The organism is Demequina capsici (genome assembly GCF_032102965.1).
GTDB classification, from domain to species: domain Bacteria; phylum Actinomycetota; class Actinomycetes; order Actinomycetales; family Demequinaceae; genus Demequina; species Demequina capsici.
Genome location: NZ_CP134880.1, coordinates 1,712,288 through 1,939,474, shown reverse-complemented (window position 1 = coordinate 1,939,474; position 227,187 = coordinate 1,712,288). Strand labels below are relative to the sequence as shown.

The 227,187-nt window shown below is 70.4% G+C and carries 217 protein-coding genes (2 of these 217 only partly in view); 158 read left to right on the top strand and 59 right to left on the bottom strand.

Annotated elements, in window-relative coordinates:
- The 8 genes from RN607_RS09300 to RN607_RS09265 form a co-directional block, all read right to left on the bottom strand.
- Positions 1-748, bottom strand: partial view of a nuclease-related domain-containing protein gene (locus tag RN607_RS09300; RefSeq protein WP_313542130.1) — the 5' portion only. 71 nt of this gene lie to the left of the window's left edge; the window shows 748 of its 819 coding nt (coding positions 1-748); the start codon lies at positions 746-748; its stop codon lies beyond the left edge, outside the window.
- Positions 749-939: 191 nt separating this feature from the next.
- Positions 940-2,661 (bottom strand): DNA/RNA helicase domain-containing protein, encoded by a 1,722-nt coding sequence (locus RN607_RS09295; RefSeq protein WP_313542127.1) that lies wholly within the window; start codon positions 2,659-2,661, stop codon positions 940-942.
- Positions 2,651-2,977, bottom strand: coding sequence for a nucleotide pyrophosphohydrolase (locus RN607_RS09290; protein ID WP_313542124.1), 327 nt, complete (start codon positions 2,975-2,977; stop codon positions 2,651-2,653). Before RN607_RS09290 ends, RN607_RS09295 begins: the two co-directional genes overlap by 11 nt.
- A gap of 62 nt (positions 2,978-3,039) precedes the next feature.
- Entirely contained in the window at positions 3,040-4,233 is a 1,194-nt protein-coding gene (locus RN607_RS09285) for an exonuclease domain-containing protein (protein ID WP_313542121.1), read from the bottom strand.
- A gap of 103 nt (positions 4,234-4,336) precedes the next feature.
- Positions 4,337-5,578, bottom strand: a complete 1,242-nt coding sequence (locus RN607_RS09280) for a type II toxin-antitoxin system HipA family toxin (RefSeq protein WP_313542118.1) — start codon at positions 5,576-5,578, stop codon at positions 4,337-4,339.
- The gene (locus RN607_RS09275) at positions 5,575-5,895 is read right to left on the bottom strand and encodes a helix-turn-helix transcriptional regulator (RefSeq protein WP_313542115.1); all 321 of its coding nucleotides are present in this window, start codon (positions 5,893-5,895) and stop codon (positions 5,575-5,577) included. The genes RN607_RS09280 and RN607_RS09275 overlap by 4 nt, the downstream gene beginning before the upstream one ends.
- Before the next feature lie 107 nt (positions 5,896-6,002).
- The gene (locus RN607_RS09270) at positions 6,003-6,572 is read right to left on the bottom strand and encodes a hypothetical protein (protein ID WP_313542112.1); all 570 of its coding nucleotides are present in this window, start codon (positions 6,570-6,572) and stop codon (positions 6,003-6,005) included.
- A 99-nt stretch (positions 6,573-6,671) separates the two neighbouring features.
- Positions 6,672-7,523 (bottom strand): Sir2 family NAD-dependent protein deacetylase, encoded by an 852-nt coding sequence (locus RN607_RS09265; protein WP_313542109.1) that lies wholly within the window; start codon positions 7,521-7,523, stop codon positions 6,672-6,674.
- A 200-nt stretch (positions 7,524-7,723) separates the two neighbouring features.
- On the opposite strand from RN607_RS09265, the gene RN607_RS09260 reads away from it, so the two are divergent.
- From RN607_RS09260 to RN607_RS09245, 4 genes are all read left to right on the top strand, one after another.
- Positions 7,724-7,945, top strand: coding sequence for a HypC/HybG/HupF family hydrogenase formation chaperone (locus tag RN607_RS09260; RefSeq protein WP_313496477.1), 222 nt, complete (start codon positions 7,724-7,726; stop codon positions 7,943-7,945).
- A 77-nt stretch (positions 7,946-8,022) separates the two neighbouring features.
- Complete coding sequence (locus RN607_RS09255; RefSeq protein WP_313496475.1) at positions 8,023-8,796, top strand: hypothetical protein; 774 nt, start codon at positions 8,023-8,025, stop codon at positions 8,794-8,796.
- A gap of 167 nt (positions 8,797-8,963) precedes the next feature.
- The gene (locus RN607_RS09250; RefSeq protein WP_313542107.1) at positions 8,964-9,689 is read left to right on the top strand and encodes a hypothetical protein; all 726 of its coding nucleotides are present in this window, start codon (positions 8,964-8,966) and stop codon (positions 9,687-9,689) included.
- Between the two features lie 71 nt (positions 9,690-9,760).
- Complete coding sequence (locus RN607_RS09245; RefSeq protein ID WP_313542106.1) at positions 9,761-10,933, top strand: 4Fe-4S dicluster domain-containing protein; 1,173 nt, start codon at positions 9,761-9,763, stop codon at positions 10,931-10,933.
- Here the strand turns inward: RN607_RS09245 and RN607_RS09240 are convergent.
- From RN607_RS09240 to RN607_RS09230, 3 genes are all read right to left on the bottom strand, one after another.
- The gene (locus tag RN607_RS09240; protein WP_313542104.1) at positions 10,930-11,445 is read right to left on the bottom strand and encodes a COG4315 family predicted lipoprotein; all 516 of its coding nucleotides are present in this window, start codon (positions 11,443-11,445) and stop codon (positions 10,930-10,932) included. The two genes, RN607_RS09245 and RN607_RS09240, sit on opposite strands and share 4 nt — an antisense overlap.
- Before the next feature lie 99 nt (positions 11,446-11,544).
- Positions 11,545-12,222 (bottom strand): anti-sigma factor family protein, encoded by a 678-nt coding sequence (locus RN607_RS09235; protein ID WP_313542101.1) that lies wholly within the window; start codon positions 12,220-12,222, stop codon positions 11,545-11,547.
- The gene (locus RN607_RS09230; RefSeq protein WP_313542098.1) at positions 12,219-12,725 is read right to left on the bottom strand and encodes a sigma-70 family RNA polymerase sigma factor; all 507 of its coding nucleotides are present in this window, start codon (positions 12,723-12,725) and stop codon (positions 12,219-12,221) included. The genes RN607_RS09235 and RN607_RS09230 overlap by 4 nt, the downstream gene beginning before the upstream one ends.
- 154 nt (positions 12,726-12,879) lie before the next feature.
- On the opposite strand from RN607_RS09230, the gene RN607_RS09225 reads away from it, so the two are divergent.
- The 9 genes from RN607_RS09225 (at position 12,880) to RN607_RS09185 (ending at position 20,021) form a co-directional block, all read left to right on the top strand.
- Positions 12,880-13,401 (top strand): DUF2231 domain-containing protein, encoded by a 522-nt coding sequence (locus tag RN607_RS09225; protein WP_313542095.1) that lies wholly within the window; start codon positions 12,880-12,882, stop codon positions 13,399-13,401.
- A gap of 99 nt (positions 13,402-13,500) precedes the next feature.
- Positions 13,501-14,466, top strand: coding sequence for an FAD/NAD(P)-binding protein (locus RN607_RS09220; protein WP_313542092.1), 966 nt, complete (start codon positions 13,501-13,503; stop codon positions 14,464-14,466).
- A 6-nt stretch (positions 14,467-14,472) separates the two neighbouring features.
- Entirely contained in the window at positions 14,473-15,423 is a 951-nt protein-coding gene (locus RN607_RS09215) for an NADH-quinone oxidoreductase subunit B family protein (RefSeq protein ID WP_313542089.1), read from the top strand.
- On the top strand, positions 15,420-16,745 hold the full coding sequence (locus RN607_RS09210) for a Ni/Fe hydrogenase subunit alpha (protein WP_313542086.1): 1,326 nt from the start codon (positions 15,420-15,422) through the stop codon (positions 16,743-16,745). Before RN607_RS09215 ends, RN607_RS09210 begins: the two co-directional genes overlap by 4 nt.
- Entirely contained in the window at positions 16,742-17,281 is a 540-nt protein-coding gene (locus RN607_RS09205) for a hydrogenase maturation protease (RefSeq protein WP_313542083.1), read from the top strand. Before RN607_RS09210 ends, RN607_RS09205 begins: the two co-directional genes overlap by 4 nt.
- Positions 17,272-17,547 (top strand): HypC/HybG/HupF family hydrogenase formation chaperone, encoded by a 276-nt coding sequence (locus RN607_RS09200; protein WP_313542080.1) that lies wholly within the window; start codon positions 17,272-17,274, stop codon positions 17,545-17,547. The genes RN607_RS09205 and RN607_RS09200 overlap by 10 nt, the downstream gene beginning before the upstream one ends.
- Positions 17,544-18,479, top strand: a complete 936-nt coding sequence (locus RN607_RS09195; RefSeq protein ID WP_313542077.1) for a DMT family transporter — start codon at positions 17,544-17,546, stop codon at positions 18,477-18,479. Before RN607_RS09200 ends, RN607_RS09195 begins: the two co-directional genes overlap by 4 nt.
- Entirely contained in the window at positions 18,476-19,285 is an 810-nt protein-coding gene (locus RN607_RS09190) for a DUF6390 family protein (protein ID WP_313542074.1), read from the top strand. The genes RN607_RS09195 and RN607_RS09190 overlap by 4 nt, the downstream gene beginning before the upstream one ends.
- Positions 19,286-19,310: 25 nt before the next feature.
- A complete protein-coding gene (locus RN607_RS09185; RefSeq protein ID WP_313542071.1) occupies positions 19,311-20,021 on the top strand; it encodes an energy-coupling factor ABC transporter permease in 711 nt (236 codons plus the stop codon).
- A 15-nt stretch (positions 20,022-20,036) separates the two neighbouring features.
- On the opposite strand, the gene RN607_RS09180 is transcribed toward RN607_RS09185, so the two are convergent.
- Complete coding sequence (locus RN607_RS09180) at positions 20,037-23,024, bottom strand: AAA family ATPase (protein WP_313542068.1); 2,988 nt, start codon at positions 23,022-23,024, stop codon at positions 20,037-20,039.
- Complete coding sequence (locus RN607_RS09175) at positions 23,021-24,205, bottom strand: exonuclease SbcCD subunit D (RefSeq protein ID WP_313542065.1); 1,185 nt, start codon at positions 24,203-24,205, stop codon at positions 23,021-23,023. Before RN607_RS09175 ends, RN607_RS09180 begins: the two co-directional genes overlap by 4 nt.
- 221 nt (positions 24,206-24,426) lie before the next feature.
- Between RN607_RS09175 and RN607_RS09170 the strand changes: the two genes are divergently transcribed.
- Both RN607_RS09170 and RN607_RS09165 read left to right on the top strand, forming a co-directional pair.
- Positions 24,427-25,182: a hypothetical protein gene (locus tag RN607_RS09170; protein ID WP_313542062.1), complete on the top strand. Its 756-nt coding sequence runs from the start codon at positions 24,427-24,429 to the stop codon at positions 25,180-25,182.
- A 259-nt stretch (positions 25,183-25,441) separates the two neighbouring features.
- Complete coding sequence (locus RN607_RS09165; RefSeq protein WP_313496441.1) at positions 25,442-26,656, top strand: cobalamin-independent methionine synthase II family protein; 1,215 nt, start codon at positions 25,442-25,444, stop codon at positions 26,654-26,656.
- 218 nt (positions 26,657-26,874) lie between these two features.
- On the opposite strand, the gene RN607_RS09160 is transcribed toward RN607_RS09165, so the two are convergent.
- The gene (locus tag RN607_RS09160) at positions 26,875-27,219 is read right to left on the bottom strand and encodes a hypothetical protein (protein WP_313542059.1); all 345 of its coding nucleotides are present in this window, start codon (positions 27,217-27,219) and stop codon (positions 26,875-26,877) included.
- A 53-nt stretch (positions 27,220-27,272) separates the two neighbouring features.
- A complete protein-coding gene (locus RN607_RS09155; protein WP_313542056.1) occupies positions 27,273-28,595 on the bottom strand; it encodes an MFS transporter in 1,323 nt (440 codons plus the stop codon).
- Positions 28,596-28,813: 218 nt separating this feature from the next.
- On the opposite strand from RN607_RS09155, the gene RN607_RS09150 reads away from it, so the two are divergent.
- Both RN607_RS09150 and RN607_RS09145 read left to right on the top strand, forming a co-directional pair.
- Positions 28,814-29,137 (top strand): hypothetical protein, encoded by a 324-nt coding sequence (locus RN607_RS09150; RefSeq protein WP_313496435.1) that lies wholly within the window; start codon positions 28,814-28,816, stop codon positions 29,135-29,137.
- Between the two features lie 64 nt (positions 29,138-29,201).
- A complete protein-coding gene (locus RN607_RS09145; RefSeq protein WP_313542055.1) occupies positions 29,202-29,711 on the top strand; it encodes an aminoacyl-tRNA deacylase in 510 nt (169 codons plus the stop codon).
- A gap of 72 nt (positions 29,712-29,783) precedes the next feature.
- Here RN607_RS09145 and RN607_RS09140 read toward each other — a convergent pair whose 3' ends face one another.
- The 5 genes from RN607_RS09140 to RN607_RS09120 all read right to left on the bottom strand — a co-directional run bounded on the left by RN607_RS09140 (position 29,784) and on the right by RN607_RS09120 (position 34,091).
- The gene (locus tag RN607_RS09140; RefSeq protein WP_313542054.1) at positions 29,784-30,386 is read right to left on the bottom strand and encodes a dienelactone hydrolase family protein; all 603 of its coding nucleotides are present in this window, start codon (positions 30,384-30,386) and stop codon (positions 29,784-29,786) included.
- 205 nt (positions 30,387-30,591) lie between these two features.
- Positions 30,592-31,344 (bottom strand): anti-sigma factor, encoded by a 753-nt coding sequence (locus RN607_RS09135; protein WP_313542052.1) that lies wholly within the window; start codon positions 31,342-31,344, stop codon positions 30,592-30,594.
- Complete coding sequence (locus RN607_RS09130) at positions 31,341-32,009, bottom strand: sigma-70 family RNA polymerase sigma factor (protein WP_313496427.1); 669 nt, start codon at positions 32,007-32,009, stop codon at positions 31,341-31,343. Before RN607_RS09130 ends, RN607_RS09135 begins: the two co-directional genes overlap by 4 nt.
- Positions 32,010-32,034: 25 nt before the next feature.
- Positions 32,035-32,334 carry a hypothetical protein gene (locus RN607_RS09125; protein ID WP_313542050.1) on the bottom strand — a complete coding sequence of 100 codons (300 nt, stop codon included), beginning with the start codon at positions 32,332-32,334 and terminating at the stop codon, positions 32,035-32,037.
- Positions 32,335-32,408: 74 nt separating this feature from the next.
- The gene (locus RN607_RS09120) at positions 32,409-34,091 is read right to left on the bottom strand and encodes a cytochrome c biogenesis protein CcdA (RefSeq protein WP_313496423.1); all 1,683 of its coding nucleotides are present in this window, start codon (positions 34,089-34,091) and stop codon (positions 32,409-32,411) included.
- A 121-nt stretch (positions 34,092-34,212) separates the two neighbouring features.
- Between RN607_RS09120 and RN607_RS09115 the strand changes: the two genes are divergently transcribed.
- The 3 genes from RN607_RS09115 (at position 34,213) to RN607_RS09105 (ending at position 37,436) form a co-directional block, all read left to right on the top strand.
- The gene (locus RN607_RS09115) at positions 34,213-35,040 is read left to right on the top strand and encodes a patatin-like phospholipase family protein (protein ID WP_313542049.1); all 828 of its coding nucleotides are present in this window, start codon (positions 34,213-34,215) and stop codon (positions 35,038-35,040) included.
- A gap of 19 nt (positions 35,041-35,059) precedes the next feature.
- Positions 35,060-36,610, top strand: a complete 1,551-nt coding sequence (locus RN607_RS09110) for a 1-acyl-sn-glycerol-3-phosphate acyltransferase (RefSeq protein ID WP_313542048.1) — start codon at positions 35,060-35,062, stop codon at positions 36,608-36,610.
- A gap of 241 nt (positions 36,611-36,851) precedes the next feature.
- Positions 36,852-37,436, top strand: a complete 585-nt coding sequence (locus RN607_RS09105) for a helix-turn-helix domain-containing protein (RefSeq protein WP_313542046.1) — start codon at positions 36,852-36,854, stop codon at positions 37,434-37,436.
- A gap of 50 nt (positions 37,437-37,486) precedes the next feature.
- On the opposite strand, the gene RN607_RS09100 is transcribed toward RN607_RS09105, so the two are convergent.
- The 4 genes from RN607_RS09100 to RN607_RS09085 form a co-directional block, all read right to left on the bottom strand.
- On the bottom strand, positions 37,487-37,903 hold the full coding sequence (locus RN607_RS09100) for a VOC family protein (RefSeq protein ID WP_313496416.1): 417 nt from the start codon (positions 37,901-37,903) through the stop codon (positions 37,487-37,489).
- Positions 37,904-38,014: 111 nt separating this feature from the next.
- Positions 38,015-39,655 carry a DUF885 domain-containing protein gene (locus RN607_RS09095; protein WP_313542043.1) on the bottom strand — a complete coding sequence of 547 codons (1,641 nt, stop codon included), beginning with the start codon at positions 39,653-39,655 and terminating at the stop codon, positions 38,015-38,017.
- 78 nt (positions 39,656-39,733) lie between these two features.
- Positions 39,734-41,584, bottom strand: coding sequence for an MFS transporter (locus tag RN607_RS09090; protein ID WP_313542041.1), 1,851 nt, complete (start codon positions 41,582-41,584; stop codon positions 39,734-39,736).
- A gap of 226 nt (positions 41,585-41,810) precedes the next feature.
- A complete protein-coding gene (locus RN607_RS09085) occupies positions 41,811-43,433 on the bottom strand; it encodes an MFS transporter (RefSeq protein ID WP_313542039.1) in 1,623 nt (540 codons plus the stop codon).
- A 507-nt stretch (positions 43,434-43,940) separates the two neighbouring features.
- Between RN607_RS09085 and ileS the strand changes: the two genes are divergently transcribed.
- From ileS to RN607_RS09065, 4 genes are all read left to right on the top strand, one after another.
- Complete coding sequence (gene ileS, locus RN607_RS09080) at positions 43,941-47,108, top strand: isoleucine--tRNA ligase (protein WP_313542037.1); 3,168 nt, start codon at positions 43,941-43,943, stop codon at positions 47,106-47,108.
- Position 47,109: 1 nt separating this feature from the next.
- Positions 47,110-48,042: a pyridoxal-phosphate dependent enzyme gene (locus tag RN607_RS09075; protein ID WP_313542036.1), complete on the top strand. Its 933-nt coding sequence runs from the start codon at positions 47,110-47,112 to the stop codon at positions 48,040-48,042.
- A gap of 67 nt (positions 48,043-48,109) precedes the next feature.
- A complete protein-coding gene (locus tag RN607_RS09070) occupies positions 48,110-48,934 on the top strand; it encodes a sulfurtransferase (protein WP_313542034.1) in 825 nt (274 codons plus the stop codon).
- Between the two features lie 101 nt (positions 48,935-49,035).
- Complete coding sequence (locus RN607_RS09065; protein WP_313542032.1) at positions 49,036-49,230, top strand: hypothetical protein; 195 nt, start codon at positions 49,036-49,038, stop codon at positions 49,228-49,230.
- 42 nt (positions 49,231-49,272) lie between these two features.
- Here RN607_RS09065 and RN607_RS09060 read toward each other — a convergent pair whose 3' ends face one another.
- Positions 49,273-50,172, bottom strand: coding sequence for an aminotransferase class IV (locus RN607_RS09060; RefSeq protein ID WP_313496402.1), 900 nt, complete (start codon positions 50,170-50,172; stop codon positions 49,273-49,275).
- A 261-nt stretch (positions 50,173-50,433) separates the two neighbouring features.
- Here RN607_RS09060 and RN607_RS09055 point away from each other — a divergent pair, with 261 nt between their 5' ends.
- On the top strand, positions 50,434-51,894 hold the full coding sequence (locus RN607_RS09055; RefSeq protein ID WP_313496400.1) for a bifunctional folylpolyglutamate synthase/dihydrofolate synthase: 1,461 nt from the start codon (positions 50,434-50,436) through the stop codon (positions 51,892-51,894).
- A 27-nt stretch (positions 51,895-51,921) separates the two neighbouring features.
- Here the strand turns inward: RN607_RS09055 and RN607_RS09050 are convergent, their stop codons facing one another.
- On the bottom strand, positions 51,922-52,842 hold the full coding sequence (locus RN607_RS09050) for a DUF2510 domain-containing protein (protein WP_313542030.1): 921 nt from the start codon (positions 52,840-52,842) through the stop codon (positions 51,922-51,924).
- 85 nt (positions 52,843-52,927) lie between these two features.
- Here RN607_RS09050 and RN607_RS09045 point away from each other — a divergent pair, with 85 nt between their 5' ends.
- From RN607_RS09045 to RN607_RS09035, 3 genes are read left to right on the top strand one after another with little or no spacing between them, the layout of a single operon-like run.
- A complete protein-coding gene (locus RN607_RS09045) occupies positions 52,928-54,325 on the top strand; it encodes a bifunctional folylpolyglutamate synthase/dihydrofolate synthase (protein WP_313542027.1) in 1,398 nt (465 codons plus the stop codon).
- Complete coding sequence (locus RN607_RS09040; protein ID WP_313542024.1) at positions 54,322-54,759, top strand: DUF4233 domain-containing protein; 438 nt, start codon at positions 54,322-54,324, stop codon at positions 54,757-54,759. The genes RN607_RS09045 and RN607_RS09040 overlap by 4 nt, the downstream gene beginning before the upstream one ends.
- Positions 54,756-55,229 carry a hypothetical protein gene (locus RN607_RS09035; RefSeq protein WP_313496393.1) on the top strand — a complete coding sequence of 158 codons (474 nt, stop codon included), beginning with the start codon at positions 54,756-54,758 and terminating at the stop codon, positions 55,227-55,229. Before RN607_RS09040 ends, RN607_RS09035 begins: the two co-directional genes overlap by 4 nt.
- 36 nt (positions 55,230-55,265) lie before the next feature.
- Here RN607_RS09035 and RN607_RS09030 read toward each other — a convergent pair whose 3' ends face one another.
- Positions 55,266-55,772 carry an adenine phosphoribosyltransferase gene (locus RN607_RS09030; protein ID WP_313496391.1) on the bottom strand — a complete coding sequence of 169 codons (507 nt, stop codon included), beginning with the start codon at positions 55,770-55,772 and terminating at the stop codon, positions 55,266-55,268.
- Between the two features lie 68 nt (positions 55,773-55,840).
- On the opposite strand from RN607_RS09030, the gene ndk reads away from it, so the two are divergent.
- Together ndk and RN607_RS09020 are read left to right on the top strand one after the other, a co-directional pair.
- Positions 55,841-56,257 carry a nucleoside-diphosphate kinase gene (gene ndk / locus RN607_RS09025; protein WP_313496389.1) on the top strand — a complete coding sequence of 139 codons (417 nt, stop codon included), beginning with the start codon at positions 55,841-55,843 and terminating at the stop codon, positions 56,255-56,257.
- Between the two features lie 183 nt (positions 56,258-56,440).
- A complete protein-coding gene (locus RN607_RS09020; protein WP_313496388.1) occupies positions 56,441-57,052 on the top strand; it encodes a TIGR00645 family protein in 612 nt (203 codons plus the stop codon).
- 8 nt (positions 57,053-57,060) lie between these two features.
- On the opposite strand, the gene RN607_RS09015 is transcribed toward RN607_RS09020, so the two are convergent.
- The 6 genes from RN607_RS09015 to RN607_RS08990 form a co-directional block, all read right to left on the bottom strand.
- Positions 57,061-57,690, bottom strand: a complete 630-nt coding sequence (locus tag RN607_RS09015; RefSeq protein WP_313542021.1) for a flavin reductase family protein — start codon at positions 57,688-57,690, stop codon at positions 57,061-57,063.
- A complete protein-coding gene (locus RN607_RS09010) occupies positions 57,687-58,805 on the bottom strand; it encodes an acyl-CoA dehydrogenase family protein (protein ID WP_313542018.1) in 1,119 nt (372 codons plus the stop codon). The genes RN607_RS09015 and RN607_RS09010 overlap by 4 nt, the downstream gene beginning before the upstream one ends.
- Positions 58,806-58,832: 27 nt before the next feature.
- Entirely contained in the window at positions 58,833-60,629 is a 1,797-nt protein-coding gene (locus RN607_RS09005) for an adenine deaminase C-terminal domain-containing protein (protein ID WP_313542016.1), read from the bottom strand.
- Complete coding sequence (gene add / locus RN607_RS09000) at positions 60,626-61,735, bottom strand: adenosine deaminase (RefSeq protein WP_313542014.1); 1,110 nt, start codon at positions 61,733-61,735, stop codon at positions 60,626-60,628. The genes RN607_RS09005 and add overlap by 4 nt, the downstream gene beginning before the upstream one ends.
- A 167-nt stretch (positions 61,736-61,902) precedes the next feature.
- The gene (locus RN607_RS08995; RefSeq protein WP_313496381.1) at positions 61,903-62,634 is read right to left on the bottom strand and encodes a GntR family transcriptional regulator; all 732 of its coding nucleotides are present in this window, start codon (positions 62,632-62,634) and stop codon (positions 61,903-61,905) included.
- Positions 62,635-62,660: 26 nt separating this feature from the next.
- The gene (locus RN607_RS08990; RefSeq protein WP_313496380.1) at positions 62,661-63,152 is read right to left on the bottom strand and encodes a PPC domain-containing DNA-binding protein; all 492 of its coding nucleotides are present in this window, start codon (positions 63,150-63,152) and stop codon (positions 62,661-62,663) included.
- Positions 63,153-63,393: 241 nt separating this feature from the next.
- Between RN607_RS08990 and RN607_RS08985 the strand changes: the two genes are divergently transcribed.
- The 6 genes from RN607_RS08985 to smc all read left to right on the top strand — a co-directional run bounded on the left by RN607_RS08985 (position 63,394) and on the right by smc (position 73,387).
- Positions 63,394-64,596: a metal-dependent hydrolase family protein gene (locus tag RN607_RS08985; RefSeq protein ID WP_313496378.1), complete on the top strand. Its 1,203-nt coding sequence runs from the start codon at positions 63,394-63,396 to the stop codon at positions 64,594-64,596.
- 32 nt (positions 64,597-64,628) lie between these two features.
- Complete coding sequence (locus tag RN607_RS08980; protein ID WP_313542011.1) at positions 64,629-66,245, top strand: ABC transporter substrate-binding protein; 1,617 nt, start codon at positions 64,629-64,631, stop codon at positions 66,243-66,245.
- A 15-nt stretch (positions 66,246-66,260) separates the two neighbouring features.
- Complete coding sequence (locus tag RN607_RS08975) at positions 66,261-67,289, top strand: ABC transporter permease (protein WP_313542008.1); 1,029 nt, start codon at positions 66,261-66,263, stop codon at positions 67,287-67,289.
- Positions 67,286-68,083 carry an ABC transporter permease gene (locus RN607_RS08970; RefSeq protein ID WP_313496373.1) on the top strand — a complete coding sequence of 266 codons (798 nt, stop codon included), beginning with the start codon at positions 67,286-67,288 and terminating at the stop codon, positions 68,081-68,083. The genes RN607_RS08975 and RN607_RS08970 overlap by 4 nt, the downstream gene beginning before the upstream one ends.
- Positions 68,080-69,714: a dipeptide ABC transporter ATP-binding protein gene (locus RN607_RS08965; protein WP_313542005.1), complete on the top strand. Its 1,635-nt coding sequence runs from the start codon at positions 68,080-68,082 to the stop codon at positions 69,712-69,714. Before RN607_RS08970 ends, RN607_RS08965 begins: the two co-directional genes overlap by 4 nt.
- Before the next feature lie 61 nt (positions 69,715-69,775).
- On the top strand, positions 69,776-73,387 hold the full coding sequence (smc, locus tag RN607_RS08960) for a chromosome segregation protein SMC (protein ID WP_313542003.1): 3,612 nt from the start codon (positions 69,776-69,778) through the stop codon (positions 73,385-73,387).
- A 29-nt stretch (positions 73,388-73,416) separates the two neighbouring features.
- On the opposite strand, the gene RN607_RS08955 is transcribed toward smc, so the two are convergent.
- Positions 73,417-74,724, bottom strand: coding sequence for a hypothetical protein (locus tag RN607_RS08955; protein ID WP_313542000.1), 1,308 nt, complete (start codon positions 74,722-74,724; stop codon positions 73,417-73,419).
- 132 nt (positions 74,725-74,856) lie between these two features.
- Between RN607_RS08955 and RN607_RS08950 the strand changes: the two genes are divergently transcribed.
- The 29 genes from RN607_RS08950 to RN607_RS08810 all read left to right on the top strand — a co-directional run bounded on the left by RN607_RS08950 (position 74,857) and on the right by RN607_RS08810 (position 101,036).
- Positions 74,857-75,246 (top strand): hypothetical protein, encoded by a 390-nt coding sequence (locus RN607_RS08950; protein ID WP_313496366.1) that lies wholly within the window; start codon positions 74,857-74,859, stop codon positions 75,244-75,246.
- A 20-nt stretch (positions 75,247-75,266) separates the two neighbouring features.
- Complete coding sequence (gene ftsY, locus RN607_RS08945; protein WP_313541997.1) at positions 75,267-76,382, top strand: signal recognition particle-docking protein FtsY; 1,116 nt, start codon at positions 75,267-75,269, stop codon at positions 76,380-76,382.
- A 168-nt stretch (positions 76,383-76,550) separates the two neighbouring features.
- Positions 76,551-77,819, top strand: a complete 1,269-nt coding sequence (locus tag RN607_RS08940; RefSeq protein ID WP_313496363.1) for an ammonium transporter — start codon at positions 76,551-76,553, stop codon at positions 77,817-77,819.
- A gap of 3 nt (positions 77,820-77,822) precedes the next feature.
- Positions 77,823-78,161 (top strand): P-II family nitrogen regulator, encoded by a 339-nt coding sequence (locus tag RN607_RS08935; protein WP_042215355.1) that lies wholly within the window; start codon positions 77,823-77,825, stop codon positions 78,159-78,161.
- A gap of 16 nt (positions 78,162-78,177) precedes the next feature.
- Positions 78,178-79,971: a [protein-PII] uridylyltransferase family protein gene (locus RN607_RS08930; protein ID WP_313541994.1), complete on the top strand. Its 1,794-nt coding sequence runs from the start codon at positions 78,178-78,180 to the stop codon at positions 79,969-79,971.
- Positions 79,972-80,006: 35 nt separating this feature from the next.
- Complete coding sequence (ffh, locus tag RN607_RS08925) at positions 80,007-81,602, top strand: signal recognition particle protein (protein ID WP_313496355.1); 1,596 nt, start codon at positions 80,007-80,009, stop codon at positions 81,600-81,602.
- A gap of 4 nt (positions 81,603-81,606) precedes the next feature.
- The gene (locus RN607_RS08920) at positions 81,607-82,719 is read left to right on the top strand and encodes an amidohydrolase family protein (RefSeq protein ID WP_313541992.1); all 1,113 of its coding nucleotides are present in this window, start codon (positions 81,607-81,609) and stop codon (positions 82,717-82,719) included.
- A gap of 130 nt (positions 82,720-82,849) precedes the next feature.
- A complete protein-coding gene (locus RN607_RS08915; protein ID WP_313541990.1) occupies positions 82,850-84,217 on the top strand; it encodes a ferredoxin reductase family protein in 1,368 nt (455 codons plus the stop codon).
- 37 nt (positions 84,218-84,254) lie between these two features.
- The gene (locus tag RN607_RS08910; protein ID WP_313541987.1) at positions 84,255-84,698 is read left to right on the top strand and encodes an FMN-binding protein; all 444 of its coding nucleotides are present in this window, start codon (positions 84,255-84,257) and stop codon (positions 84,696-84,698) included.
- 4 nt (positions 84,699-84,702) lie between these two features.
- A complete protein-coding gene (locus RN607_RS08905) occupies positions 84,703-85,536 on the top strand; it encodes an FAD:protein FMN transferase (protein WP_313541984.1) in 834 nt (277 codons plus the stop codon).
- 116 nt (positions 85,537-85,652) lie between these two features.
- Complete coding sequence (locus RN607_RS08900) at positions 85,653-87,080, top strand: ferredoxin reductase family protein (protein ID WP_313541981.1); 1,428 nt, start codon at positions 85,653-85,655, stop codon at positions 87,078-87,080.
- A gap of 20 nt (positions 87,081-87,100) precedes the next feature.
- A complete protein-coding gene (locus RN607_RS08895) occupies positions 87,101-87,661 on the top strand; it encodes an FMN-binding protein (protein WP_313541978.1) in 561 nt (186 codons plus the stop codon).
- Positions 87,661-88,416: an FAD:protein FMN transferase gene (locus tag RN607_RS08890; RefSeq protein ID WP_313545412.1), complete on the top strand. Its 756-nt coding sequence runs from the start codon at positions 87,661-87,663 to the stop codon at positions 88,414-88,416. Before RN607_RS08895 ends, RN607_RS08890 begins: the two co-directional genes overlap by 1 nt.
- 196 nt (positions 88,417-88,612) lie before the next feature.
- Complete coding sequence (gene rpsP, locus RN607_RS08885; protein ID WP_313541975.1) at positions 88,613-89,080, top strand: 30S ribosomal protein S16; 468 nt, start codon at positions 88,613-88,615, stop codon at positions 89,078-89,080.
- Between the two features lie 3 nt (positions 89,081-89,083).
- Positions 89,084-89,314, top strand: coding sequence for a KH domain-containing protein (locus RN607_RS08880; RefSeq protein ID WP_301129191.1), 231 nt, complete (start codon positions 89,084-89,086; stop codon positions 89,312-89,314).
- A 5-nt stretch (positions 89,315-89,319) separates the two neighbouring features.
- A complete protein-coding gene (locus RN607_RS08875) occupies positions 89,320-89,868 on the top strand; it encodes a hypothetical protein (RefSeq protein WP_313541972.1) in 549 nt (182 codons plus the stop codon).
- A gap of 10 nt (positions 89,869-89,878) precedes the next feature.
- Positions 89,879-90,418 (top strand): ribosome maturation factor RimM, encoded by a 540-nt coding sequence (gene rimM / locus RN607_RS08870; protein WP_313496338.1) that lies wholly within the window; start codon positions 89,879-89,881, stop codon positions 90,416-90,418.
- A gap of 4 nt (positions 90,419-90,422) precedes the next feature.
- Positions 90,423-91,145 (top strand): tRNA (guanosine(37)-N1)-methyltransferase TrmD, encoded by a 723-nt coding sequence (gene trmD, locus RN607_RS08865; RefSeq protein ID WP_313541969.1) that lies wholly within the window; start codon positions 90,423-90,425, stop codon positions 91,143-91,145.
- 179 nt (positions 91,146-91,324) lie between these two features.
- Positions 91,325-91,672 (top strand): 50S ribosomal protein L19, encoded by a 348-nt coding sequence (gene rplS, locus RN607_RS08860; protein ID WP_313496334.1) that lies wholly within the window; start codon positions 91,325-91,327, stop codon positions 91,670-91,672.
- 14 nt (positions 91,673-91,686) lie between these two features.
- Positions 91,687-92,388 (top strand): signal peptidase I, encoded by a 702-nt coding sequence (gene lepB, locus RN607_RS08855; RefSeq protein ID WP_313541966.1) that lies wholly within the window; start codon positions 91,687-91,689, stop codon positions 92,386-92,388.
- 3 nt (positions 92,389-92,391) lie between these two features.
- Positions 92,392-93,090 (top strand): ribonuclease HII, encoded by a 699-nt coding sequence (gene rnhB, locus RN607_RS08850; RefSeq protein WP_313541964.1) that lies wholly within the window; start codon positions 92,392-92,394, stop codon positions 93,088-93,090.
- A gap of 53 nt (positions 93,091-93,143) precedes the next feature.
- Positions 93,144-93,473 carry a DUF2469 domain-containing protein gene (locus tag RN607_RS08845; protein ID WP_313496330.1) on the top strand — a complete coding sequence of 110 codons (330 nt, stop codon included), beginning with the start codon at positions 93,144-93,146 and terminating at the stop codon, positions 93,471-93,473.
- Positions 93,474-93,544: 71 nt separating this feature from the next.
- Positions 93,545-94,198 (top strand): TetR/AcrR family transcriptional regulator, encoded by a 654-nt coding sequence (locus tag RN607_RS08840; protein WP_313541961.1) that lies wholly within the window; start codon positions 93,545-93,547, stop codon positions 94,196-94,198.
- A 26-nt stretch (positions 94,199-94,224) separates the two neighbouring features.
- Complete coding sequence (locus RN607_RS08835; RefSeq protein ID WP_313541958.1) at positions 94,225-95,886, top strand: MDR family MFS transporter; 1,662 nt, start codon at positions 94,225-94,227, stop codon at positions 95,884-95,886.
- A gap of 184 nt (positions 95,887-96,070) precedes the next feature.
- Positions 96,071-96,427 carry a YraN family protein gene (locus tag RN607_RS08830; RefSeq protein ID WP_313541956.1) on the top strand — a complete coding sequence of 119 codons (357 nt, stop codon included), beginning with the start codon at positions 96,071-96,073 and terminating at the stop codon, positions 96,425-96,427.
- Complete coding sequence (locus RN607_RS08825; RefSeq protein WP_313541954.1) at positions 96,424-97,935, top strand: YifB family Mg chelatase-like AAA ATPase; 1,512 nt, start codon at positions 96,424-96,426, stop codon at positions 97,933-97,935. Before RN607_RS08830 ends, RN607_RS08825 begins: the two co-directional genes overlap by 4 nt.
- Positions 97,932-99,092, top strand: a complete 1,161-nt coding sequence (locus tag RN607_RS08820) for a DNA-processing protein DprA (protein ID WP_313541952.1) — start codon at positions 97,932-97,934, stop codon at positions 99,090-99,092. Before RN607_RS08825 ends, RN607_RS08820 begins: the two co-directional genes overlap by 4 nt.
- A gap of 162 nt (positions 99,093-99,254) precedes the next feature.
- Positions 99,255-100,184 carry a tyrosine recombinase XerC gene (locus RN607_RS08815; RefSeq protein ID WP_313541949.1) on the top strand — a complete coding sequence of 310 codons (930 nt, stop codon included), beginning with the start codon at positions 99,255-99,257 and terminating at the stop codon, positions 100,182-100,184.
- A gap of 12 nt (positions 100,185-100,196) precedes the next feature.
- Complete coding sequence (locus RN607_RS08810; RefSeq protein WP_313496320.1) at positions 100,197-101,036, top strand: sigma-70 family RNA polymerase sigma factor; 840 nt, start codon at positions 100,197-100,199, stop codon at positions 101,034-101,036.
- Here RN607_RS08810 and RN607_RS08805 read toward each other — a convergent pair.
- Positions 101,029-101,601: a peptidoglycan DD-metalloendopeptidase family protein gene (locus RN607_RS08805; protein ID WP_313541946.1), complete on the bottom strand. Its 573-nt coding sequence runs from the start codon at positions 101,599-101,601 to the stop codon at positions 101,029-101,031. The genes RN607_RS08810 and RN607_RS08805 overlap by 8 nt on opposite strands.
- Positions 101,602-101,966: 365 nt before the next feature.
- On the opposite strand from RN607_RS08805, the gene rpsB reads away from it, so the two are divergent.
- The 13 genes from rpsB (at position 101,967) to RN607_RS08740 (ending at position 115,280) form a co-directional block, all read left to right on the top strand.
- Positions 101,967-102,857: a 30S ribosomal protein S2 gene (gene rpsB / locus RN607_RS08800; RefSeq protein ID WP_313541944.1), complete on the top strand. Its 891-nt coding sequence runs from the start codon at positions 101,967-101,969 to the stop codon at positions 102,855-102,857.
- 13 nt (positions 102,858-102,870) lie between these two features.
- Positions 102,871-103,710, top strand: a complete 840-nt coding sequence (gene tsf / locus RN607_RS08795; protein WP_313496316.1) for a translation elongation factor Ts — start codon at positions 102,871-102,873, stop codon at positions 103,708-103,710.
- A gap of 58 nt (positions 103,711-103,768) precedes the next feature.
- Entirely contained in the window at positions 103,769-104,512 is a 744-nt protein-coding gene (pyrH, locus tag RN607_RS08790) for a UMP kinase (protein ID WP_313496313.1), read from the top strand.
- A gap of 26 nt (positions 104,513-104,538) precedes the next feature.
- Positions 104,539-105,096, top strand: a complete 558-nt coding sequence (frr, locus tag RN607_RS08785) for a ribosome recycling factor (protein ID WP_313541943.1) — start codon at positions 104,539-104,541, stop codon at positions 105,094-105,096.
- 166 nt (positions 105,097-105,262) lie between these two features.
- Positions 105,263-106,183, top strand: a complete 921-nt coding sequence (locus RN607_RS08780; protein ID WP_313541940.1) for a phosphatidate cytidylyltransferase — start codon at positions 105,263-105,265, stop codon at positions 106,181-106,183.
- Positions 106,180-107,295, top strand: a complete 1,116-nt coding sequence (gene rlmN / locus RN607_RS08775) for a dual-specificity RNA methyltransferase RlmN (protein WP_313496308.1) — start codon at positions 106,180-106,182, stop codon at positions 107,293-107,295. The genes RN607_RS08780 and rlmN overlap by 4 nt, the downstream gene beginning before the upstream one ends.
- Entirely contained in the window at positions 107,295-107,846 is a 552-nt protein-coding gene (locus RN607_RS08770; protein ID WP_313541938.1) for a DivIVA domain-containing protein, read from the top strand. The genes rlmN and RN607_RS08770 overlap by 1 nt, the downstream gene beginning before the upstream one ends.
- On the top strand, positions 107,846-109,006 hold the full coding sequence (gene dxr / locus RN607_RS08765; protein ID WP_313541936.1) for a 1-deoxy-D-xylulose-5-phosphate reductoisomerase: 1,161 nt from the start codon (positions 107,846-107,848) through the stop codon (positions 109,004-109,006). The genes RN607_RS08770 and dxr overlap by 1 nt, the downstream gene beginning before the upstream one ends.
- A gap of 42 nt (positions 109,007-109,048) precedes the next feature.
- Positions 109,049-110,359, top strand: a complete 1,311-nt coding sequence (locus RN607_RS08760; RefSeq protein WP_313496304.1) for a M50 family metallopeptidase — start codon at positions 109,049-109,051, stop codon at positions 110,357-110,359.
- Positions 110,360-110,470: 111 nt separating this feature from the next.
- The gene (gene ispG / locus RN607_RS08755; protein WP_313496303.1) at positions 110,471-111,625 is read left to right on the top strand and encodes a flavodoxin-dependent (E)-4-hydroxy-3-methylbut-2-enyl-diphosphate synthase; all 1,155 of its coding nucleotides are present in this window, start codon (positions 110,471-110,473) and stop codon (positions 111,623-111,625) included.
- A complete protein-coding gene (locus tag RN607_RS08750) occupies positions 111,622-112,551 on the top strand; it encodes a GNAT family N-acetyltransferase (RefSeq protein ID WP_313541933.1) in 930 nt (309 codons plus the stop codon). The genes ispG and RN607_RS08750 overlap by 4 nt, the downstream gene beginning before the upstream one ends.
- An 82-nt stretch (positions 112,552-112,633) precedes the next feature.
- The gene (locus tag RN607_RS08745) at positions 112,634-114,436 is read left to right on the top strand and encodes a proline--tRNA ligase (protein ID WP_313545410.1); all 1,803 of its coding nucleotides are present in this window, start codon (positions 112,634-112,636) and stop codon (positions 114,434-114,436) included.
- A gap of 61 nt (positions 114,437-114,497) precedes the next feature.
- Positions 114,498-115,280 (top strand): glycerophosphodiester phosphodiesterase, encoded by a 783-nt coding sequence (locus RN607_RS08740; RefSeq protein WP_313496301.1) that lies wholly within the window; start codon positions 114,498-114,500, stop codon positions 115,278-115,280.
- A gap of 12 nt (positions 115,281-115,292) precedes the next feature.
- Here the strand turns inward: RN607_RS08740 and RN607_RS08735 are convergent, their stop codons facing one another.
- Positions 115,293-116,282 carry a DUF4439 domain-containing protein gene (locus RN607_RS08735; RefSeq protein ID WP_313541930.1) on the bottom strand — a complete coding sequence of 330 codons (990 nt, stop codon included), beginning with the start codon at positions 116,280-116,282 and terminating at the stop codon, positions 115,293-115,295.
- A 96-nt stretch (positions 116,283-116,378) separates the two neighbouring features.
- On the opposite strand from RN607_RS08735, the gene rimP reads away from it, so the two are divergent.
- From rimP to RN607_RS08650, 17 genes are all read left to right on the top strand, one after another.
- A complete protein-coding gene (gene rimP / locus RN607_RS08730) occupies positions 116,379-116,849 on the top strand; it encodes a ribosome maturation factor RimP (RefSeq protein ID WP_313496298.1) in 471 nt (156 codons plus the stop codon).
- A gap of 11 nt (positions 116,850-116,860) precedes the next feature.
- On the top strand, positions 116,861-117,868 hold the full coding sequence (gene nusA, locus RN607_RS08725) for a transcription termination factor NusA (RefSeq protein ID WP_313496297.1): 1,008 nt from the start codon (positions 116,861-116,863) through the stop codon (positions 117,866-117,868).
- 131 nt (positions 117,869-117,999) lie between these two features.
- Positions 118,000-118,176: a YlxR family protein gene (locus RN607_RS08720; RefSeq protein ID WP_313541927.1), complete on the top strand. Its 177-nt coding sequence runs from the start codon at positions 118,000-118,002 to the stop codon at positions 118,174-118,176.
- A gap of 138 nt (positions 118,177-118,314) precedes the next feature.
- Entirely contained in the window at positions 118,315-121,032 is a 2,718-nt protein-coding gene (gene infB, locus RN607_RS08715; RefSeq protein WP_313541924.1) for a translation initiation factor IF-2, read from the top strand.
- On the top strand, positions 121,032-121,466 hold the full coding sequence (rbfA, locus tag RN607_RS08710; protein ID WP_313496291.1) for a 30S ribosome-binding factor RbfA: 435 nt from the start codon (positions 121,032-121,034) through the stop codon (positions 121,464-121,466). The genes infB and rbfA overlap by 1 nt, the downstream gene beginning before the upstream one ends.
- Before the next feature lie 4 nt (positions 121,467-121,470).
- Positions 121,471-122,403, top strand: coding sequence for a tRNA pseudouridine(55) synthase TruB (truB, locus tag RN607_RS08705; protein ID WP_313541921.1), 933 nt, complete (start codon positions 121,471-121,473; stop codon positions 122,401-122,403).
- Entirely contained in the window at positions 122,400-123,389 is a 990-nt protein-coding gene (locus RN607_RS08700; RefSeq protein ID WP_313541919.1) for a bifunctional riboflavin kinase/FAD synthetase, read from the top strand. Before truB ends, RN607_RS08700 begins: the two co-directional genes overlap by 4 nt.
- A gap of 138 nt (positions 123,390-123,527) precedes the next feature.
- The gene (gene rpsO, locus RN607_RS08695; RefSeq protein WP_313496285.1) at positions 123,528-123,797 is read left to right on the top strand and encodes a 30S ribosomal protein S15; all 270 of its coding nucleotides are present in this window, start codon (positions 123,528-123,530) and stop codon (positions 123,795-123,797) included.
- A gap of 207 nt (positions 123,798-124,004) precedes the next feature.
- Positions 124,005-126,206 carry a polyribonucleotide nucleotidyltransferase gene (locus RN607_RS08690; RefSeq protein WP_313496283.1) on the top strand — a complete coding sequence of 734 codons (2,202 nt, stop codon included), beginning with the start codon at positions 124,005-124,007 and terminating at the stop codon, positions 126,204-126,206.
- Between the two features lie 139 nt (positions 126,207-126,345).
- On the top strand, positions 126,346-127,668 hold the full coding sequence (locus tag RN607_RS08685; protein ID WP_313496282.1) for a M16 family metallopeptidase: 1,323 nt from the start codon (positions 126,346-126,348) through the stop codon (positions 127,666-127,668).
- Positions 127,669-127,812: 144 nt separating this feature from the next.
- A complete protein-coding gene (locus RN607_RS08680) occupies positions 127,813-129,069 on the top strand; it encodes an efflux RND transporter periplasmic adaptor subunit (protein ID WP_313541916.1) in 1,257 nt (418 codons plus the stop codon).
- Between the two features lie 43 nt (positions 129,070-129,112).
- Entirely contained in the window at positions 129,113-129,841 is a 729-nt protein-coding gene (locus RN607_RS08675) for an ABC transporter ATP-binding protein (protein WP_313496278.1), read from the top strand.
- Complete coding sequence (locus RN607_RS08670) at positions 129,838-131,067, top strand: ABC transporter permease (protein ID WP_313496277.1); 1,230 nt, start codon at positions 129,838-129,840, stop codon at positions 131,065-131,067. The genes RN607_RS08675 and RN607_RS08670 overlap by 4 nt, the downstream gene beginning before the upstream one ends.
- A 35-nt stretch (positions 131,068-131,102) precedes the next feature.
- The gene (locus tag RN607_RS08665) at positions 131,103-131,993 is read left to right on the top strand and encodes a hypothetical protein (RefSeq protein WP_313496275.1); all 891 of its coding nucleotides are present in this window, start codon (positions 131,103-131,105) and stop codon (positions 131,991-131,993) included.
- Between the two features lie 11 nt (positions 131,994-132,004).
- The gene (locus tag RN607_RS08660; protein WP_313496273.1) at positions 132,005-133,873 is read left to right on the top strand and encodes an efflux RND transporter periplasmic adaptor subunit; all 1,869 of its coding nucleotides are present in this window, start codon (positions 132,005-132,007) and stop codon (positions 133,871-133,873) included.
- Positions 133,874-133,918: 45 nt separating this feature from the next.
- Positions 133,919-134,662 (top strand): 4-hydroxy-tetrahydrodipicolinate reductase, encoded by a 744-nt coding sequence (dapB, locus tag RN607_RS08655; RefSeq protein WP_313496272.1) that lies wholly within the window; start codon positions 133,919-133,921, stop codon positions 134,660-134,662.
- A 38-nt stretch (positions 134,663-134,700) separates the two neighbouring features.
- On the top strand, positions 134,701-135,126 hold the full coding sequence (locus RN607_RS08650; protein ID WP_313541914.1) for a hypothetical protein: 426 nt from the start codon (positions 134,701-134,703) through the stop codon (positions 135,124-135,126).
- A gap of 35 nt (positions 135,127-135,161) precedes the next feature.
- Here RN607_RS08650 and RN607_RS08645 read toward each other — a convergent pair whose 3' ends face one another.
- The 6 genes from RN607_RS08645 to RN607_RS08620 all read right to left on the bottom strand — a co-directional run bounded on the left by RN607_RS08645 (position 135,162) and on the right by RN607_RS08620 (position 138,799).
- Entirely contained in the window at positions 135,162-135,686 is a 525-nt protein-coding gene (locus tag RN607_RS08645; RefSeq protein WP_313496270.1) for a GNAT family N-acetyltransferase, read from the bottom strand.
- 87 nt (positions 135,687-135,773) lie between these two features.
- Positions 135,774-136,097: an AzlD domain-containing protein gene (locus RN607_RS08640; RefSeq protein WP_313496268.1), complete on the bottom strand. Its 324-nt coding sequence runs from the start codon at positions 136,095-136,097 to the stop codon at positions 135,774-135,776.
- Complete coding sequence (locus tag RN607_RS08635) at positions 136,094-136,786, bottom strand: AzlC family ABC transporter permease (RefSeq protein ID WP_313496267.1); 693 nt, start codon at positions 136,784-136,786, stop codon at positions 136,094-136,096. Before RN607_RS08635 ends, RN607_RS08640 begins: the two co-directional genes overlap by 4 nt.
- A complete protein-coding gene (locus tag RN607_RS08630; RefSeq protein ID WP_313496265.1) occupies positions 136,774-137,409 on the bottom strand; it encodes a GNAT family N-acetyltransferase in 636 nt (211 codons plus the stop codon). Before RN607_RS08630 ends, RN607_RS08635 begins: the two co-directional genes overlap by 13 nt.
- Before the next feature lie 53 nt (positions 137,410-137,462).
- Positions 137,463-137,987 carry a dihydrofolate reductase gene (locus RN607_RS08625; RefSeq protein ID WP_313496263.1) on the bottom strand — a complete coding sequence of 175 codons (525 nt, stop codon included), beginning with the start codon at positions 137,985-137,987 and terminating at the stop codon, positions 137,463-137,465.
- 8 nt (positions 137,988-137,995) lie between these two features.
- Positions 137,996-138,799, bottom strand: coding sequence for a thymidylate synthase (locus RN607_RS08620; RefSeq protein WP_313496261.1), 804 nt, complete (start codon positions 138,797-138,799; stop codon positions 137,996-137,998).
- An 89-nt stretch (positions 138,800-138,888) separates the two neighbouring features.
- Here RN607_RS08620 and dapA point away from each other — a divergent pair, with 89 nt between their 5' ends.
- The 14 genes from dapA to dapF all read left to right on the top strand — a co-directional run bounded on the left by dapA (position 138,889) and on the right by dapF (position 154,991).
- Complete coding sequence (dapA, locus tag RN607_RS08615; protein ID WP_313496259.1) at positions 138,889-139,782, top strand: 4-hydroxy-tetrahydrodipicolinate synthase; 894 nt, start codon at positions 138,889-138,891, stop codon at positions 139,780-139,782.
- Complete coding sequence (locus RN607_RS08610; RefSeq protein ID WP_313496257.1) at positions 139,779-141,461, top strand: ribonuclease J; 1,683 nt, start codon at positions 139,779-139,781, stop codon at positions 141,459-141,461. Before dapA ends, RN607_RS08610 begins: the two co-directional genes overlap by 4 nt.
- 51 nt (positions 141,462-141,512) lie before the next feature.
- Entirely contained in the window at positions 141,513-144,167 is a 2,655-nt protein-coding gene (locus RN607_RS08605; protein WP_313541911.1) for an FtsK/SpoIIIE family DNA translocase, read from the top strand.
- Positions 144,152-146,413, top strand: a complete 2,262-nt coding sequence (locus RN607_RS08600; protein ID WP_313541908.1) for a putative bifunctional diguanylate cyclase/phosphodiesterase — start codon at positions 144,152-144,154, stop codon at positions 146,411-146,413. Before RN607_RS08605 ends, RN607_RS08600 begins: the two co-directional genes overlap by 16 nt.
- 48 nt (positions 146,414-146,461) lie before the next feature.
- On the top strand, positions 146,462-147,064 hold the full coding sequence (gene pgsA / locus RN607_RS08595; protein WP_313541905.1) for a CDP-diacylglycerol--glycerol-3-phosphate 3-phosphatidyltransferase: 603 nt from the start codon (positions 146,462-146,464) through the stop codon (positions 147,062-147,064).
- A complete protein-coding gene (locus RN607_RS08590) occupies positions 147,061-147,540 on the top strand; it encodes a CinA family protein (protein ID WP_313496249.1) in 480 nt (159 codons plus the stop codon). The genes pgsA and RN607_RS08590 overlap by 4 nt, the downstream gene beginning before the upstream one ends.
- A gap of 90 nt (positions 147,541-147,630) precedes the next feature.
- Entirely contained in the window at positions 147,631-147,942 is a 312-nt protein-coding gene (locus tag RN607_RS08585; RefSeq protein ID WP_313496247.1) for a helix-turn-helix domain-containing protein, read from the top strand.
- 12 nt (positions 147,943-147,954) lie between these two features.
- Complete coding sequence (locus RN607_RS08580; protein WP_313541902.1) at positions 147,955-148,191, top strand: DUF3046 domain-containing protein; 237 nt, start codon at positions 147,955-147,957, stop codon at positions 148,189-148,191.
- Positions 148,192-148,426: 235 nt separating this feature from the next.
- Positions 148,427-149,527: a recombinase RecA gene (gene recA, locus RN607_RS08575; RefSeq protein ID WP_313541900.1), complete on the top strand. Its 1,101-nt coding sequence runs from the start codon at positions 148,427-148,429 to the stop codon at positions 149,525-149,527.
- Positions 149,528-149,541: 14 nt separating this feature from the next.
- Positions 149,542-150,069, top strand: a complete 528-nt coding sequence (locus tag RN607_RS08570) for a regulatory protein RecX (RefSeq protein WP_313541897.1) — start codon at positions 149,542-149,544, stop codon at positions 150,067-150,069.
- Positions 150,070-150,089: 20 nt separating this feature from the next.
- On the top strand, positions 150,090-151,571 hold the full coding sequence (rny, locus tag RN607_RS08565; RefSeq protein WP_313496240.1) for a ribonuclease Y: 1,482 nt from the start codon (positions 150,090-150,092) through the stop codon (positions 151,569-151,571).
- Between the two features lie 2 nt (positions 151,572-151,573).
- A complete protein-coding gene (gene miaB, locus RN607_RS08560) occupies positions 151,574-153,106 on the top strand; it encodes a tRNA (N6-isopentenyl adenosine(37)-C2)-methylthiotransferase MiaB (protein WP_313541894.1) in 1,533 nt (510 codons plus the stop codon).
- 8 nt (positions 153,107-153,114) lie between these two features.
- The gene (gene miaA / locus RN607_RS08555) at positions 153,115-154,116 is read left to right on the top strand and encodes a tRNA (adenosine(37)-N6)-dimethylallyltransferase MiaA (protein ID WP_313541891.1); all 1,002 of its coding nucleotides are present in this window, start codon (positions 153,115-153,117) and stop codon (positions 154,114-154,116) included.
- A 5-nt stretch (positions 154,117-154,121) separates the two neighbouring features.
- A complete protein-coding gene (gene dapF, locus RN607_RS08550; RefSeq protein ID WP_313541888.1) occupies positions 154,122-154,991 on the top strand; it encodes a diaminopimelate epimerase in 870 nt (289 codons plus the stop codon).
- A gap of 46 nt (positions 154,992-155,037) precedes the next feature.
- On the opposite strand, the gene RN607_RS08545 is transcribed toward dapF, so the two are convergent.
- The gene (locus RN607_RS08545) at positions 155,038-155,661 is read right to left on the bottom strand and encodes a class I SAM-dependent methyltransferase (RefSeq protein WP_313541885.1); all 624 of its coding nucleotides are present in this window, start codon (positions 155,659-155,661) and stop codon (positions 155,038-155,040) included.
- A gap of 66 nt (positions 155,662-155,727) precedes the next feature.
- Here RN607_RS08545 and hflX point away from each other — a divergent pair, with 66 nt between their 5' ends.
- Entirely contained in the window at positions 155,728-157,278 is a 1,551-nt protein-coding gene (gene hflX, locus RN607_RS08540; protein ID WP_313541882.1) for a GTPase HflX, read from the top strand.
- Entirely contained in the window at positions 157,275-159,251 is a 1,977-nt protein-coding gene (locus RN607_RS08535; RefSeq protein WP_313541879.1) for an ATP-dependent DNA helicase, read from the top strand. The genes hflX and RN607_RS08535 overlap by 4 nt, the downstream gene beginning before the upstream one ends.
- Positions 159,252-159,371: 120 nt before the next feature.
- Here RN607_RS08535 and lexA read toward each other — a convergent pair whose 3' ends face one another.
- Complete coding sequence (gene lexA, locus RN607_RS08530) at positions 159,372-160,094, bottom strand: transcriptional repressor LexA (RefSeq protein WP_313496227.1); 723 nt, start codon at positions 160,092-160,094, stop codon at positions 159,372-159,374.
- Between the two features lie 175 nt (positions 160,095-160,269).
- Between lexA and RN607_RS08525 the strand changes: the two genes are divergently transcribed.
- Together RN607_RS08525 and nrdR are read left to right on the top strand one after the other, a co-directional pair.
- Positions 160,270-160,590, top strand: coding sequence for a LysM peptidoglycan-binding domain-containing protein (locus RN607_RS08525; protein ID WP_313496225.1), 321 nt, complete (start codon positions 160,270-160,272; stop codon positions 160,588-160,590).
- A 126-nt stretch (positions 160,591-160,716) separates the two neighbouring features.
- A complete protein-coding gene (gene nrdR, locus RN607_RS08520; protein ID WP_313496223.1) occupies positions 160,717-161,178 on the top strand; it encodes a transcriptional regulator NrdR in 462 nt (153 codons plus the stop codon).
- Between the two features lie 74 nt (positions 161,179-161,252).
- On the opposite strand, the gene serA is transcribed toward nrdR, so the two are convergent.
- Together serA and RN607_RS08510 are read right to left on the bottom strand one after the other, a co-directional pair.
- Positions 161,253-162,458, bottom strand: coding sequence for a phosphoglycerate dehydrogenase (gene serA / locus RN607_RS08515; RefSeq protein ID WP_313496221.1), 1,206 nt, complete (start codon positions 162,456-162,458; stop codon positions 161,253-161,255).
- A gap of 129 nt (positions 162,459-162,587) precedes the next feature.
- Positions 162,588-164,780, bottom strand: coding sequence for a HelD family protein (locus tag RN607_RS08510; protein WP_313541876.1), 2,193 nt, complete (start codon positions 164,778-164,780; stop codon positions 162,588-162,590).
- A gap of 152 nt (positions 164,781-164,932) precedes the next feature.
- Here RN607_RS08510 and RN607_RS08505 point away from each other — a divergent pair, with 152 nt between their 5' ends.
- Both RN607_RS08505 and RN607_RS08500 read left to right on the top strand, forming a co-directional pair.
- On the top strand, positions 164,933-165,853 hold the full coding sequence (locus RN607_RS08505) for a proteasome assembly chaperone family protein (protein WP_313541873.1): 921 nt from the start codon (positions 164,933-164,935) through the stop codon (positions 165,851-165,853).
- A gap of 185 nt (positions 165,854-166,038) precedes the next feature.
- On the top strand, positions 166,039-166,242 hold the full coding sequence (locus tag RN607_RS08500; protein ID WP_062203110.1) for a cold-shock protein: 204 nt from the start codon (positions 166,039-166,041) through the stop codon (positions 166,240-166,242).
- Positions 166,243-166,263: 21 nt separating this feature from the next.
- Here the strand turns inward: RN607_RS08500 and RN607_RS08495 are convergent, their stop codons facing one another.
- Positions 166,264-167,043 carry a spermidine synthase gene (locus tag RN607_RS08495; protein WP_313496214.1) on the bottom strand — a complete coding sequence of 260 codons (780 nt, stop codon included), beginning with the start codon at positions 167,041-167,043 and terminating at the stop codon, positions 166,264-166,266.
- Between the two features lie 90 nt (positions 167,044-167,133).
- On the opposite strand from RN607_RS08495, the gene RN607_RS08490 reads away from it, so the two are divergent.
- Positions 167,134-167,517 carry an SCO2097 family morphological protein gene (locus RN607_RS08490; protein ID WP_313496212.1) on the top strand — a complete coding sequence of 128 codons (384 nt, stop codon included), beginning with the start codon at positions 167,134-167,136 and terminating at the stop codon, positions 167,515-167,517.
- A gap of 69 nt (positions 167,518-167,586) precedes the next feature.
- Here the strand turns inward: RN607_RS08490 and RN607_RS08485 are convergent, their stop codons facing one another.
- Genes RN607_RS08485 through RN607_RS08475 form a run of 3 tightly spaced genes read right to left on the bottom strand, consistent with a single transcriptional unit; the run spans position 167,587 to position 171,979 of the window.
- The gene (locus tag RN607_RS08485; RefSeq protein ID WP_313541871.1) at positions 167,587-169,716 is read right to left on the bottom strand and encodes a transglutaminase TgpA family protein; all 2,130 of its coding nucleotides are present in this window, start codon (positions 169,714-169,716) and stop codon (positions 167,587-167,589) included.
- The gene (locus RN607_RS08480; protein WP_313541868.1) at positions 169,713-170,987 is read right to left on the bottom strand and encodes a DUF58 domain-containing protein; all 1,275 of its coding nucleotides are present in this window, start codon (positions 170,985-170,987) and stop codon (positions 169,713-169,715) included. Before RN607_RS08480 ends, RN607_RS08485 begins: the two co-directional genes overlap by 4 nt.
- Complete coding sequence (locus RN607_RS08475; protein ID WP_313496207.1) at positions 170,984-171,979, bottom strand: AAA family ATPase; 996 nt, start codon at positions 171,977-171,979, stop codon at positions 170,984-170,986. The genes RN607_RS08480 and RN607_RS08475 overlap by 4 nt, the downstream gene beginning before the upstream one ends.
- A 198-nt stretch (positions 171,980-172,177) precedes the next feature.
- Between RN607_RS08475 and mraZ the strand changes: the two genes are divergently transcribed.
- The 21 genes from mraZ to RN607_RS08370 all read left to right on the top strand — a co-directional run bounded on the left by mraZ (position 172,178) and on the right by RN607_RS08370 (position 193,201).
- The gene (gene mraZ / locus RN607_RS08470) at positions 172,178-172,645 is read left to right on the top strand and encodes a division/cell wall cluster transcriptional repressor MraZ (protein WP_313541866.1); all 468 of its coding nucleotides are present in this window, start codon (positions 172,178-172,180) and stop codon (positions 172,643-172,645) included.
- Positions 172,646-172,753: 108 nt separating this feature from the next.
- Positions 172,754-173,743: a 16S rRNA (cytosine(1402)-N(4))-methyltransferase RsmH gene (gene rsmH, locus RN607_RS08465; protein WP_313541863.1), complete on the top strand. Its 990-nt coding sequence runs from the start codon at positions 172,754-172,756 to the stop codon at positions 173,741-173,743.
- A complete protein-coding gene (gene ftsL, locus RN607_RS08460) occupies positions 173,740-174,204 on the top strand; it encodes a cell division protein FtsL (protein WP_313541861.1) in 465 nt (154 codons plus the stop codon). The genes rsmH and ftsL overlap by 4 nt, the downstream gene beginning before the upstream one ends.
- Positions 174,204-176,000, top strand: coding sequence for a peptidoglycan D,D-transpeptidase FtsI family protein (locus RN607_RS08455; RefSeq protein ID WP_313496199.1), 1,797 nt, complete (start codon positions 174,204-174,206; stop codon positions 175,998-176,000). Before ftsL ends, RN607_RS08455 begins: the two co-directional genes overlap by 1 nt.
- A gap of 11 nt (positions 176,001-176,011) precedes the next feature.
- Positions 176,012-177,607, top strand: coding sequence for a UDP-N-acetylmuramoyl-L-alanyl-D-glutamate--2,6-diaminopimelate ligase (locus RN607_RS08450; RefSeq protein WP_313541860.1), 1,596 nt, complete (start codon positions 176,012-176,014; stop codon positions 177,605-177,607).
- On the top strand, positions 177,604-179,001 hold the full coding sequence (locus tag RN607_RS08445) for a UDP-N-acetylmuramoyl-tripeptide--D-alanyl-D-alanine ligase (RefSeq protein WP_313541857.1): 1,398 nt from the start codon (positions 177,604-177,606) through the stop codon (positions 178,999-179,001). The genes RN607_RS08450 and RN607_RS08445 overlap by 4 nt, the downstream gene beginning before the upstream one ends.
- Positions 178,998-180,083 carry a phospho-N-acetylmuramoyl-pentapeptide-transferase gene (gene mraY / locus RN607_RS08440; RefSeq protein ID WP_313496194.1) on the top strand — a complete coding sequence of 362 codons (1,086 nt, stop codon included), beginning with the start codon at positions 178,998-179,000 and terminating at the stop codon, positions 180,081-180,083. Before RN607_RS08445 ends, mraY begins: the two co-directional genes overlap by 4 nt.
- Complete coding sequence (gene murD / locus RN607_RS08435) at positions 180,080-181,441, top strand: UDP-N-acetylmuramoyl-L-alanine--D-glutamate ligase (protein ID WP_313541854.1); 1,362 nt, start codon at positions 180,080-180,082, stop codon at positions 181,439-181,441. Before mraY ends, murD begins: the two co-directional genes overlap by 4 nt.
- Before the next feature lie 26 nt (positions 181,442-181,467).
- Positions 181,468-182,679, top strand: a complete 1,212-nt coding sequence (locus tag RN607_RS08430; RefSeq protein WP_313541851.1) for an FtsW/RodA/SpoVE family cell cycle protein — start codon at positions 181,468-181,470, stop codon at positions 182,677-182,679.
- Entirely contained in the window at positions 182,672-183,787 is a 1,116-nt protein-coding gene (locus RN607_RS08425; RefSeq protein WP_313541848.1) for a UDP-N-acetylglucosamine--N-acetylmuramyl-(pentapeptide) pyrophosphoryl-undecaprenol N-acetylglucosamine transferase, read from the top strand. Before RN607_RS08430 ends, RN607_RS08425 begins: the two co-directional genes overlap by 8 nt.
- Positions 183,784-185,151 (top strand): UDP-N-acetylmuramate--L-alanine ligase, encoded by a 1,368-nt coding sequence (murC, locus tag RN607_RS08420; protein WP_313541845.1) that lies wholly within the window; start codon positions 183,784-183,786, stop codon positions 185,149-185,151. The genes RN607_RS08425 and murC overlap by 4 nt, the downstream gene beginning before the upstream one ends.
- Positions 185,144-186,151, top strand: a complete 1,008-nt coding sequence (locus RN607_RS08415) for a cell division protein FtsQ/DivIB (RefSeq protein WP_313541842.1) — start codon at positions 185,144-185,146, stop codon at positions 186,149-186,151. Before murC ends, RN607_RS08415 begins: the two co-directional genes overlap by 8 nt.
- Before the next feature lie 145 nt (positions 186,152-186,296).
- The gene (gene ftsZ / locus RN607_RS08410) at positions 186,297-187,460 is read left to right on the top strand and encodes a cell division protein FtsZ (protein ID WP_313496183.1); all 1,164 of its coding nucleotides are present in this window, start codon (positions 186,297-186,299) and stop codon (positions 187,458-187,460) included.
- Positions 187,461-187,467: 7 nt separating this feature from the next.
- Complete coding sequence (locus RN607_RS08405) at positions 187,468-188,214, top strand: purine nucleoside phosphorylase YfiH/LACC1 family protein (RefSeq protein WP_313541839.1); 747 nt, start codon at positions 187,468-187,470, stop codon at positions 188,212-188,214.
- Between the two features lie 62 nt (positions 188,215-188,276).
- The gene (locus tag RN607_RS08400) at positions 188,277-188,762 is read left to right on the top strand and encodes a cell division protein SepF (protein ID WP_313496179.1); all 486 of its coding nucleotides are present in this window, start codon (positions 188,277-188,279) and stop codon (positions 188,760-188,762) included.
- Positions 188,763-188,811: 49 nt separating this feature from the next.
- Entirely contained in the window at positions 188,812-189,099 is a 288-nt protein-coding gene (locus RN607_RS08395) for a YggT family protein (RefSeq protein WP_313496177.1), read from the top strand.
- Between the two features lie 111 nt (positions 189,100-189,210).
- A complete protein-coding gene (locus tag RN607_RS08390; RefSeq protein WP_313541836.1) occupies positions 189,211-190,623 on the top strand; it encodes a DivIVA domain-containing protein in 1,413 nt (470 codons plus the stop codon).
- 189 nt (positions 190,624-190,812) lie between these two features.
- Complete coding sequence (locus RN607_RS08385) at positions 190,813-191,265, top strand: TraR/DksA family transcriptional regulator (RefSeq protein WP_313496173.1); 453 nt, start codon at positions 190,813-190,815, stop codon at positions 191,263-191,265.
- Positions 191,262-191,780, top strand: a complete 519-nt coding sequence (lspA, locus tag RN607_RS08380; protein ID WP_313541834.1) for a signal peptidase II — start codon at positions 191,262-191,264, stop codon at positions 191,778-191,780. The genes RN607_RS08385 and lspA overlap by 4 nt, the downstream gene beginning before the upstream one ends.
- Positions 191,773-192,690, top strand: coding sequence for an RluA family pseudouridine synthase (locus tag RN607_RS08375; protein WP_313496169.1), 918 nt, complete (start codon positions 191,773-191,775; stop codon positions 192,688-192,690). The genes lspA and RN607_RS08375 overlap by 8 nt, the downstream gene beginning before the upstream one ends.
- Position 192,691: 1 nt before the next feature.
- A complete protein-coding gene (locus RN607_RS08370) occupies positions 192,692-193,201 on the top strand; it encodes a GNAT family N-acetyltransferase (protein ID WP_313541831.1) in 510 nt (169 codons plus the stop codon).
- 13 nt (positions 193,202-193,214) lie between these two features.
- On the opposite strand, the gene RN607_RS08365 is transcribed toward RN607_RS08370, so the two are convergent.
- From RN607_RS08365 to hrpA, 3 genes are all read right to left on the bottom strand, one after another.
- Positions 193,215-194,165, bottom strand: coding sequence for an alpha/beta hydrolase (locus tag RN607_RS08365; protein ID WP_313541828.1), 951 nt, complete (start codon positions 194,163-194,165; stop codon positions 193,215-193,217).
- A gap of 68 nt (positions 194,166-194,233) precedes the next feature.
- Positions 194,234-194,812: a TetR/AcrR family transcriptional regulator gene (locus RN607_RS08360; protein ID WP_313496163.1), complete on the bottom strand. Its 579-nt coding sequence runs from the start codon at positions 194,810-194,812 to the stop codon at positions 194,234-194,236.
- 59 nt (positions 194,813-194,871) lie between these two features.
- Positions 194,872-199,212, bottom strand: coding sequence for an ATP-dependent RNA helicase HrpA (gene hrpA, locus RN607_RS08355; RefSeq protein WP_376784143.1), 4,341 nt, complete (start codon positions 199,210-199,212; stop codon positions 194,872-194,874).
- Positions 199,213-199,339: 127 nt separating this feature from the next.
- On the opposite strand from hrpA, the gene dnaE reads away from it, so the two are divergent.
- From dnaE to hisD, 3 genes are all read left to right on the top strand, one after another.
- On the top strand, positions 199,340-202,879 hold the full coding sequence (gene dnaE, locus RN607_RS08350) for a DNA polymerase III subunit alpha (protein WP_313496159.1): 3,540 nt from the start codon (positions 199,340-199,342) through the stop codon (positions 202,877-202,879).
- Positions 202,880-202,974: 95 nt separating this feature from the next.
- A complete protein-coding gene (locus tag RN607_RS08345; protein WP_313496158.1) occupies positions 202,975-203,364 on the top strand; it encodes a DUF4260 family protein in 390 nt (129 codons plus the stop codon).
- A 54-nt stretch (positions 203,365-203,418) separates the two neighbouring features.
- Positions 203,419-204,741 (top strand): histidinol dehydrogenase, encoded by a 1,323-nt coding sequence (hisD, locus tag RN607_RS08340; protein WP_313541823.1) that lies wholly within the window; start codon positions 203,419-203,421, stop codon positions 204,739-204,741.
- 39 nt (positions 204,742-204,780) lie between these two features.
- On the opposite strand, the gene RN607_RS08335 is transcribed toward hisD, so the two are convergent.
- The gene (locus tag RN607_RS08335; protein ID WP_313541821.1) at positions 204,781-206,958 is read right to left on the bottom strand and encodes a RecQ family ATP-dependent DNA helicase; all 2,178 of its coding nucleotides are present in this window, start codon (positions 206,956-206,958) and stop codon (positions 204,781-204,783) included.
- Between the two features lie 144 nt (positions 206,959-207,102).
- Between RN607_RS08335 and RN607_RS08330 the strand changes: the two genes are divergently transcribed.
- The 8 genes from RN607_RS08330 (at position 207,103) to RN607_RS08295 (ending at position 214,137) form a co-directional block, all read left to right on the top strand.
- Positions 207,103-208,359: an Nramp family divalent metal transporter gene (locus RN607_RS08330; protein ID WP_313545408.1), complete on the top strand. Its 1,257-nt coding sequence runs from the start codon at positions 207,103-207,105 to the stop codon at positions 208,357-208,359.
- Between the two features lie 39 nt (positions 208,360-208,398).
- Positions 208,399-209,493, top strand: a complete 1,095-nt coding sequence (locus RN607_RS08325) for a histidinol-phosphate transaminase (RefSeq protein WP_313541819.1) — start codon at positions 208,399-208,401, stop codon at positions 209,491-209,493.
- Complete coding sequence (gene hisB, locus RN607_RS08320) at positions 209,490-210,089, top strand: imidazoleglycerol-phosphate dehydratase HisB (protein ID WP_313496153.1); 600 nt, start codon at positions 209,490-209,492, stop codon at positions 210,087-210,089. The genes RN607_RS08325 and hisB overlap by 4 nt, the downstream gene beginning before the upstream one ends.
- Positions 210,089-210,577 carry a hypothetical protein gene (locus tag RN607_RS08315; protein ID WP_313541817.1) on the top strand — a complete coding sequence of 163 codons (489 nt, stop codon included), beginning with the start codon at positions 210,089-210,091 and terminating at the stop codon, positions 210,575-210,577. The genes hisB and RN607_RS08315 overlap by 1 nt, the downstream gene beginning before the upstream one ends.
- A 52-nt stretch (positions 210,578-210,629) precedes the next feature.
- Entirely contained in the window at positions 210,630-211,286 is a 657-nt protein-coding gene (gene hisH, locus RN607_RS08310) for an imidazole glycerol phosphate synthase subunit HisH (protein ID WP_313541814.1), read from the top strand.
- A gap of 58 nt (positions 211,287-211,344) precedes the next feature.
- Positions 211,345-212,514, top strand: a complete 1,170-nt coding sequence (locus tag RN607_RS08305) for a spore germination YkwD domain-containing protein (protein WP_313541812.1) — start codon at positions 211,345-211,347, stop codon at positions 212,512-212,514.
- 70 nt (positions 212,515-212,584) lie between these two features.
- The gene (gene priA / locus RN607_RS08300; protein WP_313496146.1) at positions 212,585-213,322 is read left to right on the top strand and encodes a bifunctional 1-(5-phosphoribosyl)-5-((5-phosphoribosylamino)methylideneamino)imidazole-4-carboxamide isomerase/phosphoribosylanthranilate isomerase PriA; all 738 of its coding nucleotides are present in this window, start codon (positions 212,585-212,587) and stop codon (positions 213,320-213,322) included.
- A gap of 86 nt (positions 213,323-213,408) precedes the next feature.
- Complete coding sequence (locus RN607_RS08295; RefSeq protein ID WP_313496144.1) at positions 213,409-214,137, top strand: SseB family protein; 729 nt, start codon at positions 213,409-213,411, stop codon at positions 214,135-214,137.
- A 46-nt stretch (positions 214,138-214,183) separates the two neighbouring features.
- Here the strand turns inward: RN607_RS08295 and RN607_RS08290 are convergent, their stop codons facing one another.
- The 5 genes from RN607_RS08290 to RN607_RS08270 all read right to left on the bottom strand — a co-directional run bounded on the left by RN607_RS08290 (position 214,184) and on the right by RN607_RS08270 (position 217,439).
- The gene (locus RN607_RS08290) at positions 214,184-214,930 is read right to left on the bottom strand and encodes a S1 family peptidase (protein ID WP_313541810.1); all 747 of its coding nucleotides are present in this window, start codon (positions 214,928-214,930) and stop codon (positions 214,184-214,186) included.
- Complete coding sequence (locus RN607_RS08285; protein WP_313541808.1) at positions 214,927-215,451, bottom strand: hypothetical protein; 525 nt, start codon at positions 215,449-215,451, stop codon at positions 214,927-214,929. The genes RN607_RS08290 and RN607_RS08285 overlap by 4 nt, the downstream gene beginning before the upstream one ends.
- 84 nt (positions 215,452-215,535) lie before the next feature.
- Positions 215,536-216,300: a trypsin-like peptidase domain-containing protein gene (locus tag RN607_RS08280; protein WP_313541806.1), complete on the bottom strand. Its 765-nt coding sequence runs from the start codon at positions 216,298-216,300 to the stop codon at positions 215,536-215,538.
- Between the two features lie 3 nt (positions 216,301-216,303).
- Positions 216,304-217,011 carry a hypothetical protein gene (locus tag RN607_RS08275; protein ID WP_313541803.1) on the bottom strand — a complete coding sequence of 236 codons (708 nt, stop codon included), beginning with the start codon at positions 217,009-217,011 and terminating at the stop codon, positions 216,304-216,306.
- A 44-nt stretch (positions 217,012-217,055) separates the two neighbouring features.
- Entirely contained in the window at positions 217,056-217,439 is a 384-nt protein-coding gene (locus RN607_RS08270) for a DUF1844 domain-containing protein (RefSeq protein ID WP_313496135.1), read from the bottom strand.
- A 113-nt stretch (positions 217,440-217,552) separates the two neighbouring features.
- Between RN607_RS08270 and infC the strand changes: the two genes are divergently transcribed.
- The 10 genes from infC to pheT form a co-directional block, all read left to right on the top strand.
- Entirely contained in the window at positions 217,553-218,386 is an 834-nt protein-coding gene (infC, locus tag RN607_RS08265; protein WP_313496133.1) for a translation initiation factor IF-3, read from the top strand.
- Between the two features lie 90 nt (positions 218,387-218,476).
- Positions 218,477-218,671 carry a 50S ribosomal protein L35 gene (gene rpmI, locus RN607_RS08260; protein ID WP_313496131.1) on the top strand — a complete coding sequence of 65 codons (195 nt, stop codon included), beginning with the start codon at positions 218,477-218,479 and terminating at the stop codon, positions 218,669-218,671.
- A gap of 26 nt (positions 218,672-218,697) precedes the next feature.
- Entirely contained in the window at positions 218,698-219,081 is a 384-nt protein-coding gene (gene rplT / locus RN607_RS08255) for a 50S ribosomal protein L20 (RefSeq protein ID WP_313496129.1), read from the top strand.
- A 12-nt stretch (positions 219,082-219,093) separates the two neighbouring features.
- Positions 219,094-219,921: a TrmH family RNA methyltransferase gene (locus RN607_RS08250; RefSeq protein WP_313541800.1), complete on the top strand. Its 828-nt coding sequence runs from the start codon at positions 219,094-219,096 to the stop codon at positions 219,919-219,921.
- Positions 219,922-220,029: 108 nt separating this feature from the next.
- Entirely contained in the window at positions 220,030-221,694 is a 1,665-nt protein-coding gene (locus RN607_RS08245) for a sensor domain-containing diguanylate cyclase (RefSeq protein WP_313541798.1), read from the top strand.
- Between the two features lie 133 nt (positions 221,695-221,827).
- Entirely contained in the window at positions 221,828-223,423 is a 1,596-nt protein-coding gene (locus tag RN607_RS08240; RefSeq protein WP_313541796.1) for a diguanylate cyclase, read from the top strand.
- 47 nt (positions 223,424-223,470) lie between these two features.
- Positions 223,471-223,941, top strand: coding sequence for a hypothetical protein (locus RN607_RS08235; RefSeq protein ID WP_313541793.1), 471 nt, complete (start codon positions 223,471-223,473; stop codon positions 223,939-223,941).
- Between the two features lie 4 nt (positions 223,942-223,945).
- Complete coding sequence (locus RN607_RS08230) at positions 223,946-225,451, top strand: diguanylate cyclase domain-containing protein (protein ID WP_313541791.1); 1,506 nt, start codon at positions 223,946-223,948, stop codon at positions 225,449-225,451.
- A 219-nt stretch (positions 225,452-225,670) separates the two neighbouring features.
- The gene (gene pheS / locus RN607_RS08225; RefSeq protein WP_313496118.1) at positions 225,671-226,759 is read left to right on the top strand and encodes a phenylalanine--tRNA ligase subunit alpha; all 1,089 of its coding nucleotides are present in this window, start codon (positions 225,671-225,673) and stop codon (positions 226,757-226,759) included.
- A 1-nt stretch (position 226,760) separates the two neighbouring features.
- On the top strand, positions 226,761-227,187 hold the beginning of the coding sequence (gene pheT, locus RN607_RS08220) for a phenylalanine--tRNA ligase subunit beta (protein ID WP_313541788.1). Its footprint extends 2,192 nt past the window's final position; 427 of the gene's 2,619 nt are visible here — the first part of the coding sequence; its start codon is at positions 226,761-226,763; its stop codon lies off the right edge, out of view.

Genomic DNA, 227,187 nt, shown 5'->3' with positions numbered 1-227,187 from the left:
GGACGCGCGGCAAGTTGTGGAACACCGAGGGGACCGAGGCCAGGTGATGCACGACGACGCCTTCAGGCTCCTCGATCACAGTCATGTCGTACCGATATGAGGTGTCCAGAACGACACATCCGGAGACGGCGACGGGAGCGTCGGGCAAGGACAATGCCAGTGAAGCGGCCGCCGCCTCGCGTCTGGCCTGTGCGATGTGGTCCACCCGAACACGACCGACGCGCATGTAGTCGCCATTGATGAACACTTCGGATGAGTCATGTCGTTTCGAGTTGACGGTCCACACCCCGCCAGGTCCGATCAGCAGATGGTCGATATCCGCAGCGCCGCCATTGATAGGAACTGCGTGGATGATTCCCCAACCATGCTGGTAGAGCCGATTGACCGCCTCGCCTACGCGGTACTCGCCGGCCGTGCCCTTCGCATACTGGTCGCGACTGAAACGGGCCGCCGCGAGTTGCGCCTCCAACTGGACGATGGAGTCGCTCAAGGATGCGATTTCGGCAGTGTAGGCGGCTGTGAGCGCATCGACATTGCGGCCCGGAGCATGGAGTGCAAGGTCGTCGTCGGGTTGCAGCGCGGCCCAGGCGACGAAGGCCGCATCGAGCCGGCCTTCTGAGCCTGGGACCACCACGGTGATCTCACCCGTTGCGGTATCCGCCCACCCAAGGTCGACTCCGGCCTGGTCCGTTACGTAGAGCCGATCCATCGCGCCCTTGCGCCAGCGTCTCACCGTAGGCAAATCCATTGAGGCTCCCCCTAGAAGCCATGCCGCATCCCCCGCGGCTGCGCCACATACCGGAAATTACCAGTGCATTCCCGAGAATGCTAGAGAGCAGCGCTCTTCGGGGATCGGTTCGCCTGGGTGTGTAATCGGAGCAGTCATGCTCATGTCGAATCAGATGGACGTGCCATGGCGGGCGTCACGGCCGGCCCGTGTCAAGAACTGGCGAGGAGTCCACGAAGTCGCTGTCTCAATAGGGTGTCGCAGACGTAGACATACGTGCCCCTCATACCCCTGGTGAGGAGGACACGATAGATGTTTCGCACGAGACCAAGCACGTCCTCGTCCGAGTAGTCGACATCCAGAAGCCCGTTGCGCGCTTTTCCTTTCGCGTCGAAGTAGCGTGCTCGGTCTAGGTGAAGGCGCTCTGTGACTGGGTCCCAGCCGACTTCGGGGCCAACTATGACGCCAGCGTAATTGAGGTCATATCCCTGGACCGTGTGAATCGATCCGACTTCGTCAATCGACGTTGGCGAATTGATCCAATCGACAGCGGTCCTGTTCCATCGCAGGCGGGTGCTGTCCAACTCAATGTCGAACGCGGCGGAGTCTTTCTTGCTTTTCCATTTCCAGCCGTAGCCGGCGACCAGGCGAGCGAGACCCTCGTCACGATCCCGCGCGCGTATTGCCTCGTGCATGCGCCCGAGGTCGTCGAAGAACCTCAGGTCGTAGCCGTCGAAGCCTCGTCGCTGCGGAGCCGGCCCGTCGCTCAGGGCGGCGCGGACGTACTCGATGTAGTCAGAGCCGCCTTGCACCCTCATCTGCGAGCGCAGTGTGTAAGAGCGGCCTTCGTCTGCGGCCGCCTCGCGGACCCGATCGACGGCCTTTGGCGGGAGGTCAATGGGGCGCACGCTCTGGTCTCGATCGAGAAGGAGAATCTGCTGTTTGCTCGATCGAACGATCCAGTCGAGTTGCGTCAGGTCCTCCCAGCGTTCGCCCTTATGCGCGAGTCGCATGCTGTGCTCACGGAAGTCTCGAGTGAGGGTTCCCATCGCCTGCGCGCCGTATTGGGTAAGTCGGTGCGTCTCGTCGACGATCAGCAAGTCGAAGGGATCTCGGCTCCTGGCGACCTCATATGGGGTGAGAACCATCGCGGGGGATAGGCCGGGAGTCCGTCTGAAGACGTTCTTGATCGACTTTCGAAGAGACTGCTGTGGAACGACGAGTCCGATCCGGAACCCTCGCATCAACTCGCGGTGGCCCTCAACGAAGAAGTCCGCAAAGACTGAATCCGACGACTGGTCGTCGGTCGGCTCTGTGCTGGCGATGTCCACGAGCAACTTCATGAGGTAGATCGCGACGATAGTCTTGCCGGTTCCCGGTCCTCCCTCAATGACTACCGTGTTCGCGGAGTTGCTTTCAAGGTCGTCGAATAGGCCCTCAACGACGTCCACAACGGCCGCTTCCTGATCGTGGTTCAGCGCCTTGTAGGGAGACAACTTGAACAGGTCACTGTTCTCGATCTGCTCGATCGAGTTAGTGAACAGGTCGTCGAGTCGGAGCAGCTCGAAGATCTCATCGAACAGTTCCCGGTACCGCTTCCGGTCGTAGTAGTCCGCGTTGGTGATGCCGTCGTTCCGATTGAGAACAGTGAATCGGCCGTCGCCGGCGAAGAGCCGAATGAGGTAGGACTCGAGGTCGAGGCAGACGGACTTGTTGAATTGCTCGTCGACGATGACCCGCACGGACTTCAGATGCTTCTTGTCAGGGTTGTCGAGGTGCTGCCGCATACGGCCTACAGCGTTCAGAGTCTCGCCGACGTACACCTCGCCCTTGTCGTTGAGGGTGTAGACGACGGGCCAGTTGGCGTGGCGTCCCGAGGGGTCGGTCCAGAGGCCAAGCGCCTCTCGCTCGAACGGGAGCTTCTCAATCCTCATAGGCGTCGTACTTCGTACTCCGGCCCTTCGCCTTCTCGACTGGGTACTTCTCGCGCGTTCGCGCGAGTTTGTCGAGAACAACCTGATCCGAGTCGAGCCCGAGCGTGTCTGCGAGAAGGAAGCAGTACGTCAGAACGTCTGCAAGCTCGTCTTGCACTTCGGAGCGGTCCGCGTTGGCGTTCCATTGGAAGCATTCGAGGAGTTCTCCGGCTTCAATGGAGATGCTCTTCGCCAAGTTCTCGGGTGAGTGGAATTGCGCCCAGTCGCGCTCGCGAACGAACTCTCTCAACTCGCGAAGGACCTCGTCTTTGGCCATATGGGGACAGTAGCACCGTGTATTCGCCGTTTTGAAGCGGCCTGCGCCGACTTCCTGGACAGTTAGATCGTGGTTTGGCCGAGCACCGGGATCCCGTACTCCCGAGCCTTCCGCGCCTTGCCCGACTGCGACGCAGGATCCTGCGCCACCACCGCGCGCACACGCTTGGTCACGTTCAGCCACACCACGAGCCCGCGCGCCTCAGCCAAGGCCGTCAGCTCCCGCTTCCGGTCCATCGACATGCCTGTGAACACGATCCGATCACCAGGGCGCAGTTCCACCTCCGCCGCCACCGAGGACACCCGCGACTCAGCCGACGCCAGCAGCGCCTCCACCTCGAGCGCCTCAAGATCGAGCAGCCCGGCGAGTTGGATGATCGCAGCGTTGTCGTTGGCCGTCAGCACGTCGTCCGCGCACACCGCCTCGACGACGCCAAGCATGTAGCGGCGGTTCAGCCGCGCCACATCGCCAGCCCCGAGCCCGAGCGCCCCTGCCAACGACGACAGGGCCGCCCTCTCAGCAGCAGAGATCCGCCGATCCAGCAGCACCCGGTCGAGCAGATCCAGGTAATCTTCGGCCCCCACCACGTCGGCCGCTCCGGAAGCCGCCGACGAAAGCGACGAAGACACCCCCGCCAACAGATCTCCGCCCGCCGAGGCCGACCCGCGCGCGAACGGTGGCGTCGCCAATCGCGGGGGAGAAGGCCACCGCAGCGACTCCCCGAACTCCAGCCACTGATCCCACTCGTCCCGCCGAGGCGACTCCTCGATGTACCGAGCCAGCAATCCAGCTGTGGCGACGGCGTCGGCTAAGGCCTCGTGCGCGTCGTCCAGGGGGATGCCGAAGTGACGGCAGCAGTCGCCGAGCTTCGCCGGCGCCCCGTACTGGGCGGCCAGGCGCATCGTGCACAGCGTCTCCTCGCGGGTCAGCGACAGCGGCCAGCCGGCCCGCGCGAACTCTGCGATGAGGAACGACGCGTCGAACGTCGAGTTGTGCGCCACGAACACCCGCCCCGCGAGCAACGAGGCTAGGTCCCCGGCGATCAGGTCGAACGTCGGCGCCAGGCGCGCATCCCGTGCCGAGATGCCGTGCACATGCTGCGCACCCAGATCCCGCTGCGGGTTCACCAGCGTCGAGTACGTGCCCTCCTGCCGCCCGTCCCTGTCCACCAGCACCACCGCGACCTCGCAGATGCGGTCGCGCGAGTTGTAGGCGAAGCCTGTCGTCTCCAGATCAACGACGGCGAACCCGGACATGACGGACCTCTCTGCTCGCGTGGGACGAGGCTACTGGGCGTCGGGGTGCGAGGGGCCGATGCCCGGCTTCCCGTCGCACTCGTGGCTTGCCACCTCTCAAGGGTCAGGTCTCCAACGCGTCGAACGCTGGCGCCATCGCCTCGATCGCCCGCGCGGAAAGCCCCACCGAGCGCGCACTCTCACGCCACCGTCCCACAGCGCTCAGCACCTCGCCGCCGATCCGTTCTGCCTCGTCGGCCCGCAGCCGGAAGTCTCGTGCCACCGCCATCGCCGACGCGACGGTCGCGGGGGAGTCCGACCCGTCGATGGAGGTGGCGTGATGCTTCGGGCCTGGTGTTGGGTCGGGGTTCATGTCGAACGCAGGGCTGAGCCGCCACACGTCGCGACCAGCCTGGTGCAGGAAGCCATGGTTGCGCAGGTGATCGTCGGTGTTGCCGATCGCCACCGAGAACAGCAGCCTCCGCCACAGCTGCTCCAGATCGGCGGAGGCCCGGTCCGAGATCTCTTCGACGACGGCTGCGATATCCAGATACGAGGCGACGTCGCCGTCGTCCGCCTCCAGCATCGTCATCGCGGACACGTAGCCCACGCGTCGTGCGTCCATCCCGGTGCCCACCCGGTCGAATCGCGACGTCACGAGGACGCTGCGGCCAGCGACCTCCAGCAGTGCCGAGTCCGGCACGTCGATGCCTGCTGTGGAGGCGAGGAGCGAGGCCACACGTTCCCACGCCATCACGTCCCACGTGTCGCGATCGGCTGAGGGGAACTTCGCGATCGCGAGCCGCCCGTCGGCTTGGATCACATGCGCTTTGGGGCGTGCGCCGCCCAGGGAGCCGCCCGCGAGCACGAGGCGATTGAGGTCTGGCAGAGTCACGGCGTCGCGTTCAGCCTGGTGGGCGAGGTTGAGCAGCGCGGGCAGATCGGTGAGCAGCGGCACGCCGTCGACGTCGGTGGCGAGGAAGGGGCCGTCGTCGAGTCGATACCTGAGGGAGCCCTGGCGCAGGTCGTCCCGCACGCCCAATAGGAAATCCGTCTCGCCGAGCGAACGCGGCTGACGCCGCTCCTCGCGGGCGAGCCGAGCCTCTTGGCGGACCAGCAGCGTGCGGCCCCAACGGTCGGGTGCCCCATCTGCGAACGCGCCGAAGAGCTTCTGACCGGCGGGCGTGTGATGTGGTGCGGCCGAGAGCGGCAGCTGTGGCCCCCACGCACACGCGGCAGGTTGCGCGAGATAGGTGCCGTCATAGGAGAAGGAGGCGCTCTCCGTGCCGCGGCGACGGTGAGCGTAGAGCGATCCGACGCGCGTCGGCGTCCCCTCGTCCGTCCATACCTCGATCGGATCGGTCATGGTGCCGCCTTCCGACGCACGCGGCGGGGAAGGGTCTCATCGGCCCGTGCTCGGCCAAGATCCGTCTCATACGGGTCCACGGACCCTGCGATGAGGTCGAGCACACCGAGCGCACGCGCCACCGCGAGCGTGTTCGCCAACGACGCACCCTCGCCCCGTTCAAGTCGAATGACCGTGGAGGTGCCGACGCCCGCCCGGTCCGCGACCTCGGCGACCGTCAAGTGGCGGAGCCTGCGCCAGGTCGCGAGGTCCTCGCCCATCTGAGTCAGAGCGCGCCGTACCGGCAACGGAGCCACGCTCGAGGTTCTTGTCGCCATCGCAGATCCTTACATGTCAAAAATGAAGCATTAAGACCCTTTATAGGTCAGATCTGACATATATGCAAGGTGGTGGGTGCGTCGTGGAGTTGCGGCGTGCGCGACACCTACAGGGCGAGCACTGCGTCGTCTACCACTGGAATCCCGTACTCCCGCGCCTTTCGCGCCTTCCCCGACTGGGAAGCGGGGTCCTGCGCCACCACCGCGCGCACACGCTTGGTCACGTTCGGCCACACCACGAGCCCGCGCGCCTCAGCCAAGACCGTGAGCTCCCGCTTCCGGTCCATCGACATCCCGGTCAGCACGATGCGATCCCCGGGCCGCAGTTCCACGTCGCCAGCCACCGAGGACACCCGTCCCTCAGCCGAGGTCAGCAACGCCTCGACCTCCAGCTCCTCGAGATCGAGCAGCCCGGCGAGCTGGATGATCGCGGCCCGGTCGTCGGCTGTTAGCACGTGGTCCGCGCACACCGCGTCCACCACACCCAGCAGGTAGCGGCGGTTCAGCCGCGCCACATCGCCTGCCCCAAGCCCGAGCGCCCCTGCCAACGACGACAGCGCCACCCGCTCGGCCGCCGAGATCCGCCGATCCAGCACCACCGCGACCTCGCAGATGCGGTCGCGCGAGTTGTAGGCGAAGCCTGTCGTCTCCAGATCAACGACGGCGAACCCGGACATGCACACCTCCCTGACGCTTCGTTCCCGCGCGTGGGAAGCACTGCGACGAGGCTAGCAAGCGTCGGTCGCCGCGCAAGGGGAGGGCGCGGCGTCGGCCGCTCAGACGGAATCCGTCAACACCCCCGCCAACGCCTCGAGCGTCTCGCTGGTGCCTGCGTCGATCTTGACGTCGGCGCGCCGGTCGCCCTTGGTGGGGCCGCGGTTGATGATCACGATGGGCATGCCTCGCCGATGCGCACGCTCCACCAGGCGCATCCCCGAGTTGACCGCGAGGGACGAACCGGCGACCAGCAGCGCCTCCGCCCCGTCCACGATCTGGTCCGCAGCACGCCGCTGCGCGGGCGGCACGAACTCGCCGAAGAACACCACGTCGGGCTTGAGCACGCCACCGCACACGGTGCAGGACGGCACCGTGATGCTCTCCCAGGTGCTCGGCAGCACGTCGCCGTCGGGACCCAGCTCCACCGCGTCGGGCACCGCGAGCACCGGGTTGTCGCGCTCGATGCGCGCGGCCACGGCGTCGCGGGAGAACCGTGCGCCGCAGTCCAGGCAGGTGACGCCCCGCATGTTGCCGTGCAGTTCGACCACGCGCCGTGAGCCGGCGCGCAGGTGCAGCCCGTCCACGTTCTGGGTCACCAGCCCTGCCACCGCGCCCGCGTGCTCGAGCTCGGCGAGCGCCGCGTGCCCGGCATTCGGGCGCGTGCTGGCGAAGGCATTCCACCCCAGGTGCGAACCGACCCAGTAGCGGCGGCGCTTCGCCTCGTCCCCCACAAAGTCGTGCACGGTCATGGGGGTGCGGCGTGGCGAGTTCGCGCCGCGATAGTCGGGGATCCCGGAGTCCGTCGACAGGCCGGCGCCTGTCAGGACGCCGATGCTGCGCCCTGCGAGCGCCGCGACGGCTCGCCCGACGTCGTGCGTCTGCTCCGAACGCTCGATGCCCTCGATCGTCACGCACCACCTCCCGCCGCCGGACCGACACACCGATGGTCGCACGTGCGTCGCGGTGCTCGACGCCGTGGCGGCCGCTGCGCTCGAGCGGGGTCATCTTTTGACGCCCACCACGCACGGTCCTAGCGTCGAAGCAGACGCGCCTCAACGACGATGCGCGGTCCCCATGAGCCCCCTCAGGCAGGGGAGAAGAGGGCAGTGCGATGGAGCACGGCACGGTGGTGCAGGTCCTGGAGGTCCACAGGGACGGCCGCGCGGTTGTCGAGGTCGATGGGAAGCGTCAGGAGGTCCTCGAGATGACGTTCGTCGACGAGGACATCGAGCCGGGCGACTGGGTGGTCGTCAAGGCAGGGTTCGCGCTCGAAAGGCTCACCGAGAAGGAGGTCGCGGAGGTCCTCGCGCCAGGCCATTCACGCGAGGTGTGACACATGTCACACTCGGGCCCTATGCTTCGGAAAGGGGGCCGTCCCGGCATGGGGTGACACGCAGAGGGGTGAGTGGAATGCAGATCGGCGGAGGGGTCAACGACCCCGAGCTATGGCGGCAGGCGGTGGAGTCCCGTCCCTGGGATCCCGACATGCGGCTCGGCCTGGCGAAGGCGCTCGTCTCGCACTCGATCAAGGTCTCCTGCTCCGGCAAGGACGGCTCCCCGTTCCTCGCCGAATGCGCCTTCACCCTGTGCGCCGTCGGGGACCTGGACCTGCTGTCGAGCGGTCAGGTGATGCTCTTCGCAGGCACCGCGGCGGGGTGCGCGAGCGGGCTCGTGACCGCCGGTCGGCCTCGCCTCGCGCTCGGCATGCTGGCGGCCGCGCGCTACCTGCTCGACTCCCGGTCCGACCTGGCCGGAACGTCGGCTCCTCAGGCAAAGCCGCTGCTACCTGGCTCAGAAGAGGAGGCCGAGGCTGGCAGTCGCGCCAAGTCTCAGGCGCTCGCCGCGTCGGCGCGAAGGTCGGGCGTGGCGCGCAGCGCGGCCGCCCACAAGCCCTGCAGCCCCGAGGACGACGCGCCTGGAGCGGTGTTCCCCACGCCCTGGCCGCTGCCCGTGATGTCGTGGCACTACCTGCGCGCGTCGGTCGCGCTGGCAGAGGGCTGCGCGCGCGCCGCGGTCGGCGAGATCGACCAGGCGAAGGCGGACCTGAGCGAGGCCCTGCTGGTTGCCTTCGCCGGCGCGCCATACGACTACGCACGCACAGTGAGCCTGTCCTCCACCATCGGACGCAGGCTTGAGCAGCTGTTCCAGGGCAGCGAGCCGCAGGGCCGCACCACCGCGCCCTGACCGCTCCGAGTCCACGCGTCGCGCCACCCTTTCTGGACGCCTCGCGGCACCCGATGCCGTTATCGGCGTCCGTTGGTGACACTCGGTGTGGCGTACGTCACCCGCCTGGCTTAGTGTGAGTGCCTTGAGGTCGCACCGGGGGCGGGCGGCTCTGAAGGGTGACGCATATGCAGTACAGCAGGGGGCTCTCCAGCCCTGCCATCTGGCGGGCTGCGATGAGGCAGCAGCCGGCGGACATCTCCGTGCGGCTCGGGCTCGCTCAGGCGCTGATCGCGCACTCGCTCGAGGCTGAGGCCGACGGGGGAGACGAAGAGGCACTGCTCGGCGAATGCGCCATGACCCTGTGCACCATCGACAACCTGGACGAGCTCAGCCCGTGCGACGCGTACCTGTTCGCGGCGACCGCGAGCCGATGCGCGGCAGGGCTGATCGCCGTGGGCCGGCCCCGCGTCGCGCTCGCCGTCCTGGCGCCGGCCATGCATGCGCTCGACTCCCGGTCCGTGCTCGCGAGCATCGTCGGCTGCCCGTGCAGGTATGCGGCCGAGACCGCCGCGACGCACACCAAGGCGAACGGCCATGCGCACCGGCCGGGCTTCATCCCCGTGAGCGTGGAGGACACCGCCCCCGGCGAGCTCTTCGCCATGCCGTGGCCGCTGCCGCCGGTCTCGTGGCATTACCTGCGCGCCTCGCTCGGCGCCGCGACGGGACACGCGCTGTCCAAGACCGGAGACACGGCGCGCGCCGTCGCGGAGCTCACCGATGCGGCGCTCATCGCGCTCGCCGGTGCGCCCTTCGACTACACGCGGACTGCGGACCTGTCCGTGATGATCGCCGATCGGCTGGCGCTGCTCCTCGAGGGCGACTCTCCACAAGTGGACGTCAACCAGGCCTGATCCCTCAGCCCCGGACCAAGGTCCCGGGCGGCGCAGGTGCCGCGTCCTAGCCTCGCACTGAGAGGCATGTCATGGGCGACATCAGGATTCTGAGACCCTCCGGCCTCGACGCGCTCATCACGGAGCTGCGTTCGCGCGGCTTCCGAGTGGTCGGGCCCACGCCCCGGGGCGATGCGATCGTCACCGGTGAGATCCGCTCGGCCTCGGACCTCCCTCAGGGAGTCGGCGACAGCCAGGACGCCGCCGCCTACCGGCTCCGCGAACGCGGCGACGACGCGTACTTCGGCTTCGCCGCCCCCGCCCAGTCGAGCAAGCCCGTGTTCTTCCCCGCGGAGGAGGTCGTGTGGCGCGGCCGCCGCGACCACGAGCGCGACGGTCACTTCACCGTGGAACGGGACATCCCGGACTCGGCCCCCATCGCACTGCTGGGGGTGCGCAGCTGCGACCTGCGCGCCGTGCAGATCCATGACCGGGTCCTCGCCGGCCGCACCCACATCGACGCCCACTACGTGGACCGACGCGACGGCACGTTCGTGGTGGCCGTCGCCTGCTCCGACCCGGCGGCCAGCTGCTTCTGCGCCTCCATGGGCACCGGACCGCGCCCCGCGCAGACGGATCCGCAGACCGGCGCCGAGTCCTACGACCTGCTGCTCACCGAGATCCTCGCCGACGGCGACCACCGATTCATCCTGGAGGTCGGCACCGACCGGGGCAGGAACGTGGCCGACGCGATCGCCACCACCGCCGGGGACGACGCCGACCGTGCCGCCGCGATCGCCGTCACCGACGCCGCCGCGGCCAAGCAGACCCGCGCCGTCGACGCCGCGCACGTGCACGACGTGCTGCGCGCCTCCGCAGAGTCCCCGCGCTGGGAGGACGTCGCCAGCCGTTGCCTCGCCTGCACCAACTGCACGCTCGTGTGCCCCACCTGCTTCTGCACCACGGTCCAGGACGTCTCCGACCTCACCGGGGACCACGCCGCACGCCATCGCGTGTGGGACTCGTGCTTCTCCGAGAACTTCAGCTACATCCACGGCGGCCCCACTCGGGAGTCCACCAAGGCCCGCTACCGGCAATGGATCACCCACAAGCTGTCCGCATGGGAGGACCAGTTCGGCATGCTCGGCTGCGTGGGCTGCGGTCGCTGCATCACGTGGTGCCCCGCCGGCATCGACATCACGGAGGAGGCGGCCGCGCTCGGGCGGATGGCGACCGCCGCCGGCGCCGTCGGTGCGGTGGGTTAGCCCCGGATCGGCTCACCCGCAGGCGTCAGCACCCACCACACGTTGCTCACCGCCTGCCCGTTGACGTCGCCCGCAGCCGAATCGCCCGCGAAGTAGTACAGCGGCCAGCCGTTGAGCGTGAGCTGCGGCGCACCGTCCGTGCCGGTGATCGACCCGAGCTCGCCCGTGATCCCGTTGCCCGCCTCTGCCGCGACGTCGCTGCCTGCGGGAACAGGCGGCCAGTTCGTCAGGCACCCGCCCGTGCACGTGGACGATCCGCTGCCCTGGGTGTCCGAGTCGAACTGGTAGACGGTCATGCCGTCACCGTCGACCACGATCGTCCCCAGGTCGGTCTGCGCCGTCTCCAGCATGGTGCCGGCGCCGCTGTCCATGGTCCCGCCGCCCGACGCGGTGGCGCTCGACGTCGCTCCGCCGTCCGCCTCGCTGACGACCGGTGCGTCGGTGCCCGACGAGCAGCCGGCCAGCATCAGGGCGGCCGCCGCCGTCGCTCCCAAGATCCGCATCGCATTCATGAGCTGTCCTCCTCGATGTTCGCCTACGGGGAGGACACGAGGCAGGTGCGCCATCGGTTCAGCCGTTGCGGTCGACCGTCGGCACGCAGCCGTCCGCGCCTACTGCGCGACCGTGCCCTCGAGCACCGCGGCGCCGCTCGCGTCCTGCACGGAGATCGCGGCGATGTCGTCGAGCGGCACCGCCGTCCCCGCCTGCAGCTCGATCGTCCGGCCCGGCACCGCCGTCCACGTGGACACCGTCGTCGCCTCGCCGGCATCGTCCGTCACCACGAGCGCGTACGTCTGTGGGCCGTAGGCCTGCGAGCCGTCGGGGTAGGTGCAGGTCATCGTGAGCCGCGTGCCCCACGCCGCCGCATCGAGCGCGACCGACGCCGTGAGCGACGAATCTCCCACGGGCGCGAGCGCGGCCGTCGCCTCCGGTGCGGGCGCATGGTCGAGCGCCCCGACCACGCCGAAGCCGAGCGCGACGGTCGCGGCAGCGCCCGTGATCGCCAGCGCAGCGCGCACGCGCGCCCTCCGCCTGCGATGCGCGTCGAGCCTGATCACCCGTGCTGCCAGGTCGGCAGGCGGGGGAGCGTCCGCAGGCGCCGCGTCCGGGTCCAGCAGGCCGCGCGTGCGGGAGAGCAGGCCGGGCAGGGCGGCGAGCTCGGCGACCGCGGCCTGGCAGCGTTCGCACCCCTGCAGATGCTGCTCGTACTCGTGCCGCTCCGTGGCGCTCAACGCTCCCAGCACGTACGACGCATCCCACGTGGCAAGACGATCGTGATCGGCGCTCACCGCGTCACCCCCCGCTCCTGGAGTGCGAGCCGCAGCGCGCGCAGACCGTAGTGCAGCCGCGACTTCACGGTGCCCTCGGGGATCTGCAGCTCGGCGCCCAGCTCTGCCGTGGAGCGCCCGCCATAGTAGGCGCGGATGATCACCGCCCTGTGCTCGTCGGACAGGCATGCGAGCGCATCGCCCACGAGCATCGAGTCGAACAGCCCGTCCGTGGCGTCGTCCCTCGTCGAGTCGGGCACGGCGTCCACAGGTGTCTCATGGCGGCGGCGTGCCGACCGTGCCTCGTCCACCACCAGGTGGCGTGCCACCGTGAACATCCACGCACGTACGGCGGTCGGGTCCTCGTCGAGGATGTGCGGAGTGCGCCACGCACGCAGCAGCGTCTCCTGCACCACGTCCTCGGCCGACGCCGCATCACCGGTGAGGTGCACCACGTACCTCCAGATCGCAGCGGAGTGCAGGCGGTCGAGCTCTCGCAGCGCATCCTGCCTGTCGACGGTCACCCGACTCTCCCCTCCGCGTTCAGGGCGCGCGCGACGCGCCACCTGCGGGGAACACGAGACGCACGGCCCGCAGGTTCACCGCGACCGCCGCCACGCTCCATGCCGGACGACGGATCCGTGTGAACCGGCGTCGTCGCCGTTCCGTGTCCCACATATGGACGATACGTGGCAGGTGGGCGGGTTGCCCTTGCATCCGCTGCTGGTGCACGCCGTGGTGGTGCTCGTGCCGCTGGCGGTCGGCGCGACGATGGCCTCGCAGCTCTGGCCAGGCCTGCGGCGAAGGCTTGGCGTCGTGACGCCGCTGCTCGCAGTCGCCGTCGCGGTGCTGGTGCCGGTCACCATCCGCGCAGGGGAGCAGCTCAAGCAACTGGTGGGGCCCATCCCGGCGGTCCTGACGCACGAGGCGCGGGGCCGGGCGCTGCTGCCGTGGGTGGTCGCGCTCGCGGTGGTCTCGCTCGCGCAGTGGGCGTGGTTCCGCCGCGCGGACACCGCCGGGCGCGCGGGCACCGCCGGGCGCGCGACGGGCACCCCGACACGGGTCGACCGCCGAACCTTGCGCGCCGTCGGCTGGCTGCTCAGCGGCCTGGTCGTGCTGGTCGGGCTAGGAACGCTCGCGGCGGTCGTGCTCGCAGGCGACACGGGCGCCCGCGCCGTGTGGGGGGCGATCCTCGGGTAGCGCCGTCACCGTCGTCATGCCTCGTCACCCCCGGTACCCCGGACCAAAGTCCCTCGCGCCCTCCGAATCGCCGCCTAGCGTCGGCAAAGGAGGCATGTCATGGGTGACATCCGCGAATCCGGGCAAGAGGACCACGGCCTCGCCGCTGTGGCCCACGCGAGCGCGACCTCCGACGCCCCGCACACCTCCACCGCGACCGCCGTCGTCGACCGGCCGCACCCCGCGCACGACCCGATGGTGCCGCGCCGCTACGCGATCACCCGCGTGCGTCAGGACACCCGCGACACGTTCACACTGCTGCTCGACCCCGTCGACGGCGATCCACTCACGTTCAGGGCCGGCCAGTTCACCATGCTCCACGCGTTCGGCGTGGGAGAGGTGCCCATCTCCATCTCAGGCGACCCGGGAGCCGTGACCGTCGACGGCACGCCGGCACCGCTGGAGCACACCATCCGCAACGTCGGCGCCGTCACGCGAGCCCTGGTCAACGCCCACCCCGGCACCGAGATCGGCGTCCGAGGCCCGTTCGGCACCTCCTGGGACGCCGCCGACGCCAAGGGCAACGACGTCGTCTTCGTCACCGGCGGCATCGGGTTGGCCCCGCTGCGGCCGGCGATCCTGGACGTGCTGCGTGAGCGGGACAGGTACGGCAAGGTGCTGCTGCTGTACGGCTCCCGCACTCCGGAGGACATCCTCTACGGCGCGCAGATGCGACGCTGGGCAGACCTTGACGACGTGAACGTGCAGATGACCGTGGACAACGCACCCTACGGATACAAGGGCAAGGTCGGCTTCGTCACCGAGCTGATCACGCGTGCGGGCTTCGACCCGCGTCACGCGTGGGCGTTCGTCTGCGGCCCCGAGGTGATGATGCGCTCCGCCGCGTCGGCCCTGACCAGCCGAGGCGTGCCCGCCACCCGCATCCGGCTGTCCATGGAGCGATCCATGAAATGCGGCATCGGCCTGTGCGGCCACTGCCAGCTGCGCGACCTGTTCATCTGCGTGGACGGGCCCGTGCTCGACTATGCGCGCCTCGAGCCGCTCATGACTGTGAGGGAGCTCTGATCAGGCATGACGACCACCGCGGAGCACGGCCTCGCCGGACAGCCGGGAGCGGCCGAGCAGCACGCGCACCCCCACGCGCACGACCACGACGCCGGCACACCCGTCGTTTCCGCACGGCCCAAGCTGGCGGTATGGAAGTTCGCGTCCTGCGACGGCTGCCAGCTCAGCCTGCTCAACTGCGAGGACGAGCTGCTCAGCATCGCCGAGGCCGTGCACATCGCGTACTTCCCCGAGGCGACGCGGGCCGTCGTCGAGGGTCCGTACGAGCTGAGCCTCGTCGAAGGCTCCATCACCACACCCGACGACGTGCGGCGCATCCACGAGATCCGCGCCCAGTCCGGCGTGCTCGTGACGATCGGGGCATGCGCCACCGCCGGCGGCATCCAGGCCCTGCGCAACTGGGCGGACGTGGACGAGTACCGCTCCGTGGTCTACGCCCACCCCGAATACCTCAGGACGCTCGACACCTCCACGCCGATCGCCAGCCACGTGGACGTCGACTACGAGCTGCGCGGCTGCCCCGTGGACAAGAAGCAGCTCATCGAGGTGCTCGCGGCATTCCTGGGCGGACGCAAGCCTCGCATCCCCACCTACTCGGTGTGCGTCGAATGCAAGCTCAAGGGCAACGTCTGCGTGCCCGTCGCCACCGGAAGGCCCTGCCTCGGCCCCGTCACGCAAGCCGGCTGCGGAGCGCTCTGCCCGTCGTACGGGCGCGGCTGCTACGGCTGCTTCGGCCCGCAGGACAGCGCCAACACCGCCTCGCTCACCAAGCAGCTCGTGGAGCTCGGCATGGCCGACGACGACGTGATCCGCGTCTACCGCACCTTCAACGCGGGCGCTCCCGCGTTCGCCGCCGCGAGCGACGAGGTGGCCGAACGCGTGGCCGCACGCTCCGAGGCCGCGGCGGCTGCCGCGGCCCGAGCCGACGGCGTCGTCCAGGAGAGGGGGCCGGAATGACCCACCAGCTCAAGGACGGCGGCCAGGTGCTCAACGTCGGCATGCTCGCCCGCGTCGAGGGCGAAGGCGGCATGCACATCGAGATCAAGGACCGCCAGGTCGTCGACGTGAAGCTCAACATCTTCGAGCCGCCACGCTTCTACGAGGGCTTCCTGCGCGGCCGCAAGTACACCGAGCCTCCCGACATCACCGCACGCATCTGCGGCATCTGCCCCGTCGCGTACCAGTCCGCCTCCACCGAGGCCATGGAGACCATCTGCGGCATCACGACCACGCCCGAGATCCAGCTCATGCGCCGGCTGCTGTACTGCGGCGAGTGGATCGAGTCCCACGCGCTGCACATCTTCATGCTCCACGCGCCCGACTTCCTGGGCTACGAGTCCGTGCTGGAGATGGCCAAGGACCATCCCGACGTGGTGAACATGGCCCTCAGGCTGAAGAAGGCCGGCAACGACCTCATGGAGCTCGTCGGAGGGCGCGCCATCCACCCGGTCAACGTCAAGGTCGGCGGCTTCTACAGGATGCCCACCGTCAGCGAGCTCGAAGCGCTCCGCCCCGCTCTGGAACAGGGCGTCGAGGACTCATTCGCGGCGGTCCAGCTCGTGGCCGGGTTCGACTTCCCAGAGATGGAGCAGGACTACACGTACGTCTCGCTGCGGCATCCCGACTGGTATCCGCTCGAGCGTGGCACCGAGGTGGTCGCCAGCGACGGCGTGCGCTTCCCCGTGGCGGAGATCCCGCAGCGCATCGAGGAGTTCCATGTGCAGCACTCCCACGCGCTCCACGCCCGCTTCGACGGCGGGACCTACTTCGTCGGGCCGCTCGCCCGCTACAGCAACAACTTCGACCAGCTGTCCCCGCGCTGCCAGGAGGCGGCCCTCAAGGCGGGCCTGGGGGAGACCTGCCGCAACCCGTTCAAGTCGATCATCGTCCGCACCGTCGAGCTCGCCTACGCATTCGAGGAGGCAGTGCGGATCATCGACCAGTGGCGCGACGGGCATGCGCCATCCGTGCCCACCGCGCCACGAGCGGGCGAGGGTGTCGGCGCGTCCGAAGCCCCACGCGGAACCATCTGGCACCGCTACCGGATCGACGCCGACGGCGTGATCCAAGACGCCCAGATCGTCCCACCCACCTCCCAGAACCAGGCGAGCATCGAAGCCGACCTGCGCCTCGCAGCCCAACAGTGGGTTGACCTGGACGACCACATGCTCACGCACCGCTGCGAGGAGGCGATCCGCAACTACGACCCCTGCATCTCCTGCGCCACACACTTCCTGGACCTCCGGGTGAAGCGCACCACCTCCGCGGAGCAGCCATGACCGCCACGACGCCGCGCCGGCCCGACGTGATCCTCATCGGCCTGGGCCAGCCAGACCGAGGCGACGACGCCGTCGGCCCCGCGATCGTCGCGCGCGTCCGCGCCCGCCACGGCGACCACCTCACCGTGGTCACGCGCGAGGACCCCACCGCCCTGGTCCAGGTCTGGGACGGCCACCGCGCCGCCGTCGTCGCCGACGCGGTGGTCTCAGGCGCGCCACCCGGCGCGGTCAGCGTCACGCGGGCAGGGGCAGCGGATCCGCCCCTGCCGACGCATGCGTTCACCGCGTCGGGTCGCGGCGGCAGCCACGCCTTCGGAGTGGCAGGCGCCGTCGAGCTCGCCCGCGTGCTCGGCACCCTGCCGCAGGTCGTGGTGATCGTCGGCGTCGAAGCCGCCAGCTTCGCCCACGGACCCATGTCGCCGCAGGTCGAGGACGCGATCGACGACGCCGTCGCGACCGTGGAGGCCGAGCTGACGGCGGCGCTGCGGCTCGCCCCGACAACAGACACTCATGCAGAGGTGGAGCCATGTGCCTAGGTGAGATCGCCCAGATCGTCCAGGTCTACGACGACGGCAGCGCCGTCATCGACTCCGACGGTCGCCGCAGAGAGGTGCTCGACATGACGCCCACCGGCGGATCGCTCGCACCCGGCGACTGGGTGGTGGTCCACTCCGGGTTCGCGCTCGGCAGGCTCACCGCACCCGACGCCGCCGACGCCCTCAGCATCCGCGCCACCCACAGCGTCCCGCCACGGCACGGGCTCCGCGCGCCGAACCTGCTCGACACGGAGGTGCTGCCATGACCACCCGAACCAGGGGGCTGACGCTCGCCGCCGTGACCGCCTGCATCTCCGGCGTGTCCATCTGGGTCAACTCCCACGGCGTGGCCGCCTACGGCGACGCCACCGCGTACACGACCGCCAAGAACGTCGCGTCGGCCCTCGTGATCGCCGCCGTCTGGATGATCGCCAGGCGCCTCACCGTGGAGCACGCACGAGGCGTCGGCCCGACCGCCTTCACGCGCCCGTCGACCGCGCGCCACCGGTGGGCCTACGCGTACATCGCGATCCTGGGCGGCGCGGTGCCGTTCGTGCTGTTCTTCCAAGGGCTGGCGAGCACCGCGTCCACCCAGGCGTCTTTCCTCCACAAGACCTTGGTGGTGTGGGTGGCACTGCTGGCGGTACCCCTCCTCAAGGAACGGCTCACGGTGTGGCACGGCGCGGCGATCGCACTGCTCGTGCTCGGGCAGCTGGGCCTCGCCGGCGGCGTCAGCCTGCGACTCGACATCGGCACCCTGCTGATCCTCGCCGCCACGCTCATGTGGGCCGTCGAGGTGATCGTGGCCAAGCGACTCCTGACCGGCGTCACACCCTGGACGGTGTCGATGGTGCGGATGGTCGGCGGATCGGTCGCGCTGCTCACGTGGGCGCTCCTCACCGGTGCGCTCCCGGCCGTCGTGCCCCGCACCGGCGACCAGTGGCTGTGGGTGGCCGTCACGGGCGTGCTGCTCGCCGCCTACGTGCTCACCTGGCATCAGGCGCTGTGGCGGGCGCCCGCCATCGACGTCACCGCAGTGCTGGTGCTCGGCGCCCTCGTCACCGCGGCCCTGTCCGGCGCATTCAACGCGGCACCGCTCGCAGCCCAGGCCCCCTGGCTGGCGCTGATCGCCTTGGGCGGCGGCCTCGTGTGGATGGCGCCACGTCCCGCCGCGACACGGAGGCCGGTGGCCACATGACCGCGACCGCCGTCAGACCCGCCGCCCACGCCCCCGAGGCAGACGGCGCGGTCCTGTTCGGTCGCTACGCGTTCCCGCCCAACGAGCGCGGCTACTGCGGTCCCGATCGCGCCGCCGAGCTGCTCGAGCGTGTCAGCATGCGCGCCTCCGGAGCCGCGCTCGCCGAGGTCGCCCGCGGATTCGAAGGCGCCTGGCCCTACCTCGAGCTGATCGGAGAAAGCCTCGGACGCGCCCCGCTCGACCCGGTCGTCGTCCGCACCTACTGGCTCGGAGGGCCCCTGCTCGTCCGCTGTGGCGGACGGCGGTTCGTGAGCTCGCTCGAATCGAGATTCCGGCCGCGCCTGACGCGGCTCGACTTCGAGCGACTCGCGACTGCCGTGACCCACGGCGCCACGCCGCACCACAGCTTCCACGTCTTCGGCGTCTACCCCTGGGTCGGGTTGCTGCGCGGCGGACACGGCGATGCTCCGCTCGAGGTGCTGGACCGATGCCGCATCAGCTGGGGGCGCGTCGTCGCCATCGACGTGGATGACGGAGAGAGCGTCCTCGTGGAGACACCGCGCCTGGCGTGGGACGGGAGACGGCTGATGCTCGCACCGCCCCGCCTGGAACCGATGCGGCTCCGGCGCGGTGGCCTGCGACTCGCGAGGGCCGTGGAGCCCGGCGACGTCGTCTCGCTCCACTGGGACTGGATCTGCGACCGGCTGAGCGCCGTCGACCTGGCGGACCTGCGACGGTCCACCGCCACGGAGCTCGCCGCGGTCAACGCATGCGCGTACTCGGCACCGGCAACGGTGCTCGCCTGAAGGGCTAGAGAAGGAGGAAGGCATCATGCATATGCCAGATGGAGTGCTCGACCCTGTCACGCTGAGCGTCGCAGGAGCGGCGTCCGCGGGCGCCATCGCCTGGTCGGTGAGGGAGCTCAGACGCGGCGACGCGCGCTGGGGACTCGCGGTCGGCGGCGCAGGCATCGTCCTGCTGGCGCATCTGGCCGACATGCCGCTCTACGGCCCGTACACCGCTCACCTGATCGGCGGCACGCTGCTGGCCGTGGCGCTGGGGCCGTGGCTCGCGATGCTCACCATGGCTGCGGTGCTCGCGCTTGAGGCCGTCGGGTGGGGCGACGGCGGAGTCTCCGCGCTCGGGGTGAACGTGCTGGTCATGGGAGTGGTCGGGGTGCTCGCGGGGTACGGCGTGTACCGCGGTGCGCTCGCGGTCCTCGCCGGGTGGCGCGGCGCGGATGCCGGGGCACCCACCTCATGGTGGCGCGTACCGGCGTCGGCACTCGGCGCATGGGCGAGCGTGATGGCGTCGGCGCTGACGCTGACCGTCGTGTCGATCGTCGGGGGAGGGGCGGGCCTGGTGCTCGGCGAGGTGGTCGCTCCGCATGCCGCATGGGGTGCGATGGAGGCCGCCGTGACGTCGGCGCTGGTGGCGATCGGAGTGGCCTGGAGCCGTGCCGCGCATGTCAGAGCCGCTCGGGCGGTGGCCTTGACCGAGGCCGAGTCCGCGCTCGACGGCACCGCAGCACAGGTCTCGTAGGGCGTCCTCCGGCCCTCAGCCGGTCGACACCTGCATGCGGATGCTGCTGGACCCGTCGGCAGCCTTCACGACCTCGAGCTTGGCAGGTATCGCATCCTTCATGGCCTCCACATGCGAGATGAGGCCGACGGTCCGGCCCTGATCCCGCAGGTCCTCCAGGGTGGACATGGCGACCTCCAGCGTGTCCTCGTCGAGCGACCCGAAGCCTTCGTCGATGAACAGCGTGTCGAGCTGGATGCCGCCCGCCTCCGAGGACACGGTCTCCGCCAGCCCGAGCGCAAGCGAGACGGACGCGAGGAAGGTCTCGCCTCCGGACAGCGAACGCGTGTCGCGCGACCGTCCCGTGTGCGCGTCGGCGACCCGCAACGCCAGCCCCGTCTCCTTGTTGCGATACTGCGCGGAGTCGTCGTGCTCCAGGCGGTACTGGCCGGATGACATGGTCTCCAGCCGCGCGTTCGCGGCCGCGACGATCCGCTCCAGCTTGGACGCGAGGACGAACGACTCGAGGCGCAGGCGGCGGTCGTTCGGGGCCTTGCCCTCGACGCTGTCCGCCAGGGTGAGGATCACGTCGCGCTCGTCTCGTGCCGCTTGAGTGGACGCACCCAGCCGGGCGTGCTCGCCCGCCAGTCCTGCCAGCTGCTGAGCACGGCCGGCGGTGGTCGTAGCCGTCTCGACCGCGGAGTCCCGCGCGGTCCCCGCCTGCGCAGCCGCGGCCTCGAGCGACGTGAGATCTGCCGGCTCGGCGGGGACAGGTTGCGCCGCGAGTTCGGCGACCACACCGCTCGCCGAGGCCAGCGCCGCGCGATGCTCCTCCACTGAACCTTCCAGCGCAGCCAGCTCGGCGGCAGGCAGCTCTGCGCCGGCGGCCTGCTCCGCCGAGGCGAAGCCTGACGACTCGAGCGCCTCGTGAAGCGCGGCACGGGCCGAGTCGGCTTCCGCTGAGGCGTCCGCTGCCGCGTCCGTGGCGGCGATCAGTCCGTCGATCAGGGTGATGGCGGCGTCCAGCGCGGTCGCGTACGCGGCAACCGAGTCGTAGCCGTCGGGACGCTGAGTCGCGAGCTCCTGGGCCGACCCCAGCATCGCGCGCGCCGCGGCGCCGTCGCGCTCGGCCGCCGTGATCGCCTGCTCGTGCGCAGTCAGCGCCTCTGCGAGAGCGGCGCCTTGGGTCTCGAGCCCGGCGAGCTCCCCCTGGAGGCGAGTCCTCTCACCGGCCGCCGCGACCGCCTCGGCGTGCGCAGCTCGCGCCGCCTCGAGGGCCCCTTTCGCATCGTCCGGTGTGCCAGCGCCCGCCTGCCCGCGCGCGGACGCGACCCTGCCGTCCAGGTCCAGCCGCGCCTCGCGGGCGCGCTCGGCGAGCGCCGAGGTGGCCTGCATCCGCTCGTAGGCTGCGTCCACCTGCTCGTCGGTCACATGGTCGTCGGTCGGTGCCGCCGGCGACGGGTGGTCGTGCGCGCCGCACACCGGGCACGGCTCCCCGTCGACGAGCGCGTCCGCGAGGTGCGCGGCCTGGGAGAGCAGGCGACGTTGCACCTGGGCGCTGTACTCCGCGGACGCGGACGCGTGATCCGCCGCTGCCTGCGCGTCTGCCGCCGCGACCGTGGGCGCCTGCTCCTCCAGCGCGGCGACGCGCGCACGGGCCGTCACCGTCGCCTCCGCCCGCTGCACCGCGGTGGCCAGGTCCTCGATACGCGCCGCGAGTGCGGACGCCGTGTCGAGCTGCTCCCGCAGCGGCCGCTCCATGCCTGGCAGGGCCTCGAGCTGCGCGCGCGCGGACGCCTGCGCCTCCCGCACGTGCGCGACCTTGTCCGTCGCTGCCTGCACCTCCCGCTCGAGGCGCGCCAGGGAGAGCTCGGCCTCGAGCGGCGCCTTGAGCTCCGCGCGACCCGTCCGTAGCACCGTCGCACGGGCCTGGAGCGCTGCCTCGTCGGCTTCCGTGAGCCGCCCGTCCGGCCAGGCGAGCCCCAGTGCCGGGTCGGCCGAAGCCAGGTCACGAGCGCGCGTCAGGAATGCCTGCGCCTGCGCCAGCGCCGACTCAGCCGCTGTCGCGATGCGGCGCGGACCCGCCACGGGCACGGCTCGCCTCGCCTCCGTCAGGCGACCTTCGCGCACGGCGTGGGCGGCCGCATCGGCCTCGAGCGCCTCGAGCGTCGCGCGCGCCTGCGCGAGCCGACGACGGGCGTCCTCGTCCGACCTTGCTGTCGACAGAGCGTCGGACGCGACCTGCGCGGCATCGGTGGCGGCAACGCGTGCCTCGGCGGCCGACTGCGAGGCCGCTTCGAGGAGCTGCAGCTGCTCGGCGAAGAACGCCGCCCGCCCCGCCGAGGCGGGGACATCGAGCCCGACGAGCGCCGCGGCCTGGCCCGCGATCGCGTCCAGTGCGGCGTCCGCGGATTCGACCCTGGCGACCGCCGCCCTTGCGAGATCCCGGAGGTGGGCCTCCAGGTCCTCGAACCGCTGCGTGCCGAACAGCGAGCGGAGCAGGGACCGGCGCTCTGCCGTGTCCGCCTTGAGGAACTCGGCGAACCGACCCTGTGCCAGGAGGATCACCTGGAGGAACTGCTCGCCGGTGAGCGGCACGGTCGTGGCGACCTGCTCGGCCACCTCGCGGGGCATGGTCGCGAGCGGCACCGGCGCGCCGTCGCCGAGCACGTAGAGCGCCGCGGACGCCTTCTCCGTGGTGGTGCCGCCGCCACGCCTCTTGGTGCGCTCGAAGGCGGGGGAGCGGACGATCCGGTAGCGGATGCCGTGCAGCTCGTACTCGAGCGCCACCTCGGTGAGATCGTCCTCGGAGCAGAAGTGGCTGCGCACCGGCTTGTCGGCGCCGTCGTACCTGGGCACCTTGTCGTACAGCGCGAAGCAGATGGCGTCCAGCAGCGTGCTCTTGCCTGCGCCGGTCCTGCCCGAGATGACGAACAGGCCTTCCGCATCGAAGCGCGTGAAGTCGACCCGCTGGCGGGCAAGGAACGGGCCGAAGCCCTCCAGCTCCAGGCTCAGGATCCTCACCGCGACGCCTCCTTCACCTCGAGCGCCTGGAACGCGTCGTGCAGCAGGGCGCGCTCGGCCTCGGTGGGTCCCTGGCCGTTGCGCACGAACGTGAGGAACTCGTCGACGATCTGGGCATCGGACCTGCCCTCGACACGGGTGGCATACGTCGCGTCGCCATGATCATGCCTCCCAGCAGGGCGATGCGAGAGCGTCACCGCGAACGGATACCGCGTCTGCAGGCGACGCATCGCCTCACGCGGCAACTGGTCGTCGGTGAGCACCGCCTCCACCCAGCAGTCCACCGCCTCCGGGTGCGCCCCGTCCGCGAGCAGCGCCTCGAGAGTGCCCTGAAGGCGCACCGCGGCACGCGGCGTGGGAAGCTCGAGCCACTCCACCCGCTCCAACCCGTGAGCGTCCAGATCCACCAGCCAGGCGCCCTTGGCGCTCGCCCGCTCGCCGAAGCTGAACCGCAGGGGAGCACCGCTGTACCGCACGCGCTCCGTCAGCGTCTGGCGGCCATGGATGTGCCCCAGCGCCACATAGTCCATGCCGTCGAACACGCTCAACGGAACGATGTTGAGACCGCCCCTGGTGATGTCGCGCTCCTCGGATCTGCCGGAGTCCTCAGTGGTCGCCTCGACACCCGCCGCGAAGCAGTGGCTCGCCACGACCGTCCGCAGGCCGGGAGCGTCGGCCCGCCGCGCCTCGGAATCTGCCCGGACCAGGTCCATCGCGAACGAGAGCGCCTGCGCATGCGTGCTGCCGCCGAAGTCGCCGTAGGCCGCGCGCAGGAACTCCGGGTGGATGTACGGGAGGGCGTAGATCGCGACTTGGCCGTTCTCGTCGGTCAGCAGCACAGGATCCGCGAGCCGCGCAAGGTCGGTGCGCACGTGCACCCCTCCGAACGCGGCGAAGTCAGCCATGTGGCCCAGCCGCGCCGGCCCGTCGTGATTCCCCGAGGTGAGCACCACCTGCGCGCCGACGGACCGTACCGCCGCGACCACACGGTTGAGCATCGCGAACGCCTCGGCCTTAGGAGTGGACGAGTCGAAGACGTCGCCGGCGACGATCACAGCGTCCACGCCGCGGTCCTTGACGGCCGCTGCGAGCGCGTCCAGCACCTGCTCCAGGTGAGCGTCCGTGCTGTGGCCATGGAACGTCCGGCCCAGGTGCCAGTCGGAGGTGTGCAGGAGGCGCATGGCTCGAGGCTATCGGTGGTCCCTGACTTCGGGACCGGAGGCGGCCGATGCGCGCCCCCAGATGCGAGTCAGGTGCGCAATAGTTGCGAGCCGCGCCGCGCCGGGTCACCATCAAAGAGAACGGAGTCTCCCGTGGGGGCGGGCGCTCGCGCAGCATCAGGCACGACGGCGGCCTGCCTCGGCAGAATGCCGTGCGCGGAGCGACGACTGGACGAAGGGGCGTGGCATTGCAGTATCGACTTCTCGTCGCGGCGGCTGCCGCCACGCTGCTCGCCGCCGCCCGGCTCGTCTACGTGGCCACCATCGACGACGTGACGGTGCCGAACTTCACGATCAACGCGAACTGCGGCACCGACTTCAGTGCGGCGATCACCTACAACGAGAACCCCGAACCCGGCCACTGGGAGTACGACGCGTCGATCCTCGACCAGAGCGGCATCGTCTACTCCGCCTTCTCTGTCGACAACGACAGCGATGCGATGGGCTATCACATCACCGTGCCGTCGTCCTACCTGCCGGACGCCGGCTACGACTACAGGATCACCGCGACGTTCGTCGAGGTGGACGGCTCAGGCGCGGTGGTCGGCACCCGCACCTTCGACATCGCCGGGTCGGGCGAGGTGTGCGGCGGAGCCCAGACGCCGTGGCCCACCCCGAGCGCCACCACGCCCACGCCGACGGCCACGGGCCCCACAGTCACGGTCACGGCGACCGCTACGGCGACGGCGACGGCCACTGCGTCGGTCACGGCGACCGCCACCACGACCGCGTCGGTCACGGCGACCGCCACCGAGACGGCGACCGTGACTGCGACACCGCCCAGCGTGACCGTCACGGCGACGCCTTGGTGCTCAGCGACTCCGTCCGGCTCGGAGCTGCCCACGGAGGAGGTCACGGACGGCGCGACGGATGACGCGACGCCGCCCACGGCGGATCCGGCGGATCCGGTGACTGGGCAGCCGAACTACACGGGGTGACGGCCTGGCCGGCACTGGGTCACCCGCAGGGCGCGGCGAGCTGCTGAAACCGGCACTGAGTCACCCGCAGGGCGCGGCTTTGAACCGTTCGCGCGATTCGGGCACAATGGGCCGCGCAGCGCATCAAACGAAGCCTCGGATCCGCCGCCCCCGGCTCGACCAGCCGGGACGCGTCGCGGAAGTTGCCTGCGACAGCCCGTCGAACATGTGTCGACGGTCGCCCATAGTCGGGCGCCGCCGTCGCCCACCGAGGAGAACCATGAGCACGCAGATCCAGACCACCACCGCCGGCTCCCTGCCGCGCACCCAGAAGCTCGCCGAGGCGAACGCGGTGCGCCCCGTCGCCGAGGACGGTTTCACGTTCCAGACGAACGACGAGTTCGACGCGCTCGTCGAGGAGGCCGTCACCGACGTCGTGAAGCAGCAGGTCGACGCCGGCATCACGGTCGTCGGCGACGGCGAGTTCGGCAAGGCCATGTCGCCCGGCCACGACTTCGGCGCCTGGTGGTCGTACTCGTTCCAGCGCACCGGCGGCCTGTCGCTGCCCCCGAAGGACGCGCCGATGCCCGAGCCTGTGCGCTCGTCGCCCGGCAACGTGCGCCTCACCTCCATGGCCGACCGTCGCGACTGGACCCGGTTCGCGCAGGCGTACTTCGACCCGACGGCCGGCGTGCTCTTCGGCGAGACGCCGTACTGGCCCGAGGTCACCGGCCCGCTCAGCTACCGCGGCCACGACCTGGTGTCCGCGGACACGCGCCACCTGCGCGCCGCGCTCGAGGCGAACGGGCTCCAGGACGGCTTCATCACCGCGCTCGCCCCCGGGTCCGCCGCGCGCATCGGCAACTCGTACTACGCGACCGAGGAGGAGCACATCTGGGCCTGGGCGGACGTGCTGCGCGAGGAGTACAAGGCGATCATCGACGCGGGCCTGATCCTCCAGATCGACGACCCCTCGCTCGCAGAGTCGTGGGATCAGATCAACCCCGAGCCCTCCGTCGCGGACTACCGTGCGTTCATCCAGACGCGCATCGACGCGATCAACCACGCGATCGAGGGTCTGCCCGAGGACAGGATCCGCTTCCACCTGTGCTGGGGCTCGTGGCACGGCCCCCACACCACGGACCTCGAGTTCACGCACATCGTGGACAAGATGCTCGAGATCAACGCCGGCGAGTACTCGTTCGAGGCGGCCAACGCGCGCCACGAGCACGAGTGGAAGGTCTGGAAGGACGTCCAGCTCCCCGCGGGCAAGAAGATCCTGCCGGGGGTCGTCGGCCACTCCACGAACGTCGTGGAGCACCCCGACCTGGTCGCCGAGCGCATCGTCCGCTTCGCCGAGCTCGTGGGCCCCGACAACGTGATCGCCGCGACCGACTGCGGTCTGGGTGGTCGCGTGCACCAGCAGATCGCCTGGGCCAAGCTCGACTCGCTCGGCGAGGGCGCACGCCGCGCCGCGGACCTGCTGAACGGCTGACCCGTTGCACGGCTGAACTGCGGACCTGCTGAACGGCTGACCTGCTCGACGCGTGACCGTGCGCGAAGGCCGGGCCCCGGTGGGGTCCGGCCGCTGTCGCCCCGGCGGTCTGCCGACGGACATGAGAACGCCCGGTGCGTGAGCCGCGCTGTGGCCCACGCACCGGGCGTCGTTCGTGGACGACGGGCAGGGAGAGTGATGCGCCCGTCGTCGCCGTGTCAGGAGGGGAGTCGGCCCTCGCTGCTCTCGGGCGATCCTGCGGCCGGGGCCGAGGTGTCGCCCACCGATGCGGCCGGCGCAGGGGGCGTCGGCGCATCGAAGGGGGAGGCGGCGTGCATCCGGGGCATGTGGCGCGGCGCGACGCCGCCCACGGTGCCCGCGCGCACGGCCGCCGCATCGGCCCTGATCGTGGCGACGTCACGCGAGATCCGGATCAGGAAGATCGCGATCACCACGAGCGCGGCGACGGCCAGGAGGCCGAGCACGCCGCCCAGGATGGTCGGAAGCAGGTCGAGCGAGCCGGTGCCGCCGGTGCCGCCGTCGAAGCCGTCAGGTCTGTCCATGGGGACGACGGTAGGGCCCGTCCGCGCGCCTCAGAGCGTGTCTTAGCGAGTTCTCAGCGAACTCTCAGCGGCGACGGTCCCCGGGCGGCACGCATCCGTGCCAGGAGGTTCCAGGGCCTGGACGATGCGACGACCACGATCGCGCCGGCCACCAGCAGTGCCGCAGCCCACGGCAGCACGGCCGCGGACATGGACCCCAGCAGGGTCGCCCCCAGCAGCGGGCCGGCCGCGTTGCCGACGTTGTAGGCGGAGTTGTAGGCCGCCACCGCCACGTCCGTCCTGCCAGGCGCATGCCGCATGGCCCAGTTCATCATCGCCGCGACGATGACCGACCAGCAGAAGCCCTGCAGCAGCACCATCGCCACCGCCACCGTCTGCAGGCCGCCGCCGACGCCGAGGCCCAGGTAGACGACCGTCAGCATGGCGAGCCCGACCAGCAGGGACCTCACCGGGTAGCGGTCCAGGAACCGTCCGACCGTCGCCATCGCCGCCACGCCCAGGGCGCCGCCGCCGAGCACCAGCAGCGGGATGACCCCGGCGGAGAAGCCGGGCACCTCCAGCAGGTACGGCGTGATGTAGGTCCACAGCACAGCGAGCGAGCCCACGGTGAGCGCCGCGATCGCGAGCACACGCACGAAGGCGGGCCATGACGGCAGCTCGCCGCGCGCCGACGAGCCCTCCGAGCCGCGGAACGTGGGCAGCAGCAGCGCGATCGAGACCGTGACAGCCACCGCGAGGCAGGCCATCACCGTGTAGGGCGTCCGCCAGCCGGCCACCTGGGCCAGCCAGGTGGTGCCGGGCAGCCCGGCGACGCCCGCCACCGACGACCCGATCATGACCTTCGCCACCATGCGACCCCGTACGGCGACCGGGAACATGCCGGCGGCCGCGGGGGTGACGACCGCCCAGAACATCGCATGCGCAGTGGCGCCGAGAACGCGCCCGAGCACCAGCTCGCCGAACGTGCCCGATGCCGCTGACACCGCCATCGCCGCGGTGAACAGGGTTCCGGCGCCCACGAGCGTCCACCTGTAGGGCAGGCGTCCGGCCGCGAGCGCGAGCGGGACCGATGCGAGGATCACCACCACCGCGCCCACGGAGATCAGCAGGCCGACGCGGGCCTCGCTCACGCTCAGGTCGGCTGCGATCACCGCGTTGAGGCCCAGCGGCGCGATCTCGTTGGACACGTAGAGGAACATCGCGACGGCCAGGGCCGCGAGCGCAGCGTATGCCCGGCGCGGGGGCACCGGGGCGGGCGTCGCGGGTGCCGACGCGGCGGCCGGAAGAGCGAGCCCTTCGCCCGCCACAGGCACGGGCGAGGCGACCACCTCGACATGCGGCGCGGCGTCCGAGGAGGTGCTGTCGGCGTCGGGCATCGGCGTCCTGTCGGGTCGTGGGGGAGCTGCGGTCAATGCTCCCATGCGGGCCGCAAGCACGAGACTTCCACAGTCGTGGCGCAAAAGCCGCAATCTGGACTATCGTTCGCATGGCACCTGCTATTCAGGCATGCATGGCACAAAGTGCGCGAAATGCCGTCGTCCGCGTTAGCGTGGGAGCAGATGGCAACTCGACCGATCGAAACCTAGGGGGAATCGTGACCACGCCGAATCTGGCGTCCGTAGCCATCCGTCCGTTGCGCCGGCCCGCGGTCAGGGCGGCACGGATGCGGACCCGCGCGGTGGCGCGGCAGCTGCCGCTGTTCCTGATCGCCGAGCTGTTCGCGGTGATCGCGATGTACTTCGTCGCCTACACCGCCGTGACGGACGACTGGCTGGGTGCGAGCGTCGGCACCTTCTCCCACTGGTACACGGAGACCGTCTCGCCCCACCTGGACCCACCGCTCACGGTCCACACGCCGCCCGAGATGGGCCCGCCTGGGCTCAGGCTGGTCGGCCGCGACACCGGCGTGCAGACCTGACGTGACCGCCGACCCCGCCTCGTCGTCGGCGGAATCGAACCGCCCTGCGGAGCGTTCCGATCCCATGACCGAGGCCCCCGAGCAGGCAGCTCCCTACACTCGCGCCACCGAGGCACTCGCCTCCGCAGGCGTGGTCCACACCGTCATCCAGCACGGGCCGGTCGCCTCGCTCGACGAGGCCGCCGCCGCGCGAGGCATGCTGTCCCGCCAGGTCGTGAAGACGCTCGTGGTGCGTCGCGGGGAAGGCGACTTCCTGCTCGTGCTGGTGCCAGGCGACCGTCAGATCTCGTGGCCCAAGCTTCGCTCGCTGCTCGGTGTCAGCAGGCTCTCGATGCCCGACGCCGCCACCGCGAAGGACGTCACCGGCTATGAGCGGGGCACCATCACGCCGTTCGGTGCGCTCGGCCCCTCCGAGGGACGGTCCTGGCCGGTGATCGCAGATGCGCTGATCCTGGAGCGCGCAGAGGCAGTGTCCATCGGCGGCGGCGCGCACGGGGTGTCCGCAACGCTCGAGGCGAAGGCGCTGATCGCCGCCACGCGCGCGCTCGTCGCGGACGTCACCGAACCGCTGTAGTCCACCGAATCCCTGCAGTCGACCGACGCCTGAAGCCGGTCGACGCCTGAAGCCGGTCGACGCCTGAAGCCGTCAGAGGGCGCGCGCAGTGGCCGAGTGGTCCAACGGCTGGCCCACCGACTCCAGCCACGACTCGACGCGCTGCTCGAACAGGTCGGCCGCATCGCCGTCGTAGTCGCGCGAGGATCTGTCGACGAACAGGTGCCCTCTGCCCGGGTAGCGGTACACCCGCGCGTGCGGCGCGCGGAACGTCAGCTCGCTCAGCGCGTCCTCATCCACCCACTCGTCGGGGTCCGCCGCGTGGATCTCGAGCGGGACCTGATGCCGCCAGTCGCCGCCCAACGCGAGCGGCGGAAGCACGCCCCCCATGAGCAGGCATCCGCGGATCCGAGGCAGGTCCTGGGCAAGCAGCTGCGCCTGCGCGGCGCCGAGCGAGAAGCCCATGACGACCGTCGCGCGCCGATGCTCCCGCGCCGCACGGCGGGCCACCTCCGCGAGCGCGTCGTGCCCGATGTCCTGCGCGTGACGCACCCCGTCATCGGTCCGTTCGAAGGTGAGCCCGGCGTAGGCGTCGGGGCAGTGCACCACATGGCCGCCGGCGCGAAGGCGCTCGGCGAAGGCGCTCAGCCCCTCCGTGAGGCCGAGCGCGTGGTGGAACAGCAGGATCTCTGCCATGGCTTCAGTCTCACGCGATCAGCGACGCCGCGCGAGTCGAGCGACGCATCACGAGGGACCGCGAGGGGCGACGAGCTGTCCGCACGCGGGCACCGTTGACCACGCGCGGACAGGCTCCTCGGTCGCCCCAAGGGGCGCCCCCTTCGCCCTCCCGACGTTAGTGCAGCAGACACCGCGAGAACCGGTTCGTGACGGGATCGTGACCTTACATCGTGACCGACGCGACGGTGTCGGAGGTGGGGTGCGAGGAACCGCCCATCGGCTCCTCCGTGACCGCCACCCCTGCGACGTCGTCGAGGCTCGTGTGCATCACCGTCATGACCTCGCCGTCGGCGTCGGGCATGAACGTGGGGCCAGCCATCACGGTGCCGTCGTCCATCATGAGCCACAGCTGGTACTCCATGCCGTCGGCGGGCATCGGGGTGTCCGCGCCCATGAGCGCCACACCGTCCATGCGGTCCGACACCACCACATGGGTCGCGCCGAGATCCATGTCCATGGACTCGGCATCCGGCGCGGACGCGATCATCATGGCGTCCCGCTGCATGGCCGACGCCTCCGTCGCCTGCTGGCGCGGCAGGAGCAGGCTCAGCCCCACCGCAGCGACGGCCACCACCGCTGCGGCGGCCGCGGTCAGGGGCAGCCACCGGCGCGGCGCCCTCCGTGCAGGTGCGGCGGCGCGCGGCTCAAGACGGGAGGCCGCAGCCGCCTCGGTGGGCGTGAGCTGGGCCGTGACGTCGATCTGACGCATCACCCTGTCGCGCAGCGCGGCGGGGGGATCGACCGCCTCGACCGCGGCGAGGGCCGCCGCAACCTCTCCCAGCGACGCCACCTCCGCCCTGCAGTCGGCGCACGCCTCGAGGTGCCTGACGAAGGCCGCGCGCTCGACATCCGTGACAGCGTCGACCACATAGGGGCCTAGCAGCGAATGCACGCCCTGATCCATGTCCTCGCTCATCGCTCCTCCTCCCATGCGTCCCGCAGCCTGATGAGGCCGTCCCGGATCCGTGCCTTCGCGGTGCCCAACGGCACGTCGAGCGCCTGCGCGACCTCACGATGCGTGAACCCGCGGTAGTAGGCCAGCTCGAGCGCCTCGCGCTGGCGGACCGTGAGAAGCGACAGTCCCGCACGGACCCTCGCCGCCTCCCATTCGTGGTGCATCGACTCGACCACCGTGTCCTGCTCGGCGCGCTCCGACTCCGGGAGCGCACCGTGGGCCTTCAGCCGATCGGCGTGCGCCTGCTCCGAGCGCACCCTGTCCACGGCCCGACGATGCGCGATCGTGAGGATCCACGACCGCGCCGAGCCGGCGTCGCGGCGGAACCTCGCCGCCCTGTGCCACACCTCGACCAGCACCTCCTGGGCCACGTCCTCCGCCATGTCGCGGTCACGGACCACTCGCACCGCGAGGCCGAGCACCGACCCCGCGGCCATGTCGTAGAGCTGCTCGTAGGCCCCCTGATCGCCCAGGCCTACGCGCTCCAGCAGGTCGTCCCACGCGTCGTTCCTGCCTGGTCGGCGGCCCGGCGCCGTGGCCGACGGCTCAGCGGCGGACGGCTCAGCGGCGCGGGCGGCGGGAACGTCCCCGTCGCCGCGCACCGCCCGCAGATGCCGTTCGCCCATCGTCGTCTCCGAACCGTGGTGCTCGTCAGGAGCTCGCGCTGTCGGTCATCATCGCGTCGGCCGTCGGCGAGTCCGTCACCATCTGATCGTCCTCCATCATCGTGTCCGCCGACGCGGAGGGCGACATGGAGTCGTCCATCATCGAGTCGTCCGTCATCGAGTCGGCCGTGGCCGACGGCTCCATCGTGTCGTCCATCATCGTGTCCGACGAGGCCGTCGGCGACATCGAGTCCTCCGGCGTGGTGGTGTCGTTGCAGCCTGCGAGCAGTCCGACGGCGAGCAGCGCGACCGACGGGCCGATGATCATCCTGGGTGCGAGCTTCATGGTTCCCTCCCTGTTGCTCCTGAACGGCGATCGCCGCTTGCCAGGTGTTCGGCGCGGGCCGCACGGCGGATGGGTCATCCGAAGGTGAACGCGTACGCCTGCACGCCCGGCGAGAAGTCGAGCTCGACGACAGCCTCCTGCGGATCGCCCGACACGAGCGTGTAGAGGTCGGACGTGCCGTCCACCTGCACTTCCGTCGTCGTCCCCGACCCGAGCACCGTCACCTTCACCGTGCCCGTGCCTGCCATGACCAGGTAGACGTCGGACGCGTAGTAATGGAGGAACAGCCGGGCGCCGTCGCCGGCCTGCGCATACTCGTCCTGGATGGTCCAGTGCCCGTTGAACGAGAAGTGGTTCAGCGTGGGGGTGGGAGTGCCGGAGAAGGCGGTGTCCTCGCCGACCGTGTACGACTCGTTCTCCGCGTACGCGAGGCGCGAGCCGCCCAGGTACGACTCCTGGGTGCGGCCGCTCGTGTGGCTGCCGTCGTCCGCCTGCACGTAGCCGCCGTCCGGCATGCCCAGCAGCTCCTGGATGAGCGCCTCCGTCTGCTGGTAGCCGCCCTCGCCGTAGTGGACCTGGCGCACCACCCCGTTCTGATCGATCAGGTAGTGCGCCGGCCAGAAGCGCTGATCCCACTGCTGCCACGTCGCATAGTCGTTGTCCAGGCCCACCGGGTAGTCGATCCCGTAGCGGTCGGTCGCGTCGGCCACGTTGGCCTGGACCTTCTCGAACGCGAACTCAGGGGTGTGGATGCCCACGATCTCCAGCCCCAGGTCCTTGTACTTCGAGTACCAGGCCGTCAGGTAGGGGAAGGTGCGCTGGCAGTTGATGCAGGAGTACGTCCAGAAGTCGACCAGCACGACCTTCCCTGTGAGGTCGGGCGCCGCGCCGTCGGGCGTGTTCAGCCACGCCGCGATGTCCTCGAAGCCCCTGGCATCGCCGCAGTTGTGCAGCACGGACTCGTCCGCGTCGGCGCACTGGTCGAACGTCATCGCGTCGCCCGTCGCGGCCGACGCGGCGGAGCGTCCGGACAGTCCGTCCAGCTGGCCTCGCACCGCGTCGTTGTTCTCGATGCTGTCCTGCACCGACGCGAGGAAGCCTGGCACCGCCCGCTGAAGAGGCTCTGCGAGGTTGGTCGCGATCACCAGCGCCGTGAGCATGAGGATCACGCCCGACGCGACCCGGATGCCCCGCAGCCGCGTCCGCACCGACTTCACGCGCGACCCGATCGCCTGGCCTGCGAGCCCGAACCCCAGCAGCGGGACCGCGATCCCCGCGGAGAACGCGAGCGTCAGCACCACCAGGCCCCAGCTGAGCCCGTTGGTCGCTGCGAGCACGGTGATGGCCGCGAGGATCGGGCCCGCGCAGGGCACGAACACCAGCCCCAGAGCCAGGCCCATCACGTAGCCGTTCCCGTCGCGGCTGAGCGTGGGGATCCGCGTGTTCTGGAACGGCCGCTCGAGCAGATGGCCCACCGCGGGGATCGCGAGCCCCAGCCCCACGATCGCGAGGACCACGATGCCCACCCAGCGCAGCAGATCGTCCGGCAGGCCCAGGCTGGACAGCAGGACCCCGCCGAGCAGCGTGAACACGGCGAAGCTCGTCACCAGACCGGCCACCACCACGATCGGGCGGCGCCGGGACGCCGCCCCGTCCTGGATCGAGCTCGTCAGGATCGCCGGCAGGACCGGCAGCACGCAGGGGCTGATGGCGGTGATGATGCCGGACACGAGGCCGACGATGAGGAGAGTGATCATGTCTGGTGTTCGGAGGCACCTTGCTGGGGGACGGGCCGCTCGCCCGAGACGCTCACCATTCGACCACGGATGCCGCGCGCGCGGGATGACACGGCCTGTCACCCATGGAAGAGTCGGGTCCATGACGGTCGGCTTCGTGCTCGGAGGAGGCGGCGTCCGTGGCGCCGTCGAGATCGGCATGCTCCAGGCGCTGTTCGAGGCCGGGATCCAGCCGGACCTGATCGTCGGCACGTCGATCGGCGCCATCAACGGCGCGGCGGTCGCCGCCAACCCCAGCATGGCGGTCGTGGAGCGTCTCACCGACGCGTGGGCGTCGCCCGCCGCGTCCGCGGTCTACGGCGACTCGTGGATGCGCCAGCTGCAGCGGCTCGCCACCTCCCGCATCCACCTCAACGACCCTGAGCCGCTGCGCGAGCTGATCGCGGCGATGGTGGGTCACGACGCGCGCTTCGAGGATCTGCGCGTGCCGCTCGCCGTGTGCGCCGCGAGCATCGAGCGCGCGGCCGAGCGCTGGTTCGACCAGGGGCCGTTGATCGACGCCGTGCTCGCCTCGGCGTCCGTGCCTGCAGCGCTGCCGCCCACCTGGATCGACGGCGAGCACTTCGTCGACGGCGGCCTGGTGAACTCGATCCCGCTGGGCGAGGCGATCACGCGCGGCGCGACCGAGGTGTACGTCCTCCAGGTGGGGCGGATCGAGGAGCCGCTCGCGGCCCCGCGCAAGCCGTCCGACGTGGCGAGGGTGTCGTTCGAGATCGCGCGCAGGCATCGCTTCGCCCGTGAGCGCGCCCAGGTGCCCGCCGGCGTCGTCGTCCACGTGCTGCCCTACGGCGGGCGGCAGCCGGGCGACTCCAGGCCGGGCGCCTACCGTCGCATGGACGCGACCCACGCGCGCATCGCCGCCGCCTATGAGGCGTCGGCCGCCTACCTCGCGCTCAGGGGCCGGTCGTGACCGGCGCAGGGACGACGGCGTGAGGCCGCCCAGGAGCCTTCGCCTGCCGCCCGTGTGGGTGCGCCGGCTGGTGATCGCGCCGCTGGTGGTGTTCCTCGCAGTCGCCGTGATACCGGCGGTCATGCTGCTGGCCGCGACCGTCGCAGGCATCGTGAGCTGGGCGCTGCCCGGCAGGCTGCGGCTCACGCGAGTGTTCGCGATGGCCGTCTTCTACGTCATGTGGGACGCGTTCGCGCTCGTGTGCCTGTTCGCGCTGTGGATCGGCTCCGGCTTCGGGCTGCTGCTGCGGAGGCCGTCGTTCCAGGAGGCGCACTACACGCTGGCCAGCCGTCTGCTCGCGCTGCTGTTCTGGCAGGTGCGGTGGACCCTGCGGCTCGACATCGTCCATGAGGACTCGGACCTGGACCGCGCCGCGCGCGGCCTGCCGATCATCGTCGTGAGCCGGCATGCGGGCCCCGGCGACTCCTTCGTGATCGTGGAGGCCCTGCTCAACCGCTTCGACCGCGACCCGATGATCGTGCTCAAGGACACCCTCCAGTGGGATCCGGCGATCGACGTGCTGCTCCACCGCATCCCCGCGCGCTTCGTGACGCCGCGTCGCTACCGTCGCTCGGGGGCAGCAGGTGGGGCGGACGCGGTCGGCCAGCTCGCCGCCGGCATGGACGACGACGACGCCGTGCTGATCTTCCCCGAGGGCGCGAACGCGACGCCGCGCCGCCGCGCGTCGAGGATCCGCGCTCTCCGGGAGGCAGGGCACGACGCGCTCGCGGACCGGGCGGAGTCGATGCCGCACGTGATGCCGCCGCATGTCGGGGGAGTGATGGCGGCCATGGAGGCATGCCCGCGCGCGGCGGTCGTGGTCGTGGCGCACACCGGTCTTGAGAGGCTGTCCACGATCCGTGACGTGTGGCGCGAGCTGCCGGTGGACAAGCGCATCACCATGAAAGGCTGGACCGCGATGCCGGAGGAGATCCCTGCGGACGTCGAGGATCGCACGACGTGGCTGTTCGACTGGTGGGAGCGCGTCGATCGTTGGATCGGAGAGAAGGACGAGGAGGTCTCGGTGGCGGCGGAGCAGGGGATGCACACGATCAGGCGCATGAGGCTGCTCGATCGGCAGGCGCGCATCGACTGGGCGCTCGTGGCCACGCAGGCGCTGCTGTTCCTGGGCGTGGGCTTCTGGCCGCCGCAGTGGAGCCCCGATGTGCCGGACGCGCCGATGCCTGGCCTGGCGGTCGTGGTGCTGGGATCGGTGCTGCTCGCCGTCTCGGGCCTGCACCTGGGGCGTGCGTTGACCCCGCTGCCCACGCCGAACGGCACGGGACTCGTGGCGAAGGGCCTGTACCGGTGGATGCGGCACCCGGTCTACACGGGGGTGGTGACGATCTGCGCGGGCGTGGCGGTGGCGCGCGGCGAGGCCGTCGTCTGGGCGCTCGTGCTGGTGCTCATGGTGTTCTTCGAGCTCAAGACCAGGCTCGAGGAGTCCTACCTGAGGGGTGCGTACGAGGGGTATGAGGAGTACGCCTCACGGACGGGCAAGTTCGTGCCCTTCCTGGGTCGCAGGCGCTGACCGCACGGCAGCGGGAGCGCCGCCATCGGACCGTGACGCCCCCTCTCTTTCCACAGGCGACGATTTCCGCACCGCGGTGCGTTTCATGGCGCCATTCATGAGAACGATGCCAAACGGAAGGCCGGAGGTCCTATTACCGCCCCCATTCCACGCATATTCGGTGGTATTCGGGGCGGATCGGGCGGCATTCAGTGACGTGACCAGCGCGATTCAGCCTTCTTAGACAGTAGAATGACTGCCCATGGATCCTCGTCGCTCCCGCCTTCTCCTTCACCCCGTGCGCATCCGCGTCTCGCTGGTGCTGGCCCAGTCCGAGATGAACGTCAAGCAGCTCGCGAAGGTGCTCGACGACGTGCCGCAGGCCTCGCTCTACCGGGCGGTCTCGGAGCTGCTCGACGGCGGCATCATCGAGGTCACGCGCGAGGAGCGGCGCGGCGGAGCCATCGAGCGCTACTTCCGCGCGATCGAGGAGGAGAGCTTCATCTCCCGGCAGGACATCGGGTCGCTCGCGCCCGCCGAGTTCATCGCGGGCATCGAGGGCCTCAACCGCATGCTCGCCGCTGACGCGGCTCGCTACATCGCCGCCGAGGGCGCGGACTGGGTGTCGGACTTCACCCGCGTCGCCCGGCAGGTCGCCTACTTCACGCCCGACGAGCGTGTCGAGGTGGAGGCACAGCTCAACGCGCTCATCGCGCGGTTCGAGGCCGCGGCCGAGCGTCGACCCGGCACCGAGCCGACCCTGCTCAACGTCACCGCGTTCCCGTACGTGGCCACCGAGCACGACGGCGACGCGAGCGAGGCGGAGCCGGCGTCGGCGCACCCCTGACCTCGGGCGACCGAGCCCCGGCCGCGACGCCGGCCCGCGCGGCCATGGCGTCAGGCGGCCGCCGCGCCGCCCGCGAGCGCCATGTCGGCCTCGGTGAAGCACACCCAGTTGCCCGCGGGGTCCTTGACCCACGCCGACGGCGGCATGCCCTCGACTCCTCGAGCGATGCCCTGCTCGTCGGTCCATTCGAGCAGCTCAGGCTTGACGCCGGCCCTGCCCAGCTCGGCGACGACCGCGTCGAGGTCGTCCACCAGCAGGGTCAGCACCGTGTGCGTGGCCGGCACGTGATCGTCCTTGAGGTAGATGAACGCCGCCGTGCCGCCCGCGGCGCGGACCACCATGGCGTCCTCGACGCCGACGGTGTCGGGGCCCAGCACCTGCAAGCCGAGCGTGGTGCCGTAGAAGGCGATCGCGTCGTCGATCGAATCGGTCGAGAAGGTCGCGACCGCTGTGGATTCGCTGATCATGGGGGACTCCGTCCTGGGCACCGCGCCGTGCCGCCAGCCGACTCTCGCGCGGCCCACCCTCAGTGTGCGCCGCGCATCCCGCGCGCGCTCGGCGGGGCGTGGACCGCGGCGTCAGCCCTCGAGGACCTGAGCCCGCAGCGTGGTCAACGGCACGGAGCCGTAGCGCAGCACCCTGTCGTGGAAGTCCCGGATCTCGAAGCCGTCCATGCGCTCGGCAGCGGTGCGGATCGACTCGATCTCCAGCCTCCCCACCATGTATGCGAGCGCCTGGCCGGGCCAGGCGATGTACCGGTCCACCTCCTGCTCCACGTGCACGGGGTCGATCGGCGAGTGGTCCACCATGAACTGGACAGCCTGGTCACGACTCCAGCCGAACGCGTGGATGCCTGTGTCCACCACCAGGCGGCATGCGCGCATGGAGTCGTTGAGCAGCATGCCGACGCGTGACAGCTGCGACGAGTACAGGCCCATCTCGTCCGCGAGCCGTTCGGCGTACAGCGCCCAGCCCTCGGCGTACGCCGTGTTGAAGAACTCCCGCTGCACCCGATGCAGCGACGGGTTCTCGGCGGCGAGCGCGATCTGCAGATGGTGCCCCGGGATCGCCTCGTGATAGGTGAGCCCTTCGAGCTCGTAGGTGGACCAGGCCGTCGGGTCGGACGTCTTCACGTAGAACGCAGGCGGCTTGCCGGTCTGGGGGTCCGGGCCCGAGTAGTAGCCCATCGGACCGAAATCGGTGGCGTTCGCGGTGCACCGAGAGGTCGGCAGCGTTCCGAACCAGGCGTGCGAGGCCTCCTCGGCCCGTGCGAGCGCCTCGGTCGCGTCGGCGACCAGGGTGACCGCGTCGCGATACCGCAGCGTCTCGTCGTCCCTGAGGCGCCGGTAGATCTCGTCGACGTCGTGGAGCCCGAGCAGAGGGCCTGCGACCTCCAGGTACTCCTGCTCGAGCAGAGCGATGCGCTCGAGCCCCAGCGTGTGCAGCTGGTCAGGCGTCCGGTCCAGCAGGAGGTTCGCCCAGATCTGGTCCTGATAGATGGCGAGGCCGCCGTCAAGGTGGACCAGGCCGGGCCGGTCGTCCGGTCGTCCTCGCTCGGCGAGCAGCCGCAGCCGTGTGCGGTACTCCGCGAGCCCTGGACGGACGTGGTCCCGCACGACCATGACCACCCGGTCCCTCCACCCTTGGGCGGCCGCTGGGTCGAGGTCGATGGGCGGAGCCTGCCCGCACAGCCGCTCGTCAGCGCCGGCGGGCGTGGCTAGGTACGCCTCTGCGGAGGCCGCCGTCGCCTCGAGGTGGCTGGCGAGCGCGACCCGACCCTCGTCGGCGGCGGCCTGGGCCACGTCCATCAGCTGCTCGAGCATCGCAGGGATCCGGCCCAGCTTGGTGAGGTACGCCTCGCCGTGCTCAGCCGTCGCGAGTGGGAACGAGGTGACGAACGACAGGATCAGCTCGAGGACCCCCATGCGCGGGTTGACCAGGTGGAGCTCCGGCTCCCACGTCGACATCAGAGCTCTGCTGCGCGCCGTGGTGGCGACCACGTCGCGCAGCGCGCGACGCGCGGGGTCGCCCTGGACGTCGATCGCTTCGGCCGCCTGCGCGATCTCCAGGTGCCGGCGCCGCACCGCCTCGCGGGACGCAGGGGAGAGGTCGTCCCATTCGTCCAGGTGCTCGAGCTTGCCGTCCCACATCAGCTCGATCGGGCTGGAGGATGTCGCCAGCTCGTAGAGTGCGTCGGCCAGGCGCTCCAGTTCGCTCATGGCGACGACGCTACAGCGTGCTGCAGACGTGCGTCGGTCAGCGGGTCGGATGCCGGCCGCGCGGGCCGGGGGCATCGCTCAGGCGTCGGCGCGGTACGGGTCGAGCGCCTGCAAGGCGGCGACCTGCTCCTCGGGACGGCATGTCAGCGCCTCGTTCGCGTCGTCGGCGAGCACCGCGTCCGATCCGGCCACGTGCTCCTGGGCGGCGAGCCGCACGGCGTGAGCCGCCGCATCGTCCCGGAGGACGGCCAGCCGCGTCGCGTGAGCCGTCAGAAGCGCCTCATCGGCGTCGAGCCGACGCGACCGGGCTCGGTGGTGAGCCTGCCAGCGGTAGCCGGGGAAGGCGAGGCGTGCGTTGACCCAGGGTCGGGTCCATACGCCGGCCATCAGCGATCGTCGTTCTGCGCCGGGCTGCTGCGCGGCGTTCTGGCCCACCGCCCACGCCGCGGCGACGGGACGGTGCGTGGGCGCGCCCGCGCGTCTGCTCCACTCCCGCCTGCGCGCACGGAGCTCCTCGCGGCGCTCGAGCGCCATGCGGACCTGCCGGGGCACGGCGAGGCGGCGCACCACCGTCGGGTCGACGGTGACCACGAGCACCCCGGCCACGGCGGTGAGGCCCAGCGACACCACGGGCAGCAGCGCCAGGCCGAACGTGGCGACCACGTAGCCCCCGACCAGCGGGCCGACGGCGGCGCCCAGGTTGGCCGTCACCATGTAGACGCTGGAGCCGACGTCCGTGCGCCACGGCGTGTGGCGCACGGCCCAGTTGAGCAGGCCCGCCATGAGCACGGCCCAGCCGAACGACACGGTCACCTGTCCGGCCACGGTGGCCCACGGCTGGCCGACCGCGAGGAGCATCCAGGCGACCCCCACGCCCACCACGCCGAGGCCCACCGTCTGGACGGCGTGACGGGCCAGGAAGCGGGTGATGAGCAGGGTGGAGGTGACGCCCACGATGCCGCCCAACGAGAACAGCAGCGGGACGGCGGACTTGGGGACGCCGCCTGCACCCGTGTAGTACGCGACGATGTACGTCCACGTGATCGCCATGCCCACCTGCATGGTGAAGGTGACGGCCAGCACCCTCGCGAAGTGCCGCAGCGACGGCACGTCGCCGATCGTGTGCGGCGCGCGCGGCCTCGCGTCGGCATCCGTGCAGTCGTCGTCGTTCCTGGCACGGCCGGGCAGGGTGAGCGCCAGGGCGATCACCAGCGCCACGCCGATCGCCGCGAGCGCGACGAAGGCGACCTGCCAGCCCACCGTCTCACCGGCCACGGTGACGAGGGGGGTCCCGATCACGCCGGCCACGGATCCTCCGACCATGACACGGGTGACGGTCATGGCGCGCAGGTGCGGCGCGAAGAGGCTCGCCGCAGTCGGTGCGACCACGCCCCAGAACAGTCCGTGCGCCGCGGCGGAGATGATGCGGCCCGCGGCGAGCTGGGCGAACGAGCCGGCGGTCGCGGCCACGACCACGCCGGCGGTCCACACGACGAACGTCGCGGTGAGCGTGGTGCGGGCCGCGAATCGTCCCGCGAGCATCGTCAGGGGCACCGCGGCGATCACGACCGTGAGCGCGAAGGCGGTGACGAGGACGCCCACCTGGGCCATCGGCACTCCCAGGCTCGCCGAGATCGACGGCGTGAGCGCCACGACGGCTCCCTCGTTGACGCTCGCGGCGAAGGCGCCTGCGGCGAGTGCCATGAGCGCGGCGCGTGCGCGGCGCGGGGACATGGTCAGCGCCGTGAGGGAGCGGAAGCCCGGATCGGGCTCGTCGACGACGATCGCCTCGGCGGCGCCGGTGACAGGGATCGCCGCGGTGGTCGGCTCAGGGTCGAAAGGCTCGCGCGGTGCCGCCTGCGCGGCGGGGTGGGTGTGCTGCCACGCGTCGAGCGAGGGCAGCTCGAGCGTGCGGGTCGTGGCGGACAACGGCGGATTCCAGTCTGGGGTGGTGCGGGCAGGGTGAAGCGTCACGGGCCCGCGGGGACGGGCCTCAAGAGGGGGTGTGGGTGCCGCCTCTCGATCGGATCGAGAAGATCTGCAATCTTGAGAACGACGACTCGTATCCTACGGTTCCAGGTGCCCTCGAGTCGATGCCCGAGCGCCCTCCGGTGACGCACTGCACAGCGTCCGCACGGCGGCCCTGAGGCCGATGTCAGGGCTGGTCGGGCGAGGGATCCGCGGACTGCGACGACGCCGCATGCTGATCGGAGGCCGCGCGCGCCACGACCACGGTGCGGGAACGCGCCTGCACGGCCGCGTGCCGCGCCGCCGCCTGCCCCACGCCCCAGGCCGCAGCGATGGATCGTGCGCGCGCCGGAGCGGTCCGGACCTTCCACTCCGCGCGTCGTGCACGGAGGTCCTCTCGACGCTCCAGCGCCATGCGCACGCGGCGCGAGACGGCGAGCCGACGCACCACCTTCGGGTCGACCGTCCCCACGACCACCGCGGCCACCGCCGTGAGCAGCAGCGACACGAGGGGCAGCATGCGCAGGCCGAAGGAGGCGAGGGCGAGCCCGCCCAGCAGCGGGCCGATCGCGGCCCCGGAGTTGGACGTCATCATGAACGTGCTGGCTCCCAGGTCGGTGCGCCACGGCGTGTGCCGCATCGCCCAGTTCAGCAGCGCCGCGACGAGGACGGCCCAGCCGGCCGCCTGCGCCACCTGGCCCGTCGCTGCGCCCCAGGGGGTGCCGGTGGCCAGCAGGATCCAGGCGAGCGCGACGCCCACGATCCCCAGGCCCACGCTGTGCACGGCGCGTCGGGCCAGCAGGGGCCCGACGGCGAGCGTCGCGCCGACGCCCACGATCCCGCCGAGCGCGAAGAGGATCGGCACCGCCGAGGTGGGCACGTGCGCCACCTCGGTGTAGAACGAGGCGATGTAGGTCCATGTGGCTGACATCGAGACCTGTGCCAGGAACGCGACGCTCAGCACCCGCAGGAAGTCCCGATGCGACGGCACGTCGCCCCTGGTGTGCGAGGTCGGCGCGGGATCCGGGCCGCTCGGCTCGGCCGGCTCGTGAGGCGCGCGACCGGGCAGTGCGAGCGCGAGCGCCGCCACGAGCAGGAGGCCCACCGCCGTGAAACCCCAGTACGGTGCCTGCCATCCGAGACGTGTTCCCGCGACGGTGACGAGCGGCGTGCCGACGACGCCTGCCGCCGCGCCGCCCACCATGATCCGGGTGACCGTCATCGCCCGCAGGTGCGGCGCGAAGAGGCTCGCGGCAGTGGGCGCGACGAGTCCCCAGAACAGCGCGTGCGCGGCGCCCGACACCACCCGGCCCGCGGCGAGCTGCGCGAAGGAACCTGCGCTCGCGGCGATGCCCACTCCGAGCGTCCACACCCCGAGCGTGGCCGTGAGCGTGGTGCGCGCGGACAGCCGCGCGGTGAGGAGCGTGAGAGGGACGGCTGAGGCGACCACGGTGAGGGCGAACGCGGTGGCGAGCATGCCGACCTGCGCCACCGGGATGCCGAGGCCGGTGGAGATCGACGTGCTCAGCGCCACGATCGATGCCTCGTTCGCGCCGGTGGCGAAGGCGCCGGCGGCCAGCACTCCGAGCGCCAGGCGGGCACGTCGGGGTGACAGCGTCAGCGTGCTGAGCGGCCGGACCTGGGGCTCAGGCTCGTCGACGACCACGGCCTCGGCTCCCCCCGCGAGGGGGATGGTGACGGTCGTCGGCTCCGCCTCGTGGACGGCCGACGGGTCGAGGTGCGAGGGCACGGCGCGGTCAAGGAGGCCATCGAGCGCGGGAAGCTCGAGGGTGCGTGTGGTGGAGGACAAGGGCGAGGACGTCCAATGCGGGTCGCGGGGCAAGGGCGGACGCCGTGCCCGCGAGCGGCGGGGCGGCGTGTGAAGGGCTGCGCCGCCCGGCGGGATCGCGTGGATCCTGGTCCTCAAGGAACCAGCGTCTCCAGCGTAATGTTCCCCGGTGGGCGATGTCGACGGTCCGTGTCGCGCGTCACAGCGCCCGAGCCTGCGGCGACCGCCACGGCGCGCGGGCTACACTGAACCCACCAGCGTCGACCCGGCCATCACCGGCGAGCTTGCGGAAGAAACCCGGCCACCAGCGTCGGGCGGTAGAACCGCACGGGCAGCCCGTCACAGCGTCCGTCCCGTGACAGCGGGGCATGAGCGGCCGCGATCCGCCTGCGAGGCAGGGGAGAGCGGCAAGCGAGGTGGTACCGCGCGTGCCCCCGGCCGAGCCGGAGGCGAGCGTCCTCGCAGGAGCCAGACGCCAGCGTCCGGCCCCGAGTCGACGCACCACCCGCAGCAGAAGGACACCCGCGCATGAGCGACGCCCGCTATCCGCTTCACCGGCCCACCGCCGAGGTCCCCGCCTCGCCGAGCTTCCCCTCCATGGAGGAGGACGTGCTCGCGTACTGGAAGGCCGACGGGACGTTCCAGGCGTCGATCGACAACCGCGCGGAGGCTGAGGAGTTCGTCTTCTACGACGGCCCGCCGTTCGCGAACGGGCTCCCGCACTACGGTCACCTGCTCACCGGCTACGTCAAGGACGTGGTGCCGCGCTTCGAGACGATGCGCGGCAGGAAGGTCGAGCGCCGCTTCGGCTGGGACACCCATGGGCTTCCCGCCGAGCTCGAGGCGGAGCGCATCCTCGGGATCACTGACAAGTCGCAGATCGAGGAGATGGGCATCGCCGCCTTCAACGAGGCGTGCAGGACGTCGGTGCTGAAGTACACGAAGGAGTGGGAGGAGTACGTCACCCGCCAGGCCCGCTGGGTTGACTTCGAGAACGACTACAAGACGCTCGACGTGACCTTCATGGAGTCCGTGATCTGGGCCTTCAAGTCGCTGTACGACAAGGGCCTCGCATACGAGGGCTTCCGCGTGCTGCCCTACTGCTGGCGCGACGAGACCCCGCTGTCCAACCACGAGCTCCGCATGGACGACGACGTGTACGCGATGCGTCAGGACCCGGCGCTCACCGTGACCCTGCCGCTCGTGGACGGTCCCGGCGACCTCGCGGGCGCCGAGCTCGTCGTCTGGACCACCACGCCGTGGACGCTTCCGAGCAACCTGGCCGCGGCCGTCGGCCCCGACATCGACTACGTCGTCGTCCGCCCCGCCGAGGGCGCGTTCGCGGGCCGCAAGCTGATCTTCGCCGCCTCGCGCGTGGGTGCCTACGCCCGCGAGCTGGGCGAGGCCTACGAGACGCTGGCCACCGTCAAGGGCGCCGACATCGACGGGCTCCAGTACACGCCGCCGTTCCCGCACTTCGCGGGGAACGAGAACGCGCACCGCGCCTGGACAGCCGACTTCGTCTCCACCGAGGACGGCACCGGTCTGGTGCACATGGCCCCTTACGGCGAGGACGACCTCGCGCTGCTGAACGCCAAGGGCGTGCATCCCGTCGAGACGGTCGACGCGAAGGGCCGCTTCACGGCGTTGGTCCCCGAATACCAGGGCGTGCAGGTCTTCGAGGCGAACAAGCAGATCATCGCCGACCTCAAGGAGGCCGGCGTCGTGGTCCGCCACGAGACGTACGACCACAGCTACCCGCACTGCTGGCGCTGCCGCAACCCGCTGATCTACAAGCCCGTGAGCTCGTGGTTCATCCGCGTCACCGACTTCCGCGACCGCATGGTGAGCCTCAACGAGCAGATCACGTGGGTGCCGGAGCACATCAAGCACGGCCAGTTCGGCAAGTGGCTCGAGGGCGCGCGCGACTGGTCCGTCAGCCGCAACCGCTACTTCGGCACGCCCATCCCCGTGTGGATCTCCGACGACCCGGCGCACCCGCGCATCGACGTGTACGGCTCGCTCTCCGAGCTCGAGGCGGACTTCGGACGCCTGCCGCTCGACGAGAAGGGCGAGCCGAACCTGCACCGTCCGTACATCGACGACCTCACGCGTCCGAACCCTGACGACCCGTCGGGCAAGGCGACCATGCGTCGCATCCCGGACGTGCTCGACGTGTGGTTCGACTCCGGGTCGATGCCGTTCGCGCAGGTCCACTACCCGTTCGAGAACCGCGAGTGGTTCGACAGCCACAACCCCGCGGACTTCATCGTCGAGTACATCGGCCAGACGCGCGGCTGGTTCTACGTGATGCACACGCTCGCGTCGGCGCTCTTCGAGCGGCCCGCGTTCACCACCTGCATCTCTCACGGCATCGTCCTGGGCGACGACGGCACCAAGATGTCCAAGTCGCGCCGCAACTACCCGGACGTGAACGAGGTCTTCCACCGCGACGGCTCCGACGCCATGCGCTGGTTCCTCATGGCCTCGCCCATCCTGCGCGGCGGCAACCTGATCGTCACCGAGCAGGGCATCCGTGAGGGCGTGCGACAGGTGATGCTGCCCCTGTGGTCCACGTACTACTTCTTCACGCTCTACGCGGGCGCCGCGAACGGCGGCAAGGGCGTGCTCGGCACGGCCATGGACGACGCGAGGGTAGCCTCGCTGCCCGTCATGGACCGGTACGTGCTCGCCAAGACGGCCGAGCTTGTGGACACCGTCACCGCGCAGATGGACGAGTTCGACGTGCCCGGCGCGTCCGACGCGCTGTCCCAGTACATGGACCTGCTGACCAACTGGTACGTCCGCACCCAGCGCGACCGCTTCTGGGACGAGGACCAGGACGCGTTCGACACCCTGTACACGGTGCTCGAATCCGTCTCGCGACTCGCGGCTCCGCTGCTGCCCCTCACCACCGAGGAGGTCTGGCGCGGGCTCACAGGCGAGCGCTCGGTGCACCTCACCGACTATCCGGTCGCACCCGCCGCCTGGCACGACGACAGTCTCGGCAGCGTCATGGACCAGGTGCGCGAGGTCGTCTCCTCGGCGCACGCGCTGCGCAAGAGGGAGCAGATCCGCGTGCGCCAGCCTCTCCCGCTGCTCGAGGTGGCCGTCGCGGACCCGGCAGCGCTGGAGGCGTACGCCACCCTCATCGCCTCCGAGCTCAACGTCAAGGCCGTCTCGCTCGTGACGGAGGCGGCGTTCACCGAGGCGAACCCGGTGGAGCGTCGCCTCACGGTCAACGCCCGCGCCGCCGGACCGCGCATCGGCAAGCAGGTCCAGGAGGCCATCGAGGGATCCAAGACCGGCGACTGGTCCGAGGCGGACGGAGCCGTCACGTCGGGCGGCATCGTGCTCGCCGACGGCGAGTACGAGCTCGTCACCGTGATCGGCGGCGAAGGGGACGACGCGCCGGTCGCGTCGGTGCTGCCGGGCGGGGGCTTCGTGCTGCTCGACACGGCCCTCACCGCCGAGCTGGAGGCCGAGGGCTTCGCGCGCGACCTCATCCGCGCCATCCAGGACGAGCGCAAGGCCGCCGGCCTGAACGTGGGCGACCGCATCGTCCTCGCGCTCACCGTGCCCGCCGACAGGGTGAGCGCGGTCGAGACCTACCGCGAGCTCATCGCAGGCGAGGTGCTCGCCACCGAGGTGACGGTGACGGAGGGCGATCAGACCATCTCGGTGACGAAGGCCTGACATGAGCGACGCGCGTGGAGCGAAGGAGGGTCGCCCGGCCGACGCGCCGGGCGCCTTCCCCACGCTCGCGGACGCCGTCGGCGGCACTCCCATCGTCCGCCTGCAGCGCCTGGCGCCACCAGGCTCCACCGTGCTCGCCAAGCTCGAGGGCAACAACCCCGCGGGCTCGGTCAAGGATCGGCCCGCGTTCTCCATGATCGCCGCCGCCGAGCGGGACGGGCTGATCGCGCCAGGAGACCTGATCGTCGAGGCGACCAGCGGGAACACCGGCATCGCGCTCGCGGCCGCCGCGGCGGTGCTCGGCTACCGCTTCGTGCTCGTGATCCCCGAGGGGTCGTCGCAGGAGCGGCTGGACACGATGCGCGCGTACGGCGCAGACGTGGTGGAGACTCCGCGTGAGCAGGGCATGGAGCATGCCCGGGACGTGGCCGCGCAGATCGAGCGGGAGCGCGGTGCGGTGCGGCTCGACCAGTTCTCGAATCCCGCGAACCCGGCCGCTCACGAGCACGCCACGGCGCACGAGATCTGGGATCAGACCCGTGGTCTCGTCAGCCACGTGGTCTGCACCATGGGGACCACGGGCACCGTGACCGGCGTCTCCCGCGGGCTGGCCTCGATCGCGCCGCACGTGCAGGTCTACGGCGTCCAGCCGGCGCCGGGAGCGTCCATCCCCGGCATCCGCGCATGGCCCCAGGAGTACCTGCCGTCGATCTTCGACGCCACCCACCTGGCCGGGGTGCGCGAGGTCGCAGGCGAGCGTGCCGTCGAGACCGCCCGCGCGCTGGCAAGGAACGAGGGGCTGCTGCTCGGGCTGAGCGCCGGCGGCGCTGCCGCCGTCGCGATCGACCTGGCCGCCGAGAACCCGGGATCCGTGGTGCTGTTCGTGGCCCCCGACCGCGGCGACCGCTACCTGTCCACAGGAGTGTTCGGATGAGCGTCGGCCACCCCGGCGCGCCACGCACGCGGCAGGGGAGCCAGGCCGCACGACCAGAGGAGACCGCATGACCGTCCTGGTATCCGTCGAGGCGCTCGCAGCCGAGCTCGCAGACGAGAACCCTCCGCGCGTGCTCGACGTGCGGTGGGCGCTGGCGCAGCCCGACGGGCGTGACGAGTTCGCGGCGGGCCATGTGCCCGGCGCCGTCTACGTCGACCTCGAGACCGAGCTGTCCACCCACGGCGACCCGACCGAGGGGCGGCACCCGCTACCGACCCGGGAACGGCTCGAGCAGGCTGCACGCGCGTGGGGCGTGAACGACGACGACCGCGTCGTCGTCATGGACGGCGGACCTTCGTTCGGCGCCGCGCGCGCATGGTGGCTGCTGCGGCACGCCGACCTGGACGTCCGCATCCTCGACGGCGGCTACGCGGCCTGGGTCGCGGCCGGTCAGCCCGTGGAGGCGGGCGTCGTCACGCCGACGGCAGGCGCCGTCTCCCTCGGCTGGGGCGTCATGGGGGTCATCGACGCCGACGAGGCGGCGACCTACGACGGGCTGCTGCTGGACGCACGCGCGGGTGAGCGGTACCGGGGCGAGGTCGAGCCGATGGACCCCGTCGCGGGGCACATCCCCGGCGCGGTCAACGCGCCCACGAGCGAGAACTCCCAGCCTGACGGACGCTTCCTCCCGCCCGAGGCGTTGGCCGCCCGCTTCACGGGACTGGGTGCCCAGGCGGACACGACCGCCGTCTACTGCGGGTCGGGCGTCACCGCCGCGCACCAGATCGCGGCGATGGAGATCGCCGGGATCGCCGACGTGGCGCTGTACCCGGGCTCATGGTCCGCATGGTCGCACCAGGGCCGTCCCGTCGCCACAGGCCCGACCCCCTGAGGCGTCCCGCGCCGCCGCGCCGCGCCGGATGATCCTGAGGGCGACGTCCCGGGACCGTGCGGCATCGCGTGCCACCATGGGTGCACCAGAAGGGGGACGCCATGGGGAGCACGACGCACGAGGATCCAGTCGCCGAGCCGCGCGAGCGGGCCACGAGCGCGCAGGGGACATACGCGAGCCCTGCGCGCGTCGCATGGCTGCCCCGCTGGGAGGAGCGCATCCCCCGGGTCCCCCTGCCGATGGTGGTCGCGGGAGTCGGAGCGATCCTGGTGCTGCTGGGCCTCGCAGTCCGTTGACCCCGGCGCGCGTCCTCGCCGTGAGGGCGCGGTGCAGGCCGGTCAGGAACCTGCGGCCAGCATGAGGTCGATCGCCGCGCCGGTCAGGGCCTCGTCGACCTCGAGCCTGCGTCCGTCGAGGTGGTGCAACGGTCGCAGCAGGAACGCGGAGTCGGCGAGCCACAGCGCGTCCGCCCCCGCAAGCTCCTCGACCCGCACGTCGCGATACTCCGTGGACAGTCCCAGCGCCTCGAAGGCGTCGAACGCCGCGCGCTGCGCCGTGCCATGCAGCAGGCCGCCCTCGATCGACGGAGTGGTCACCACGTCTCCTCGACGCATGACCACGGTGGACCGCGGCGCCTCGAGCACGAATCCGTCGGTCGTGGTGAACACGACCTCCTCCACGCCCTGGGCCGCCGCATGGCGCAGCGCGGCCATGTTGACGGAGTAGGACAGCGTCTTCGCCCCGACCGTGAGCCACGGCGCCACCGCGCCGATCCCCAGCGGGTACCCGCGGGTCAGCGTGAGGGCGGACGTGCCGCGCCTGCGCGCCTCGGTGGGGTCGGGGAACTCGTAGGCGAGCGCAAACCCCAGCGGTCGGCCGGGCGCGACGGCAGCCGCAGCCTCCTCTCCGCGGGTGTACACGATCTTGCACAGCGCGGTGACCGGCACGTGGTCCACGCCGGCCAGCAGTGCGTCGACAGCCTGGGAGATCGCGTCCCTGAACACGGCGAGGTCCGGCGCGGGCAGGTCCATCAGGCGCGCCGACTGGGCGAGACGCTCCAGATGAGGCTCGAGGTCGTGCATCCTGCCGTGGTGGATCCCGACGGACTCGAAGATCCCGTCACCGCGGGTGAGGCCCAGGTCCGTCGCGCCCGCCAGCGGGGTGGTGGGATCGATGAGCCGGGACGGCGAGGCGGGCATGCCGAGCGCGGGGGATCCGCACAGGACGAGCGTGCGCATGGGGGCTCCCTTCGTCACCGCCACGCTAGCGGGACGACGGCGGGAGCGACACCCCGTGTGCGCGTGGGCGGCGCCGTGGGCGCGCTCTCACCGTGACGTCGGCCGGGAGGCCTGCAGGGGGCGTGACGGTCGCCCGCAGCGCCTCGAGAACCCGCTCAAGAAGAGGTATGTACCAGGCACTTCATGTCGGCATCGGATGTCGCCGAAAATTCATGTGTGGAATGGTCACGAGCACCCATTCCCGTGCCTCAGAATTGCTCGGTGACCACCGCAGGTTTCCCCCAGATCAGCCTCGCTGAGGCTGAGCGAGAGATCGACTCGCACATCTTCGCCCGCCACCCCGAGGCCGACCACGAGGCCAAGCTCCTACGCGTCTCCGAGGCGCTCGGGATGCTCGGCGATCCGCAGCGCTCGCTGCGCATCGTGCACGTCACGGGCACCAACGGGAAGACCTCCACCAGCCGCATGATCGAGTCCCTGCTGCGCGCCTCCGGGCAGCGCACGGGCCTCTACACGTCGCCCCACCTCACCACGCTGCGCGAGCGCATCCAGATCGACGGACGCCCGCTCCCGCAGGAGGACCTGATCCGCCTGTGGCAGCGCGTCGCACCCGCCATCCACGCGGTCGACGCGGCGTCGCTGCAGCGCGGCGGCCCCCGCATGAGCTTCTTCGAGGTTCTCACCGTGCTCGGCTTCACCGCGTATGCCGACGCCGCCGTCGACGTGGCAGTGATCGAGGTCGGCATCGGCGGACGCCGCGACGCCACGAACGTGGGGGACGGAAGGATCGCCGTCCTCACCCCGATGGCGCTGGACCACGACGGCTACTTCACCGGCGGCCTGCCGGGCGTCGCATCCGAGAAGTCCGGGATCATCAAGCCCGGCGCCACCGTCGTGTCCGCCCTCCAGAGGGATGAGGCCGCTGAGATCATCACGGCCGCAGCTGCGGACCGCGGGGCGTCCATCTTCTGGGAGGGCGCGCACATGAGCATCGAGGCGCGTCGCGTCGCTCCAGGCGGACAGATCGTCACGCTGCGCACCGCCGCAGCCACCTACGAGGACGTGCTCGTGCCGCTGCATGGCGACTTCCAGGCGCAGAACGCGCTCACCGCGCTCGCCGCGGTCGAGGTCGCGCTCGGTGACGGCGTGCCGCGCTCGCTCGACCCCGAGGTGGTGGCGCGCGGCTTCGCGGCGGCGACCTCGCCTGGACGGCTCGAGGTCATCGCAGCCGACCCGATCGTCATCGGCGACGCCGCGCACAATCCGCACGGCATCGAGGCGCTGGCGCGCTCGCTCCACGAGGCCTTCGGGCTTACGAAGGTGGTCGGCGTGGTCGCGGTGCTCGGCGACAAGGACTACGTGGGCATCCTCGAGGGCCTCGCGCCGATCCTGGACCACGCGGTCGTCACCCGCACGGAGTCGCACCGTGCGCTCCCGGTGGACGTGCTCGTGGAGCACGCGCGGCGCGCGATGGGCGAGGAGCGCGTCAGCGCGGCGCCCGACGTCGCCACCGCGCTCGCTGAGGCGCGTGCTCTCGCTGCGGCGCATGGAGAGAACGCCGGCGTGCTCGTCGCCGGATCCATCACGCTCGTCGGCCAGGCACGGCGCGAGCTCGCCGCGCAGGCGATGGCGCCGGTCACCGAGGCCACCCTGTCCACCGCGCAGCGTCGCCACAGCGACGAGGCGGCGGACGGCGGCGCCTCAGAGCCTCAGCCCGCGTAGCCGTCGGCTCGCGTCACGGCGTGACGATCACCCCTGGCAGGCACCCTGCGTCGCCGCGGTCGCCAGCCCGGCGTGGAACGATGTTCCGCTCGCCGAGGTCACCCAGACACAGAAGTCGCTCAGGCCGCTGCCGGTGACGCCGCCTGGAGTGACGCCGTCGGAGACCGGCCCTACCTCCCAGGTGGTCGTGGAGTCCGTCAGAACGTAGTTGCCGCCCACCACGCTCAAATGCGGCACCGACCCGCTGGGGTACTCGGTGAAGTAGGCCTCCACCTGTGTGGCGATGGTCTGCACGTCGGCGCTCGCGGCCGTGTCGGAGGCCTTGTCCACTTGATCGCCGTAGCCGGGGACGCCGCTGCCGGCCCCGTCGTCGGTGGTGCCGTCCGCAAGGGAGCCGAGCTTCGCGAACGCCAGCAGCCCGCCCCCGATCAGCACGGCGAGAAGTCCGACGACGATGCCGAGCGTCACCGCGCGCGGCACTCCCTTGCGGACCGGCGTCGGTGCGGGAAGCGAGGCGCTGCTCGGGTCCCAGATTGAGGCGCCCCAAGGCGCGGTGGGCTCCTGCGTCTGCCACGGCTCCACGACAGCGCTCGGCGTGCCTGGCGCGAGGGCCGGCTGCTTCGCGACAGACGGGTCCTGTCCCGTGGGCACGAGATCGGGGGCGTGCCCCACCGGGCCGAGCGGCTCGGGCTCGAAGCCCTCCTCAGGCAGGAACGTGTCACCTGCGCCGACCGCTGGGGCGGCAGCGTGCTCCGGGCCGGCCTCCGACATCGGCGACGCGCTGGAAGGTGCCTGCGCCGCGTGCGCGCCCGTCTCAGGCCGCGCCGCCGGCTCGGGCGGTGTCAGCGGCGTGGTGTGCTCCGTCCACTGCGTGCCGTCCCACCAGCGGGCGGTCCCGGGCGTCGTCGGGTCCGCATACCAGCCAGCGGCGGGCGTCGTCGGGTCCATGGCTTGCCTCCCATGCCGTGCGAAACGGGCGGCGCCAGCGTACGCCCACGCCCCGTCGTCCACCATCCATGGGACACTGGTGCGCATGACGGACCTGGACCTCGGCGGCCTGTCGCTGGACGAAGCCGAACGTGAGATCTACGCCCACATCCTCTCCCGCAACCCTGAGCACGACTTCGAGCCGACGCTCGATCGTGTGAAGGCGGCGTGCGAGGCCCTGGGCGACCCCCAGCGCATATTCCGGGTGGTGCACGTGACCGGCACCAACGGCAAGACGTCCACCGCGCGCATGGCCGAGTCCCTGATCCGGGAGCACGGGCTGCGCACGGGGCTCTTCACGTCGCCGCACCTGACGTCGGTGAGGGAGCGGATCCAGATCGACGGCGAACCGATCGCGCAGGACGCGTTCGTGCGCCTGTGGCAGGACGTCGCCCCGATCATCCACCTGGTCGACGCACGCTCCCAGCAGGAGGGCGGCCCCCGCCTCAGCTTCTTCGAGGTGCTCGCGGTCCTCGCGTACGCGGCCTTCGCCGACGCCCCGGTCGACGTGGCCGTGGTCGAGGTCGGCATGGGCGGCACCTGGGACGCGACGAACGTGGCCGACGCCGACGTGGCCGTGATCGGACCGGTCGCGATGGACCATTCGGAGTGGTTGGGCGACACGCTCGCGGACATCGCCGCCGAGAAGGCAGGGATCATCAAGCCTGGCAGCGTGGCCGTGATCGCCGAGCAGGCCGAACCGGTGGTCCCGGTGCTGCGGCACGCGGTGGCCGACGTGGGCGTGAGCGCCCTGTGGGAGGGGGAGCAGATCGAGGTGGTCGACCGTCAGCCCGGCGTCGGTGGACAGCTCGTCACGCTCCGCACCCCTGCGGCCACCTACGCCGAGCTGTTCGTGCCGCTCTACGGCGCGCACCAGGCGGGGAACGCCCTGCTGGCCCTCGCGGCGGTGGAGTCGCTGCTGGCCGACGGTGGGGAGCCTCGGGCGCTCGACGGCGCCGTCGTCGAGGCCGGTTTCGCCGCGGTGTCCTCTCCCGGACGCCTCGAGGCCGTGCGCACCTCGCCCATGATCCTCGTCGACGCCGCGCACAACCCGCACGGCATCGACGCGCTGGTCGACGCGCTTGAGGAGTCGTTCCATTTCGAGGCGCTCGTGGGAGTCGTCGGCATCCTGCGCGACAAGGACGCAGAGTCGATCCTCGCGGGGCTCGAGCCCGCGCTCGACCACGTCGTCATCACCGCGTCGTCGTCGCCGCGCGCCGTCCCTGCCGACGAGCTCGGGGAGATCGCGCGCGAGGTGTTCGGCGACGACCGCGTGACGGTCGAGCAGCGCGTGCCCGACGCGCTCGACGCCGCCGTGCAGCGCGCGGAGCGCGACCACGACATGGGAGCGGGCGTGCTCGTCGTCGGTTCCATCACGCTCGTCGCAGAGGCGCGGATCCTGCTCAGCGCCGACAAGCGGAAGGGGGCGGGCCAGGCCCGATGACCGAGACCCAGCCGCGGCGGCAGCGCCCCGCGACCCTCGTGTTCACCCAGGCGGTGCTCGCGCTGCAGGCGTTCGTCGCCCTCTTCGCGGCGCTCACGGCCTTCGGCCTCGCCAAGGGCGATGCGCTGAACGACCATTCGTACGCGTCGGTGATGGCCGTGGTGCTGGGCGGCTTCGTGCTGCTGGCGCTGCTCCTGGTCGCGGCCGGCGTGCAGCAGCGTCCCTGGGGCAGGTGGCTCGGCTGGGTGCTCCAGGCGCCCATGCTCATCGCCGGGATCGTGGTGCCCGCGATCGCGGCGATCGGCGCGGTGTTCCTGGTGCTGTGGATCATGGCGCTCAGCATCGGAGGCCGCATCGACCGGGAGCGTGCGGAGCGCGAGGTCGCCGCGTCGTCCTCGCGTGCCGGTGGTTCCGGCGAGGCGGAGGCCCCATGAGCGTGTCCCGACTGCTTTGGACCCTCGGCGGCCTGCTGGCCACCGGCGTGGTCGGGCTCAGCATGATGTTCTGGGCCCTCGAGCGCACCGTCCTGCTCACCTTCGCCGACGGATCAGGAAGCGAGCCTCCGGTGAGGATCTACGTGATCCTCTTCCTCGGCCTGTCGGCCACCAGCCTGTCGGGCTTCTACAGCCTGCTCCACTGGTCGCGGTTCCTGAGGGAGAACCCTGGAACGTCCCAGGCGCCGATCTGGCTGCTGGCCGTGGTCGGCGGGCTCGCCGCGTCGGCCCTGCTCACCGCGATCGCCACGCATGCCGCGTACATCAGGTCGCTCTCCGTGGTCCCAGTGGATCCCAACCAGGGGTACGTCGCCTTCCAGGTGGTGATGGGCGCGCTCATCGGCGCATGCACGGTGCTCGCGGCGGCCCGGTGGGCGCCCGGCTACAAGCACGCGCACGTGAACGCCTGACCTGGGTGCCCGTGCGGGGCCGGCGCAGCGCCCGGCTCAGATGACGACGACGGACGCGACCTCGTAGGACGCGAGGGCCTCGCGGCCCGGCAGGTCGCCGATCTCCATGAGGAAGCTGAAGCGCACGCTCGCAGCACCCGCCTTCTCCAGCATCTCCGCGACCGCGCGGGCGGTGCCGCCCGTCGCCAGGATGTCGTCGATCACGAGCACGTGCCTGCCCGCGATGCCGTTCGGGTTGATCACGAGCTCCGAGGCGCCGTACTCGATGGTCGCGTCGGCCTCCAGGAGCTCGCCCGGGAGCTTGCCCTTCTTGCGCACCATCGTCATGCCCACGCCGAGCGTCTGCGCCACCACGGGCGCGAAGATGAAGCCGCGCGCATCCACGCCGGCGACGATGTCCACCTGCGCGTCGCGAGGCGGCATGAGGTCGATGCACGCCTCCCGGAATCGCTCGGGGCTCGCGAGGATGGGTGCGATGTCGTAGAAGAGGATCCCCTCGATGGGGAAGTCGGGATACGTGTCGAAGTCCTCGAGCGTGATCATGGTGACCATCCTGGCACGTGGAGCGCAGACGGCTCGTGCGTGCCGCCGCGCCCGGTAGGGTCGTTCCCATGGAGCGCACACTGATCCTGGTCAAGCCCGACGGCGTCCACCGTGGCCTCTCCGGCGAGATCCTGCGTCGCATCGAGGCGAAGGGGTATCGGCTCGTCGCCGTCGAGCTGCGGCAGGCGACGCCCGAGATCCTCGGCAGGCACTATGAGGAGCACGCGGGCAAGCCGTTCTACGAGGCGCTCGTGGAGTTCATGCTCTCCGGCCCCACGCTCGCGATCGTCGCGGAGGGCCAGAGGGTGGTGGAGGGCTTCCGGTCCCTCGCCGGCGCGACGGACCCGACGGTCGCGGCGCCTGGCACCATCCGCGGCGACCTGGGACGCGACTGGGGCCTCAAGGTGATGCAGAACCTGGTGCATGGATCGGACTCGCTCGAGTCGGCCGCGCGCGAGATCGAGATCTGGTTCCCCGAGCTCTGACGCGGTCGCCTGTCCGGCGTTCTCACACGAATCCATCCGGAGCCCTTCCTCCGGCATGCCCTGCCAGGTATCCTGCGAGCACAGTCCCTCGGCGCCGGTCGTTGGGGCTCCGATGTCCCCGCATCGTGGCGCCGCCGCGCACCCCGAGAGGGGACTGCTGCACGACGCTGAGGGAGCGATGCCGTGAGGGATCTGATCGAAGACAACGTGGAGAGGGCGATCTTCGCCAGCCGGTGGCTGCTCGCGCCCATGTACCTGGGCCTCGCCGCTGCACTGCTCGGAGTGTCCATCAAGTTCATGATCGAGCTGTGGAAGATGGTGACCACCATCACCGTCTCCACCCCGACCGACGAGATCACGGTGGGCATCCTCACATTGATCGACATCGCGCTGCTGGGCAACCTGATCCTCATCGTGATCTTCGCGGGCTACGAGAACTTCGTCTCCAAGATCTCCGCGGCCGAGGACTCGGTGGACCGTCCCTCGTGGATGGGCCATGTGGACTTCTCCGGCCTGAAGATGAAGCTCATCGGCTCCCTGGTCGCGATCTCCGTGATCCTGCTCCTCAAGAACTTCGTCGACATCGCGGACGAGAAGGACGTCGACTACACCGCCATCGCGTGGCGGATCGGGCTCCATCTCACCTTCGTGATCTCCGGCGTCCTGTTCTCGGTGATGGACTACATGTCCGCCAAGCGTGACGTCCTGCTGGCCAGGGCGAACCAGGATCACCCGACATCCGTGAAGACCCAGTTCGTCGAGGTGCCCAGGCTCGAGGGCCCACCCGCCGACTGAGCAGGCGCTCAGTCCTGCAGCGTGCGATAGGCGCCCGCCGCGTACACCAGCGGCGCGGCATCGGGTCGGCGCGGGCCGAGCGCCGTGATGCGGGCGATCACCAGGGTGTGGTCGCCCGCCTCGATCTCGCTCTCGATCCTGCACTCGAACCAGGTGAGCGAGCCGTCGAGCACCGGCGCCCCGCCCGGAGACGGCGTCCAAGGGATCCCGGCCCACCGGTCGCCTCCCGACCGCGCGAACGTGCTCGACGTGGCCCGCTGATCGTCCGCGAGCACCGAGACCGCGATCCGATCCGCGGTGCGGATCAGGGGGAACGTGGTCGACGTCGCCATCACGCTCAACGCGATCAGGGGTGGCTCGAGCGACACCGAGAAGAAGCTCTGGCACGTGAACCCCGCCGGCCTGCCCTCGTGCATGCCGCTCACCACCGTGACGCCGGAGGCGAACAGACCGAGCGCGGCCTTGAGATCCGCGGGCGCGAGCACGGGCAGCGCCTCGTCCTCGGCACGGGTCGCTGCGGCGCCTTCCCTCGCCCTCGCGGACACGGCCTCCGGCTCGTGGTCGAACACATCGACCAGCACCCCGGCGATGTGCGCGGCGAGCACGTCGTCGCGAGGGCCCTGCGGGACGTCGTTCATGACCGGTCGAGGAACCAGCCGCCGACCATCTCCTGGCTGAACGGCACCGAGTAGGCCATGAGCGCCCCTGCCTGCGCGTCGCGCGCGATCCGCTGCACGGGGGACTTGGTGAGGTAGCCCCCTCCGCCGGCGACGCGCACCGCCAGTGCCGCGGCCTTCTTGGCCACCTCGTTGGCGAGCATCTTGGACGTGGTCGCCGCCCGCAGCCAGCCCTCGTCGCCCTGGTCGGCGAGCCACGCGGCACGCTCGGCGAGCGCCGCGGCGGCCTGCACCTCGGCCCACATCATGCCTGTCTCCATGCGCACCCACTGCGCCTCGGCGAGGGTGGACGAGGCACCGGGCTTCGCCTTCGTCGCGCCTGCGCGCAGCTGCAGCAGCGCGGCCTCGGCGATGCCGATCGAGATGAAGGCGAAGCCGACGGTGATGAGGTTCGCGTAGGTCGGCGCCGGGGGAGCGCAGGCACGGTCTTGCCGAAGCAGGGTGCCGTCGAACGCGACGCCGCGGGAGCGGGTGGCGCGCATGCCCATCGTCTCGTCGATCGGCGGGAAGGACACCGTGCCGTCGATCGTCACGCCGAAGAAGCCGGGCGCGCCGTCGACGCGGGCGTTGAGGAGCAGGTGCGTGGCGACCTCCGAGCCGGAGATGAACATCTTCCGGCCGGTGAACGACCAGTCGGCGCCTGCGGGCGTCGCATCGGTCTGCGACGTGAGGAACAGGTTGCCGCCGCCGGGCTCGGACAGGGCGTTCGCGAACCGCGCGCCCGCCTTCAGCTCCGCGGCGAAGAAGGCGCTCGACTCGGCGTTCGACATGGTGACGAGCGCGTGCGCGGCGCCCAGGTGCATCAGCCACAGGGTCGCGGCCGACGGGTGCGCCTGCGCCAGGCGACGCACGACGCCGACGAGAGTGGCATACGACAGCGCCTCGCCGCCGTGCTCGCGGGGCAGGAAGGCTGCGTCGAGGCCGGTCGCGTGGAGGCGCTGCAGGTGCTCGAGCGGGATCCGCGCGTCGACGTCGTCCTGTGCGACGGTCGCCGCCAGCTCGGGCGCGATCTCGTCGACGACGTCGATCCAGCGCTGCTCGTCGGCGGGGACGGAGGTGGGGCTGGGTGCGATCATGGGGGACTCCTTGGGTCGGGGATGAGCTCAGAGGTGCGAGGACGACGCGGCGTGGTCGTCCGGCAGCACGAGGTCGATGAACGCCTGCGCGCCGACGTCGACGAGGCCCAGCTCGGTGAGGCCGATCTCGGGGACCACGAACATGCCGACGAACGACAGGATGATGAACGGCGCGCGCATGGGGCAGCCGAGCGAAGCCGCGGCGGCGTGGGCGTCCAGCAGCGCGGCGTTCGTCTGCTCGAACGGCGCATCGCTCATGACGCCGCCGATCGGCAGCGGCACCGCCGCCAGGATCTCCCCGTCCGCGACTGCGACGAAGCCGCCGCCCATCGCGTCGAGCGCGTCGATCGCGTGGAGCATGTCCGCGTCGGTGGTGCCGACCACGGCGATGTTCATGTTCATGCAGTTCATGCTCACCGCGATGGCGCCACGTGTCAGCCCGAAGCCGCGCACGAACCCGATGCCGCGCTCGCCGCTCGCGTGGTGGCGGTCCATGATCGCGATCTTCAGCATGTCCTGCGCCGGGTCTGCCTGGATCGATCCGTCGATGACGGGCAGGGTGGCCGTGACGGCGCGCTTGAAGTAGCCGTGGTACAGCTCCATCGCGCGCACGTCGACCTCCGTGCGATCGTCGTCCACGTACGCCTCGAGGATCGCCGGGTCCCGCGATGCGGGCAGGTGCATCGTGTCGCGCGCCCAGTCGGGAAGCACGTCGTCGTTGCGGAACAGGCACTCGCCTTCGCGTGCGACGACGGTGCCCGAGCTGAGAACGTAGGAGGGACGCACGTCCGCAAGGTCAGGGATGACGAGCACGTCCGCCAGCCGCGACGGAGCGAGGACGCCCACGACCTGGTCCAGCCGGTAGTAGTGCGCGGGCTGCGTGGTGGCCATCCGGTACGCGAGCTGCGGGTCGACGCCCAGCCGGATCGCCTGCCGGACATGGTGGTCGATGTGACCCTCGCGGACCAGGTCGGTGACCTGCTTGTCGTCGGCGCAGAAGCACAGGCTCCTGAGCGCCGGTGCGACCTTGTCCAGGTCGGAGAAGATCGTGAGCGTGTTGTCGCTCAGCGATGAGCCCATCACCGTGATCATCGCGCCCAGCCTGGTGCGCTCGAGCACCTCGTCGATCGTGACGGAGTTGTGGTCGTCGCCCACCCCGGCGGCGAGGTAGCCCCACAGCGTCTCGTGGGTCTGCGCGGCGGTGTGGCCGGTGATGCGACGGCCGTTGACGAGCGCTTCGCGGTAGCGCGCGGTGGACACCTCGGAGTAGTCGAACGGGTTCGCCTCGCCGAGCGTCACCGCCGCGTCCTGCGCAAGCCGGGCGAGCACCGTGGACTCGGGCACCCGCTTTCCGCCGCGCTCCAGGGTGTCGGAGGCGGGTGCGGTGGGGGAGACCTGGTGCAGGATCCGCAGCGGCGTCGTGGTGTCGAGCATGAGGCCCAGCCCGTCCTCGCCCCAGATGTTGGCGGCGGCGTTCGGGTCGGTGAGCACCGTGGTCGTGCCGCGGGGGACGCTCACGCGGCCCAGCTCGCCGGGGGTGAGGTTCGTGTACTCGATGTGGAGGTGCGCGTCGATGAAGCCGGGCACCACGTGGCTGCCTGAGGCGTCGATCTCCTCTGCGGCGGTGGGGAAGTGTCCCCACGGCGTGAGGGCGGCGATGTGGCGGCCGGCGATCACCAGATCGCGTTCCAGCCATTCCTCCGTGCCGGGGGACTGCACCAGGCCGCCCCGGATGATGAGGTCGGCCTGCTCCTGCCCCGCGGCGACCGCGCGGAGGCGTGCCAGCTCGGGCGTCGTGGGATACAGGTCGTGCTTGAGGGTCATCGCAGCCCTTCCACCGTGGCGGCGAGCCTGCTCCGCATCTGGGCCTTGAGGTCCTCGGTGGCGAAGCTCGCGTCGATCGATCGTGCGGCGAAGCCTGCCATGTCGTCCAGTCCCCAGCCGTACTCGCGCGCCGCGGCCGTCCAGTCGTGGACGAGCGTGGTGCCCATGGGCTCGGGGTCGTCCGTGTTCAGCGTGACCTTGACCCCCGCGTCCATCAGGGCGCGGATCGGGTGGGTGTCCCAGCCGGAGTAGACGCCGAGCGTGAGGTTCGAGCGGGGGCAGATGCCGAGCGGGATGCCGTCTGCGACGAGCCGCTCCACGAGCAGCGGGTCCTCCACGGCGCGGACGCCATGGTCGATCCGTTCGGCCTGGAGCAGGTCGAGCGCGTCCCACACGCCCTCCGGGCCCGACGACTCGCCGGCATGCACCGTGCGGCGCAGCCCCGCCGCCTTGGCGAGCCGGAAGGCCTCCTCGAACTTGGTCCCGGTGCGGCCGGCGACCTTCTCGTCGCCGTCGACCGACAGCGCGATGACGCGCGAAGGGCGCGCGTCCACGAGGGACTCGACCACCTGGCGGGCGTCGGTGCTGGTCTGGCTGCGCAGCAGGGACCAGGCGATCCCCACGGAGCACAGCCCATCCTGCTCCGCCTCGTCGAAGCCGGCGGTGATGGCGTCCATCAGCGCCATCTCGCGGCCCAGCCAGGCGTGCCAGTGGGTGGGGTTGACGATGACGTCCGTGTACAGGACCCCCGATACCGATTGGCGCGCGGCGAAGGCGTACGCCACCCGGGCCGCCTGGTCCGCCGTGCGCACCAGGCCGCACTGCCAGTCGAGGAACCTCAGGAAGCCGCTGAGGCCGCCGGTGCCGACGCCCGCGCCGCCTCCCGTCGTCAGGTCCGGCATGGCGAACTCGTCGTGCGTGGACACGTCGAAGAGCGTGGCGGCCGGGCCCGGCAGGTGCTCGCCGTTGTCCTTCGCGAGCTTCAGGAGGTCGGCGAGCGCGATGCCTCCCTCGAGATGGACGTGCACCTCCGCCTTCGGAAGGGTGCGGATGAGCTCCTCGTCGATGCGGGGCGCGGTGCGGTGGGATGCGGTGGGGGCTGACATGGGCCCACCGTACCCCCGATGGGCCACTTGTTGACAAGCCGAGACCAAAGGTTTTTCACAGACGTAACCTGAGTGAAATTTACGCACAGTGACCGCGGGGAAGACGGCCTTTCGGAAGACTTCGCCGCCAACTGGTAGACAAGTGGCGGCGAGGGGGAGCGCGTGGCTCATGCCCACGGCGGGCGCGCGGTCCTCACCATCGAGTAGCTGACCAGCTGGGGGTCGTGGTACTCCATCGAGTGCAGCAGCCGCTTGCCGCTCGCGCCGATGCCCACGAACTCGAACGTCATGACCGGCTCGCCGACCTCGCGCTCGAACTGTGCCGCCAGCGTCTCGTCGAGGCGCGCCAGGCCGGGCGTCGTCACCTCCCACACCACGGCCTCGCCATGGATACGGGCGATCGCGTCGAAGATCGACTCGGCGGGGTCCACCTCGATCGCGCCGGGCAGGGGCAGCGAGTTGTGCGCGATCATCGCCACCTGGCCGTCGGCGCGCCAGCGCTTCCGCGCAGAGGCGATCAGCGTGTCGGTCGGCAGCTCCATCAGCGCCGCGATGTGCGACGGGATGGTGATCGTCTCTGAGGACAGCACGTCCACCTCCGCCCGGTAGCCCAGGCGGTTGAGCAGGTCGGTGTGCTCGAACTGCTCCTCGAGGCGCACGCTCATGCGCAACGCGATCGGGTCGACCGTGGTCACGGTGCCCTGGCGGCGTCGGACGATGCCTTGACGCTCGAGCCCCGCCATCGCGTTGCGCAGCTGCTGCCGTGTGCAGCCCAGCCGTGCGGTGAGCTCGAGCTCGCCCGGGAGCGGGGCGCGACTCGCGGCGGCCTCCCGCGCGTAGCGCAGCAGCTGCATCTGGATCGAGTCGACGCTCGGGGAGGAGAAGGGCAGGTAGGTCACGTGGTTGCTCGCAGTCGTCGTTCGGCTCAGGCTAGCGGCCCGGCCGCGGCGACGGAAGAGGTCGCGAAGTCCCAGGCGGGCACGCCCCGGGTCGCCTCGGTCGCGGTCCGGGTCATGCGCGGCGACGTCACCTCGTCGAGCACCAGCTCCACCACGTACTGCGCCTCGGCCTCCAGGACGTGGCCCGCGTACGCTGCGCCTGCCTGGGTGCGCACGCCGACGGCGACGTGGAGGTGCACCGACAGCTCGCCAGAGCCGTCCGTCACGACCGTGCCGGAACCGATCCCTTCGGCGAAGGTGACGTCCACGTGGTCCTGAAGCGGCTCGTCGGGGTCCGGACCAGGCGCGCCTGTGGTCGCGATCAGACGCACACGTCGGAACGCGCCGCTGCAGGTGACGATCACGCCTTGAGAGATGTCGTGCTCGCGGCAGGCGGCGGCGATCGAGGCGAGCACGTCGTCGCCAGGCTCGAGGGCCAGCGCGAGGCGCCTGCCGACGGTGAGGAGCGAGGTCCGCATGGCTATGTGGATCCTTTCGACATGTGTGCGGCAACTTGTCACTTATCGACAAGGCGAGTGGAGCGATCCTATGCCTGCCCGTGTTTCCACGGTCGTTCGTGCTGAATCCTTGCGTTTCGGGGGCGTTAACTCTTCGTCACGTTTTCGACTTGTTGACATTCGTCCCTCTCGGACGGGTTAGCGTGTCGCCTGACGCCGACGTCCGCCGCCACCACCTGACCGAGAACGATCGGAGCCGACCATGAGCACGACCGCACGCACCCTGACGGGGATCCGCCTCTGGGACGGCACCGCCGACCGGGGCGTGTCGACCGTCTCGTGGGACGGCGACGGCATCGTGTCGGTCGCCGCCGCGGACGCGGAGCACGACAGCGGGCTCAGCCTCATCCCCGGCATGATCGACACCCACGTGCACCTCGACTCGAGCGCAGGAACCGGGCGCGCCGACTGGGCCACCTGGCCGCTCATCACCCCCGCGGCGGAGAAGTCGCTGCACGTGGTCAAGCACGCCGCGAACGCGGCCCGCGCGGGCATCACCACCCTGCGGGACCTCGCGGGGTCCGAGGTGCAGCTCGCCGCCGCGCGCGGCCTGGACGACCACCTGGTGCCAGGACCGCGCCTGCGCGTCCACGGCACCGTCGGCATGACCGCCGGCCACGGGGACCTCTTCACCCCGCCCCACTACCCGCACCGTCCGCCGGTCGCGGACTCGCCCGACGAGTGCCGCAAGCTCGTGCGACAGTGGGCGCGCCAAGGCTCGCACGGCATCAAGATCCACGTGTCCGGTGGCGTCCTCTCGCAGGGCGATGGCGTCGGCTGGAGGAACCAGACCGACGCGGAGATCGCGACGACGATCGACGAGGCGCACGCGCTCGGCATGCTCGTCGCTGCGCACACCCACACGGTGGAGGGCGTCGACCGTGCCCTCACGCACGGCGTCGACTCGATCGAGCACGGCACCGGCATCCTTCCGCGGCACTGGGACGAGCTGATCGAGCGCAACATCCCGATCGCGCCCACGCTGCTCATCAACGACAGGATCGCCGCCCGCGAGATCCCCGTGACCGACGAGGCCGCGGAGAAGGCCGCGGGCGTCGTGGCCGAGCGCGACGACCGCTTCCGCGGCGCCGCCGAGGCAGGCGTCCGCTTCGTGCTCGGCACCGACGCGAACGGCGTGATGGTGCGCTACGGCGATCAGCACGAGGAGCTGCGCCACATGCAGTCGCTCTTCGGCTGGACCGCCGAGCGCACGCTCGTCTCGGCCACCTCGGACGCGGCCGCCGCGATCGGCATGCCCGACCTGGGCCGTATCGCCACGGGCGCGCGCGCCGACATGCTCGTCGTCCGCGGACGGCCATGGGAGTCCCTGGAGGACTTCACCGCCGACTCGATCGTCGCCGTGGTGGTCCGCGGCGAGCTCCTCTTCGGCGCCCTGCCGGAGTGACTCCACACACCCCCCATGCAAGGAGAAGACCAGTGACGAACCCCTTCCGACTCAGTCGGCGGCACCTGGTGGCCCCAGCGGCCGTGCTCGCCGCTGCCACCGCGCTCGCCGGATGCTCCAGCTCGTCGGGAACCGAGGCCACCGTCTCGGCCTCGAGCACCCCGGCGGCCGCGCAGGACGTCGTGTTCGCCATCAAGGAGGACCCGACCTGCCTCGACCCGCAGCAGACCTCGATGACGACCTCGCTCAACATCGGCCGCCAGCTCACGGACTCGCTGCTCGACCAGGACCCGGCCACCGGGGACATCGTCCCGTGGCTCGCCTCCGACTGGTCGGTGAACGACGACGCGACGGCGTACACGTTCACCCTGCGTGACGGTGTCACCTTCTCCGACGGCACCCCGCTCACGTCGGAGGTCGTCGCCGAGAACTTCGACGCGATCATGGCCCTCGGCTCGTCCGCGTCGCTCGCGAGCGCCTACCTCGCGGGCTACACCGGCACCGACGTCACCTCGGAGACCGAGTTCACGGTGAACTTCTCCGCGCCGAACGTGCAGTTCGCGCAGGGCGCCACGACCATGAGCCTCGGCATCCTGTCGGCCGACACGGTCGCGGCGTCCGCCGAGGACCGCTGCCAGTCCGTCGTCGGCACCGGCCCGTTCGTGCTCGACTCCTACACGGTCAACGACTCGGTCAAGATCGTGAAGCGCGACGGCTACGACTGGGGCTCGGAGCTGCGCGGGCACACCGGCGAGGCGTACCTCGACTCGGTGACCTTCCCGATCATCACCGAGGCCTCGGTCCGCACGGGCGGCCTCGAGTCCGGCGAGTACGACCTGATCCAGGACGTGCCCTACATCGACGAGTCGCGGTTCTCCGGCGACGCCTTCCACCTGTACGCGGCGGCCAACCCCGGCGTGCCCAACTCGTTCGTCATCAACACCACGCACGGGCTCATGGGTGACGAGGCGGTCCGCCAGGCCATCACCAAGTCGCTCGACCGCGACCAGATCAACGTCCTCACCGGCTCCGCGAGCGGCCAGGCGCCCACCAGCGTCCTCACCTCGTCGACCCCCGGCTACACGGACCTCGGCGACACCCTGGCCTACGACCCCGAAGGCGCCGCGGCGCTGCTCGAGGCCGACGGCTGGACGCTCGGCTCCGACGGCATCTACCAGAAGGACGGCCAGACGCTCACGTTCACCGTCACCGCCTTCTACGCCCAGGACGTGCTCGAGGCGGCGCAGATGCAGCTCGCCGACAACGGCATCGACATGCAGATCAACATGGTCTCCGCGGGTGACTTCTTCGGCGCCATCGCCTCGGGCGACTACGACGCCCTCGGGGCGGGCCTGACCCGCACCGACCCCGACGTGCTGCGCGTCCTGCTGTCGGTCGACTCTGCCTCGCGCTGGGGCATCGTCGACGACCCTGAGTTGGAGTCGCTGCTGCAGGAGCAGGCCGCCACGGTCGACACCGACGCCCGTCAGGCCATCGTCGACCAGATCCAGCAGCTGGTCGCGGAGAAGGCGTACGTCATCCCCGCCCTCGAGACCGTGCAGCTGCACGCCTCGTCCGCGAACGTCGAAGGCCTCACCTTCGACTCCGCGGCCCGCATCAACCTCTACGACGCCATGGTCGTCGGCTAACAGAAGGAGCATGACGTGAGATCGGCAGGAAGGCTTCACCGGGCAGGACCGCTCGTGCGGTTCGTGGCGCCCAAGGTGCTCCAATGCCTGTTCGTGGTCTGGGCCACGTACACGGTGACCTTCCTGCTGATCCACGCCCTCCCCGGCGACCCGGTGCTCGCCGCGCTCGCGGTGCGCGCCGGGGACGCCGCGACCACCGACCCTGCCGTGCTGGACGCGCTGCGCGCCCAGTACGGCCTCGACGGCTCGCTGGTCCACCAGTACGTCGCCCACTTCGTGGCACTGTTCCGCGGCGACCTCGGGGTCTCGATGGCCACCGGCTACGAGGTCTCCGACATGGTCGCGCGTGCCCTGCCGCGCACCGCCGCGGTCGCCGTGCTCGCGCTCGTGCTCGGCTTCGTCGGCGCGCTCGGCTTCACGATCGCGGCGTACCTGGCGCGGCCGCGGTGGCTGCGCAGCGCGGTGTCGCAGATCCCGCCGCTCGGCATCGCGATCCCCGCGTTCCTCACCGGCGTGGTGCTCATCAGCCTGCTCTCGTTCCAGCTGGGCTGGTTCCCCGCGTCCGGGGCCGACGGCTTCGCCTCCACGGTGATGCCGGCGGTCACGCTCTCGCTGCCCACCGGGGCGATCTTCTACCAGGTGTTCTCCGCCGCGGTCTTCGAGGCGGGCGACGCCGGCTTCGTGCGCACCGCCCAGGCCAAGGGCCTCAGCCAGCCCGTGGTCATCGGACGGCACATCCTCCGCAACGCCGTGCTGCCGTCCATCACGATCATCGGCCTCCAGATCGGCTACCTCGCGGGCGGCACCGCCGTGGTCGAGACCGTGTTCTCGCGCGACGGCATCGGCCGCATCACCGTGGACGCGGTCCTCGCGCGTGACATCAACGTGGTCACCGGGGTCGTCATGGTGGTCGCCGCCATCTACGCGGTGACCACGCTCGTGGTCGACCTCCTCTACGGCGTCCTCGACCCCCGCATCCGCACCCGCGTCGCCGCCACCCGCGCGCCGCGTCCTGTCGTCCTCGAAGGAGCCGACCCCGCATGAGGCGCCTCCTCAACCCCTTGACGCTCCTGTCCGTCCTGGTGCTGGCCGTCACGCTCATCGCAGTGATCTGGCCCGGACTGATCTCCCCGTACGACCCGTTCGACTCCGTGGGGGACGCGCGGCTCGAGCCGCCGAGCTGGGAGCACCTGTTCGGCACCGACGCGCTCGCCCGCGACGTGTTCTCGCGCGTCGTCTACGGCGCACGCCTGTCGCTCATGGCGGCCGTGCTCGCCACGGTCGCAGGCGCGGTGCTCGGCGGCCTGATCGGCCTGATCAGCGGAACCGCCGGCGGGCGCCTCGACTTCGTGCTCATGCGCTTCGTCGACGTCATGCTCGCGATCCCAGGCATCCTGCTCGCCCTCATCGTGGTCGCCTCGCTCGGCTTCGGAGCCGTATCCATCGCGATCGGCGTCGGCCTGGGCGCCACCGGCTCGTTCGCCAGGGTGATGCGCGCCCAGGTGATGCGCGTGCGGCACGAGGAGTACATCGAGGCCGCCCGCACCATGGGGCTTCGACGTCCCACGATCCTCCTGCGGCACGTGCTGCCCAACGCGTCGCAGCCGATCGTCGCGATGGCGTCCACCGAGCTCGCGCTCGCGATCCTGGCGGTGTCCGCGCTCAGCTTCCTCGGCTTCGGCGCCCAGCCTCCGACGCCCGAGTGGGGCTCCCTGGTGTCCGACGGTCGCCAGTTCATCGCCACCGCGCCCTGGCTGAGCATCATGCCCGGCGCGGTCATCCTCGTGGTGGTGCTCGCCGTCAACGGGCTCGCACGGGAGCTGGGAGGCAACCGATGACCGACCTGCCGATCCTGCGGGTCTCCGACCTGCACGTCACCTACGGCTCCGGCTCGGGACGCCACCACGCCGTCCGCGGCGTCGACCTCGAGCTCGGCGCCGGGCGCATCCTCGCCGTCGTCGGCGAGTCGGGCTCCGGCAAGAGCACGCTCGCCAACGCCGTGCTCGGCCTCCTGCCTGACGGTGCCAAGCGCTCCTCCGGCACGGTCGAGGTCGACGGCATCACGCTCACCTCCTTGAGCGAACGCGCCCTCCGCCGGGTGCGAGGGGACGTCGTCGGCTACGTGCCGCAGGATCCGTCGCGCAGCCTGAACCCGGTGTTGCGCATCGGCGAGCAGATCGCAGAGGCGTTGCGCCGGCACACCGGCGCCACCCGAGACGCAGCCGCGGCGAGGGCCGTCGAGATCCTCGACGAGGTGGGGATCCCCGAGCCCGCACGTCGCGCGCGCCAGTACCCGCACGAGCTCTCAGGGGGCCTGCGCCAGCGCGTGCTGATCGGCATCGCGTGGGCGTGCACGCCGCGGCTCGTGATCGCGGACGAGCCCACCAGCGCGCTCGACGTCACCGTGCAGCGCCATGTGCTCGACCGCATGGAGCGGCTCCGAGCCGACCACGGCACCGCCGTCCTGCTCATCACGCACGACCTCGCGGTCGCCGCGGATCGCGCCGACGACATCATCGTCATGCAGCACGGCCAGATCGTGGAGTCCGGCGTTGCCGCGTCCGTCCTCGAGTCCCCGCAGCACGAGTACACGCGCGCCCTCGTGGCCGCCGCGCCCGGCCTGCGCGCCGAGCGCCTCGTGCCCCGCGTGGAGGTCGCCACGGCGACCGCGGCCTCGGACACCCCGCTGCTCACGGTGAGCGGGCTGGTGAAGACGTATCCGGGCGACGGTGGCGCGGGACCCGTGCATGCGGTCAAGGGCGTCGACCTGACCATCGGGCGCCGTCAGACGTTCTCGATCGTCGGAGAGTCCGGCTCCGGCAAGTCGACGACAGCGCGGATGATCGCGCGCATCATCGACGCGGACTCGGGCGTCATCAGCTTCGACGGCCAGGACCTCGCCGCCATGAAGGGCGAGGAGCTGAGGCGGTTCCGCCAGTACATCCAGGTGGTGTTCCAGAACCCCGTCGGCTCGCTCGACCCGCGCATGACCGTCGAGCGGATCGTCACCGAGCCGCTCCGGGCCCGCGGGCTGGCGTCGCGTCGCGAGCGGACTGCGACTGCGCGAGAGCTGCTCGACCAGGTGCGCCTGGGCTCCGAGCACCTGGGCCGTCGTCCCGCCCAGCTTTCGGGAGGGCAGGCGCAGCGCGTCGCGATCGCCAGGGCGCTCGCCGCCCGGCCCGAGCTGCTGGTGCTCGACGAGCCGGTGTCGGCGCTCGACGTGTCCGTCCAGGAGCAGGTCCTCCAGCTGCTCGTCGACCTCCAGGCGGAGCACGGGCTCACCTACCTCTTCATCTCCCACGACCTCGCCGTGGTGCGCCAGATCTCGGACCGCATCGCCGTGATGTCGGACGGGCTGGTGGTGGAGCAGGGGACGGCGGCCGATGTGCTCGAGCGGCCCGCGTCGCCGTACACGCGCGAGCTCCTGTCCGCGATCCCCGGCAAGGCCGCAGCGGCCGGCGGCAGGTGACCTCGCCCCCCGTCCGTGAGGCGACGCTGCCCGCGAGCGTGCTTCCCCTAGACTCCCTGGCATGCACCTCAAGACGCTGACGCTGCGCGGGTTCAAGTCCTTCGCGTCGGCGACCACCCTGGAGTTCGAGCCCGGCGTGACGTGCGTCGTCGGCCCGAACGGCTCGGGCAAGTCGAACGTGGTGGACGCGCTCGCCTGGGTCATGGGCGAGCAGGGCGCGAAGACGCTGCGTGGCGGCAAGATGGACGACGTCATCTTCGCCGGCACCTCGGGCCGCGCCCCGCTGGGCCGCGCCGAGGTGTCCCTCACCATCGACAACGCCGACGGCGCGCTCCCGATCGACTACTCCGAGGTGACGATCTCGCGCACCCTGTTCCGCTCCGGCGGCTCCGAGTATGCGATCAACGGCTCGTCGTGCCGCCTGCTCGACATCCAGGACCTGCTGTCCGACTCGGGTCTGGGCCGCGAGATGCACGTGATCGTCGGCCAGGGTCAGCTGGACGCGGTGCTGCGCGCCACCCCGGAGGAGCGCAGGCACTTCATCGAGGAGGCCGCCGGGATCCTCAAGCACCGCAGGCGCAAGGACAAGGCGCTGCGCAAGCTCGACGCGATGCAGGCGAACCTCACGCGCGTGCAGGACCTCACCGCTGAGATCCGCCGTCAGCTGGGCCCGCTGGGCAAGCAGGCCGAGGTCGCCCGCCAGGCGCAGACCATCCAGGTCCAGGTGCGCGACGCCCGGTCCCGTCTGCTGGCCGACGACCTCGCGAGGCTGTCGAGCCAGCTCGAGAAGGACCACGCCGACGAGACCGCGCTGCTCGAGCAGCGAGCGGCCGTCGAGAAGGCGATGCAGGAGGCGCGGGAGCGGCTCACCGAGCTGGAGCGGGCCGCGGCCGAGGCGACGCCTGAGCTCACCAGGGCCAACGACATCTTCTATCGCCTCAGCGCCATCCGGGAGCGGCTGCGGAACCTCGCGACGCTCGCAGAGGAGCGGCTGCGCATGCTCGGCACGCAGGTCGACATGGCACCTCCGACCGACCTCGTGGATCTGGACGAGCAGGTGGAGCGCGCGAAGGTCGCGCGCGCCGAGCTCGACGCCGAGGTCGCCGCCGCCGCCGTCGCGCTCGAGGAGGCCGAGAAGGCGCGCAAGGACGCCGAGGACGTCGCGTACGCCTCCGAGCGCCACCACGCCACCCTGCTGCGCTCCATCGCGGACCGCCGCGAGGGCGTCGCCCGCATCGCCTCCCAGGTGGCCGCCAAGCGGTCCCGCGTCGAGGCGACGGAGGCCGAGACGGGCCGCGTCCAGGAGCAGCTCGCCGCCGCGCAGAAGAGGGCGCACGACGCCACCAAGGAGTTCCAGGCGCTCGAGACGACGGTCACGTCCGTCGAGGAGGGCGAGGAGGACCTCGACGAGCAGCACGAGGCCGCCACCGTCGAATGGGACGCCGCGAAGCAGGCGCTGTCCGAGCTCAAGGACGTGCTCAACACCGCCATGCGGGAGAGGGACACCTGGGCCGCCAAAGCGGAGGCCCTCGAGCTGTCGCTGGCCCGGAAGGACGGTGCGGGCGCGCTGCTCGCGGAGGGCGTGCGCGCCGTCCGCGGGACGGTCGCCGCGCTCGTCGAGGTCGAGGGCGACGCGGAGGACGCGATCGCGGCCGCGCTCGGGCCGTTGGCGGATGCGCTCGCGGTCGACACGGTCGAGGATGCCGTGGACGCGATCCGATGGCTGCGAGACGAGGACGCTGGCCGCGCCCGCTTCGTGGTCGCCGACCCCGAAGCCGTCGCGTCGAACCCGTCCGTCACCCTTCCAGACGCCGCGGCGTGGGCATCCGACCTGGTGAACGGTCCTCACGGCATCGTGGACACCGTGCGCGCCGCGCTCTCCGGCGTCGCCGTGGTGGACGACCTGGCCGCGGCGCGCGCCCTCGTCTCCGCCCACCGGGACGTGGTCGCTGTCACCCGACGCGGAGACCTGCTGTCCGCGCGCGACGCCTACGGCGGCGCCGGGGACGCGCCGAGCGTGCTCCACATGCAGGCCGCGCTGGACGACGCCCGGGAGCGTCGCGACGAGGCCGCCCGCAGGGTGGAGGCCACCAGCTTCGAGATCCGCGCCGCCGAGGAGGCAGAGCAGTCCACCCATGCGCGGTTCCAGGCCACGCTCGACCGTCTCAACGAGTCCGACGCGCGCATGTCGGCCGTCGCCGAGCAGCTGGGCCACCTCAACGCATCGGCCCGCGCGGCGCGCGCGGAGGCCGAGCGGCTGCAGGTCCAGCTCGAGGAGGCGGCTGAGCGGACCCGCGTCGACCAGGAGGCGCTCGCCGAGCTCACCGAGCGCCTGACCGCCGCGCAGGCCGAGCCCGAGCAGTTCGAGGCCGACGTGGCACAGGCGCAGGAGGTGCGTGCGGCGGACGCCCGCAGCGCCACCGCTGCGCGTGCGAAGGAGACCGAGGCGCGGCTGACGCTGCGCACCTCGGAGGAACGGGCGCGAGCGCTGGCGGCGCGGGCGGAGAGCCTGGAGCGCGCTGCCGAGGCCGAGCGGGATGCTCGCGCCAGGGCCGCCGAGGCGGCGGCGAGGCGCGAGCGCCAGGCCGTCGCGGCGCGTGAGGTGCTGGCCGGTGCGCAGGAGGCGCTCACCGCGATCGACGTGTCGGTGCAGCGGGCGGACGATGCGCGCGCCGAGGCGGAGCTGGCACGCACCGAGCGTTCCGGCGAGCTCAGCAAGGTGCGCCGCACGGTCGACGAGTACTCGCAGGAGCATGCCCGGCTCACCGACGACGCCCACCGTGACGAGGTGGCGCGCGCCCAGATGCGGGTGCGCCTGGAGCAGATGGAGCAGCGCGCGATCGACGAGCTGAGCGTCGACCCCGCGCAGCTGGTGGAGGAGTTCGGTCCACATCTGCCCGTGCCCGTGCTGGGGGAGGCGGGCGAGGCTGCGCGTGAGAAGGCCGCCGTCGTCGCCGCCGAACGAGGCGAGGAGCTGCCTGAGGACTTCGCTCCCACGGAGCCGTTCGTGCGCGAGGTCCAGGAGAAGCGGCTGCGTCAGGCAGAGCGGGCCATGGGTCAGCTGGGCCGGGTCAACCCGCTCGCGCTCGAGGAGTTCGCGGCCCTGGAGGAGCGCCACACGTTCCTGCAGGAGCAGCTTGCCGACATCAAGAAGTCGCGCGAGGACCTGCTCGAGATCGTGAAGGAGATCGACGAGCGGGTCGAGCGCATCTTCACGGAGGCCTTCGACGACACCGCGGCCCAGTTCGAGCGGATCTTCCCGCGGCTGTTCCCCGGGGGCGAGGGCCGGTTGGTGCTCACGGACCCCAGGCACATGCTCACCACAGGGATCGAGGTCGAGGCGCGTCCCGCCGGCAAGAAGGTGAAGCGGCTGTCGCTGCTGTCCGGCGGCGAGCGCTCCCTGACGGCCGTCGCGCTGCTGGTCGCGATCTTCAAGGCGCGTCCCAGCCCGTTCTACGTGATGGACGAGGTCGAGGCGGCGCTGGACGACATGAACCTGGGACGACTGCTCGAGATCTTCACCGAGCTCCAGGAGGACTCGCAGCTGATCGTCATCACGCACCAGAAGCGCACCATGGAGATCGCCGATGCGCTGTACGGCGTGACGATGCGTGGCGACGGGGTGACGACCGTGATCTCGCAGCGACTGCGTGACGAGGGCGACGCGGCCTAGCGTCGCGGTCCTTGCGGCGACCTGCGGCGCTACCTGGGGGAGCCGGGAACCACCTGCAGGTCGTAGTCCGCCGCGGCTCCGCCGAAGAACGTGGTGACGGCGATCAGGAGCCTGCCCTGCGGCAGCACCCGGTCGATCAGCGGGTCCGTGTCGGTCAGCGACGTCGAGTACGGGGAGTCGTCCGTCCATGCGACCCTCACCGGCTGCCCGTCGACGAACCTCACGATCTCCAGCACCAGGTCCTGGTCTGCGAGCGTGGCCGCCTGCACGACGAGGCGCTGCTGGCTCGGGTTGTCGAGGCAGAGGTACTGGGTCTCGCCCTCCATCGTGACCTCGTCCCCGACGGCCAGTTGGGGGGCGGCGTCGCAGTCGGCCTCCGTGACGCCGTCGATGACGGTGCTGATCGCTCCCGTGCGCATGAACGTCCCAGCCGGGCCGGCGTAGAGGGTGAGGCTGCCGGGGTCGGCATCGAACCAGGCCGACGCGCTGATCAGGTACTCGCCGGGGGCCACGTCGATCGTGACCTCGGGGTCGTAGCCGAACACGTCGTCGTTCGACTGGAGCACGCGTGCGACCCCGTCGTCGTCGAACTGGGAGACGCTGAGCATGAGGTCGGGCCCGCCCTCGTCCGGCGTCACGTCCGAGTGCGACTCGGCTCCCGCCACGAGGAACGTCTGTGACGTCACCTTGAGGCAGAGGTACGGCGACGAGCCGTCGACGTCGAGGGTGCCGCTGTCGGTCACCTCCGGGACGGTGTCGCCGCAGTCGGCGAGTGTGGGCACCGCCACGCCTGCGGTGAGCGACGCGTCGTCCGACGCCTGCAGGGTGGACGTGTAGACGAGGAAAGGGGGTGCCTCGGAGCCGTCGAGCGCGGTGACGGTCCCGACGTAGGTGCCGGGGGCGACGGTGACCGTCACCACGGGGTCGCTGCCAAGGGTCGTGTCGGCGGTGGCGAGCACCACGCCGTCGACGGTGCCGAGCGTCATCGCGAGGCCGTCCCCCTCGGTGAGCGCGGCCGCGCCGACGGTGAGCTCCACGCGCTGCTCGACGACCAGGCAGAACGGATCGCCCGGCTGGACGACCTGGGTGTCGAGCTCGAGCGGCGTGGCGCCGGCGGCGGCGCAGTCGGCTGCAGCCTTGGGGGAGGGCGAGCCGCTCGGCTGGTCCTCGCCGCGTGAGGCGAGCGCCCAGCCGGCGGCCGCCACGGCGACGAGCGCGAGCGCCCCGGCGGCGCCGTACAATCGTCGGCGGACGCGCGACGACGGAGTGGGGACGTCGTCCTTCGAGCCGGGGGGCTCGGTCGGATCGTCCTGCCTCGTGCGGTCGGGGTCCGTCATGGGGGGAGCGTAACCCGACCCTCGGACGTTGGCGCTCAAGAGGGCACGGGCATGTCCGGCTTGCCATGCAGGCCATCCCGGGTCATCCTGAATATCCGTTTCATCCGATTCCTGAGAGGATCCGTCAGCACAGTGATCTCGTTCCACGACATGGAGGGCGCCCTGATCCCCGCGATCGTGCTCGCGCTCGTCGTCATCGTCGCCGCCGGGCTGGCCGAGGGCCGCGGGCGGTATCTGCTCGGCGTGCTGCTGGGCATCCGGGAGCGTGAGGATCTCAAGGAGACGATGCTGGGGGACGACGTCCCACGGGAGCAGAGCGACTGGTCGCTGGTGGGCAGGGTCGACTCTCCCACGCGAGAGCAGGACGGCGAGCACGTGCCGGGCCTGAGGGATGTCGCGGCGCTGAAGGACCAGCTCCCTCAGCTCAAGGAGCACGTGCCCAGCCTCAAGGAGCTGCCGATCCTGCACCGTCTCCGCGACGGTCACGACGAGTCTGCGCTGCACGACGCCGTCCGACGCTGACCGTCTGAGAGACTTGCCGCGTGGACGTCTCATGGATCCCTGGAAGCGCTGACCTCGTCGTCGTGATCGTCGCCGCGGCGGCGATCGCAGGAGGCGCGGTCGCGCTGCTGCGTCGGCCCGGCAGGGGCGGGGGCGAGCCGCAGGCTCCGACGCCCGCTCCGCGTGATGGCGCGCGCCCGGCACCTGCGGATGAGGGGACTCGGGCCGCGCCGGCGCGACCTGCGCCTGAGGATCCGTCATCCCGGCTCGCGCGCCTGCGGTCCCGCCTGTCCGGGGGGATGGGCAGCGCCCTGCTCGCGATCTTCTCGCGCGGCTCGCTGAGCGCCGACGACTGGGAGGAGCTCGAGGAGACGTTGCTCGCCGCCGACGTCGGTGCGGCGTCCACGGAGGCGCTTCTGGACGACCTCAGGGCGCGCCTCAAGGCCACGCCTGACGCCGAGCCGTACGCCCTGCTGAGGGAGGCCCTGCTGGCGGTCGTCGATCCGGGTCTCGACCGCTCGCTCGACCTCGCGCCCGCGGACGGGGTCCCTGCGACCGCCGTCGTGGTGGGGGTGAACGGCGTCGGCAAGACGACCACGGTCGGCAAGCTCGCGCGCGTGCTCGTCGCCGAGGGCCGCACCGTGGTGCTGGGCGCCGCGGACACGTTCCGCGCGGCGGCGGCGGACCAGCTGGAGACCTGGGGTGCGCGCGTGGGCGTGCCCGTGGTGCGCTCCGATCGCGACGGGGCCGACCCCGCGTCGGTCGCATTCGAGGCAGCGCAGAAGGGCAGGGACGACGGTGCCGACGTGGTGCTCGTCGACACCGCCGGCCGCCTGCAGAACAAGGCGGGGCTCATGGACGAGCTCGGCAAGATCGTGCGCGTGGTGTCGAAGGTGAGCCCGCCTCGCGAGGTGCTGCTGGTGCTCGACGCGACCACAGGGCAGAACGGTCTCACGCAGGCGCGCGTCTTCGGCGAGGTCGCCCCGCTCACCGGCATCGTGCTGACCAAGCTGGACGGCACCGCTCGTGGCGGCATCGTGGTCGCCGTGCAGCGAGAGCTGGGCGTGCCGGTCAAGTTCATCGGGCTGGGCGAAGGGGAGGACGATCTCGCCCCGTTCGACGCCGCGCAGTTCGTGGACGGCATCCTCGGGCGCTGAGCCCGCGCGGCAAGGCCTGGGCGTCTCAGCAGGTGGGATGGGCAACACACCTTTTACGCGGCCCAGCACGCTGTAACCGCCCGGAAACACGGGGGCAGTTCAGGCGAAACAGTAGTGCGATTGTCTGGTCCTGCTGCCGGCCGAGTGGCCGGCGGAGGGAGAAAAACAATGGATTTCACGCTGGATTCCGGCAACACCGCGTGGATGATCGTTGCGACCGCACTCGTCCTCCTGATGACGCCGGCGCTGGCGTTCTTCTACGGGGGCATGGTTCGCACGAAGTCCGTGCTCAACATGATGATGATGAGCTTCATCAGCGTCGCCACCATCGGCGTCGTGTGGTTCGTCTACGGTTACGGCCTCGCGTTCGGCGGTGACACCCTCGGCGGACTCGTGGGCAGCCCGTCCGGCCTCGTCGGCCTCAACGGTGTCGGCGACGACATGAGCCTCGCCGCAAGCTCCGGCGTCCCGACGCTCGTGATGGCGGCCTTCCAGGCCACCTTCGCGATCATCACGGTCGCCCTGATCTCCGGTTCGGTGGCGGACCGCATGAAGTTCGGCGCCTGGACCCTCTTCACGGTCCTGTGGGTCACGCTGGTCTACACCCCGATCGCCCACGGCGTCTGGGGCGGGGGCCTCCTCGGCTCGTTCTCGCCGTCGACCGTCATCGACTTCGCCGGTGGAACCGTCGTCCACATCAACGCCGGTGTCGCGGGCCTCGTGCTCGCCATCCTGCTCGGCACCCGCAAGGGCTTCGGCAAGGAGCCCTTCAAGCCTCACAACCTGCCGTTCGTGATGCTCGGCTCCGCGCTCCTGTGGTTCGGCTGGTTCGGCTTCAACGCCGGCTCCGAGTTCGCCGCCGACGCCACCGCGGGTCGTGCGTTCCTCAACACCACGATCGCCCCCGCAGTCGCCGTCCTCGGCTGGCTGCTGGTGGAGAAGATCCGCGACGGCAAGCCGACCTCGCTCGGTGCCGCCTCCGGTATCGTCGCCGGTCTGGTCGCGATCACCCCGGCCGCCGCGAACGTCGACACCTGGGGCGCCCTCGCCATCGGCTTCATCGCCGGTGTCGTCTGCGCCATGGCTGTGGGTCTCAAGTACAAGTTCGGCTACGACGACTCGCTCGACGTCGTGGGCGTCCACCTGGTCGGCGGTGTCGTCGGCACCGTCCTGATCGGCTTCTTCGCGAACCTGGACGAGGGCACCACGTGGGCCCCGGACGGCGCGCTGAACGGCCTGTTCTACGGTGGCGGCTGGACCCAGCTCGGCACCCAGATCATCGGTGCTCTCGTCGCGATCATCTTCTCGGGTGTCATGACGCTTATCATCGGTCTTGCGCTCAAGTACACGATCGGCATCCGCGTGCCCGAGGAGGTCGAGGTCTCCGGCATCGACCTCGCCGAGCACGGTGAGACCGCCTACGAGGAGGCTGTGTAAACAATGAAGCTCGTGACTGCAATCATCCAGCCCCACCGCGTCGACGAGGTCCGCGCAGCCCTTGAGGCTGCGGGCGTCAAGGGCGTGACCGTCTCGGAGGCCGCCGGCTACGGCCGTCAGAAGGGACACACCGAGGTCTACCGCGGTGCCGAGTACACCGTCGACCTGGTCCCCAAGACGCGTCTCGAGGTCCTCGTGGACGACGCCGATGCCGCGACCGTGACCGAGGCGATCGTCTCGGCCGCGCAGACCGGCAAGATCGGTGACGGCAAGGTCTGGGTCGTCCCGGTGGACGACGTGGCCCGGGTCCGTACCGGCGAGCACGGCGCGGACGCCCTGTAAGGAGCGCCACCGCATCATGCCGAGCCGGAACGGTGAGTTCCGCGACGGCTCCTACGCTGAGGTCCCGCATCCCGAGGGGGTGCGGGACCTCAAGCGTCTGAGGAGCGAGTACGCGGAGACCCTGTACCGGGAGGGGGCCCCGGGGAAGTACCGCCGCAAGGCGCTGTCCGATCTTGCCGTCGCGGCCTTGGCCGCGCACTGGGAGGAGGCGACCGGCGGGATCGTGGAGGGGGCGGCGCTGGGCGCTGTCGGCTCGCTGGGTCGGGGGGACTCGGGGCCGTTCTCCGACCTGGACGTGGTCCTCATCCACGACGGCCGCACCCTGCGGGCTGACGCGGTGGCGGAGCTCGCCCAGAAGCTCTGGTACCCGATCTGGGACGCAGGGCTCGAGCTCGACTACTCGTCGCGCTCGCTGACCGAGGTGCGTCAGGTCGCGTCCAAGGACCTCGCCGCGGCGTCGGGCCTGCTGGACCTGCGCCCGGTGGCGGGGGACAAGGAGCTGGCGCAGCGTGCACGCTCGCTCATCTATCAGGACTGGCGCGCCGCTGCGCGCAAGCGGCTGCCTGAGCTGCTGGCCGCCTCTCGAGCCAGGGCCGAGCGTCATGGCGAGCTCGCCTACCTGATCGAGCCCAACCTGAAGGAGTCGCGTGGAGGTCTTCGTGACCTCGTGAGCCTCACGGGCTTCTCGGCGACCTGGCTCACCGATCGCCCCCACGGCGCGGTGGATGAGGCCGGCGCGCACGTGATGGACGTGCGCGACGCGATCCAGCGGCACCTGGGCCGCACGCAGAACGTGCTCGGGCGTCATATCGCCGACGAGGTGGCCGAGTCGCTGGGCTACGCCGACCCCGACGATCTCCTCGAGTCGCTGGCGGAGGCCGGTCGTGAGATCGCCTACGCGCTCGACATGACCGAGCGAGGCGCGCGGAGGTCGCTCGAGCGCTCGGGTGTGGGCTCGCGAGCCTTCCTGGCGCGTCGACGCGCGAAGGCGCCCCGGCACACGGTCGTGGCGGACGGGCTCATCGACGTGGACGGCGAGCTTGCGCTCGCGCCCGGCTACGACGCCGACTCCGACGCGCTGCTCCCGTTGCGCGCCGCCGCCACGGCCGCGTCGACCGGGCTGACGTTCACCCCGACCCTGCTGGAGACGCTGCAGCGCTGCCCTGACCTGCCGCAGCCGTGGCCGTCCGCCGCGCGCGATCACCTGCGCGAGCTCCTGCGCGGCTCCGCGCACCTGGTGGCCGTGTGGGAGGCGATCGACCTCGCCGGGCTGGTGGTGCGCTGGATCCCCGAATGGGACGGCGTGCGAAATCGGCCTCAGCGCAGCCCTATCCACCGCTACACGGTGGACAGGCACATGGTGGAGGCCGTGGTGCTCGCGGGCAAGGCTCGCCGCTACGAGATCGATCACGACCTGCTGCGGCTCACCCTGCTGCTGCACGACATCGGCAAGCGGGCGCAGGCCACCGACCACTCGGTGGACGGCGCGGCCCTCATCCCCGCCATCGCGGCGCGCATGGGGCTGTCGGACGGCACCGCCGAGGACGTCGAGCTCCTGGTGCGGCAGCACCTCACGTTGGCTGACCTCGCCACGACGCAGGACCTCGAGGATCCCGCCACCGCGGAGCAGCTGCTCGCTGCGGTGGACCGCCGGCTGGACCTGCTGGACACGCTGCGCGCCGTCACCGAGGCCGACGCGCGCGCCGCGGGACCCAAGGCGTGGACAGCGTGGCGGGAGCAGCTGGTGCAGACCCTGTACGTGACGGCTCGCGCGACCCTGGCCGAGAGCGGCGGTTCCGTCGCCGGGTAGGCTGGTGCGCCTGAGACACACGTGAAGGGACCCCTGTGTTCGCCAACCTCTCCGACCGCTTGACCGAGACCTTCAAGAGCCTGCGCGGCAAGGGTCGGCTCTCCGAGGCGGACATCGACGGGACGATCCGCGAGATCCGTCGCGCTCTGCTGGACGCCGACGTCGCCGTACCGGTGGTGCGGTCGTTCACCGCGGCGATCCGCGAGCGCGCGCTCGGCGCGGAGGTGTCGGGCGCGTTGAACCCCGGCCAGCAGGTCGTCAAGATCGTCCACGAGGAGCTGATCACCGTGCTCGGCGGCGAGCAGCGGCCGTTGCGCCTCGCCAAGCACGGGCCGACGGTCATCATGCTCGCCGGCCTGCAGGGCGCGGGAAAGACCACGTTCGCAGGCAAGCTCGCCGCGCACCTCAAGGCTCAAGGCCAGACTCCGCTGCTCGTCGCTGCGGACCTTCAGCGGCCGAACGCGGTGACCCAGCTCAAGGTCGTGGGCGAGCGTGCAGGCGTACCGGTGTTCGCTCCCGAGGCGGGCGTGACGCGCGAGGACGAGCGGGCTCGCGGCAACCCCGTGAAGGTGGCGAAGAAGGGCCTCAAGGAGGCGCAGGACAAGCAGCACACGGTCGTCATCGTCGACACCGCAGGCCGGTTGGGCGTCGACGCGGAGCTGATGAGGCAGGCGGCGGACATCCGCAAGGCGGTCGAGCCCGACGAGGTGCTCTTCGTCATCGACGCCATGATCGGCCAGGACGCCGTCGCCACCGCGCAGGCGTTCCAGGAGGGCGTCGACTTCACCGGCGTGGTCCTGTCGAAGCTCGACGGCGACGCCCGCGGCGGTGCCGCGCTGTCCGTCGCGCAGGTGACGGGCCGCCCGATCATGTTCGCGTCCGTCGGTGAGAAGCTCGAGGACATCGAGGTCTTCCACCCTGATCGCATGGCGTCGCGCATCCTCGACATGGGCGACATCCTCACACTGATCGAGCAGGCCGAGCAGAAGTTCGATCAGGCCGAGGCCGAGCGCATGGCCGTGAAGATGCAGCGCGGCGAGGACTTCACGTTCACGGACTTCCTGTCGCAGATGCAGCAGCTGAAGAACATGGGCTCCATGAAGAAGATGCTCGGCATGCTGCCCGGCATGGGGGCCATGCGGGATCAGATCGACAACATCGACGAGCGCGAGCTCGTGCGCACCGAGGCGATCATCCAGTCCATGACGCCGCTGGAGCGCGACAACCCGAAGGTGCTCAACGGCTCGCGACGCGCGCGCATCGCCACGGGATCCGGCATGACGGTCGCGGATGTGAACTCCCTGGTCAAGCGCTTCGAGGACGCGCAGCGCATGATGAAGGCCATGGCGAAGGGCGGGGGCCTGCCTGGCATGGGCGCCGGCCCGGGAGGCTTCGCGGGTCTTCCCGGGGGCAAGAAGTCCAAGGGGAAGCAGGCGCCGCAGCGCAAGGTGAAGGGCAAGTCCGGCAATCCGGCCAAGCGCGCCCAGCAGGAGCAGGCCGCACGGTCGCGGTCCGCGGGCGAGCAGCCCGCCGCGCCCGCGGGGTCTGCGTTCGGCCTTGGCGCCGCTCCCCAGCAGGACCTCGACCCCACGCAGATCCCGTCGGACCTGAGCAAGTACCTGAGGCGGTAGCCAGGTGGCGCCCGTCGTCCCTCCTGAGGCCCGCGGGGTCACGCACCTCACCGGACCGGTGCTGGTGGGCGACGACGACGTGCGTGCCCAGGGGTGGATCGTCGACGGACGCATGTCCTACGAGGCTCCCGCGGGTCGCCACGTGGACGCGACTCTCGACGGCGTCGTGGTGCCGGGCCTGGTCGACGTCCACTGCCATGTGGGCCTGGACGGCGGGGGAGCGGTCGATGCCGACCTGGCGCTCAAGCAGGCGCAGCAGGACCGGGACTCGGGCACGCTGCTGATCCGCGACGCGGGCTCGCCCACCGACACGGCGTTCCTGCACGGGGTGCTCGACGCTCCCCGGCTGATCCGCGCGGGCCGCTTCATCGCGCGGCCCAAGCGCTACCTGCGGCACTACGCGCGCGAGATCGAGGTCGAGGACCTGCCGCGCGTGATGGCGGAGGAGGCGCGCAAGGGTGACGGCTGGGTGAAGATCATCGCCGACTGGATCGATCGGGACGCGGGCGACCTCACGCCGCTGTGGCCCGCGAAGACCCTCAAGCACGGCATCGCGGCGGCGCACGACGAAGGTGCGCGCGTGACCGCGCACACGTTCGCGCGCGAGTCCATCCAGGCGCTGCTCGACGGCGGGATCGACTGCCTGGAGCACGGGACCGGCATGACGGACGATCACTTGGCCCAGGCGGCCGACCTCGGCGTGCCGGTGGTGCCCACGCTCCTGCAGGTCGACAACTTCGTGGGCTACGCCGCACAGGGACAGGCACGGTTCCCTGCGTACGCCGCACGCATGAGGGCCATGCACGAGCGGCGCCACGAGCACGTGCGGCAGCTGCATGCGCGCGGCGTCCCGCTGCTGGTCGGCACGGATGCGGGCGGCACGATCGGCCACGGGCGTCTGCCTGAGGAGGCGGCGCAGATGGCCATGGCGGGCGTCCCCGCGGCCGACGTGCTGGCGTCCGCCTCGTGGCGAGCGCGAGCATTCCTGGGAGTGCCCTCGCTCGGCGAAGGGGCATCCGCGGACCTGGTCGTGTATGCCTCCGATCCGCGTGAAGACATCGCGGCGCTCGCCGATCCTGCCCACATCCTGCTGCGGGGCGTGCGCGTCGCACCGTGAGCCGTGCGCCCTGAGGAGCGCCTGAGGTCCGTCGTCGGGGCCTTGCGGGAACAGTCGCATGCCAGGGACAGTTGACCTGCACGTCACACAGGGGGAGTCCGCGTCGGCGACGCGGGACGGGAGAGATGCGATGACGACGACTGCCACGGCGCTCGTGATGGCCCGCAGGCGCACGGCGGCGCGGCGCGAGCTCTGGGCCGACGCGCTCGAGGCGGCCGTCTGGTTCGTCGCGGCGGCCGGAGTCGCCCTCATGCTGCGGGCAGGAGGCCTCGTCGCGAACGCGCCGATCGACTATCTGTACTCGCTCGGCAGGGCGCTCGGCATCGTCGCCACGGTGCTGATGCTCGCGCAGGTGCTCCTGGTGTCGCGAGCGCCGTGGATCGAGGGCTCGGTCGGTCATGACGCGACCACGGCGCTGCACACCAGGCTGGGAAGGTGGGCGATCATCCTCATGCTCGCGCACGCGGCGACGATCGTGTCGATGACCGGCTACTACGACGGCCGCACGCCGTGGTCCGAGACGGCGGCGCTCTTCACGCAGTCGTGGTTCCTCGCGACAGCGCAGCTCGCGCTCGCCCTCTTCCTCGTGGTGCTCGCGCTGTCGCTCGCGGTGGTGCGCCGTCGCTGGCGGTATGAGGCCTGGCATGCCGTGCACCTGATCGTGTACGCCGCCGTCGCGGCGGCGGTGCCGCACCAGGTGCTCGAGGGCTCCACGTTCCGTCACGGCGATCTCGCCACGGGGTACTGGATCGCGTTGTACGTGGTCGCGTTCGGCGCGCTCCTGACCCATCGGGTGATCCAGCCGCTCGTGAGGCTGCGTCGCCATGACACACGGGTCGCCTCCGTGCGCAGCCTTCCCGACGGGTCCACGGACATCGTCGTGTCAGGGCGCGGGCTCAGCGCGCTCGGCGCGCATCCCGGGCAGTTCATGCTGTGGCGGTTCCTGGACCGGGAGCGATGGCGTGAGGCGCATCCGTTCTCCCTCGCGGCCGCGCCGGCCGACACCTCGTTGAGGGTGACCGTCAAGCCGTCGGGCGACTTCACGACCGCGCTTCGTCACGTGCGACCGGGCACGCGGGTGATGGTGGAGGGCCCGTTGGGGGTGTTCACGCACAGGGCGCGCCGCGGCCATGGCACGGTGCTCGTCGCGGCGGGCATCGGCGTCACACCGGTGCGGGCGATGCTCGAGGCGATGGAGCCGGGCGAGCCATGCGACGTGGTCGTGCGGATCCGGTCGGGCGAGGAGGCGCCCCTGCTCGACGAGGTGCGCGAGCTCGCCGCCCAGTCGGGTGCCACGCTCCACCTGCTGGAGGGCCCGCGCGGTGACGGCTGGGTGCCGCGAGGCTCTGAGGCGACGCTCGTTACGCTCGCGCCTGGCGTCGCGGAACGTGACGTGTTCGTGTGTGGCCCTGCCGCGTGGGCGGCACAGGTCGCGGCCGATGCGGAGGGCTCCGGGGTGCCTGCGGAGGCGATTCACCGGGAGAGGTTCGGATGGTGAGCGGGCGGGTGCGCCTCGAGAAGGGCGGGGTGAAGCGATGAGGCGCGGAAGAAGGGCGATCATCGTCGTCGGCTCCGCGGCGATCGTGGCGGCGGGGTACGTGAGCGCGCCCAAGGGTGCGCCCGCGGTGGACCTCGGCGGTGCCGGTCAGCCGGGGGCGGGGACCGCGAGCGGCGCGGCGAGCGGAGGCGCCGCAGGCGGCGTCTCGGGCACGTTCGAGGGTCCGGTCGTGACGAACGCCCGCGGCGACTACCAGGCGCGCATCACCGTGACGGACGGCCTGGTCGTCGCCGTCGACGCGGTGACGGCTGGGACGACCGCTCCCGAGTCCGAGCGCATCAACGCCCAGGCGATCCCGGAGCTCGCCAGAAGGGTGCTCGAGGCTCAGGACTGGGATGTCGATGCGTACTCGGGGGCGTCGTTCACGTCGCCCGCGTTCCTCGAGTCGGTGCACGGGGCGTTCGACGACGCCGGGGTGTAGCGCGATGCAGGACGCGCCCGAGCCTGACGTCAGCTCCCTCGTGGTGCACGCGATGGCGATGCCCTTCACGGTGCACCTGCGCGGCATCAGGGATCCCTCGGCGGCCGACGACGCGGTGCGCGCCTTCGGCGAGTCGCTTCGGGAGGCCGACGCGCTGCTGTCGCTGTGGCGGCCCGAGACGCCCATGAGCAGGGTCGCGCGGGGCGAGCTGTCCGTGGACGACGCCGCGCCCGAGATCGCCGAGGTGCTCGCCCTTGCGGAACGTTGGCGGCAGGCGACGGACGGCGCCTTCGACGCGCGGCTGCGGCGCCGCGCGGCGGCAAGGCTGCCGGTGACCTACCCGGACGGCGCCCCGGACCCCACGGGGATCGTGAAGGCGTGGGCCGTGGCGCGGGCGCTGCCCCTCCTCGCGGACGCGGGATCCGAGGCGTGGCTGGTGGACGCGGCGGGCGATGTCTCGACCTGGGGGCGCGGGCCTTGGCGTGTCGGGATCGCCGACCCGGCCGTGCGGGGTGCTCCCGCCGGCACCCGCCCGATCGACGTGATCACGCTGCGGCAGGGGTTCGCAGCGCTCGCGACGTCGGGGGGTGCGCAGTCCACGGACCACCTCTGGGATCCTGTCACCGGCGATGTCGCTCGGCACTACCTGCAGGTATCCGTCGCAGGCGACGATCTCGTGATGTGCGACGCGTGGGCCACGGCGATCGCGGCGGGCGGTCCCGTCACGCTTGCGCTCGCGGCAGCGCGAGGGATCGCTGCGCTCGCCGTGGTCGCCGGTCGCTCCACAGGCGGGTACGACGCCGTGTCGACGCCGGGCTGGCCTAGGCTCCGGTACTGAGTGTCGCGATCCCCGGCGACTTCCGAACCGGTTCTCAGTCAGTTCCCAGGTTCGCGGAGAAGCATCGAGCCCATCAGGTCGCCTGGCGACCGGCGGGGACTCACGAAGGGAATCGCATGACCATCACCGCGACGCCTCCGGGCCGCAGCAGCACGACCAGGGACACGCGGCGCCCGTCCCACCTTCCGGCAGGCACAGGGCTGCGCGCCCCCGGACCTGGCGCGAGCAAGCGTCAGCGCCGCCGCGCCGACGCGCTTCAGGCGCTCGTCTGGCTCACCGCGATCACCGGCATCGCCTTCATGATCCAGTCGGGGGCCTTCCTGAACTCGGGGATGTGGGGCTGGCTCGCGATGATCTCTCGTGCGCTGGGCATCGTCGCCGCGGTGATGATGCTGGCACAGCTGCTCCTCGCTTCCCGCGCGCCGTGGATCGATCGCGCGATCGGCCACGACAAGGCGATCATGCTGCACACCGAGTACGGCGTCACCTCGGTGGTGGTGATGCTCCTGCACATCGCCACCGTCACCGTCGCCGACTCGCACGTGGCCGGCACCAACCCGGCCTCGCAGCTGATCGCGTACTGGTCGTACGGCTGGTTCCTCGCCTGGGCGCTCGTCTCGCTGGCCGCCACGCTCGTCGTCCTGGTGACGTCGTTCGCGTCCGCCCGGGCGCGCATCCCTTACCACAAGTGGCACGCGATCCACCTGCTCAGCTACATCAGCATCGCGCTCGCCGTGCCGCACCAGTTCCTGCAGGGGGAGACCTTCCGGCAGATGGGCGTCGCCTGGTGGTTCTGGTTCGTCCTGTGGGCCGGCTCGGGCGCGGCGTTCCTGTACTGGCGCGTCGTCAAGCCGATCGCCGTCAACCGCCGCCACCACCTGAGCGTGTCCTCGGTGCGTCGTGAGACCGACGGCTCGGTGACCATCACGCTCGGGGGCCGCGGCGTCCGCCGGATCGGCGTGCGCTCGGGCCAGTTCCTCAACGTCGCGTTCGGCCGGTGGGCGTTCATGAAGGAGATGCACCCCTACTCGCTGTCCGCAGCGCCGGGGGACACGCTGAGGATCACCGTGAAGCCTCTCGGCGACGCCTCGTCCGCGCTCGCGAGGCTGAAGCCCGGAACCGCCGCGTGGATCGAGGGCCCGCTGGGGATCTTCACGCACGAGAGCCGCACCGGTCGCGACCTGCTCCTGGTGGGCGCAGGGATCGGCGTCACGCCGCTGCGAGCGCTGCTCGAGGACGCTCCCGCGTGGGGAGCCATCTCGGTGGTCGTGCGTGGCCGCTCGCGCGCCGAGGTGCCGCTGATCGACGAGATCCAGCACCTCGCGTCGGCGAGGGGCGCCCGCTACGCCGAGCTGCTGGGCCGTCGAGGAACCACGTGGGGGACCACGGAGCGTCCGGTGAGCCTTGTCGGCACCGTCGCACGGCCCAAGGACACCGACCTGTACATCTGCGGACCCGTGGAATGGGGGCTCCAGGTCGAGGCGGATGCCCGCGCCGCAGGCATCCCCGACCATGCCATCCACCGCGAGGAGTTCGCCTGGTAAGGCGAAGAAGGAGACCTGACATGAAGACCTCACGCGCATTCGTCGTGGGTGGTGCCGCCGCCGCGGTGCTGACCACCGGCTGGGCGCTCACGCCCAAGGCGACCGACACGGTGTCGTACTCGGCGTCGTCCACCACGGGAACCACGGGTTCGTCGACCACGTCCGACTCGACCGGCACCACGACCACGGACTCCAGCAGCTCCACCTCGGGCTCGACATCGTCCAGCTCGACCACCACCGGCTCGTCCTCGACCGACACGAGCACGTCGACCTCCACCGGCACGAGCACGTCGTCCAGCTCGAGCGACGCGACCTACACCGGGAAGGCCGTCCAGACGCGGTACGGCGTCTACCAGGTGGAGATCACCGTGTCGAACGGTGAGGTCACCGACGTGACCCTGGTCCAGGAGGGCTCGAACGACCGCGAGTCGCAGCAGATCAAGTCGTATGCGCTCCCCAAGCTCATCCAGGAGGTGCTGGACACCCAGAGCTCGAGCGTCAGCTATATCTCAGGCGCGAGCTACACGTCGCAGGGCTTCGCGAACTCGGTGGCGGACGCGTTCAGCCAGGCGGGCCTGTGATGATCGTCTCCGCTCACGCGATGGCGATGGACTTCACGCTCGACGTCGACGACTCCGTGGACGAGCAGCTGCTCAGGGAGACCATGCTCCACGTGGAGCGGGACCTGACGTGGGCCGACTCGGTGTTCTCCACGTTCAAGGCGGACTCCTGCGTGTCTCGCCTCGGCCGCGGCGAGATCGCCGTCGCGGACTGCCCTCCGGCGGTCGAGCAGGTGCTCGACCTGTGCGCGGAGTACAGCGAGTCGACCGCGAACGCGTTCACGGCCATCCGCGACGGCGGGCAGATCGACCCGACCGGGATCGTGAAGACGTGGGCGATGGACAGGGTCCGTTGGCGTCTCGACGCCCTCCAGGCGAGGGGCTGGCTCTGGGGGTGCGCCGGTGACGCGATGGTGTCGGGAATCGGTCCCGAGGCTGGGCGTGCGTGGCGTGTGGGCATCGCGCACCCCGAGGACCGCTTCCGGTCCGTCGGCGCGATCGAGCTGGGCCGAGGACGCACGGCCATCGCGACGTCAGGCACCTCGATCCACGGCGACCACATCTGGACCACCACCGGCGGCGCGCCTTGGTATGTTCAGGCGAGCGTCGTCGGCGACGATCTGATCGCCTGTGACGCGTGGGCCACGGCGATCGTCGCCGGCGGGGAGAGCGTCGCCCTCGCCGCGCAGGAGCACGGCATGGACGTGCTCGCGTTGCGCATGGTCGACGGCCAGGTGGTCGCCGATCGCTCTCCCGGCTGGAGGTGGGCGGCGTGACCCCGCCTCCATGACTGTGGCGGGCCCTGTGCGCGCACGCCGCAGCGTTCGCTCCAGGACCCGCGCGTCTGGCATACTTGTCCGCTAGTGCGTGCGGCCCTCTACCCGCACGTGCGATTCGTCTTGTCAGGCGGGCCCCCGTGATTCCCCGAGGTGCCTGACCCGGCTCACACCGAATGAAGAAGGAGCACACAGCATGGCTGTGAAGATTCGCCTCAAGCGCTTCGGCAAGAAGCGTGCGCCGTTCTACCGTGTCGTCGTCATGGACTCGCGCACCAAGCGCGATGGCCGTGCGATCGAGGAGATCGGCAAGTACCACCCCACCGAGGAGCCCTCGGTCATCGAGATCGACTCGGAGCGTGCCCAGTACTGGCTCTCCGTCGGCGCGCAGCCGACCGAGCAGGTCGAGGCGCTGCTGAAGCTGACCGGCGACTGGGGCACCTTCAAGGGTGACAAGGACGCCAAGAGCACCGTCAAGGTCGCCGCTGGCAAGGCCTCCGCCGAGGATGCCATCAAGGCTCACGCCGACGCCGCGGAGAAGGCCAAGGCCGCCGCCGCAGCGAAGAAGGAGGAGGCCGCCAAGGCCGCCGCCGCCGAGGCTGTCGCCGAGGAGGCCCCCGCCGAGGACGAGGCCGTCGAGTCCGTCGAGTCCGAGGAGAACTAAGCGATGGTCCTCGACGCCCTGGAGTTCCTTGTCCGCAGCATCGTCCGCAACCCGGACGACGTGCGCGTCACCGAGCGTTCGGGGCGTCGAGGCACCACGCTGAACGTGGTCGTCCACCCGGACGACCTGCCGCGCGTGATCGGCCGTCGCGGCCGCACTGCGCAGGCGATCCGCACCGTCGTCGACGCCGTGTCGCGTGACGATGTGCGTGTGAACATCGTCGACGTCGCCTGAGCGCCGTGGGTGAGGCAGTCGTCCTCCGAGCCGCACGTCCTTCGGTGCTGCGCCTGATCGTCCCGGGCCTGAGCGTGGTCTTCATGGCCGCGCTCTCCGTCGCCGCGATCAGCGTCGTCCTCGGCGGCAACCCCTCCGTCTCCGCGATCCTGCTGGCGGTCGTCATCATCGGCGTCACCCTCTGGCTCTGCTGGGACGTCGCCAAGAGTCTCGGGGTCGTGCCGCTCGCGCGCGTCGACGCCGGCGCCACGGGGATCATGATCACCCCTCCGCTGATGGCCTGGCGCACCCGCCACCATGCGATGACCGCCGGCGAGCCCGTCGCGGTCGCGGTCATGCGCCAGTCGTCGTTCCTGGGCGCCACCCACGTCTATCGGTTCACGCAGGGGACGGCTCACGTCAGCCTCGTGAGCCCGTCTCCCGTGCGGGAGGCCGATCTCGATGCCCTCGCCGCAGCGTTCGCCGAGGTGGGCACCTCGCTGACGGTCACGCTCAACGACCTGGGCCGCGGTCGCGGCGCGCATCGCGACCGCCCTACCCCTGACCAGCCCTAGGCTTGACCGCATGATCGTGACGGTGGCGCGGATCGGACGCGCGCACGGCTTGAAGGGCGAGGTGTCCGTCGAGCTGCGGACGGACATCCCCGAGGAGCGGTTGGTGCCAGGCGCCTCGTTCTCCACGGAGCCGTCGGCGGTGGGACCGCTCACGGTGACGCGCACCCGCCAGCAGTCGGGGCGCTGGTACGTGCAGTTCGAGCAGCTGCGGGACCGCGACGCGGCCGAGGCGGCCCGCGGGGTGTCGCTGCTCATCGATGCCGACGAGGACGAGGAGGACGATGCCTGGTTCGTGCACGAGCTCGTCGGCCTCACGGCAGAGCGGCCCGATGGCACCCTGGTCGGCAAGGTCGTCGACCTTCAGCCGATGCCGGCGCAGGACCTGCTGGTGGTCGCGCAGGCGTCGGGCCATCGCGCCCTGATCCCGTTCGTCGCGGACTTCGTGCTCGAGGTCGACGTCGACACCGGCCGAGTGGTCGTGGACCCGCCCTACGGCCTGCTCGACGGCGAGCAGCCGGAGAGCACCGGCGAGACGGCCGGGGAGGCCTGACCCCGTGCGGATCGACGTGCTGACGATCTTCCCCGAGTTCTTCCAGGTGCTCGACGTGTCGCTCCTGGGCAAGGCGCGGCAGGCTGCCCTGGTGGAGACCCATGTCCACCAGCTGCGCGACTGGGCCGCTTTCAAGGCCGACGGCACCCCGGACGCGCACCGGACCGTCGACGACGCACCGTTCGGCGGCGGCGCGGGCATGGTCATGAAGCCCGACGTGTGGGGAAGCGCCCTCGACGACGTGCTCGAGGAGGGCGGCGTCCTCGTGATCCCCAGCCCTGCAGGCGTCCCCTTCACGCAGGCGCTTGCGGCCGAGCTGTCCGAGTCTCCCCAGCTCGTGTTCGCCTGTGGCCGCTACGAGGGGATCGACGCGCGCGTCGCCGAGCATTACGCGGGGCGGGGCTTCCGCGTGCTCGAGGTCAGCCTCGGAGACTACGTGCTGAACGGGGGAGAGGTGGCGGCCTTCGCCATGATCGAGGCGGTCACGCGGCTGATCCCTGGCTTCATGGGCAACGCGGAGTCGATCGTCGAGGAGTCGCACTCGGACGGCCTGCTCGAGTACCCGTCGTACACGCGGCCCGCCTCGTGGCGTGGGCTCGAGGTGCCGCCCGTCCTCTTGAGCGGGCATCACGGCAAGGTCGCCGCATGGCGTCATGAGCAGCAGCTGGAGCGCACGCGCGAGCGTCGTCCCGACATGCTCGCCGACAGAGGCACGGAAGCCCTCTGACCGGCGTCGCACCTGGCTTTGTCCGCGGTCGCGGCGTATGGCAGAATGGTGCGTCGGCGCGCCCGGCGCTCTCACCTGCCACAGGGGGTGGAGCACCTGACCGGAGCGGGCCATTCACTATCGTCGCCTCAGGGCAGAACCGCATGGTGACCTGTGGCATGTGCGAGGAGAGACACGTCATGCAGAAGCTTGACTCCGTCGTCGCGGGCCAGATCCGCAACGACATCCCGGACTTCCGTGCCGGTGACACCGTCAACGTCCACGTGAAGGTCGTCGAGGGCAACCGCTCCCGTATCCAGGTCTTCAAGGGCGTCGTCATCGCCCGTCACGGCCAGGGCATCGGCGAGACCTTCACGGTCCGCAAGATCTCGTTCGGCGTCGGCGTGGAGCGCAAGTTCCCCATCAACGCCCCCACCATCGACAAGCTCGAGGTCGTGTCGCGCGGTGACGTCCGCCGCGCGAAGCTCTACTACCTGCGCGGCCTTCGCGGCAAGGCGGCTCGCATCCGCGAGAAGCGCGAGAACTAGTCATCAGCGACTACATGCGGCAGCCGGCGCACGGAGCAGACGCTCCGTCCGCCGGCGCCCGTGTATGGGGCTGGTTCAGGGAGATCGCGATCATCGCGGTCGCCGCGCTGGTCCTCTCGCTGATCATCAAGACCTTCTTCTTCCAGTCCTTCTGGATCCCCTCGGGTTCGATGCATCCCACGCTCCTCGAGGGTGACAGGATCCTCGTCACCAAATGGCGTCCGGACCCGCTGGAGCTACGGCGCGGCGACGTCATCGTGTTCAAGGATCCCGGCGGCTGGCTCTCCGGCGAGGAGACCGTGCCCGTCACCGGTGTCCAGAAGGGCGTGCAGGACGTCCTCCAGTTCGTGGGGCTGCTTCCAGAGGACTCAGGCGAGCATCTCGTCAAGCGCGTCATCGGGCTCCCGGGCGACACCGTCGAGTGCGACAGCGCCGACAGCCAGGTCAAGGTGAACGGCGTGGCGCTGCAGGAGGACTATCTGGCCCAGGGATCGCAGCCCTGCGGAGCCGAGTTCACCATCACCGTCCCTGCGGACTCGCTGTGGGTCATGGGGGACAACCGCGACAACTCCGCAGATTCGCGCTATCACATGGGCCTTCCTGGCGGCGGGACCATTCCCATGAGCTCCGTCGTCGGCACCGCCTTCGTCACCGTGTGGCCGATCGACCACTGGGGAGGCATCGGCAACCCCCTGGTCGACTCCGGACAGGCCTGACGCATGCGCAGCGAGGTCTCCCTGGCGCATGAGCGCGCCCTCTGGGACTCGGGCGCCCGTGTCGTCGCCGGCATCGACGAGGTAGGCCGCGGTGCGCTCGCGGGGCCCGTGAGCGTGGGGATCTGCGCGCTCGTTCCGTGCGACACGTGGCCCGACGGACTCGCCGACTCCAAGCAGCTGACGCCTCTGCGCCGTGTCGCGATGGCGAAGGAGCTCGCGACGTACGGCGTCGCAAGGGCGGTGGCGCACGCGTCCGCCGTCGAGATCGATGAGCTCGGCATCGTCGGCGCGTTGCGGCTCGCCGGACTCCGCGGACTTGCCACGCTCGCCGCAGACGGGGTGGTGGTGGACGCCATCCTGCTCGACGGCACGCATGACTGGCTCTCCGCGCCCGCCGCGGACCTCTTCGCGACCAGGTCCGGCGTCGACGCGATCGCATCGCTCGTTCCAGGCGCGCCCGCAGTCCCTCCGGTGACCATGGTCGTCAAGGGAGATGGCCGCTGCGCCTCGATCGCGGCGGGCTCGGTGCTCGCGAAGGTCGAGCGGGACGCACTGATGACGGACGCCGACTCCGCGCACCCGGACTACGGCTGGGAACGCAACAAGGGCTACGGCGCTCCCGTGCATCTCGAGGCCCTCCGGGCGCTCGGGCCCAGCCCTCTTCATCGGCTCAGCTGGTCCCTTCCGGCGCGCCAGGCCTGACCGATCCCGCCGCGTCGCGATGCGCATCGCTCGCGATCGGTCACAATGGGAGCGTGAGCAGCGAGGACCTTGAGAACTACGAGACCGAGGCAGAGCTGGCGCTCTACCGTGAGTACCGCGACGTCGTGGGCCTCTTCCACTACGTGGTGGAGACGGAACGCCGGTTCTACCTGGCGAACAAGGTCGACCTCCAGGTCAGGGCCTCCGGCGGTGACGTCTACTTCGAGGTGGCCATGTCAGACGCGTGGGTGTGGGACGTGTACCGTTCGGCGCGGCTCGTGAAGAACGTGCGGGTCGTGACGTTCAAGGACGTCAACATCGAGGAGCTCGCGCACGACGACGACCACTCGATCCCTGATCTACGCCAGCTCCGTGGGCGCTGAGCGAGGCCTCCTCCCACCCGCCGCCATGGCTGATCTGGCGTGAACTTGCAGATCCTGCAAGAATTCGTCGTGTGCAGGACGTGATCCCCGGCGCGTCGCGCGGCAACCCTGGTCTGCGCGAGCGCAAGCTCCAGCAGGCGCGCATCGCCACCCAGCTGGCTGCCGTCGAGCTGTGCCTCGACCAGGGGCTGGACTCGGTCACGGTCGAGCAGATCGCGGATCGGGCAGGCATCTCTCCCCGCACCTTCTACAACTACTTCGCAAGCCGTGACGACGCGCTGCTGGGCGACGCGAAGCCCGAGCCGGACGCCGATCAGATCGCCCGCTTCCTCGCGCGTGACGACGTCAGCGACGTCGAGGCGTTCGCGCTGATGGTGGCCGAGGCATGGGCCTCCTCCCAACCGGATCAGGAGCTCTTCCGCCTCCGTCGCGCCCTGCTGGACGCAGAACCGCGGCTCGCTGCGCAGAACATCGCGCGCGTCGGCCATCACCGAGAGGCGCTCGCCGAGGTGGCCCGTGCGCGCCTCGCGGCGCGACACCCCGACCTCGACGAGAGCGCGCTCGCGCAGGAGTCGACGCTTCTCGTGGCGCTCGCCACCGCGGTGGTCCAGGCCGTCGGACGCGCGTGGCTCGCCGAGGGGCGCGCAGACTTCCGCGAGCTCGAGATGTTCATCCACGACCTGGTGCCGAGCATCCGGCGCCTCACCCAGACGTCCCGCCGCTGACGGCGCGACCGACGCAAGGAGTCCCCATGTCAGACCAGAACGTGCCTCATCGGGCAGACCCGACCGCTGCCCCCGACCACCGCAGCATCCTGCTGGTGTTCGTCGGGCTGATGACGGCCATGCTGCTGTCAGCGCTCGATCAGACCATCTTCTCGACCGCGCTGCCGACGATCGTCGGCGAGCTCGACGGCGTGAACCACATGCTGTGGGTCACGACCGCGTACATCCTGGCTGCCACGATCATGATGCCTGTCTACGGCAAGCTGGGCGACCTCGTAGGGCGCAAGCCGCTGTTCATCGGTGCCATCACGCTGTTCATCGTCGGCTCCATCGTGGGAGGCCTGGCGCAGGGGATGACCGAGCTCATCGCCGGTCGCGCCATCCAGGGTCTCGGCGGTGGCGGCTTGATGATCCTGTCGCAGGCGATCATCGCGGACATCGTCCCCGCGCGTGAGCGTGGACGCTATATGGGCGTCATGGGTGGGGTCTTCGCGCTCGCGTCCGTGATCGGTCCGCTGCTCGGGGGCTGGTTCACCGAGTCCGTCGACTGGCGCTGGTGCCTGTGGATCAACATCCCGCTCGGAGCGCTCGCGATCCTGTCGGCGATCCTGTTCCTCCACCCCGCTCCGCAGGACCGGGCGCGTCCCCGGCTCGACATCGCGGGCATGATGCTCATCGCGATCGCGTCGGCGGCGCTGGTGCTGTTCACGTCCTGGGGCGGCGGCCAGTACGCCTGGGACTCGCCGGTGATCGTGACCCTCATCGTCGTGACGGTCGTGGCCGGCGTCGCCTTCGTGCTCGTGGAGCGCCGGGCGGTGGAGCCGATCATGCCGCTCCTGCTGTTCCGCGAGCGCAACTTCAACCTGACCACCGCGGCGGGTCTTCTCATGGGAATCGCGATGTTCGGCACGCTCGCCTACATGCCCACCTACCTGCAGATGGTGGCGCAGGTCAACGCCACCGAGGCGGGTCTGCTGATGATCCCCATGATGGCTGCGATGCTCCCTACATCGATCATCGTCGGGCGTCGCGTGAGCACCACCGGGAAGTACAAGCGCTACCCGCTGCTGGGCGCCGTGATCATCGGCGTCGCGATGTACCTGCTGTCGACCATGACGTGGGACCAGCCGATCTGGCTCACCTGCGCCTACCTCGCCGTGTTCGGCATGGGCCTCGGGTTCCAGATGCAGGTGCTCGTGCTCATCGTGCAGAACACGTTCCCGCTGAGCATGGTCGGCACCGCGACCGCCGCGAACAACTACTTCCGGCAGATCGGCGCGTCGCTGGGTGCCGCCGTCGTGGGATCGATCTTCACGAACAACCTGGTCTCGCTGCTGGTCGAGCGCGTGCCCTCAGGCTCGGGGAGCCTGAGCGACGCGAACTCGCTCACGCCGTCCGCGGTGCTGGAGCTCCCGCAGCAGCTGCAGGATGCGATCGTGAGCTCCTACAACGACGCGTTGACCCCGGTGTTCCTGTACATCATGCCGCTGTCGGTAGTGTCGCTGCTGCTGCTGTCCTTCCTGAAGGAGGTGCCGCTGCGCACCACTCTCGATCGCGAGCCCGTGATCGAGCCGTCTCATATGGATGGTCCCGACTACGTGGTCGACGACGTGGAGCCGGTCTCCGCGACAGGAGGCGTCGTAGGTCCGTCCGAGGCGGGCGACGGTCAGGCGGCAGCGGAGCGCTGATCCGCCCGACCTCGGCGCGAGCGGGGGCTGCTGTGCGGGGTGCGTCCGCCGCCGGGTGAGCGGTGGCGCTTGCCGCCCCGCGGTCGTCCACCGACCGAACCTTTCCGGGCGTCTTCCCCACGGTGCCGCCCGGTCCGACCGCTGAGCGGCGCATCGGCGCAGGCTGTGGTCCCGGAGGTGGGACATGGCAGCGAAGGACGCGGTCGGCAGGTACGGCGAGGACGTCGCGGCGAGGCGACTCGAGGAGCTGGGCTGGCGGATGCTCGACCGCAACTGGCGGTGCGCCCGTGGTGAGCTGGACATCGTCGCGGTCGATGGAGCGTCGCTCGTCGTGGTCGAGGTCAAGACGCGGCGGGGGAGCGCAATGGGCTCGCCCCTGGAGGCGGTGACCCCGCGCAAGCTCGTCAAGCTCCGCACCCTCACCGCCGCGTGGCTCGCGGCGCATGAGGGGCGCTGGTCAGAGGTACGCATCGACGTGATCGCTGTGACCCTGCCACGCGCGGGCGGTCCGACGCTCGAGCATCTCAAGGCCGTCGGATGATCGGCCGCACCCGTTCCGTGGTGCTGCTCGGTCTCGCCGGACACGTGATCGAGGTCGAGGCGCATCTCGCGGCGTCCCTGCCCGCGTTCACGATCGTCGGGCTGCCTGACGCCTCGCTCGGCGAGGCGCGCGACCGGGTGCGCGCCGCCACCTCGTCCTCGGGGCTCTCCTGGCCCGCACGACGCGTGACGGTGAACCTCTCGCCCGCATCGCTGCCCAAGTCAGGCTCGGTCACCGACCTCGCGATCGCAGTCGCCGCTCTGGCGGCGGCCCAGGAGATCCCGCACGGCGCGCCAGGCGATGCGATCCATCTGGGCGAGCTCGGCCTCGACGGGCGTGTTCGACCGCTGAGAGGAGTGCTCCCCATGGTCGCGGCGGCGGTGGCCGCCGGCTTCCCCGACGTGGTGGTGCCGCTGGGCAACGTGGACGAGGCTCGGCTGGTCGCGGGCGCGCGAGTCCGGGGCGTCGCGACACTCGCGGAGCTGCTGCGCCACTACGGCAACGACACGGCGGTACCGACCTCGACCATTCCTGCCAGGTCGGTCGCGCCCGTGCAAGGTCCGGTGCGCGCCATGGATCTGTCGGAGGTGCGTGGCCAGGCCGACGTGAGATGGGCGCTCGAGGTCGCGGCGGCAGGGGGCCATCACCTGTTGATGACCGGTCCGCCTGGCGCCGGCAAGACCATGCTCGCCGAGCGCCTGCCAGGCATCCTGCCGAACCTGTCCGAGGCGGACGCGGTGATCGCCACCTCCGTCCACTCGCTGGCGGGTTCACTCGACCCGGTCGGGGGGCTGCTACGGAGGCCACCCTTCGAGGCGCCGCACCACAGCGCCTCCGCCGCCGCGATCGTCGGCGGCGGATCCCTGATCGCACGTCCCGGCGCGATCTCTCGCGCCCACGGAGGGGTCCTCTTCCTCGACGAGGCTCCCGAGTTCTCCGCGCGCGTCCTCCAGACGCTGCGACAGCCGCTCGAGTCAGGCGAGATCGTCCTGCACCGTGCGCACGGCGCGGCACGCTATCCCGCGCGATTCCAGCTGGTGCTCGCAGCGAACCCCTGCCCCTGCGGCAGGTTCTACGGCGCCGGCGCAGGATGCGTCTGCTCTCCGCTGGAGCGCAGACGCTATCTGGGCCGCCTGTCAGGCCCGCTGCTGGACCGCGTCGACCTTCAGATCGCGGTCCTGCCCGCGACGCGTGGAGATCAACCTGAGGGGGAGCGCAGCGCGACGGTGGCGGAGCGGGTGACCACCGCGCGGGAACGTGCCGCCGCCCGCCTCGCCCACACGGGCTGGGCCGCCAACGCCCAGGTGTCCGGCTCTTGGCTCCGCGAGAGGACGGCGAAGGAGGCGTGCCGTCCGGTGTGGATCGCGCTCGATCGGGGCCTCGTCTCAGCGCGCGGCGCGGACAGGACGCTTCGCGTCGCGTGGACGCTCGCGGACCTCGACGGCTCGTCAGGTCCGGGCCGCGACCACGTGGAGCAGGCGCTGCTGCTCCGTCGGAGCGGCGCATGAGCGGCTCGGAGTCCGATGCCTGGGTCGCATGGAGCGCGATTGCGGAGCCGCTGGATCCGGCAGCGGCCGCGTTGCTCGCCGTCCTGGGTCCGGTGGAAGCGCTTGCGTGGCTTCGCGAGTGCGTCGGCCGACCCCAGGCGGCGCTCGCGGGCCTGATCGAGCGCGTCGGGCCTGACGTCGAGCCACGGTCGCTCGCGCGGATCGTACGGTCCGCCTCCACGTGGGGCCGCCGCCTCGACCGGGCCGATCCTGCGATGCATCGGCACCGATGTGCGGCGGTCGGCGGATATGTCCTCACGCCCGCTGACGACGGCTGGCCCGAGGCCGTGCACGCGCTCGGCGCTGCGGCGCCCATGGCGCTCTACGTCCGCGGGGGGCCGCTCCGGTCCGTGCTCGAGGGGTCGATCGCGTTGGTCGGCTCGCGCGCTGCCACGGCCTACGGCAGCCACGTGGCGGCGGAGATCGCGGCCGGTGTCGTGGCTGACGACAGGACCGTCGTGTCGGGAGGGGCTTTCGGGATCGACGCGGCGGCGCACAGGTCCGCGATCGCCGCCGGCGGCCGGACGGTGGCGATCATGGCTGGCGGAGTGGATCGCTGGTACCCCGCGGGCACCGCCAGCCTTCGGGACGACGTGCTGAGGAACGGCTGTGTCGTGAGCGAGGTGCCGCCGGGCTCGGCCCCGCATCGCAGTCGGTTCCTCAGTCGCAACAGGCTCATCGCGTGCGCGGCCGCCACCGTCGTGGTCGAGGCGGCCTACCGGTCCGGCGCTCTGAGCACCGCGCACCACGCGATGGAGATCGCGCGCCCGGTCGGTGCGGTGCCGGGCCCGGTGACGTCCGCGGCGTCCGCGGGCGCTCATCGTCTGATCCGTGAGCTGGGTGCCGTCCTCGTGACGTCCGCAGCTGATGTCCTCGAGCTGGTCAAGCCGTTGGACGCGGTGCCGCAACCGGTCGACCCGGACACCACCGGGCCGATCGCCTTCGCGTCGCGCGAGCAGCGCGCGGCGTACGACGCGATCCCGCGGGGTGGGTCCGCTCTGGACCAGATCTCCACGGAAGGCTCATTGGAGCTTGGAGACACGCGGCGCGCGCTTGCGGGCCTCGTGGCGGCGGGAAAGGTGTCCTACGAAGGCGGAATCTATCGACGCATCTTGTGAGGATTCGGGCTTTTCGATCGCCAAGTGGTGAGGCATATTCTCCCGTCATCCCCCCTCCAAAACGGGTGAAAAAGGACAAACGGCAGTCATTCTTAGAAATGGATGTGACAAATGTGACTGGAGGGGTTGATTAGACGGGAGTGACGGTGTCACAGTGACCGCATGCCGATAACGTCACGCATCGAGGCGAGCGAGATGCTCGTCGCCTTCGAGGGTCACCTGCGCCATGAGCGCGGCCTCTCGGGCAACACGGTGCGCGCCTACCTCGGCGACCTGTCGCATCTCGTGGATGCGGTCGCCGGCTCTGAGGCTGACGCGGACGCGGTGCTGCACGGGCTGGGGCTCGCGGATCTTCGGGCATGGCTGGCAGCCATGGCCTCCGCAGGACTGTCGCGCACGACGCTCGCCCGCCGCGGTGCCTCGGCGCGCGCATTCTTCGCGTGGGCCCACGACTCGGGCCGTCTCGAAGCGAACCCCGCGCTCAGGCTTGCCTCCGCGCGACCTGCATCGACCATCCCGGACGTCATCTCGATCGACGATGTCCTGGCCTTGCTGGAGACCGCGCGCCGTCGGTGCGATGACGGTGACCCGATCCATCAGCGCGACTGGATGGCGCTCGAGCTTCTCTACGCGACAGGGATGCGCGTCGGCGAGCTCGTGGGAGTCGACGTCCACGATGTGGATGTGCGCGAGCGGCTCGTGCGCGTCATGGGCAAGGGCGGCAAGGAGCGGATGGTGCCGTTCGGCGAGCCGGCGGCGAAGGCGCTGGACCTGTGGCTCGAGGACGGGCGCCAGGCGCTGCTGTCCTCGGAGTCTGGAAGCGCGCTGCTGCTGGGACGCCGCGGTGCTCGCGCGGACCAGCGTCAGGTGCGCGAGGCGGTGCACCGGCTCTGCCGCCTGGCGCGCGTCCCGGACATCGCGCCCCACGGGCTGCGCCACACGGCCGCCACACACCTGCTCGACGGCGGGTCCGATCTCAGGTCGGTCCAGGAGGTGCTCGGGCACGCGAGCCTCACCACCACGCAGCGTTACACGCACGTGTCCGCAGATCGCCTGCGGACCGCATACCAGCTCGCACATCCGCGCGCATAAGAGGGGAATGCCATGTCGGAGCTCAACACGGTGCTGAAGCACCTCGAGACGCAGCAGGAGCCGCACGTCGCCGTCGAGGACAGGACGCCCAGCGATCTTGACCCAAGATGGACCTCGCTTCGCAGCGCTGACCCCGAGGAGCGTCGGGAGGCGCGCGACGGTCTCATCACCGATTTCGCTCCGCTGGTGACTCACGTGGCGACTCGCATGATCGGCAGGCTGCCGGAGTCCGTGGAGCTGGGCGACCTGGTCTCGTACGGCATGTTCGGCCTCATCGACGCGGTCGAGAAGTTCGAGCCTGCACGCGGCTTCAAGTTCGAGACGTATGCCAGTCAGCGCGTGAGGGGCGCGATCATCGACGAGCTCCGGGCTGCGGACTGGGTTCCTCGGTCGGTGCGCGCCAAGGCGCGCACGGTCGAGGCGGCGACTCGCCAGCTCGAGCAGAGCGTGCAGGGGCCGGTCACCGACGAGGATGTGGCGCGCCACCTCGAGTGGCAGACGGCCGAGGTGCGGACCGTGCGTGCGCAGGTCGCGCTGAGCCACGTGGCGGCGCTCGACACCCTCGGCGGTATCGGTGACGACACGACCGCCCTGGACACGGTCGCCGCGCTCTCGGTGCCTGGGGCGGCCCGCGCCGTGGAGCACCACGAGACCCGGTCCTTGCTCGCGGATGCGGTGCAGCAGGTGCGCGAACGTGAGCAGGAGGTGCTCCGCCTGTACTACTACGAGAACCTCACCCTCGCCCAGATCGGGCGGATCCTCGGCGTCACCGAGTCGCGTGTCTCTCAGATCCACTCCGCGGCGGTCAAGAAGCTTCGCGAGACGCTCGTCAAGACCGGCGCCTTCAGCTGACGTCTGCCGGCATCGGCTTCAGTCGGATCGGTCCCCAGCCGACAGTCCAATCCAGCGGATCCAGGTACTCCTCGTCACGCTTGAGTCCCCAGTGCAGGCACGCCGCCGGGGCGCAGTGGCCCATGCTCGGCGTGACGGCGGCGTCTGAGACCACCCCGATCTCCTGCCCGGTGTGCACCCGGGACCCACGGTCAACCGTCGCCACGACCGGCTCCAACGTGGTTCGCAGGTTCGTCGAGTCCAACGTCACCACCACGACAGGTCTGCCCGCGACGTCGCCGCTGAAGGTCACGGTGCCGTCCGCGGGCGCGCGGACGGACGCGCCGACAGAGGTCGCGAGGTCCACCCCACGATGTCCAGGGAGCCACGGGTCGTCCGGCAGGTCGACGCCGTGGACGACCGTCGTACGCACCAGTGGCGACGCGAGCAGGGGAGTCGGCGTCTCGACATCGGCACGCACGGAGCCGGCGGCGCCGGAGGGTGCGGTGGCAGGAATGGCGGCGGCGCAGAGGAGCGGAGCGCAGGCGAGCAGCGCAAGGACAGGGGAGAGAAGGCGGGAGGTCACGCCTCGGATGCTGGTCCGTCGGCGAGCGTGCAGACGACGCGGACGGCGACGCTGTGGACATCGGTAGCCATCTGGGAGCCTGGGGACGACGGCACTTCGGCTCGGGTCGAAACTCCCGCGCGCGGTCAGGTATGATCGACCCCGCATCCGGCATGCCCGGATGACGTCGCGCGCCTATCGCGCCCGGACGGGGGATCACACCCGCGGCCGGGATGCGCCGGAGACGCAAGGTCCGAGCTCGCTCGGTGCGGAACCGCGCAGGCGCCAGGGGCGATCCCACCATGGGATCGCCGTCAACCGAACACCGGTGGGCTCGCCCACCACAACATCAGGCACGCGCAGGCGCGTGCGGAATAGGAAGTGCCATGGCCGTCGTGACCATGCGCCAGCTGCTCGACTCGGGTGTCCACTTCGGCCACCAGACCAGCCGCTGGAACCCCAAGATGAAGCGCTTCATCTTCACCGAGCGCAACGGCATCTACATCATCGACCTGCAGCAGTCGCTGTCGATGATCGACAACGCCTACGAGTTCGTCCGCGAGACCGTCGCGCACGGCGGCAACATCCTCTTCGTCGGCACCAAGCGCCAGGCGCAGGAGACCATCGCCGAGCAGGCCTCGCGCGTCGGCATGCCGTACGTGAACGAGCGCTGGCTCGGCGGTATGCTCACCAACTTCGCCACCGTGAGCAAGCGTGTCGCGCGCCTCAAGGAGCTCGAGCTCATCGACTTCGACGACGTCGCAGGCTCCGGCCGCACGAAGAAGGAGCTGCTCGGTCTTCGTCGCGAGAAGGACAAGCTCGCCAAGACCCTCGGTGGCATCCGCGACATGGCCAAGGTCCCCTCGGCCATCTGGGTCGTCGACTCCAACAAGGAGCACCTGGCGATCGACGAGGCGCAGAAGCTCGGCATCCCCGTCGTCGGCATCCTCGACTCGAACTGCGACCCTGACGACGTCTCGTACGGCATCCCCGGGAACGACGACGCCATCCGCGCCGTCGGCCTGCTCACGCGCGTGATCGCGGATGCGGTGGCCGACGGCATCAAGCAGCGTCATGCGGTCAAGACCGGCACCGAGGCCGAGGCCGAGGGCGTCGAGGAGCCGCTGGCAGAGTGGGAGCAGGAGCTCCTGGACGGCGCGAAGGCCGACGAGGCTCCCGCCGCCGAGGCTGCAGCCGAGGAGACCGTCGAGGCCCCCGCCGCCGAGGAGACCGTTGCCGAGACCGCCGAGGCTGCTGCCCCGGCTGACGAGAAGTAAGGACCCGCGACACATGGCGAACTACACCGTTGCCGACATCCAGGCGCTCCGCGAGCGCACCGGCGCCGGCATGCTCGACGTCAAGAAGGCGCTCGATGAGGCGGATGGCAACATCGACGCCGCCGTCGACATCCTTCGCGTCAAGGGCCTCAAGGGCGTGGCGAAGCGAGAGGGCCGCTCGGCTTCCGAGGGACTCGTCATCACTCACATCGCCGACATCGACGGCGGCCAGGCCGGCACGCTGATCGAGCTCAACTCCGAGACCGACTTCGTGGCGAAGAACGACAAGTTCATCGCGCTCGCCGGCGACGTGCTCGCAGCGGTGGTCGCCGCGGGTGCGGCAGACGCCGAGGCCGCGCTCGCCGCCCCGATCGAGGACACCACGGTCGGCGCCTACATCGACGCCGCGGCCGGCACGCTCGGCGAGAAGATCGTCCTGCGTCGCGTCGCCCGCATCGAGGCACCGGTCGTCTCCGAGTACCTGCACCGCACCAACAAGGACCTGCCCGCCCAGGTGGGAGTCCTCGTCGGGTCGGACGCGAAGGCGGCCGAGGTCGCGCGTGACATCGCGATGCACATCGCCGCGTACTCGCCGATCTACCTGGTCCGTGAGGACGCCTCCGAGGAGACGATCGCCAACGAGCGTCGCGTCGCCGAGGAGACCGCCAAGGCGGAGGGCAAGCCCGAGGCTGCGCTCCCGAAGATCGTCGAGGGCCGTCTCAACGGTTACTTCAAGGAGAACACCCTGGTCGACCAGGCCTTCGCGAAGGACCCCAAGACGACCGTGGGCAAGGTCATCGAGGCCACGGGTGGTCAGGTGACCGCCTTCGCCCGCTTCCGTGTGGGAGCCTAGTCTCCAGCCGGAACCAGCACACAGCATCAACCGCGCCGCGTCGCCAAGGAGGCAAGCCATGTCCGAGACCAGCTCGATCCCGGACACGGCGCCCCCGGCGGCGCGGCGCGTGCTGTTGAAGCTCTCGGGTGAGATGTTCGGGGGCGGCGGCATCGGCGTCGACCCCGACGTCATCTCCCGCGTCGCGCACGAGATCGCGGCCGCTGTGCGCGAGGGCGTGCAGGTGGCGATCGTGGTCGGCGGCGGCAACTTCTTCCGCGGGGCCGAGCTCAGCCAGCGTGGCATGGAGCGTGCCCGTGCGGACTACATGGGCATGCTCGGCACGGTCATGAACGCGCTCGCGCTTCAGGACTTCCTGGAGCAGTCGGGCGTCGCCACCCGTGTGCAGACCGCCATCACGATGGGTCAGGTCGCAGAGCCCTACATCCCGCTGCGGGCGATCCGGCACCTCGACAAGGGGCGCGTCGTGATCTTCGCCGCAGGCGCCGGCATGCCGTACTTCTCGACGGACACGGTCTCCGTGCAGCGTGCGCTCGAGGTGCGGTGCACCGAGGTCATCATGGGCAAGAACGGGGTCGACGGGGTGTACACGGCGGACCCGCGCCAGGACCCGTCCGCACGGAAGCTGGAGCACGTGACCTACCGCGATGCGCTGCAGCAGCGCCTCAACGTGATGGACGCGTCGGCGTTCTCGCTCGCGATGGACAACAAGGTCCCGATGGTGGTGTTCGGGCTCGAGGGCGAGGGCAACGTGACGAAGGCCCTGCTGGGTGAGAGAATCGGGACGCTCGTGACGGCCTGACGGGCCGCACTGACAAGGAGACGCACGTGATTGACGAGATCCTCCTCGAGGCTGAGGAGAACATGGACAGGGCGGTCGAGGTCGCCAAGGACAACTTCGCCTCGATCCGGTCGGGCCAGGCGTCCGCAGCGATGTTCGCTAACATCGCGGTGGACTACTACGGCGCGCCCACCCCGCTGCAGCAGCTGGCATCGATCACGGTGCCCGAGGCGCGCACCGTCGTGATCTCGCCGTACGACGTCGCCGCCAAGAAGGAGATCGAGAGCGCTCTGCGCAACTCGGACCTGGGCGTGAACCCGAGCGACGACGGCAAGGTGCTGCGCATCAACATGCCGCAGCTCACCGAGGAGCGCCGTCGCGACTACGTCAAGCTCGCGAAGACCCGTGCCGAGGAGGCGCGCGTCACCGTCAGGAACATGCGCCGCAAGGCCAAGGACCAGATCGACGCCGCAGTCAAGGACGGCGAGGTCGGCGAGGACGAGGGCACGCGCGGTGAGAAGGACCTGGACGCGCTGACGAAGAAGCATGTCGACGCGGTCGATGCACTTCTCGCGCACAAGGAGAGCGAGCTGCTCGAGGTCTGATGCGAGCACAGCACGCATCCAGGGGCTGCCGATGAGGTGGGGGCGGCGCCGATCGGCGCAACCTGAGGCCTCCCTCGACACCGGCAGTGCGGCGCCGCGTCCCGGTGACGTGGTGTGGCCGGGCGCGGTCGCCATCGATCAGAGGGGCGCGAGCGTGCTCGGCGGGATGGACGACGCAGGCGACGGGCTCGACGCCGACCTGGACCAGTCGGACCCCGCCTCCGCGGACGAGGTCGACGAGGTCCGTCCTCCAGGGGCGTCGCGCGCAGCTCGCGGGGGCCGGAACCTCACGGTCGCGACCGTCGTCGGGCTCGGCCTGCTGGTCGCCACCGTCGCCGCCGCGTGGTTCGACCCACGGGTGTTCGCGGTGCTGGTGTACGGCTTCCTCGTCGCCGCCGTGATCGAGTGGCGGCGCGCGCTGCTGCTGCAGGGTCGCAAGGTGCCGATGGTGCCGCTCGTCCTCGCGACGCTCGGCATGGGCAGCGCCACCTGGTTCGGCCGAGCCGAGGGCCTCACAGTGGCCGTGCTCGTCGGTCTCGCTGGGATCGTCGCGTGGCGCGCGGTCGACGAGCGGATCGAGAACACGCTCGCCGACTCGCTGGCGTCGGTGTTCACCCTGCTGTGGATCCCGTTCCTCGGGTCGTTCATCATCATGATGGAACAGGCCGACAACGGATGGCAGCGCGTCGTCGTGTTCGTGGTCGCCGTGGTGGGCAACGACACGGGTGGTCTCTTCGCGGGCATGCTGTGGGGCCGCCACAAGATGGCCCCGACGATCAGCCCGAACAAGACCTGGGAGGGCTTCGTCGGGGGAGTGGTCCTGGGCACCGTCGCTGCCACCGTCGCCGCGATGCTGCTGCTCGACGGCCGTTGGTGGCTCGGCACGCTCGTCGGTCTCGCCTGCACCGCCTCCGCGGTGCTCGGGGACCTCGCGGAGTCCGCGATCAAGCGCGACATCGATGTCAAGGACATGAGCTCCGCCATCCCGGGCCACGGTGGAGTGATGGACAGGCTGGACTCGCTGCTGCTGGCCGCGCCGGCGGCCTACGTGGTGTTCGCCGCGGCCCTCGGAACGTTGGGAAGATGATGAGCACCCCCGTCAAGCTGACATTCGCCGCGCCTCGTCGGGGCAAGCCTCCGCGTCACTTCGCGGACCTCACCGTCGACGAGCGCAAGGAGGCGATGCGCGAGCTCGGCCAGCCGTCGTTCCGTGCCAAGCAGCTGGCGACGCACTACTTCGACCATCTGACCGTGGACCCGGAGCAGATGACGGACCTGCCTGCCGACGCTCGTGGCGGCCTGGTGGAGGCCTTGTTCCCCAGCCTCATGAGCCCCGTGCGGTCGCTCGAGGCCGACAAGGGCGCCACACGGAAGACGCTGTGGAGCCTCCACGACGGCGTCAAGGTCGAGTCTGTGCTGATGAAGTATCCGGAGCGCGCCACGCTGTGCGTCACGAGCCAGGCCGGCTGCGGCATGGCGTGCCCCTTCTGCGCGACCGGCCAGATGGGCCTCACGCGCAACCTCTCGGCGGCCGAGATCATCGAGCAGGTGCGCCTCGCGGCGCGATCCGCGCGCGACGGCGAGCTGGGCGAGGAGGTCCGTCTGTCGAACGTCGTGTTCATGGGCATGGGCGAGCCGCTCGCCAACTACAAGGCGGTGCTCACAGCCGTGCGCACCCTGGTGGCGCCAGAGCCCGAGGGCTTCGGACTGTCCGCCCGCCATGTCACGGTGTCGACGGTGGGGCTGGTGCCCGCGATCGACAAGCTGGCGAAGGAGGGCATCCCGGTGACGCTCGCCGTGTCGCTGCACGCCCCCGACGACGAGCTGCGTGACGAGCTGGTGCCGATCAACACCCGCTGGAAGGTCGACGAGGTCCTCGACGCGGCACGGCGCTACTTCGACGCGACGGGTCGACGCGTCTCGATCGAGTACGCACTGATCCGCGACATGAACGATCATGCGCACCGGGCGGACCTGCTGGGCCGCAAGCTCAACGAGCGAGGCTCGGGCTGGGTGCATGTGAACCCGATCCCGCTGAACCCGACCCCCGGCTCCAAGTGGACCGCGTCCGACCCCGCCGTGGAGGACGAGTTCGTCCGGAGGCTCCGCGCTCACGGGATACCCACGACGATCCGCGATACTCGCGGAAGCGACATCGACGGCGCCTGCGGCCAGCTCGCGATCAAGGAGGATGACTGATGACGGACCTGTTCCCGCGCGCCGGCAGGCTCAAGATCGGGTATCGCCGCGCTCAGGTCGAAGAGTTCTTCACCGCAGCGCGCGAGGCCTATGAGGACACCGAGGGCGACACCATGGTCGCGCTCGATATTCGCCGCGCCTCGTTCGACCTCAAGCGCGGCGGGTACTCCACCCAGTCCGTCGATGCCGCGCTTGACCGGATCGAGCAGGCATTCGCCACCCGCCAGCGCGACTCGTTCGTCCGGACCCGCGGTCAGGAGGCGTGGCTTGCCGACCTCGCGGAGCGCGCTCAGGTGCTGTATCCGCGGTTGCGGCGCCCGCGCGGCGAGCGCTTCGCGCGTCCCGCAGGCCTGTCGGCGGGGTACGACGCCGGTGCGGTGGACGATGTGCTCGATCGGCTGACGAGCTTCTTCGACAGGGGCGAGCCGATGAACGCCGAGGATCTGCGGAGCCTGACGTTCTCGCGCAAGCCTCGCTGGGCGGCGTACGACGAGCGGGTCGTCGATGCCTACCTCGCACGGGCGGTGGACATCCTTCTCGGCGTGGCGTGATGGCCCGCTCGGTCTCGCTCCTGGGCTCCACGGGCTCGATCGGGACGCAGGCGATCGACGTGATCTCGCGCAACGCCGACGCGTTCGACGTGGTCGCGATAGCCGCGGGCGGCGCTGATCCCGACCTGATCGCCTCGCAGGCGGCGCTCGTGAGGCCCGCGCTCGTGGCGGTGGCCCGCGCGGAGGCCGCACCTGCGGTGCGCGATGCGCTGCATGCCCGCGGCGTGCGCGCCGAGGTGATCGCGGGGCCGGACGCGGTCGAGACCGCGGCGTCGGTGGGTGCCGACACGGTGCTCAACGGCGTGACGGGCTCGGTGGGGCTGAGGCCCACTCTCGCCGCGCTCCGGGCCGGATCCACTCTCGCGTTGGCCAACAAGGAGTCGCTCGTCGCGGGCGGCGCGCTGGTCAAGGCTGCGGTCCAGCGCGCAGATCAGATCGTGCCGGTCGACTCCGAGCACTCGGCACTTGCTCAGGCGCTGCGCGCGGGCGCGCGCTCCGAGGTCCGCCGTCTGGTGCTCACGGCCTCGGGAGGAGCATTCCGCGGATGGACGCGGGACATGCTTCAGGGGGTCACCCCGGAGCAGGCGCTCAAGCATCCGAACTGGGACATGGGCCCGGTAGTCACCATGAACTCCGCCTCGATGGTGAACAAGGCGCTCGAGGTGATCGAGGCCCACCTGCTGTTCGACGTGCCGATGCGGGCGATCGACGTGGTGGTGCACCCGCAGTCGATCGTGCACTCGATGGTGGAGTTCGTCGACGGCTCGACGATCGCCCAGGCATCGCCGCCTGACATGCGTCTTCCGATCGCGTTGGGGCTCGGCTGGCCCGACCGTGTTCCCGATGCCGCACCCGCGATGGACTGGACGCAGGCGCAGTCGTGGGACTTCCACCCGCTCGACGAGGACGCGTTCCCTGCGATCCGCGTCGCCCGCGCCGCGGTGGCCGCTTCGGGGCTGCACCCGGCGGTGTTCAACGCGGCGAACGAGGAGTGCGTCGCGGCCTTCGCGGCCGGTGCCCTTCCGTTCCTCGGGATCGTGGACACTGTCCGGAGCGTTGTGGAGGCGTATGAGGCGCCTGGCGTCGTGACGTTGGAGGCTGTGGATGAGGCGGAGCGGTGGGCCCGAGAGGCAGCGCGCGGCGCGATCCAGGCCCGATGACGACGGGCTGAGACAGCTTCCGAGCGGACGTAGGGTGAGGTCATGGAATTCCTGATCGGTGTGCTGGTGCTGGTGGTCGGGCTGCTGGTCTCCATCGCTCTCCACGAGCTGGGGCACATGATCCCCGCCAAGCGCTTCGGGGTGCTCGTCAGCGAGTACTTCGTGGGTTTCGGGCCGCGCCTGTGGTCGCGCAGGAAGGGCGAGACCGAGTACGGCTTCAAGGCCATCCCGCTTGGCGGCTACGTCAAGCTCGTGGGGATGGTTCCGCCCGCCTCAGCCGTGAAGCCGCTCCGACTCGGAGGGTGGGCGGGCCGCCTCATCGACGACACGCGAGCGCAGGCGGAGGAGGAGATCCCCGCGGGCCAGGATCACCGTGCCTTCTACCACCTGACGTGGTGGCGCAAGGCGATCGTCATGATGGGCGGGCCGGTGGTCAACCTCGTGATCGCGGTGGTGCTGTTCACGAGCGTGCTGTCGTTCGTGGGCGTGCCGACGCAGACCCTGGCCGTGGCGCAGGTCGTGCAGTGCGTGCCCGCCGCAGGCGCCACGGAGTGCGCCACGGGCGACCCGGTCGCCCCGGCGGCGGCTGCAGGCATCGAGGCGGGCGATGTGTTCGTCTCCGCGGACGGCGTGGCGCTCGGTTCCTGGACGGATCTGACCTCGTATGTCGCTGACAGGCCCGGCCAGCAGATCGCTCTGGTGGTCGACAGGAGCGGCGAGGACGTGTCGTTGACGGTCACGCCGGCGACGCGCACCGTCTACGAGTACGACGACTCGGGCGCGGTCGTGACGGACGCGGCAGGGGATCCGGTGACCCAGCAGGTCGGCTACCTGGGCGTGTACTCGCTGACGGAGTCGCAGCGGCAGCCGCTCTGGGCCGGCGCGTCCCTCACGTGGGACTACCTGGGACAGACTGCCGGTGTCATCGTCCACCTGCCTCAACAGGTCTATCACGTCGCTCGCGCGGCGCTCGGGCTTGAGGAGCGGACCACCGACTCGGTGATGGGCGTCGTCGGCGTTGGTCGCATCTCGGGCGAGATCGCATCGGCGAACATCGACGGGTACACGCTCGGCGAGCGCATCACCGACATGATGATGCTGCTCGCCGGCTTGAACCTTGCCCTCTTCGCCTTCAACATGATCCCGCTCGTGCCTCTCGACGGCGGACACGTCGTCTCGGCGCTGTGGCAGGGCATCAAGAACGGCTGGGCACGTCTGCGCGGCCTCGCGGCTCCGCGGCCCGTGGACGTCGCGAGGATGATGCCGCTGGCGTACGGCGTGTTCGCGCTGCTGCTCGTGATGGGTGCTGTGCTCGTCTACGCGGACATCGTCGCCCCCGTGACGATCGCCTGACGCCTCGAAGGAATAGCGCGCTCATCGCGCCTCGTTGACGCTTGCAAGGACCTTCCCCAGGACGCCGGCCAGGCGCCGTGGGGTGGTCGGGACATGAGGAATACTGAAACCATGACAGCGATCGGACTCGGCATGCCGGCCATGCCGGCACCAGTGCTCGCCCCGCGACGCAGGACCCGCCAGATCAAGGTGGGCGACGTGCTCGTCGGCGGCGACGCCCCCATCTCGGTCCAGACGATGACCACCACCAAGACCCACGACATCAACGCGACGCTTCAGCAGATCGCCGAGCTCACGGCGGCGGGCTGCGACATCGTGAGGGTCGCGTGCCCCACGCAGGACGACGCGGACGCGCTGCCCGCCATCGCGAGGAAGTCGAACATCCCTGTCATCGCGGACATCCACTTCCAGCCCAAGTACGTCTTCGCGGCGATCGAGGCGGGCTGCGCCGCGGTGCGCGTCAACCCCGGCAACATCAAGCGGTTCGACGACCAGGTCAAGGAGATCGCGCAGGCCGCCAAGGACCATGGCACGTCTCTGAGGATCGGGGTCAACGCGGGCTCGCTCGACAAGCGCCTGCTCGAGAAGTACGGGAAGGCGACGCCTGAGGCGCTCGTCGAGTCTGCGGTCTGGGAGGCGAGCCTCTTCGAGGAGCACGACTTCCACGACTTCAAGATCTCGGTCAAGCACAACGACCCCGTGGTGATGGTGCGCGCCTACGAGATGCTGTCTGAGCGCGGTGACTGGCCGCTGCACCTGGGCGTGACCGAGGCGGGACCCGCCTTCCAGGGCACCATCAAGTCGGCGACCGCCTTCGGCGCCCTGCTGAGCAAGGGCATCGGGGACACGATCCGTGTGTCCCTGTCGGCGCCGCCCGTCGAGGAGGTGAAGGTCGGCATCCAGATCCTGCAGGCGCTGAACCTGCGCCCGCGCAAGCTTGAGATCGTGTCGTGCCCGTCGTGCGGTCGCGCGCAGGTGGATGTCTACGAGCTTGCGGAGAAGGTGACCGCGGGGCTCGAGGGCATGGAGGTGCCCTTGCGTGTCGCGGTCATGGGCTGTGTCGTGAACGGCCCTGGAGAGGCGCGTGAGGCAGATCTCGGCGTGGCCTCGGGCAACGGCAAGGGCCAGATCTTCGTGAAGGGCGAGGTCATCAAGACGGTCCCGGAGCGTGACATCGTCGAGGTGCTGATCGAGGAGGCGATGAAGATCGCCGAGACGATGGAGCCGGTCGAGGGCGCGGAGCCCCAGGTGATCGCGGCACCATGACGGACTCGCTGCTGCGGAGGGCACAGCACGCGCTGGCGCCCCTGCAGCGGCGCGAGGTGGACGCTGCGCTCGCCATGTGCGCCGCGGACCCCGTCTCCTCCGTGCTTCCGGCCATGCACCTCGAGGTCGCGCGCGACAGCGGGGTGGTGCCGCGCGGCATGTGGGCGGTCAGGCGGCGCTCCGGCCTGCAGCGCGAGCTGGCCGGCCTGGTGTGGAACGGCGCGAACCTTTCGGCGATCCTCCCCGTGACGCCCGACGATCCCGCGGGCGACGAGCTGCGCGCCGACGTCGCTGGCGGCATGGTCGCCCGGCTGTCGCGTCCCGCAGCGCTGGTGGGCGACGCCGGCCTGATCCTGGACCTCTGGGGTCGGGTGGAGCCGTGGTGGGGTCCTGCGCGCGAGATCCGACCGCGACAGCTGTCCATGGCGATCGGCTCCGATCCCACGCCGCAGGCGACGCCCCGCGCCGGGGACGACCTGCAGGTGCAACCGCTGCGCCGAGCAACGCTCGACGACTACGACATCCTGCTCCCTGCCTGCGTGCACATGTTCATCGGCGAGGTCGGCTACGACCCGATGCGGCACGGCCGGGCCGCCTACGAGGATCGGTTGCGCTACCTGGTGCGTGCTGGGCGTTCGTTCGTGCAGCTGGGCTCGCTCAGGGGGCGCCTGCCCGAGGTGATCTTCAAGGCCGAGGTGGGCGTGCTGGGCGGGGGAGTGGCGCAGATCCAGGGGGTGTGGACGCATCCCGAGCTGCGGGGGCGTGGAATCGCCCGTGCAGGCATGGAGGCGCTGGTGCGCTCCGTGAGGGCGGAGGTCGCCCCGACGGTGTCGCTGTACGTGAACGACTTCAACTCGCCCGCGCTGGCCGTGTATCGGCGTGTGGGCTTCCGCGACGTGGGAACGTTCGCCACCGTCATGTTCTGACGCCCTTCGCACCTGTGCGTGTCCGAGCGGTCGACGGCACCTCGGGCCCCGCTGTCGCGGATAGGCTTAGCGCATGCTCCGCATGTCCACTCTGTTCCTCCGCACTCTGCGTGAGGACCCGGCCGACGCCGAGGTCGCCTCGCACAAGCTCCTGGTCCGCGCCGGCTACATCCGCCGTGCCGCGCCCGGCATCTACACGTGGCTCCCGCTCGGGCTCAAGGTGCTGGCGAAGGTCGAGGCCGTCATCCGCGAGGAGATGGACGCTGCGGGCGGCCAGGAGGTGCACTTCCCTGCGCTGCTTCCGCGCGAGCCCTACGAGGCCACGAACAGGTGGACCGAGTACGGCCCGAACCTGTTCCGCCTCGCGGACCGCAAGGGCGCCGACTACCTGCTGGCGCCGACGCACGAGGAGATGTTCACGCTGCTCGTGAAGGACCTGTACTCGTCGTACAAGGACCTGCCGCTGACGATCTACCAGATCCAGACCAAGTACCGCGACGAGGCGCGTCCTCGCGCGGGCCTGCTGCGGGGCCGCGAGTTCATCATGAAGGACTCGTACAGCTTCGACGTGGAGGACGCGGGCCTCGACGCCTCGTACGCCGCGCAGCGCGCCGCGTACATCCGGATCTTCGAGCGCCTGGGCATCGAGTACGTCATCGTGCAGGCGCAGTCGGGTGCGATGGGCGGCTCCAAGTCCGAGGAGTTCCTGTCGCCGACCGAGGTGGGCGAGGACACCTTCGTCCGGTCGCCCGGCGGGTATGCGGCCAACGTCGAGGCCGTCACCACCCCCGTCCCTGCGGCGCTGCCGCTCGCGCAGGCGCCTGCCGCCCACGTGGAGGACACGCCCGACACTCCGACCATCGCGACTCTCGTCGCGGTGGCGAACGCGCAGCAGCCGCGTGAGGATCGCGACTGGACGGCCGCAGACACGCTGAAGAACGTCGTGCTGGCGCTGACGTCCCCGGCCGGTGAGCGCTCGCTGCTCGTCGTCGGCGTGCCCGGCGACCGCGAGGCCGACCTGACCCGGCTCGAGGCGGCGCTGTCGCCCGCCGCGGTGGAGCCTGCCACCGAGGAGGACTTCAAGGCCTACCCGCAGCTGGTGAAGGGCTACATCGGCCCTGGCGTGCTCGGCCCGCAGGCTCGTCCCGAGAACGTCGCACGTGGCGACGAGGGCGACGCCGCCATCCCCTACCTGGTGGACCCTCGCGTCGTCGAGGGCACGCGCTGGATCACGGGAGCGAACGAGCCGGGTCGTCATGTCTTCGACCTGACCATGGGGCGCGACTTCGTTGCCGACGGCACGATCGAGGGTGCGGAGGTCCGCGCAGGCGATCCCGCTCCGGACGGATCAGGCCCCCTCGAGCTCGCGCGTGGCGTCGAGATCGGCCACATCTTCCAGCTGGGTCGCAAGTACGCGGACGCGCTCGATCTCAAGGTCCTCGACGTCAACGGCAAGCAGCAGGTCGTGACGATGGGCTCGTACGGCATCGGCGTGACGCGTGCGGTGGCGCTGCTCGCGGAGAACAACCATGACGAGCTCGGCCTGTCGTGGCCGATCCAGGTGGCGCCCGTGCATGTCCACGTGGTCGCCACCGGCAAGGACGACTCGGTCTTCGAGGCCGCAGAGGAGCTTGCGTCCGCGCTCGAGGCTGACGGGGTCGAGGTGCTGTACGACGACCGCCCCAAGGTCTCGCCCGGAGTCAAGTTCAAGGACGCCGAGCTGCTCGGCGCCCCGTACATCGTGGTGGTGGGTCGAGGCCTGTCCGAGGGCACCGTCGAGCTGAAGACCCGTGCGACGGGGGAGTCGGAGCAGGTGTCGGTGGACGGCGCGGCTGCGACCGTCGCCGCCCGCGTCCGTGAGGCGCTCGCCCGCGCGCGATCGTGAGTTCATCGCACGGACACCGGGTCGCCAGCCCCACGTCATCCGGGTCGGATAGCCTGCCGCTGTGACGGAGATCTGGGCGCATCGCGGCGCGCGGCTCGTGGCGCCTGAGAACACCCTCGCCGCCTTCGCGGCCGCGGCGGAGGTGGGCGCCGACGGCGTCGAGCTGGATGTGCACCTGACGGCCGACGGCCGTCTGACGGTGCGCCATGACCCGCTGCTGACGCTCCCGGACGGGAGCGTCGTGCCGCTCGCCCAGCTGACGCGCGCAGAGGTGGCGCAGGCGGATGTCGGCGACGCAGGCTCGGGCGTCCATCGAGTCCCGCACCTGAGCGAGGTGCTGGAGCTCCTGAGCCCCACCTCGATGCGCGTGAACGTCGAGATCAAGGTGGGCACCAAGGCGCCGTATCGGGGCATCGGCGAGGCGGTGGCCTCGGCGGTGCGCGGCGCGCGGTGGGCCGACAGGGTCGTGGTGTCGTCGTTCGACCATGTGGGCCTGCTCGAGGTCCGTGAGCACGCGCCCGGGCTCGAGCTGGCACCGCTGTACGCCGACGGACTCGCACGTCCGTGGGACTATGCGGCGATGCTGGGCGTCAAGGCGATGCATCCGTTCGCGCCTACGCTGCAGCGGCCCGGCACGGTGGAGTCGTTCCGTGCGGCAGGCATCGCGGTCAGGCCCTGGACCGTCATCGATCCCGCAGAGATGCGGGCGTTCATGCAGGCCGAGGTGGACGCGGTCATCGTGGACGATCCTGCGACGGCGATCGCGGTGCGGGACGTGGTGGCAGCGGGAGCGAAGGGCGATGCGTCGCGTGAGGGCGGCGGTCTCGCGCCCGCGCTGATCTGAGCGACGGGTTCGTCAGCCCTCCGCTGTCGGCGACGCCGACGTCGTGGCGATCTGCGTGAGGCCCGGCAGGTCCGGCAGCTCCCACACGGTCCAGCCGTCCACGAGCATCGCGGCTGCGTACGCATCGTAGGCGCCGTCCATGAGCCACCGGACGTCGGACGAGCCAGCCTCGATGGCGTCGGCGGCGTACGCGGAGGCCACGGCGTCCTCGGCCGCTCGCGCAGTGGCCGCGCGTGAGGCGGCGTCCTCGACCGACGTGGCGAGCGTCGAGTAGACCTCGGTGCGCGCGTCCGCGCCACCGGCGAGCGCCTGCAGGGCGTCGGACCGCTCCTCGTGGATCGCGGCTCGCGCGAGAGCGTTCGCCCTGTCCGCGCCGGACTCGCGGGTGGCGATCAGCTCGTAGACGTAGCGCGCCTGGTCGTGCCGGAGCGCGAGCTCTGCGAGCTGATCGGATGCGACCGCCGTGGAGGAGGGCACCGTACCCGCGTCGGGTGCATCGCTCGTGGGGAGGGCACGGGCCGCAGGCACCTGCGCATATACGGCCCCGTCGATCTGCTCCGCCCAGAGGGCGAGCCCGTGGACCAACGACGCTGTGGTGGCCCAGGCGCGGACGTCTCCGTCGGTCGCGCTCTGTGCCAGGTCGACGCTGGTGTCGAGTGCGGCCGTGAGCGTGGCGACGAGATCGGGGGAGGTGGCCTCCGGCGACGGCGAGGCGGAGGGTTCGGCAGCGGGGTAGGCGACGTACTCGGGTCCGACCCCGGCCACGAGGGCCTCGAGGCTGTGACGTTCCAGGTTCGCGGCAAGGCTGTTCTCGGACGCGGCGTCGACCGCGTTCTGAACCTCTGCGAGCGACGTCGCGAGAGCATCCCTCTCGGTGACGGCGGCCGATGCGGACCTGGTGGGCTCGGGCGCGGAATCGACCCGGATGCAGCCTGCAAGAAGGAGCGGCGCCAGCGTGAGCAGGGTGAGGAGCGCGTGCGCGCGCCGCCGGTCGCGGGTCATGGGCGCCATCATGACACGGCTCCGGCGTGCGTCTAGAATGTCCTGCGAGCGAATTTCAGGAACGGAGCGCGCCGACGGCGCGCGGGGAGGCAGGCTATGGACATCACGGAGCGCATCGCAGACCTGGCGGCCCCCGCAGCCGAGGCCGCGGGCCTGGTGCTCGACGGCGTCGAGGTGCATCCGGGCGGCAAGCGCTCCCGTGTGGTCGTCACCGTGGATCTGCCCGAGACGGAGGTCGGCTCGGCCGACCTCGACTCGATCGCCGACGCCTCACGTGGCATCGGCAAGGCCCTCGACGAGGCTGACGTGATGTCCGGCGAGTACCTGCTCGAGGTCTCGACGCCGGGGACCTCGCGCCCGCTGACGGAGCGTCGCCACTTCATGCGCGCCCGCACCCGGCTGGTCGTGATCGACCTCGTGAGCGGTGACCAGGCGCGCGGTCGTCTGGTGGAGGTCTCGGAGGACGCCGTCGTCCTGGACGGCGCCGCGGGCGAGGTGACGGTGCCGATGGCGAACATCGCGCGCGGGGAGATCGAGCTCGAGCTCAAGCGGATCGAAGAGGACTGAGGAAGACACCTGTGGACATTGACATGATGGCGCTGCGCTCCCTGGAGCGCGAGCGCGACATCTCCCTGGACGTCCTTGTCGACGCGATCGAGCAGGCGCTCGTGTCCGCGTACCACAAGACGCCTGGCGCCTATCGGAACGCGAGGGCTCACCTGGACCGGACCACCGGGCACGTGACGATCCTCGCGAAGGAGCCCGTGGCGGACGAGTCGGACGCGGACCCTGACTCGATGCCCGAGTTCGACGACACTCCTGCGGACTTCGGTCGCATCGCCACGGCGACGGCGCGCCAGGTCATCGTCCAGCGCATGCGCCAGGCGGGCGACGACGCGGTGCTCGGCGAGTACGCCGGCCGCGAGGGCCATCTGGTGTCCGGCGTGATCCAGCAGAGCGCTGACCCCAAGAACGTCCACGTGGACATCGGTGACGTCGAGGCGCTGCTGCCGCAGCACGAGCAGGTGCCCACGGAGGAGTACGTGCACGGGGAGCGGCTGCGCGCGTACGTGCTGCAGGTGGCGCGAGGTCAGAAGGGTCCGTCGATCATGCTGTCGCGCACCCACCCGGGCCTGGTGCGTCGCCTCTTCGAGATGGAGGTGCCTGAGATCGCCGACGGCACCGTGGAGATCATGAGCCTGGCGCGCGAGGCCGGCCACCGTTCCAAGATGGCGGTCCGCGCCACCGTGGCAGGCGTCAACGCGAAGGGCGCCTGCATCGGACCCATGGGCGCGCGCGTGCGCGCCGTCATGAGCGAGCTGCGTGGCGAGAAGATCGACATCGTCGACTGGGACGACGATCCGGCGACGTTCGTCGGCAACGCCCTGTCGCCGTCGAGGGTCGTCTCTGTCACGGTCGTGGACCCGGAGGCGCGTGCGGCGCGGGTGATCGTCCCCGACTACCACCTGTCGCTCGCGATCGGCAAGGAGGGGCAGAATGCCCGCCTCGCCGCCCGTCTCACGGGGTGGCGCATCGACATCCGATCCGACGAGGCCGAGGGCTCTCACACGCCCGACGGGGCCTGACGGTCGGGACAGCGGGTAGACTGGTGCAGCCGAGAGACTCGTCTCGTGCCGCCGAGCCACCGAAAGCGCCTTCCGAAGGCCCTGTACGGACGTGTGTCGGATGCAGGGGACGAGCGTCTCGGTCGGTTCTCGTGAGGGTCGCCGTCGTCGACGGCGTCGCTGTGTTCGACGCGGCGAAGACCCTCCCCGGACGTGGGGCCTGGCTCCATCCCGGGGACGACTGCCTCGAGCTCGCGCTCAGGCGGCGTACTATCGGACGTGCGTTGCGCGCGCCCGACGTCGATCTGAGCGCGCTCGCAGTGCGGTAGCGTGGACCGCGTCCACCAGCCATCAGGCCTGACAGAACGGGATGAAAGCCCATGGTCAAGCAGTGAGTACCTCGAAATGAGTTACCAGCCGTAACGATGGCTCGACCCCTGTCTCGGTCGAGCCGAGACAGGAGAATTGTGGCAAAGCCCCGCGTTCACGAGATCGCGAAGGAGCTCGGAGTCCCGAGCAAGGACCTGATCGCCAAGCTCAACCAGCTCGGCGAGTACGTGAAGGGTCCGTCCTCCACCCTGGAGGCCCCGGTCGTGCGCAAGGCCCGTGAGGCCTTCCCTCAGACCGGCACCAAGCCCGCCGCGAAGCCCGCGGCTGCCAGGCCCGCCGCCCCGAAGCCCGCCGTCAAGCCTGCGGAGCAGGAGGAGGCGTCCGCACCCAGGGCGTCCGCACCCAAGCCTGGCCCCAAGCCCGCACCGAAGCCGGCCGCGCCTGCGCCCGCGCAGACGGTCGACGAGCAGGCGACGCCTGCCGCCGCCGCACCCGCGGCCTCCGAGGCGCCTGCCGCTGTGGCGGACGATGCGAAGCCGAAGGGCCCGACCCCGGCCGACATGCCGAAGCCGCGCCCGCGTCCGGGCGGCAACAACCCGTTCTCCGACCGTACGGCGGGTCCGCGTCCGCGCCCGCGTCCGGGCGGCAACAACCCGTTCCAGGGCCCTCGCACGGGTGGCGCTCCGCGCCCCGGCGGCGGTGCGCCCCGTCCCGGAGGCGCTCCGCGTCCGGGCGGTGCCGCTCCTCGTCCCGGTCAGGGCTTCGGCCCGCGTCCTGCGGCGCCTGCCGGTGGCGCAGGCGGCCCCGGTGGTGCACGCGGCGGCCGCGGTGGCTTCGGCGGTCCTGGCGGTGCTGCAGGCGCCGGTGGTCCCGGTGGACCCGGCGGTCGTCCCGCGCCCGGTGGGCGTGGACGCGGCGGCGGCACGGCCGGCGCCTTCGGGCGTCAGGGCGGTCGCCCGGTCCGCTCGCGTAAGAGCAAGCGTGCGAAGCGCGCAGAGTACGAGCAGCAGCAGGCGCCGTCGATCGGCGGCGTGCAGATCCCTCGCGGTGACGGCACCACGCAGATCCGTCTGCGGCGTGGCGCCACGCTGAGCGACTTCGCCGAGAAGATCGATGTGAATCCCGCGTCGCTGGTGACGGTCCTGTTCCACCTCGGTGAGATGGCCACCGCCACGCAGTCGCTCGACGAGGACACGTTCGAGGCGCTCGGCGTCGAGCTGGGCTACAAGATCCAGATCGTGTCGCCTGAGGACGAGGACAAGGAGCTGCTCGAGGACTTCGGCCTCGACCTCGACGCCGAGCTCGAGGCGGAGACCGATGAGGAGCTCGAGCCTCGCGCCCCGATCGTGACCGTCATGGGCCACGTCGACCACGGAAAGACGCGCCTGCTGGACGCGATCCGCCATGCCGACGTGATCTCCGGCGAAGCGGGTGGCATCACCCAGCACATCGGTGCCTACCAGGTGCATCACGAGCACGACGGAGTCACGCGTGCCATCACGTTCATCGACACCCCTGGTCACGAGGCGTTCACCGCCATGCGTGCCCGTGGTGCGCAGGTCACCGACATCGCGATCCTCGTGGTCGCGGCCGATGACGGCGTGATGCCGCAGACCATCGAGGCGCTGAACCACGCCCAGGCGGCGAACGTGCCGATCGTGGTCGCGGTCAACAAGGTGGACAAGGAGGGGGCCAACCCCGACAAGATCCGGCAGCAGCTCACCGAGTACAACCTGGTGGCCGAGGAGTGGGGAGGCGACACGATGTTCGTGGACGTCTCCGCGCTCAAGGGCCAGGGCATCGACGAGCTGCTCCAGGCGGTCCTGCTCACGGCTGACGCCGGTCTGGACCTGCGCGCGAACCCGAACAAGGACGCCCGAGGCGTCGCGGTGGAGGCGCACCTGGACAAGGGTCGCGGTGCGGTGGCGACGGTGCTGGTGAACTCCGGCACGCTTCGCGTCGGCGACGCGATCGTCGCGGGTACCGCTCACGGTCGTGTCCGTGCGATGTTCGACGAGCACGACAACCTCGTCACCGAGGCGACTCCGGCGCGTCCGGTCCTCGTCATCGGTCTCACGTCCGTCCCGGGCGCAGGTGACTCGTTCATCGTGGCCGAGGACGATCGCACGGCCCGTCAGATCGCTGAGAAGCGTGCGGCCGCAGAGCGTGCCGCCCAGCTGGCCAAGCGTCGCAAGCGCATCTCGCTCGAGGACTTCAACAAGGCCCTCGAGGAAGGCAAGGTCGACACCCTCAACCTCATCATCAAGGGTGATGTGTCGGGTGCCGTCGAGGCCCTCGAGGACGCCCTGCTCCAGATCGACGTGGGCGACGAGGTCGACCTGCGGATCATCCACCGCGGCGTCGGTGCGGTGACGCAGAACGACGTGAACCTGGCGACGGTCGACAACGCGATCATCATCGGCTTCAACGTGCGTCCCGCCGAGAGGGTGCAGGACATGGCCGACCGTGAGGGCGTCGACATGCGCTTCTACTCGGTCATCTACCGTGCTCTCGAGGATGTCGAGGCCTCTCTCAAGGGCATGCTCAAGCCCGAGTACGAGGAGAAGCAGGTCGGCGCGGCCGAGATCATGGAGATCTTCCGCTCGTCCAAGTTCGGCAACATCGCAGGCTGCCTCGTGCGCAGCGGCGCCATCAAGCGCAATGCGAAGGCGAAGGTCGTCCGGGGCGGCACCGTCATCGGCGAGCCCACGATCGACACGCTGCGTCGCTTCAAGGACGACGTCACGGAGGTCAAGGACGGCTTCGAGTGCGGTATCGGACTCGGCAAGTTCAACGACATCCAGGTCGGCGACATCATCGAGACCTTCGAGATGGTCGAGATTCCGAGGGACTGATGAGCGACAACCCCCGTGCGCTTCGGCTCGCGGGCACGATCAAGAAGATCGTCGCCCGCGCGCTGGAGGGCGAGATCAAGGACCCTCGTCTGGGGTTCGTGACGGTCACCGACGTGCGCGTGACCGGGGACCTGCAGCAGGCGTCGGTGTTCTACACGGTCCTCGGCTCCGACGAGGACCGTGAGGGCACCGCCGCCGCGCTGCAGTCGGCGAAGGGTCTGCTGCGGTCCAAGGTGGGCCACGAGCTGGGCATCAGGTTGACGCCCAGCCTCGAGTTCCACCTGGACGCGGTGCCCGAGTCCGCGGCCTCCCTCGATCGTGCCCTCCACGAGGCGCACGAGCGAGACCAGGAGCTGCGACGCCTGCGTGAGAACGCGCAGTACGCCGGGGAGGCGGACCCGTACCGTCACCACGACGAGGACGACGAGGCGTAGCCCGGTGGGTCGTCGACCCAGCGACGAGCCCACGCCGGGCCTGCTCCTGGTGGACAAGCCGCAGGGCTGGACGTCGCACGATGTCGTGGCTCGTTGCCGACGGCTTGCGGGCACCCGCAAGGTCGGTCATGCCGGCACGCTCGACCCGATGGCCACGGGTCTGCTGGTGCTGGGCATCGGTCGGGCGACCAAGCTGCTGACCTACATCACCGGGCACGACAAGGCGTACGAGGCGACCATCCGCCTGGGTGAGTCCACCGTGACGGACGACGCGGACGGCGAGGTCACCGCCTCTGTGGACGCGTCCGGGGTGACCGACGAGGACATCGCTGCGGCGGTGCTCGCCCTCACGGGCGACATCATGCAGCGTCCGAGCTCGGTGAGCGCGATCAAGGTCGACGGCAAGCGGTCGTATGCGCGCGTGCGTGGGGGAGAGGATGTCGAGCTTCCCGCGCGTCCCGTCACCGTCGGCAGTTTCGAGGTGCGCGACGTCCGTCGTGATGGCGCAGCAGTGGACCTCGACGTGCGTGTCGAGGTGTCGTCCGGCACCTACGTACGCGCCCTGGCGCGTGATCTCGGCGGGGCACTGGGCGTCGGCGGGCATCTGACGGCGCTGAGGCGGACCCGGATCGGACGCATCCCCGTGGACGAGGCCGCCACCCTCGACGATCTCACCGCCCGGGTCGAGGCCGGCGAGCCGCTGCCCCTGCTCCCCCTGGGACCGGCCGCCGCAGCGACCCTGACGCCCATCGCGGTCGACGACGATGACGCGAAGGCTCTTGGTTACGGACAGTGGGTCGCGGCGAGAGCCGGCGACGAGGGGGAGCACCTTGCGCTCCTTGACGGCTCGGGGGACCTGGTGGCGATCGGAGAGCGCCGCGGCGGGAAGGTCAAGCCGGTCGTCGTGATGCGCCCGGCAGGGACTGCGGCACAATGACCGACATGCAGGTGTGGCGCGCGCTCGACGAGGTCCCTTCGGACCTGGGGCCCACCGTGGTGACCATCGGGAACTTCGACGGCGTCCATCGGGGGCATCGTGCCGTGCTCACCCGCATGGTGGCGGACGCGCGAGAGCGCGGCATGCGGGCCGCGGCGATCACGTTCGACCCCCACCCTCGCGCGGTTCACGACCCTGCGCACCCTCCGGAGCTCATCACCGGCGTGGAGGATCGGCTCGAGCGGCTTGCCCAGACCGGCCTCGACGGCGTCCTGCTCCTTCGGTACACGCTCGACTTCGCTCAGCAGACGCCGGAGGACTTCGTCCGCACGCACCTCGTCGACGGCTTGGGAGCCGCAGTGGTCGTGGTGGGCAGGGACACGAAGTTCGGGCGCGGAAACGCGGGTGACGTCGACACGATGCGCGAGCTGGGCTCGAAGCTCGGCTTCGAGGTCGAGGTCCTTGCCGACGCGGGAGACACCGACGCGCGGGGCCGACGCTGGTCGTCCACGTGGGTGCGCGAGCTGCTCGAGGACGGGCGCGTGCACGACGCCGAGGACGTGCTGGGTTGCCCGCACCGTCTGCGGGGCACCGTGGTGCACGGCGACAAGCTGGGGCGCACGATCGGCTTCCCCACCGCGAACATCGCGGTGGATGCGGGCATGATCCCCAGGCACGGCGTGTACGCGGGATGGCTGACGGTGCTGGACGGGGGCGGGAACCCGCGGGCCGCTGAGCGGCTCGGCGTGAGGATGCCGGCGGCGATCAGCCTGGGCATCAACTACACCGTCGGAGGTGACTCGCTGCGGGTGGAGGCGTACGTGATCGACGGCGTGGACCTCGATCTGTACGACGCACGCGTGGCGCTGGACCTCGTGGCGTGGCGGCGTCCCATGCTCGACTTCGGGTCCGTCGAGGCGTTGACGGATGCGCTTGCCGAGGACGTGGCATGGTCGCGCGACGCGCTGGGCGTCCCCGCGCGCTGACCTCCGGCACCGGGGGTCAGGTCGCCGCGCGGTGGCGCGTGAGGTAGAATCGTCGTCGCCGTTCAACGGCCGCGGTTCCTAGTGCCCCGGTGAACAAGCCCGGGTGCGCCGCGCAACGATACTCAGAAGGAGAGAACTGTGCCGCTCGACGCAGCAGTGAAGAAGTCCATCATGGCCGAGTACGCCACCAGCGAGGGCGACACCGGTTCGCCCGAGGTCCAGGTCGCTCTCCTGAGCGCCCGCATCTCCGACCTCACCGAGCACCTCAAGGAGCACAAGCACGACCACCACTCGCGTCGTGGCCTGCTGCTGCTCGTCGGTCGCCGTCGCAACCTGCTCAACTACCTTGCGAAGGTCGACATCGACCGCTACCGCAAGCTGATCGAGCGCCTCGGTCTGCGCCGCTAAGACTTCCGCCCCGGGGCCTCACGGCCTCGGGGCGATTTCTGTGTCACGCTAGTGACCGGTGGCTAGCCGCCACCTCACAACTTCACCAAAGAAACGCGTCCCGGTGCCTGGTCCTCGGTAGTGGCTTCCTCGATCCCCTCGAAGGGGTGGAGTGGGCCTCGATCGACGACCGACAGCTGGACGCCCTCATGACAAGGAGGGTGACCCATGGAGGGTCCCGAGATCCAGTTCGCTGAAGCCGTCATCGACAACGGCTCGTTCGGCAAGCGCGTCGTGCGCTTCGAGACCGGCCGCCTCGCACAGCAGGCCGCCGGTTCCGTCGCCGCCTACCTCGACGGTGAGACGATGCTGCTGTCCGCCACCACCGCCGGCAAGCACCCCCGCGACGGCTTCGACTTCTTCCCGCTGACGGTGGACGTCGAGGAGCGCTCGTACGCCGCCGGCAAGATCCCCGGCTCGTTCTTCCGTCGTGAGGGCCGCCCGTCCACGGACGCGATCCTCACGTGCCGCCTGATCGACCGCCCGCTGCGCCCCACCTTCGTGTCCGGCCTGCGCAACGAGGTCCAGGTCGTCATCACGGTCCTGGCGATCAACCCCGACGACGCGTACGACACGCTCGCGATCAACGCCTCGTCGGCGTCGACGCAGCTGTCGGGCCTGCCGTTCACCGGCCCCATCGCGGGTGTGCGCATCGCGCTCATCGACGGCCAGTGGGTCGCGTTCCCCAAGTACTCCCAGAAGGAGCGCGCGGTCTTCGACATGGTCGTGGCCGGCCGCATCGCTGGTGACGACGTCGCCATCATGATGGTCGAGGCCGAGGCCACCGACGACGCCTTCAACCTGATCTCGGAGGGTGCGCAGGCGCCCACCGAGGAGGTCGTGGCCCAGGGCCTCGAGGCCGCGAAGCCCTTCCTGAAGGCGCTGTGCGAGGCTCAGATCGAGCTCGCCCAGAAGGCCGCCAAGGAGACCGTGGAGTTCCCGCGCTTCCTCGACTACGAGGACGACGTCCTCGAGGCGGTTGACGCGTTCGCCGGCGGCAAGCTCGCCGAGGCGCTGACGATCGCCGACAAGCAGACCCGCGAGACCCGTCTCGACGAGGTCAAGGCGGAGACGCTCGCGCAGTTCGCGGACACCTTCGAGGGTCGCGAGAAGGAGGTGTCGGCCGCTGTCCGGTCCGTCACCAAGAAGTCGGTGCGCCAGCGCATCCTGAAGGACGGCGTCCGCATCGACGGCCGTGGCCTGCGTGACATCCGTCCGCTGTCTGCCGAGGTCGGTCCGATCCCGCGCGTGCACGGCTCGGCGATCTTCGAGCGTGGCGAGACCCAGATCATGGGCGTCACGACGCTGAACATGCTCAAGATGGAGCAGCAGATCGACTCGTACAACCCCGAGACCCGCAAGCGCTACATGCACCACTACAACTTCCCGCCCTTCTCCACGGGCGAGACCGGTCGTGTGGGCTCCCCGAAGCGCCGCGAGATCGGCCACGGCGCGCTCGCCGAGCGTGCGCTCGTGCCGGTGCTGCCGTCGCGTGAGGACTTCCCGTACGCGATCCGTCAGGTCTCCGAGGCCCTCGGCTCCAACGGCTCCACCTCGATGGGCTCGGTCTGCGCCTCGACGCTGTCCATGCTCAACGCGGGCGTGCCGCTGCGCGCCCCTGTTGCGGGCATCGCCATGGGCCTCGTGTCCGACACGGTTGACGGTGAGACCCGCTACGCGGCGCTGACCGACATCCTCGGTGCGGAGGACGCCTTCGGCGACATGGACTTCAAGGTCGCCGGTACGTCCGAGTTCGTCACCGCCATCCAGCTCGACACCAAGCTCGACGGCATCCCTGCCTCGGTGCTCGCTGGCGCGCTCACCCAGGCCAAGGAGGCCCGCCTCCACATCCTGGACGTGATGGCTCAGGCCATCTCCGAGCCCGACGAGATGAGCCCGTTCGCCCCGCGCATCATCACCGTCCGCGTGCCGGTCGACAAGATCGGCGAGGTCATCGGCCCCAAGGGCAAGATGATCAACCAGATCCAGGACGACACGGGCGCCGACATCTCCATCGAGGACGACGGCACCGTGTTCATCGGCGCCGTGGACGGCCCGTCGGCCGAGGCTGCGCGCGACGCGATCAACGCCATCGCGAACCCGCACATGCCCGAGGTCGGCGAGCGCTTCGTCGGCACCGTCGTCAAGACGGTCGCCTTCGGCGCGTTCATCTCCCTGTCGCCCGGCAAGGACGGTCTTCTGCACATCTCGCAGATCCGCAAGCTGGTGGGCGGCAAGCGCGTGGAGAACGTCGAGGACGTCCTCGCCGTGGGTCAGAAGATCCAGGTCGAGATCACCGAGATCGACCCGCGCGGCAAGCTGTCGCTCGGCGTCGTCGAGGAGGCCGGAGCCGAGGCCGCGGCCGAGTAGTCCGACGCGGCGTGGCGCCTGCGCGGCGTCGCGTCCACCATGAAGCACGTCCGAAGGGGCGGTCCCGGTTCGCCGGGGCCGCCCCTTCGCGCGTCCGCCGTGTCGGCGCGGCCGGTGCCGACAGGTTAGGCTCACCCTCATGCCTCACGTCCTGCCGCTGGTGGCGCCGTCGTCCGTAGGGAGCTCGGTCACGATCGAGCAGGACCATGGGGCGGTGATCCGGCGCTCGATCCTCCCAGGGGGGGTGCGGGTCTTCACCGAGACCATCCCGGGCATGCGGTCAGCGACGATCGGCGCGTGGTTCGGCGTCGGATCCCGCGACGAGACCGACGAGCATGCGGGCTCCACCCACTTCCTCGAGCATCTCCTGTTCAAGGGGACCTCACGCAGGAGCGCCCTCGACATCGCGGAGGCGTTCGACCGCGTCGGCGGGGAGTCCAACGCGCTCACCGGCAAGGAGTACACCTGCTACTACGCGCGGGTCATCGATGAGGACCTGCCCATGGCTGTCGACGTGATCCTCGACATGGTGACGTCCGCGCGGCTGGACCAGTCCGACTTCGACATGGAGCGTGGCGTGATCCTCGAGGAGATCGCCATGAACGAGGACGATCCTGGCGATGTGATCCACGAGCGCTTCGCCGAGGCGGTGCTCGGCGGGCATCCGCTGGGCCGTCCGATCGGGGGCACGCCGGCCATCATCGAGTCCGTCTCCCGCGACGCCGTGTGGGAGCACTACCGCCAGCACTACGGGCCGTCCACGCTGATCGTCACCGCCGCAGGCGGCGTGGACCACGACGTCGTCTGCGGACTGGTGGCGACGGCGCTCGCGACAGGCGGGTGGGATCTCACCAGCTCCGTGGCACCGGCGGGCAGGCGAGACGCCGGCGCGGCGGTCGAGGCCTCCCACACGCCCGTGATCGACGTGGTCCGCTCCGAGCTCGAGCAGGCGCACCTGCTGCTGGGCACCCGCGGTTTCGCCTCGACCGATGACCGGCGCAACACCCTCGCGGTCTACAACGCGATCCTGGGCGGCGGGATGAGCTCGCGGCTGTTCCAGGAGATCCGCGAGAAGCGAGGACTGACCTACACCGTGTACTCCTTCGGCGCTCCGAGCGCGGAGACCGGCCTGTTCGGCGTCTACGCCGCGTGCACGCCGGCGAAGGCTCCAGAGGTCGAACGCCTGATGGCGGCAGAGCTGGAGCGCATGGCCGAGGGCGTCACGGACGCCGAGCTCGAGCGCGCCAAGGGCCAGATCGCCGGGTCGATGGTGCTGAGGCTCGAGGACTCGTACTCGCGGATGTCGCGCCTCGGCAAGGCCGAGATGGCGTTCGGCGAGCTGTGGTCGATCGGGGAGATGCTGGACCAGGTGCACGCCGTGACGGCGGCCGACGTCGTGCGCCTCGCCACCGAGATCGCCTCCCGGGAGCGCGCGATCGTGCGCGTCGGTCCTCAGCGCTGACACCCTGCACGCCGGGCCGCGGTGAGGGCACATCGCGCCTGCTCTGCGCGATTTGCCTGCCAGTGCTTGGCTGATTCTTAGCGTTCTCTTAGTTTCCGTCCATAGGTTGCTGGCGACACCAGGTCACGACCGACAGGACGGACAATGCCCAAGATCACTTTCCGTTGGAGCCGTGTGCGCGCATGGGGGATCCCCATCGTCGCGCTCGTCGCAGGTGCAGGCCTCGGGGTCGGCGCCATGGCGCTGTGGGGGCCCGGCGGAGACTCGGCGCAGGCGTTGCCCGCGATCGACTCCGCGTCGGGACAGCAGACCGTGACCGTCGGCCTCCAGACTCTCGAGGAGTCGGTGTCCGCGACGGGCACCCTCGCGGCGGTCTCCAGCTCCGACCTGGCGTTCCAGGCCTCGGGCCAGGTGACGGCCGTGTATCACGAGGCCGGCGACACCGTGGCAGCGGGCGATGTCATCGCCGAGATCGACACGCTTCAGCTCACGGCCGACCTGACGTCGGCCCAGGCGAGCCTGGCGCAGGGCGAGGCGCAGCTCGCCGACCTCGAGGACGCAGCGGACGGGTCCGACTCGAGCGATGCGCAGATCGCCGCCGCGAAGGCCCAGGTCGCGGTCCTCCAGCAGAACGCGGACGACGCCGAGTCGGCGATGGACGACTCGAAGCTGGTCGCCGACATCTCCGGCATCCTGACGTCGCAGCCGTACGCGGTGGGCGACGTGGTGTCCGCTGGGTCCAGCTCGAGCGGTTCCAGCAGCGCCGGCGCCACGTCCATGGGAGGCACCTCCTCCGCCACGTCGTCGTCCTCATCGTCGAGCGGCGTGACCATCGTCGGTCAGGACGAGTGGACGGTGTCCGTGAGCCTCACCGAGGCTGAGGTGGCGGAGATCGCCGTCGGAGACCAGGTGACCTTCACGTCCGACGACTACGACGGCGAGTTCTACGGCATCGTCTCCGACATCGCGAACCTTCCCACCACGACCGGTGGCAGCGCCACCTACGCGGTGGACCTCCAGGTGACGGGCACCGTCGAAGGCCTCTTCGAGGGCACCTCGGTCGACGCGGACATCGTGTACCTGAGGGCCACCGACGTCCTCGCGATCCCCACCAATGCCATCACCACCACCGATGGCGTCTCCACCGTGACGGCCGTCGACGACTCCGGGAACCAGACCGCCACCGAGGTGACCACAGGCGACACGATCGGCAGCTACACCGAGATCACGGACGGGCTCTCCGAGGGCGACCAGATCCTCGTGACGGTGACGACAGGCTCCACGAGCAGCGACTCCTCGAGCAGCTCGGGCGACATGTCCGGGTTCGGCGGGCAGATGCCGAACTTCGACTCCAGCGGCGGTCAGATGCCTGGCGGCATGGGCCAGATGCCGAGCAACTAGGCCCGGCGTGTCTGACACCAGAGCGACTACGACAAGGACACCCATGACCGCCATCACCAGCGATCCGTTCGAGGTCGTCACGCATCCCGTGATCGAGCTCACGGGCGCGCGGAAGACGTATCACACGGGCGACATCGAGTTCGAGGCCCTGCGCGGGATCGACTGCAGGATCTTCCCCGGCGAGTACGTCGCCATCGTCGGCCCCTCCGGCTCCGGCAAGTCCACCCTCATGAACATCCTCGGTTGCCTCGACGTGCTCACCGAGGGAAGCTACATCCTCGCCGGGGAGGACGTCTCCACGATGGATGAGAACGCGCTCGCGTCGGCGCGGAACCGTCGCATCGGGTTCGTCTTCCAGCAGTTCCACCTGCTCGCGAGCCTCACGGCGCTCGGCAACGTGGAGCTCCCGCTGATGTACGCGGGGGTCGCGCCGTCCGAGCGGCATGAGCGGGCGCTGCACGCCCTGGAGCGGGTGGGCCTCGCGGACAAGAGCCGCAACCATCCCGGTCAGCTCTCAGGCGGCCAGCAGCAGAGGGTCGCCATCGCACGGGCCCTCGTCACCGAGCCCGCCATCGTCCTCGCCGACGAGCCCACAGGCAACCTCGACTCGCACTCGACCGAGGACGTGCTCGGCATGCTCGACGATCTTCACAGCGAGGGCTCCACGATCGTCCTGATCACCCACGAGAGCGATGTCGCACGGCGTGCGAGCACCGTCTACAACGTCACCGACGGCCAGTTCGTCGGTGCAGGGACGGAGATCGCCAAGTGAGGACGTCAGACCTGCTGGGAAGCTCGTGGAGGGCGATCCGCTCCCACAAGATGCGTTCGGCGCTCACCATGCTCGGCATCGTCGTCGGCATCGCGTCCGTCGTGCTGACCGTGGGCCTGGGCCTCGGGACGCAGAAGGACGTCAGCGAGCAGATCGCCTCGCTGGGCTCCGACCTGCTGATCGTGTCGCCCGGCTCATCCACCGACTCGAGCGGCGTGCGCGGAGGCTTCGGCAGCGCGGAGACCCTCACGCTGTCGGACGCCGACGCACTCGCGTCGACGATCGCCGTGCCGGATGCAGTCGCTGTGGCCGCCGAGAAGTCCTCGAGCCTCGAGCTGGACTACGGCGAGAGCAACTGGACCACCAGCGTCACAGGCACGTCGGTGAGCTGGCCCGAGGTCCGCTCGCGGGACCTGATGTACGGCAGCTTCTTCACCGATGACGACGTCACCTCGGCTGCGGACGTGATCGTGCTCGGGTCGGAGACCGCGACCGAGCTGTTCGGCTCGACCAACGTCGTGGGTCAGGAGGTGACGATCGACGGCACCACGTTCAAGGTCGTCGGCGTGCTCAGCGCGGCCGGATCGTCGGGCGACACGTCGCTCGACGACATCGCGGTGGTCCCGATGACCACCATGACGGAGACCCTGTCCGACACGGCGAGCGAGTCGGTCGACACGATCTACATCAAGGCCGCGTCCTCCGACGTGCTCACCGCGGCCGACCAGGAGGCCGAGGCGCTCCTGTTGAACCTCCACGGCATCAGCAGCGCGGACAGCGCCGACTTCTCGATCGCCGCGCAGGACTCGTTGATCGACACCGCGACCTCGGTGTACCAGAAGCTCACGGTGCTGCTGACCGGCATCGCCGCGCTGGCGCTGCTCGTGGGCGGCATCGGAGTCATGAACATCATGCTGGTCTCCGTCACGGAGCGGACCAGGGAGATCGGCCTCCGCAAGGCGCTCGGCGCCGCACCTGCCCACATCCGGAACCAGTTCCTCATCGAGGCGATGATCCTGGGCCTGAGCGGCGGAGCTGTCGGGGTGATCATCGGCGTCGGGCTGGCGCTTGCGCTCCCGAGCGTGCTCGGCTCGACGATCGTGATCTCCGGCATGGCGCTGGTCGTGTCCGTGGTCGTCGCGGTCGGCATCGGCGGAGTCTTCGGCGTCTACCCGGCGGCTCGCGCGGCGAGGCTCGCGCCTATCGACGCACTACGAGACCAGTGAACGCGCACCACACAGAGCAGAGACGGAACATGAAGATGAACACCACCCGAACCACCCTCGCGGCGGCGTGCTGCGGCGCGGCGCTCCTGCTCGCAGGATGCTCCTCGTCGGACTCCGCGGCCGACACCACTGCCGGCTCCGACGCGAGCACCGCGCCGCAGATGAGCGACTCGGCCGCGGGCGCTCAGCCTTCGGGGCTGACGGGCGAGATCGCCTACGTGTCGGGCACCACGGCGCAGGTGCAGGACGGGTCGTCGCAGACCGCAGTCACCTGGACGGACGACACGACGTTCACCCAGCAGGTCGACATCGCGCTCGCAGACGTCTCCGTCGGATCATGCGTCGTGGTCACGCTCGGCGACGATGGCTCCGCGTCGACGATCGCGGTCACCGACGCGGCTGACGACGGCACGTGCAGCACCGGCTTCGGCGGCGGCATGGGAGGCGGCGTGCCGGGCGACATGCCGTCGGGCGCACCCGGCGACGGCCAGATGCCGACCGACATGCCCACCGACATGCCGACCACCATGCCCACGGGCTCCAGCGACGGATTCACCGTGCCGAGCGGCGACGCGACGGCGATGCCGAGCGGGGGAGGGTTCGACACCTCGTCCTTCGTCTCCGGCACAGTCACGACCGTCGGTTCCGACTCGCTCACGGTGGAGAGCACGGACGGCACGTCGACCGACGTGAGCGTCACGGCCGACTCCTCCATCACGGGCACCCAGGACGCCGACGCCTCGGCGATCGTCGTCGGCATGTGCCTGACCGCCATGGGCGACGCCGACAGCTCCGGCGGATATGCCGCGACGTCGATCTCAGTGTTCGACGGGGGCGACGCCGGCTGCGTCTCCGCCACGTCGTTCGGCGGTCGTGGCGGGGGCATGGCAGGCGGTCCTGTGCAGACGGACTCGAGCGCGCAGTGATGACTCAGGCCATGGATCTCGCGCGACGCTGGTCGTGGCGGCTCGCGATCGTGCCCGTCGCGGTCGGCGGACTGGTTGCTGGCGTGCTCCTCACGGGAGCCTCGTCCTCGTCTGCCACGTACCGCACCGCGACAGTCACGACCGGCGACGTCACCCAGACGCTCACGGCCACCGGCTCCATCGAGTCGGCCAGCCAGTACGACCTGGCGTTCCAGACGAGCGGCACCGTGGACTCGGTGGCGGTGTCGGTCGGCGACACCGTCGCCGCTGGCGACGTCCTCGCAACGCTCGACACCTCCGATCTGGACGATGCGGTCACCTCGGCTCAGGAGACGCTGACCGAGGCGGAGCAGACGCTCGCCGACGACCTCGACGCCCAGAGCACCGGAACCACCACGAGCACGACCTCGTCGGCGTCGTACACCGCCGGTGCCTCCACGGCGACGGCCACGGTCACCGCGGCCGTCTACACCACGGGGAGCGTCACGACCGCGGTCTCCGCCACGCCGTCGACGGGCGCGACCACCGATGCCTCGGACGCAGTCACGGCGGCGCACGACGCGCTCGTCGCGGCACAGGAGGCGCTGCTCGCGCAGTACGACACCGCGCAGGCGCTGCTCGACGAGGCCTCGACGGCTGCGGCTGATGCCCAGACGGTCTGCGAGGCGTTCACGACAGCGAGCACGGCCACGTCGGCGACAGGTTCCTCGGATCCGAGCGCCGTGCCGAGCCCGAGCGTCAGCGCCACGGACGGCTCGTCCGACGACACCAGCGTGGCGGACGCGCTCGCCGCCTGCCAGGCGGCGACGCAGACTGCGCTCAAGGCGTCGCAGAGCTCGATCGCCGCGCAGTCGGAGCTGATGACGCTCGCGTCGGACGTCGATGCCGCCGTCGCGGCGTATCAGCAGGCGCTGGCCGACGCCGGTACCACGGACACCTCCGGCGGCGGTTCCGGCACCGGTGCCGACGCAGGCACCGGGGCGGCGTCCGGGGCTGGCGGCTCGAGCACGACCCCCGACACCGGCAGCACGAGCGGCGGCTCGTCAGCGGCGGGCGGCTCGATGGGCGGATCGTCGAGCTTGACCGCCTCCGTCCCCTCCGCCGCCGACATCCTCGCCGACAAGGCCGACATCACCGCAGCGGAAGCGGCGCTCGCCGTCGCCCAGCAGCAGGTGGAGTACGCCCAGCTCAGCGCTCCGGTCGCAGGCGAGATCATCGCGGTGGGGCTTGCCGAGGGCGACTCGGTCAGCGCCGACGACACCTCGGCCGTGATCACCCTCGTGGCTGACAACACGTACCTGGTGCAGCTGTCGGTCAGCCTCACGGAGGCCCAGCTCCTGGCCGTCGGCCAGGCCGCCGAGCTGACCCTCACCAGCTCGGGCCAGGTCGTCGACGGCACCGTCTCGAGCGTGAGCACCGTGAACTCGGGCAACTCGTACAGCCAGGCCTACGCCGTGTCGATCGCGGTGCCCGACCCCGGCTTCGACATCCGCATCGGCGCCTCCACGCGTATGCAGATCACGGTGGCAGGCGCCACAGGAGTCCTCGTCGTGCCCACCTCCGCAGTCACCGATGCGGCCGGCGATGCCACCGTCCAGGTGCTCGGCTCCGACGGCACCGCCAGCACGGTATCGATCACCACAGGTGCGATCGGAGCGACGTACACCGAGGTGACCTCAGGTCTGTCCGAGGGCGACGAGGTCGTGCTCGCCGACCTCACCCAGACGATCACGTCGAGCGACTCGAGCTCCTCCGACTCGTCGAGCGGACTGCTGTCGGGTCTCAGCTCGGACTCGAGCACGGGTTCCAGCACGACGGGTCAGTTCCCTGGAGGAGGCACGATGCCGGGCGGGGGAGCGCCGCCCGGGTTCTCCGGCTGAGACGGCACGCACCGCATCCCCTGAGGTGCCCGGTACGCTCGACGCATGATCTCCGTCGCTGTGCTGGGCGCCTCAGGGCGCATGGGGGCCACGACCGTGCACGCGGTCGATTCGGCCGATGACCTGACCTTGGTGGCCGCGCTGGACGCGGGCGATGAGGTGGCGATGGCCGCCCGCGCCGGAGCGCAGGTCGTCGTCGACTTCACCGTGCCCTCAGCCACCGAGGCGAACGTCCACGCGGCGATCGAGGCGGGCCTGCACGCGGTGGTAGGCACCACCGGATGGACCGCGGACGCGCTCGGACGCGTGGACGAGCACCTGAAGGAGCGCCCCGAGCTCGGCGTGCTGATCGCACCCAACTTCGCGCTGGGAGCCGTGCTCGCGATGAAGCTCTCGGCCGCCGCCGCTCCGTACTTCGAGTCCGTGGAGATCGTCGAGCTGCACCACCCCGACAAGGTGGACGCGCCGTCGGGCACGGCGCGGCACACTGCGGCGGGCATCGCCGCCGCGCGCGCCGCTGCAGGGGTGGCGTCCTCTCCCGACGCGACCTCGCAGGACCCGGACGGTGCCCGCGGCGCGGTCCTCGACGGCGTGCATGTGCACGCGGTCAGGCTGCGTGGACTCGTCGCGCACGAGGAGATCCTGATGGGCAATCCTGGCGAGCAGTTCACGATCCGCACCGACAGCTTCGACCGTGTGAGCTTCATGCCCGGCGTGCTGCTCGGCATCAGGAAGGTCGCCGCGCATCCGGGGCTCACCGTCGGCCTCGACGGGTACATGACGCTATGAGGCTGATGCGGCGGCCGGCGTTCCTTGGCGCCGTCGCGATGACCGTCCTCCTCGCCATGTACGCGGCGTATGTCGGCCAGCGTGCGATCGCCTTCATGGAGACCGGCGACCCGGTGGCGGTGGGGATCGGCGCCGGACTTCTCGTGATGCCGCTGCTCGCGATCTGGTGGTTGGCCATGGAGTGGCGGCTGGGGATCGCGGTCCAGCGCATGGGCGATCGGTTGGGGCTGGAGGGACGGCTGCCGCTCGCGGGCGGCAGCCGGTCGTCGTCGCGAGGAGAGCCGTCGCCACAGGCGCACGCCGCGTTCGAACGAGCACGCGCCGGCGCGGAGGCGCGCCCCGACGACTGGTCCGCCTGGTTCGAGGTCGGCTTCGCGTACGAGGCCGCGGGGGACAAGCGGATGGCGCGTCGTGCGCTGAGCCACGCGGCGTCCCTGTTCCGCGAGGAGAGCCGCCGGAGCTGACGTGGACGGGCGGCGGTGCCGTGGTGCGCGGCGGCTCAGGCCTCTGGCGTGAGGTCGGTGTGCCACAGCTGCTCAGGGATGGTGATCCCGGGGCCGTCGAGCTCACGACGCATGCCGGCCTCGGCGAATCCGGCCATCTTGAGGAAGTCGACACGCACGCGGTCCTTCTCGAGGGACCACAGGCGCATCGATCGGGCTCCGTGCGACCTCATGTGATCGGCTGCGGCAGCCAGCAGCCGCGAGCCATGGCCCCTGCGGCGGCGGTCGGGCGCGATCTCGAGCGCGATCAGGTCCTTCGGCGGTGCGCAGGCGACGAACCCGACGATCTCTCCTTCGTCGCCGAGCGCGACGAAGACCTGATGGCCGGGCGACGGAGGCTCCGAGATCGCCTGCCTCCACCCCTGCTCGACAGCCTCAAGGTCGAACGCCGTGTGGCGCCGCGGCCCCAGACGCTCACCCAACGCGGACACCCAGGACTCGACCTGGATGCGGGCGATCGCGGCCTCGTCGCCGGGGCGGGCTGCGCGGACGGTGTCTGCGGGGGAGGCAGGTGTGCTCATGCTCATGACACTAGGGCCTCAGGGTCCTGGATGACAGACGCACCCGCGTTCATGGCGTGGTGCGCTCGCGCGCAGCGCGGCCTTCGATCAGCCCCACCCGAGCGCGCGCAGGCCCGCGGCGGTCGCGGCCGCGGCGACGACGACCACCAGGAACGGCGCGCGGCGCCACAGCAGGAGCGCCGCCACAGCGATCGCGACCAGCCGCGAGTCGACGGTGAGCCGGGCCCCGGTCGTGAAGGTCTGCACGGCGGACAGCGAGATGAGGAGCGCCACGGTGACGAAGGCCGCGATGCGGTGGACGCGCGGATCCTGGACTATCCGCTCGGGCACGGTGTGGCCTGCGACCTTGGTGAGCCACGCGAGCACTCCCGCGGCGACGATCGCGATCCAGGTCCACATGTGCGGCGTCACTCCGGGACCTCCGTCGGGGCGGACGGTCGCCAGCCGGCGAGCACTCCGACGAGCGCGGCGACCAGGATCGGGACGCCGGCGGGCAGGACCGGCGTGAGCGCGAGCGCGACGACCGCGGAGATGCCTGCGACCGCCTGTGCCCTGCGCGACGCGAGCCTGGGCCAGACGAGGCCAAGGAACGCCGCGCCCGCGGCGGCATCGAGACCCCAGTCGGCGGGGTCGCCGATGCGCTCGCCCAGCAGGGCGCCGAGCACCGTGATCGCGTTCCACAGCACGAACACGCCGACGCCTGTCCACCAGAAGCCGGCACGTCTCGCCTCAGGGTCGTCGTGCGGCTGCGCCAGCGCGACCGCGGTGGACTCGTCGATCGTGACCTGGGCGCCCCACGCGAGCCGAATGCCCCTCACTGGGCGGAGCACGTCGGCGAGCGCGACGCCGTAGAAGCCGTTGCGCACGCCCAGGAACGTGGACGTGGCGACGGCTGCCGCTGCGGAGCCGCCCGCTCCGAGCACGCCGACGAAGGCGAACTGGGAGCCGCCCGAGAACACGAGCAGCGACAGCGCCATCGTCTGCCACACGTCCAGACCGGCGGCGACCGACAGGGCACCGAAGCTGAGCCCGTACGCGCCGGTGGCGACCGAGACGGACAGCGCCTGCTGGCGCGTCGGGTCCAGCCTCAGGCGTGCCACGTCAGCGTGCCGCCGTCGGCATCCTCGAGCGACGGGCGGGGGTGCGAGGCGAACGCCGGGCCCGCCAGCGTCTCCACGGTCGCGTGCCACTCGACGGGGGTGACGGACGACCCCGCGTCGGTGCATCGTGGCTTGTCGGTGCCTGGCTGCCGGGTGAAGCCCAGGCGCTGGGGCACGGCCGCGCTGCGCACGTTCGTGGGAGCATGCGCGATCGCGACGTACGGCGATCCGCAGTGCTCGAGCGCGACGCGGGCGAGCGCCGCAGTCGCCTCCGTCACGTAGCCGTGACCCTCACGGTCGGCGTCGATCCAGTACCCGATCTCCAGATGGCCCACGGGCGCTGTCTTCACATGGAATCCGGACCCTCCGAGGAACGCCCCGCCTGCGCGCTCGAAGATGCCCATCGTGTACTCGACGCCTGCGTCGAACTCCGCGCCCGCCTTCGCGATGAACTCGAGCCGCTGGCGCACGGTCTGAGGCTCCGCCTCAGCCCAGACCATGTAGCGCAGCAGGTGGTCCCTGTTGCGGGCGGCGACCTCCGTGAGCGCCTCGGCGTCAGCGGCGGTGTAGCGGCGGATCTCGAGCCGTGCGGTGACGATCCTCGTGGGCACATCCCAGGTCATGAGGCTCATCCTGGCATCTGCGCGCAGTGCCACCGACCGGTCGGTGGAGCCGTTCAGGCGCGGCGGTGGTAGGTGACGAACCTGTACGAGGGGCCGTCGCCGTCGGTCTGCGTCCCGGACTCTGCCACGACCTCCCACGTGGTGGGAGACAGGACGGGCGCGAACGTGTCGCCCTCGACCTCCAGGTCGATCATCGTCACCTCGATCGTGTCGGCCACGAACAGCGACTCGGCGAAGAGCCGCGCGCCGCCCATCACCCACACGTCCGTGCCGGGGTCCTCGGCCTCGGCCAGCTCGAGCGCCGCAGGCAGCGAGGACGCGCTCGCGGCGCCGTGGGGGGCCTCGTGGGACGTGACGACGATGTTGAAACGGTCGGGCAGCGGGCGGAAGCGGTCGGGAAGCGACTCCCACGTGTGGCGGCCCATGATCACCGCGGCGCCGTGGGTGAGCGACTGGAACCGTGCCAGGTCGCCGGGAAGATGCCACGGCATGCCGCCGTCGAGGCCGATCACCGGCCGTCCAGCCCTGTCGCGGGCCTGAGCCCAGATGGCGTGGATGGCTGCGCGGTCCTCGGACATTGATCCTCCTACACCGCTACGGGTGCTTTGATCCCTGGGTGGTGGACGTAGTTGTCGACACGCACGTCGTCGATGTCGTAGTCGAACAGGCTGTCACGGGGGGCGAGATGAAGCGTGGGGTAGGGATGCGGCGCGCGGCTGAGCTGCAGCTCCACCTGTTCCACGTGGTTGGAGTAGATGTGGCAGTCCCCACCGGTCCACACGAAGTCGCCGACCTCGAGCCCCGTCTGGGCGGCGATCAGGTGCGTCAGCAGGGCGTACGACGCGATGTTGAACGGAACTCCGAGGAAGAGGTCGGCGCTGCGCTGATACAGCTGGCATGACAGGCGTCCGTCGGCCACGTAGAACTGGAACATCGCGTGGCACGGCGCGAGCGCCATGTCGGGGATGTCAGCGGGGTTCCACGCGGACACCATGAGACGACGCGAGTCGGGGTTCGTCCGGATCTGCTCGACGACCTCCGCGATCTGATCGATGTGCCTGCCGTCCGGCGCGGGCCACGACCGCCACTGGTAGCCGTACACGGGACCGAGCTCGCCGTCGGCGTCCGCCCATTCGTCCCAGATGGTGATGCCGCGCTCCTGCAGCCAGCGGACGTTCGTGTCGCCGCGCAGGAACCAGAGCAGCTCACCGACGATCGAGCGCACGTGCACGCGCTTGGTCGTGATCAGCGGGAAGCCCTGCGAGAGGTCGTAGCGCAGCTGGCGGCCGAACACGGAGACGGTGCCGGTGCCGGTGCGGTCACCCTTGGCGGTGCCGGTGGCCAGCACGTCGCGCAGCAGGTCCTCGTACGGCGTGGGGATGTCGGTCACGGACCACAGCCTACGGCGCTGGCACCCAGCTCGTCCGACGACGCGGCTGGCGGGGTGGGCCACGTCGCCCTCGCGGTAGGTTTAGCCCTATGACTGATCCTGCACGTCCCTTCGGCACTGTCCTGACCGCCATGGTCACGCCGCTGCACGAGGGAGGTGCCCTCGACCTCGAGGGCGCGCAGAAGCTCGCGCGCTGGCTCGTCTCCCGCGGCTCCGACGGTCTCGTGCTGTCGGGCACCACGGGCGAGGCGCCGACGACGCACGCGCCGGAGAAGGTCGACCTCCTCAAGGCGGTGCGCGAGGCCGTCGGGCCGGACGTCATGATCCTCACGGGCGCCGGTTCCAACGACACCGCCCACGCCGTGCGCATGGCGGAGCAGGGCGAGGAGGCCGGCGCCGACGGCATCCTGGCGCTCACCCCCTACTACTCCAAGCCCTCCCAGGCAGGCGTGGTCGCGCACTTCCGCGCGATCCTCGGCGCAACAGGGCTGCCCGCGATGATCTACGACATCCCGGGGCGCACCTCGCTCGCGATCTCGGACTGGGCGTACGACCAGCTCGCGACGCATCCTCGCGTGGTCGCGGTCAAGGACGCGACCGGCGACGTCGCCACGGGCAAGGCACGCCATGAGCGCACGGGTCTCGCCTGGTACTCCGGCGACGACGGTCTCACGCTGGACTTCCTGCGGGCCGGCGGCGTCGGCACGGTCTCCGTGATCGCGCATATCGCGGCGCGCGAGACGAAGGCCATGATCGACGCCTGGACCGCCGGCGACGAGTCCGAGGCCCAGCGCATCCACGAATCACTGCTTCCCGTCGTCTCCGCGATGTTCGCCATCCCCGGCGCCGTCAGCGCCAAGGCTGCCGTGCAGTGGGCCGGAGTGATCGACAGCCGCGCCATGCGCCTGCCGCTCCTGCCCGCCACCCAGGCCGAGTACGACACCCTGACCGCGGCCCTCGAGGCCGCAGGAATGACACGATGAACTTCCACCCTGAGCTGTCAGCCCCGCCCGCGCTCGAGCCGGGCACCCTCCGTCTGATCCCGCTCGGCGGCCTCGGCGAGGTCGGGCGCAACATGCACCTGCTCGAGCTCGAAGGCAGGCTGCTGATCATCGACTGCGGCGTCCTCTTCCCTGAGGAGGCCCAGCCCGGCGTCGACCTGATCCTGCCGGATCTCACGTACCTCGAGGACCGCCTGGATGACATCGAGGCGATCGTCCTCACGCACGGTCACGAGGACCACATCGGCGCCGTGCCCTATCTGCTGCGCATGCGGCAGGACATCCCGATCATCGGCTCGCAGCTCACGCTCGCCTTCATCGAGGCGAAGCTCAAGGAGCACCGCATCACCCCGATCACCCTCGCCGTGAAGGAGGGCGGTCGCGAGCAGATCGGCGCGTTCGACCTGGAGTTCGTCGCGGTCAACCACTCCATCCCCGACGCGCTCGCGGTCTTCGTCCGCACCAGCGCGGGCACGGTGCTCAACACCGGCGACTTCAAGATGGACCAGCTGCCGCTCGACGGTCGCATCACCGACCTGCGCGCCTTCGCCCGCCTGGGCGAGGAGGGCGTGGACCTCTTCATGGTGGACTCCACGAACGCGGAGGTGCCGGGCTTCACCACGTCCGAGGTGGAGATCGGGCCCACGCTCGACGGCCTGTTCGCCCGCACGACGGGGCGCATCGTCGTGGCGTCGTTCGCGAGCCACGTGCACCGGGTGCAGCAGGTGATCGATGCCGCGCACGCGCACGGCCGCAAGGTCGCGTTCGTCGGACGGTCGATGGTGCGCAACATGGGCCTCGCCGCAGAGATGGGCTACCTCACGGTGCCCGAGGGCATCCTCGTGGACCCCAAGCACGCCGACAACATGCCTGGCCACCAGGTGGTGTACATGTCGACGGGCTCCCAGGGCGAGCCCATGGCCGCGCTCAGCCGCATCGCCACAGGGGACCACAAGGTCACGGTGGGCGAGGGCGACCTGGTGATCTTCGCGTCGTCCCTGATCCCCGGTAACGAGAACGCCGTGTACCGCGTGATCAACCTGCTCATGAGGATCGGCGCCACGGTGGTCCACCAGGGCAATGCGCGCGTGCACGTCTCCGGTCACGCGAGCGCCGGCGAGCTGCTGTACTGCTACAACATCCTGCGTCCCAAGAACGTGATGCCGATCCACGGCGAGGTGCGCCACCTGCTCGCGTCGGGGCGGCTCGCGATGCGGACCGGCATCCCGGCCGAGCGCGTCATGTTCGCCGAGAACGGCGTCGTCATCGACCTCAAGGACGGCAAGGCGCGCATCGTCGGTGCGATCGAGCACCACAACGTGTACGTGGACGGCTCCTCGGTGGGCGAGATCACCGAGACGGAGCTGAAGGACCGTCGCATCCTCGCGGAGGAGGGCTTCGTGTCCGTCTTCGCCGTCGTGGACGCCTCGAACGGCAAGGTCATCACCGGTCCCGAGGTGCACGCACGCGGTCTCGCCGAGGACGACTCGGCGTTCGATGCCGTGCTGCCGCAGATCAAGGCGGCGCTCGAGGATGCGGCGAGGAACGGGTCGACGGACACCCACCAGCTCCAGCAGGTGATGCGTCGGGTGCTCGGCCGGTACGTCGGCACGAAGCTGCGCCGTCGACCCATGATCGTGCCCATCGTCATCGAGGCCTAGCCGCCGCGCCTCCGTCGTCGCGACGCTCGTCCGGCGTAGCCTGGCGGCACCATGGCACAGTCACGCTCGTCGTCGCGTACCGGCACCGCGAGTCGGTCCGGTGCGTCCAAGCCGCGCTCCCGCGCGCCCCAGAAGAAGCAGCCGCCTGCGATCCTGCGCGGCCTGCGCGCGATAGGGAACGGGATCTCGCATGGCATCGGCGCCGTCGTCCGGTCGATCGGCGACGGGGCTCGCGACGTCAGCCCCGAGGTGCGCCGTGACGGCGTCGCGGTGCTCCTGCTGATCCTCGCCGTGATCGTGGCCGCGCGCGAGTGGTTCCAGATGGACGGCGGCATCCTCCTGGGCCTCGCGCATCGCATCTTCGCGGGGACCTTCGGCGTCCTGGCCTTCGCGCTTCCGGTCGTGCTGGTCGCCTTCGCGATCCGGCTGTTCCGCGCGCCGCAGGAGAACGACGCCAACCAGCGGATGATGGTCGGCGGCCTCATGGTGGCGCTCACCCTCGGCGGCCTGATCCACCTGGGCAGCGGGCTCCCGTCGCCGACCGACGGGCTCGGACCGGTGCAGGAGGCCGGTGGCATCCTCGGATACGTGATCGGCACCCCGTTGGCGGCGCTCGTCACGGTCCCCATCGCCGCGATCATCCTGGTGATGCTGCTCGGGCTGTCGCTGCTGGTGGTCGCAGGCATCCCGCTCCGGGAGGCGTTCGCGAAGGCACGCTCCCTCGGTTCCGGCGCCGTCGGGCAGGGGCGGGCCGGCAAGGAGGTCGACTCGCTCGACCTGCCCGACCACGGCTCGTTGGAGGGCCACGAGGCTCCGCGCAGGCGGCGCAGCATCCTGGGCCGCAAGCGTCACGACGACGACGGCCTCGACTCGTACGAGGGCGACGAGGCGTTCCAGGCGTCCGCGAGCGTGGATCGTGCCGCGCGACCGGGCGACCCTTTCACCGACCCGACGGCCGACTCGCGACCCGCCGCTGCCGCACGTACCGAGGTGCTCGGAGCTGCCGCTCCGGCCAACGCGGAGCGCGACGCTCCTGTGTCCCCCTACCTCGCCGCCGCGCACGGTGCCGCGGGCGACGTCTACGAGTCGGATCCCGAGGCGCCCACGGAGCCGCAGGAGGCGATCCCCGCGCCGCCGACCACGAGGATCGTGCCACCGGGAGAGCAGGGCGAGCTGGATGACACAGGCCCCTACGTGCTGCCGGAGATGAAGGTGCTCGCGCAGGGACCGCCGCACAAGACGCGGTCCGCGGCGAACGACCGTGTGGTCGAGTCGCTGCAGGCCGTGTTCGAGCAGTTCAACGTCGACGCGGCCGTCACCGGCTTCACCCGGGGTCCGACCGTGACGCGGTACGAGGTCGAGCTCGGCACCGGCGTGAAGGTCGAGAAGATCACGCAGCTGAGCCGCAACATCGCCTACGCCGTCGCCAGCCCTGACATCCGCATCCTGTCGCCGATCCCCGGCAAGATGGCGATCGGCATCGAGATCCCCAACGTGGACCGCGAGACGGTGGCTCTCGGCGACGTGCTGCGCTCGGACAACGCTCGCAAGAACGACCACCCCATGGCGATCGGCATCGGGAAGGACGTCGAGGGCGGCTTCGTCATGGCGAACCTGGCGAAGATGCCGCACCTCCTCGTGGCAGGAGCGACGGGCGCAGGAAAGTCCTCGTTCGTGAACTCGATGATCACGTCGATCCTGATGCGCGCCACCCCCAAGGAGGTGCGGATGGTGCTGGTCGACCCGAAGCGCGTCGAGCTGACCATCTACGAGGGCATCCCTCACCTCATCACGCCGATCATCACCGACCCGAAGAAGGCCGCGCAGGCCCTCGAATGGGTCGTCAAGGAGATGGACACCCGGTACGACGACCTGGCGCTGTTCGGGTTCAAGCACATCGACGACTTCAACAAGGCGGTGCGCGCGGGAAAGGTGAAGCCGCTGCCGGGCTCCAACCGTCGCATCACCACCTACCCGTATCTGCTGGTGATCGTCGACGAGCTCGCCGACCTGATGATGGTCGCGCCGCGCGACGTCGACGACTCGATCCAGCGCATCACGCAGCTCGCGCGTGCCGCAGGCATCCACCTCGTGCTGGCGACGCAGCGCCCGTCGGTCGACATCATCACGGGCACGATCAAGGCGAATGTGCCGTCCCGACTCGCGTTCGCCACGTCGTCGCTCGCCGACTCGCGCGTCGTGCTCGACATGCCCGGGGCCGAGAAGCTGATCGGTCAGGGCGACGCGCTGTTCCTGCCCATGGGGTCGTCCAAGCCGATGCGAGTGCAGGGCGCCTGGGTGTCGGAGACGGAGATCCACGCCGCCGTCGAGCACGTCAAGAGCCAGGCCGAGCCGCAGTTCAGGGATGACGTGATCCAGGCGCAGTCGAGCGCTGTGGTCGCGGAGGACATCGGCGACGACCTCGACGACCTGATCGCGGCTGCCGAGCTCGTCATCACCACGCAGCTCGGATCCACATCGATGCTTCAGCGCAAGCTCAAGATGGGCTTCGCGAAGGCGGGACGCCTCATGGACCTGCTGGAGACCCGTGAGATCGTCGGCCCGTCGCAGGGCTCCAAGGCGCGAGACGTCCTGGTACGCCCTGATGACCTTGCCGGTACGCTCGCTATCCTCAGGGGGGAGAGCCCCTCGAGCGATGTGCAGGGCTATGACGACTCTGAGGATGTGCCATGGGAGGACTCGTAGGCGGCGCGGACGGGTCCGTCGTCGTCGTCGGCGTGCTCGCGGTGCTGCTCGTCTTCGCCGCGGCGACCTTCGTGTTCCTGTGGCGCACGCGGCTGGCGCGCGAGGCGCGCGACGCGGCCGTGTCGCGCGAGCGGGCGCTCAGGCGCCAGTTCGAGGCCGTCATGTCGTCCGCGCGCGACGGGGTGCTCATCACGACCCGCCGCGGCGACGTCGTCCTGCTGTCAGAGACGGCCGCCGCGATCCTCGGCGTCACCCGCGAGGAGATGCTCGGCCGGTCGATCGCGCGCCTGCCGCTGCGCATCGTCGACGAGCACCTGCGGCCGGTGCTCTCACAGGAGGTCTTCGTGCCGAGCGTCGACGACGACGTCCCCAGGATCGTCGGCGTGCCGGGGCGTCGGGGAGCCGAGGACATCCGATGGGTCCAGGTGTCGTCACGACTGCTCACCGGGGACGACGACGGCGAGCCGATCACCGTGACCACCATCATGGACACCTCGGGTCTGCGTGAGGCCGCGGAGGCGCTCAGCAGATCCGACGCGCAGTTCCGCAAGGCGATGGAGAACGCTCCCGTCGGCATGGCGCTCGTCGACCTCGAGTGGCGCCTGATGGAGGTCAACCGTGCGTTCGCGGAGATGATGGGATCCACCGTCGTGGCGCTGCGGGGCACGCCGTTCTCCGCGCTGTCGCACCCGCAGGACATCTCAGCGGAGACGGACCAGCTGCAACGGCTGTACGACGGCTACCAGGCGCGCTTCAGCTGCGAGAAGCGCTACGTCCGTGCCGACGGGAACGTGGTGTGGGCGGTGCTCGACGTCGGGCTGGTCCGCTACCCGGGCGGCGCGCCCGATCACTACGTGGTCCACGTGCGTGACAGCACGGACGACCGGATGAACTCCGAGCTGCTCGCACACCGTGCGATGCACGACCCGCTCACGGGGCTCGCGAACCGCACGCTTCTTCAGGAGGTGCTGCAACGCGTGCTCGCGAAGAGCGCCGAGCTCGAGCATGTCGGCGTCATCGCCGTCGACCTCGACGGCTTCAAGGGGCTCAACGACCGGTTCGGCCATGCGACCGGCGACAACGCCCTGGTGCACGTGGCGGGCGTGCTGCGTGCCGCCGCCGGCAGCAGGGGCACGGTCTCGAGGATCGGCGGAGACGAGTTCATCATCGTGGTGCAGAGTCCCGACTGCGCTGCGGCGATGCGCGAGATCGCGGATGCGATCCACGTGGGCCTTCGTCGGCCGTTGCAGGTGAAGCGCCACCAGATTGCGCTCAACGCGTCCGTGGGCATCGCCGTCGCCGACGCGGACACGGTGTCGGGCGGTCCCACGTCGCTCCTCAGCGCCGCCGATGCGGCGATGTACCGTGCGAAGGCGTCGGGACGCTCACGCACGGAGGTCTACGACGCGTCCATGCGGACCGCCTCCGACTCGCAGTCCGCCCTCGCGCTCGAGCTGGACGACGCGATCAGGCGCGGAGACCTCGTGCTGCACTTCCAGCCCGTCTACGACCTCCCCACCCGGCTCGTGGTCGGCTTCGAGGCGCTGGTGCGGTGGCAGCATCCCACCCGCGGGCTGCTCCTGCCCAGCGCGTTCCTGCCGCTGCTCGAGGACCGCAACCTGTCTGTCGCGCTCGGCACCACGCTCGTCGACCAGGCGGCGGAGTTCCTCGCCGCGCAACCCGGGGGCGACACGTGGGTGTCCCTGAACGTGTCGGCGGACCAGCTGGGGAACTCGGAGTTCGCGGACAGGGTGCTCAGCTCGATCGGGCGGTACCACCTGAGCCCGCAGCGGATCGTGATCGAGCTCACCGAGGCGTCCTTGGTGGCGCCCAACACCCGGGTGCGGCACGAGCTCACCGAGCTGCGCAACGCCGGCGTGCCGATCCTCCTCGACGACTTCGGGACCGGCGTCTCGCCGCTGTCCTACCTCAGGGATCTCCCGGTCTCCGGGGTGAAGCTCGACATGTCCTTCGTGGCGGGCATCCCCGAGGACCCTGCCGGCGCGCGCGTGTCCCGCGCGCTCGGTGCGCTCGCGCGCGAGCTGGGGCTCGCGACGATCGCGGAAGGCATCGAGACCGAGGCTCAGGCGGAGTTCCTCCAGGGGTGCGGCTGGAGGCTCGGGCAGGGGTGGCTCTTCGGCGTCGCGCAGCCTGGTCAGGCGCTGCTCGACATGGGCCTGGAGACGGGCTTGGGCCTGATCGACCCACGTCCTCAGGAGCAGGACGACCCGTTCGCGTCGCTCTAGCGTCGTGACGGAGCCGAGAGCTCGCTCGCGTCCCAGTAGGGTGTGGGGGTGACCTCCGCGCTGCCCAACCTGCTGACGGTGCTGCGGCTCATCGCCGTCCCCGTGGTGGTCGTCGCGCTGGTGCTCGATGGGGGAGCGGACGGCGCCTGGCGGTGGGCCGCGCTCGCAGTCTTCGTCGCCGCCGCGATCACGGACTATCTGGACGGCTACCTGGCGCGTCGCTGGAAGGTCGTGTCGGACTTCGGCAAGCTGGCGGACCCGATCGCGGACAAGGCGCTCGTGCTCGCCTCGCTCGTCACGCTCGTCGTGACCGACGGGCTCGCCTGGTGGCCGGTGGCGATCATCGCCTTCCGGGAGGTGTACGTCACGGTCGGCCGGCTCCTGGTGGCGTCGGACGTCGTCATCGCCGCCTCACGTGGCGGCAAGCTGAAGACGGTGCTGCAGATCGCCTCCGTCACGTTCGCTCTGTGGCCCCACGGACCGGCCTGGCTCGACGCGTTGGCCTGGATCCTCCTGCTCGGTGCGACCGCCGTCGCGCTGGTGTCGGGGATCGACTACGGGATCCGCATCGCTCAGGCGCGCCACGCCCATCCGCCCCAGCCCGGCGACCGGCGGCTCCCTGAGCCCGAGGCCGGGGGGTTCCCGGAATGACGTCGGCACAGGACGTCATCGCTGCCGCGCGCGCCGCGGAGCTCTCGGTGGCGGTGGCGGAGTCCCTCACGGGTGGCGCAGTGTGCTCGGCGCTGGTGTCGGTGCCAGGCGCCTCGCACGCGTTCGTGGGCGGCGTGGTCTCGTATTCCTTGAGCGCCAAGCACACGCTGCTGGGCGTGCCTGACGAGTTGCTGGAGACCGTCGGTCCGGTGTCGCGTGACGTCGCCGTCGCGATGGCCGAGGGCGTGCGGACCAGGCTGGGCGCCGACGTCGCGGTGTCGACCACCGGGGTTGCCGGTCCCGAGCCGCACGACGGGCAGCCGCCCGGCACCGTGTGGGTGGGGATCGCGACCGCGCGCGGAAGCGATGCCAGGATGCACGTCGTCGCAGGGGACCGCGAGGCGGTCCGGGACGCCGCGGTGTCGTGGGCTCTGGCCGCTGCCGCGCAGGCGCTGGTCGAGGTTTCACACGCCTGAAATAGGCGCGTAGCCTGCCGGAACAACGGTGGGGTAATGTGCGTTGTGTCAGACATGGACAAGGGTCTGATCGTGAAGAGGGGAGGGCGAATGCCTATTCTGCGCACCGAGCTGGGCGACGTCCTCCGTGAGGCTCGCCTGACGCAGGGCAAGACCCTGCGGGACATCTCATCGGCCGCGCGCGTGTCGCTCGGCTACCTCTCCGAGGTGGAGCGGGGTCAGAAGGAAGCCTCCTCCGAGCTCCTGGCCTCCATCTCCGACGCGCTCGACGTCCCCATGTCGGACCTCCTCCGCGAGGTCTCGGACCGGTTCGCCACGGCGGAGGCCCTCGAGGAGGTCGCGATGATGCCGATGATCCCCGACACGGCCCAGGAGCTCCTCGACTCCATGCCTCGTCGCTGACCCGCCTCCTCCGTGCGACTCAGCGAGTTCTGGCTTCTCATCAACGACGTGTTCGGTGAGACGTATGCGCCCACTCTCGCTCAGGATCATGCGCTGACGGCCCTCGGCTCCCGCACCTGCGTGCAGGCGCTCGACGACGGCATCGCGCCCCGCGACGTCTGGCACGCCCTGTGCGATGAGCTTGACGTCCCGCTCGATCGGCGTGACGGTGGCGACCGCCGACGTGTCGTGCCTCCCCGGAGGCGTTGAGCCGCCCCGCTCGATCGAGCGTCCGAGCGCGGCACAGGCGCGGTTCGAACCTCGGCACCGGCGTGTCGCTTGCCGTCGTTCGAACATTCGTTCGATACTTGTGCACAGGACGCCGGTACGTGAATCGTCATCCCCCGAGGGGACGGTGCGCGCACGCGATGTCAGTGGTCGGGCCTAGCGTCGACCACGTTCACAAGGCTCACCGGCCACGACAGCGAGACAGGGGAGTACCCGCATGGCACAGGCAGCAGATCGCGCGAAGGCCCTCGAGGCGGCGCTCGGACAGATCGACCGGCAGTTCGGCAAGGGATCCGCGATGCGCCTCGGCGAGCAGCAGCGCGTGGCTGTGGAGGCCATCCCCACCGGCTCGCTCGCGCTCGACATCGCGCTCGGCATCGGAGGGCTTCCGCGAGGCCGCATCGTCGAGATCTATGGGCCCGAGTCGTCGGGTAAGACCACGGTGGCCCTGCACGCGGTCGCGAGCGTCCAGCGTGCTGGCGGAGTGGCGGCATTCATCGATGCCGAGCATGCGCTCGACCCCGAGTACGCCCGCAAGCTCGGAGTGGACACGGACAACCTGATCGTGTCACAGCCCGACACGGGTGAGCAGGCGCTCGAGATCGCCGACATCCTGGTGCGTTCGGGCGGCATCGACATCCTCGTCATCGACTCGGTCGCGGCCCTCGTCCCCAAGGCGGAGATCGAGGGGGAGATGGGCGACTCCCACGTGGGCCTCCAGGCGCGGCTCATGTCGCAGGCGCTTCGCAAGATCACCGGTGCGTTGAACAACACCGGGACCACGGCCATCTTCATCAACCAGCTGCGAGAGAAGATCGGCGTGTTCTTCGGCTCTCCGGAGACCACCACGGGTGGAAAGGCGCTGAAGTTCTACGCCTCGGTCCGCCTGGATGTGCGACGCATCGAGACGCTCAAGGACGGGACGGACCCGGTTGGCAACAGGACTCGCGTGAAGGTCGTCAAGAACAAGATGGCACCGCCCTTCAAGCAGGCGGAGTTCGACATCCTGTACGGCCACGGCATCTCGTCCGAGGGCGGGATCATCGACCTCGGAGTCGAGCACGGATTCGTCAAGAAGTCCGGCGCTTGGTACACGTACGAGGGAGATCAGCTCGGTCAGGGCAAGGAGAACGCGCGCAACTTCCTGAAGGACAACCCGCAGCTGGCGCAGGAGATCGAGCGCAAGGTGAAGGCGAAGCTCGGCGTGGGCCAGCCCGTCGATCCGGCGGTCGTGGTCGAGCCCGAAGCAGTGGTCGACGATGACGCAGCGGCGGGTGCCAAGGCTGGCGCCAAGCGCGGCCAGAAGGCCGACTTCTGACGGACGCGGCACCCGTGAACGGTCGCAGGAGCGGGCGGGCCAACCAGGGTGGCCCGCCCGTCGACCCGGCCGAGCGTGCGCGAGAGATCGCGTTACGACTGCTCGATCACTCGCCACGATCGTGCGCGCAGCTGCGTGAGGGGCTTCTTGCCAGGGAGGTCGATCCTGAGGTGGCCGAGCAGGTCATCCAGCGCTACGTCGAGGTCGGGCTGCTGGATGACGGCGCCCTCGCGGCCACGATCGTGCGCACCCGTCATCGTGAACGGGGTCAGTCGCGTCGGGCCATTCACCAGGAGCTGCGGCGGAAGGGCTTCGACGCCTCTGACATCGAGTCGGCGCTCGACCAGATCGGTCCTGAGGACGAATCGGTCGCCGCGCATGCCCTTGCTGAGGCCCGATGGCGCAGGCTTGCAGGGCAGGACGACCAGACGCGCGTGCGGAGGGTCGTCGCGATGCTCGGGCGCAAGGGCTATCCGCCCTCGCTGGCGTTCGAGGTCGTGCGAGCGCTGCAACGTGCCGATAATGTCGGTGGTTCAACCTGACAGACTGGAAGTGAGTGCCTGTGGATGCATCAGTCATCATCGTGATGCTCCTGGGTGCCTCGCTCGTGGCGCTGCTGCTGGTCGTGTTCGCGCGCCGTGAGGCTGCGGCGGAACGCGAATCCGCGCATCGCGAGGCGGAGATGCTCCGGTCCGAGGCGCGCACGGCCGTGGCCGAGGCGACCAGGAGGGAGCAGCGCGTCTCAGAGCGGGAGAAGGAGATCGCAGCCGATCACAGGAACGCGCAGGCGTATGCGCGCGGGCTCGACGAGCGCGTCGAGGTCATCGCTCGCGACGAGAAGCGGCTCCTGAGCGAGCGTCAGGCCGTCGTCGACGAACGTGCCGAGCTCCGAGCGGAGCACGCACGTGAGCTCGCCTCGCTCACCGGAACGGATCCGGATGCGCTTCGCAAGCAGCTCAAGGAGCAGGTGCTTGCGGAGGCGCGGTCAGCCGCGCAGTCCCAGTTGCGCCGGCTCGAGCGCAAGGCTGAGGCCCAGGCCACGGAGCGCGCGCGCCAGATCCTCGTCGACGCGATGCAGCGGCAGACCGGTGAGACCACCACGCATGCGACGACCACCTGGATCGCCTTGCCCTCCGAGGAGATGAAGGGACGGATCATCGGTCGAGAGGGGCGGAACATCCGCGCCTTCGAGTCGTTGACCGGGGTCAACGTCATCGTCGAGGAGAACGTGAACGCGGTGCAGCTGTCGTCGTTCGACGTGCAGCGCAGGGAGATCGCGGAGGTCACCCTCCGTGCGCTCGTCGAGGACGGGCGCATCCAGCCGCAGCGCATCGAGGCGGCGTACACGCGAGCCCTGGTGGGCGCCGAGCAGCGTCATCGCCAGGCGGGCCTCGATGCGATCGACGAGGCCGGCGTCAAGGGCCTGCCGATGCCGGTCGTCGATGCCCTCGGCAGCCTGCGCCTGCGCACCTCGTTCGGCCAGACGGTGCTGGCTCACCTCGTCGAGTGCGCACAGATCGCCGCGTCCGTCGCGACAGAGGTCGGCGCCGATGTCGAGCTCGCGCGCAGGGCCGCATTCCTTCACGACATCGGCAAGGCGTTCACGCACGAGCGACAGGGAACTCACGCGCGTCTCGGCGCGGAGTTCCTCGCGGAGCACGGCGAGGATCCGCTCGTCGTCAACGCCGTCGCCGCTCATCATGACGAGGAGCCGCAGCAGTCGCTCGAGGCAGCGCTCGTGCAGGTCGCGGACGCGGTATCGGCGTCGCGACCTGGCGCACGCCGTGACGACCTCGACGCCTATGTCCAACGCATGGAGAGCCTCGAGAAGCTGGTCGGCGGTCATGCGGGCGTGTCCAAGGCGGTCGCCATGGCGGCTGGACGCGAGATGCGCGTGGTGGTGGCGCCCGACGAGGTCGACGACGACGGCGCGCGCGAGCTGGCGCGTACAATTGCTGAGCACATCAGCCAGGACTTCACGTTCCCCGGAGAGATCAAGGTGACGGTGATCCGCGAGCTTCGCGCGGACGCTGTCGCAGGATAGGCATGACCGACACCACCCTCGCCCCCACCTATGTCGTGCGCACGCTCGGCTGCCAGATGAACGTTCATGACTCCGAGCACATGGCGGGTCTTCTCGAAGGCGCGGGCTATGTCGCCGCGCCGGAGGATGCCGAGACTGCCGACGTGGTGGTGATCAACACCTGCGCCGTCCGCGAGAACGCGGCTACAAGGCTCTACGGCAACCTGGGACAGCTGGCGTCGAAGAAGGCCGCGCAGCCGTCCATGCAGATCGCGGTCGGCGGCTGCCTCGCCCAGAAGGATCGCGGTGAGATCGTCGAGAAGGCTCCCTGGGTGGACGTCGTGTTCGGCACGCACAACATCGACGTCCTCCCGGCGCTTCTCGAGCGCGCGCGGCACAATGCGCGGGCCCAGGTGGAGATCGAGGAGTCGCTGAAGGTCTTCCCGTCCACGCTGCCCAGCAAGCGCGATGCGATCGCGTCAGGCTGGGTGTCCATCTCCGTCGGCTGCAACAACACGTGCACGTTCTGCATCGTGCCATCGCTGCGTGGGAAGGAGCGTGACCGGAGGCCCGGAGAGATCCTCGCCGAGGTGGAGGCTCTCGTCTCCCAGGGCGCGGTCGAGGTCACGCTCCTCGGACAGAACGTGAACTCCTACGGAGTCGAGTTCGGCGACCGGGGTGCGTTCGCGAAGCTGCTGCGCGCCTGCGGTGACATCGCGGGACTGGAACGCGTGCGCTTCACGTCGCCGCATCCTGCGGCCTTCACCGATGACGTGATCGAGGCGATGGCGCAGACGCCGAACGTGATGCCGAGCCTCCATATGCCGCTGCAGTCGGGATCGGACCGGATCCTTCGCTCGATGCGCCGCTCCTACCGTGCGGAGCGGTTCCTTGGGATCATCGACCGAGTGCGTGCGGTCATGCCCGACGCCTCGATCACGACCGACATCATCGTCGGCTTCCCCGGGGAGACCGAGGAGGACTTCGCGGAGACGTTGCGCGTGGTCGAGCAGGTGCGCTTCACCTCGGCCTTCACCTTCCAGTACAGCCCCCGGCCGGGCACGCCCGCCTTCGCCCTCGAGCCGCTCCCCAAGGCGGTCGTGCAGGAGCGCTTCGAGCGACTGCTGGCACTGCAGGAACGGATCACGCTCGAGGACTCGCAGGGCTTCACAGGGCGGACGGTGGAGCTGCTCGTGCTCGACGCCCCGGGCCGCAAGGACGAAGCCTCGGCGCGCATGTCGGGGCGAGAGGCGGGCAATCGGCTCGTGCACTTCGCGGTGCCCGCGGGCGTCGGGCCCGATGGACTCGGCGCGCCACGTCCTGGTGACCTCGTGACGGTGCAGGTGACCCAGGCTGCGCCCCACCACCTCATCGCCGATTCCCCGGTTCAAGGGGGCATCTACGAGGTGCGTCGAACGCGTGCTGGCGCGGTGTGGGAGGCGGTCCAGCGGGGCGATCACAGCCATGGCGAACCGGACGCGTGCGGCACCGGTGCGGCTGGCGCCACGGGGTCCGTCCTGCTCGGCATGCCCGCGCTACGTCCCGTCGCCACCTGAGCGATTCGATGTCGAGCGACACGGTCCGAGACGTCGGCCAGCGCCGGGCACCCCAGGTGATCGCCGTCGTCGGCGCCACCGCGACAGGCAAGTCTGCGGTCAGCGTCGCGCTCGCGCGTGCGTTGATCGCGCGCGGAACCCCTGCGGAGATCATCAACGGCGATGCGATGCAGTTCTATCGCGGGATGGACATCGGCACCGCGAAGATCTCGATGGCGGAGCGCGACGGTGTGGTGCACCATGAGCTCGACTGGCTCGACGTGACCGAGGACGCCTCGGTGGCGCGCTTCCAGGGGCGTGCGCGCGCCGACATCGACGCGATCCACGCGCGCGGCGGTCGAGCGATCATCGTCGGCGGTTCAGGCCTGTACCTGAGGGCGCTGCTCGACGTGTTCGACTTCCCGGTCACCGACCCTGCGCTGCGGGCGGAGCTCGAAGCGCGCGCGGAGTCCGAGGGTGCCGGCGTGCTGCATCGGGAGCTCGCCGCGCTCGACCCTGAAGGGGCGCGTGGGATCGACCCGCGTAACGCACGAAGGGTGGTGCGCGCGCTCGAGGTGGTGACGCTGACGGGCGAGCCGTTCGGAACCACCCTCCCACGCCACGAGTACGCCATCCCGGCCGTCCAGGTCGGACTGGAGCTCGGCTACGACGTCCTGGATCCGCGGATCGAGGCCAGGGTCTCGACGATGTGGGAGGGCGGGCTGGTCGGTGAGGTGGAACGTCTCGTCGGCGAGGGTCTCCGTAGCGGCACCACGGCACGGCGCGCAGTGGGCTACGCCGAGACGCTGCGGCATCTGGACGGCGAGCTCGACGCGGCGGCCACGAAGGAGCTCATCGCGCAGCACACGAGAAGGCTCGCTCGGCGGCAAAGGCGCTGGTTCAATCCCGACCCGCGCGTGGCATGGGTTCCAGCGCCACGCGACGCGGCCGACGTCGTCCGCGCGGCGTCCCAGGCTTTGGCGATCGTCGACCGGACGGGCACAGGGGCTCATCCGACCGACGTAGGGTAGAGGCCATGACCTCGCTGCGCTTCACCAAGGGACATGGCACGGAGAACGACTTCGTGCTGCTCTTCGACGAGCGCGGCGACATCGCCCTGACGCCCGAGCGAGTGCGCTTCCTCTGCGATCGCCGCGCGGGCATCGGCGCCGACGGCGTGATCCGTGCGGTCCGCGCGGACAGCCTCGAGGCGGGGAAGGGCCTCCCTTCCGACACCTGGTTCATGGATTACTGGAACGCGGACGGCACCACCTCGGAGATGTGTGGCAACGGTGTGAGGGTCTTCGCGAGGTTCTTGGAGCGCGAGGCCGGCGTGGAGCTCGGCGCGGGCATGGAGATCGGCACCCGCGCGGGAGTCCGCACCGTGACGTCCCTCGGCGAGGGACGGTACTCGGTCGGCATGGGTCGCTGGCTGCTCGGTGAGGACGACGTCGTGGTCGCGACGCCCGGGCTGGTGCCGCCGCGTCCGGCGCAGTCGGTCGACGTCGGCAACCCTCACCACGTGGTGGCGTTGGCGTCGGTCGAGGAGCTCGAGGCACTCGATCTGGGCGCCCCGCCCGAGGTGGCGCCCGCACCGCCGCACGGCTCCAACGTCGAGTTCGTGGTGACGCTCGGCCACCGGGTCGCCGACGGAGTCGAGCGTGGCCGTGTCAGGATGCGCGTCCACGAGCGCGGCGTCGGAGAGACGCGTTCGTGCGGGACGGGTGCCTGCGCGGTGGCGCTGGCGGTCCGGTCGTGGGCCGGTGCTGGGGCACCCGACGTATGGGACATCGAGGTGCCCGGCGGTGAGGTGACGGTGAGAGTCCTCGGCGACCGCACGGTGCTCGAGGGGCCCGCGGTCCTGGTGGCCGACGGCGAGGTCGTGCTTCCTTCGACGGTCGCCTGACTGCGCTTCTTCACCGCTGCGACGGGGCGTGGCGACCGGCGCGAGGTCAGGCCGCGTTCACCTTGAGGACACGGAATCCCTTCGCTGATGCCACCTTCTCGACGGCGCCCCAGCCGCGCGTGTCGGCACCCTCCGCCGCGAGCCACCTGGCGAGCGAGTCCGCGCCGAGGTTCCGTTGGACGACAAGCCATGCCGCGCCGCCGGGAGCGAGCCTCGGCAGCCAGGCGCCGAGCAGCTCGTGGAGGGCATCCTTGCCGATCCTGATCGGAGGATTGGACCAGATCACGTCGAATCGTGCCTCGGCGGGCACGTCGAGCGGGGACACGGCAGTGACCGCTGCTACGGGGGCGGCCGCGCTGGCGCGGTCGACGTTTCGACGCAGAAGGTCGAGGGCCCGCTCGTTGACGTCGACCGCCGTGACCTCGGCTCCCGGGGCGCGCAGCGCGGCCGTCAACGCGATCGGCCCCCAGCCGCAGCCGAGGTCGAGGATGCGACCCGACGGGTCCGGCACCGTCCTCAACAGCACCTGAGTTCCGAGGTCCACGTGGCCGGGGGAGAACACTCCCGGGGCTGTCTCGAGTCGGAGCCTGGTCCCTGCGAGCACCACGTCGATGACGCGGCGCTCATCGGCTGACGCGGGTCGCGCGGTGAAGTAGTGGTCGTCGTTCACGCCTGAAGCGTAACCGTCCACGGGCCTTCGTCGGAGGCATGGCAGGGGTGAGACAATGGACGCCCTATGGAAGAAGCCTCGCACCGCCTTGATGACGAGCTCGATGCCGTCACCGCCGACGACCTCGACCGCGATCGCGGTCGCGCCGGCAACGAGACCGACGGGCGTGCTGCGGACGCGATCCTCGCCCGCGTGCTGTCTCGTGCGGGCACCGCGGTCAGCGAGGGCGGGACGCTCGACACGGATTACGACGGCGACCAGTACGACCGCGAGGAACGAGCCGCCCTGCGCAGGGTGGCCGGGCTGTCCACCGAGCTCGAGGACGTCACCGAGGTCGAGTACCGCCAGCTGCGTCTGGAGCGGGTCGTGCTGGTGGGACAGTGGTCGCGTGGCACCGTCGCGGACGCCGAGGTGGGGCTGCGCGAGCTTGCCGCGCTCGCCGAGACGGCGGGTTCGGAGGTGCTCGACGGCGTGCTGCAGCGTCGCCCGCATCCTGACCCGGCCACCTACATCGGTGCAGGCAAGGCGGAGGAGGTGCGCGACCTCGTCAAGGCGTGGGGAGCGGACACCGTCATCGTGAACGACGACCTCGCCCCCAGCCAGAGGCGTGCGCTCGAGGATGTCGTCAAGGTCAAGGTCATCGACCGGACGGCGCTGATCCTCGACATCTTCGCCCAGCATGCCAAGTCGCGCGAAGGAAAGGCGCAGGTGGAGCTGGCCCAGCTCGAGTACCTCTTGCCACGACTGCGTGGTTGGGGCGAGTCCATGTCGCGGCAGGCGGGTGGCCGCGTCGCCGGCGGCGAAGGCATCGGCTCCCGCGGTCCGGGTGAGACCAAGATCGAGCTCGACCGTCGCCGCATCCGTACGCGTATGGCGCAGCTGCGACGGCAGATCAAGGCGATGGAGCCGGCTCGCGCCGTCCGCCGGGAGCGCAGGCTGGAACTGCCGAACGTCGCGATCGTCGGGTACACGAACGCCGGCAAGTCCTCGCTGCTCAACCGTGTGACGGGGGCTGGTGTGCTCGTGGAGAACGCCTTGTTCGCCACGCTGGATCCGACCGTGCGACGGTCTCAGACCCCGGACGGCAGGGCGTTCACGGTCTCGGACACCGTGGGTTTCGTGCGCGACCTGCCTCATCAGCTCGTCGCGGCCTTCGCCTCGACCCTCGAGGAGGCCGCGCACGCGGACCTGATCCTGCACGTGGTCGACGCGGCGCATCCGGATCCGGAAGGTCAGATCAGGGCCGTGCACGAGGTGCTGTCGGATGTCCCCGGCGCGATGGCCGTGCCGGAGCTGCTGGTGCTCAACAAGTGCGACCTCGCCGACCACGCGACCGTGCTCCAGCTCAGGTCGCGGCGCGAGCGCACTGTGGAGGTGTCGGCGCTCACAGGTGAGGGTATCGACGGCCTCATGGATGTCGTCGGCGAGATGCTGCCCCGACCCGGCGTCCGTGTCGACCTCGTCGTGCCTTACACGCGGGGGGACCTCGTCAGCGAGGCGCACACTCATGGGGAGGTGCTCGCGGAGTCGCATGAGGCCGACGGCACCCACCTCGTCGCTCTCGTGGATCAGGCCCTGGCAGCCCGGTTGAAGGCGAGCGCGGCGGACGCGTCGTGACGGCCGCCTCCGGCGGCAGCGGAGCGGCTACCGCCCTCGATGATCCGTTCGAGATCCGGGAGCTCTTGGAGGCTGCGGTCGCCGCATTGTCGGGTCGGCCCCGCGAGGGCCAGCAGCGCATGGCCGCGGTGGTCGCGAAGGCCTTGCACGACGGCGAGCATGCTCTGGTCCAGGCTGGGACGGGCACAGGGAAGTCGCTCGGCTACCTGGTCCCCGCCGTCGCGCACGCGGCGCGAGCGAAGCAGAGGATCGTGGTGTCGACCGCGACGCTTGCCCTGCAGCGCCAGGTGTACACGAAGGATCTCCCCATGGTCCTGGACGCCCTCGAGCCGGTGCTCGGGACCCGGCCGAAGGCGGCCCTGTTCAAGGGGAGGTCCAACTACCTCTGCGTGCACCGTCTCGGCGGTGGGTATCCCGAGCCCGAGGAGGCGCGGCTGTTCGAGGCGGGGCCCACCAGCGAGCTCGGCCGTGAGGTCGCGCGCCTCCACGAATGGGCGGAGTCGACCGACACCGGTGATCGGGACGACCTCATCCCGGGCGTGTCCGGCAGGGCGTGGGCGCAGGTGTCGCTGTCCGGTCGCGAGTGCCTCGACTCGAAGTGCCCGATGGCCGCGGAGTGCTTCTCACAGCGCGCTCGTGCCGAGGCCGCCGAGGCCCAGATCATCGTCACCAACCACGCGGTGCTGGGTGTCCAGGCGGCAAGCCATGACCTGCTCGGCGAGCACGATGTGCTGATCGTCGACGAGGCGCATGAGCTGGTGCAGCGGATCACGTCCGCGGCCACTCATGAGCTGACGGTACGCGGGCTGGACCGCGCGGCGAGCAGCGTGCGCAGATGCGGGAGGACGACGGACGACCTCGACCGCGCCGCGCGCGCCCTCGACTCGGCGCTCGGCGATCAGGAGGTCGGACGGCTGCGCCTCGGGCTGCCTGAGGAGCTCGCGGCCGCGGTGGAGCTGGTCCGCGGTGCTGCCCGCGCGCTCCTCACGGAGGTGGCCAAGGTCGCCGAGCAGGCGGGAGCGTCCGCGAAGGTGGCGAGCGCGGCTCTCACGGAGATCATCGACGTGTGCGAGGAGCTTCAGGGCGAGCACGGGCGGTACGTGATCTGGCTGGCGCCGCCCGACGGCGAGTACGACGAGCGAAGGCCCGCGAGGATCGTCGCTGCGCCGCTCGACGTCGCGGGCCTGATCGGCCATCGCCTCGTGGAGGACAAGGCGGCGATCTTCACCTCTGCGACACTCGCGCTCGGCGGCGGCTTCGACGCGATCTCGCGCCATATAGGGATCGCCGATCCGGTCACGCTCGATGCCGGGAGCCCGTTCGACTACGGGCGGCAGGGGATCCTATACGTCGCCTCCCACCTGCCGCGCCCGGGCGCGGGAGGGATCTCCGACGAGGCATTGGAGGAGCTCGTCGCGTTGGTGGAGGCGGCGGGAGGACGAACCCTCGGCCTGTTCAGCTCGCATCGCGCGGCGCAGGCCGCCACGGACGCGCTGCGGGAACGGCTCGACCTTCCCATCCTCAATCAGAAGGACGACCAGCTCCCCACCTTGGTGCGCCAGTTCGCCGACGATCCACGCGCCTGCCTGTTCGGCTCCACCTCGCTGTGGCAGGGGATCGACGTTCCAGGTCCGACCGCATCGCTTGTGGTGATCGACCGCATCCCGTTCCCGCGTCCCGACGATCCTGTCGCGCAAGCCCGGACGGAGGCCGTCGCTCAGGGAGGGGGCAACGGCTTCATGGCGGTGAGCGCGACGCATGCTGCGCTACTTATGGCGCAAGGGGCCGGCCGCCTGATCCGCGCCATGGAGGATCGTGGTGTGGTCGCGGTGCTCGACTCGAGGCTCTCCACCGCGAGATACGGCGGCTTCCTTGCCCGGTCGATGCCACCGCTGTGGGGCACTACCGATCGTGACGCGGTGCTCGGCGCGCTGCGTCGCCTCGATGACGCCGCCTGCGCTGACGGCCGCTGAGCAACCACCCCACAGCGGCCGTGTCGAGGGGTCCGAGACCGTAGCGTCGGTGTGGGCGAATGCGCATCGCAGGTACAGGAGGGCGTTTCTCGGCGACGCGCCGTCCGTGCCGGCACCCGGCTAGAGGCGGCGCATCACCGACACGACCTTGCCCATGATCTGCGCGTGGGTGCCGTCGATCGGCGTGTACGCAGGGTTGTGCGGCATCAGCCAGACCTGGCCGTCGCGGCGACGGAAGGTCTTCACCGTGGCCTCGTCGTCCAGCAGCGCGGCGACGATGTCGCCGTTGTCGCAGCTGGCCTGGCGTCGCACGACGACCCAGTCGCCGTCGCAGATCGCGGCGTCGATCATGGAGTCGCCAGAGACCTTCAGCATGAAGAGCTCGCCTTCGCCCGTGAGCTGGCGGGGGAGTGTGAACACGTCCTCGACCACCTGATCGGCGAGGATCGGACCGCCGGCCGCGATCCGGCCGACCAGCGGTACCGCCGCGGTCGCGCCATCGTCCACCAGGGTGGCGGCGTGGAGCGGCTGCGGTCGGGCGTCGGAGGATTCGCTCGCAACGGCTGCCTCCTCGGGCATGACCACCTCGATGGCGCGGGGTCGGTGAGGGTCCCTGCGAAGAAGGCCCTTCGCCTCGAGTGCGCTCAGCTGATGCTTGACGGAAGAGGTGGACGTCAGCCCGACGGCCTCGCCGATCTCGCGCATCGACGGCGGGTAGCCGCGGCTCAGCACCGAGTCTCGGATGTGCTCGAGTATGAGGCGCTGCCGCTCGGTGAGCGTGTCACCCCCGCGCACGTCGGGGAATGCGTGGATGGTCGCGTCCCGCTGCTGGTCGTCCGCCATGGCTCCGCCCTCCTCGCCGGCCCGGATGTCAGTGGCCGGTGGTGTCCTTGTTCCGAACCTAGAGCAGGGTCGGACGGAAATCAAACATATGTTCGACCGTGTCTTGTGGAAGTCGCTGCCCGGTGCTACAAATAGAACATACGTTCGATAGAACAAGTGTTCGAAGGAGGACGAGATGACGATCGGAACTCTCACGGTGACGGCCCCGCGCACCGCGTCGGCACGTACCCGCAGGATGGTGCTGCTCGCCGTGCTCCTCGTGCTGGCGATGTTCGTGGCTCCTCGCGCGATCGCGGGCGGTGACGCCGTGCCCGTCGAGTCGGTTCTCACGACGTACACGGTCGCCACCGGCGACACCCTCTGGTCGATCGCGTCGTCGCTCACCCCTGTCGGAGAGGACGTCACGGAGAAGCTGGCCGAGATCCAGGAGATCAATCGAATGGCGACGTCGCAGCTTGCCGCCGGTGAGCAGATCCTGATCCCGCTCGCGGGCTGATCCGCGAGCGTCGCGCTTCACCCGTGGTGGCGGGCCTGATCGAAGAGCGGTGGGTCAGTATCTGCCCCGTTCACTGCTGCTCGCGGATACGTGCGTGACGCGTGTGAGTCGTGGGAGAGTAGGGGCATGTATTGCCCTTTCTGCAGGCATCCTGACTCCCGAGTGGTCGATTCCCGAGTCGCCGAGGACGGTAGCCAGATCCGGCGGCGACGTGAGTGCCCCAACTGCGGCAAGCGCTTCTCAACCGTCGAGACGCCCACCCTGATGGTGGTGAAGCGCACCGGCGTGTCTGAGGCCTTCAGCCGAGACAAGGTGGTCAACGGCGTGCGGAAGGCCTGTCAAGGCCGACCGGTCAGCGAGGACGACCTCGTGAAGCTCGCCTACCGCGTCGAGGACTCCATTCGCGAGGGCGGCCAAGCCGAGATCAACGCGCTCGACATCGGTCGCGCGATCCTCGAGCCCTTGCGCGAGCTCGACGAGATCGCATACCTGCGCTTCGCGAGCGTCTACCAGAGCTTCGACACGCTCGACGACTTCCAAGCTGCGATCGATCGTCTCCGGGCGGAGGATGCCGCGCGCGGGGCCTGACGGTACGCGACACCCACATCGACGAACGGGCCCGCCACGGAGCAGATCCGTGGCGGGCCCGTTCGTCGTCGGCGTCAGGAGAGCACGCGCACCTTGACGGTGCCGGGCATTCCCCGAAGCTCCTCGACCGACTCACGGCTCAGGCCCGAGGCGACGTCGGTCACCACATAGCCCAGGTCTCCGCGAGTGGAGAGCATCTGAGCATCGATGTTCACGCCGTGCGCGGCGAACACCTGGTTCACCGCGGCCAGCACGCCGGGCACGTTCTCGTGAAGATGCGCCACGCGGTGCGATCCCTGCACCTGCTCGAGTGAGAGGTTCGGCAGGTTCACCGACAGCGACGTCGAGGCGTGGTTCACGTAGTCGCGCAGGCGGGAGGCGACGAACTGACCGATGTCGCGCTGCGCCTCCTCGGTGGACCCACCGATGTGCGGCGTGAGGATGACGTTGCGCTTGCCGCGCAGCGGCGACTCGAACAGATCGCCCTTCTTCTTAGGCTCGACAGGGAACACGTCGAGCGCCGCTCCGCCGATCTGGCCCGACTCGAGTCCTTCCCCGAGCGCCTCCATGTCCACGATGAAGCCGCGCGACAGGTTGAGGAACTTCGCCCCGGGCTTCATGGACATGAACTGCTCCCGGCCGAAGAACCCGGAGTTACCGGCTCGGCCGTCCACGTGCAGCGTGACGATGTCTGCCTCCGCCAGCAGCGACTCGAGCGACGGCATCGGCGTGGCATTGCCCAGGGCGAGCTTCTCGGCCGTGTCGTAGAAGATCACGTTCATGCCGAGCGCCTCGGCGATGACCGACAGCTGCGAGCCGATGTTGCCGTAGCCGACGATGCCGAGCGTGCGCCCGCGGATCTCGTGCGACCCTTCGGCGGTCTTCGACCAGACGCCCTCGTGCATCGCGTTGTTGTGCTCTGCGAGGCGACGCGTGAGCGAGATCATCTCGGACACGACCATCTCGACGACGGAGCGGGTGTTCTGGAAGGGCGCGTTGAACGCGGCGACACCGTGACGCGCGGCGGCGCCCAGGTCGATCTGGTTCGTGCCGATGGAGAACGCGCCGACGGCGAGCAGCGAAGGGCTCGCCTCGATGACCCTCTCGGTGAGATGGGTCTTGGAGCGGATGCCGAGAAGCTCGACGCCGGTGAGGGCGGCGATGAGCTCGTCCTCGTCCATGGCTCCGACGTGATTGTCCACCTCGATGCCCGCGGCCGTCAGGACCTCGGTGGCGCGGGGGTGGAGGGACTCAAGGAATAGTGCACGCACGTGCGTCATACTCTCGCAATTCTGGCCGATGACCAACTTCGCTTCACGGACCGCGACGCATCTCTCGTGCACTGGCCCGTCAGGCCGGGTCGATGTGGCGGTCGGCACGCTCCTGCGCGACTTCGGCGGCTACGCCCCTCAGGCGCCCATCCCGCGCGGCAGCGGCTCCGAGTGGACGATGTCGAGGTGTCGCGTGGGCCGCGTCAACGCGACATACAGGTCGCCGGCGCGCGAGGCGATCGCGGCCGGCTCGACGACCACCACCGCGTCGTATTCGAGCCCCTTGGAGGCGAGAGCGCCGATGATCTCGACACGAGCGTCGCCGAGCTCCTCCTGCAGCGCATCGTGCATCTGCTCGGGCGCCACGATCGCGACCAGGCCGCCACCCGACTCTGCGAGCGTCGCGACGCGGTGCGTGGCGCGACGGATCGCCGAAGAAACGAGCGATGACGGATCCACCCGGTGATAGGCGACCGCATCCGCGACCTCGCGCGCCGCGCTCAGCTCCGACACGGGCAGCCCCGCCGCCTTCGCGAAGGACTGTGCGGTCTGCGCCACCTGCGCGGGGATGCGGTAGCTCACGGTGAGCTCTCGCAGGGCCCAGGTCCCGCCGAACAGGGGGTCCATGGCCTCAGGCCACCATCGCGTCCCCGCGGCGGACGACGTCTGCGCCACGTCGCCGACGATGGTGAACGAGCGCGTCGGGCACCGCCGGGACAACATGCGCCACGCCATGGGGCTCAGCTCCTGCGCCTCGTCGACGACCACGTGCCCATACGTCCAGGTGCGGTCGGCGGAGGCACGCTCTGCGACGCTGAGCCGCGCCGTGCCCTCCCGCATCCGGGAGGCGAGAGTCTCGGCGTCCACCTGGATCATCGTGTGGGAGCCGAACGTCTCGAGCACCTCCTTCGCGTACTCCACCTCCTCCGACGTGAGCTCGCTCGCGTCGCGTCGAGGCGCTCCTGAAGGCATGTCGCCCAGGAGCTCCGCGGCCTCGTCGAGCAGCGGCACGTCAGCGTCGGTGAAGGGCGCGGACGCGGGGCGCAGGAGCAGGTCGCGCTCGGCGCGGCTGAGCGTGGATGCCGCGTCGTCGAGCAGATGGCTCTTGGAGAACAGATCGCGCAGCAGCTGCTCAGGGGTGATGGGAAGCCAGCACAGGTTGATGGCGATCCGGATGGGGCGGCTGTCGCGCACTTCCCGCTCGAGCTCTCGCCTGTCGTCAGCCTCCACGTGCTCCAGCTGCTCGGCGAGCTGACCAGTGAGGCGTCCGATCATGTCCTTCGCGAAGCTGGCGCGTGCCTCGTTGTGGGGGCGCCCGTCGCGGCGCGCGCGCGCCTGCGCGTCACGGATGTCGGAGCGGCGGATGACCACGGGGCGTCCATCGAGTCTCACCGTCTGGTCGGTGAGGGGGACGCGCTGGCGTTCGCGCACGGCCTTTTTGATGACCGCAGCCATGTCGGAGCGTCCCTTGATCCGCGCCGTCGCGTCCGACTCGACGCCGGTGATCGTGACGTTCTTGACGAGTCCGGCGAGGGTGGTCGACACCGCGCCCGTCTCGCCCAGGGACGGCAGCACGTGGTCGATGTAGCGCAGGAACTGCCGTGACGGGCCGATCAGGAGCACGCCCCGGCTGGCCAGCCGTTCGCGGTGGTGGTAGAGCAGGAACGCCGCGCGGTGAAGGGCCACCGCGGTCTTGCCGGTGCCGGGGCCGCCCTGGACCACCAGCGCACCCTCCATGGGTGCGCGGATCACGGCGTCCTGCTCCGCCTGGATCGTCGCGACGATGTCGCCCATGCGGCCTGTGCGGCGTGCGTCGAGTGCGGCGAGCAGCGCTCCTTCGCCCGCGAGAGTCCCTTCGCGCCCGGCGGTCCGGAGCGCCTCGACGTCCAGGACGTCGTCCTCGACGGCGGTGACCAGGCGGCCCCGGGTGGTGAGGTGTCGGCGGTTCATGACGCCACCAGGCTCGGCGGCGGTGGCGGAGTAGAACGCACGTGCGGCTGGGGCTCGCCAGTCCGTGAGGAGCGGGGCGTGCTCGGCGTCCGACAGGCCGATGCGCCCTACGTAGAGGGTCTCGCCGTCGGTCATGTCGAGGCGACCGAAGCAGAGGCGATCCTCGACGGCATCGAGCTGAGCGATGCGGTCCTCGTACAGGGTGGCGAACGCGTCGCGCTCCGAGCGGTTCTGCGGCGAGCCGGACGGTCCTTGGCGGCGGATGTCCCCCAGGCGAGCCTGTGCCTCGTCGCGAAGGGTGTCGAGACGCCCGTACAGCGTGTCGACGACGCGCTGCTCGGCCTCGAGTCCCGTGTCGGTGGCGGTGGACTCGTCGTGCATTGGCATATCCCTCGGTTCGGGTGTTCGTCCGTGGCAAGGCGGTCAACCATTATCGCAGGACTTGCGGCCTGGGAGGCACCGTTGTCACCGGTCCTTTCGCCGGAGGCTGAAGCGCCCGACCGTGCGCGCGGGGCGTGGGAGGATGAGCGGATATGGAGACGAAGCTGGTGACCTGGGACCCGGAGGGCGTCGCAGCCTGGGCTGAGGTGGCGCCTTCGGAGGGCGCTGTCCTCATGCACTCCTTGCGCGGCTTCATCGATGCGGGAAGGACCGGCCGCCTTGTCGCGGAGCACCTTGTCGAGGAGGGCGATCCGGTGAGGATCGCGACATTCGACATCGACGAGCTCCTCGACTACCGGTCGCGACGGCCCGAGATGACGTTCTCGGTGAACGAGTGGACCTCGTACGACGAGCCGTATCTCGCCCTGGACATGGTCCGCGACGCAGAGGATCACCCGTTCCTCCTGCTGCACGGGTTCGAGCCTGACATCCGCTGGGAGGCCTACATCCGCGCCGTCCGCGACATGGTCCAGCGGCTCGGCGTCGGGCTTGTGATGGGTACGCACGGCATCCCCATGGCGGTGCCTCACACGAGGCCCCTGAACGTGACGGTCCACGGCACCTCGCAGGACCTGCTTCCCGACCAGCCGAGCATGTTCGGCACGGTCGCGGTGCCCGCCTCGGCGCAGAACCTGCTCGAGTACAGGTTCGGGCAGTGGGGCATCGATGCGGTCAACGTGGCGGTCCATGTGCCCCATTACCTGGCGCAATCGTCGTATCCTCAGGCGGCGCAGCGCGCTCTCAAGGGCCTCGAGGACCTCTCCGGGCTGGCGCTCGACCCAGACGCGTTGGATGCGGAGGCTGAGCGCGCGTCGGAGGAGATCGCCCGCCAGCTCGCCGAGTCGGAGGAGGTCCAGGCGCTGGTGACCGCGTTAGAGGAGCAGTACGACGCTTTCCAGGAGTCCCGCGACGATCAGATGCTTCGGGAGGGCATGCTGCCGTCCGCGGACGAGCTGGGCGAGGAGTTCGAGAAGTACCTTCGCCAGCACGGTCCCGACTACCCGCAGGGGTGACGCCCACAGCAGAATGACGGCGAGTCGTGGCGCTCGGACCCCTTGGCGTGACACACTTGGTCTCGGTTGCAAGAACGTAGTGTGCAGGAACCCGCCCCCCAGGGTGGGAGAAGTCATTGCGGCGACGGGCGCGGCACGGTGTCGCGCTTCCCTCCCAGGGCAAGGAATACAAGGGAGAAACCCGCATGGCGCAGGGTTCCGTGAAGTGGTTCAACGCAGAGAAGGGCTTCGGCTTCATCGCCCAGGACGGCGGCGGCGCTGACGTCTTCGTCCACTACTCGGCGATCGAGACCGACGGCTACAAGTCGCTCGACGAGCAGCAGCGCGTCGAGTTCGAGGTCACGCAGGGCCCCAAGGGCCCCCAGGCCTCGAACGTCCGCCCGCTGTAATCAGGCCTGACGGGGCGCCGGTCACGGCGTCCAGTCGGTCCTGATGCCGGTCGGCAGCGATGCTGACGCGGCATAGCGTGCGAGCGCATCTGTATCGAGGCGCGTCGACGCGGCGAGCACTATGTTCCCGCGTCGGCGCCCCTTGAGCACCGCATGCTCACCAATCGACGTCACTGCTCCCATCGCGGCCCTCGCAGCCGCGAGATCGGTTCGAGCGGATGTCCCCCCAGGCCTCGTGCCCACGTTGGCCAGCACGAGCCCACCGTGCCGCAGCACGCGGCTCGCCTCGGCCCACCAGGTCTGATCGGCGAGGTGACTCGGCGTGTCTGCGCCGGAGAAGGCGTCTCTCACGACGAGATCCAGGCTGTCGTCTGCCCGCGTGGCGAGCGCTTCCAGGCCGTCCTGGGCACGGATCCTCAGCCGCGGCGCCTTCGGCAGGTCCCACCATCCTCTGACCAGCTCGGGCAGCGTCGCGTCGATGTCGACCGCGATGTGGCCTGAGTCCGGGTACCGATGCGCGAGGTGCCGCGGGAAGGCGCACGCGGCGGCGCCCACGTGCATCGCGAGCATGCGGGGCGGGGGACTCCAGACGGCGACGGCTGCGGACATGTGCTGCATGTACTCGAAGTCGAGCACCTCAGGATCTGCGCGCAGCGGCGAGCTGGGAACACCGTTGACCCATAGGAACGTTGTCCCATCAGGCTCGTCCCGCAGCAGCGCGACGCCGGTGGCGATGGGGAACTCGACCTCACGCGGCACACCGACGGCGACGCCGTTCGGGGAGTGCCTGCGGCGTGCCATGGCCCCAGCGTAGACGGCTGGATTGCGGTGGCCGTTCGAACTAGACTGGCAACAGGTCCACTCCCCGGGCCGCGGTGAGGAGGTGGCGCGATGCCGCTGTCGGAGTACGAGCAGCGCGTGCTCGACCAGCTTGAGCGTGATCTGGGCGCCGATCCTCAGCTTGGACGCGCGATGAAGCGTCGTCCCAAGTCGCGCAGCAGGATCGCGCTCGGCGTCGTCGGCGTGGTCATCGGACTCGGCGTGGTCGTGATCGGCGTGGTCACGCAGATGATGTGGCTGGGGATCGTCGGCTTCGCGATCATGATCGCGGCGGCGCTGTGGGCTCTCCTGGGTGCGCCTGACTCGAAGGGCGCCGCCAAGACCAAGGGCGGTGCTGCGAAGTCAGGTCCCGTGAAGGCGCAGCCGTCGAAGAAGTCCTTCATGCAACGCATGGAGGAGCGGTACGACCGTCGCCGCGAGAACGGCGACTTCTAGCGAACCCCACGCGACGCGCGACGAATCGTTCGACTGGGTCGCGCCTGCAGGGCGTGCGGCCGCAGACGTTCACCTGCCGCGGTCGTGACGCGCGGACGATGCGATCGCATCGGCCAGCGACTTGAGGTGCTGCACCTGCGGTGATGCGTCGTGATCCGCCTGGTGGGAAGGCGCATACCTTGCGGCGGTGATCGCGTCGGTCAGCTCAGTCAGCGCGTCGTCCGCCGCATCGGCCAGGCGCACGGTGGACCGGACGTGCGCGGCAGCCTCGCTCGGAGTGGCTGACAGCGGCCAGCGAGCCCGTTCCGGGAGCCTGGTGCGCAACCTGTCCCACGCGGCCTCCGCGCCCTTCGCGAAGCTGGTCGTGCGTCTGCCAGCGCTACGCCAGCCCCAGGCTCCGAGACCGAGCGCCGCGGCTGCGGCGACGAGGGCGAGCCACAGCAGGAGCGTCGTGCCGCCGGTGCGCCCTCCGCCCGTCGTAGGGTCCGTGGAAGCGGTGGTGGAGGGCGACGACGACGGCGTGGCGCTGTCGGTCGGCTCGGACGACGTCGACGGGGATGGGGACGGAGACGCGGTCGGGGCAGCGGTCGCGCCGCTGTCCGTGTTCGCGTACGCCGGCGCGGTCGCCTGCACTGCAGGCGTCGGCTCGAACCTCACCCATCCTGTGCCTGGGAAGTACAGCTCCGGCCATGCATGGGCGTTGCCGCCGATGACCTCGAAGCCGCCGTCGGGGCTCTGCTTGCCGCCGAGGAACCCGATGCCGATCCGAGCGGGGATGCCCAACAGCCGTGCCATCACGACCATCGTCGTCGCGAACTGGACGCAGTAGCCCTCACGGGTGTCGAGGAACTCCGAGACGGCGTCGTCGCCGCTGAGGGCCACGGCCGTCGTGTAGGTGAACTCGGCGGGATCTCGCAGCCAGGCCTGGATGGCGAGAGCCTGCTCGTACCTGTTCGTCGCGCCTGCGTCGGCCACGATCTCACGGGCGACCGCGCCGATCCGGGCGGCGTCGACCGCGGCAGGGACTGTGAGCGCGGCGGCGTCGACCTGGTCCTCGCCGGACGCGTTCGCGAGTCTCCCGGGAGTGACGTATCCCGGATCGCTGACGAGCGTGTAGTCCATGCCTGCCGTGTCGGTCTCCGTCGAGCGCACCTCGTCGTCGACGGAGTCGTACTGCCACAGGTTCGACACGTACGCCCGGCGCGGATCGACGGTGAGAGGGAGCGCGGACTCCGTCAACGTGTCGACCGAGATCTCGATGGTCTGGGCCGGCTCCTGCGTGACGAACTCCTGCTGCGGCCACAGGATCCAGCCTGACGTTGTCTCGCTGGCGGTTCCCGAAGGGTTGCGCTGCCACGAGCTTCCGGTGAAGTCCTCGGCGGTGTACAGCCGCAGGACGTCGACGGGCGAGCCGTCAGAGGTGGTGTACGTCAGGACGGTGGACTGGGAACGGCTCGTGAGCGACTCCCGGAGGTCCAGGCCGAGGTCGAGGCGTGTGGCGGCGTCGCCGCCTGTGCGGAGCTGGGGCAGCGATCCCCAACCGGGGACGCCGACCAGCAGAGGCGCGACGAGTGCTGAGACTCCTATCACTGCTGCCGTGGCGGGGAGCCACGAGAGCACACGGGGCGGCACGGGTACGTCGTCGTGGGCCGACGTGAGCGCGAGCGCGCCGAGCCAGAGGACGACCGCGGCGGCGACGCCCGTCCAGGGCACGGCCCACGGGACGACCGCGGCCGGCAGCCACGGGAGCAGGAGGAGCGCGCCCGCGGCACCTGTCGCACGCCACGACACGCTGAGGTGCTCTGCGACCAGGAACAGGAGGACTATTCCGACGCTGACGAGCGCTGTCAGCGGTGCGGTGTCGGTGACGGGCGCGGCGCTCGTCATCGTGTACGTGATGCCTTCGCGTACGGCGTCGAGCAATGCGCGGAGCGCCGCGGGCGTGGGCAGCGGGCTGTTCGTGTGCATCGGCACCGCCGCCACCAACGCGACTGCGAGGCCTGCGGCGGTCGGGATCATGCGCGAGCGCGTGATCAGCCGTGCAGCGAGCACGACCGCGACCACGACCGACAGCAGCAGCAGTGGGCCGGTCAGCCATGCGCCGAGCTCCACCGGGGTGGAGAACGCGAGCAGGCCCGCGACGCTCGCGCCCGCGATCAGAGGTGTCGCGCCCCAGGGGACGTGCTGACTGCCTCTCATGCGCGCTCCGTGGCTCGCGCCACGTCGGCCCAGGCCTGCGCGAGGTCGTCCAGATCGCGCCATGACGTGCAGCGCCAGCCGCCTCGCGCGAGCGCATCGCGCGTCGATGCCGCATGCCTTCCCTGCCGGACGAGCGCGACGGTGCGGCCGGTCACGCCCGAGCGCGACAGTGCGCGCACTCCGGGGTCCTCGGCCCCACGAGGCTCGACGAGCGCGATGACGAGCGAGCCCGCACCGTCGTCGAGCAGCGAGGTAGCGGATCGCGCCAGCGCCTCCGACGGCGAGCCTTGCGCGGGGGTGAGATCGATGCACTCGTCGAGGACTCCGATGCGCGCCTCGTCGCGAGCCTCGGCCGCCCACCGTCGCGACGATTCCCTGCCGGGGACGACGAGCCGCACGGCGTGTCCGTCGGCAAGGACCGCGAGAGCGACCGACGCGGTCGCGCCGACCGCGGTCTCGAGGTCGGCGCCGGCGGGTGGCAGATCTGCGAGCACGACTGCGGGTGGTCGGCCCGCGTGCTCGTCGGCGCGCACGACGAGGCTGCCGCGTCGCGCGGTGCTGGGCCAGTGCACCCGGCGCGGGTCGTCCCCGTGCCGGTACTCGCGGACGGCGGCGTCGTCCGAGGAGGCGCGTCGGGCGCCGCGTGAGATCTGCTCGAGCCCGTCCATGCGGGAGCCGCCCGCGGCAGGGAGCTCGACGATGCGCGGCCTGACGGGAACCACCTCCTCGGCGCCGACAGGGGTGTCGGCCCACACGAGACCGAAGGGGTCCGCGGTGCGGACGACCGCCGGCCCCAGCGGCCACCGGCCGCGAGTGGTCGGGTGCAGCGAGTACGACAGGCTTACCAGACCACGCGCCCGCGAGACGGACGCCGTGGTGGGCCTCATTCCCGTCAGCTCGGCCGCGGCCTGCTCCCTGATGTCGAGCCCGGGGACCAGCGATGTGGGGCGGATCGCCTCGATGTCCACCGTGACGGTGCCTGGTGACCCCGCTGCGAGCGGGAACGGGACGATCACCCGTCGTGCCGCACGGTACCTGCGTCGGAGGATCTGCACGGAGCCGGCGATCCACAGTGCGGCGATCGCCGCGCACGAGAGGACCGCGATGCCGATGAGGGTGAGGAACGGGGACGCGAGGCCGACGCCGAGCACGGTCACGGCGACGCCTGCGGACGTCATGCCGATACCGCGAGAGGTGACGACCGTCTCGGTCCGGCCGGCGCGAGAGGCCTCGGCCGCGGTCGTGGCGCTCGATGTGCCCCGCGAGGTCATGCCGGGCGCGCCGCCCGGGTACGAGCCTCGCTCGGGACCGGCACCTGTGCGACGAGCGCGGCGATGATCGACTCCGGCGAGCGTCCGCCGGTGCGCGCCTCGATCGACGGGATGATCCGGTGCGCGAGCACCGGCCCGCTCAACGCCTTGATGTCGTCGGGGAGCACGTGGTTGCGGCCGTGCATCGCTGCGCGGCCCTTCGCGGCGGCGAGCAGTTGGAGCGAGGCTCGGGGCGAGCCGCCGAGCCGCAGCGCCGGGTCCGATCGGGTGGCGCTCATCAGGTCCACGATGTACTGCTTGATGGCCGGTGCGGCGTAGATGCGACGCGCGACGCCGATCATCCGTGCGAGCGTGGCGGTGTCGGCGACCGACGTGACCTGGGTGAGCGGATCCGTTCCGTCATGCGAGTCGAGCATGGCGACCTCGTGGTCCGGCGAGGGGTACCCGACCGTCACCTGCGTCATGAAGCGATCACGCTGGGCCTCGGGCAGCGGGTACGTGCCCTCCATCTCGACCGGGTTCTGGGTGGCGACGACGAGGAACGGGGACGGAAGCGGGTGGGTCGTGCCGTCGACGGTGACGCGGCCCTCCTGCATCGATTCCAGGAGCGCCGACTGCGTCTTCGGTGAGGCACGGTTGATCTCGTCCGCGATCACCACGTGGGCGAAGACGGGGCCTGGGCGGAACTCGAACGTGTGCTCATCGGCGCGGTAGACGCTGACGCCCGTCACGTCGGACGGGAGCAGGTCGGGCGTGAACTGGATGCGACCGACGTGCGTGCCGACAGACGCAGCGAGCGCCCTCGCCAGCGTCGTCTTCCCGACCCCGGGCACGTCCTCCATGAGCACATGGCCTTCTGCCAGGACCGTTGCGAGCGTGGAGTCGATCGCGGGTCCTAGTCCCGAGAGCACGGTGCTGATCGAGCGGCGCACGCGCTCGACGACCTCCGCGACCTCGGAGAGGTCGGCCTCGGACGGGATCGGGTGTGGCATGAGGGTCCTCCTGTTCGCCCAGGTTCGAGGGTAGCCGACGGGAAGGTTCCTGCCACAGCCCTCCACTTCAGTTAAGGTCATCTACCTGGATATTCAATCCTCAAATGAAGGAAATTGACGTCGATATCCAGATTTGTGGGGAGAAGTGGAGTAAAGTGGGGGCATCGGGTGAACCGTGGCGAGGGGAGGAGTGGTCACGTGTCGGATGCGGCGGTGCACGGCCTGGGTCCCACCGGGGTCCTGCTCGGCACGTTCACGCCCCGTCTCGATGACAAGGGCCGGCTGATCCTCCCCGCCAAGTTCCGCGGGCGGCTCGCCTCCGGGCTGGTCGCGACCCGTGGTCTGGACCGGTGCATCTTCGTGTTCCCGATCGACGAGTTCCAGGAGGTTCACAACCGCCTCCGGAAGGCGCCGCTCGAGAACAAGGCGGCGCGCGACTACATGAGGTCCTTCCTGGCCTACGCGCAGGACGACATCCCCGACAAGCAGGGTCGGGTGCTGCTGTCTCAGCCGCTGCGGAAGTACGCGGGGATCGACAGGGAGGTGGCCGTGGTCGGCATGGGGTCCCGGGTCGAGATCTGGGACGTGGAGGCCTGGGAGGCCTACCTGGAGGCGGGCGAGGACGCGTACGCGAAGACGGCCGCCGAGGTGTTCGACGACATGTGACGCACGTGCCCCGTGGCCTTCTTCCGAGCAGCTCTGGCGGACTTCCCCCCGCCAGAGGGGCCGGAGGGAGACCTCGGGGCATGGCACGACAGCAGGGAAGGAGGGGCCATGGGGCAGGATGCAGCGTCACGCCACGTGCCGGTCATGCGCGACCGGTGCGTCGAATTGATGGCCCCCGCGCTCCTGCACGACGGTGCGGTGGCCATCGACGGCACGCTCGGCATGGGTGGCCACACCGAGGCGATCCTCGAACGATGCCCCGCAGCGAGGGTCGTAGGCATCGACAGGGACGAGCAGGCCATCGCGCTCGCGTCCGAGCGGCTCGCACGCTTCGGCGACCGGTTCGTGGCCCACCATGCGACATACGACGACATGCGCGGAGCGCTCGCGGCCGCAGGCGCCGCGCAGGCCGACGCGGTGCTGCTCGACCTGGGCGTGAGCTCGCTGCAGATCGACGAGGCGGACCGCGGCTTCTCATACGCCCAGGACGCGCCGCTGGACATGCGGATGGACCGCACCGAGTCGCGCACCGCCGCGGACCTCCTGCGGGACGAGGACGAGCGTGAGATCGCACGGCTGCTCCGCGTCTACGGCGAGGAACGGTACGCGCCGAGGATCGCGCGCGCGATCGTCCGACGTCGCGAGACCGCTCCGCTGACGCGGTCCACCGAGCTCGCCGAGATCGTCCGTGAGGCCATGCCCGCCGCCGTCCGCAACGCGCCCGGCGGCCACCCCGCGAAGCGCACGTTCCAGGCGCTGCGCATCGCGGTCAACCGCGAGCTCGAGGTGCTTGAACGGGCGGTGCCTGAGGCGATCGAGTCGGTGCGCGTGGGAGGGCGGGTCGTGGTCATGAGCTATCACTCGCTCGAGGACCGCCTCGTGAAGCATGCCTTCGCCGCAGGCGCGGAGGTCGACGCGCCGCCCGGGCTGCCTGTCGTCCCAGACGAGGCGCAACCGTTTCTCCGTCTGCTCACGCGAGGAGCTGAGAAGGCGTCCGCCGAGGAGGCGGAGGCCAACCCCCGGTCGAAGCCGGTGCGCCTGCGCGCCGTCGAACGTCTGCGGCCCACGCCGCCGTCCCGAGTGAGGAGGCTCGTGTGAGCGCCGTCCCCAAGCATCGTCCCGCGGTCGCGTATCCGGCTCCTGCCAGGGGCGCCGCCCGCGCGGGCGCGGCCACCGCCACGGCCCCGCGCCGTCAGCGTCACGCCGCGGACATCGCCGACACGGGCCGCGCGTCGCATCTCAAGGCCGTCGCCGCGCCGCAGCAGGCGCGCTCGATCGTGCCGTTCGCAGCCCTGTGCGTCGGCATCATCGTCGCCTCCCTCGCCGCCGTGCTCCTGATCAACATCGTGATGACGGAGGGGGCCTACGAGCGGCGTGACCTCAAGCTCGAGATCGCGCAGCTCGCGCAGCAGCATGACGATCTCGTGATGCAGCTCGAGGCGAACTCGGCTCCTCAGCAGCTGGCGCAGCGTGCCTCCGACCTCGGCATGGTGCCGGCGGATACGCTCGGCTTCGTGTCATTGCAGCAAGGAGTGGTGCTCGAGGCGAGGACGGGCTGATGGCTGAGCCCGCGGTCCGCACGCATCTTCCGCGCGTGGGCCATCCCGTGCGCCGTCAGCGTCTGCTCTCCCTCGGGGCGCTCGCCATCCTGCTGGTGTTCGTCGGCAGGCTCGTCATGGTGCAGGGGGTCAACGCCGCCGAGCTGTCCGAGCAGGCGCTTGCCACGCGCCTCACGACCACGAGCGTGTCCACGGAGCGTGCCGACATCGTCGACAGGAACGGCGTGGTGCTCGCCACGTCGGTGCAGCGGTACAACGTGTATGTCGACCAGACCGAGCTCGCCGAATGGAAGCGCACCGACAACGGCACCGTCACGGCACAGGGACCGCTCGACGCCGCGAAGATCCTCGCGCCCATCCTCGGCATGAGCGAGAGCGAGCTGGCAGCGCTGCTCGTCGGCGACGCGACGTTCAAGTACATCGCCAAGTCGGTGACGCCGGAGACCTGGCAGCTGATCGACGACGAAGGCATCTACGGCATCGGCAAGGAGAGCGTCTCGGATCGGATCTACCCGAACGGCACGGTAGCGGGCAACGTCGTCGGCTTCATGGGCGGTCGTTCCGACCAGGCCGGGCTGTTCGGCAACGCAGGCATCGAGCTTGCGCTCGAGGACACCCTGGTGGGCGAGGACGGGTCGATCACCTACGAGCGCGGCGTCGGCGGCACGGTGATCCCCACCGGCATCCTCGACGAGACCGCGGCCCAGCCCGGCGACACGGTCGTGCTCACCATCGACTCCGACATCCAGTACCAGGTGCAGCAGATCCTTGACACCGCGGTGAGCAACACAGGGTCGTCCGCCGGCATCGTCATCGTCGAGGACGTGAAGACCGGGGAGATCTACGCGCTCGCCGACTCGGACACCGTCGACCCGAACGACCCCGGCGCCTCCGCACCCGACGACCGTGGATCGCGGGCCGTGTCGACTGTCTTCGAGCCCGGATCGACCGCCAAGGTCATCACCATGGCCGCCGCGATCGAGGAGGGCGTCGCGACGCCCACGTCGCAGTTCGTCGCCCCGTACGAGTACACGACGGCGAACGGCCAGACCTTCCACGACTCGCACGACTACGGCGACCAGAAGCTCACCCTCGCAGGCATCCTCGTCAACTCCTCGAACACGGGCACGATCCAGGTGGGACAGCAGCTGGACCTCGCGACGCGCTACAAGTACCTCAGCGCGTTCGGCTTCGGCACGCCCACCGACGTGGGCCTTCCCGGAGAGTCCGGCGGCATCCTGCACGACTACAGCAAGTGGGACGGTCGTACCGAGTACGCCGTCCTCTACGGCCAGGGCGTCTCCGTCACAGCGCTGCAGACGGCGCAGGTGTACCAGACGATCGCCAACGGGGGAGTGCGGGTGCAGCCCACGGTGGTGTCGGGCTACAAGTCCGCCGACGGCACATTCACGCCGCGCGACACCGACGCGCCCACCCAGGTCGTCAGCGAGGAGACCGCATCCGAGCTGATGCGCATGCTCGAGGACGTCACAGCGGAAGGCACCGGCGGCGCCGCGCAGATCACCGGCTACCGCGTGGCGGGCAAGACGGGAACTGCACAGGTGATCGGCAGCGACGGCACGCAGTCCGGTATCGTCGCGTCGTTCGTCGGCATCGCCCCGGCGGATGATCCGCGTATCGTCGTGTCGGTCATCATGTTCGACCCCAAGACCTCGATCTGGGGCGGGACGGTGGCCGCGCCCGTGTTCCGCGACGTGGCGACCCTGACCCTGCAGTCGCTGGGAGTGGCGCCGTCGACGGGCCAGGCGGATCCGTACCCCACCACCTGGGAGTGAGCTTGACCTCGATGGAGCTTCGACCCGCGCACGCGCGGGGCGCGAATCTTGCGCAAGTCGCCGCACGAGTCGGCGCGGATGCGCTGCACCTCATGGGACCTGGCAGTGCGCGGCCCGACGGCGCCGAGCCCAGCAGCGTCGCCCTCAGCGGCGCCACCGTCGACTCGCGTGAGGTTCGCCCGGGGGACCTCTTCGGAGCCTTCCCCGGATTCAAGGTGCATGGCGCGACGTTCGGCGCCCAGGTCGCCGCAGCGGGCGCTGCCGCCGTCCTCACCGACGCCGCGGGCGCGGAGCTGCTCGCGGCCGACGAAGTGGCGTTGCCCGTGCTCGTCGTCGCGGACCCGCGTGCGGCGATGGGTGAGGCAGCGGCGCTGATCTACGGGGATCCGTCGAGGGACCTGGTGTTCGTCGGCGTGACGGGGACCAACGGCAAGACGACCACGAGCTACTTCATCGAGTCCGCCTTGAGACGTACCCACGACCGCACAGGGATCATGGGCACCGTCGAGCTGCGGATCGGCAGCGAGGCGATCGAGAGCCCGCGCACGACCGTCGAGGCGCCGGTGCTCCACGGCCTGCTCGCGCGGATGCGCGACGAGGGCGTGACGGCCGCGGTCACCGAGGTGAGCTCGCATGCGGCGGCGCTCGATCGCATCGCAGGAGTCGAGTTCGCGGTCGCCGTGTTCACCAACCTGCAATGGGACCACCTGGACTTCCACAAGACGATGGACGGCTACCTGGACGCCAAGGCGCGGCTCTTCGAGCCTGGCCGTGCGCGCCGCGCGGTCATCAACGTGGACGACGAATGGGGACGCAAGCTCGCGGGCCGCGTGCAGATCCCGTGCGAGCGGGTGTCGACGCGACCTGACGCCCCTCATCCGGCCGACTGGTCGGTGACGTGGGCCGACATCGGCCTCGACGGCGTCGGCTCCCGCTTCACCTTCACCGACCCGGAGGGCGCGGAGCACCACGCCGAGAGCCCGCTGCCAGGGCTGGTCAACGTCAGCAACTCCATGGTCGCGATCGTCGCTGCGCACGCTGCAGGCGTGCCGCTCGACGACGCGATCGCGGGTGTCGCGGGGGGTCATGAGGTGCCCGGTCGCATGGAACGTGTGATCGAGCGCAGCGATGTCGATCCGCTCGCGATCGTCGACTACGCGCATACGCCTGATGCGCTCACGCTGGCGCTGGAGGGCGTCCGCCCCATCACGCCGGGGCGCCTGATCCTGATCTTCGGCTCCGACGGCGACCGCGACCAGGGCAAGCGCCCGGTCATGGGGGAGATCGCGGCGCAGCTCGCGGACATCATCGTCCTGACCGACGAGAATCCACGGTCCGAGGAGCCGGCCGCGATCCGAGCCGCCATCCGCGAGGGGATCCAGAAGGTGCGACCGGACCTTCACGACGTGCACGAGGTGGAGCCACGGGTCGAGGCCGTCGCGTACGGGCTCCGGCTCGGGCGACCAGGGGACACGGTGATCGTCACCGGGAAGGGCCATGAGCCCACGCAGGAGATCGCCGGAGTGTTCCATCGGTACAACGACCGCGACGCCTACCTTGCGGCCCATGCCTGCATCGTCGCCGAGCGGGAAGGCGGGCAGGAATGAGGCCGCTCACTGCGGGCTGGATCGCCGACGCGGTCGGCGGCGCCCTGCACGCCGACGCACACGTGACGGTGAGCTCCGCATGGAACGACACGAGGGTGCTGAAGCCCGGCGCGCTCTACCTTGCGGTCGTCGGCGAGATCTTCGACGGACACCTCTTCGTCGACGACGCGACCGAGGCCGGGGCGGTGCTCACGCTCGCGTCGCGCCCGGTCGACGTCCCGCACATCCTTGTCGACGATGTCCCCGCCGCGGCGGGACGCCTCGCCAAGGCGTACCTGGCGCTGCTCCGGTCCGAGGGCGAGCTGACCGTGATCGGGATCACCGGCTCGAACGGCAAGACGACCACGAAGGACCTCCTCCTGCAGGTCCTGCCGAACGTCCACGGACCGATCAAGAGCTACAACGACGCGCTCGGCGTGCCGCTCACGATCCTCGGGACGGAGGCGAGCACGCGGTTCCTGGTGCTCGAGATGGGTGCGAGCGCGCCGGGTGACCTCGCGTACCTGACCGACATCGCCCCGCTCGACCTCGCCGTGGTGCTCACCGTGGGCACCGCGCACCTGGGCGGCTACGGCTCGCCCGAGGCGCTCGCCAAGGAGAAGGCCTCGATCCTCGACGGGCTGCAGCCTGGCGGCGTCGCGATACTCAACGCCGACGATGCGCGCGTGGCGGCGATGGCGCCGCACCATGAGGACGTCGACGAAGCGATCGCGCAGCAGCCCTCCTACGGCATGATCCTCTTCGGCGTCTCGGAGGGAGCGGCGAACCGGGCGCACGGCCTCACGAACGAGCGCGGACGCGCGTCGTTCGCGATCGGCGCCCTTCCGCGACGCACCCTGGCCCTCGTGGGCGAGCACCACGTCACCAACGTGCTGGCCGCGTTCTCGGTCGCCGTGCAGTGCGGCCTCGACCCCGCCATCGCATGGGAGACCCTCGCCGCCGCGAAGCCGCTGTCGTCGCATCGTATGGCGCTCACGCAGCGCGCGGACGGTGTGTGGATCCTGGACGACGCGTACAACGCCAGCCCCGAGTCGATGAGGGCGGCGCTGCGCGCGCTGAAGGATGTCGCCCAGGACGGACGTGCCATCGCCGTGATCGGCGAGATGCGCGAGATGGGCGAGCTGTCGCGCCCGGCGCACGAGGAGATCGGCCTGGACGCGGTGCGCCTCCGGCTCGACCTGCTGCTGGTCGTCGGCGAAGGTGCGCGGCCCGCGTACGTGTCAGCCGTGCGGGAGGGCTCCTGGGGCGACGAGGCTGCCTACGCCGCTACGATTGACGAGGCTCGCGAGATGCTGGACCGCATCCTTCGACCGGGGGACACCGTGCTGCTGAAGTCCTCGCGAGACTCCGGGCTCCTGAAGCTCGCCGATGCCCTGCTGGAGGAGAACGCATGAAGGCGGTCGTCGCCGCTGGTGGTATCGCGCTGCTGGTCTCGCTGCTCGGGACGCCGCTGTTCATCCGCTACCTCACCAGCAAGCACTACGGTCAGTTCATCCGCCAGGACGGACCCGCATCGCACCACGTGAAGCGCGGCACCCCGACCATGGGCGGAGTCGTCATCATCCTCGCTGCGCTCGTGGGCTGGCTGGGCGGGAACCTGTTCATCGGGCGCGCACCGAACGCGTCCTCCGCCCTCGTCGTCTTCCTGCTGGTCGGGCTCGGCTTCGTCGGCTTCCTGGACGACGCGATCAAGATCCGGCAGGAACGGTCGCTCGGCCTCAAGGCCAGGTGGAAGATCCTCGGCCAAGGCGTGGTCGGGATCGCGTTCGCCGTGATGGCGCTGCAGTTCCCGAACGACGATGGCATCACGCCTGCGTCGACCGCCGTCTCGTTCCTGCGCGACACCGCGGTGGATCTGGCGGTGCTCGGTCCCGCGCTGGCGATCATCGCCTTCGTGATCTGGGCCAACTTCCTGATCACCGCGTGGTCGAACGCCGTGAACCTCACCGATGGGCTCGACGGTCTCGCCACGGGTGCGTCGCTCATCTTCTTCGGCTCGTACGTGATCATCGCCATCTGGCAGCTCCAGCAGAACTGCCAGCTCAGCGGCACGGGATCGCTGTGCTACGACGTCCGTGACCCGCTCGATCTCGCAGTGCTGGCCTCCGCGCTCGCCGGATCCTGCTTCGGGTTCCTGTGGTGGAACACCTCGCCGGCCCGCATCTTCATGGGAGACACGGGCTCGCTCGCGCTCGGCGGTGCGATCGCGGGGATGACGATCGTGTCCCGCACCGAGTTCCTGGGTCTGATCGTCGGAGGGCTGTTCGTGCTGGTCGTCGCGTCGTCGGTCCTGCAGATCGGCTGGTTCAAGATCAGCGGCGGCAAACGGCTGTTCAAGATGGCCCCGCTGCACCACCACTTCGAGCTGATGGGGTGGAACGAGGTGACGATCGTCGTGAGGTTCTGGATCATCGCGGGGCTCTTCGCGGCCATCGGCGTCGGGATCTTCTACGCGGAGTGGGTGGCGAACCTGTGAGCATCGCGGGGCTGAGGGTCCTCATCCTCGGCGTCGGCGTCGCAGGGACCTCTGCGCGCCTCGCGTGCGAGCAGGAGGGTGCCCAGGCGGTCACCGTCGACGCCAACGGACGGGCCGACCACCTCGATGTGTCGGAGCTCGATCTCACGACGTTCGACGTGGTGATGGCCTCCGCGGCGTTCGCTCCGCACTCGGACGCGATCCGCGCGTGCGCGGCGGCGGGCCTGCCGATCTGGTCCGAGATGGAGTTCGCCTGGCGCGTGCGCCGCCACGGGGTCCCATGGGTCCTCGTCACCGGCACGAACGGCAAGACGACCACCACGCAGATGGTCGGCGCGATCGCCGAAGCCGGAGGTCTGGACGTCGCGGTGTGCGGGAACATGGGCATCCCGGTGATCACCGCCGGACGAGAGCAGCACGACCTCGTCGCAGTCGAGATCGCCAGCCTTCAGCTCCACTTCACCGAGACGCTGTCGCCGCATGCGGCGGTCTGCCTCAACGCCGACGACGACCACACGGACTGGCACGGTTCTCTCGAGGCGTACCGGGCGGCGAAGGCACGCGTGTACCGGCACGTGCAGGTCGCGTGCGTGTACCCCGCCGCCGACAAGCTTGTCGAGTCCATGGTGGAGGAGGCCGACGTCGTGGAGGGGTGTCGTGCCATCGGCGTCACGCTCGGCGCGCCCGGTCTCAGCCAGCTGGGAGTGGTCGAGGGAATCCTCGTGGACCGTGCATTTGTCGACGATCGCCGGCGCGAGGCGGTGGAGCTGGGGCATGTGAGCGACCTTGCGCACCTCGTGGCTGGGACGGTGCCTCCGTACCTCGTCACGAACGCGCTCGCAGCGGCGGCGCTCGCGCGAGCCGTGGGCGTGGACGCTGCTGCCGTCGCTGCAGGACTGCGTGGCTTCTCGCTCGACAAGCATCGGACGGCGTTCGTGCGCGAGCTCGACGGGGTCTCGTACGTGGACGATTCGAAGGCGACCAACGCGCATGCCGCGATCGCCGCGTTCGGCGGGATGCCCGCGTCGTCCGTCGTGTGGATCGCCGGTGGCCTGCCCAAGGGACAGGAGTTCTCGCCGCTCGTCGAGGCGGTGCGTGACCGCCTCAAGGCGGTGGTGCTGATAGGCGATGACCCTGCACCGCTCGCCTCCGCCCTCGAGGGACACGCGCCCGATATACCCGTGGTGCGCATCGAGCCGGGAGACACTGTGATGGCCAGAGCCGTCGACTCGGCTCGGTCGCTCGCCTCCCACGGCGACACCGTGCTGCTGTCACCGGCATGCGCATCGTTCGACCAGTTCACCAGCTATGCGGATCGAGGAGAGGCCTTCGCCCAGGCGGCGCAGGCTCTGGAATAGGCGCCGAGCGCCGAGGGGAGGTGACCGTGACGGCGACGACCGACCGCCGCAAGGCCGCACCGGCGCCCACGGGCTCTCCCGTCGTCACGTACTACCTGTTGGCGGCGGCCACCACCATCCTGGTGATGATCGGCCTGGCGGTCGTGCTCTCGAGCTCGTCGATCTCGTCGATCCGCTCGACAGGCGGCAACCCGTGGACCCTCTTCCTGGTCCAGTTCGCCGCGCTGCTCCTGGGGCTCACCGCGCTGGTGCTCGGCTCCCGCATGCCGATCGTGTGGTGGAAGAGGATGACTCCTCTGGTCTTCTACGGTTCGATCGGTCTGCTGGTCGTGGTCCAGCTCACGGGGTACGCGGTGGGCGGCAACAAGAACTGGATCCGCATCGGATCGGTCTCCGTGCAGCCATCGGAGTTCGCCAAGCTGGGGCTCGCGCTGTACCTCGGGCTCGTGCTCGCCCAGATGCGCAAGGAGCTGACCAGTCTCAAGGCGATCGCGGTGCCGAGCGGCATTGCGGCCGCGGGCATGATCGGGCTGGTCCTCGTGGGTCACGACATGGGCACCGCGATCGTCATGGTCATGCTGACCGCTGCCGCGTACTGGGTCGCGGGTGTGCCTGCACGATTCTTCGGCCTGGGCGCGGCCGCCGCGTCCGTGGGAGTGATCGTGCTCCTCACGCAGGGCACCACCCGCATCGCCCGCATCATGACGTGGCTCTCCGCGGACTGCGACACCCAGGGCGCGTGCCTCCAGCAGACGCGTGGCACGTGGGCTCTCGCCTCGGGCGGCATCTGGGGTCTGGGCCCAGGCATGAGCCGGGAGAAGTGGGGTTACCTCCCCGCGTCGGACAACGACTTCATCTACGCCATCATCGGAGAGGAGTGGGGGCTCATCGGCACCGTGGCAGTCCTCATCGCTTTCGCCATGATCCTGGTCGCGGTCACGCGGCTCGTGCACAGGCACCGCGACCCGTTCGTCCAGATCACGTCCGCGGCGCTCGGCGCCTGGATCGTCGGCCAGGCGTTCATCAACATCGCCGTGGTGCTGGAGCTGCTCCCCGTGACCGGCGTGCCGCTCCCGCTCGTCTCGTCCGGAGGCTCCTCGTTGATCGCCTCGCTCGCTGCTCTCGGCGTGCTCCTGGCGTTCGCCAGACGCGAGCCAGGAGCGCCCGAGGCCTTCGCCGCACGACCTTCCATGATCAAGCGGTCCATCGCCGTCGTGTCCAGGGGGCGTCGTGGGTGAGCCCATCCTGCTCGCGGGTGGAGGCACCGCAGGTCACGTGAACCCGCTGCTCGCCACCGCGGCCGAGCTCCAGGCGCGCGGCCACGCGCCCGCCGCGCTCGGCACGGCGCAGGGTCTCGAGGTGGATCTGGTGCCCCGCGCAGGGCTGGAGCTCTTCACGGTGCCGAAGGTGCCGATGCCGCGCCGTCCGTCGATGGATCTGCTGCGCCTGCCCGTGAACCTGAAGCGCGCCGTGGATGCCGCAGGCGACGCGATCGACGCCATCGGAGCGAAGGCCGTCGTCGGATTCGGGGGCTACGCGTCGACGCCCGCGTATCTCGCCGCGCGTCGCCGCAAGGTGCCGGTGATCGTCCATGAGGGGAACATGCGTCCGGGCCTTGCCAACCGCCTCGGAGCCAGGTGGGCCGTCGCGGTCGCCGCGACGTTCTCCGGAACGCCCCTCAAGGGCGCTGTGGTGACCGGCCTGCCGCTGCGGGCGCAGATCGCCGACCTCGCGACGTCGTTGAACGACGACGGGGCACGCGACGAGCTGCAGTCGCTCGCACGCATGAACCTGGGCTGGCCTGCCGATGCGCCCGTGCTGCTCGTGACGGGCGGCTCGTCGGGCGCGGCGAGCCTCAACGCCGCCACCGCCGGTGCGGCCGCGCGGCTCACGTCTCACGGTGTGCACGTGATCCACCTCACCGGCAAGGGCAAGGCCGACGAGGCGCTGCGGGCGCAAGGAGATCTCCCGGCGGTGCACCGGCAGATGTACCTGGTGCAGGAGTACGCGCACGACATGGCGGCGATGCTCGGCGCGGCCGGCGCGGTGGTGGCTCGATCCGGGGCCGGCATGGTGTGCGAGCTGACGGCGCTCGGCATCCCCGCGCTGTACGTGCCGCTGCCGCATGGGAACGGCGAGCAGGGGCTGAACGCTGGACCCGCCGTGAGCGCCGGCGCCGCCACGATGATCCGCGACGCGGATCTGAACCCCGCGTCGATCGAGATGGCGGCCGAGCGGATGCTGCTCGACCGCGAGGCGCCTGCCCGGATGCGCGCGGCGGCACAGCGCGTCGGCATCGCAGACGGTTCCGCTCGGCTTGCGGACCTCGTGGAGGAGCAGCTGTGACCGATCGTCTCCACTTCATCGGCGTGGGCGGCTCCGGCATGTCCGCGGTGGCACGCCTGACGGCGGCGACCGGCGTGGACGTGTCCGGCACGGACGCGAAGGAGAGCGCGTACTTCCTGGCGCTGAAGGCGGCGGGCATGGATGTGCGCATCGGGCATGACGCCTCGCTCGTCGAGGGCGCTGCCGCCGTGGTGATCTCTACCGCGGTGCGCGAGTCCAATGTGGAGCTGGCGCATGCGCGCGAGCTCCACATCCCTGTGCTGCATCGCTCCGAGGCGCTCGCGCGGGCGCTCGAGGGGCAGCGCCTCGTCAGCGTGGCGGGGTCCCATGGCAAGACGACCACCTCGGCGCTGACGGCGCACCTGCTGCATGCCTGCGGCGTCGACGCGAGCTACGCCGTCGGCGCTCGCGTGCTCGGCATCGAGGGTGCGGTCGCGGGCGGGTACGCCGGGACGAGCGGCGTCGCGGTGGTGGAGGCCGATGAGTCGGACGGGTCGTTCCTGCGGTACGACACCGAGGTCGCGATCATCCTCAACATCGAACCCGATCATCTGGACTTCCACGGCACGGTCGAGGCGCTCCACGCCGCGTTCGAGGCGTTCGCGCGAGGAGCCGAGCTGCTGGTCGCGTGCGTCGACGACCCGGTGGTGCGCCGGATCGCCACCCGGCTGCGAGCTGAGGGCCGCAGGGTGGTCGGCTATGGCGTCGCGGCCGACGCCGACGTGCGTGTCACGCCCGAGGGCCTCGTGCGGGACGGGGAGGTGTTCGAGATCACCCCGTCGCTTCCTGGTGCGCATCAGCGCCTCAATGCCGCGGCGGCGTGGGCGGCCGCGGTTCACATGGGGGCGGACCCCGTGCGTGCCGCGCGCGCCGTGGCGACCTTCGGGGGCACAGGGCGCCGCTTCGAGCTGCGCGGCGAGGTGGGCGGCATCCGTGTGATCGACGACTACGCGCATCACCCCACGGAGGTCGCGGCGATGCTCGCGGGCGCGCGCGCATCCGGTGCAGGCCACCTGATCGTGCTGTTCCAGCCGGCGCTGTTCACACGCACCCAGCTTCACGCAGCCGCATTCGGGCGTGCCTTGTCCGTGCCGGACGCTGACGTAATCCTGGCAGAGGTCCATGGCGATCGGGAGGACCCGATCCCTGGTGTCACGTCGCGGCTGATAGCTGACGCGGCGACCCCGCCCGAGGGTTCGTCGTTGCGGCTCGTCCCCGATCTCGCAGACGCGGCCGCCGAGGTCGCGCGGATCGCCCGCCCGGGCGACCTGGTGCTGACGGTCGGCTCCGGGCCGGTGACGCAGGCGGCGGGGTGGGTCCTCGAGGCGTTGCGGGACGGCGCCGGGGGAGCGGAGCATGCCTGACAGGCCCACGACGCCTGCGCGACCGCCCGGTGTGAAGGGCCGACCCGTGGTGCCGAAGCCGGGCGCGCGGGACGCGCCCGCGCGCGTCGTGCCGACGAGCGAGCGCCGACGGCCGGTGTCCGAGATGGCCGAGACACGCACCGCGGTCCGTGTGCAGGAGAACGCCGCGGGGCCGGCGGCGGAGAACCCGAGGACCACCACCGCCGTCGATCCCGAGGTCTTCACCAGGGTCGGCGGGCGTGAGACGGACGGCGTCACGCTGCGCATGCGTGAGCGTCTCGCGGAGAAGAGGTCCGCGGAGCGCCGCCTCGTGCTGCGCAGGTGGGGTCGGCGCGGAGCAGTCGTCGCGGCGCTGCTGCTGCTGGTCTGGGCTGTGGTGATGTCGCCGTTCCTGCGCTTCGACGCATCGGCTGCCGAGATCTCGGGGTCTGGCCCGTACGTGGACACCGCTGCCGTCGATGCCGCCGTCGCGCAGTACGACGGTGACTCGCTCGCCCTCGTGGACACCGCGGCGCTGGTGGCGAGCCTGCAGGCGATCCCGGGGATCGCGGACGCGACGGTGGAGCGCCTCTGGCCGTCCACGTTGCGGATCGACATCGACGCCAGGGTCCCGGTGGCGGCCGTGCCGGTCGCCGACGGCGGGTACGCGATCGTGGACGATTCTGCGACGACCGTCACGACGGTGACCGACGCGCCGACGGACCTGCCCGTGGTGAACGTGCCGCTCGGCGACGGCAGCGATCGCGTCCTCGACGCGGTTCTCGGTGTCATCGACGAGCTGCCGGTGGACCTGCGGGCGCGGGTCCAGGACATCAACGCCGATTCTGAGGACTCGGTGAGTTTCACGCTGCGTGACGGCCCGCAGGTCGAATGGGGCGGGGTGGAGGACTCGGCGACGAAGGCGCAGGTGCTCGTCGTGCTGTTGGGCTCGCCTGAGGCGTCGTCCGCCGCGGTGATCGACGTCTCAGCGCCGACCTTGCCCATCACGCGGGCGCAGTAGGACAGGGCTCCGCGCGGCACGGATACGTGCGACACGCGCCGCGCCTGCGGGTCAGCGGGAGCCTGGCGACGTACCTTCGTCGTGGATCAACTTGACATAACTATAACCCTCAAGTTGAAGGTTAATGTTAAAAGGGGAGGCACCCATGGCCGCACCGCAGAACTACATCACCAACATCAAGGTCGTCGGCGTCGGCGGCGGCGGCGTCAACGCTGTGAACCGCATGATCGACGTCGGCCTCAAGGGCGCAGAGTTCATCGCGATCAACACCGACGCGCAGGCGCTCCTCATGTCCGATGCCGACGTGAAGCTCGACATCGGGCGCGAGCTCACCCGCGGCCTCGGCGCCGGAGCCGACCCCGAGGTGGGACGTCAGGCAGCCGAGGACCACGAGGATGAGATCACCGAGGCGCTCAAGGGCGCCGACATGGTGTTCGTCACGGCAGGCGAGGGCGGCGGCACCGGCACCGGCGGCGCCCCCGTCGTGGCGAGGATCGCGCGGACGCTCGGCGCCCTCACCGTCGGGGTCGTCACGCGGCCGTTCGGCTTCGAGGGCCGCCGCCGCGCGGACCAGGCCGACAACGGCATCATGACTCTCCGCCAGGAGGTCGACACGCTCATCGTCATCCCGAACGACCGTCTGCTCGACATCTCCGACGCGCAGCTGAGCGTGCTGGGCGCCTTCGCCGCCGCAGACCAGGTGCTGCAGGGCGGAGTCCAGGGCATCACGGATCTGATCACCACGCCCGGTCTCATCAACGTCGACTTCAACGACGTCAAGTCCGTGATGCAGGGCGCGGGCACCGCGCTCATGGGAGTCGCGTCCGCGCGCGGCGAGGGCCGTGCGCTCGAGGCCGCCGAGGGCGCGATCTCCTCGCCGCTCCTCGAGGCGTCCATCGAGGGCGCGCACGGCGTGCTCCTGTCGATCTCCGGCGGCTCGAACCTGGGCATCAAGGAGGTCGAGTCGGCGGCGCGTCTGGTGCGCGAGGCCGCTCACGCGGAGGCGAACATCATCTTCGGTACGGTGATCGACGACTCGCTCGGCGACGAGCTCCGTATCACCGTGATCGCCGCAGGCTTCGACGGCGGCGCGCCGCCGTACCGTCAGCACGACACCGCGGTCGCCGGGTACGAGAACGCGCGGCCGGCGCCTGCCGCGGTGGCCGCAGACCCCGTCTCGGCGCCCGTCGAGCGCCCCGTGCTCCCCACCGTGATCGACGACGAGGCCGAGCCGACGACGGACGCCATCGAGGTGGCGCCCAGGGTCGCCGCCGTCGAGGAGCTGGACGTCCCCGACTTCCTGCGGTAGCTCGCGCGTGCTCGATGCTGGCCTGCGTGTCAGGTCGTTCTTCACCGACCGCGCAGGCGGCTGCTCGTCCGGCCCGTACTCGTCGCTCAACATCGCGACCCACGTGGGCGACGATCCTGACGATGTGGCGCGCAACCGCCTGGTCGTCGCGGACGCAGCGGGAGCGCTGGTGACCTTCCTGCGTGCAGAGCACGGCATCGCCGTGGCCAGGATCGATGAGCCCACCGAGGACCCGCCGATCGCAGACGTCCTGCTCACGACGACCCCGGGTATCGCCCTGGGCGCGATCGCCGCGGACTGCGTGCCGGTGCTGCTCCATGACGAGGTGACCGGTGCTGTCGCGGCCGTGCACGCCGGCCGTGAGGGCCTGTACCGCGGCGTCGTCGACGCTGCGGTGGCGGCGATGCTCGACCTGAGACCCCGACGGCGTGGCACGGCGGGGATGTCCGCCGCGATCGGACCGGCGATCTGCGGTGCCTGCTACGAGGTGCCGGAGGCCATGCGCGCGCGGGTCGGATCCCGCCACCCCGTCGCCGTGTCGTCGACCCGTACGGGCACTCCGTCGCTCGACATCCCCCGCGCGATCGAGACCCGGCTCGCCGAGCTCGGGATCGACCCGATCGTGCGTCACCTCCGCTGCACCCTCGAGGACGAACGGTACTTCTCGCATCGCCGAGGCGCCCCCACAGGGCGCCATGCAGGAGTGATCGTCTGCGAGGGGCCGGGTCGGCGTGTCGGTCCCGGTGGCGTATGAGCCCTCGACTTACCGTTGACACCGATGAGCAAGTACCACCACCAGGTGAGAGGGGCACGCCGATGAGCGCTCTGCGCAAGGCGATCCAGTACCTCGGCTTCGACGTGAGCGAGCACGAGGACTACGACTACGCCGAGGACGAGCTGGCCCCGGTGACCAACCTGCACGACGTGTCCGAGGCGCGTGAGCAGGCCGCACGCAAGAGCTCCGCTCACACGGGCTCCGTGCGCACCGCGCACCACGCGCCGCGGCCTGTCCAGCCTTCGGACCTGCGCCGCATCCAGACCATCAAGCCGCGGTCGTACAACGACGCGCGCCTGATCGGCGAGGCGTTCCGCGAGGGCGTGCCGGTGATCATGAACCTGACCGAGATGTCGGACGCGGACGCGAAGCGGCTCGTCGACTTCTCCGCGGGTCTGTCGTTCGGCCTTCACGGCTCGATCGAGCGCGTCACCACGTCCGTCTTCCTGCTCTCGCCTGCGCATGTCGAGATCGGTCTGGACGACGAGCAGCACCAGGCGCAGCAGTCCTTCTACGACCAGGCTTGATCATCGTCGTGACGACCGCGGTCCACGTGCCGTCGGTTAGGCTCGTCGCGTGAGCATCATCTTCCAGGCGCTGTACTTCGTCGTCTTCCTGTTCCTGCTCTTCCTGCTGGGACGGGTGGTGCTCAGCTGGGTGCAGATGTTCGCGCGCGACTGGCGGCCCAGCGGCGCGTCCCTCGTGATCGTCGAGTCGATCTACAGCGTCACGGATCCGCCGATCCGCGTGCTCAGGTCGATCATCCCGCCGATCACGATCGGTCAGATCCGATTCGACCTGGCCGTCATCATCCTGTTCTTCGCCTGCTACATCCTGATGGCTGTGTTCCAGGGGCTGTCTTGAGGCGATCGCGGTGGGGCGGACCGCGGAACTCAAGTGCAGGCCGATACGTAAGTGAGTAGAGTGACCGAAACGACACGTCCGGTTCGACCGGACGCAGCGAGGTGGTAACCCATGGCTTTGCTGACCGCTGAGGACGTCCTGAACAAGGCGTTCTCGAAGACGAAGTACCGGGAGGGGTTCGACCAGGATGAGGTCGACGACTTCCTCGACGAGGTCGCGCACACGATCTCCGTCCTGACGGCCGAGCGCGACGACCTCGCGCAGCGGCTGTCGGCGGCGCAGGCGGCGGGACCCGTGCTCCCGGCCGTGCCGGTCGAGCAGCCGGGATCGTTGCTCGAGGCGGCGACGGACCCCGGCCAGGTCGGCGGCACCGAGATGGTGGCGATGGCGCAGAAGCTGCAGGACGAGTACGTCCGTGCCGGCGAGGAGGAACGCGACCGCATCATCGACGACGCGCGGGCCAAGGCGGAGGAGATCGTCCGTCACGCCGAGTCCGACGCGTCCACCCGGATGGATCAGCTCGCGCACGAGCGTTCGTCGGTGGAGCGCAAGATCGATGACCTGCGGCGCTTCGAGCGCGACTACCGCGCTCGTCTGAAGACGTACCTCGAGAACCTTCTGGGCGACCTGGACCACGGCGGCGTTCCCACCGGGGTCGCCGCGTCCGGACCTGCGTTCGCGTCGGTCGCGGGCATGGAGGCCGTGGTCGCCGCAGCAGCGTCGGAGGAGGCTGCGCTCGGCGTCGGCGAGGACACTGTGGGAGAGCTGCCCGACGCGTCGGCCGAGGAGGCTGCACAGGACGACGTCGAGCCCGAGGGCGACGAGGCATTCGAGCCCGCCGCTGACGTCGAGGAGTCGCCGTACGTCTACGCCCCGGCGCCCGTGACGCCGTTCGAGCCTGCGCCTGCCACGCCCTTCGATGGTGCTGTCGACGAGGCCGACGAGGCACCCGTCGAGGAGCCTGCCGCGCCCGCATGGTCGGCCGCGATGCCCAGCGCACCGCAGGACGTCAGCGCTCCTTCGCCCGAGGCGGTCGAGCCGGAGCCTGTGGCTTATCAGCCGCCTGCGGCCTCGTTCGCGGCGCCCGCGCCGTATCAGCCGCGTGTGTTCGCCGCACCCGATGAGGCGCAGGCCCCGTCGGGCGAGTCCCCGGCCGTCGTGGAGGCGGCCCCGGCCGCCCCCGCACGTCCGTCGCTGTTCGGTGCTGCAGCGCCGCAGGCAGGGTCTCCGTACGCGCCTCAGGTCGCGTCACCGTACACGCCCGAGGCATCCACTCCGCAGGAGGCGGCGCCTGCTGCCGAGGCGCAGGCCTTCCCGGAGCCCCCACGCTACGAAGCGCCCGTCACGCAGGCGACCCCCTTGTGGGCACCGACGACGCAGGCGTTCTCCCAGGCGTCGCCCGCCTCTGCTGCCTCGGTCCCGTCCGCGGCCTCCGGAGAGGGCGAGGAGGAGTCGCCGAAGTCCGACATCTACGACATCCGCTCGATCTTCGGCGATGTCGCCCCGAAGGACGACAACAGCTGACCTGAGCACAGGTGACGATGAGGGCCGGGCGGAGACGCCCGGCCCTCGTCGCGCTCGGAGCGTGTCGCCTGGCACCAGGGGTCGGGACGCCATGGCAGGATGTACGCCGACGGCTGAGACGGCGCGTCGCGCTTTGCCTGAGACGTGAAACCGGACTACTCTCACGTCACTACCGAGAAGAGGTGTGTCATGACCAGCACGGACGTGACGATCATCGAGATCGACCCGGCCGACATCAAGCCCGCCGCTGCGAAGGCGCTGGCGGTGCGGGAGGGCGACGAGCCGTGGAAGGTCTCCGAGCTCCGCGACATCGTGGTGCTCCTCAACTCGGACGTCGCTCGTCTGCTCGAGGAGTTCCGTGACACGGAGACCGAGCTCGACGACCTTCTGCACACCTCCGACGGCGCCGGCGACGATCAGGCCGACGCCGGCTCGACCGCCCTGGAGCGCGAGCAGGAGATGTCGATCGTCAACAACACGCGCGAGATGCTCGAGCAGAGCGTCGACGCGCTGCGTCGCATCAAGGCCGGTACGTTCGGCGCGTGCCAGGTGTGCGGCAACGGCATCGGCAAGGCGCGCCTGCAGGCCTTCCCGCGCGCCACGCACTGCGTCGTCTGCAAGCAGCGCGAGGAGCGTCGTTGAGCTGGCGGCCAGCCTTCTGGCTGGCCGCGATCCTCACGGTGGCGGTCGACCAGGCCACCAAGCAGTGGGCGTTGTCCGCGCTGGAACCAGGTGCGCGGCATCCGCTCGTGGGTGAGCTGCTGTCGCTTCAGCTGGTCTTCAACTCGGGTGCCGCGTTCTCGTTCGGCAACTCCTCCACGTGGATCCTCACCGTCGTCGCACTCGGGCTGACGGCGGGCATCCTCTGGTACGGCCGACGCGCCTCCGCTCCGTGGGCTGCCGTGCTGCTCGGCCTGGGCCTGGGAGGTGCGGTCGGCAACCTGATCGATCGCCTGTTCCGTGAGCCCTCGTTCGGCCAGGGCCATGTGGTCGACTTCATCAACTACGGCGACTTCTTCATCGGCAACGTCGCGGACATCGCCATCGTGGGCGCCGCGGTGTGGGCTGTGGTCGCGGGTCTGATGGGCAGGCGTCTCCTGGCGCATGAGGGCGCTCCTGGCGGTCCTGCGCCTGAGCAGTCGGCGCACGGTGTCTGACACCCGCTACCTGCCGGTGCCCGACGCGGTCGTGGGGGAGCGCGCCGACGCCGCCCTCGCGCGCATGCTGGGCATGTCGCGCACCAGGACGGCCGAGCTTCTCGAGGCAGGCGGCGCGCTGCTCGATGGTCGAGTGCTCGGCAAGTCCGACCGCGTGCACGACGGCGTGCTCGCCGTGACGATCCCCGATCAGCGCGAGCCGGCGCCGGAGCCTGAGATCCCCGGCGGGCTGACCCTCGTGTACGAGGATGCGGATCTTGTGGTCGTGGACAAGCCGGTGGGGGTGGCCGCTCACGCGTCGCCAGGCTGGACGGGTCCCACGGTCGTCGGAGGCCTTGCCTCCGCTGGCGTCACGCTCGCCGACGCGGGCCCCGCGGAGCGCAAGGGCGTCGTCCATCGGCTTGACGTCGGCACGTCTGGGCTCATGGTCGTCGCCAAGTCCGTCACCGCGTACAGCGCGCTGAAGAGGGCGTTCAAGGAGCGCACGGTCGAGAAGATCTACCACGCGGTCGCGCAAGGTCACCTGGATCCCACCGTCGGCACGATCGACGCGCCCATCGGGCGTCACCCCACGTCGGACTGGAAGTTCGCTGTGGTCGAGGGCGGCAAGGCGTCGATCACCCATTACGAGGTGCTGGAGATGTTCCCGGCGGCCTCGCTGCTCGAGATCCACCTGGAGACCGGTCGCACCCATCAGATCCGGGTGCACATGCAGGCGATGAGGCATCCTCTGGTGGGTGACCTCACGTACGGCGCGGACCCTGTTCTCGCCAAGAAGGTGGGCCTGTCCCGGCAGTGGCTTCATGCGCACGAGCTCGCCTTCGCGCACCCGGTCACCGGGGACGAGGTGCGGGTCGTGTCCGCGTACCCGGATGACCTCGCAGCCGCGCTGCAGATCCTGAGAGGTTGAGATGCACGTGTTCCCGGTGACCACGGGGGAGCAGCTGGAGCAGGCGATCGGATTGCGCATGGCCGTCTTCGTGGGCGAGCAAGGCTTCGACGCCGAGGGTGAGCGTGATCGTATCGATGACGACCCGCGCACCCTGCATGCGCTGCTCGTGGACGATTCGGGCAGCCCGGTCGGCACGGCGCGGCTTGTCGCGCCGGGATCGGACGTCTCCCATGGGATGGACGGTGGCATCGGGGGCATGGATCCCGAGGTGCCGCACATCGGGCGGGTCGTCGTGCTCTGGGCGGCGCGGGGGACCGGGGGCGGCCGTGCGCTCATGGAGCTGCTCGAGGACCAGGCGTTGGCGCGGTTCGGCGTCGATGGTCGCGTACGGGTCGAGGTGAGCGCGCAGCGCCAGGCGATGCCGTTCTACCGGCGCTTGGGCTACATGCCGTTCGGGGACTCGTACCTCGACGAGCATGTCTGGCATCAGGACGCGTACCGCATCGTGACCGCTGAGCCGCGCCCTTAGCGCGAGCGGCGGCTCAGCGCGACGGCGCCAGCGAGTCGAGCCAGTCGAGCGTGTGGGCCGTGATCTGCTCGCGCGCGTCGTCGGCGGTGATGGTGGGCGCGCCGTCCCCCGGCTGCGCGCCGTACGCGCCGAACTGCGCGTGGGTGCCGCCTTGGATGACGATGAACTTCGCGGTACCAGGCAGGTCGGCGACCGAGGCCTCGATCTTCGCCGGGGTCGCGAGGCCGTCGTTCGAGCCGGAGATCGACAGCACGGAGCCGGGGAAGGCGCTCATGTCGCCTGCGGGGTATGAGGCGTAGAAGAGGAGGCCGACGGGGGTGTCGGCCGCGTTCTCGGCCTCCATCGCGGCGACGGTCCCGCCCAGCGAGTGCCCGCCGATCGCCCACGTTGCGGTGGGATCCTGCTCCTTGGCCGCGTCGAAGCTCCCGAGAGCGAGGAAGCCGATGCCGAGCGGCTGCTTGATGATGACGACGGTGTGACCGGCCTCGGCAAGCGGGCGCAGCACGGCGGCGTACGCACGGGGGTCTACCCGTGCGCCCGGCTCGAACGCGAGCGCGACATCGCTAGCCCCGCTCGAGGGCGCGAACGTGATGAGGGTGGGCGTCTCCGTGACCGTGACCGCGTCGTCGGACTCCATCGCGGTGAGCGCCGGCTCCATGGCGCTGAACGGGCACAGCCATGCGATCAGCGCGATCCATCCGAGCCCGACGACCGCACCGATGATGCGGAGGATGCGACGCCAGCCGCGGTGGCTGCGGCGGCGCCACAGGAGGGTCGCGACTCCCGCGACCACTGCGACGAGCACGGTTCCGATGAGCAGGAGCAGGTAGGCGGGGTGGCTGTGCATGATGCCGCCCCACGACGTGGCCAGCACCCAGGCGACCACGAACAGCGCTGCGGCGGCGAGCGCCCGCTCGGTCCACAGGAGCCAGGCAGGCGTGCTCTCCTTCTGCGGGTCAGTCACGGTGGTCCTCCAAGGGTCCGTCCTCCATTGTCAGGATCCTGTCACAGCGGTGCCGCGGCTCATGGCGTTCAGAGGCGAGCGAGGTACGGGCCGAGCATGCGCTCCACGGCAGGCAGCACGGTCGCGAGTGCGTCGCCGGCCTCGAGCCGACGGGCGCCGGCGAGGATCACGCCGTTGATCAGCTCGCTTGTGAGCTCGGGCGTCGGGTCGCCGAGGTCGGCGACCGCGCGCGTCAGGGGCGCGACGAGCGTCGCGTGGAAGTGCGCGGAGCGGGCCGCGATCTCGTCGCCGGGCACCACCGTGGTGAGAGCCCTGGCGAGCGCGTGCTCGCCGTCGGCCACCATGGCGAGGTTCTCCCTGGCGTACGTCCTGACGACGTCGGCGGGGTCCGTCAGGCCGGCATACGCGCTGTCGAAACGGCGCTGCCACCGCGGGAAGGTCTCCGCGACCACGGCCGTCAGCAGATCCTCGCTGGAGGCGAAGTAGTGGTACACGCTCGACCGCGACAACCCTGCGCGTCGGCCGACCTCCCCGAGCGGAGGAACGGCGTCGGGACGCTCGTGGAGGAGCTGGACCGCCGCTTCGAGAAGCGCGGCGCGCCGCGCCGCGCTGTGCTCGGCGACCGTCGCCGCGTCGATCTTGGGCACCGCGCCTCCCCTCGCATCGTCGTGGCGTGATCACGGCGATGACGCCGCGACAGCCGACACTATCGCGTCGCGCCCGCGGAGACCTCTGCCAGCGCCTTCCGGATCCGCTTGTCCGACACGGGTCCGTCCGTGCCGAGCTGCTGCGCGAACAGCGAGACCCGGTACTCCTCGATCATCCACCGCACCTCGTCCACCTGCGCCGCGCGTGCGAGGTCGGTCCGCCCGGACTCGACCGCGGTGCGCACCGCGGCGTACTCGTCGGCGACCGCGCGCACCTTCCATGCGAGCTCCGTGTCGCGGGCCGATGCGCCGGCAGCCTTGTCCAGACGCACCTTCGCGGCCTTGAGATAGCGGGTCACGTGCCGTAGCCGTGTCAGCGGGGTGCGGCCGATGAAGCCGTCGGACACGAGGTCGGCGGACTGGGCACGCAGCTCGGCGAGCACGTTCAGGAGCGCCATCGACGTGGACGAGCGGAGCGCGGAGTCGAGGTCGCGGGCGGCTTCCAGCACAGGAAGGGCGAGGCCGACAATCGCCTGCACCTGGTCCTCGAGCCTCTCGCGGACCACGGCGCGCGCGGCGGCATACGCGTCGGCGCTGCGGATCGTCGCAGCGTCGATCTCGGTGCCGGAGCCGGGGGACGTGAGGGCGGTGACGGCAGCCAGCTGCAGGTCGTCGACGAGCGCGTCGGTGGTCCGGTACGGGGCCGAGGCGAGCAGCAGCGACTCGCGGGACGTCCAGCGTGAGGTGACGCGACCTGTCTGCAGGCCCACGTCCGCGAGCAGCAGGCGGCGCACGCCGGCCGGATGCGCGGCGTCGCGCGCGAGCGCGTCGGGCAGCACCCGCAGCGACGCGCGCGGGCCCTTCTCCGCGACGATCGCGGGGTACCCGCGGACCGCGACCCCGCCGACGACGCCCTCGACATGGTCGGGAAGCGACCCGCCGGGCAGCGTCGGCCAGGTGGTGAGACCCTCCTGCTCGGGGAGAGTGGTCGGCACGGCGGGGGTGAGGTCTGCGGGGCTCGGCTTGGCGTGCTGGTCGCCCTTGCGGTCCCGCGACGACGGGCGGGGCTGGGCGACGGCGCGGCGTACCGCTGCCTCGGTCCTGGGTGCGAGCTCCCGCTGGAGCCCGATGAGATCGGTGGACGACGACACGGTCCGCGTGCCCTCGACCGCCTCGAAGGTGACGCGCAGGTGGGACGGCAGGCGGCCGTCGACCTCGAGCCAGGCGTCGTCGGGGATGTCCACGTCCTTGGTGGCCTTGATCGCGCGCGTGAAGGCGGTGCGGAACGGCTCGGCCATGTCGCCTGCGCGCGCCATGTCGGCCCACGCGGGGGTCGCGCGGTCCAGCCAGGCGACGACGTCGCGCGCGGTGTCGGGGGCTGGGACCAGCCGACGCCGCACGGCCTTGGGCAGCGCGCGGATCGTCTCGGTGGTCAGCTCGTCGAGCAGTCCGGGCACGAGCCAGTCGAAGCCGTCGGGGACCACGCGGGGGAGCAGTGCGAGCGGGATCCGCACGCTCACCCCGTCGTGCGACGCACCAGGGTCGAACGCGTACTGGAGCGGGAGCGTGAGCTCGCCCTGTGGCCAAGCGTCGGGGAACTGATCCAGGTCCACATCTGCTTCGGGCGGCAACAGGTCGGCGCGCCGCAGGGTGAGCAGGTCGGGCGTGGACCGTGAGGCGTCCTTCCACCAGCGGTCGAAGTGCCGGGCGCTGACCACGGAGTCCGGCACGCGCTCGTCGTAGAAGTCGAACAGCGTCTCCTCGTCGGCGATCAGGCCGCGGGTGCGGGACCGCGCCTCGACCTCCTCGAGCTCGGCGAGCAGCCGCTGGTTGTCCTTCCAGAACAGGTGGTGGGTGGTCCACTCTCCTTGCACGAGCGCGTGGCGCAGGAACATGTCGCGGGCCTCGGCGGGCCGGATGCGCCCCCACAGGATCGTGCGGTCGGCGATGATCGGCACGCCGTACAGCAGGACCTTCTCGTGCGCCATCGCGGCGCCCTGCTTCGTGGACCAGTGAGGGTCCGAGTACGTGTGCTTGGCGAGCTCGCCCGCGAGCTCCTCTGCCCATTCGGGCTTGATGCTTGCCACATCGCGGGCCCACAGGCGGTTCGTCTCGACGATCTCCGCAGCCATGACGAACTCGGGCGGCCTCTTGGACAGCGGGGAGCCGGGATTGATGGCGAACCGCACGCCGCGGGAGCCCAGGTACTCGTTCGACGCGCGCTTGCGGGCCTTGCGGATCGCCGCCTGACGCTTGTCGCCCGTGAGGTGGCTGAACTCCGACGCCTTGACGTCGATGGTCTCCTGCATGCCGATCTGGGACAGCAGGCCCGCCAGCACCGACCGGTGGATCGCCTCCTCGTTCCAGACGTGGCGGAGCGCGCCCGTCGCCTTCTCGTCGCTCTCGACGGTCGCCCGCTGCGGCTTGCCCGACTGCATGGCGATGCCGAGCTGCTTGGACGCCTCGCGGATCTGCTGGACCACGTCCTGCCATTCCCGCACGCGGAGGTAGTGGAGGTGCTCGGCCTTGACCAGGCGCCTGAACGCGCTGCCGGAGAGCTCGCGGCGGCGCTCGCGGAGGTGCTCCCACAGGTTGAGGTAGGACAGCAGGTCCGACGAGGGGTCGGCGAAGCGCCGATGCATGAGGTCGGCGGCCTCGCGGTTCTCGCTAGGGCGCTCGCGGGGATCCTGGATGGACATGGCGGCCGCGATCACCGCCACCTCGTGCGCGACGCCGTGCTTCGCCGCCTCGACGATCATGCGGGCCTGGCGCGGATCCATGGGCAGCCGCGCCAGGGCGCGACCGGTCTCGGTCAGGCGGGTGCCGCCGTCTCGCTGGCTGATCGCGCCGAGCTCCGCGAGCAGGTTCATGCCGTCCCTGATCGCGCGCGTGTCGGGCGGCTCCACGAACGGGAACGACGCCATGTCCTCGGGGGAGGAGACCACGCCGACGCTGATCATCTGCAGCAGCACCGACGCGAGCGAGGTGCGCAGGATCTCGGGCTCGGTGAAGCGCGGCCGCGATTCGAAGTCTTCCTGCGAGTACAGGCGGATCGCGATGCCGTCGGCAAGACGTCCCGCGCGGCCTGAGCGCTGGTTCGCGCTCGCCTGCGAGATGGGCTCGATCGGCAGGCGCTGCACCTTGGTCGCCTTCGAGTACCGGGAGATGCGTGCCGTGCCCGGGTCCACCACGTAGTGGATCCCTGGCACCGTCAGGGAGGTCTCGGCGACGTTGGTGGACAGGACGATGCGGCGCGCGGTGTGGCGCTCGAAGACCCGGTGCTGCTCGGCGGCGGTGAGGCGGCTGTACAGCGGCAGCACCTCGATACGGCGCGGGTGCCGCGGGTTGCGGACGCGGTCGCCGTAGTGGCCCTCGAGCGCATCGGCGGCGTCGCGGATCTCCCGCTCGCCAGAGAGGAACACGAGGATGTCTCCGTCGCCCCACGTCATCAGCTCGTCGCAGGCGTCGACGATGCCGGTGACGAGGTCCTTCTCGTCACCCTTGGTCGCTCCTTCGAGCGGGCGGTAGAGGATGTCGACCGGATAGGTGCGTCCCGTGACCTCGACGACGGGGGCGACGGGCACATCGTCCCTAGCTGCGCTGGTGGACGGTGCCGGGGCGACGGCCGCGTCGACCTGGCCGAGCGCGTCGTCCGGGGGCTCGTACGGGAGCGGACCTCCCGGGGCGAAGTGCCGTGCGAAACGCTGCGAGTCGATCGTGGCCGACGTGATGATGACCTTGAGGTCGGGACGGCGCGGCAGCAGGTTGGTCAGGTAGCCGAGCAGGAAGTCGATGTTGAGGCTGCGCTCGTGCGCCTCGTCGATGATGAGGGTGTCGTAGGCGCGCAGCTCGGGGTCGCGCTGGATCTGGGCCAGCAGGACGCCGTCGGTCATGACACGTACGAGCGTCTCCGGCGACGACTCGTCGGTGAATCGCACCTGGTAGCCGACGATCCCACCGAGCGGCGTGCCGATCTCCTCGGCGATGCGCTCCGCGACGGAGCGGGCCGCGATGCGGCGTGGCTGGGTGTGGCCGATCTGGCCGGCGCGGCCGCGCCCCAGCTCCAGGCAGATCTTGGGCAGCTGGGTCGTCTTGCCCGAGCCCGTCTCGCCGGCGACGATCACGACCTGGTGCTCCGCGATGGCCTTGGCGATGTCCTCGCGGCGGGCGCTGACGGGCAGCTCCTCGGGGTAGGCGATCGTCGGCACCTCGACGGCGGATCGGGCCTGGGCGGCCGCCGCGAGCATGCGAGGATCCACGCGAGGCTGGCGGGGCGGGCCCTGCCGGTCTCGACGGCCGCGGCCGCGTGATCGGCGGTCGGGCGCGGTCCTGTCGCCGCCCTCGCCGCGGCGGCGTCGGGGAGCGCTGTCGCGGGGCTGATCGTCGGTCACGTGCACCATTGTCCCAAGGAGCCGGGGGCGACTCGCGCACGCGCCCCGCGGACCCGTCACCGGGTTCACCGGGTCGGACCGGTCGGCGGCGGGTCCGTCGCTCTCCGTGTCGTAGCCGCGGCCTAGAATCGTCCCCATGCCGGCTCGGGAGTTCAACCATCTTCATGTCCATACCGAGTACTCGATGCTGGACGGCGCGGCCCGCATCGGCGACCTGATGACCGAGGTCAAGAGCCTCGGGCAGAACGCCGTCGCCATCACCGACCACGGCTACCTCTTCGGCGCCTACGAGTTCTGGAACAAGGCGACCGCGGCCGGTGTGAAGCCGATCATCGGCATCGAGGCGTACCTCACGCCGGGCACCGCCAGGGGAGACCGCTCCCGGGTGCGCTGGGGCGAGCGGGGCCAGGAAGGCGACGACGTCTCGTCGGGCGGCGCCTACACCCACGCCACCATGTGGGCCGAGAGCACGGCAGGCATGCACAACCTCTTCCGCCTCGCGTCCTACGCCAGCCTCGAGGGCCACTTCTTCAAGGCGCGCATGGACCGCGACCTGCTCCAGCGCTTCAGCAAGGGCATCATCGCCACCACCGGCTGCCCGTCAGGCGAGGTGCAGACGAGGCTCCGCCTGGGTCAGTACGACGAGGCGCTCAAGGCTGCGGCCGAGTTCCAGGACATCTTCGGCAAGGAGAACTACTTCGTCGAGCTCATGGACCATGGGCTGTCGATCGAGACGCGCGTCTACGAGGACCTGGTGCGCATCTCCAAGGCGATCGGCGCGCCGCTGGTGGCGACGAACGACCTTCACTACACGCGTCGCGAGGACTCCAAGGCGCATGAGGCGCTGCTCTGCATCCAGTCCGGCTCCAACCTCAACGAGCCGACGTACGACCAGGGAGGCAAGCGCTTCGCGTTCTCCGGCGACGGCTACTACGTGAAGTCCGCCGAGGAGATGTGGGACCTCTGGGGAGACCGTCACCCCGAGGCGCTCACGAACACGCTCGCCATCGCCGAGCGCTGCGAGGTCGCGTTCGACACCAAGGCCGACTACATGCCCGTCTACGACTGCCCTCCGGGCGAGGACGAGCACTCGTGGTTCGTCAAGGAGGTCCAGCGTGGCCTCCACGAGCGCTACGGCGAGTCGATCCCCTCCGCAGTGCAGGAGCGCGCGAACTTCGAGATCGAGGTCATCGCGGGCAAGGGCTACCCCGGCTACTTCCTCGTGGTCGCGGACTTCATCAAGTGGGCCAAGTCGCAGGGCATCCGCGTGGGTCCCGGACGCGGCTCCGGTGCGGGCTCCATGGCGGCCTACGCCATGAGGATCACCGACCTCGACCCGCTGGTCCACCAGCTGTACTTCGAGCGCTTCCTCAACCCCGAGCGCGAGTCCAAGCCCGACTTCGACGTCGACTTCGACGAGCGTCGGCGCGCCGAGGTGATCCACTACGTCACCGACAAGTACGGCGAGGACAAGGTGTCGATGATCGTCACCTACGGCACCATCAAGGCCAAGCAGGCCCTGAAGGATGGCGCTCGCGTGCTCGGCAAGCCGTATGCGGTGGGCGAGCAGCTGACCAAGGCGTACCCCGACGCCATCATGGGCAAGGACATGCCGCTCGGCGCCGTCCACGACGAGAAGCACCCGCGCTACCACGAAGGCGCCGACTTCCGTGCGCTGCTCGAGTCGGACCCCGAGGCGCGCGACGTGATGGAGCTCGCACAGGGCCTCGAGAGCCTGAAGCGCCAGTGGGGCGTGCACGCCGCGGGCGTCATCATGTCCTCGCACCCGCTGATCGACATCATCCCGATCATGCGCCGCGAGCAGGACGGCGCGATCATCACCCAGTTCGACTACCCGACGTGCGAGACCCTCGGCCTGGTCAAGATGGACTTCCTCGGCCTGCGCAACCTCACGATCCTGGACGACGCGCTCGACAACATCGTCGACAACGGCAAGGACCCGCTGGTCCTCGAGGATCTGCCGCTCGAGGACGAGGGCACCTTCCGGCTGCTGCAGAGCGGCGACACGCTGGGCGTGTTCCAGCTCGACGGCCTGGCGATGCGCTCGCTGCTGCGCCAGATGCGCCCGGACACCTTCGAGGACATCTCCGCCGTCCTGGCGCTCTACCGTCCAGGCCCGATGGGCATGAACTCCCACACCAACTACGCCGAGCGCAAGAACGGCCGCCAGCAGATCGCCCCGATCCATCCGGAGCTCGACGAGCCGCTCAAGGAGGTCCTGGGCATCACCTACGGCCTCATCGTGTACCAGGAGCAGGTGCAGCGCATCGCGCAGATCGTCGCCGGCTACACCCTGGGCGCCGCAGACCTGCTGCGTCGCGCGATGGGCAAGAAGAAGAAGGAGATCCTCGACAAGGAGTTCGAGCCCTTCAAGAACGGTGCGCTCGAACGCGGCTACTCCCTCGAGGCGATCAACGCGTTGTGGGAGACCATGCTGCCGTTCGCGGACTACGCCTTCAACAAGGCCCACACCGCTGCGTACGGCGTCCTGTCCTTCTGGACCGCGTACCTCAAGGCGCACTACCCGACCGAGTACATGGCGGCGCTGCTCACGTCGGTCGGCACCGACAAGGACAAGTCGGCCCTCTACCTGGCCGAATGTCGTCGCATGGGCATCAGCGTGCTCACCCCCGACGTCAACGAGTCGCGTGCGTTCTTCTCCGCGGTGGGCAGCGACATCCGCTTCGGCATGGCCGCCGTGCGCAACGTCGGCGCGAACGTCGTCGCCGAGATCGTCAAGGCCCGCGAGGAGAAGGGCCGGTTCACGTCCTTCTCCGACTTCCTCGACAAGGTCCCTGCGGCGGTGTGCAACAAGCGCACCATCGACTCGCTGATCAAGGCCGGCGCGTTCGACTCCCTAGGCCACACTCGGCGCTCCCTCAACGCCGTGCATGAGCAGGCCATCGACTCCGTGGTGGGCGTCAAGCGCCAGGAGGCCACCGGCCAGTTCGACCTCTTCGGAATGGATGAGGAGCTGGGCGGCGGTGTCTCGGTCGTGGTGCCGCCGATCGACGAGTGGGACAAGAAGACGCTGCTCAACCTCGAGCGGGACATGCTCGGGCTCTACGTGTCCGACCATCCGCTGTCGGGGCTGGAGAACGTCCTACGCTCCGAGGCGTCGCATCAGATCCTCACCGCGACCCCCGCGCATGGAGTCTCCGACGGCGACCAGGTGACCTTCGCGGGCCTGCTCACCAGGGTCGACCGCCGCATCGCCAAGTCAGGCAACGCCTACGCGATCGTCACCCTCGAGGACTTGTCGGGTGAGACGGAGATCTCGTTCTTCGGCAAGACCTACGAGACATACGCCAGGGACCTCTCGGACGACGCGGTGCTGGTCATCAAGGCACGGGCCCGCGAGCGCGGCGACGGAGGCATGCAGTACTCGGCCGTCGAGCTCAGGGTCCCCAACCTGCAGGTCCAGGACATGTCGCCGCTGGTCATCACGTTGCCGGCCGTGCGCGCCACGCCACCCGTCGTCGAGGAGGTGAGGTCCATCCTCACCTCGCACCCCGGCGGAATCGAGGTGAAGCTGGTCCTCACAGGATCGGGCGACCCGGTGACGGTGGCCGTGGCCGACCAGTACCGTGTCTCGCGCTCGAGCGCGCTCTACGGTGACCTGAAGGCGGTGCTGGGCCCCGGCTGCCTCGCCTGATGCTCCTCGATCGGGGTGGATGGTCGCGGACCTCGGCGGCGCGTCGGCCTCGTTCCAGCGGCCGCGCGGCCGCGTCTGCCCGGTAGCGTCGTACCGTGACCCCGGAGCTCTGGCAGCGCGCCGAAGGCGCGGTGATCGCCCTCGTCGCGCTCGCGGGCGCGCTCGCGCTCGGCGGATGGTGGTGGCCGCTGGTGCTGTTCCTCGTGTACGACCTCAGTGCGCTGGGGTACGTGGCGGGCACCCGCGTGGGCGCCTTCGTCTACAACCTGGTGCACGCATACGCTCTGCCGTCGCTGCTGCTTCTCTGGGGCGTGACGGTCCACGGCTGGGACGCGTCCAGCTGGTCCCGCTGGCTGCTCCTCATCGCCGTCTCATGGTTCTTCCACGTGGGTGTCGATCGCGCGCTCGGGTACGGGCTCAAGCACGATGATTCGTTCCAGCACACCCACCTGGGCTGGATCGGGCGTGGACGCCCCGAGGGCTGACCTCAGGCGTCGGGTCCCGCAGGGCGGGGCACCGCGCGCCATTAGGCTGGTCGCATGCTGAGCCGTATCGATCTGCGCGACCGTGACCTCACCGCTCGAGAGCTGCTCGAGGTGGTCCCTCGGGCCGAGGTCGACGTGGCGGCGGCGCTGCGTACCGTGGAGCCGATCCTCGCGGACGTCCGCGAGCGAGGTGAGACCGCGCTGCGCGAGTACGGCGAGCGCTTCGACGGCGCCGTGCCCGAGTCCCTGCGCGTGCCTTCGGCGCAGATCGAGTCGGCGCTCGCGACGCTCGACCCTGCCGTGCGCGATGGGCTCGAGGAGGCGATCGTCCGGGTACGCGCATTCCATGTGGCGACCGTGCCGCCGCCCGTGTCCGTGCAGCTGGCGCCGGGCGCGACGGTGTCGCAGAAGTGGATCCCCGTGGCACGTGTGGGTCTCTATGTGCCGGGCGGGCTGGCGGTGTACCCGAGCTCCGTCGTCATGAACGTCGTGGCCGCGCAGGCGGCGGGGGTCACGGCGATCGCCGTCACGAGCCCCCCGCAGCGTGAGTTCGGCGGCTCGGTGCACCCGACGATCCTCGCCGCATGCGCGCTGCTGGGCATCGACGAGGTCTACGCAGTGGGAGGCGCCCAGGCGATCGGCATGCTCGCCTATGGAGCCGCAGCGGACGACGGCGGTGTCCTGTGCGAACCGGTCGACGTCATCACGGGCCCCGGCAACGTGTACGTGGCCGCCGCGAAGCGGGCGGTCAACGGCGTCGTCGGCATCGACTCGGAGGCTGGGCCCACGGAGATCGCGATCATTGCCGACGACTCGGCGGACGCGGACCTGGTGGCGGCCGATCTGCTCAGCCAGGCCGAGCACGACCCGATGGCGGGCTCGGTGCTCATCACCGACGACGAGGACCTGGCCGAACGTGTGGAGCAGGCGTTGCTGCGGCGCGCGGAGGCGACGAAGCATGTGGCGCGCACCAAGGAGGCGCTGACAGGCGTGCAGAGCGCCGTGATCCTCACCGGAAGCCTGGACCAGTCGATCCTGGTGGCCGACGCGTACGGTGCCGAGCACCTGGAGATCCACACGCGGGACGCGCGCGAGGTCGCGGGCCGGATCCGCAATGCGGGCGCGATCTTCGTGGGTGCGCACAGCCCGGTCCCGCTCGGCGACTACCTCGCGGGTTCCAACCACGTGCTGCCCACGGGCGGCACCGCACGGTTCGCCTCGGGTCTCAACGTCACGAGCTTCCTCAAGGCGGTGTCGGTCATCGAGTACGACGCGGAGGCTCTGGCGGCCGTCGGGGCGAAGGTGGTCGCGCTCGCGAACGCAGAGGATCTTCCCGCGCACGGCGAGGCCATCGCTGCGAGGCTTGAGCGCCGCTGACCTCGCTTGTGGCGGGCTCCCTACGGCGGCGACGCGCGGTCAGCGCACGCCGAGCACGAAGGGCAGCACCGCGGCGGCGCCTGCGAGTCGCACCTCGCGTGCGGCGACGGTGAGCGTCCATCCCGAGTCGGTCGAGTCGTCGACCATCAGGACCCTGGCCTGTGCAAGCTCAGCTCCGGGCTCGGGTGCCAGCCTCAGCCGGCCCACGACCCCCGCGAGCCGCTGCGCGGAGTTCACGTCGTGCCGCATCGGTTCCTCCCGACCGGCGGCTGGGGCCACCCAGCCGAGGACCGGCACGCCGAGGTACCGTGCGAGGCCGTTCACCAGGTGCGTGTTCATGCGAGGCCTCGTGGTGGAGGCGACTCCGACCACGCCGTCGAGGCGTCCGCGCTGCTCCCACTCGTCGAGCACCCGCGCCGCCGCGTGCCTCAGCGACGCAGGCGTCTCCTCGTCGACAGGCGCGCCATCCTCGCCGCGCGCGGCGAATATGTCCCGCAGCGCTCCGGACCAGCCGAGGCCGTCGAGACGTGCGATCGCGCGCCCCGTCTCCGCCATCTCGTCCGCGGGGATGCGGCCACGAAGGCTCACGCCGAGGCTCTCCATGCCGCTGGGCCACTGCCGTCGTGGGACGATCTCGGTGCCGACGCGGTCGAGCCCGGTCCGCGCCGCGGCGACGGCCTCGGCGGTGGGCGGCTGTGGCAGTGCGACGCCGCCGCATACGTCGCATCGACCGCACGTCCATCCGTCGTCGAGCTCGGGATCGTCGAGCGAGCGTCGCAGGAACGCCATGCGGCACGTCCTCGCCTGCTGGTACGCGACCATGGTGCGCTGCTCCGCGAGTCGCGCCTGCTGGACGCGCGCGTACCGTGCCGCGTCGTACTCCCAGGGGCGGCCGGTGGCGAGCCAGCCGCCGGAGACCCGACGCACCGCGCCGTCGACGTCGAGCACCTTGAGCATCGCCTCGAGGCGGGATCGGCTCAGGTCCACCATCGACTCGAGCGTGGGGATGCTCGTGGGCCGCTCCGGATCGAGCGCCGCGAGCGTCGTGCGCACGGTGTCCTCCTCGGGGAAGGCCTGGGATCCGAACCAGTCCCAGATGGCGCGGTCCTCGCGGCCGGGAAGCAGCGCGACGACGGCACGATCCACTCCTCGTCCGGCGCGGCCCACCTGCTGGTAGTAGGCGATCGGGGACGACGGTGCGCCCAGGTGGACCACGAAGGCGAGGTCGGGCTTGTCGAAGCCCATCCCCAGGGCCGACGTCGCGACGAGCGCCTTCACCCGGTTCTCCTTGAGGTCCTGCTCGAGGCGCTCGCGCTCGGCCGGGTCGGTGCGGCCGGTGTACGCGCCGACCTCGAGGCCCGCGGCCCGCAGCTGCGAGGCGAGCTCCTCGGCCGCGGAGACCGTCAAGCAGTACACGATGCCGGACCCGGTCATGGAGCCGAGCGACTGGACGAGCCATGCGACCCTCGCCGCCGGGTCCGGGAGGTCCAGCACCGCGAGGTGGAGCGACTCGCGATCGAGCGCACCGCGCAGCACCATGACGTCGGCCGGCGCGCCTCCTCCTGTCACGCCCAGCTGCTCAGCGACGTCCGTAGTCACCCGCGCGTTCGCGGTGGCGGTGGTGGCGAGCACAGGGATGCCGACGGGGAGGTCGGCGAGCAGCGTGCGGATGCGTCGGTAGTCGGGCCGGAAGTCGTGTCCCCAGTCGCTGATGCAGTGGGCCTCGTCGATCACGACGAGACCGGCGTCGGCGGCGAGCCGGGGGAGCACCTCGTCACGGAACTGCGGGTTGTTGAGCCGTTCAGGGGAGCACAGCAGCACGTCCACCTCGCCTGCGGCGATGGCGGCATGCACCTGGTCCCACTCGGTGACGTTCGCGGAGTTCACGGTGACGGCACGGATGCCGGCCCGCGCCGCGGCGGAGATCTGGTCGCGCATGAGCGCGAGCAGGGGAGAGACGATCACGGTCGGCCCCGCGCCTGCGTCGCGGAGCAGGCGCGTGGCCACGAAGTAGACCGCGGACTTTCCCCACCCCGTGCGTTGGACCACGAGTGTGCGAGCCTGGCGCGCGACGAGGGCCTCGATCGCCGTCCACTGGTCGGCGCGCAGCCGGGCGTCGTCCCGTCCCACGAGACGGCGCAGCGCGGCCTCCGCGTCGTCCCTGAGCGATGTCGCCCCCGTGGAGGCGTGGAGCGAGGGGGCAGGCGCGTCGGTCATGCCCCGAGCGTAGGACGTGCGTCGGACATCGCCGCGCGTCGCGGGGACACGCCCGGCATTGGTGTGCGAAGGTCGGGAGTTGGGCTAGCCTCACTTTTCAACCTCGACCTCGGTGGTCGACGCGAAGGAGTCCCCGTGAACGCATTGGACGTCGAGGCGCGTGCGCGACGCGTGGCGTCGCTGCCGCGTCGCATCGGCGGGCTGCTCGGCCCTGCCTTCGTCGCCGCGATCGCGTACGTGGATCCCGGCAACGTCGCCGCGAACCTCACGGCAGGCGCCGAGTACGGATATCTGCTCATGTGGGTGCTGGTCGTCTCGAATGCGATGGCGGTGTTCATCCAGTACTCGTCGGCGAAGCTGGGTCTCGTGACCGGCAGCAGCCTCCCGGAGCTCCTGGGTCGCCGGCTGGGCAAGGGCTCGCGGATCGCGTTCTGGGTCCAGGCGGAGATCGTCGCGGCGGCCACGGACCTCGCGGAGGTCATCGGCGGCGCGATCGCGCTGAGCCTGCTCTTCGACATCCCGCTGGTGCTCGGTGGCCTGATCGTGGGCATCATCTCCCTGGGCCTGCTGCGCGTGCAGTCGCAGCGCGGTCAACGGCCGTTCGAGTTCGTGATCATGGCATTGCTGTCGATCATCGCCGTGGGCTTCCTGGTGGGCCTGCTGTTCACCGACACGCAGTGGGGGGAGGCGGCGCAGGGCCTGGTGCCGCGGTTCCAGGGCGCGCCGACCGTGCTGCTCGCCGCCTCGATGCTGGGCGCCACCGTGATGCCGCATGCGATCTACCTGCACAGCTCGCTGTCGCGCGACCGCCACGGCAGCGGCCACGGCCACAGCCGCCTCAAGGAGCTGCTGCACGCGACCAAGTGGGACGTGGCGCTGAGCCTTGCGATCGCGGGGACGGTGAACATCGGCATGCTCATGCTCGCCGCGGGCGCGCTCCGCGGCGTCGGAGGCACCGACTCGATCGACGGCGCCTACCACGCGATCGAGCGCGCGCTCGGCCCGATCGTCGCGGCCGCATTCGGGGTCGGGCTGCTCGCCTCGGGGCTGGCGTCCACGTCCGTGGGGTGCTACGCGGGATCATCGATCATGAGCGGGCTGATCCACCGTCGGATCCCGCTCGCGCTGCGGCGCTCGATCACCCTGATCCCCGCGTTGATCATCCTCGGCAGCGGGCTGAGCCCCACGTGGGCGCTGGTCGTCTCGCAGGTCGTCCTGAGCGTCGGCATCCCGTTCGCGCTCGTGCCGCTGGTGCGTCTCATCTCCGATCGTGAGGTCATGGGCATGCACGTGGCGGGGGCGGGCACCAGGACCGTCGCGTGGAGCATCCTGGGTGCGATCGTGGCGCTGAACGCGGTGCTGCTGGTGCTCACCGTCGCGGGCGACGTGGGCGTCGGCTGAGCGTCGGCTGAGCGTCGAGCCGCCACTAGACTCGCTCGCATGACCCTCCCGCTCCGCCCGGACCTTGCGGGCCTCACGCCTTACGGCGCACCTCAGCTGTCCGTGAAGGCGCGCCTGAACGTCAACGAGAACCCGTACGCGCCGCCGTCGGTCGTGGTCGACGCGATCACCACCGCCGTCCGCAAGGCGTGCGTGGAGTTGAACCGCTACCCGGACCGTGACGCGGTAGGGCTGCGCACCGACCTGGCCCGCTACCTGGCCGTCGAGTCGCACGCGGACTTCCTGCGTGCTGACAACGTCTGGGCGGCGAACGGCTCCAACGAGGTGATGCTGCACCTCCATCAGGCGTTCGGCGGGCCGGGTCGGAAGGTGCTGAGCTTCGCGCCCACGTACTCGATGTACCCCGAGTACGCGCGCGACACCCTCACCGAGTACGTCACGCTGCCACGCAGGGACGACTTCACGCTGGACGTGGACGCGGCCGTGGCGGCGATCGCGGAGATCCAGCCGGTCATGGTGCTCGTCGCGAGCCCCAACAACCCGACGGGCACCGCGCTGCCGCTGAGCGAGGCTGCGGCGCTGTGCCGTGCGGCGGCGGAGGTGCCGGGCGGCTGCGTGGTGGTCGTGGACGAGGCCTACGCCGAGTTCCGTCATCGCGGCGTGCCGAGCGCGCTCAGCCTCATGCCTGAGCACTGGAATCTCGTCGTGAGCCGCACGATGTCCAAGGCGTTCGCGCTGGCGGGGGGGCGGCTCGGCTACCTGGCCGCGACGCCTGAGGTGATCGACGCGCTGCAGATCGTCCGTCTGCCGTACCACCTGAGCGAGATCACGCAGGCGACGGCGCGGGCCGCTCTGGCTCATCACAGGGACCTGCAGGCGCAGGTGGACGAGATCAGGGCCGAACGGGACGACACCGTCGCGTGGCTGAGGGCTCAGGGCTTCACGGTGGCCGACACGGACGCGAACTTCGCGCTCTTCGGCCCGTTCGAGGACCGCAAGAAGGTGTTCGAGGGTCTTCTGGAGCGCGGCGTGCTGATCCGCGTGACAGGTCCCGAAGGTTGGCTGCGGGTGTCGATCGGCACGGCGCAGGAGATGGCGCTGTTCCGCAGCGCGCTGCTGGAGGTTGTCGCATGAGCCGCACGGGTCGCATCGAACGGGCCACGAGCGAGTCGCAGGTGCTCGTCGAGCTGGATCTGGACGGAGCGGGGGTCACGGACATCGATACCGGAGTGCCGTTCTACGACCACATGCTGACGGCGCTCGGCAAGCACTCGCTGATGAACCTCACGGTGAAGGCGACGGGCGACGTCCACATCGACTCCCACCACACGGTGGAGGATGTCGCGATCTGCATCGGCGAGGCGCTCAAGCAGGCGTTGGGGGACAAGGCCGGGATCTCTCGTTTCGGCGACGCTCTCGTGCCGCTCGACGAGGCGCTCGCGCAGTGCGTGGTCGATGTGTCCGGTCGGCCGTACTTCGTGCACACGGGCGAGCCCGTGGGCCAGGCGACGCACCTGATCGGCGGGAACTACGCGGGTTCGCTCACGGCGCACGCGCTCGAGTCGATCGCGCATCACGCGGGCATCTGCGTGCACATGCGCGTGCTGTCGGGCCGCGATCCGCACCACATCGTCGAGGCGCAGTTCAAGGCGTTGGCGCGTGCGCTGCGCGCCGCCGTGGCCGACGACCCGCGCGTCACCGGCATCCCGTCCACGAAGGGCGCGCTCTAGTGGCGTACGCCGAGATCCTCGCGGTGTTCACGCCGGTGATGGATCAGAGGGTCCTCGCCGCGGTCATGGCGATGGGCGGCTGCAAAGGGCGTGTCATCCTGACGTCAGGGGGCTCGCTCGGTGTGCTGGACGACACGTCGGACGAGATGGCCGCCCGTGTCGGCCAGGTCGTGTCCAACTTCGTCAAGGAGATGCCTGTGGTCGTGCTCGACCGTCGGGACGGCCAGATCTCCGCGGTGCAGTGGATGCAGGGCGTGCGCGGGCAGTCGTTGCCTCCGGGCCTGGCCCTTGACAGCGCCCCCGGCGTGGTGCTGACGCTGCTGTCCGGCGGTCAGGAGTTCGACGAGGTCGCGGGCCTGCATGAGGACAAGGTCGCGGACGCGAGGATGTCCAAGTGGCAGGCGTTCCGTTCCCTGCGGGCGATCGCGAAGGACGCGAGGGGGCGCATGGCCTCGGGTCCCGCGGAGGACGGCTCGCAGCAGGGCTGACGCGGGATCCGCGCCGAAGGGGACCGCGAGGAGCCGCACTAGACTTGCGCGGGTGAGCATCCCCACCGTCTGCGTCTTCGATTACGGCTTCGGCAACGTGCGCTCCGCCACCAGGGCGTTGGAGCATGTCGGCGCCCAGGTCCATCTGACCGCGGACCGTGAGGTCGCCATGAGCGCCGACGGCCTCGTCGTCCCTGGTGTGGGGGCTTTCTCCGCCGTCATGAGGGGTCTGCAGGAGGCCCGCGGCGACCAGATCGTCGGCCGCCGCCTTGCGGGTGGACGTCCCGTGCTCGGCATCTGCGTGGGCATGCAGGTGATGTTCTCGCGGGGCGTGGAGCACGGTGTCGAGTCGGAGGGCCTGGACCAGTGGCCTGGGGTCGTGGAGCTGCTGCAGGCGCCCGTGGTGCCGAACATGGGCTGGGCGAAGGTCGCGCCGCCTGACGGCTCGGTGCTGTTCGACGGGATCGCCGACGAACGCTTCTACTTCGTCCACAGCTACGGTGCGCGTGAGTTCCCGTTGGGCACCACCGAGGACACGGGCCGCTTCACGGCGCCGCTCGTCACCTGGTCGGAGGCGGGCCCTGCCGACCATGCCGACCGGTTCGTCGCCGCTGTGGAGAACGGCCCGTTGAGCGCCACGCAGTTCCACCCGGAGAAGTCCGGCGACGCGGGACTTGCGCTGCTGCGCAACTGGGTCGAGTCCTTGTAGCACCGTGTCCCAGGCGCCGCCGGTACCGTGAGGGTGTGCGCTTGAGGGGAGTGCGAACGTGACGATGCCACGGCGGCGGGTCCTCGCCTCCGTCGGCGTGCTCGCGCTCGTGATCCTGCTCGCGATCGGGCTGGTGCTCGGTGCACGGCATCGCGACGCGATCGCGTGGCGGGAGTCCGTCCAGGCGCTCACCGATGCGGTCGCGGCCTGCGAGTCCGCGCAGAGCTCGATGGTCATCGCGCTCGATGCCGGACAGGCGCGTCTGGCGCGGGAGGGACTCCCTCCGGACGCGGCGGAGGTCGCAGGCCTCGCCGCCTTGGTGGACGATGCTGCCGCGCTCGCGGACGAATGCACGGCAGCGCCCGCGCACACCGCGGCGGCGAACGAGGCCGTCGCCGCGAGCCTGGAGGATGCGGGGTCTCGCATGCGCGACCTGGGTCTTCGTCTCGCCGAGGCGCGCGCCTCGGTCGATGCCGCGCAGGCGGCGTACGAGCTGGACGCCGCACGGTCCGCGTTTCAGCAGGCCGTCGTCGAGGCGCAGTCCGCCGTGAGAGATGCTCAGGGCCTCCTGCAGTCGTCCCAGGGTGAGGTCGCCGACGACGCCGCGCTGAGCGCGCTCAGCGACGCGATCTCAGCGGTGGGGTCGGCTGCAGGACCGCCGCCGGCGGACGCTGACGCTGCCTGGTTCGCAAGCCGGCAAGGTGTCTTGGCGAAGGCGTTGCAGACGCTGGCCGACGCGTCGACGCAGGTGGAGTCGTCGCGTCAGGCATGGTCCGCGGCGCAGGCCACGGCTCCGCGCGCGGGCGGCGGGTCAGGGAGCTCCTCGTCGTCGACGACGGCGCCGGGGGGCTGGTCCGACTTCGATGTGTCCGTGGCGGATCCGTCGGCTTTCTGCGCCGCGCTCGACTCGGCGCGCACGGGAGCGGGATCGCCCGCGCTCACCTCGTGCGTCGCGTCGGACGCGCAGAGCGCGCACGCGATCGAGATGGCGCAGGCCGGCTCGATCTGGCACACGGGGAACGAGAACATCGTCGGCTACTCCGACACGGTGTCGTCCCTGATGGCTGCCTTCATGGCGTCGTCCACGCATCGTGCGCTGATCCTGACGGATGGGCGGCAGGCCACCGCGCAGGTGGGGTGCGCCTGGAGGCATGACTGGGGGGCGAACGCCCAGGGCGCGACCTACGACTACTCGCAGATCTACTGCTCCGCGCGCTTCGACTCGTAGCTGCGCGCACCGCGTGCCGCGCGCGCCGGTACTCTGGACCGCGGCCCGTCCCTCACGAGAAAGCGACGCCATGACCGACCTTCCCCGCCTCGAGCTCCTTCCCGCAGTCGATGTGGCCGACGGCCAGGCCGTCCGCCTCACCCAAGGCGAGGCGGGATCCGAGACCAGCTATGGCGACCCGCTGTCCGCCGCGATGGATTGGGTGCGCGGCGGAGCGGAGTGGATCCATCTGGTGGACCTCGATGCGGCCTTCGGACGAGGCTCCAACGCGGAGCTGCTGGCGTCGGTCGTCAAGGCCGTGGACGTGAAGGTCGAGATGTCGGGCGGCATCCGTGACGACGAGAGCCTGGAGCGCGCGATGGCGACCGGCTGCACGCGGGTGAACCTCGGCACTGCCGCGTTGGAGGACCCGGAGTGGACGGCGTCCGCGATCGACCGCTTCGGCGACCGGGTGGCGGTGGGCCTCGACGTGCGCGGCACGACCTTGGCGGCCCGCGGCTGGACTCAGGATGGCGGCGACCTGTGGGAGGTGCTCGCCCGTCTCGACGCCGCCGGCTGCGCCCGGTACGTGGTGACGGATGTCAAGAAGGACGGCATGCTGACCGGGCCCAACCTCGAGCTGCTCGCGCAGGTGTGCGCGGCGACGAGCGCGCCTGTGGTGGCCTCCGGCGGCGTGAGCTCGCTGGCAGACATCGCGGCCATCCGCACCCTCACCGCGCAGGGCGTCGAGGGGGCGATCGTCGGCAAGGCCCTCTACAACGGCAACTTCACGCTGCCTGAGGCGCTGGACGTCGCCGGACGCCCGTAGCCTGACGCGTCGGGCTCGCGGACTCCGGACGTGGGATTCGCCACGGCCTGCGGCCTCTCGTCGGTGCCTGCCCGTACCCTGGTGGCATGACCGACGAGGAGCCGCTGAAGGAGATCCCGGAGTCGATCTTCGCGGACGACGACGGCAGCGCCGATGCCCGCCTTGCGCAGGCGCTGATCCGGTACTCGCGCGGCAAGGCGCCCCTCGCGGAGGTCGTGGAGGCCCTGGCCTATGCGCGCGTTCTCGTGCCGGTGCTGGCCGACGGCGAGCAGCGGGTGGTGGGCCGGCACGGCCTGGAGCAGGACCATGTGGCGTCGACGGGCGTGGTGGCCGTGCAGATGCCCGACGGGCGCGCCGGGCTGCCGGTGTTCACCGATGTCGATGCGATGAAGGCATGGAATCCCGAGGCTCGTCCCATCCCTGCCGAGGGACCGCGTGCGGCCCTCGCGGCGATCACCGAGGAGTGGGCCGTGATGGTGCTCAATCCCGGCATGGAGACCACGGTGATCCCGCGCCCGGCGGTGTGGGCGCTCGGCCAGGGGGAGCAGTGGCGTCCCGCGGTCGCCGAGGGCGTGGTCGCGGAGGACGTGGTGGTCGCGGTGCGTGACGCGGTGCTGCTCGACGACAGGTTGAAGGCAGTGGAGGCCGAACCGGGCCGCCGGAGCGAGGTCGCGATCGTGCTGCGGCTCATCCCAGGCCTGACCCAGCCCGAGATCGACGACCTGCTGCGTCGGGTGCAGCGGCAGCTGTCGTCGTCGGACGTGGTCGCGCATCGAATCGACAGTCTCGAGCTGAGGCTCGCTCCGGCGCTGTAGCGGGGAGCACGGACTCGCTGACCGTCGCTGCGCGCGGCAGGCCCTGTCACGAGGAGGCGCAGATGCTTCCCACGGGGCCGCGCACGCCGGGGTCTGCCAGCATCGTGGTGAGTGACGTGAGGCTGATGGCGTATGCCCAGCCGTCCTCGTCGGCATCGATCGCGTAGAGCACGCCCACCACCTGATCGGCGGCGTTCACGACGGCGGAGCCGGAGCTGCCGGGCGCGGCGGTGACGCGGAGCACCAGCACGTCGTCGGGGTCGGTGCCGAACACCTCGGGGGTGGTGCTGTGCATGGGGCCGGTGACGGTGGTGAGCGAGTCGCCCGACGGGTACCCGGACACGGAGACGGTGTCGCCGGGCTGAGATTCGGCGTCCGCGAGCGTCAGCCATTCCGGCAGGTCCTGCGCGACGGTGAGGAGCGCAAGGTCGGCCTGGTCGTCGATCTGCACGCTCGTGACGGGGATCTCCTGGCCGTCGTAGCTGGTGAGGGTGACGGTCACGGAGTCCTCGACCACGTGGCGGTTGGTGACGAGCGTGTGCGCGTCGATCGCGAACGCGGAGCCGGTGCCGTACGTGGTGCAGCCCTCGACGCGCACCCGGTACGCCGCATGCTCGGGGAGTGAGAAGCCGTCGTCCGAGACGTACGACGCGGATGCGGAGGCGTCGGATGAGGCGGAGAGGCTGGGGACGAAGCTGTCAGGAAGCGGGGGCGGTCCGCTCGGGAGCGCGGCGCAGCCGGACAGTGCGAGCGCCGCGGCCGCGAGCATGGCGCCCGCGTGCCGGCGCCTCATCCCGCGGCCGCCGTGTACTGCTGGTACGCGGTGGCGAGCGAGTCGCAGTAGTCGGCGACGTCGGCCTGGACCGATCGTGCGTTCGAGTTGTCGTAGGTGTAGCCGTTCTTGAGGGCGTCGGTGAGCACGTCGTCGTAGGACGAGGCGCAGGACGCGTAGGCGTCGAGCAGGTCCGTGAGGTACTGGACGTCGTCGCCCGCGTGCGCCTCGGCGTTGGCCACGTCGGACAGCCTCGTGGTGGCCGTGTCGAGCTGCGACTGGAGCGTCTGGACCTGCGTCTGCAGGTCCTCGGCCTGCGCCTGCGCCTGGGCCAGGCTGGTGCCCAGCGACGCGGCGTCGGCGCGGAGAGTGTCGTTCTGGTCGGTCCACTGCGAGTTCACGAGCCACAGGTACGCCGCGAGCGCGATGGCCGACGCGAGGGCGAGCGCGAGCGCCGTGATCGCGACGATCTGGCTCGTGACTCGGCGGGCTGGGCGCGGCGCCACCGGTTCAGGGTCGGTGGCGAACGGATCGTCGATCAACGTGGTTCCCCTTCGTGCGTGGGCGACGTGCCGGAACTGTAGCCGACGTCGAGCCTGTGCGCTGTGAGGTGGACGACACGCCCGTCAGCCGCCGACGTAGACCGAGCCGTCGAAGGCGCTGGTCGTGCAGCTGGGAGCCTCGGGCACCAGGAGCGACGTCTCGCTCAGGAGTGTGCGCAGCGTGGAGACGGGGACGATCAGGCTGTTGCCGTCGTCGGTCTTCGCGTAGACCACGCCCACCACCTCGCCGTCCTCGCTGAGCACGGGCGACCCGGATGATCCCGGCTCCACCTCGGCGCTTGTCACGAGCACCTTGCCGATGGCGGCGTCCAACGGGTCTGCGGTGCTGCCGAGCACGACCCCGGAGACGCTGGTGAGCTCGCCGCCGTTCGGGTATCCGATGACGGTGATGACATCGCCCGGTTCGGGGTCCTGCTGCGCCAGGATCGCGTAGCTGGACAGGACGGCCTGGTTGGTGCGGACGATCGCGATGTCCGCGACGGTGGTCGACGACACGGCGGTCGCGTTGAGGTTGTCGCCGTTGTAGGTGGAGACCTCGATGCTGCGCGAGTCCTCGATCACGTGCCGGTTGGTGATCAAGGTGGAGTCGTCGTAGGCGAATCCGGTTCCGGTGGCGATGAAGCCGCAGCCGATGTTGCGCACCCTCACGGTCATCCGTTGCGCGACGCTGAAGCCGTCGGGGGACATGGCGCCGGAGCGGGCTGCGGGGGAGATCGACGACTGCGGAATCCAGTCGGAGGGCATGGGGGTAGGCCCTGACGGCAGCACGCTGCAGCCGGTGACGAGCGCGCAGGAGACGGCGAGCGCGGCGAGGGGGCGGCGGCGCATGGGTCAGCCGTTCAGGAGCTTCTGGAACTCGGTGTTCGAGTCCTTGGCGGCGGTGCACAGCTCGGTCACCGACTGCTGGTAGGCCGCCACCTCCGCAGCGTCGTACTGGTCGGGGCTCTCAAGGTAGACGACCAGCTGGTCCTCGGCCTCCAAGCAGCGGGTGAGGGCGTTCGCGACGGATGCTCCGGTGCTGGCATAGCCGCTGAGCATCTCGATCTGCTGTGCGGTGTAGGCCCTGTCGTCGTCGAAGTTGGCCGTCTCGTTGGCGAGCTCGGTGATGCGGTCCTTGGCAGTGCTGAGCTGCGCGGTGAGCCGGTCGATCTGGTCCGTCTGCGCGGCCACCGTGTCCTGCGCGTCGGACAGCTCGGCGCCGAGCTCGTAGTTGACCGTGGTCAGCTCGTCGGCGCGGTCCTCCCACTGGGAGACCACGTCGGACAGGTACAGGATCACGGCGATCAGCGCTATCACGCTGACGGCGAGGAGCGAGGCCAGTGCGATCCACCGCTGGCGCTCCTTGACGCGTGGCACCGGCTGGTCGCCTTCGTCGTCGCCGTGGGCCGCCTGCAACGCGAGGCTCCCGTCGGCGTCGGCGTCGGCCGCGACGGTGCCCGCCGCGGTCTCGGCGGATGCGGTCTCGGCGGTCGCCGTTGCGGCGGACGTGGATGCGGTGAGGACGTCTCCGTCGGCGGGCTCGATCGGGGCAGGGGTCATCGTGTCCCCCTCATCGTGCGTCCCCTGGGACTCTCGCGACTTCTTCAGCTGACTGCTCCCGTGTACTTCTCGCCCGGACCGTCCCCCAACGCGTCGGGCACGACCGAGGCCTCCCTGAACGCCAACTGTACGCTTCGGAGCCCGTCTCGCAGCGCCCTCGCATGCGTGTCACCGATCTCGGGGGCGGCGGCGGTGACGAGCCCCGCGAGCGCGGTGATCAGGGTGCGTGCCTCGTCGAGGTCCTGGTGCTGCTCGCCGTCCTCCGCGAGTCCGCACCGCAGGGCCGAGGCGCTGAGCAGGTGCACCGCTACGGTGGTGATGAGCTCCACGGCGGAGACGTCGGCGAGGTCGCGAGTCTCGTCGGTGGCGTCGGCCCAGGTACGGCGTGACGGAGCGTCCGACGATGCCGGGGGCGTATTCGTGCTCATCGTGATATCCTTCTTCATCGACCGGCCACGGAACATTCCGTGGCGCACAAGTGGAGTCCGCCTCCCACCCTTGGGCCACTCGATGGGCCAGGGTTCCGGTCCTGCCGCGAGGCGTGCCTTCATGGTACGCGGGCAGGAACCTCCGGTGGGCCTCTGCGCGTGTTCGAGCAGGGGCCTTTTCCTTTGCTCGGGGTCGGCGAGGAAGTCACACGAGGAGGAGCACCATCAACGAGCCCCGCATCAACGAGCGCATCCGTGTCCCCAAGGTCCGTCTGGTCGGTCCGCAGGGCGAGCAGGTCGGCATCGTCCGAGTCGAGGATGCGCTGCGTCTGGCGCAGGAGGCCGATCTCGACCTTGTCGAGGTTGCCCCCAACTCGCAGCCGCCGGTCGCCAAGCTCATGGACTACGGAAAGTTCAAGTACGAGGCGGCGGTGAAGGCGCGCGAGGCGCGTCGCAACCAGGCGAACACCGAGATCAAGGAGATGCGTTTCCGTCTCAAGATCGACGAGCATGACTATGAGACCAAGAAGGGCCACGTCATCCGCTTCCTCAAGGGTGGAGACAAGGTCAAGGTCACGATCATGTTCCGCGGTCGTGAGCAGTCGCGTCCCGAGATGGGTCGCCGGCTCCTCCTGAAGCTGGCGGACGAGGTCGCGGAGTTCGCGGTCGTCGAGAACCGTCCGAGCCAGGAGGGGCGCAACATGTCCCTCGTGCTCGGCCCTCTGAAGAAGAAGGCCGAGGCCCGCGACGAGCAGCGCAAGGAGCGCGAGGCGCGCAAGGCGGCGGAGGCTGCGGAGCGCAACGAGCGCGAGGCTGCGAAGGCGTCCAAGACCACGCCGTCCGACTCGGTCGAGCCGGAGGAGCTGGTCGAGGTGGTCGAGACGGAGGAGACCGTCGAGACCGTGGAGCCGGACGAGACCGTCGAGGTCGAGACGGACGAGGCCTAGGCCTCACCACAGACTTCCCGGGCCCTACGGGTCCCGGACACACGTGTCGTGCCCTGACGGGTTCGGCCTGACTTGAAGAAGGAGGCCATCGTGCCGAAGAACAAGACCCACTCGGGTGCCAAGAAGCGCTTCAAGCTCACCGGCACCGGCAAGGTGAAGCACGCCTCGGCGATGAACGTGCACAAGTTCGAGGAGAAGCACTCCTCGCGCAAGCGCCGTGTGGCCGTCGACCAGGTGCTCGCGGACGGCGACGCCAAGAAGATCAAGAAGCTGCTGGGCAAGTAACCGCCCGAGAAACCAAGGAGTAAGAAATGGCACGCGTCAAGCGGGCGGTCAACGCCCAGAAGAAGCGCCGGTCCACCCTCGAGCGCGCCGCGGGTTACCGCGGTCAGCGTTCGCGCCTCTACCGGAAGGCGAAGGAGCAGGTCACCCACTCGATGGTCTACGCCTACGGCGACCGCCGTAAGCGCAAGGGTGACTTCCGCAAGCTGTGGATCCAGCGCATCAACGCTGCTGCCCGCGCGAACGGCATGACCTACAACCGCCTCATCCAGGGCCTCAAGGCCGCGGAGATCGAGGTCGACCGCCGTATGCTCGCCGAGCTCGCGGTGAACGACGAGGCCGCGTTCGCGCAGCTCGTCGAGGTGGCGAAGAAGGCCCTTCCGGCCGACGTCAACGCGCCCGCCGCGGCGTAAAGCACCTCCCGCATGACAGGACGCCCCGCCGGGCCCCGCCTGCGCGACATGCTCTCGAATCCGAGAGCTGACCGCGTGAAGGGCGTGAGGGCCCTGGCGGGGCGTTCTGCGCGTGACCGGTCAGGGACCTTCCTGGTCGAGGGTCCTCAGGCGGTGCGCGAGGCGGTGCGGTTCGCCTCGGACGATGTGCGCGACGTGTACGTCACGGATGCCGCGAGGCTCGCGCACCCTGAGATCGTCGACGAGGGCCTGGAGGCCGGGCTCTACGTGCATCCGGTGACCGACGAGGTCGCGCAGGCCATGAGCGCTGATGCACAGGGCGTGCTGGCGGTCCTCAACGCGCATGCAGAGCCGGGGCTCGACGCCCTCCCCAGCGCCCCGCGCCTGGTGGCGGTGCTCAGCGCCGTGCGTGACCCTGGCAACCTGGGCGCAGCGATCCGCGTGGCGGACGCCGTAGGCGCCGACGCGGTGGTGCTGGCCGGCGACTGCGTGGACCCGCGCTCGCCCAAGGTGATCCGCGCGTCCGTCGGCTCGGTCTTCCACCTGCCTGTGCTGCGCGCGCCGCGCCTCACCGAGTCCGCCGCGCACCTGCGCGAGCGCGGGCTCGCGCTGGTGGGCGCCGACGTGAGCGGCACCGTGCTGCTCGGGCGTGACACCGAGCGAATCCTCGCCACCTCGCATGCGTGGATCATGGGCAACGAGGCGTGGGGGCTCACGCCCGACGAGCTTCGCGAGCTGGATCATGTGGTGCGGATCCCGATCGTCGGCCAGGCCGAGAGCCTCAACCTTGCGACGGCGGCCGCCGTCTGCCTTTACGCGAGCCTGTTCGCACGATCCTGACCGCTGTCTGCGAGGACCGCCGTCGGGTCGGACCGCTCCAAGGTGAGCGGTCGTGATTCTTGCCACAGGAGTTCGCGGTGCACCGGGTGCCACCTCTAGCCTGCGGCAGTGTCCCTCTCCCCAGCGCGGCTCCCGGCCGACTCCCGCCGCTTCCTTCGCTTCGGCGCGGCCGTCGTGTGCGTGGTGCTCGCCGCGCAGGTGGGGCTTGCACTCTGGTTGTTCGGGATCTCGAAGGACGGCGCGGGCGCGGCGGTGGACGCGGTGCTCACCATGCAGGCAGGATCCGCGCAGTCGTGGGTGGCGGACTACGCGTCGGCGGCCACAGGGGCCACCTCCGGAGTCGCGGCGTGGATGGACGGCGCAGCAGCCCCTGCAGCGCAGCTCGAGGACCATCTGCTGCTCGTCGTGGCCACGCACGAGCAGCTGCATGCGCTGGTCGTGGTCAATGCCGACGGATCATGGATCCGGGTCGAGCGCGACGCGGGCAACGGCACCGTGAGGTACCGGGTGGAACGCGTGACGATGACGGGCGGCGAGGCGGCGGCGGTCTCGGAGACCTACGACTCGTCGCTGTCGTCGATGGCCGACTCGAGCGCGGCGCCCGGTCCTGACGCCGGTCCCGACGCAGGCGGTCCTGACTCAGGTCCCGGTGGTGCGGATCAGTTCGGCGACGGCTCCGCGTACAGCTTCTGGCCCGCAGGCGCGACGGCCGATGCCCTGGTGTGGACCATGGCGGTGGCGACGACGCCCGAGGAGGGTTCGGGCGTGTGGGCGGCGCAGCCGGTGCGGGATGCGCAGGGTGCGTTGGTCGCCGTGGTGGCGACGGAGTTCCCGGTGTCGGCGATGCAGGCGGTCCTGGAGGCCGTGCCGCTCGGCGACTCGGGGCAGGTGTTCCTGATGGATGACGCGCGCCGCGTGATCGCGGCTCCGCGCGCGTTCGACGACAAGGTGGGCGCCGTCGGCGGTGGTGCGCCGCCCACGCTCGAGACCCTGGGTGTCGACACCACGGTCGAGGGGTCGTCCGGCGACTCGACGGTCTCGCTCGGTCACGACGGCGTCTACCGCACGGCCGAGGTCGGCTTGGCGGGCGAGGGTGTGCCGTGGGTGCTGCACCTGCGCGCGATCGATGCGGAGCTCGCGCCTCAGGTCCTCGCCGTGGGGGTGGCGATCCGGTGGGCGGCGGGGATCTCCGCGGTGGTTCTGCTGGTCGCCGGAGCGCTCCTGTTCGTGATGTGGCGCCCCATGAAGGACATGCGGCGGGCGGCGGAGACCGACGGTCTCACAGGTCTGCTCCTGCGGCGCCGGTTCCTGGAGCTTGCGCCCGCGGTGGTCGCGTCGGCCCATAGGGATGGTGGTGCCGCGTGCGTCGCGGTGCTGGATCTGGACAACTTCAAGCGTCTGAACGATGACGAGGGTCATGAGGCAGGCGACGTCGCGTTGAGGAAGGTCAGCAAGGCGATGCGCTCGTGCGTGCGCCGTGGAGACCTCGTCGCGCGGTGGGGCGGAGACGAGTTCGTGGTGCTGCTCGCGCTCGCGGACCCGTCCGATGCGGTGTCTGCCGTGGAACGGCTGAGGCAGGCCGTCGAGGCGCGGCTCGGGGAGGAGTTCCCTGGTCGGTCGGGCCTGGGGGTGACGGCGGGCGGCGTGGTCTCGCGGGACCTTCACGACGATGTCGCGGACCTGGTGCGCTTGGCGGATGCGGCGCTCGTGGAGGGGAAGCGTCGCCAGAAGTCGCGCTCGTACGTGGCGGAAGGCCTTCCAGCGCCGGCATGACCGGTGCCGCGGCACACGACGCTCGGCCTCTTCGTCACCTGTTGCTTTCGGCTGGTATCGATACCCCTTGAGGCATCGTGATCCTTCCCACATGACCCTGATCGCAACGGTGAGCCGTGGCGATTCTCGGGGCATGTCACCGACCTCCGTGATGCCCGCCGGCAGGCGTCGGCGCATGCTCACGCTCGGGGTGGTGATCATCGTCGCCGTGCTTGCCGCGCAGTTGGGGCTCGCGGCGTGGACGGGCACGGTCGCCGACAAGGGCGTGACCGCCGCGCTGCAGGAGAACTTCACGTATGTGGCGGACGTCTCCGCCGCGACGGTGGGCGACTTCGTCGAGTCCTCCGAGGCGACCACCGAGGCGGTCGTGCGGTGGATGGAGGCCGACGCCCCGACGAGGGAGGAGGTCGCGCGCCGGATCCTTACGCTGCGTGCTGCGGATCCGGAGCTGCGCGCGATCGTGGTCGCGTACGCGGACGACTCGTTCGTCGCCGTCGTGCCGGGGAAGCAGGACGAGCCGTACGCGTATGTCGTCGCGGTGGCCACGGCGGATGCGCGCGGTGGCGGCGACTTCACGCTGTACGGCTACGGCAAGGACCTGATCCTCATGGAGACCGAGCACAAGGAATGGGAGACGGGCGGCAAGGAGCTCGGCTTCTGGGACGCGGCGGCACCCGCGTACGAGCTCGTCTGGACCGACCCGGCCCTGCGCCCGCTGAGCGGGGACAAGGGCGCGTGGGCGGCGCGGCGGGTGCTCGATGCCGACGGTGCGGTGGCGGCGGTCGTCGGGACCGACTTCTCGCTCGACGCGCTCGCTGCGTCGTTGAACAGCCTTCCTCTGGGCGATGACGGCGAGGTGTACCTGCTCGACTCGACGCGCCGTGTGCTCGCCGCGCCCGCGGACGATCAGCCGACCGTCGCCGCGGGCTTCTCCGAGGACGGCGGGCTCCCCGCCGAGGACCTCCAGATCGCGACGACCTCGCAGGCCACGCCTTTCGACATCGCCGTGCGCTTCGGCACCGATGGTCGGCTGCGCACAGCCGAGCGTGGCCTGCAGGACATCGGCGTGCCATGGGTGCTTCATCTGTCCGCCTCGGACCATTCGCTCGCGCCTGGAGTCCTGCACCTTGCGACGGTGCTGCGCTGGGCCACCTGGATCATGCTGGGCGTGCTGCTGGTGGCGGCGGCGATCTTCGTCGCCGTACGCAAGCCGCTCAGGGACATGCACTCCGCGGCCTACACCGACGGCCTCACGGGTCTGTCGACGCGTCGTCGCTTCGTCGAGTTCGCAGGCGATGCGATCGCGACCGCCCATCGCGAGGGCGGCCATGTGTGCGTCGTCGTGCTCGACATCGACAACTTCAAGCGCATCAACGACACGGACGGGCACGACGCGGGTGACGTCGCGCTGGCGACGATGGGTCAGACGCTGCTGCGCCACGTGCGCCAGGGCGACCTTGTGGCGAGGTGGGGAGGCGACGAGTTCGTCGCGCTGCTGGTCATGAAGGACGGGAAGGTGGGGATCGCGGCGATGGAGCGGTTGCGCGCAGCGGCGGAGCGTGCGCTGGTCGACGCGTTCCCGGCGCATGGCGATCTGGGAGTCACGGCGGGAGGGGCGTCCTCCGTGTCCGGATCGGACCGCGTGGAGGACCTGGTGCGCGTCGCTGACGAGGCCCTGGTGGCAGGCAAGCAGCGTGTGAAATCGCGCTCGTACGCCGCGCTCGGCTGAGCGCCGCTGTGGCGCTGGTAATCTCGGGCGCAGTCTGAGGAGGCTTCATGGAGAACACGGTCCCGCTGGAGATCCACGGTGCACGGGGCAAGGTCGAGGTCGAGGGCGTGCTGGGGCTGGGCGCGAAGGTGCTGCTCGACGGAGAGCCGGTGCGTGCGGTCAAGGGCGCGTACGCGATTCCGTTGAAGGGCGGCGCGACCGCGCAGGTGAAGGTCCGCGGCCTGCTGCCCGGCTTCCAGACGGTGACGGTCGACGGGACGCCGGCGCTCGACATGGGCGCGCATGTGCCGAAGGTGGCGCGCTACACGATGTTCGCTCCGCTCCTCCTGCTGCTGTCGGCCCTGCTCGGCACGGTGATCGGCACGATCGGCATGCTGCTGGCCGTGGTCCTGTTCTTCATGTCGGTCTTCGTCGTGAAGAACCCTGAGATGCCTGCGGGCCTTCGCGTGGCGTTGCCTGTGATCAACACGGTGGCGGCGGCGCTCGTGGTGCTCGTGTTCGCCGGGGTGCTCGGCTAGCGGCATGGCCCGCACGGAGCTGCGTCGCCTGCGCGACCCGCTGGCATGGATCATCGGGGTCGCGGTGCTCACGCTCGTGCTCATCGCGCTCTCGTCGCTGTATGTCGGTGCGGATGTGCGCGACGAGTCGCGCGCTATCACATCTGATGCCGTGCAGGTGATCGGTGACACGGCTGCGGCGCAGCTCTCCGAGGTGGCGCAGCCCGCTGTGCTGGTGCTCACGGCCCTGCAGTCGGGCATCTATGCCGATCCGGAGCTCCTTGCGGACGGCGAGGTGATCACGATGCTCGCGACGGCGATGCTCGGCTTCGACGCGATCGGCTCGTTGCAGGTGCAGGCCGCCGACGGATCCATCTCCAGCATCCATGGTGTTCCCGACGGGTACGTGGTGGTGCAGAGGACTGCTGACGGCGTGGTGTCGGCGATCCATTTCGACCCGACGTTCGCCAAGTCCACCCCGGTCGACGACCCGCCGTTGCACATGGTCGACGCGCTCGAGCAGGTTCCCGTGGGCAAGATCGTGAGATTGGGCCCCAAGCCCTTGGGTACCTCAGGCGAGATGGCGATCCCCAGTCGGCTCTCGGTCTACAACGCGGACCGCGAGCTGGTGGCCACGGTGCAGGCGTCGATCGACCTCTCGGTCTTCGACGACGAGCTGAGCGGCACGCAGGCGTACGAGGTGGGGACGGTCGGCCTCTACGCGGACGACGGCACGCTCGTGGCGGGCCAGGACGTGGTGGTGCCGGAGGGCATCGTCCCCGAGGCGACGCGTGACGGCCAGGTGGTCCGGGACGGCACGTGGGTCTACTACGTGCGCACGGTGGACAGCGCGGCAGGCCTCAGCTGGACGCTGGTGCTGTGCGCCAACGCGGAGGACGTGGTTCCCGCCGCGTCGGCCGTGGCGAGCACGATGAGCACCTACACCGTCGTCGTCCTGCTGTTGGTGCTCGGCTTCGCGGTGCTCGCCTGGGCGTTGCGACGCCCGGTGGGGGAGATCTCGCTGCGGGCCCGTACCGACGCCGTCACGGGGCTCTCCAACCGGCACCACTTCATGGTGCGGGGGTCGGACGTGCTGCGTGCGGCGAGTCGTCGCGGCTCGCAGGTGGTCGTCGCGATCTTCGATCTGGATGGTTTCAAGCAGGTCAACGACCTGGTGAGCCATGACGGGGGAGACGACGCTCTGCGCGCCGTGGGCGACGGCTTGGCGTGGAACGCGGGACCACGGGACGTGGTGGCGCGCATCGGCGGTGACGAGTTCGCCTTCGTGCACTGGCTGAGCCGCGAGGAGCCGCCGGGGGAGGCCGTGGAGAGGCTGCGCGCGGCGGCGGAGCTGACGCTGCACGCGAACGTCCCGGAGGAGCTCGAGGTGGGCGTGAGCGCGGGATGGGCCGAGACCTCGGGCGGCGAGTATCGCCTGGACCGTCTGCTGCGTGCGGCCGACGAGGCCATGGTGAAGGGACGACGCGAGGAGAAGGGCGTGGCGTACGAGGGCGACGCCTTGCTACCCTGACCGCGTGAGCATGCAGTCGAGCGCCGTGAGGTCCCTGGTGGCCCTGCGCTCCTCCGTGCCCGCCGCGCACCGTGCGGCCACCGCCGTGCCTCGCGCCGGCGGCGTCTTTATCTAGGCCCGGCGAGGACCGCCGGGCCTGAGCCCTCACGCGCGGCCGCGATGCCGCCCCCGCGCGCCCCGGTAGACTCCCGCACGGACATTCCCTCAAGGAAAGCAGCCATGACCGACCTCTCTCCGCTCGACGCCGCAGGCGTCCAGGCGGCCGTCGACGAGGCGCTCGCCGCCTTCGCCGCCGCCACCACCCTCGACGAGCTCAAGGACGCGCGACTCGCCCACACGGGCGACAAGGCGCCGCTGACGCTCGCCAACCGCGCCATCAAGGACGTGGAGCCCTCCGACAAGGCCACGGCGGGCCAGGCCATGGGTGCCGCGCGCGCCGCCATGGGCAGGGCGCTCGCGGCCCGCACCGAGGAGCTGGAGGCGGAGCGCGACGCCCGCGTGCTCCTCGAGGAGACCGTCGACGTGACGCTCCCGGTGGCTCGTGGGCTGCAGGGTGCTCGCCACCCGTTGGAGACCATGCAGGAGACCATGTGCGACACGTTCGTCGCCATGGGCTGGGAGGTGGCCGAGGGCCCGGAGATGGAGGCGGAGTGGTTCAACTTCGACGCCCTCAACTTCGATCCCGACCACCCTGCGCGGGAGATGCAGGACACGTTCTTCATCGACCCGCCGGAGTCGGGTCTGCTGCTGCGCACCCACACGTCGCCGGTGCAGGTGCGTGCGGCGCTCGATCGCCGTGAGGCGCTGGTCAAGGAGGGGCGCGGCATCTACGTCGTCTGTCCCGGCAAGACGTTCCGCACCGACGAGCTGGACGCCACCCACACGCCGGTCTTCCACCAGATCGAGGGCCTGGCCGTGGACAAGGGCCTGACGATGGCGCACCTCAAGGGCACGCTGGACGCGTTCGCGCGCTCGCTGTTCGGGCCCGACGCGGTGACGCGTCTGCGTCCGTCGTTCTTCCCGTTCACGGAGCCGAGCGCGGAGATGGATCTGCGCTGCTTCGTGTGCGGCGGCGAGGACACCTCCTGCCGCACGTGCTCGGGCACCGGCTGGATCGAGTGGGGCGGCTGCGGCATGACGCACCCGAACGTGCTGATCGCTGCAGGCATCGACCCGTTCGAGTACACGGCTTTCGCGTTCGGCATGGGCATCGAGCGGACCCTCATGTTCCGCCACGGTGTGAAGGACATGCGTGACATGGTCGAGGGGGATGTGCACTTCTCCCAGCAGTTCGGGATGGAGATCTGACATGCCCAAGATTCCGCTGAAGTGGCTCGAGGAGTCGATCGACCTGCTGCCCGGCTCGACCGCCGAGGACGTCTCCGCCGCGCTGGTGAAGGTGGGCCTCGAGGAGGAGGGCATCGAGGGCGGCTCCGTCGCGGGCCCGCTCGTGATCGGCCGCGTGCTCTCGCTCGTCAAGGAGGAGCAGTCCAACGGCAAGACCATCAACTACTGCCGTGTGGACGTCGGCTCTCACAACGACCCTGCCGGCCCCGGCCACAAGCCTGACAACAAGGACGAGTACCCGGAGAGCCGCGGCATCGTCTGCGGAGCCCACAACTTCGTCGCGGGCGACTTCGTGGTGGTCGTACTGCCCGGCGCCACGCTGCCCGGCCCGTTCCCCATCTCGGGGCGCAAGACGTACGGCCACTGGTCCGACGGCATGATCTGCTCCG

Excerpts from the sequence above, each read along its gene's own strand:
- RN607_RS09145 (WP_313542055.1), top strand. The coding sequence starts at position 29,202 with ATGACCGAGGCCCCCGAGCAGGCAGCTCCCTACACTCGCGCCACCGAG.
- pyrH (WP_313496313.1), top strand. The coding sequence starts at position 103,769 with ATGTCCGAGACCAGCTCGATCCCGGACACGGCGCCCCCGGCGGCGCGG.
- hrpA (WP_376784143.1), bottom strand. The coding sequence starts at position 199,212 with ATGGTGCACGTGACCGACGATCAGCCCCGCGACAGCGCTCCCCGACGC.
- RN607_RS09105 (WP_313542046.1), top strand. The coding sequence starts at position 36,852 with ATGGATCCTCGTCGCTCCCGCCTTCTCCTTCACCCCGTGCGCATCCGC.
- RN607_RS08820 (WP_313541952.1), top strand. The coding sequence starts at position 97,932 with ATGAGCGGCTCGGAGTCCGATGCCTGGGTCGCATGGAGCGCGATTGCG.
- RN607_RS08325 (WP_313541819.1), top strand. The coding sequence starts at position 208,399 with ATGACCCTCCCGCTCCGCCCGGACCTTGCGGGCCTCACGCCTTACGGC.
- RN607_RS08830 (WP_313541956.1), top strand. The coding sequence starts at position 96,071 with ATGGCAGCGAAGGACGCGGTCGGCAGGTACGGCGAGGACGTCGCGGCG.
- add (WP_313542014.1), bottom strand. The coding sequence starts at position 61,735 with ATGTCAGCCCCCACCGCATCCCACCGCACCGCGCCCCGCATCGACGAG.
- RN607_RS08525 (WP_313496225.1), top strand. The coding sequence starts at position 160,270 with ATGACGATCGGAACTCTCACGGTGACGGCCCCGCGCACCGCGTCGGCA.
- RN607_RS08760 (WP_313496304.1), top strand. The coding sequence starts at position 109,049 with ATGGAATTCCTGATCGGTGTGCTGGTGCTGGTGGTCGGGCTGCTGGTC.
- RN607_RS09070 (WP_313542034.1), top strand. The coding sequence starts at position 48,110 with ATGACCGTCCTGGTATCCGTCGAGGCGCTCGCAGCCGAGCTCGCAGAC.
- RN607_RS08450 (WP_313541860.1), top strand. The coding sequence starts at position 176,012 with ATGGAGCTTCGACCCGCGCACGCGCGGGGCGCGAATCTTGCGCAAGTC.
- RN607_RS09100 (WP_313496416.1), bottom strand. The coding sequence starts at position 37,903 with ATGATCAGCGAATCCACAGCGGTCGCGACCTTCTCGACCGATTCGATC.
- RN607_RS09220 (WP_313542092.1), top strand. The coding sequence starts at position 13,501 with ATGGGTGACATCCGCGAATCCGGGCAAGAGGACCACGGCCTCGCCGCT.
- RN607_RS08295 (WP_313496144.1), top strand. The coding sequence starts at position 213,409 with ATGACCGACGAGGAGCCGCTGAAGGAGATCCCGGAGTCGATCTTCGCG.
- miaB (WP_313541894.1), top strand. The coding sequence starts at position 151,574 with ATGACCGACACCACCCTCGCCCCCACCTATGTCGTGCGCACGCTCGGC.
- rpsP (WP_313541975.1), top strand. The coding sequence starts at position 88,613 with ATGGCTGTGAAGATTCGCCTCAAGCGCTTCGGCAAGAAGCGTGCGCCG.
- dapA (WP_313496259.1), top strand. The coding sequence starts at position 138,889 with ATGACTGATCCTGCACGTCCCTTCGGCACTGTCCTGACCGCCATGGTC.
- RN607_RS08930 (WP_313541994.1), top strand. The coding sequence starts at position 78,178 with ATGCCGAGCCGGAACGGTGAGTTCCGCGACGGCTCCTACGCTGAGGTC.
- RN607_RS09140 (WP_313542054.1), bottom strand. The coding sequence starts at position 30,386 with ATGGCAGAGATCCTGCTGTTCCACCACGCGCTCGGCCTCACGGAGGGG.
- RN607_RS09060 (WP_313496402.1), bottom strand. The coding sequence starts at position 50,172 with ATGCGCACGCTCGTCCTGTGCGGATCCCCCGCGCTCGGCATGCCCGCC.
- rplT (WP_313496129.1), top strand. The coding sequence starts at position 218,698 with ATGGCACGCGTCAAGCGGGCGGTCAACGCCCAGAAGAAGCGCCGGTCC.
- RN607_RS08400 (WP_313496179.1), top strand. The coding sequence starts at position 188,277 with ATGAGCGCTCTGCGCAAGGCGATCCAGTACCTCGGCTTCGACGTGAGC.
- RN607_RS09205 (WP_313542083.1), top strand. The coding sequence starts at position 16,742 with ATGACCGCCACGACGCCGCGCCGGCCCGACGTGATCCTCATCGGCCTG.
- RN607_RS08750 (WP_313541933.1), top strand. The coding sequence starts at position 111,622 with ATGACGGACTCGCTGCTGCGGAGGGCACAGCACGCGCTGGCGCCCCTG.
- rplS (WP_313496334.1), top strand. The coding sequence starts at position 91,325 with ATGCAGAAGCTTGACTCCGTCGTCGCGGGCCAGATCCGCAACGACATC.
- smc (WP_313542003.1), top strand. The coding sequence starts at position 69,776 with ATGCACCTCAAGACGCTGACGCTGCGCGGGTTCAAGTCCTTCGCGTCG.
- RN607_RS08480 (WP_313541868.1), bottom strand. The coding sequence starts at position 170,987 with ATGACCTCGCGGGGCACATCGAGCGCCACGACCGCGGCCGAGGCCTCT.
- RN607_RS09095 (WP_313542043.1), bottom strand. The coding sequence starts at position 39,655 with ATGAGCGAACTGGAGCGCCTGGCCGACGCACTCTACGAGCTGGCGACA.
- RN607_RS09005 (WP_313542016.1), bottom strand. The coding sequence starts at position 60,629 with ATGACCCTCAAGCACGACCTGTATCCCACGACGCCCGAGCTGGCACGC.
- ileS (WP_313542037.1), top strand. The coding sequence starts at position 43,941 with ATGAGCGACGCCCGCTATCCGCTTCACCGGCCCACCGCCGAGGTCCCC.
- rsmH (WP_313541863.1), top strand. The coding sequence starts at position 172,754 with ATGGGGCAGGATGCAGCGTCACGCCACGTGCCGGTCATGCGCGACCGG.
- RN607_RS08970 (WP_313496373.1), top strand. The coding sequence starts at position 67,286 with ATGAGGCGCCTCCTCAACCCCTTGACGCTCCTGTCCGTCCTGGTGCTG.
- RN607_RS08660 (WP_313496273.1), top strand. The coding sequence starts at position 132,005 with ATGGATCTCGCGCGACGCTGGTCGTGGCGGCTCGCGATCGTGCCCGTC.
- RN607_RS09195 (WP_313542077.1), top strand. The coding sequence starts at position 17,544 with ATGACCACCCGAACCAGGGGGCTGACGCTCGCCGCCGTGACCGCCTGC.
- RN607_RS09245 (WP_313542106.1), top strand. The coding sequence starts at position 9,761 with ATGGGCGACATCAGGATTCTGAGACCCTCCGGCCTCGACGCGCTCATC.
- RN607_RS09255 (WP_313496475.1), top strand. The coding sequence starts at position 8,023 with ATGCAGATCGGCGGAGGGGTCAACGACCCCGAGCTATGGCGGCAGGCG.
- RN607_RS08810 (WP_313496320.1), top strand. The coding sequence starts at position 100,197 with ATGTCGGAGCTCAACACGGTGCTGAAGCACCTCGAGACGCAGCAGGAG.
- hflX (WP_313541882.1), top strand. The coding sequence starts at position 155,728 with ATGGAAGAAGCCTCGCACCGCCTTGATGACGAGCTCGATGCCGTCACC.
- RN607_RS08275 (WP_313541803.1), bottom strand. The coding sequence starts at position 217,011 with ATGACCCCTGCCCCGATCGAGCCCGCCGACGGAGACGTCCTCACCGCA.
- RN607_RS09240 (WP_313542104.1), bottom strand. The coding sequence starts at position 11,445 with ATGAATGCGATGCGGATCTTGGGAGCGACGGCGGCGGCCGCCCTGATG.
- RN607_RS08910 (WP_313541987.1), top strand. The coding sequence starts at position 84,255 with ATGAGGCGCGGAAGAAGGGCGATCATCGTCGTCGGCTCCGCGGCGATC.
- RN607_RS08890 (WP_313545412.1), top strand. The coding sequence starts at position 87,661 with ATGATCGTCTCCGCTCACGCGATGGCGATGGACTTCACGCTCGACGTC.
- RN607_RS08600 (WP_313541908.1), top strand. The coding sequence starts at position 144,152 with ATGGGAGGACTCGTAGGCGGCGCGGACGGGTCCGTCGTCGTCGTCGGC.
- RN607_RS08385 (WP_313496173.1), top strand. The coding sequence starts at position 190,813 with ATGACCAGCACGGACGTGACGATCATCGAGATCGACCCGGCCGACATC.
- RN607_RS09040 (WP_313542024.1), top strand. The coding sequence starts at position 54,322 with ATGACCGAGACCCAGCCGCGGCGGCAGCGCCCCGCGACCCTCGTGTTC.
- RN607_RS08280 (WP_313541806.1), bottom strand. The coding sequence starts at position 216,300 with ATGCGCCGCCGCCCCCTCGCCGCGCTCGCCGTCTCCTGCGCGCTCGTC.
- pheS (WP_313496118.1), top strand. The coding sequence starts at position 225,671 with ATGACCGACCTCTCTCCGCTCGACGCCGCAGGCGTCCAGGCGGCCGTC.
- RN607_RS08270 (WP_313496135.1), bottom strand. The coding sequence starts at position 217,439 with ATGAGCACGAATACGCCCCCGGCATCGTCGGACGCTCCGTCACGCCGT.
- RN607_RS08585 (WP_313496247.1), top strand. The coding sequence starts at position 147,631 with ATGCCTATTCTGCGCACCGAGCTGGGCGACGTCCTCCGTGAGGCTCGC.
- RN607_RS09290 (WP_313542124.1), bottom strand. The coding sequence starts at position 2,977 with ATGGCCAAAGACGAGGTCCTTCGCGAGTTGAGAGAGTTCGTTCGCGAG.
- RN607_RS08415 (WP_313541842.1), top strand. The coding sequence starts at position 185,144 with ATGCCTGACAGGCCCACGACGCCTGCGCGACCGCCCGGTGTGAAGGGC.
- RN607_RS09225 (WP_313542095.1), top strand. The coding sequence starts at position 12,880 with ATGGACGATACGTGGCAGGTGGGCGGGTTGCCCTTGCATCCGCTGCTG.
- dapB (WP_313496272.1), top strand. The coding sequence starts at position 133,919 with ATGATCTCCGTCGCTGTGCTGGGCGCCTCAGGGCGCATGGGGGCCACG.
- RN607_RS09115 (WP_313542049.1), top strand. The coding sequence starts at position 34,213 with ATGACGGTCGGCTTCGTGCTCGGAGGAGGCGGCGTCCGTGGCGCCGTC.
- RN607_RS09010 (WP_313542018.1), bottom strand. The coding sequence starts at position 58,805 with ATGATCGCACCCAGCCCCACCTCCGTCCCCGCCGACGAGCAGCGCTGG.
- RN607_RS08335 (WP_313541821.1), bottom strand. The coding sequence starts at position 206,958 with ATGACCGACGCGCCTGCCCCCTCGCTCCACGCCTCCACGGGGGCGACA.
- RN607_RS08250 (WP_313541800.1), top strand. The coding sequence starts at position 219,094 with ATGACAGGACGCCCCGCCGGGCCCCGCCTGCGCGACATGCTCTCGAAT.
- RN607_RS09030 (WP_313496391.1), bottom strand. The coding sequence starts at position 55,772 with ATGATCACGCTCGAGGACTTCGACACGTATCCCGACTTCCCCATCGAG.
- RN607_RS09215 (WP_313542089.1), top strand. The coding sequence starts at position 14,473 with ATGACGACCACCGCGGAGCACGGCCTCGCCGGACAGCCGGGAGCGGCC.
- RN607_RS08770 (WP_313541938.1), top strand. The coding sequence starts at position 107,295 with ATGACGGACCTGTTCCCGCGCGCCGGCAGGCTCAAGATCGGGTATCGC.
- RN607_RS08915 (WP_313541990.1), top strand. The coding sequence starts at position 82,850 with ATGACGACGACTGCCACGGCGCTCGTGATGGCCCGCAGGCGCACGGCG.
- RN607_RS08675 (WP_313496278.1), top strand. The coding sequence starts at position 129,113 with ATGACCGCCATCACCAGCGATCCGTTCGAGGTCGTCACGCATCCCGTG.
- dxr (WP_313541936.1), top strand. The coding sequence starts at position 107,846 with ATGGCCCGCTCGGTCTCGCTCCTGGGCTCCACGGGCTCGATCGGGACG.
- RN607_RS08475 (WP_313496207.1), bottom strand. The coding sequence starts at position 171,979 with ATGCCACACCCGATCCCGTCCGAGGCCGACCTCTCCGAGGTCGCGGAG.
- tsf (WP_313496316.1), top strand. The coding sequence starts at position 102,871 with ATGGCGAACTACACCGTTGCCGACATCCAGGCGCTCCGCGAGCGCACC.
- RN607_RS09035 (WP_313496393.1), top strand. The coding sequence starts at position 54,756 with ATGAGCGTGTCCCGACTGCTTTGGACCCTCGGCGGCCTGCTGGCCACC.
- RN607_RS08935 (WP_042215355.1), top strand. The coding sequence starts at position 77,823 with ATGAAGCTCGTGACTGCAATCATCCAGCCCCACCGCGTCGACGAGGTC.
- RN607_RS08390 (WP_313541836.1), top strand. The coding sequence starts at position 189,211 with ATGGCTTTGCTGACCGCTGAGGACGTCCTGAACAAGGCGTTCTCGAAG.
- RN607_RS08685 (WP_313496282.1), top strand. The coding sequence starts at position 126,346 with ATGCCTCACGTCCTGCCGCTGGTGGCGCCGTCGTCCGTAGGGAGCTCG.
- hisD (WP_313541823.1), top strand. The coding sequence starts at position 203,419 with ATGCTGAGCCGTATCGATCTGCGCGACCGTGACCTCACCGCTCGAGAG.
- RN607_RS09260 (WP_313496477.1), top strand. The coding sequence starts at position 7,724 with ATGGAGCACGGCACGGTGGTGCAGGTCCTGGAGGTCCACAGGGACGGC.
- RN607_RS08235 (WP_313541793.1), top strand. The coding sequence starts at position 223,471 with ATGGAGAACACGGTCCCGCTGGAGATCCACGGTGCACGGGGCAAGGTC.
- ispG (WP_313496303.1), top strand. The coding sequence starts at position 110,471 with ATGACAGCGATCGGACTCGGCATGCCGGCCATGCCGGCACCAGTGCTC.
- rnhB (WP_313541964.1), top strand. The coding sequence starts at position 92,392 with ATGCGCAGCGAGGTCTCCCTGGCGCATGAGCGCGCCCTCTGGGACTCG.
- RN607_RS09285 (WP_313542121.1), bottom strand. The coding sequence starts at position 4,233 with ATGTCCGGGTTCGCCGTCGTTGATCTGGAGACGACAGGCTTCGCCTAC.
- RN607_RS08605 (WP_313541911.1), top strand. The coding sequence starts at position 141,513 with ATGGCACAGTCACGCTCGTCGTCGCGTACCGGCACCGCGAGTCGGTCC.
- priA (WP_313496146.1), top strand. The coding sequence starts at position 212,585 with ATGACCGACCTTCCCCGCCTCGAGCTCCTTCCCGCAGTCGATGTGGCC.
- RN607_RS08835 (WP_313541958.1), top strand. The coding sequence starts at position 94,225 with ATGTCAGACCAGAACGTGCCTCATCGGGCAGACCCGACCGCTGCCCCC.
- rimM (WP_313496338.1), top strand. The coding sequence starts at position 89,879 with ATGATCGTGACGGTGGCGCGGATCGGACGCGCGCACGGCTTGAAGGGC.
- RN607_RS09050 (WP_313542030.1), bottom strand. The coding sequence starts at position 52,842 with ATGGACCCGACGACGCCCGCCGCTGGCTGGTATGCGGACCCGACGACG.
- RN607_RS09175 (WP_313542065.1), bottom strand. The coding sequence starts at position 24,205 with ATGCGCCTCCTGCACACCTCCGACTGGCACCTGGGCCGGACGTTCCAT.
- RN607_RS09165 (WP_313496441.1), top strand. The coding sequence starts at position 25,442 with ATGAGCACGCAGATCCAGACCACCACCGCCGGCTCCCTGCCGCGCACC.
- RN607_RS09190 (WP_313542074.1), top strand. The coding sequence starts at position 18,476 with ATGACCGCGACCGCCGTCAGACCCGCCGCCCACGCCCCCGAGGCAGAC.
- RN607_RS08610 (WP_313496257.1), top strand. The coding sequence starts at position 139,779 with ATGAACTTCCACCCTGAGCTGTCAGCCCCGCCCGCGCTCGAGCCGGGC.
- RN607_RS08965 (WP_313542005.1), top strand. The coding sequence starts at position 68,080 with ATGACCGACCTGCCGATCCTGCGGGTCTCCGACCTGCACGTCACCTAC.
- rlmN (WP_313496308.1), top strand. The coding sequence starts at position 106,180 with ATGATGAGCACCCCCGTCAAGCTGACATTCGCCGCGCCTCGTCGGGGC.
- RN607_RS09270 (WP_313542112.1), bottom strand. The coding sequence starts at position 6,572 with ATGTCCGGGTTCGCCGTCGTTGATCTGGAGACGACAGGCTTCGCCTAC.
- RN607_RS09200 (WP_313542080.1), top strand. The coding sequence starts at position 17,272 with ATGTGCCTAGGTGAGATCGCCCAGATCGTCCAGGTCTACGACGACGGC.
- RN607_RS08630 (WP_313496265.1), bottom strand. The coding sequence starts at position 137,409 with ATGACCTGGGATGTGCCCACGAGGATCGTCACCGCACGGCTCGAGATC.
- RN607_RS08680 (WP_313541916.1), top strand. The coding sequence starts at position 127,813 with ATGCCCAAGATCACTTTCCGTTGGAGCCGTGTGCGCGCATGGGGGATC.
- RN607_RS09130 (WP_313496427.1), bottom strand. The coding sequence starts at position 32,009 with ATGGGCGAACGGCATCTGCGGGCGGTGCGCGGCGACGGGGACGTTCCC.
- RN607_RS09045 (WP_313542027.1), top strand. The coding sequence starts at position 52,928 with ATGACGGACCTGGACCTCGGCGGCCTGTCGCTGGACGAAGCCGAACGT.
- dapF (WP_313541888.1), top strand. The coding sequence starts at position 154,122 with ATGACCTCGCTGCGCTTCACCAAGGGACATGGCACGGAGAACGACTTC.
- hisB (WP_313496153.1), top strand. The coding sequence starts at position 209,490 with ATGAGCCGCACGGGTCGCATCGAACGGGCCACGAGCGAGTCGCAGGTG.
- RN607_RS08940 (WP_313496363.1), top strand. The coding sequence starts at position 76,551 with ATGGATTTCACGCTGGATTCCGGCAACACCGCGTGGATGATCGTTGCG.
- RN607_RS08895 (WP_313541978.1), top strand. The coding sequence starts at position 87,101 with ATGAAGACCTCACGCGCATTCGTCGTGGGTGGTGCCGCCGCCGCGGTG.
- RN607_RS08990 (WP_313496380.1), bottom strand. The coding sequence starts at position 63,152 with ATGCGGACCTCGCTCCTCACCGTCGGCAGGCGCCTCGCGCTGGCCCTC.
- rpsB (WP_313541944.1), top strand. The coding sequence starts at position 101,967 with ATGGCCGTCGTGACCATGCGCCAGCTGCTCGACTCGGGTGTCCACTTC.
- RN607_RS09280 (WP_313542118.1), bottom strand. The coding sequence starts at position 5,578 with ATGACCGATCCGATCGAGGTATGGACGGACGAGGGGACGCCGACGCGC.
- RN607_RS08815 (WP_313541949.1), top strand. The coding sequence starts at position 99,255 with ATGCCGATAACGTCACGCATCGAGGCGAGCGAGATGCTCGTCGCCTTC.
- serA (WP_313496221.1), bottom strand. The coding sequence starts at position 162,458 with ATGACGCACGTGCGTGCACTATTCCTTGAGTCCCTCCACCCCCGCGCC.
- RN607_RS08230 (WP_313541791.1), top strand. The coding sequence starts at position 223,946 with ATGGCCCGCACGGAGCTGCGTCGCCTGCGCGACCCGCTGGCATGGATC.
- RN607_RS08825 (WP_313541954.1), top strand. The coding sequence starts at position 96,424 with ATGATCGGCCGCACCCGTTCCGTGGTGCTGCTCGGTCTCGCCGGACAC.
- lepB (WP_313541966.1), top strand. The coding sequence starts at position 91,687 with ATGCGGCAGCCGGCGCACGGAGCAGACGCTCCGTCCGCCGGCGCCCGT.
- RN607_RS09120 (WP_313496423.1), bottom strand. The coding sequence starts at position 34,091 with ATGATCACTCTCCTCATCGTCGGCCTCGTGTCCGGCATCATCACCGCC.
- RN607_RS08650 (WP_313541914.1), top strand. The coding sequence starts at position 134,701 with ATGACCGTCCTCCTCGCCATGTACGCGGCGTATGTCGGCCAGCGTGCG.
- RN607_RS08700 (WP_313541919.1), top strand. The coding sequence starts at position 122,400 with ATGACCGACATGCAGGTGTGGCGCGCGCTCGACGAGGTCCCTTCGGAC.
- mraY (WP_313496194.1), top strand. The coding sequence starts at position 178,998 with ATGAAGGCGGTCGTCGCCGCTGGTGGTATCGCGCTGCTGGTCTCGCTG.
- RN607_RS08645 (WP_313496270.1), bottom strand. The coding sequence starts at position 135,686 with ATGAGCACACCTGCCTCCCCCGCAGACACCGTCCGCGCAGCCCGCCCC.
- RN607_RS08735 (WP_313541930.1), bottom strand. The coding sequence starts at position 116,282 with ATGACCCGCGACCGGCGGCGCGCGCACGCGCTCCTCACCCTGCTCACG.
- RN607_RS08290 (WP_313541810.1), bottom strand. The coding sequence starts at position 214,930 with ATGAGGCGCCGGCACGCGGGCGCCATGCTCGCGGCCGCGGCGCTCGCA.
- RN607_RS08900 (WP_313541981.1), top strand. The coding sequence starts at position 85,653 with ATGACCATCACCGCGACGCCTCCGGGCCGCAGCAGCACGACCAGGGAC.
- RN607_RS09160 (WP_313542059.1), bottom strand. The coding sequence starts at position 27,219 with ATGGACAGACCTGACGGCTTCGACGGCGGCACCGGCGGCACCGGCTCG.
- RN607_RS08985 (WP_313496378.1), top strand. The coding sequence starts at position 63,394 with ATGAGCACGACCGCACGCACCCTGACGGGGATCCGCCTCTGGGACGGC.
- RN607_RS09275 (WP_313542115.1), bottom strand. The coding sequence starts at position 5,895 with ATGGCGACAAGAACCTCGAGCGTGGCTCCGTTGCCGGTACGGCGCGCT.
- rbfA (WP_313496291.1), top strand. The coding sequence starts at position 121,032 with ATGAGCGACAACCCCCGTGCGCTTCGGCTCGCGGGCACGATCAAGAAG.
- RN607_RS08505 (WP_313541873.1), top strand. The coding sequence starts at position 164,933 with ATGGAGACGAAGCTGGTGACCTGGGACCCGGAGGGCGTCGCAGCCTGG.
- RN607_RS08455 (WP_313496199.1), top strand. The coding sequence starts at position 174,204 with ATGGCTGAGCCCGCGGTCCGCACGCATCTTCCGCGCGTGGGCCATCCC.
- ndk (WP_313496389.1), top strand. The coding sequence starts at position 55,841 with ATGGAGCGCACACTGATCCTGGTCAAGCCCGACGGCGTCCACCGTGGC.
- RN607_RS08500 (WP_062203110.1), top strand. The coding sequence starts at position 166,039 with ATGGCGCAGGGTTCCGTGAAGTGGTTCAACGCAGAGAAGGGCTTCGGC.
- rimP (WP_313496298.1), top strand. The coding sequence starts at position 116,379 with ATGGACATCACGGAGCGCATCGCAGACCTGGCGGCCCCCGCAGCCGAG.
- ftsZ (WP_313496183.1), top strand. The coding sequence starts at position 186,297 with ATGGCCGCACCGCAGAACTACATCACCAACATCAAGGTCGTCGGCGTC.
- RN607_RS08625 (WP_313496263.1), bottom strand. The coding sequence starts at position 137,987 with ATGTCCGAGGACCGCGCAGCCATCCACGCCATCTGGGCTCAGGCCCGC.
- RN607_RS08370 (WP_313541831.1), top strand. The coding sequence starts at position 192,692 with ATGCACGTGTTCCCGGTGACCACGGGGGAGCAGCTGGAGCAGGCGATC.
- RN607_RS08590 (WP_313496249.1), top strand. The coding sequence starts at position 147,061 with ATGACGTCGGCACAGGACGTCATCGCTGCCGCGCGCGCCGCGGAGCTC.
- RN607_RS08240 (WP_313541796.1), top strand. The coding sequence starts at position 221,828 with ATGTCACCGACCTCCGTGATGCCCGCCGGCAGGCGTCGGCGCATGCTC.
- RN607_RS08510 (WP_313541876.1), bottom strand. The coding sequence starts at position 164,780 with ATGCACGACGAGTCCACCGCCACCGACACGGGACTCGAGGCCGAGCAG.
- RN607_RS09135 (WP_313542052.1), bottom strand. The coding sequence starts at position 31,344 with ATGAGCGAGGACATGGATCAGGGCGTGCATTCGCTGCTAGGCCCCTAT.
- RN607_RS08690 (WP_313496283.1), top strand. The coding sequence starts at position 124,005 with ATGGAGGGTCCCGAGATCCAGTTCGCTGAAGCCGTCATCGACAACGGC.
- RN607_RS09075 (WP_313542036.1), top strand. The coding sequence starts at position 47,110 with ATGAGCGACGCGCGTGGAGCGAAGGAGGGTCGCCCGGCCGACGCGCCG.
- miaA (WP_313541891.1), top strand. The coding sequence starts at position 153,115 with ATGTCGAGCGACACGGTCCGAGACGTCGGCCAGCGCCGGGCACCCCAG.
- RN607_RS09210 (WP_313542086.1), top strand. The coding sequence starts at position 15,420 with ATGACCCACCAGCTCAAGGACGGCGGCCAGGTGCTCAACGTCGGCATG.
- RN607_RS09155 (WP_313542056.1), bottom strand. The coding sequence starts at position 28,595 with ATGCCCGACGCCGACAGCACCTCCTCGGACGCCGCGCCGCATGTCGAG.
- RN607_RS08905 (WP_313541984.1), top strand. The coding sequence starts at position 84,703 with ATGCAGGACGCGCCCGAGCCTGACGTCAGCTCCCTCGTGGTGCACGCG.
- RN607_RS09125 (WP_313542050.1), bottom strand. The coding sequence starts at position 32,334 with ATGAAGCTCGCACCCAGGATGATCATCGGCCCGTCGGTCGCGCTGCTC.
- dnaE (WP_313496159.1), top strand. The coding sequence starts at position 199,340 with ATGCCGGCTCGGGAGTTCAACCATCTTCATGTCCATACCGAGTACTCG.
- nrdR (WP_313496223.1), top strand. The coding sequence starts at position 160,717 with ATGTATTGCCCTTTCTGCAGGCATCCTGACTCCCGAGTGGTCGATTCC.
- RN607_RS08780 (WP_313541940.1), top strand. The coding sequence starts at position 105,263 with ATGGACGACGCAGGCGACGGGCTCGACGCCGACCTGGACCAGTCGGAC.
- RN607_RS08445 (WP_313541857.1), top strand. The coding sequence starts at position 177,604 with ATGAGGCCGCTCACTGCGGGCTGGATCGCCGACGCGGTCGGCGGCGCC.
- RN607_RS08880 (WP_301129191.1), top strand. The coding sequence starts at position 89,084 with ATGGTCCTCGACGCCCTGGAGTTCCTTGTCCGCAGCATCGTCCGCAAC.
- lexA (WP_313496227.1), bottom strand. The coding sequence starts at position 160,094 with ATGGCGGACGACCAGCAGCGGGACGCGACCATCCACGCATTCCCCGAC.
- RN607_RS08665 (WP_313496275.1), top strand. The coding sequence starts at position 131,103 with ATGAACACCACCCGAACCACCCTCGCGGCGGCGTGCTGCGGCGCGGCG.
- RN607_RS09250 (WP_313542107.1), top strand. The coding sequence starts at position 8,964 with ATGCAGTACAGCAGGGGGCTCTCCAGCCCTGCCATCTGGCGGGCTGCG.
- RN607_RS08490 (WP_313496212.1), top strand. The coding sequence starts at position 167,134 with ATGCCGCTGTCGGAGTACGAGCAGCGCGTGCTCGACCAGCTTGAGCGT.
- RN607_RS08745 (WP_313545410.1), top strand. The coding sequence starts at position 112,634 with ATGTCCACTCTGTTCCTCCGCACTCTGCGTGAGGACCCGGCCGACGCC.
- RN607_RS09185 (WP_313542071.1), top strand. The coding sequence starts at position 19,311 with ATGCATATGCCAGATGGAGTGCTCGACCCTGTCACGCTGAGCGTCGCA.
- RN607_RS09065 (WP_313542032.1), top strand. The coding sequence starts at position 49,036 with ATGGGGAGCACGACGCACGAGGATCCAGTCGCCGAGCCGCGCGAGCGG.
- RN607_RS09015 (WP_313542021.1), bottom strand. The coding sequence starts at position 57,690 with ATGAACGACGTCCCGCAGGGCCCTCGCGACGACGTGCTCGCCGCGCAC.
- recA (WP_313541900.1), top strand. The coding sequence starts at position 148,427 with ATGGCACAGGCAGCAGATCGCGCGAAGGCCCTCGAGGCGGCGCTCGGA.
- RN607_RS08955 (WP_313542000.1), bottom strand. The coding sequence starts at position 74,724 with ATGACGGACCCCGACCGCACGAGGCAGGACGATCCGACCGAGCCCCCC.
- RN607_RS09295 (WP_313542127.1), bottom strand. The coding sequence starts at position 2,661 with ATGAGGATTGAGAAGCTCCCGTTCGAGCGAGAGGCGCTTGGCCTCTGG.
- RN607_RS08495 (WP_313496214.1), bottom strand. The coding sequence starts at position 167,043 with ATGGCACGCCGCAGGCACTCCCCGAACGGCGTCGCCGTCGGTGTGCCG.
- RN607_RS08485 (WP_313541871.1), bottom strand. The coding sequence starts at position 169,716 with ATGAGAGGCAGTCAGCACGTCCCCTGGGGCGCGACACCTCTGATCGCG.